Here is a 230,686-nt window from a genome sequence, read left to right on the forward strand (position 1 = left end):
AAGCATTGTTATCGCCTCCTAATAATAGTGTTTCCATTAAAATAATTTTAATTTGACATAAAATAAAAAAGAGCCCCTACCAAGTCAATTACGACCTGATAGGGACTTGATATGCATAACTATATAAATTTTGCACTAATCATTAAAACATAAAGAATAACTTATCTGTCTTCCAAACCTGCTTTACTTCCCAACCGGTAACATTCTTAGGCATACCAGTATCTAAGTGGACCTCCGCTTCTATCGCATTATCCTTGGAGTAATTCCTCTGGAGTCCTATAGGGATATAACCTTTTCCGCAATGTTGGCCATAACCAGTAGACCACTCCCAATTACGATAGTTATTATTTTTAAATACATTAACACCATATTCTTCGTTAATTTTAGGTTTATCAGTACCTTTATTAGCTTCATTCTCTTTTTTAGCCTTATCAATCTCTGCTTGTGTTAATTGGTGAGGTGTCACTATTGTATTATCTGTTTTTTCGAGTGCCTGTGGTGGCAACGTGGGATCTTTTGCATTAATCCGGCTTGCTACTTGATCGGTAGCTACCTGCACAGTTGGGGCCTGGACTGTAAAATGATTAACTGGCTGTATTTGACTTGCCTGAGCTTGTTTAATAAAATCTGCTAACATCTGAGCGTTTTGGTTGCTGATTTGCAATTGATTCTGCAAATTTTTTATATCTGTTGCCTGCTGTTGACCCATGACCGTAGCCTGCTGACGTTTGTTTATCAGTTCGTTACGTTCCTGCACTGCAAAATAGAACAATACACACAACGATATTAAAACAAGCGCGATGATGATTTTATCTCTCGTTGTTAAACTATTTAGCAACATAATCAGTTATCCCCCTTGCGATGGCAGCTGCAAATTTATTCTGCCATTCTGGATCGCTCAGTTTAGCATAATCTTTCTCATTATCAATAAAAGCTAATTCAATCAATATTGCTGTTGCCACTGGATGTTTGGTCATATACAAAGGAGTGTCTTTGATCCCTCTATCTATTAGACCACCAAGACCAATAATTTGATCTTGTACATATTTAGCTAATTGAGCACCTTTAGGGCTCCCTGAGTAATGGAATGTTTCAGTACCTTTTGCTTGAGTATTGAAAGCATTACAATGAATAGATACACAAATATCCGCTAGAAAATCGTCAGAGATATCACATCTAGCTTGCAATTCGTCAACTAGCGATGCATATGGACCGAACACGTCAACATCAGTTTCGCGAGTTAGTTTTACATTATAGCCGACATTCTCTAAGAATGACTTAACTTTACCTGATACAATTAGAGCAATATCACATTCTCTGATTCCTAATGCACTTGCACCAGAATCAGAACCACCATGGCCAGGATCAATACAAATTTTCATAATTTAATTCCCCTTTTTATTTATTTTTTTGTTCTGTCAATTGGACTAATTTTTCTTTCAGTGCACCTGGCACTGGCACACCCATCTTTGCTGCGTTCTCCAATATTGACAGTCCCTCGTTCCCAAGAAAGAACCATGTAACCATAGTCCTAACAAGCATATCCTGTCCAGCGACTAGGTCAATTTGATGTGCCATTACCACTAACACAAAAATAAATATTTTCTTGATAATCCCCTTAAAACCAATCTTACTGCTGAGATTACTGCACTCGTAGGCTGCCATGATTCCTGTCAAATAATCAAGTACCATGAATATAACTAATGCGATTAACAACTGATCAAATCCGCCAATGGCATAAGTAAGAGCCGTACCTACAAAAGATACGGCTGCGCCTGTTAAATATTCCGTTTTAGTTCCCAATCCCCCACCCCCATAAAATAACATAAAAATAACCACCTTATTGGTGGCATGGTTCTCTAGGCATATAATCACCATCTTTTATAGTTTTTCTTGCATCTGGTTAATAAATTTTCTTGCTGTTGCTATCGGGATTTTAAATAACTGCTTATTTTGTATAACATTATCATGCTGACCTACATATTTTATGTCGTGAGTGTCTTTTGAGATTATGAAATAAAATGATTTAACACCACTAAATGTGATATAAAATAAAATTCTCTTTTCGTCAATGTCAGATACTAACATATTTTCCGCACTAGTTATATGATCGTGATACTCATTATTCGCAATAATCATAGCCAACATAGGTGTTAAATCATAATTAATATTATTGATTATATCTATTAAGGTAATATGTATAACCCTCCACCACTCAATATCATCTACCTGAGTTGATACTGAGTACTGTTTATTAATCACTTCAACTTTTGTTCTGATAGATTCTTGCTCTTGAGCGGTACCGTATTCACGACTCGGAGCAGGACAACTGCCGTATAACATGCCTGTTTTATAGTAACGACTACCATTATCAGTATTATTAATATATCTAGGTTCTATTATTTCATAAGGTGACAATGGTGTGAAACTGATATCTGACGAAAGATTTAACGCTACATAAATATCATTTGTATTTATTCCAGTATCGCTTGATGCTGAAAAAGTAGATACACTTACATTAGTAGATAAACTTGTTATTTTTCTGTTAGTAATAGTATTTATTGATCGAACTTGATCCCGATCATCATAATATGATCCATTCACGTCATATATTAACTTTTTTTGATTACATATAGTACCGATATGCGTTTCTCCATTCGCACATTCAACGGTAGCAGTAGGTAGGGTATCTTTACCATTATAATTAAAACTAATATCCGCCGTTAATTTAATTTTTTTATTTCTAATGTCAAAACTTACTAAATTTGTTCCGATTCTTACATGGTTAATATTAAAACTACTGATGTCATATGTAAAACTTGCAGGCGACTCTTTATTATATGTAAACGTGTCAGTTATTGTTAAATCATAACCTTCTAAAATATCAAATGATGTTTCCCATTCTTCTGACTCTTGTTTATTAGTCATATTACTAATAACATAATCAATATTCATTATCTCTGAGATAAAATTCTGTATGTGAGTGTCAATCGCATTTAAATAACTTGACTCAAAATTAGATATAAAACTAGTAAAATCAACACGGTCTATTTCGCCAAAATTTTTATAATAAATCATAATAAACTTAGATATGTATCCATCCTTATTTTCTACAGCATACTGAAAATAAAAATCATCTCCAATATATTCTGCGGTAAACGTATCAAAACTAAACAAATTTGCTCCATCTGGAAATAATATAGTTTTACTCTCATCAGTATCACTTGTAATAATATTCAAACCTGATGTAGTTGCGGAAAATACCGCCCAGTGTTTATCATTGTAGATAAATTTTGTATAAATTGACCATTGTATATCTTTTTTACCTCTAATCACAAAACCCGTATCATCGATGCTGGATAATTTAAATCCATCAGTACACGCCTCTATATACACATCTCCTGACCATGGTATATACGGTATCCGACTACTAAATTGTTGCCCCCCAAGTAAATAATCACCATCACACCACGCTACGCTACCAATACGATGTTGAGCATTACCAACCGGGGTTTTAATCCCATCTGAAGTATTATATTTACTTCCTAGCGTACCTAGTATTTTAACTTGAATCATCCTATAATCACTGCCTTAGTACCAGCTTGATTTAATATTACATACACAATTTGTCCATGTCTTAAATGCACATCATTAGCCATTTCAATCCCATACATCACTCCTCCTAGACTAACCTGCCCATTGCCTTGATAAATTGCAATTCTAATACCTTTGGCTTCAGCGGCATCTTTATACTCTCTTATTTTTTGGACATACAAATTGATTGCTTGCTGGATATACATACTCATATTAATACCACCTGATTGCAGTTATTTGTTGCCGCGTACCTTTGTCATTAACTGTCGCGTTTGTAGACTGGATATAATACAAATTATCTTTATAGGTCAATGCGCCTTGCACCGCATCCACTAAATCTGCACCTGGTAATATAACCACTGATAGATTTATAACTTCCTCGATCTTTTTATCCATCCAATTAATAACGGCAATCAAATCATTGACGATATTAATTTCCGCAACTGGAATGTTAACGGGGTAGCATAGCTCTCCAATAAAATCCTTCGGTTTTTCTACATTATCGGGAGGGGTAATAGTATAGCCTGCATATCGCTCAATTGTATACATGCTTGCTAATCCTCCAGGGCTACCACGACTGATTGAGTTTGCAACGGTAACATGATTTTCTCCGTCGATTTCTACAACTCGCTGACCGAAAAAACCATTTCCCAGGGGAACATGGTATATTTTATGGTTGGATTCTATTGTCCAAACTCCATTCTCTTTATTTTCAACGATTGTATTTTCAGAAGTTAGCGAAACATCTACATCAGAACTTTCATATGCTCCTTTAACTTCAACATCATACTCGTAAGTTGTAGTTGAACGCTTGGTACCGTCGGTGCTTAATGTATTTTTACTTTTTAACACATTTTTACTACTATTAAATGCAGAGGAATTCGCAGGCTCATAATCATAGGTGGTAGTTGAATCTGTTGCAACTTCGCGCCTTAATAACCCATTTGAGTAAGTTAATGATGATTCTCCAAATGTGGTAGTACCTGAAAATGGCGAGCTATTTGGATTAATTGTTATTACTGAATCGCCTTTAGTTGGTGTTGATGGATCATCATCGCTCGATTCACTAGTATCTACAAATTTCCTAATTCTTTGCCGTTGAATGTTGCTATTTTCAACTCTATACTTTGATTTATCGTTAAGATCATAAACTATTGTATATTTACGCACCTCATTGGCAACAACTTTACCATTACGATTCGTATAATAAATTTGACGATCAGCGAAATCGCCAGTCCATCCAAAAAGTTTATCCAGAAATGCTTTCTTTGATTTTTCTTTAATCTTAAAAATCCCTGTATCTTCATCCAAACTACCAATTCCAAGCGGTGTAAAGTTAGTTATGTTTGATGCGTCTACCCCAATCATGGTACATAGTGATTTTGCCGTTGCATTAATAACACGACCACCGTTATAAATGTATGAACCTACATTCATGCGAACGCTACCAAATAGAAAATTACTCATATCAGGTCTGCCAGTCGTTGTATAAGTAGTGCCCATAGACGATATAGATTCCCGTGTTTCCGCTTTTTCAAATTGGAATTGAAAACCTGCAGCGGATCCTGTGAAATTATCCGTACCAGCAAATGATTGATCTACGGATTCAATTGTAAATCGATCTGACAGCGATTGCATGCCAGTCTGAATTGATATTGATTTTATACCGTTTGTTGCAGCCGTGATATATTGAACGATTATACGTTTGGTATTAGCGTTGATTACAACTGGGACAAATATAGGTCTAAGAGTATCTGCATTAATTGCTATAGTATCAGATACTTGACGTACTGTATCAACTCTGGAATTAAACGCAACAGGATCAGTTTGTGCAGGATTATCCAATATCTCTACCTCAGTGATAGCTGTAGTTGATGATACAGTTAAAACTGTTGCTGTACCAGACCATTCAGGTAACCAATTAGTAGATGCCCCTGTTATTATTTCAACTTGTATACCATCAGCAAATAATGTAAAAGTACCACCTGCCGAATAGCTCCAAAGCTTAAATGCGCTGATGTTTTTTTCCGATGGGAATGTGAATGTTATGCTTAAACTTGCTCCTTGAGCATAGATAACGTACCCACTACTCAAATTTCCGTCAGTTAAAATGTCTAATGGATCAGTACCAGGTGGGCCGGCTATTCCAGCATCAGTTAAAGTTACCGTTGATTGTCGTGTAATGTTAATAGCAGCCATAATTACACCGCTACAACATTACCGCTAATCTGCAAGTCTACACTAACATCATTTGCAGGACTCTCGCCACTCACAGCCTTAGCCTTACAATAAAAAACAGTATTTATTACGCCAATAACCGTACTGATCGTCAGTGCTGCGCCATACGCTCCCCAAGTCGTACCGTCAATAGATAATGTCCATTTACTCGCTGATGCGCCCATAGGTGCCACTGTAGTATTTCCTGACGTATTATATCCTGTATCACACCGTAATGCTAATTTAATCGATGCCGATTCCTCATTATTAGTGCCATTTAATGCACTGGTAGTAATGGGATTTAACTCAGTGCCTTCCGATACCTGACTTCCATCTACTCCCCCTTCTGTGGGGTTATTTTTATATACATGCAAATACATATAATCAACTCCTATTTATAAATTTCAATCTCAACCAATCGATACGGCGCGCCATCAACAAAGCTAACTTTATTGATTTTAAATTTGGCATCGACCACAATTTCACCATAATGATTGACTACCGTTACTGGTGTCTTATTCCGCCTATACCCTCGGAGTACTTCATAATCATCTAGTGTGACAGTGATGGAGCATTGCACGACAGCCCCATCATCTGCACAACCTAGATCCTCAACATATACTCCTGTGATACAAGGAGTCCTGACAACTCTATCATCAGGAACTTCTGACCAACCTGCAGGATCTCCAATACTCTCCACTTCACCAATCTTAAAACCCATATTGTGCATTCGCCTCCTCGAAGGCTGATTTTAATTCTTGACCGAATAAATTCCTAGCATTATCAACAGCATCACCTAAATCTTTGAGTGTATTCCCTTGGATATTCACACCGACCTGAAATGTTTGTTGAAAGGTATTGTAGTTGACAGTAGGTTTAGGAAGTTCAACATTTACTTGAGACTGCATACCGTTCACAGTGTCCGTAAATTGTTGTTTAAACTGATTAACCGCTTGAATTGCCTGAGTGGTGTCAACAGATAATCCAATAGCTACTGAAGATAATGCGCTACCTATAGTTTGTTTTAATTGTTCAATATAGCCATTCCATTCGGCAAAGTAATCAACTGCCGCCATTCTACCATAATTAGCTACTTCTGCTTGCAACTGCTCCAGATTCGCCCTTAGATTAACTATGGCGTCTTTACTATTTTCAATTGATTCTAGGCTAGCTCTCATCACATCACTTGGCTTAACCAAATCTGACATCGTAATCTTTCCTCCGCTATCAGCAAGGATCTGCTTCTGTAAAGATACGTAAGTTTTCATATCATCAAGTGTGGGTTTTGGTATACTCAAATAATTTGAAACTCCAGCGTTTGCTAGTTTCTGAAAATCAGCTTGGCTACCATCTACATCTTTTAACAAGCTTGAAGCTTGCGATGCAGTACTCATAATTTTATTTTGTAAAGCCTGAATCTTATTCATTGCATCGGTGATGCCATCAGTAATGCTTTTGGTATATCCAGCAAACACACTCCGTTCTTCTATGATCAACTGTTTACGTTGCTCGGCACCTAACTTCTCATTTTGCAACATAGCCCTAAGAATATTTAATCGCTCAGCAAGCCGATTGACATTATTAATCTTCTCATTGCTATCCTGTTGTTGATTCATCAGTTCAATGGCCTGCAGATTCACTCCAACCGCCTGACAATAACCAACGACTTCTTTTTCCTTTTCAGTCCAAATTGAACCTGTTTCAACGAACTTAGGAGCAGTAATGTTTGACATGGCTATGTTCATCCTAGTAGTACTATCGCTAACAGCCATCTGTGACAATCTAATTTTATCGACCTCTGATAAATATTCAGTTATGGCCGTTTTCACCATATCGTATCGTTTAACAGTTGCATCTCCACCCATTTTTTCGATAGCAGCAACTTCAGCAGATAATTTCATTGAAGAATATGCAAACTTACCTAGCTCGGCTTGCTTGTTGATCACAGCTTGATAATAAGCAGCTTGCTTTTCGGCAACATTAGCTTTCATTTCCTCTACCGTTAAAGATTGTTTCTGCACATCAGCAAGTTGTTGCTCTGCCTTTGTTCGTTCTTCAGTGGTTTTAGCGGCCGCTAAAGCTTTTTGCGCTACTTGAGTTTTTACTTTAATAGAAATTTCTTCTGCTTCAATCGTAGCTTTTAAGCTTTTTTGTGACGCTTCATATTCAATTTTGGCCAGCTCTACACTGTCCATGCCCATTGCTTTGTTAAGGCGAGACTTGATATCGGCTCTTTTTTCATCATTTTGAATTTCAGCCTGTACACGTTTTTCATTGGCAAAAGCATCCGCCATGGCTTTTTGAGCCAACTCTTGATCGGATTTCCCTTTACTTTTGTTCGCTTCAGTAGTGGCTTTATCAAGTCCTTGAATATTGTTATATTGTTTCATATACCACTCACCATTTTTAGCGGTATTCTCAGCCAAGTTTGCATTAGCTTGCTTAAATCCAGATTCAATAACATCAGATGACCATTGCATAAGTGCACCAATCTCTTTTAATCCTAGCGCGATAGTAGCTAGCCCTAAAGCAAAAGCACCGCATAATCGCGATGCAAGATCAAATACATATGTTAGGCGATCTCCACCATCTGCAGTAACACCAAATAAACCGCCTAAAATTGACATACCTCCGCTAAAAGACGCTATAGCATTTACACCTTCACCAATAATTACGAAAAACATATTAAGAGCATCTACGGCATACCCAATAGCGTTTTTGATGCTATCCCATATAGATGAAAGGTTATCCATAGACACGTAACGAGACAAAGCTTCGCCTATTCTGCTCAAAGCAGCCATAAGAGCATCAATAACACTTTGTACCCGTATTGTTAAATCAGTTAACCCACCACCATTCTTAAAAGAAGTATACATGTCAACCATTGAGGACATGGCTGCCTTAGTAAGATCAAAAATCGGGCTAGTGATAGCAATACCTAAATCTTTACTAGCACTCTCGAGAGTTGATAGTAACCCTGTAAAACTCTGACTGAGCGTATCCATCATACCGCCAGCTTTATCTCGAACAATATTATTCAAGGCAGTCATGAGTTGATCAGCAGTACCCAAGAACTCGTTACTCTTACTAAACTGCAAACCCTGCGCCCATAAATCTTGGGTAGATATGCCCAATTCTCTCATTCGCTCGATAGACTCACCAAACTGACCAGCATTAGCCCGAGCCATTGCACCTACAGTCTCTTCTAACTTTGCTCCAACTGCAGCCGCCCAATCTCCTGCAGTATTTAAATAAGTTGTATAATCAAATATCCCTGCAGCCATTAATTGCTTACCAGCTTTAACAACTTCTCCAGTTTCATATGGAGTTTTATCAGCAAATGTTTTGAGTTCTTGAAGAACATCTTCCGCTCGTTGCACATCTTTGACTAGTACACCAATTTGCATACGGTACTGCTCTATTTCACTATTGACATTAGCAAACCACTTAAGGGCAATAACAGTACCCATTATAGCTGCAACTTGAGAGAATATACCTCTTAAATTACTAAGTAAACCTACACCTGGACCACCGCCGCCTCCGCTACCTCCGCCGTTCCCACCAAGATTATTTAATTGTGCTTGTAATGCTGCTATCTGCGCTTGAAGCTGTGTTATAAGAGCCATGCTTGTGCTAGAATTGATATTTACAAGAATAGGACCACCTAAGAGTAAAATTAATTGTTGAGCTTGTTGAATTAGTATATTTAATTTATTCTGTGCCGTAGCAATACCGATATCGATCACAATTTGTGTATTTAGAGCAGTATTTAAATTGCCGATCATGGCCAGGGCATTATTGATAGCACTTTTGAGTGATCCAGTAGATATTTGTGATGTGTCAATGGTCGGATCAATAACAATAGTTGTCTTTTGATTAACGGATGTACTCCCCACGCTTGCAATCTTCGCATCGATCGCCGACTTGATAGCTGCAGTATTGAGTGCATCTGTATTAATAATTCCACTAAGATTGATAGTTGCTGTCAACGGTGCTGTTATACTACTCAATTTTGCATTTAAAGCATTTTCAACATCCGCTTGACTAATATTTGCTGTATTAATTTCTATGGGATCAGGATTGATAATAAGTTTTATTGCAGAAGTTATGCTGGAAAGCTTACTATTGATAGCATTATTGATATCGGCTAGACTAACAGCTGATAGATCAAGTTCCACTGGATTGAATCCTAATGTTAGTTTGGCATTTACATCCACTGGCTGCATACTATTTTGCAGTGCTGTGTTAATCGCATTTTGATCAATATTAATGTCAGGTGTTGCATTGATATTATCTATTTCTCTTAACTTTGCCGCCTCTTGTCTTAGTTGTACAAATTTAGCCAACACATCCATAATGTTTGCAGTAAGAAGTACGTTAATTTCTTGGAGCATCTATTTACCTCCTTTCTGAATCCGCTGTCTGATCTCAGCGAACTTCTTTTTATCCTTCAAGTACTTATGCAAAATCAAAAGAGGTCTCGACAAAATATCTAGAGCCTGTTCCGTTGTTATCGCATGCTCAAGAGCATACTCAATGATGGTTAGACTACTTTCCCAAGACTCAGTTTTGCCATCATTCGTAGCAAAAAATCGAGATACCCTTGCTTATTGATCTGTGTTGTAACGAGTTCAATCAATTGCGCCGTTGAGCAGTTGTCTAAGAGCCAGTCAGTATCACTTTCGAATTCTCCAGAGTTAAAAGTAACTTGTGCAGCAAGAACTGCGATTTTATCCGTAGGCACATTATCAAGTAAGGGGATTAAATTCTGTATGGTTAATTTGCTGGTATCTACACTACCAGTAGCAGACACAGCTATATTTTTTAAATCGCGAATAAAGATAGGTTCTTTACGGGCCGACATAATTTTGATTTTGATAGATTTTTGATTTTCTTCATCACCAATCAGGATAATTGTTTTAGATAGTCCTGGATTTAATGCCTCATTCATTTGATCTTCTGTTACTTTTGCCATGTTAATTCCTCCCCAAATTTAAAGAGGTAGCATTTTAGCTACCTCTTATTTAATAATTAATTAGTTAAATAGATAATCATACTGCCAGCTATATAGCTGATCACCTGCTGGGCGACTGGTATCACTAGTGGCCGTTAATTCAAAGTCATTGACAGTATAGTCATCTTCTTTGAAGGTGATAGCCTGCCCACCTTTGAGCTGACCAAGGTAGATATTTAAAGTAATTTCCTGATCACCATCTGGACTAGCATATACATAGCGGCAAGGAAGTTCAGGCAAAGTAGCTCCGCCACCAGAAGTGATTTTAGCCGACTTACGATATTTATAACTCACAGTTGCGGTAGCACCTAAAGTAATAACTGTACTTGTTTCAATGCGCCGTAACTTACCAGATGCAGCATTTACAATCTCATAATCGGTGTCCAGAACCGCAGTCGTTTCACCAACTTTAACAACTACTGTATTGATATGACGATTCTTTTTTAATGCTACTGTACCAGAACCAAAAACAACGCTTTCTGGTGACGTAGACAACACTTCACCTTCAGTATATGTAATTGTATTAGTACCTAAAGCAAGGGCCATATTCTCAGGATTCAATTCAGCTACACCAGCTTTCAACGTAGCCCCTTCTTTGGTTTTCTGCGATTTTACTGTTTGTTTTGGAATGCCAGCTTCAAAATCCTTAAATTCAGCAGTTGGCGTGAATACTACATCGCCTTTTAGCTGGCCAACATTGATATCGTTGATATACAGAATACCAGTCCCCATTAAAATATCATCTTTATTAAGTACATTTGCTCCTAAACCCATCTTTATTACCTCACTTATTCCATTTAATTTTTAACCTTGTAGTACTTCCTACCGTCGGTCTAAACATTTCACCGTCTGCATCAGTATCGGTATCATCTTCAAGTGATAACTTAACTTTTAATTGGGTAGGTGCTATTTCAAACCAATCAATGAGTGATTTAATCATTTTTTCTTCCAAATTATTAATTAGCTCATACGCTACGCCAGGGTCTTGATCATCACTACCTTCCCAGCAATCAATTAAGACAATAACGGTACCGCGTCCTTTAGTGAGAATATTAGTATTACGCTCCCCACCCCTACAAACACGAATAGCGGGATAATCAGGAATACCACCTTCAATGCCAGCTTTTACTGTTAGTGCAGGAATACTACTCAGATCATAGTCATTTACCATATGATCTGTAATGCTTTTGATAATTTTCCACCACATATTAATTCCTCTTCATGGTCATATTAAAGTAGCTTTTAGGCTGTTGCTTACCACCTGTGAGCAATTCAATAGTCAGCTTTGATTCCCATTCCTGCACATCTTTTGCATATGCCTTACGCTTCAACTCGTACGCATCAACATCGCTTTGAACGGGTTTAGCAGATAGATATAACGCCCTACGCATGCAAGCGTAAGAAATAGCAAGTTGTTTAATTTCATATGGTACAGGAGTTTTAAGAGTGACACCAAAACCTTGAACCACTGCGTCGACATAGGCAGTACCTTCATCGATATCCGACTGCACCATTGATTTTTTCAGTAATGTATCATTAATCTCAACTAATTCACAATAACTCATAATCCCACCTCATTTCTTGCTTTAAATATAGCATCCACATAACGTTGTTGAATTGAACCTTCTTTTCTTTCAAGAGCCTGATATAAAAACTCATCAGGCTTAGTACCTGGATGCATCACTTTCTTGGCAAATTTAAAACCCCCACCAGTCGCCCATCGTAATGATGTTCGGTTAGTCGGGGTTATTAAATGCCTTGGTGTACCGTCATGCACCCATTTTCCATACTTTGCGATGTTTAAATCAAGATAAACACTGCCTGATAAATTATTATCAGCATCCTTAGTTTGTATAGATCGTTCAAGCATCCCTGACCTAGCGGTAAACCTATGGTTTTGCTTAGCCTCGTTCTGCACATCTCCTAGGTTTTGGTTCAAGGCAAGTTTTATATGCTTGGCAAATACATTGGGGGAGCGTTCGAAGGCTTGAATAAGTTCACGAATGCCGTTGGTTGTTGAAGTTATTCGCATTTTACCTCCACATTAACCCGATATTGTCCAACCTTTAGCGGTTGCATTACTACTTATTATTAAAAATTGCTTTGCCATATTAAAAAAAACAATTCTGCTAATGCCAAAAATAAATTAATGAACCTGTCTACCAATAATAAATTCATCAACCAGTTACAGACCACTATTTCATTACGCAGGAAAAGCAACAGATAATGTATATGTAATAGTTACTTTTGATACAGGAGGAACTACAATTGGAGTAGCTAATACATCTCTAGTTGTCATAGTTTGAGCAGTCGAACCACCCCATCCAAGTGTTGCATATATTCCAACTTCATTGATCGTAATAGTAGAAGATCCATTATTATTAAAAACCCTAGAATGAGTTACAGTATATGTTTTTGAAGTAGAATCATAATTTTTAACTATTGGAGAAAATGCTTGATGTGATAATTGTCCAGAAGAAGATCCGTTTGCTATTTTTGACACTAAAGCCGTTTGATCAAAATTAAATGCTGTAGTAGAAGTTCCTACTACTATCCCCATATTGTCATCACCTGCTGTAGCACAATAACCAGATCCAGAAGATTCAACACTAGCTGGCATTATAGCTATAGCATATGGATTTGATGAAATAGTTGATCCTGATACAGTTTTAATATTAATATTACCTGCTCCATATGTGCCATATGTTCCAATAGCACACATTTGGCAAACTAAATGATTATAAGCATTTCTTACCCAAGAATGTCCTCTCTCATCATGCTCATGAATTACATTGTCTGATTTATCATCTTCAATTTTAAAGTTCCAAAACATTTCTGGAGTAGGTATGTGTAATTTTTTACCTAATTCTCTAATTGAATCATAATCTTGTTCAGTAACATTCATTTCATAACCCCTTTTCTATTTTTTTATATAGCAGTAACAGATGATCCAACACTAATTAAAGGTGGATTTATAATAATATTATTCTGGCCACCATTAATTTCTTGACCAGTCTCGACTTTAGAACTCATAACTAATTTTGGAATATTACTTGCTCCACCAACAGATATATTTCCTATCTTAGCAGGATAATCAGAAAAAACCGTTCCATCTGGAACAGCAACTCCTTTAGCAACAATTGCGTCCTTAATGGCTTTCTTGGTATTTGTTATACAAACAAGTTTGTCAGCAATAGTCATAGTATTAACCTCCTATAATAGCGGCAAGGGCTGAATCTATACTACCTACCAAAGTATTTATTGCGGTTAATTGTGATGTTAAAGTTGTAGGCAACATAGACTCATCTATTTTTCCCTTTACATTTAAAACAACTGTTTTGCCAGCATCACTCTCACCAGTAGAGACAGAAATAGACTTATCGCCTAATCCTCCACCTATTCTACTAAACTCCATTATCTCACCTGCCCAGTAACTTGATATCTGGCAGGACCACCACTGATTAAATGTATTTTCTGCACCGCCACATTATCATCACTCATAATAACGCCAGGAGGGAGCTCAATCGTCCCTGGACCATCGATGCTTGCAGTATTTTCTACTGCAAAATATAATGTATCGCTTGCACTAAGATTCATCACAGTGTATTTGCTAACCGGTTCCCTAAAATCAATAAAGGTTTCCACTCCTGCAACCAGATCACCCCTGTGGATGGATTTAAATATCGATTGAATGGCAATACCTACATCGGATTCACTTTCACTAATAAGATGTAAATATCGGCAGTTGTTAGTATTAAAATTTAAACGGTAAGCGGTTTCAGCTGGAACTATATAAGCAGCGTTATCACCGATAATAACCGATGCATTATTTTTTACATAGATTGGTCGCTTGCCATTATTAATGATAGTTATTATAGATGTGTCAATACCTAAGTTAATTACCTGTTCTACACCAGACAATAATGTTATATCCATAATGACCTCCTCTCAAAAAGATAAGAGAGGTAAAAAACCTCTCCTTATGCCACAGTTGCAATAAATGTGCTGTCAATGCTTTCAAAACTAGGCAATACGACTGCAGCCACTAATGTGATAGAGTTTACTGGGTGAATCTCTTTCCATGTCGTCACAGACACACCAGTATTAACAATTTGCGTTTGAGCATTTGTCCCACCACTTAGCAGATCAGCTTCTTCAGGCGTAGTACCAAAATAGGTATTACCCAAATTACCATCACCAATCAAAGTAAATTTATCATCTGGATAAAATAAACTGGATGCACCACCAACGCTAGTAGCATACATTTTAGTGTACACAGCGATAGTCAGTCCTAATTTTTCTAGCAAATATGATTTAAGTAAAGAATCCGTCATAATTAGATTTGCACCATTCACGGGGTTCATATCCATGCGAATGGTTTCATTTTTGAGCAAATATCCCCAAGTTTTACGAGTGCAAATAGCACGTTTAGGACGGATACCTGTAGTTTCTTCAACACTATCCTGCCATCCCATGATCTGTTGGACGACTTTTGCTGTAGGATCTGACCATCGATCAGTGCCTGTTAAAGTAACTTTTCTAGCAGATAACATACGGTAATCATAATCAAATTTCAATCCGTTTGCTGAAATAGCAATTTTACCAGTAGACAATAGTTGCATGCGCATACGCTCGGCAACAACATCAGAACCATCGATCAGCTTCACGCGATCATTATAAATTTTAGTAATAATCGGCTTAATAATATCCGCATTACTACTAGCAGTTACTTTTAAGATTTCCTGTCGATCTTTTTCTCCAATTCGCATTTGCTCACGAAAGAAAGGCATTTCGGTTTCAATCGCAGATACGCCAATTCTATCGCGAGTAGTTGCTTTCGCATCAAAATTAGAAGGTGCAAGCATTACAGGCAAACCATCGGCTCCTTTGAACCATTTAAGATCAAGGCCCATTACCCGTTGACTTGGAAATAGCGTAGCACCTAAATAAGGGACTTTATTGGTTTGCAACTCCGTATAGTACGTGGCAATATTCTTTGCATCTACTAAATCAAAAATATCTGGCATTATACATTACCTCCCATAAAAAATACACTGCCCTTAAGAGCAGTGATAGCATTTGCATGCGGAGCTGTTGGCAGCTTTGATTTATCGATAAAACCATGGACAATGATCGTTCCTGCGGCAGGCCCATAAGTTACATCAACAGAAGATAATAATACGCCCTCTGCATCTACGGCAGCATTATCAACACCAATTGCACCTGCACTGTTCTTCTCCTGGACCATTCTTGTGTTATCAGCAAGTACGCTACCACCAATACCACCCGCGATCGTGCCAGCTGGTACGATCTTTTTTCCATCAGCATTGGCTGCAATATCGGTATCATCTACCGTCACAGCTACGCCAACATAATGATCAGGGAATTTAAGAATCGTTTTTGTACTAAAATAATCAGTTTGAGTGAATTTCATATAATTTTACCTCCAATTTTTATCCGAAATAGATTTCTTGACCTTTGCTTGACGCTTCAACGCCTTTGCTATTTTCAGCAGCTAGGTTTTTAGCAAAATCATTATTTCCACCAGTACTTCCATTACCACCAGCAGAACCACCGCCTGGCGTTTGAGTATTAGAAACAAATTCAGGATTAGCTTTAAGCCACGCTGCCACACCATCATTGATAGCAATCTCACTACCATTTTCATCTGTGAAAGTAAGAGTATCATCATCATTCACTTTGACAGAGTTTTGTAGGAGAGCAATCAGTTTCTCAGGCTTGATAGCTTTGCCAGCAGTAAGGGCTGAAATGATAGCTTGGTTTTTCATAGCATCATGGCGTTTACCACGTTCAGTAGCTAGCAAGGCATCTGCATCGGCCTTATCTTTTTTACGGTCGTTTTCAAGCTTCTGTAAGCGTTTCAATAGTTTTTCATCAGCGCCCTTAGGCTTAGCAGTAGCTAATTCAGTTAAGGCGGTATCCAGATCTTCTATATCATCCTCAATACCTAAATGGTCCTGTAATTTACCAAGACGTTCCGTGGCTGTTTTGAGTTTTGTTTCAGACTCTTTCACTGCAGCCTTAGTGGTTTTCAAGTCATTTTTAGCCTTGGTTAAATCGCCATCCTTAGTGGCGATAATGGCATTAAGAGCATCAACGTATTTTTGACCGTCTTGGAGCTTTCCAAGGGCTTCTAAGAGTTCTTTTAATGGCATTAATTGATTCCTCCTTTATATTTGGACATAAGAAAAACCGCTCACAAATTTGTAGCGGTCTGGTGCGGTTACATCGTACTCACATCCTTTAAGACAATATAAAAACCACCTTAATAATACAAGGTGGTTAATGATTTTTATATTCTATTATAATTTTGTTCGCTAAATCATCCAAGAATAAAATATTAGCATCAGATCTTTCATTTACTTTAATACTATTTCCCTCAAAATCATCATGCCTAAGTTCGAAAGAATGATTTTTAAAATTAAAATTCCAATACCTAGAATAAGGACCATCTAATTTCTTAGATGCAACAGCATGAACCTTGTTTTCTAAGATATTAGCTATTAATTCAAAGTCTTCCCAAGTATTTATATCTTCAAATTCTAGTTCCATTCCTTGGTTATGCTTAATTATTCGCGACATAGTAATCACCGTCCTTATTCTAAACCTAATGATTTATTAACGCTCGATCTCGATTTTTGTGAAGTACTAATTATACTCAACCATATCTCTTCGCCAATAAATCCTTTTTCTAATTGCCTTGCGATTATTTGTTCCCACGTTCGATTCGGATCAGAAACTCTAAGCCCTGCAGTGGCTTCAAGATCAGACATTAAATCTCGGGCTCTATTTCGAATAGCATTTCTTAGTTCAAAAGCTTGCCATGCCTGTTCTTTTATGGATAATGTTGTATCGATAGTATCGGGAATACTTTTTTCTTTCCCAATATACCATTGTCTTGTCTGTAAATTATCAAGTGAATGAATTTGAACATCCTTGTCAATAAATTGCTGAACAGTCTTTTTAAATTTATTCGTATATTTAGGCGCTTCTAAATCCTTTTTACTAATTATACCACTTGCAACGGCTTTATCAAGGTATTCTTTAGTATCATCAGAAAAAAGTTGCAACTCAAAATCCTTCGCAGAAAGTCTTGATTCACACTTACCAAACCCGTTATGATTACGTGCTAACATCGTCCAATTATCACCATCATAAACATTGTTACCGCCTACGCCTAATAATAGTTTTCTCTTATCATCTGGTAAACTATCAATATACTTACTAGCTTTACTTGGATCAAATTTTGCTGCATGAGGTAGATCGCCATTATACACCTTAAGTAAAGAGCACATGCAATGTGGATGAACAGGTATACTCGGCGCCTTATCTTTAGGAAATACACCTTTGCCAAGTCCAAAATCAGCATTAGCGTACACATCGCAAATATCAAACGGTAAATGCTTATGACGGCTTGATAAAACCCACTTATAAGCTACAATATCAGGATTATCATGATTCTGAGCAATAAATCCATCAAACCACGCCCGGGCACTCTCAGTCCTTGCGATTCTCTCGGCATGATACCTGGTGCGTTCTTCAATTGCTACTCTCGCAGCTTTGTCTAATGCTTTATTATTAACATCAGCAATAGCCTGATTTAAATCAGCAACGGAATCAAGCCCCTGTTTTTTCAATTTGCGCTTTAGAGTCTCTATTTTTTTAGGATCCATAGTACTATTGCCCAGTGCCTTAGATGCTTCGACCATAAGCCTATATCCATCTTTCTGTGCTAACGTAGGAGTACCATTTCGGGCCAGCTTATTCAATTGTTGCTCAACCTGTTTCAGAGTTCTTTCAAATTCTTTGTAAGATGAAACATCGCCCTGTGCTACACCCCTAGCTGCCTTTCTAAGATTGTCCAGATACTTCGGTAATTCTGCCTTAGTAATCACCTCATCCGCGCCATACCCATCATATAGCGTTCTGGCCATCTCAACACATGTATCTTGTTTACGCATGGATGCAGATACAGTGTCGACGATGTCTGTGCGCATTTGTTTACTGGTACCGTGGAGACGATCAGATAACTTCATGCCATCGCCCGCCCATGAATCCTTAAGTAATTTTGCTTTGATATTACCAGGATTAGCTACGATCTCAGGAAGAATGCCATATCCAGCACAAGCAGCCATATAAATAGCATCAATCGTGGCCGTATTGTTGGCAACAAAAAAACCAGTACTATTCAAAGCCTTATCGATGGCCTGATTGACTGGCATACCGCTTTGTATGTTTTTTAGGGCTTCATTAGCTAGTTTTTTTGCATCGTTAACAAGCGAGAGTGAATATGATGCCAATACTTCCTCAAGTTTAGCCCGGTACCTGCTTTCATTAATACTGGGCATTAGCTGTCACCGGTACTGATGGTGCTTCTGCATTTTTCTGAGCATCGACCATTTGACCAGCCCTACCCTCATCAAGTCCGAAGAATGCCATTAACATCAGTTTTGCGGTTTCAGGGGCCAGAGTCTTAGCCGCCACTGCAAGAAGGACCTCAACTGCAGACGTGACTTGCGCACCATTGAAGCTATATGTTTCATCTTGGCCACGAGATTCAATATCCTTAACTACAGCATCAAACTGCTCTTCTGGTATATCATTAAGATATACCGACACAGCCCTTTTCTTGACTTCCGTATTAAATTTACTACCTATATTTAAACCTAATGCAGTACTGATATTATCTAACTCTCCTGTCACATCAACAATACCAAAGTCATCCGAGTATTTAACATTATAATTAAGTTTTGATGAAGTCAACAACTCAAAGATTTCTGCTATTTGACGCTCGGCACCTTCGCAATTCAGAGCCATATCTACCAAGCATTGATTAGCTTGCTGAAAGTCCCACGCTTTGGCTACACCAGATGTTTTTTGTTGAACACCTGTAACATGACTCAATTCAGCCATGCGATAGATTTCTTGGATTAGATCTTGTCTTTCATCTCTTAATTGTTGCAGAGGATCGGAAGATGGAGCAATAAATTCAGGTTTATTCGAGAGCTGCCCATCATATGACATTACATTCTCGGTACCAACAGTAATTTCTTTAACTTCAATCTGTGTTTGTCCTTCCCCAGCTGGATATGTGAGGATATTAAAAGCCTGATTGCGAATCAATTCATCAATCTCACTACAAAGATTAAAGAGTCGCTTATTAGTCCTAGCAATATTATAAAACTCAGACTGAGGTTTAATATTTCCATTATCCATGGCCTTGGAAAACAATGGTACAACTGGCAATCTACCTATAAAGTTTTTACCTTCTTTGGTTTCTTTACCCCACATTTTCCAAGTTGTTTCAGTCCATTCCCAAGTAGTAATCGACTTATTTTCATTGATGTTTTCCTCACCAGCTACCTCATATGTGATGCTAATCAACTTGCCCTTGCTATTTGTCGTATAGTTGGTTACTTGCTCAGGTTTTACTATATAGACATAAGGCAGAGTACGCTGAGTTATAGCATCTGCAAGGGTGTTTGGTTGATTGGCTACATTATCAATTATAATAAAAGCTACCGCATACAATTTGGCATTCAATGCAGCACGTTTCATGAACCGACTTAAATTTGTACCCATGGTATCAGAATCTTGTACAAAGATTGAAAATAAATCGTTTGCTGCCCATTCCCTTGACGGCTCTGTACGGAATATAGGATCAACATGAGAATTAACCGTAGCAGCAGTGTAATTAAGATAATAGCTGAGCTCTTTACGCTGATTATACTTTTCTGGAGTTTCCCTAGGATGCGGAACCAAATAATTCCCGTCTTTAAATCCACCTGTACCATAATAAGCATCAGTTAAGAATTTATAATCTTGCTTTTGAAATAGGTCCACAAAAAAAATCACCTCCTATGTTCTTGCGGATACTGCCTGGAATCTGGTGTAATAGGTGAAAAGGAAGTATCTTATCATATCCATCGCATGGTCATTTTGCTTTAAAGGTTCATCTTCGCCAACTTCCTGAGCCTTTACATTCCATACATAGGATACAAATTCTTTTATAGCAGCAACACATAATCGATCAACAAAAAAACGTCCTGTACTCAAACATGTTGAGACAAAACGTATTCCTGTAAGTACATCATTTTTAGCTGTTACCACTTTGTAACCACGTTTCCTGAGTTCAGCAATGAAAGATGCTGCACTCGGATCCACATATATGATAGCTGGTTTAATATCGCCAATCCACTCCTCAAAATCATCAGCATACTCACTGTCTGTTTTCTGCTTACCTTTTTTAGCGCTATCATACCAATATTGTCTAACCATATATGACGTATTACCATCAATACCGAATAAACCAAATGTACAGGGATTCGCTGTACCATAATCGACTGATACCGCATATTTACTGTAAGTTGTATTTGCATAATCACCTACATGTACCTTTTCACTAAACATATCGTAAATGATACCTTCTGCCATGACCCATAGACCACGTATATACCGATCAAAAAATACTCCCGTGTACATACGATGATAACGCTCTTTAATTTTTTTACTCAACGAGAGGTTATCATCCATGGTGAAGTGCAGATGCAAACCAATTTTATCAGCTATCATATCGATATAATTAACTTTAAACCAGTGATAAGGTCCTGCAGGATTGCAGTTGAACCATAGCTTTGATCCTTCTATACTACAACGAGCAGTGGCCTGATTGACAAAACTCTCAGGCATCAATGCTACTTCATCAAAGAACATACCGGCTAGAGTGATACCCTGGATAAGATCCTGCGACCGTTCATCTTTACCGCCAAAAATATAAAAATAATTAACTTTTCTACCTTTACGAACTTCAAACATATTCTCGGCACGATGTTCTTTAACACGATATTTCATGGCCTTTAGCATACGTTTAAGAGGATTCAGCACATTACGTCTAAAAGAACCTATCGTCTTACCAGCCATACCTAGGTTTTCTTGATCAAAAGTATCTGTGGCCCACATGATATATGATAGTGACATGGATATTGTTTTACCAGACCGTACAGCCCCATCAGCAATGATCATATCATAATCACAATATGGTGAGTTTGGCAGCCACCAGGTAAGTACTTTAAGTTGCTTATCGGAAAAGGGCTTAAATTTGAATGATGTAATTTTATTACTCATTGTCCCACACTTCTTGTACTTTGCCAGATAATGCATCTAGGAAATTATTGCTGTTATCTTCCTCTGGATCATCGGCCCCAGTGAGTTTGGCAATTTCAGCTTTTAACTTTTCAATTTCCAAACGTTGCCTTTCCTCGGATCTATTAGTAATTTCAACACTATTTTTAAGTGTCAGTAATCGTGTTTTTTTCTCCTGCACCCGGGTAAGTGCTTCTTCAACTTTTAAAATATCGTCAATTTTACGATACTCAGTCTCAGTAACCTCAGTAATTACAAGCCTGGCTTCAGGTACTACTACAACTTTACTCTTACCAGTCTTCTCATCGTATACTTCGATCGGATTTTTCTCTACATGTAATTCATGTAATACCTTGCGTTCCTTTTCAGTTAAACCATCAATTAACTTTTTTATGCGCTCCATCATCCGACGTTCACGCAAGGTAATTAGTCGAATATCTCCTTCAATTTGAGCTAGAGTATCCGTATTAATTGTATTACAAAGTATCTGCTCTTCTTCGGTAAGACAATCAAACCAGATGCTTTCATACTCACCAGTGGTTACCGCATTCTTATTAGCGAAAGGACCACCATTCCCACCCTTATTGCCAAGAGCATTTCTATTGCCCTTTGGAGCGCCATGACCTTTGGCATTTTGGCTACCTTTGGGAGCGCCACGTTTAGGAGCGCTCCTATTAGAGTTTAGGAGCGCTCCTTTATTTGAATCGGAGCGCTCCTTTATTTTTTCATCCCACTTATCTTCTGTTTTCCACTTTCGGATACGCGAATCTGGAATTCCAATTTCATCAGCAATATCCTTTAACCTTGCTGTACCGTCACTCCCTCTCCAGATTTTAAAAGCCCTGTCCCTATCAGGATTTCTAGGTCTCGCCATGTTACATATCACCCACCTCCACTACAAGTCATCACGCTGAAGTTCTATATCAAGCTCAATCAGCTTTTTAAGATCATCAACGCTATTGATCTGTATTGCACCTTTTTGAAAGTCACTTATCCATCGGGCAATTCCAGCCTGTACAATCTTCCGGTACTTTGCTTTTGACTCTTGAATACCTTCACAAATAGTAGCCTGATGTTGTAATAGTAAACTTTTTTTACCATTTATAGAACATTTGTTTGTTTTATTCATTGCCGACACCCCCATCCATGGTTTAAAATGGATATGAGATAGTAGCCCGTTAAATCTGTGGCCACAGTGTAGCCTACTATCTCCTGCTGGGAGTGCCCAGAGAAGACGGATGTTAGCGCATCCGTCTTTTGTCATTTATTGAACCTTTAAAAGAATATTATTGTAAATGTACCTTGCTACAGCTTCCATAAGTTTTGGTGGCACGCAATTCCCCATTCTTACGATACCGGATGTTCGGTCCACAAATTTGAAATCATCTGGGAACGAAGAAATCCTTTTAGCTTCAGCTAATGATATATACCGTTCACGATCAGGATGGATTAGGCCAGATGTGCTTATTTCGGATTTTACGAGCGTTTTACAAACCCTGTCCCATCCTATCCAATGAGTTGATATAGAGCTAGCTAAATTACCTTTAACATGCTTATAGACATTAATATCAGACTTCCATTTGTCAGGCTGTAGCTTAGCCATTTTTAAAAGCATATTCCCCAACATTCTATCATCAGGATTATTTCCTCGAAGATCGTAACAAGCTTCTCGGAAAGTAATCGGTCTAACTTGAGGCTTTGGATGACTTGGCCGCATATCAAGATCATTTCTGACACCAATAAATATCATCCTTTGCCGCGACTGCGGAACCCCAAAATACATGGAATTCATCAGTCTTGCTGATACTTGATATTCAGATGCTTTGAGTTCTCGCATAATGTCAGCAAAAATTAATTTCATTTTGCCTTTGACCATGCCAGAAACATTCTCCATAACAAATACTTTAGGTTTCAAACCTTGCAAAAGTCTCACATATTCACGGAATAATTGATTCCGTGAATCATACAATTCTCTTTTACCAGCAGAACTGAAACCTTGGCACGGTGGGCTACCATCAAATATATCAAGTTCGCCGACTTTTAAGCTGGTCCTTTGCAATACTTCGGCAACTGAAAGCTTAGCAATATCACCATGATAAATATCCGTACTGTAATGATTCATTCGATATGTTTCAACCGCATTATCATCCCATTCAACAGCCAACAACACTTTGCCACCTGCCAACTTATAGCCCAACGAACTGCCACCACATCCTGCAAAAGTTGATACTACTTTAAACAGGGAATTCTTCACCACAATGCGGACACACCACCTTCTTGACGTCCTTTTCAATAGATTCGTCATATTCCTTAAACTCTTGATCAGGAACTCCAAATTCAATGACAAGTTTTTCTAGGTCGGCATCAGTAAAGCCGGTTAAGTCCATATCTAATTTCGTTTCCCTTAATTCATCAAGTAGTTCTTTTAGCATTGTAGGGTTCATATTCGATAATTCAGATAGACGATTATCTGCAACTAGATCTGCCCATTCATCGGCTTCATTTTCATAATCTTGTTTATCAATAGGAACCTCAGTAACACCTAAACTCAAGGCGGCTAATAAACGTCCATAACCTCTTACTATAAACCCTGACTGATTACTAACGGTTATTGGCAACCGCCAGCCTTGATGTTTTATGATCTTGACTAATAGCTCAATTTGCTTCTCAGGGTGCTGATTAGGATTACGTGGATTCGGTGTTAAAGTTGTAATATCAGCAATTTCACTGTAAGAACAATGCACTGGTACTCCACTTGCATGAATAATATCCAAATTAATTACTTCCTTTCACTAAAACTGCCTTTTGACCAGTAAATTCTTCCCAACGGCGAATGATTACATCACAATATACTGGATCTAATTCCATTGTCCTACATTCACGATTAGTCTGCTCGGTGGCCATTAAGGTACTGCCAGAGCCACCGAAGAAATCTGCAACGATCTCACCAGGCTTGCTACTATTTTGGATTGCCTTAGCACAAAGTCCTATAGGTTTCATCGTTGGATGCTCACCATTACGCAATGGCCTTTCAAATCGCCAGACAGTGGCATCCTCATCCGTGCCTGTATGAAGGATCTCAAAACTCGGGACTTTTAATACAACGGTGCTAATACCTGAAGTAATAGTAATCACAGTACTTTCACCAGCTTGCTGTATTACTATAGGCATATCATCTTCAATTACGGTACTCTGTTTACGGCCACCATACCACTTATGAGCTGCGCCTGGTTTCCATCCGTATAAAATCGGTTCATGGCGCCATTGATAATCTTGGCGGCCAAGCACAAACTGATTCTTCACCCAAATAAGACACTGTTTAAATAGCCAACCTGCATCCTGGAGAGCTCCGCGAAAATTACTCCCCTCTGAATCGGCATGACATACGTATATGGCACCACCCGGCTCTGTCACCGTAATCATTGATGTAAAAGCATTATGAAGGAATTGCTTAAACCTTTCTGCCGGCATATTATCATTTTTGATGGTTAGCTTATCGGCTGTCCCGCCTTCATATGCGACATTGTAAGGCGGATCCGTAAATACCATGGCCGCCAACTTACCATCCATGAGTTTCTCAATATCGGCAATCATCGTAGCATCGCCACACATCAAACGATGCTGACCAAGCTGCCATACATCACCCGGCTTTGTTATAGGTTCCTTTATCTCTGCTACGGCTGCAGCCGCGTCGAAGTTATCTTCTTTGACTTTTGCAATATTAAAGTCAGCAAGAAGATTATCGATTTGTTTATCTGTAAATCCAGTAAGGTCCATATCGATATCGCCTAAGTTTATTTCAAAGAGCAAACTGGCCAGTAGATTATCATCTATTTGGGATAATTCAGCTATGCGGTTGTCAGCGATCAGATCAGCCCACTCTTCAGCTTCACTGGCATAATCCTGTCGATCAACCGGTACCTGAGACACGCCAAGTAATTGAGCTGCCAGTAGTCGCCCATGACCACGTACAACAAAACCAGAGCGGTTGCTCACTGTAATGGGAGCACGCCAGCCCTGGTTTTTGATTATCTTGGCTAGTAATTCGATTTGTTTTTGTGGGTGTGTATTTGGATTCTTTGGATTTGGTATTAGTGTTGTAATGTCTGCTAGGTCGTTGTAGGTACAGTGTATCTTTATATTATCGGTTATTGGCATTTCTTTTCTCCTTCTTGGGTATTATTCTGTCTTTGCACTTGGCTGAAAGTAAATTAAAACTTGAGCGCATGCACTCGTTACTGAGGTTGCAAGCGCAGTCTGTGTGGCATTTCACGTGTATCACGCTCCTATTTTTTTATATTAAAAAACAGCACTTACCGTACTTTTTAGTACAGCAGTGCTGTTGATGGCTGATTTTATTGGGTTTATGGGTGGATTGCATTTGTACTAATTCGTATATGCTTGTCCAGAAATAATACGGATCATAAGAAAATTTATCCCTTTATTATACCTTCCATGCTCTCTTTAAGTTCATTAAGATGAGTTACACGTTCCATATTTGCATTTTGACTCAAATTATACGTTCGATCTTCTTTAAAACGTGATTGTAAATACGTAAGTTCTACAAACCAATCTATTACTGCATTAAATTCGTCAGAAGAAAAATCAATTTCTCCCACATACTGTCTCCATTGTGGATCATAAATTATATGTTCATATTGAAAATATGTTCTATTTTTAATAATTTTATTATGTAAATCTAAAGTAAATTTTAATTGTTTTATTAATAAATTACGACAAATCTTCTCTCGTTGTTCCTCATTTAATTGATTATTAATTTTTGCCCCTTTTATACCACCTAAATAACTACCATAACCACTAGCCAATCCGCCAGCAATTGCACCAAGCAACGAAAATAATAATCCGAAAATAAGACCTTGCACAGCAGGATCATTTTTTACCCAATACCAGTTCCACGCCAAAACAAATAACGCTAAACAAAAAAATATTACTACCGACGCTATTAAATTACTAAACTTTTTATTCATATAACTTTTTCCTTTTTCTTTTTCTTTTTGTTCGGTAAAAAAAAGTTCAATGGATTCAGCCCATTTTATAGGCATCATAAAGATTATCGTACATAACATACAAGCACTAAGAACTGACGATAAGCTCTTCATACTTGATAATATCTGAATAACAGCACCTATAGTTAATATAATCACACTACAAACCTTAATCTTAACTTTATTTATACTAGTATTAAGCGCAACCATCGCGCCTAAATAGAACATAATATTAGCGAAATCAGATACATCGAAACTAGATAAATCCATATTTCCCTCCCTTTTTTAGTCTAATCTTGTATATTGATCGAAAAAAAATTCGCGCGATAATAGAAACCTCCATCACTAAACGCCTCAACCTTTGAAATCTTAGGTAGATAAATCTGTAATTTCCACCTTGGTTACATCTGTTTCAGGTTTTGTTTTTTCTTTATCAATATCTGACTGAATTTCAGCAAGTTTACTTGGAAGTACATAGACATAGTCCAGTATAATTTCAGTAAACTCAATCATTGAAGATACTAACTCTGGTGGAAAATCTTTATCTCCTGCATGAGCAGCATCATTACCTAATGTTCTTAACACTGAGGCCATTTTATCTAATATAGGTGGAAGGACTCCCCTTTTGCCTAGAGCTGTCAATTTTTCGTATAGATTCCCTTTTATTTCTCCTTCTTCTTTACACATCATTTCTAATGTTCGTCTTATTGATAAAGCACAAATTGCCCCATCAAGATGTCTTACTTTCAGAGCGGCTTCAAATGCATTTTTAATCGGCAACGGAACAGCATGCGATTTTGATATTGTAGTTGGGTATATTATTTCATATACTATCTTAGGATAACTACTATAGGTTTCCCATTGAGCTAGCTCAAGAGTGACATTATGGCATACGGGACAAAAATATAAATTCCATATATCATAACTTATACCTAAAAGTTCTTGCTGATTAGAATACTCACAATTTGTCCAGTCTTCTACTTTATTTTCGTAACTAGCGACTTTATTCATCAAAGTTTTATTTCCGCAAGAGATGCATAACAGTACTTTATTAAATTCATCTTTTTCCAACCAATTTATTCTCCTTTTACCATTTCCTACATACTTCGGCAAAAGGTAATAAATTCCTGCAACACAAAAGCCACCCTCTCAGGCGGCTCAAACTTTCTCTATCGTAAAATCATTATAGCACCTATTTGTGCACAGTAAAAGTGCATCATTTGTGCACCGCAAATGTGCATTAACTAACCGCCTGAGCTCCATATAATTTAACTGCAATTTTCCGGATCAGTTTACTTTTATTTCTCCGCACAGTGCTTGCATCACAAGAAATGTCCTCAGCTATCTCTTCATCAGACTTACCTTCAAAATATTTCATTCTGATGACATTATAATATTCATCTTCCTGCACCGCTTCTAAAGCAAAATCAATCTCATCAATCTCAGTCTGATCACGATAGATCTTCTTTTGCAGAATCATAACTCTAGCTTCCTGAATCTCATCAGCACTGAGCCTAGTTCCACCGCCATGGGTACTGTAGAAGACAATATCTTTTGACCGACCACTAACCCCTTCCTTTCCTAAATCATCGATATCTAAATTGTATTTAATAATGTTGCGTATAAGCTCTGGATAAGCGTACAGACGTATTTCAGTTTGCTTGAACAAATTTTTAGCTTCACTCTTTCCTTTTTCCACTCCAAGTAGCATAGTAGCATTTACTGCTTTAGCTACAGCCTGTTCAATTAACTTATTTATATTTACTGATTTCTCTACTTTTACTGCTATTTCTGCCATCTCTCATACCCCCACAAAATCAATTATTATTAAACGCGGAAATAAGGAGGTCTCAGCCTCCCTTTTTATAAATTATTTAACTATTTTATTGGCTGCTATTTTGGCGTTAGATGAAGGTTTAAATCTCCACGCCCTGACTAACCTCTTACTTTTATTTAAAATAGTAGGAAACGAAATTATTAATAATCCAAGTATAAATGTTGTGTTATCATCCATCTACTCGCACACCTCCGCTAGATTTTTTGAAATCAAAGGAATAATTACTTACTACTGCACCGACTATATATATTGCCAGTAACAGCTACGCCCTCTTCTTAGCAGGTACTTCGTCGTAACTATCACATAGCTCTGGCAAGTTAGCCCTCACAAGACTTTCCGCAAAAGGTGGAGGTACTGCATTACCACACCGAGCAACCTGTGCCGACTTAGATTGCTTTTTACCGTCACAATCTCGGTCAATGATGTAATCCTTTGGGAACCCTTGTGCTGCAAAAAGTTCATGTGGCTCTAGCATCCTCATGCCGATATCTACTATTTGATAATCTTGGCCTTTGATAGTTACTAGTCCAAATCGGTCTTTAGTGGTAACAGTATGTATTGGCTCGTTCAATGATTGACCTTCGCCAGTTCCGTAGTATTTTAAAAGAAACGCCCTAACCTCTCCTATATGCTGACCACTACTTGTTATTGTCGGTACAGGAGCAGTCACCTTGCTACCAGTACTAGTGCCGTAAAATGCTGTTAAGAAACTAGCTACTAATGCATATCTTGGTGAAGCGTCTACTACCATCAGAGGTTTTTCAAGAGCCTGTCCTCTAACCTCTTTACCTGATTGTTCGCCATGATACTGGATTAATGTTGGGGCTACTAGAAACTGTTGATTACCTGTCGTAATAGTTTTTATTGGATCATCAACTTTACTTCCTGGGTGTCCTGTCGTATTAACCATCAGTGTAGGTGTAATTAATAAATGTTCTGCCTTGGTAACTACAGTTGTTAAAGGGTCTTGAATGTCATATTGCAGCCTATCCCCACCAAAACCAGTCTGCCCGATTCTCGTAATATATGGAGTAACAATTCCCCATCCATTCTTAGCCGTGATAGTTTGCAAAGGATTATTAATACTCTGTGCTCTAAAAACCTCACCCTGATGATTAACCTTAATAACAAACGGATCAGGACTATCTATAACAAACCTCTGAATGCCCCGGGCAATTCTTCTCATGGTATTTTCGGCTAATGGCTTTTTTCGCTCAAATATACTAGGGCACGGTAAAGACCAATCAATTATTTCAGCAGCTGTTCTCCACGGTTTTAACTTACCTGATTTGACTTCTTCACTTTTAGGATCACCATGTGTAGCTTTAGGCCATACAATCTGCTGACCATCACACCTAGCAATCAAGAATAATCTTTTCCGTATTGTAGGGGCTCCATAATCACAAGCTTTTAACTCTCGCCAATCTACCTGGTATCCTTGGCGTTTGAGAGCATTTACAAAACACTGAAAGGTTCTGCCTTTTTGTTTAGTATCAGGCATCCCATTTTTAAGTAACGGGCCCCATGTTTTAAATTCCTCAACATTTTCTAGCATAATTACTCTTGGCTTTACGACTGCTGCCCATCTAATTGCTACCCATGCCAATCCACGAATTTTCTTTTCAACTGGCTTTCCACCCTTTGCTTTACTAAAATGCTTACAATCCGGCGAGAACCAACATAAGGCTACTGGTCTGCCGCCTGTAACAGTCAGTGGGTTAATATCCCAAACTGACTCTTGGTAATGCTCTGTATCTGGATGATTGATCTTATGCATGGCAATCGCAGAAGGATCATGATTAATTGCTACATCAACGCTACGTCCTATCGCTACACTGATACCTGTACTAGCTCCACCACCGCCAGCAAAGTTATCTATAATTATTTCTCGAAATAACGAAACTTGCTTCATTTCTTCTCACCTCACATTATTTAAGTTCGTTTCCCCTCTATCCGAGGTATATTTACTGTAAATATGGAAATAATAACCTTACTCCTAGTTTTTAGACCATCATTCCTCTCCCATTTTAGCTCTCCTCTTGTGGAGGGCTCTTTTTTATGATCTCGTATTCTACACTTGGCAATAGATCAATCACTCTTATTTACCATAGTTCATATTATGTATAAAAGATGTAAATCAGGAGGTGATATTAAAATATGGATCGCCGCAAGTGGGAGGACCCTGAAATTGAAGATTGGTCAGATGAGCCAGAGTTCAGATCAGAAGAAGATCGACAATTATTTTTAGGCTTTGGTTTTGGTTTTGGTTGTTCTCCTCGTCATTTTTGCTGGCCACGACAAGGTTGTTGGCCTAGGCAAGGTTGTTGGCCTAGGCAGGGTTGCTGGCCTAGACAGGGTTGCTGGCCTAGACAAGGTTGTTGGCCTAGACAGGGTTGTTGGCCACGCTAACTTCTTCCAATCTTTTTCATGTTTATAAAAGGCTTTCGGGCCTTTTTTTTGCATATTTAATAGCAATTGATAATTGGTTAACTAACTCACCAACATTAATCATCAACTTCTGGATAAGCTACTATCAGGAGGTGATTTTCATGAATACAGTAAGTGGCTCGTTTGGTGGCTATAAAATGCCCGCCGAAAAAGATATAGTACATAAGCAAAAAATCGTAGGTAATTCTAAAAATGTCACTTTGGGTGATCCAAAAGATTTTTCAAACCGTAGAAGTGACAGGACTACTAATACGCAAATGAAACCTCAAAGACCTTAATAAAAATGGCTGTTCTTTGGAGCAGCCATTTTCCCACCCCACCTTTACCTCAATTTAGACTTCTTACTTCCCAACAACCGCATAAGTCCGACCACCCAACAACGTAACCATCCCAAGAACTTGCCACTTACGCCCTAAGAAGAATCTAAGCTTTCTGATCGGAATCTGCTCAAACTTTTTCATGATCACACCACCTTCTTGCAAAGTAATTTCACATCATCTACCGACCTCGCCACCAGATAAACGCCACCATGCCGCTCAACATCATCCCTAAATCGCTCCTGATGCTCCGAAAGCACACCCTTAGGAGTCTTAACCTCAATCCACACCTGCCGACCATCCTTAATCGCATAAAGATCAGCGATCCCCTTATAACTACCAAGACTCTGATGAATCTTAACTACAAACCAACCATGCCATTCAAGATGCAGCTTAATACTCTTTTGGATCTCACTTTCTTTTGAGCCAGATGGTCTTTTATTTTTCTGCTTCTGACAGATTAAATTAAATTCAGCTTCACTTATTCGCATCCTACACCCCTGTCTCATACATAACAGTCGAAAAATTAGCCACCGGTACCACGGATGAAAATACAAGCAACTCCCCACGTTGATTTTTAATCACTCGAAATGGCTTACGATATTGCTCTGACATCCGTTCAGCAATACTCATCAGCCTGCGCAACTCTGGACTAATATCTACTTTCTTCTCTTGTTTACGTTGTTGACAGTGAGAACAAATCCCCTCTGCATCAGCTGTTAACCGACCGCAGTATATGCATGGCCCCATGTTACACCCCCTATCCCCTCGCTACTACCATTTGAGCCCGACAATCACACTGGATAGTACCTTCCTTTTCTCCTCCCCATGAAGTTGGCACCAGATCCACATACCACCCACGCCCTTTACACTTGGGGCAATCAGTCGCAATGTATGGCAAATAGTTAACATAGACCTGTTCATTCATGAAATTATAAGGACTTTTCATGAACTGCACCGCTTTACCATCAGCCTTCATACGCATTGAATACTTACTAGCAGCTAAAGCTAAATCAGCTGACTTAACCCCCTGCGCCGTTAATACACTCCAAACTTGAAAGGCTAGTTCCATACCTGATTTTTTAGGATATGCACGCCAAAAAGCCATAAACTCCAAATTCCCGGTAATCTCAGATGATTCTACAACAATGCCCTGATTAACGGGCACAATGCGCGCTGGTGTTTCCTCGCCAGAGTTCCCCGAAGGGTATAAGTCATCTACACTACTCGTATTTAAAAAGTTATCCACAGTTTTTAGATCCTCGTGTACGTGCGCGCTGGATTCAGTTATGGATAGGGATATGGATTCAGTAATAGGTAATAGGGAATCCGCATTTTTTGTAACTTGCTTATCACTTTCTTGCCGTGTAATTAAATTACTAGTAACTTGCAGACTATTACCTTTACCTGAATTGCAATAAATGCACAATGTTTGTAAATTGCTATCTTCATTTGTTCCACCTTTTGAACGCGGAATAATATGGTCAATGCTTAATCGTTCTGTACTATCACACTTTTGACATTTGAAATTGTCACGGGAGAAAATGCGTTGCCTTTGTGTCGGTGGAACATAGTAAGGAATACAACCACTATCAATATGTCCTGGCATAGCTGGTATAGTACTTGCAGCTTCTTTCGGATGTGGATTTTGATGGCGAACAAAGTTTGTAATTTGAATATAGTCAATACTTTCAATAAAATATCTAGTAATAAATCCTTGCTCGTGTAACGAACTAAGAAGTTCATCAACATTGCAATTATCAAATGGCAATATCTCAGCTTTAATCCGTTTTGGTCTATCTTCTAACCGTCCTTCTCTATCTGATATTGTCCATAATCCTGCAAATAACAATCTTGCTAAAGGCTCACACTCTGCCAATTCATCATTTGTAAAAAATCCTGGTTTAATATTTCTAGCCCGTGCCATTCTCCCACCTCGATTTACGCTGTTTTCTTATTAATCGCCATTACGCCTCTATACCGCCAATTTGCACAATTTGAAGGCTCATACATCTCATCAGTAGCTATTTTACTTACCGCATTATCTCTGCACCATTTAGGGTCATAGTCGCAATACTCGCCAACTGCACATCCCCAACATGGGGAGTTATATTTATCTTTCATGTGCTCACCTCTGTATAATTCATAATCACCTAACAGATACTACATACTGGAGAATTTTTTTAACAAAATCAACCTTTAATAGAACCTCATTTAAACTTATAGATTGGACAAACTATCACCAGGAGGTGATCAGTTTGAAAAAAACACTTATTTCAGGTATGTTTTCAAGCGTTTCTGATGCTGAATTGGTTACTGAATTGCTTGATGCTGCTGATTTTAACGATAATCTAGATAATGCAAATGGAGACTCAAATCCTGATGAACCAAAATATAATAGTTAGCTATTGAAATGATAAATTAAAACTCTATTACTTGCCGCTCCACCTACAAGTGGAGCGGTTTTTCACTGTTGACCGATGACACAGGTATTCGAAAAATCATTTCACGCGTCGTATTGTCATGTCATCCTCAAATAGCCTTGGCTGCCTCATCAGATCCCAATTGCCGTCTACCTCTAATAGATTTGGTACAAGCCGATTCTTACTATCCCAATCCGTCCCGACATTATAGGCAATCTCACCAAACTCTTCAATATCATAGGCCTTTAACTCACCATCAGTATCAATCTTCCGTAGCTCTCGGTAGATTACCAAGACAACCTGGGCCCAAGTCATGTTCTCAATATTCTTTTTGAATACCTCGACCAGATAGCAAAAATTCCGACCCGTTGTTTGTTTTAAAATATCTTGCCATTTCTCAGGCAGTTTGCTGATTTGAGCATATTTGAGTTTATTACGGTCCTTACCGCTGCCCTCTAAATTTTCTATGAACAATATCGCAGGTACTGGAATATGCTTAAGATCTTGAGATTTTTGGGCTAGCTTATGAGCTAACGGAGTATATATCTCATTATTGATCATAAACTTGCCTGACCACTCATCAAGAATCACCAGGCGACGCGCTTCTCCCATTTGATCCACCTCACTTACTACTAATAATTCCCAGGAAATATCTTTAGGTAAAAGTGCGACAAAGAGATAAACAATGCCGCACTTTCTTAAATTTAGATAGCTTGATTTCGCATGGATTCTAGGCAGGACTTACAAACTAATTTACTTTTGTGGCTGATGATATCATCACCACTACCACAAAATATACACACGCAAGTAGGCTCATATTTACGAAGAATAATCCGATCATGATCTACATAAATTTCTAAACCGTCTTTTTCCGCGATATTAAGAGTTCTACGAAGTTCGATAGGAATTACTACCCGCCCAAGCTCGTCCATTTTTCTTACAATACCAGTTGATTTCATAATATGTATCCCCCTTTTATTTAATTAGCAACCTTAAATCTATCAGCCCTAATAAACTGATCACACGCTTTACGTCCCTCTGATACTGTCGTGGCAGTCTTCTGCAGTTCATTGTTACCGAGTTCATAACATACTTTAATGCCGACTCCTCTGTAGGCTTCGCAGTTAAAATGAAGGCAATCTCCACACCTTTTGATAGGAATACTATTTTTACAAGCCATACAACCAACCTCCCTATCATTTAATAACAGACTAACTAGTTACCTTGTGCCTCTTTGCTCTTGCCATGTCTAACATGACAGCAACCTTTACCTTATTTACGGTCTCTATTGGCCAAAGCTTTGGACTATATTTTGAAGATGAATATATTTTAACGGGTTCTTTTAGGATTCCACGTTTCACTAGATTGTTTAAACGCCATACAGTGAACTGAATACCTTTTTCTTTCAGGAATCCTAATACTTCTTCTGTCGTCATGATATTTCACCAAGGAACTGACTTGGCAGTGCCTCTATCGGCGATCCATTCCACCCATTCATAATCATTGGATGAGTAATATATAATCGATTCTTCGCCCTGGTAAGAGCCACATAAAAGAGCCTACGTTCTTCCTCGAGGTCACCACGTTTACTTGGAAACACGCCCTGGTTCATGCCAGCAATAAATACGGTATCAAATTCTAGACCTTTACTTGCATGGATCGTCATGACCTTGACCGCATCCCGTTCCTCGATGAGCTTTTCCTGGACATCACGGTACCTGAGGTATTTCAAAAATGCTTGAACAGTGTAGTTTTCGCCTAGATCACTCTTCGATTTTTCCCATACAAAAATTGCATTCTCAGCTTGTGTCATATCATTTAGAGTTTGCAATTCTAATGTTTCTCGAATCGCTGTAAAATGTTCTAAGGGGCTGTATAGTCGATCTTCAACAATAATGCAGAGTAATTTATTAACGATATTTGTTATCTCTCTAAGTTCATAATCAGAGACTATTGCTTCATATAATGACATATCATTGCCTCTAGCCCTAAACTCGAGTTCTGTCACCTTTAAAGCTGTTACTTTACCGCGAATAATCTTTTTAGCAGCAATATCATCACTGAGGTTATAGAGAAAGTACATCCAGTCAATGATCGGCCTTACTGTCGGAGCCTTATATGGATCATCCCTACCAGCTACCCTATGAGCTGGTATCTGCTTTTGCTCTAAATGCCAACAAAGGCTGTCTACCCGATCATTAGTCCTAGCCAATACTGCAATATCTTTATAAGACACATTAAATTCTTGGTGCATATACTCAATTTGTTTTGCAATGGTAATTGCTTCTTGGGTTGCGTTCTCGTAGCAAAAAGTTAAAACATCCGCACCCGACTTATGAGCTATCAGGATTTTTTCAGTTTGGCTGGTATTGTGCTTGATCAATTTATTAGCCGCACTCACTACCTGCTCCGTAGATCGATAATTGTCTTCTAGTTTAATGACTTCGCAATCAGGATACTGATCAGGGAAGTTAAGTATGTACTCAACCTTGGCACGTCTCCAACCATAGATAGCCTGAAAGTCGTCACCGACCACAAAGAAATTTTTAGGCTTTAACAGCTGCAGCATTCTCATTTGGTCATCTGAAGTATCTTGAAACTCATCTACGAATACGTGTGTGTAATTTTGCTGGTATTCAATTAGTGCCTCAGAATGGTTATTCCATAACCGATATACTTCAATGATGAGCCTATCTAGATCGATAGCATTATTTTGCTTGAGCCGGTATAAGTATTCCTTATGCACTCTGGCTTCTTCCACATATTTAGGAAGTGGCCATATATCAAATTCAGCAACTTCAAGAATCCTTTTTACTGTGGTTACACTCCCAAACTCCGTAATGATTCGTTTAAGTATTTCCTCCCGGTCTTCTTGGTCATAAATGGTGAAGTTTTGGTCAAGGCCAATTTTATGGCCCCACCGTTTCAGAACACTTACACAAAAGGCGTGAAAGGTACCGCAAAATAATTGCTTACCATGTTCTTCGCCGATCAGTTTAATGACACGTTCTTTCATTTCCTTGCCAGCGAGCCTAGTAAAGGTGAGTGCTAACATATTGGTCGTTCCTATACGATGTTCGTTGAATAGATGGGAAATTCTGCGAGTCAGGACAGTGGTTTTACCACTGCCTGCTCCTGCTAAACATAGGATAACTGGGGAGGTAGATGTTACCGCCTGTAATTGTTGAGGATTTAAGCCTTTAAGCACTTTGCTTCACCCCCGCCTCGGTAACCACCGTATAACTACCATCACCCAAATCCGACACGGTCCATTCTGGTGCTTCAAACTCAAATGCAATGGCGCCAGCTAGAATAATATTGTCCAGCTTATGTTTAACCTTAGTTAGTCCATCAAGCAACATCCCAAAATTCTGCCTATCTAAGTGATTTAAATCATCCATGACTAAGATTCGAAGTTTAGGTTGCGCTCGATCGATAATCGTCACCATCATGGCTGCTAGGAATATAGTCTGCTGTCCGGTACTCAATGCATCAAAGTTTACATGATGGCCCTTCTCATTAATCCAACCAAACTGGAAAATTTCCTTACCAGTATCAGATTCAGTCTGGAAGAAAGGTTCATGATCAAATCCCATGGGAGCAAGATTACCACGAATATCTTGACGTATCGGTTCAAGGATCTCCTTAACGAGTTCACCTTGTACACCCTTGGCTCCTAATGACTCACTGATCAGCTTTAAGCAGTTAGCATGGTACTCAGCCTTTCGATTCTCTAGCATCGACTGCTGCACTAATAGCAATGTCTGCTTGGCCTGCTCTTTGCCCTCAATTGATTTTTTCAAGCCTTCAATTTGGTGCCGTAATCCAGAAGCCTGCATACTGAGTAATTCAGTTCCCGTCACGGCCTCCACTGGTTCTATCATTAATCGATTTAACTCTTCTTGGTATAATTTCAGCTTATTATTGCGGTCAGTAGTTGCGATAAGACGTTCATTCTTTTTCTGAGTAAGTTCTGTAATGGATTTATTAATACTTGTATTACGGGTATTGGCATCTTGGACTTGCTTCATTAATTTGTTTATTTGGGCAACCAACTCTGCATCTTCTGTTTCCAGTGCCTTAATTTGCTTTTCCACTTCTTCTAGCGAGATCTGTAATTCAGCAACTGCAGTTGCTGCTTCATCTTTTTTCTTAGACACAAAACCATCAAAGCCAGTGAAATCCTTCTCGCACTTAATCATCGTGCCAATAATGCACTTTCCACCAAGTTCAGTCGTTTTTACCAAGGCTTGCTCTAGAGCTGTGACAGTACCTTGAATCATTCCAATCTTATCCCGGATACCTTGACGATTATTTTCAATCTGCTGTTTTTGCTTTTTAATCTCTTCCCTGCGGCTATTTATAGTTTTAGTCTCAGTTTCAGTATTAGGGACTACCGCAAGTTGACTATTATGCTCTGCAATCTGCTGATCGAGATCAGTAGTACTGTTATTAACTACCACTTTCTGTAATTCAGCAATCAGTTTACGAAGTTCACTGAGCCGATCATTGCGTTTAGTGAGAGCTTTTTTCTTTGCCTCATCAGCAGTAATATTCTTTTCGAATTTGATCAACTGCTCCTGGAGCTCATCCAGTTCTTTTTTACTGCCAGCAATATTACGGTCCGTTTCATCAAGTTCATTCTTCATTTCAGAGATTTGACGAACAGCTCCCTGAGCATCCTTTTGTTTCTTATCCCAAATAGATTTTTCAAGGGCTACCCAGTCAAGCATGGCGCGAAGTCCCTCTTGCACTCCAAAACCTCCAGGATATTCGGCAATGACCTTACCGATCAATTCTTGCATGATCAAAAATTGATCATAATTATTAGTCTTTAAACTCAAAGTGAGAAGGTTGTCACAAAGGTACTGTTCAATCCTTTCGCGATCCCAAGTATCTGACTTAATCGGGCTAAGGCTATAGATAAAATCTCTACGCTTAGTATCAGATAGGCTGAGAAATTCAGCAAAATCCATCATCACTGGAAAATTACCAAGTTCAGACTGAATACGATTTTTTTTATCAGAGTCAGTACGCTCTCCCTTTCCTGGTGAAAGAGCAATACTTTCCTTTGTTGATGTGATTGCCTCACCTGTTTTTGTATCACGCTTATTGGTTTTATTTAAAGATCGTACAACCTGGATTGTTTCGGTCCTTAACCCAACACTCATGCTGTCACCAGTAGCCATTTTAAAAATATCGGCTGCCGTCTTTTTCTGTCCTGGCATATAACCTAACATCCCATAGCCCAAGGCCTGGATGCGAGTGGTTTTACCCACCCCATTACGGCCAATGAAGATATCCATACCCGTCAGTTCCTGAGTAGCACTTTGACCCTTCATATTTTTAAAATCAATCGATTTAAGCATTAGTAAGAGTCACCTCCGAAGAAAGTATTTTGATTCTTAGGCGATTCTTCCACTTGAGCCGTCACTATTTTCTCTTCGTCATCTACATCAATGGTCATATCTTCCACAGAAGCTTCACCAGTAACGTTGACAACATCTACCCGTTGTCCATTAATGACAATTTCCTCGCCACGTTCTGCCCTAGCAGCGATATCCATCAAGGTTTTAGGATCATCATCTTTGATGTAACCGATAACCATTTCACGGGCTATAGTCTTTTTTTCTGGTCCTTGAGCATTTACATAGGCAAGATGAGACAAAGCAGGATGTTTACCAAGTGCCAGGCGTTCGGCAATAGTTTGGGCATTCCGTTCAGCAAATTGCTTTTTATTAATGAATGTATCAATGGCTTTCAGTATTTCTTTATGGCTGACATTAGCCCAAACTCCAAGAGAACCGTCAATTTTATAAAAGATACCGGTACGCTTTTCATCTTCCGTCAGCATTTGCTCCATGCATATCCGTCCGGATCCCTGATTGTATTGAACCTTTTTCATAAGATCCTGGAGGAAGTAAGCATTAATGTCATATAGTAGCGTAGCGCTAGTAATCACTAGATTACCCATAGGACTATACCCTATTGCTAACTTTTTTACCCAAACCTTACGCAAAGTACCGCTTTCCTCATCAATTACCGGGAAGGGATTTACTACAACTTGTCCAGTCGGCAACGTAAGTTTTTCAGGTGTCACAATACTAAGTCCGCAAATTTGATTTGCTCGATAGAATCCTTTACCAGTAGTCATTGCCTTGCCTTGAATGACTGCAATTTCACCGTTGGCTTCACTGAGGACCACAGCACCTTTAACCGATTTAATAAAGCCATCTACAGTACGTCTTACGAATACTTGCCCATCACCTAAGGCAGCAATTGATTGCTTTTTCACTAACTCTAATTCTTTGGCGACCTCACCAAGAGTAGCCAACTTACTTTCAGGTATTGCCATTATTCATCATCCTCCAAATTTTCTTTACCAAGACATTCGTCACAAAATTGATCATTACACTCAACCTCATCATCAGTGAGCGGTTTTTCGCATATTTCGCAATATTGTTGCTCAGATCTAACTGCCGACCAAAAGTGCCGATTCGGATAAGCTGCACCCTCAGACGATCGTTCCGACCAATCAGGTATCATTCTTTTGCCCCACTTTCTGGCCTAATTTAAAACACAGAATCATAAAGTACTTAAATTTCAAAGGGAATTTATCAAAGTATCTAGGGTTATTTTTAATCACGTCCAACACCCTTTCTTGACCGTCATACGTTGCACATGGTACAATAATTTTGAAAATTTTTATTTAACTCGTAAATCGTCTGTGCGCCAACACAGGCGATTTTTCTTTTTGAGTCGGTGCAAACAATAAAGATAAAGCCGCACCAATTAAATGATTAATTTCAGTTAATACCCTATTCCACTGTGTGTGCTCATGATCATCAATGCGACCATCACATGTAACTTCAATCATGTCGCCACTAACAGCGTGAATATCAGCCATTTCTTTTTGTAACATTAATACACTAGTGGGAAGGTCCCGAAATTCTATATTGGGTAAGTATTTCTGGCCAACTGGATTTGATGTTTTTAAATGTTGATAAGCCAGCCATGGGGTGCAGTATATTTCAATCATATTTATTACGACATCCGATGGTGGTATAGTAGCTCCACGTTCATATGCTCTAAGCGATTCAACACTGATATGCATCATTTCGGCTACTGGTTCTTGCTTTAAATCAGTATGAAACCTAGCGGCTTGGTATATTGTCAAAGGCATCTTCTGCATTCATTTTCACCCCCTCTCATGAGATAATGACATCAAGAGGATCTTCCTTTGCGTTCTCACCCCCACTCAGCCTGTCCATTGGATGGGCTATTTTTTTAATAAGTTAGCAACCATAAAATCACTAGGCAGCAGCCATACATCAAAAACGCTTTAAGTAGCTTTCTTTTTCGTGGTTCCATTATCGGTAGCGATAGGTTGAACCGAATATTTTGCAATTCTCTCATGTTCTTGCCTTTCACGCTCCTGTCTTACTTTCTCAGCTTCTATGGCTGGATTGATCTTCAGTACAATTTGTGCGGCTTTTTTGCGTCTTTCATCATCATCTTTTTCTGGTATATATACACGTTCATAGGCAACTAACATACGACCAACCTTATAAATTTCCATACCATCACGTATTGCAATTAAATTGCTACTTACTGCCACATTTCCACCCCCTTATTACTTATCCAGCACCACAATCGCTAGCAATATTAAAACCGCGACTGCAATACCAACGCCTTGCGCGATTTGATTAACTTCCATAAATACCTCCATCACTCGTTCTCTCTTGATACGCTCCAGAACGCTGTGCGTATCGCTACGAGTCGCAATTTTATTAAAAAGATTAATTAGTTCTTTGACAATTTTATACAGGTCAAATTCACTTATTGTTGAATTATCACTTCGAAAAGAGGTGATATTAGTGAAAGCCAAAACCTATAAACACAACTTGAAGACCGGACATCTCGATGAAGTAGAAACTGTAATAACTTTTTTTACTTTACATGGTTGGGAGTTTATTGATCTTGAGCCTGCCGAAAACTTTCTACCCACTCACGTACTTTTCGAATGGAAGCATAAGCATCCTCCGGTGTATCCTCCTGGTTACTAGGTAAAGCAATTCCAGCGATGTACATTTGCAACATATCGCCATCTTTTGGCTCATATATTTTCTTACTGTCTTCTACTTCATCAAAAAAGCGATTTAAATCATTTGCATTGTCAAAAATAACAATGCCACGAAGGTATTTTGTTGCAATAAACACATAGTCGTTCAATTTTTCACCACCTTAGCTAGCTTGGGGCTTTTGGCAAATGTTATTGTTTATTTTCTGAACATTTTCAGATAAAAAAATTTCATATGGATGGTCGAATCCTAAAAATCTTGCAATACTATACGCTTCGCTGATATCTACACTGTCTGCATCTCCACTTTCTATTCTTCCATATCTTTGTCTATCAATATTTGCACCTGCTGCAACCGCCTTTTTAGAATAGCCTAATCTTTCACGAACCATAATTAGCCCAATTCTTTTCGCCATTCTCACCACTTCCTTGTCTATTTTATAAACACATTATACTGTTTATTTTCTAAACAGTCAACTATTTTCTAGACATTTTTTCATTTTTTAAACAAAATAGTTTATTATATAAACATAAAGGAGGCGTTATTTTTGATCAATAAAGATAATGTTTTTAAGGAACGTATTGCGGAACTATTCGAAAATGAGAAAGATCGAAATCCTAAGATGACCCAAGAAGAATTTGCCGGGATATGTGGAGCTTCCAGAAGTCAATTTACAGGCTGGCTTTCAGGACAAGGATCACCAAACCCTAATATGTTACGGAAAATTGCAACAGCATGGAATGTTTCTACTGATTGGCTCGTTGGTAAAACGGATATTAGACAACCTATTGAAACCATCGCAGCTCATCGCACTGATAACATTATGGATGGCCTTCCTCCCGAAGCTGAAGAACGCGTCTTAGAATTCATCGAATTAATGAAAATCAAACACGGAAAGAAAAGTACTTAACATATAGAAGGTGATATAATGCCAGACGCTATGTTACAACTCGCAAAAGATGAAGGAATAAAAGTTGAAGTATTTGATTTTGTTCCTCCAGTACGTGGTATTTATTACGCAGGAGAAGATACGCCACCTATCATAGGATTAGACAGTTCTTTAATGAGCGATTCTCCTTTATTGCGCTCCGTCTTAGCAGAAGAGCTAGGGCACCATTTCACAACAGTCGGTTGTTTTATGCCTCGTCAATTTTATAACCACAGTGACCGCTTACATATTAGTAAGATAGAATTTAAAGCCATGCGCTGGGCAGTAAATCATTTGATGCCAGAGGATGATCTAATAGACGTTATCGGCAGCGGTCTATACGAGCCATGGGAGATAGCTGAACACTTCAACGTTGTTGAAGAGTTCGCTAAATTTAGGTTGCGCTTGTTTGGAGCAAAAGAAATAAAAATCACAGCATCATTTCATTGTAGAATGAAAGCGCTGTGATTATTTTGTAGTATTCTAACGAACATAAGTTCTTTTTATCAAACAATATCAATGTGATATATAAGATATATTGAAAGAAGCATTTTTTATGAATTTTAAAGAAGAAATTAAAAAACTTGCAGTACAAATTCAGCAAAGAAAAGAGGTTAAATCATGGATGACTTAAAAAACATACTTCTAATTGTTGTGCTTATCGCATTTCTTTATTATCGTTATAAAATACAAGTTAAAGCTTCTGCCTTTAAGAAAATGTTACTACACAACATAAAAATGACATTAAGAGAGTCTGGTCACTTCTCAAACTATCAAATTCTTTATGGCGACATTAAACATGGTGACATCGCGGCTATTGCAGTAGATAACATTAGTCAAAAAACAGCACTTATTTATTTTGTTAACAAGGAAGATCCTGGAGCATTATCCTCAACTTTTTATTCACCTAACGAAATTGTATCCGTTGAAATATTAGAAGATAAAGCCGCCATTATGACTACTAATCGAATGAGCCAAGCTGGTGGTTTTGTTGTAGGTGGATTATTAAGCCCTGCTGGAGCTGTTATTGGTGCCCTAACTGGTAAAAAAACTACGAATGAAATAGTTAACAACATTGATCTTAAATTAGTTGTTGAAAACCTACGAGAGCCCGTGATAATTTTTCCTTTCTTTAACGGAAAAGTAAAGAAAGGAACTTCAGAATACAAAAAGGTTATTCAAGGTCCTCAGCATTGGCATGCTAAATTTAGCACATTGATACATATTGGGAAAAAATAAGGGCGATCTAGCTATGAAACCATCCAAAAGAATTTATCTGCAATTATTACTGTTCCTCTGCTTTGCAATCAGCATAACAACAATCTTCCCTACCCCAGCCCTATCCCATCAACCAATGATCGCAAATCACATTATACATCTTGACGACTGTGCCGGTGATACTCTTAGACCAGCTATTCCACAATCGGAGGGTGCTTATGTGGGCAATTCTCATACAGGTAAGTTTCATTATGCAGGTTGCCGATATGTAGGCATGATGTCTAATAGTCATAAGGTTTATTTTGATAGTCGTGAAGAGGCTGCTGGGGCTGGGTATGTGGCTTGTAAGGTTTGTAGGCCGTAGATTAGATAATATAGTAAAAGACACAACACTAATCCATTAATGGATAGGCTGTGTCTTTGTTTATTTTATAGAATATATTTGATTTTACTTAGTCCTCTTCTCGAGGACAATATACGCGAAAATCAGTAATACCTGTCAATATCATCTGGATACTTTCCGATAATGCTTCTGTATAATCTGGTACAGTCCAAACATGAGGTGGTTTTGTGTTAGGAGACAATTCAATATCAAGAAGATCACCGATTTTTTCAATTGTTATAGCTGACAGTTCATTAAAATTATTGAGCTCAATATTGTAAGGAAATTGAATCTCTTCTGATAATGTATCTCGTATTTCCCACAATTCAGCACGTTCATCTTGATCTTTTTTTAATGCTTTCAATATCATATCTGATATCTTTTTTGGTATTAAAGGGTTTACTTCCTTAGGCGGTTGTGGTTCTGTATTTATATGAGCAAATGCAATCGCAGGAAGAGGTAAATTAAACACACTTCTACCAGTGAATAATTCATATAAAGTACATCCTAATTGATAAATATCAGTTTTTATTGTATGCGGCTTATTTTCCCATTGTTCTGGTGCAGCATAATTATAAGTCATAGTTTCTTTAACAGTATGAGCTCTTGTTGATGCATTTATAATTCTCGCCAGACCAAAATCACCTACTTTAATAACTCCATAATTAGAAATAAAAGAATTTAGCGGTTTAATATCTCGATGGAGTATTCCTTTTTTATGTGCATAGTCCAGTCCTTTACATATCTCAAGACCAATAAATAAGCTAGTGTTAAAATAAGTTACGGGATCTAAAAAATTTCTATCCATTATCCATTGATGTACTGTTATTCCATCAATATATTCCATGACAATATACTCAATATCTATATCTTGGTCAACGTCTAATACTCCTACAATATTGGGATGCCCTAATAAAGCTGCTCCAGCTTTGGCTTCATCTTTAAAAATAGCTAGTGCATCTGCATTAGCTTTTATATATTGAGGCAAAATCGTTTTTAAAGCAACACTACGATTAAGTCTATTATCAACAGATTTCCATACTTGTCCCATTCCTCCAGGGGCTATTAATTCTTCTATTAAATATCGGTCATTTGCTACGAACCCAGGTTTAAACATTCATTCACACCCAATCTAGATTTTGCATATTCCTCTGTATTTATGTTCTGTAAAATATTATTTTTACCTGCTGTTTTATAAACAAAATAGCATTTTTTAGAACATTATGTAAAAAAATCAATTTAATTAGCATATTTTAGAAGGATTTCCCTGATTCAGTGTGTAAATTAATATGTTATGGCTTAGAGCAGAATTTAAATAATTAAATGTCTTAAGAAGGAGATTTATTATGGTTTGTAAGTTATCAATTAAACAATATCGTAAGATTAAAGATTTAGAGTTCGATTTTACTAGCGGAATTAATGCTATCTCTGGTACTAATGGAACCTGTAAAACCTCACTTTTACATATTATAAGTAATTCATTTCAAGCAGTTAATAAAAATTGTACTTGGATACAAGATAGTACCTGCATAGAAATTATAAAAAAAATTAATACTATTACGAATCCTAAAGTTGAAAGTTTGACTCGTGGCGATAAACAATATAATGATCCTGCAAGGGGGCAAAAAGGCTCTTTATTTACAATAGATTATTTTAACAGAAATCCTTTGTCTTTTAGACGACACAATTCTATAAGTAGTAATAGATATGCAATTAAACCATTTTACCAAAGAGGTTCAAAGGACTCTTTGCCATACTGTCCAGTAGTTTATTTAGGATTATCACGTTTACTTCCTTTCGGAGAATTTCAGAATGATGATGCAATTGAAGGAATTAAAAAGACTTTGCCCCTCGTTTATCAAGAAGAAGTAACGAAAATATACAAAGAATTTACGGGAATAACAATATCATCGTATACAGCTCCTCAAAAAATGGGAGATATAAAAATTAGAGCAGACTTTTCTAGTGATAAAGATGGAATCGATTCTAATACTATTTCTGCTGGAGAAGATAATTTATTTATTCTGATTACTGCTTTAGTATCACTTAAATATTATTACAATTGCATTGAATCTACTAAAACCGTAGAAAGTATTTTACTAATAGATGAGTTTGATGCTACTTTGCATCCTGCATTTCAATTTAAACTTTTGAATTTATTTAAAGATTATTCTCATAACTATAAAATACAAATTATATTTACTACCCATAGCTTATCCCTTTTAGAAAACGCACTTGATCAAAAGCATAATGTTATTTATCTTCTTGATCATATTACTTCCGTTACGCAAATGGTAGATCCAGATATATATAAGATTAAGATGTTTTTAAAATCGATTACTAGATATGATATTTATGTTGACAAAGCAATTCCAATTTTTACAGAAGATGAAGAAGCACGGTTATTTTTAAATATTATATTTGATTATTTTGTAAAAAATTATGGTGATGTCTTTTCAAATGTTAGACAATATTTCCACTTTGTAAAGGCCAATCTTGGTGCAAATAATCTTTTAGATATATTTAGTGATGACAAATTGCTAAGATGTACAATGAGATCTATCTGCATCTTAGATGGAGATCAAAGATCCAAAAGAGATCTTGAAAAATTCATATTAATATTGCCAGGAGCAGATTCCCCCGAAGAATTAATAATGAACTATTCAAAAATTTTATTTGATAAGGATGATCCATTTTGGACAGATGATACAATTCTATATCACAATTTTGGAAAAGTTTATTATAGAGATAACATTCGCCAAGATATTGATGGAATAGCAATAAAGCTTGAAGAACTAAAATCCGGGGGAAAATCATCTAAAGGTGTAAAGAGAGAAGAAAATAAAAAAGTCTTTAACAAGCATAAGCGTTTTTTTGAATTATTATTTAAGCATTGGGTGAATAATGGAGAACATAAGCATCAATTAGAAAAATTTTACAAAGATTTACAAATAATGTTTATTAAAGTTTCAGAATTTCACGAAATCAGTCCCAAAGAATGGAAAATACAATAGCTATACTCCTTATACTTATGAGCAAAAGACACAGCAATGTTCCACTAATGGATATGCTGTGTCTTAATTTATGCCCTATTTTTCTATTGAGCTTCAATAAATAAATAGAATGCTTTATGCTAAATCTTCTTTAAAAATTTCTTGAAAAAATGGTGGTATTTCTAAATTAGAAATTAGTAATTCCTGTTCTTTTCTACTTTTCGAAACAGAATAATCAAAATATACTCCTTGCATACCGATAGCTTTGCTATAAAACTTTTTAATCTCCTTATGGTTATCATAACTAACTAGCCATGGTATATCATACTTTAGTAAGGTCTTTGCTAATTGCTTATGTTCCTCATGTTCATACCAATATCGGTAAAGCGAGGCACCTTTTTCATAGTATGGTGGATCCACATACAAAAAAGTATTATTAGTACATATACTTTTCTTATTTTTTTTCAGATAATCAATAGCATCGTCAAATACTACTGTCACATATGGTTTCAGTTTAGAAATAGTTTCAATCTGCTCAACCAGACGTTCTTTATTAAATCGACAGTCAATTTTATACTTTGATAATTGGCTTCTTCCCCCAATCGGACCAGCTTTTAAAATACCGGAGAAATTAGTTCTATTAAAGAAAATTCCTGCAAGACCTAACTCACCTACTGAAAATTTCTTTGCAGCATCATAATCCTTATAAATTTGGAAGCTATTCCATGTATCAAGATTTATTGGTAAATTATGTATCATTTGGATTAATTCATTGGGTTGTGTAAAAACAGATTGCCAAAAGGAATAAATTAGAGGATCTCGCTCAATAATGGTAGCCTGATTGACTATTCCTTGATTTAATAATTCTAATGAAATAATAGCACTACCGGCATAAGGTTCAATTATAGAGCACCCTTCAAGATAGTTATCTTGAAGTAGATTAGAAACATATTCACACAAAGAAGCTTTACTTCCTGGATAACGTAATGGGCTAGCAAGAGATAGTTTTGTTGGCATATATACATTCACCGCCATATAAAAAATAGTATAGTATTATTATTTATCAAAACTTAATTGTTGGCCAGCGACGTATACAACGATTTATATACACTTTCCCTCTTATAACACCTCTGGACGATCTTATACGAACCTATTCTCTATATCTCATCTTTTCGATTAACTATTTAGAATATAGTATACCAAACTAAATAAGCCGGATGAAGCACGTCCTTCTAAAATAGTCGCATTAGGTCTTACATGAGTAGGTTGATGCATAGTAAGATTAAGAAATTCTTCAGTGTCAGAAGTATAGCTTGCCGCAGTACCAAATAGAGTAATGAAAACACGTTGTATTTGTCGATCTGGAATTAATATTTGATAATTATTATTTTGGCGATAATGTTTTATTAAAACACCTAATGCTGGATCAGTACCATTATTTTGTGTTTTCAACCTCAAGAATTCGTTAGAATTCATTTTTTTAAGATGATATTTGAAAGCTTGTTCAATTATTGAGCGAAGCAAAGTTGTTGCTGCTATTGGGTAAGACTGATATGCTGCTAATCCTCTATTTGGACGTTGCGAAAAGCCTTTGATTTCTTCAGCTACTGATATTAGACCTTGATTTTCTGGCTGATCAGCTACTGTACTCCAAATTAAAGCTTCAAAAAAACTATTGGATGATGGTGACGGTGCTCCTGAGCCAGATGTTCCTGCACCAGATGCTCCTGATCCAGATGTTCCTGAACCTGATGCTCCTGAACCTGATGTTCCTGAGCCAGATGTTCCTGAACCTGATGCTCCTGAGCCAGATGTTCCTGAGCCTGATGTTCCTGCACCAGATGCTCCTGAACCTGATGCTCCTGAACCTGATGCTCCTGAGCCTGATGTTCCTGAGCCTGATGTTCCTGAACCTGATGTTCCTGAGCCGGATGTTCCTGAGCCTGATGTTCCTGAACCAGGAACCACCTCGTCTAGAATTTCCTGCACTCCTGGTACGTTGCTCCAACTTGGAGTTCGAGTATCAATCTTTTCTGCAGCATCTGTCGCTATATATGCACAGTACATAATTTGTTGAAGAATTCTTTCAAATTTTCCACTAGGTAAATCACTTTCTGGTCTTAAAGTAGTGATATTGAATTTTAGCTTAAATGCAGCCTTTGCTCCTCTGGTTGTAAATATTCGAATAAATGGAGTAGTTTCAATTTTAAATAAGTTTAGCTGGTTTTCTTTTTGAGAAGGAGTCCAACATGGTAATGAATAGCCAGCATGAAAAAGATAATATTCTGTTATATCTTTTTTTATTTCTGCTTTAGGAAAGTTATTTGAGGATGCTATTTCATCGACTGTTTGCCCTGCAGCAAATTTTTCTTCAAAAAACTTCATTTTTGCAAGTGGATCCCACCGTTCAACGCCCCCAATGTGCCGTGCCGCAAGGAACTGATCCGCAGCTTCGCGAGACTGGACAACATCCACATCGATTTCATTTATTGAGTTTCGAGTAATGTCATTAATACTAACAAAGCCAAATTGATAGAATTGAGGTATAAGAGATGGGTCTAGTAATAATTGACATGCACAGACACGTCTATTACCCTCTAGTATAATATATTCATTTTCTTCATTTTTAAAAACAACAACTCGTTCTCCTGGATATAACCCACCAGCTGTAACTATCTGTCTTGCCAATTCACGAACCTTAGAATATTGCAAAAGGTAAATACGAGCATTTTCCTGAGTCGGTTGAGTAGCTAAAAAACGCGGATTTCTTGCATCAAGTTTCATGATTAAAGGAGATATTTTAGTAGCAGTAAATTGTGTATTTATATCAGGCATCGTTTGGCCTCCAAATTCCATAATAATTAGTTAGGAAAAAGTTGTTCTACAAATTACATTCTATAAAAAACTGATACTTTCCTGCTATTTTACAAATAAATAGCATTTAAATAGCATTTTTTGCAATAATGTGTAAAAAATAAAAGGAATTTCTTGATTAATAATAGAAATTAGGATGTTAAATACTTTATCGTTTTTTTTAGAGCTATAATTAAATATATCTATGAAGCAAGTAAAATTTAGGAGGAGTAATATATGTTTTTTGATACTGATGATGAAAATAAAACTAATAACTTTAAAGATAGTAGCCAGAAAATTAAAGGACTTTTACGATCATACATCTTAACATATGATGTATTTTACATCGGGGAAAAAAATAGTGATTCTGCTGATAAAATAAGGAATATAATTAAAAAATATGTGCAAAATAGCCAAAAATATGAACAACTTGGACAAACTGTTTTTCTTCTATCTAGGACTGAAGATCAAGAAGAAATTTATAATGATATTAATAATGCAGTAACTAATGCTCGATTTTCTTTAAAATCGAGTGCCAAACATTCTGACTATGCTGTGAATATCACGATTGCCCAAATAGCAGAAAAAGATCATATACCTCTACTAAAAAAAGATATTTGTCATAAATATCATGAATAATTAATTATACTCTAAGTTTTCATATGCGGCTAAGCCGCGTTTCTTTTTACTCAAAAAAGAACATATGTTTTAACAAGGAGATGTTTTTATGTTAAACGTAGCAATTTACTGCCGAGTATCATCCGAAGACCAACAAGAGCGCGGCACCATAGAAAACCAAATCGAATTCGCAACAAAATACTGTGACCTGCACCAGTTAAACATAATTCAGTGGTACAAAGATGATGGAATTTCAGGTGCACTCCCTTTCGAATTACGCCCTGAAGCCTCTCTAATGCTCCAAGACGCACAAGAAAAGAAATTCGACACTCTCCTCTTCTATCGCCTTGATCGATTTGGCAGAAGCGCCCGAACTATCCTCAATGGTGTTCACACATTAGAGCAGTATGGAATAAAAATCAAATCCATGACTGAGCCTTTCGACACGGGCGATCCAGCTGGCCGATTCTTGCTTACGATTCTTGCTGGCGTCGCCGATCTTGAACGCTCCAATATTCTTGAGCGACTTTGGCATGGAGCCAATCGTGCTGCACGTAATGGCAAATGGCTTGGTGGGATTTGTCCATATGGCTATCGAGTTGATGAAGAAGGATTTCTTGCTGTTAGCACGATTCCTCTTCCAGGCTTTGAAATGTCCGAATCTGATGTTGTACAAATGATTTATAGGCTCACTACCGAGCAACACATGAGTACGATTAAAATAGCCGATTACCTTAATGCTCTCGGCCTACCACCTAAATATGCAATCGAAGGTCGTAAAGTCGCACGAGGCAAGCGTAAAGAAAATACATCCGGTCATTGGCTACCAGGACGTGTTAGAAACATGATCGTGCAAACTACTTATAAAGGAATACACGGATATGGTAAACGCTCTAAAAAAGAACGTGAAATCATCGAACGCGAAGTACCTGCAATTGTTCCTATAGATGTTTGGGAAAGTGCCCAATTAGTCTTAAAAGATAATCAATTAGAGGCTACACGCTGCGCTAAACATAAGTATTTACTCCGCTCCCGCGTTAAGTGCTCAATATGCAATTTAAACTACTCTGGTACAGGTTTTAAAGGTGCTAAAGGAGAGCGTACGCCTTACTATGTCTGTAATGGCAAAACCACATACAGAGGAAAGTATATGGGAAAATGTCCATCTAAAAATATGCCTGCTAACTGGTTAGATGAAAAGGTTTGGGATGACTGTGTTGACTTTATTAATAATCCTGGCAAATTGCTAGATGGTGATGGTCTATCACCAGAAGAAGAAAGTAATGTTTCAACTGAACAGGAATTGAAGATGATAGCCTCTTCCCTTTCTCAAAAAGATTCAGAAATACAGCCTATACTCGACCTGTACCGTAAAAGATTGATCACCGATAAGGATGTAGAAGATCAGTTGTCAAAAATCAATAATGAGAAAACTTCGCTTGAAACCAAACAAAAAGAATTAAAAAACGCCCTTGCTACGACCACTGATGAGATGAATCGTAGAAAGGACGTTATCTCTCTATTAGATAATCTAAAAGAAAAGATTGCAGGTGAAATTACATGGGAAACTAAGCGTGATATAATTAAGCAACTGGTACGTGAAGTAATCGTTCATACGAAACACTCTGAAGATAGAGATGAGCCCGAAGTAAAACTGTCTGTGAAGTTTGTTTTCTCACAGGATGTTCCATGCACGGACATGGATTCATAGCGGATATTAGCATGAACTTAGCTGGGTATGAAAAAGATGCATTGACTCGTGAGATCGTCACCTGTCCATCCTCTACAGGTTGACGTAAAGCTTCCAATACCATCCTAGGAAATTCAGCAAGTTCATCTAAAAATAGCACTCCATGATGACTTAAGGTAACTTCTCCAGGTCTTGGAATACGTCCACCTCCTACCATGCCCGCCCCTGAAATTGTGTGATGGGGACTACGAAAAGGTCTGATTGTCACTAAACCTGAATGATTATGTAATAAATCAGCAATGCTATAGATTTTAGTCACTTCCAGGGCCTCTTGTGAGGACATAGTCGGTAAAATAGATGTAATACGCCGTGCTAACATCGTTTTACCAGATCCTGGAGAACCGATCATGAGTAAATTATGTCCCCCCGCAGCAGCAATTTCCAAGGCTCGTTTAGCGACCAGTTGCCCTTGTACATCCGCAAAATCTTCAATATTTCCAGAGGATTGTTTGACACCTAATTGTTTTTCTTCACAAGATAAGCTCTTGTTATTTCCAAGATGGAGTACTAACTGCGCTAAAGTAAGGGGTGCATACGTATTGATCCCCTCTACTAATAGTGCTTCTTGTACATTTTCTTGGGCAACAACCATATGTTTAATTCCTTGTTCACGACAATGAATAGCCATGGGTAATATACCCGATATGCCTCGTAATTTTCCATCCAAAGATAACTCACTGACAAATAAATAATCTTGGTAATGAGCCCAAATAAGTTGTTCACTAGCTACTAAAATACCAATCGCAATGGGTAAATCCAATCCTGAACTATCTTTCTTTAAATCAGCAGGGGCCAAGTTGATCGTAATACGCCGTGAAGGAAATTCAAAACCAGAATTTTTAATGGCCGCTCGTACCCTCTCTCTCGATTCGCGAACGGCCGTATCAGGTAAACCTACAATATCTAAAGCTGGTAAACCATTCGATATATCAACTTCTACAGTAATTAACACACCATTAAGTCCAAGGGTTGTTGAGCCGAATGTTTGAGAAAACATAATTCTTTTATTACCCCCATCTATCCCCCACCTTATCAGTGGTCAGCAAATCATGATTAACATTATTTATCCTTTAAAACATCTCACTATACTATTTCCAATAAATTCTAGTATCATTCTATTATCCTAAAATTGTTTGATAAATAAAAACCGTCCCACTCAATCAAGAGCAAGACGGTAATCACTATTTTTCAATCCGCGCCAATATATCAGTCTTTATTACCCGCGAGTCGCAAGGGTTAAATAATTCGCCCCATGTATTTTTTTGATACAACCTGTCTGTTACTTACTCAGAGTATGCTGAACCTGCAACTTTCCACTACAAATGGGGCAAAAGTCATGGGTTAATTCCGCTTCTGAATGGGTCATTAAATAGTTTTGGAGCGAATGCCAATCCCCCTGATCATCGCGGATACAGTGACATAATGAACATATAGGAATCAGCCCTTGAATTTGCGTAACGAGAGAAACATCTTCTACAAGCACAATAACCATCCGCATGTTTCCGTATACTATGGGTGATGCCGTCACCAACAAGATCCATCTCTTCACTACACCATCAACGACGAGATCAAAATTTCCTTTGTTGCGAGATACCGTGCGACCTTCCAACGCTTCAAGTACACTTTTCCGTAATACACATCTCGAGCAGAAACTCGCCCCTCCGCATCCCCCTGGACCACGAGCATGAATACACTTTAAAACATCTCCACACTTTTGCAAGTGAGCTTCTTCACCGGAAATACATAAAAAATCCTGAGCTGCTTCGTTTATACCTTGTACTCTCACGTCATTGTTTACAATCATTACAGCTAATGGCATAGTTTTTAGAATAAAAGCAGCAAAACTTTCATCTAGCTCTTTCGATGAGTGTAATAACCTTTGCATTATTTTCCACCACCCAAAATTATACTAACAATCTATTTTCTCACACTTGCTTCTGCGTCGATCACATATAACGAAATATAAAATTCTATAAAACTCAAAAAATTGTTAAATTAATAATTCCAAGTAGAATTTCCCCTTCCTAAAAACTGCTCCCTTAATTTTTCATAGTTTTAAATCATCTTTTATAGAATTTATATTTGTTATAAATTACAAAATTCCTGCTAATCAATTTGCTCTTTTCATCAAATCACTCTTAGTAGGATTTGCAGAAAAGAGGATTTTCGCAAGTAATCAGGACGTATATTTGACGTACAACCTGGGCTGAAGAGGAATTTTGTATAAATGTGAATCGATTAATAGAAGAAAATATCTCCTGCAAAGAGAACCCGTTAAAGCTGATTTTCTAGCCTTAACGGGTTCTTACAAATGCCCCTGTAGATAACACCCTCACTCCCCAATCCTAGAATGGAGAGTGCTTTATAAATACTAGAAAATTACTCCCCTTGCCAACGAGGAAATAAGTTGTGTTCAACACCAATTGTATCGCAAATTTTTCCAACCATCATATCAATCACAGCTTGCAAATTCTCAGGACGGTGATAAAAACCAGGACAAGCTGGAACAATCCTAACCCCTAATTGAGCTAGCTTAAGCATATTACCTAAATGTATGGCACTAAAGGGGGTTTCCCTCGGTACAATAATCAACTTTCGCCCTTCCTTAAGCATGACATCTGCGGCACGACCAAGTAAATTATCGGCAATACCATTAGCAATACCACCTAATGTCCGCATAGAGCAAGGAACTACAACCATTGCATCTGTTCGAAATGAGCCACTGGCTATACAAGCCCCAATATTATTGATATCATGTAAAAAATCTACTTTTCCCATAATATCCTCTTTTTTAATACCACATTCATACTCTAAAACTTGCCAACCAGGTTCTGAGACCACAGCGTGAATTTCACACCCGGCATCTTTAAGAACTTGTATTAACCTAAAACCGTAAATAGCACCACTTGCACCTGTAATGCCTACAATGATTCTCACGTTTTACTTACACCTACCTTATGCTCGAAATGCATCTATAATATGATTATATTTTATCATAGTTCGATCTGATAAAAATACTTCGATTACATCAAAACGACAATAAAGCTGAGTCTGATCTGTATAGCTAAGATAATACATCGCCGTATTCATTATTTTTTGTTGTTTCCGGTAAGTAACAGCTTCTGCAGGGAAGCCACAACGAGTGCTCCGTCTGGTTTTCACTTCTACAAATACGACTGTATCTTTAAGCTTTGCAATAATATCAATCTCACCTATTTTAGTTCGATATTTTCGTGTTAAAACTTCATAACCAGACTGATGTAGATAATCAGCAGCAGCCTGTTCGCCAAGATTTCCTACCTCGATGTTATTCATCATAAAACACCTCAGTATACTATTTCCAATAACTACTAATGTCATTCTATTACTTAGAGACGATCACTATTTCTTTTGCCTATTTTTTGATCAACTTGATAGACATAGGCTAAAATTTCAGCAACGGCTTGATATAATGCTGGGGGAATCTCCCTGTCAAGTTCGACCGCCATTAGCATACTGACCAATGTTTTATTTTGATATACAGGAATGGAATTTTGCGTAGCAGTGGCTAATATCTTTTCAGCAATAAACCCTGATCCCTTTGCAATGACTTTCGGTGCCGTACTATTTTGTTGTTGGTAACGTAAGGCTACAGCCTGTTGCTTTGGTTTTTCAGTTTCATTTTTACTCATGATTAGTTGTTTTCCATGATTTAATAGGCTCAAAACTTTTTCGATGGATTGGGCACGGACCATATTGTTGTAATGCTCTCATATGCTCTGCCGTACCGTATCCTTTGTGTTTGGCGAAACCGTATTGTGGATATTCCTCATCAAGTTTTAGCATGAGGCGATCTCGTTCGACTTTAGCAATAATTGATGCAGCCCCGATAGAAGCGCTGATTGCATCACCACCAATCAAAGATACAGAAGGCATTGCTAAATCAGGTAAGGGCACCGCATCGATTAAAACCGCATGAGGCTGAGGTGAAAACTGTCCAATGGTGCGATACATTCCTAGTATCGTGGCTTGATAAATATTCACATGGTCGATAGTCTCAATATCAATAACTGTAGATTGCACATCGATCGCTACCTCTTTGATTACATCATAAAGCTCTTCTCTTTGCTTAGCTGATAATTTCTTAGAGTCATTAATGAGAGGGAGATGAAATCCTAACGGCAAAATAACAGCACCGACAACGACCGGTCCAGCAAGCGGTCCGCGACCTGCTTCATCTACACCAGCAATTAGATCATAGCCACAGTTTTTTAATAAACGTTCTTGTTCATAGAGTCCTTGTATACGTTCTTTCTCCAATAAAAGTTTTTCTTGTCTCTGTTCCCATTTCATAAGCAAACGACTGACAGAAATACGTGAATCTTGTTTAAGATCATTGATTATATCAATTGACACATCATTACTTCCTAATAATTGAGTAATTTGTGTGACTGTCATGCTCTTACTGCCCAAAAATATCCCTCCTAATCGACTATCTTAAAGTACATATAACATATTTATTATGTATAGTTGAAAATTCTATAATCTATCATATATATTCTTGATTCATAAGACAATCCCTGTTTTAAAGAAAAAAATAAAGGATAGCAAGTGCTACCCTTTATTCCTATTTTTCTGTATCCACTAATACGCGGATCTCTCCTGGACGATCTAATGTAAATCGTCCTAATTTCGTATCACGGAATTCTTTAAGAATCAACCGTCTAGCTTTTTCATAATCAATGATGCCTCCGCTGCGTAAGCAACCGCGGCGTTTTCCAATTAATTCTAAAATTTCAGTTGGATCCTCGGGAAGTGGTGCTGTTAAATTGTAACGTTCAATCAGCCTCTCAGGATATTGCTCACTCAGTAAAGTAAGCATGCGCACTGCGACTTTTTCAAGATCGTAAATATCTTCCTTAATGGCTCCTGTAATAGCCAGCCTAAAGCCAACTTCAACGTCTTCAAATTTTGGCCATAAAACACCCGGTGTATCAAGAAGTTCTAAATTTCGACCAATTTTAATCCACTGTTTTCCCCGCGTAACTCCTGGCTTATCAGCAACACGTGCCACATTCACACCATTTAAATTATTAATTAAGGAAGATTTACCAACATTAGGAATACCTAAGATCATAGCTCGAACAGCACGTGCATTAACGCCTTTAGATACGAGTTTAGTTGCTTTCTGATACCCAAGTTGCTCGACTTGACTGACCAACGCTTTTGTCCCTGAACCAGTCATCGCATCCAAGGCCACAACCTGATGCCCTTGAGTACTAAAATGCTTAATCCATTTTTTTGTCCACTCTGGGTCTGCAAGGTCGGCTTTATTAAGGGCGACAACACGCGGTTTACCTTCTAATAGTTCATTCATCACGGGATTGGCACTACTGTAAGGAATACGAGCATCCAGCAGTTCGATGACTACATCCACCAATTTTAAATTGGCGCGCATCATACGCAAAGCTTTTGTCATATGCCCTGGAAACCAATTAATATTTAAATTATCCATTATTATCACTCTCTAAAATGCTATTTTTACCACTACGCTAGTTTATACCATGTTCAGTAGCAAGGAACAAAGGACACAAAGGAGTATCATAGATTCCTTTGTGTCCCACACCATCCTATCTCTATTCTAACCTACGGAAGGGTTTTTATGTTGTCTATTGGCCAAAAAATCATTACGGCTTTGCCTTTGACTAGTTCTAGAGGCACAAATCCAACATCCCGAAAACGACTATCTTCTGAGTTATTGCGATTATCCCCCATTGCGAAAATATGACCTTCGGGCACAGTTGATAGCGGATAAGAACCACGTGTTTTTTCTAGAATATAAGTTTCATTTAACAACTGGTCATTTACAAATACACGGCCATCTTTTATCTCAATGGTATCACCAGCTACAGCAATAACCCGTTTAATAAAGTCCCGACTCGGATCTTTAGGATAACGGAATACGAGTACATCGCCTCTTTCGGGAGCTTTAAAGCGATAAATAAATTTATTCACCACTAAACGCTCACTAGTGACCAGCGTTGGACGCATGGACGGTCCTTCAACCATATATAATTCAACAATAAAGTATCTAATAAAAAAGGCTAACACAACAGCAATGAGGATAGAAACGACCCAATCTTTAATTTCTTCGCCCAAATTAGTGTCACTCATTGTTACATACCTCCTCTGTAAACAAAGAAAACTTGGCTTACGCCAAGCCTCAATTGCCTTTGCTCGAAATCAAAAAAATCTTGTATTTTTTGATTTTGTGAAAAAAAGGGACTGAAAACAGTCCCTAAATAACTTCTAGCGTCTTTCTCTAATACGAGCTGCTTTACCTTTAAGTTTGCGTAAGTAGTAAAGTTTAGCACGACGTACAATACCTTTACGTACAACTTCAATTTTATCCAGACGTGGGGAATGTACTGGGAAAGTACGTTCTACACCAACATTGTAAGAAACGCGTCTAACTGTAAAAGTTTCACGTATCCCACCGTTGCTTCTGCCAATCACTACACCTTCAAATAACTGGATACGCTCGCGAGTACCCTCCACAACTTTAACATGAACCCGTACAGTATCTCCTGATTTAAATGATGGAATATCCTGACGTAATTGTTCTTGTTCTAATGCTTGAATAATATTCACAACTATTTCCTCCTTATCCTAGACGTTCATGTCAATTTCGATTGTACAGTGGACCGTCCGTTACACCTTAAAAATTATATCATAACTTAATTGCAAATTCAATAGATAGGGACTATTTTTTTCTTATACCCACCATTTTTCTCCAAGAAGGCGATCCAAAATAATGGCTACCGCTGCTCGTACAGGTAGATGATTATAATCACCAGGACCATAAATAGGTTCTAAGATATAATCAAATTCTGCCATAACAGAATTCTCAATTCCCCAACCTGTACCAAACAAAATCAAATAAGGTTTACCAGTCTCTTCGATCTGTTCACGCATATTTTTGTAAGATATACTGTTAGGAAATTTGCGGGCATCAGTGGTAATAATGATGGGACGAGTCCCTTCCCTCTGCGTAATATACTCCACCGCACTTTGAATATCTGACTTAATATCAAGCACACTAAAAGCTTCTAAACGGTCAGGGTTATATTGACCGCCATAGCCGTGCTGCCAGTAATCCATGATTTCTTGGGCTAACCGCGTTTGGCTTTCAAGAGGATGGATAATAAAATATTTTTTTAAATCATAGGTACGTGAAGTACGGGCAATATCATGAATGTCAAAATTAGTAATGGCCGTTGTAATGATTTCTTCATTCTTGTTATAGATGGGGTAATGTACTAAGCCGAGGTAAATTGGTAATGCCATACTAACCTCCAGTCTGCTCAGCGATGATTTCTGCTAATAGTTTCTTATCATCTAAACTCAATTCTCTATTTTTTAATAAATCAGGTCGCCGTTCAAGAGTGTTTTTGAGTGATTGCTTATGCCGCCAACGATTAATTTTAGCATGGTCACCAGATAAAACAATCTCTGGTACTTCCATACCTTGAAATTCACGAGGGCGAGTGTATTGTGGATATTCTAATAAGCCATTATAAAATGAGTCCTGGGGAGCTGAACTGCTTGAACCAAGAACACCAGGCAACATTCTAGCAACAGCATCAGTGATGACCATTGCCGGCAATTCTCCACCAGTCAAAACATAATCACCAATTGAAATGCTTTCATCAACTAAATGTAATCGAACTCGTTCATCAATACCTTCATAATGTCCACATAACAAAATAAGCTGATCATACTCTGCTAATTCTTTGACCTTATCTTGGTCAAGAGGAGAACCGCCTGGACACATTAAAATAATGCGCCGATTGGTGATTTGACTCGATTCAACGATACTTTCTACAGCTCTAAAGATAGGCTCTGGTTTCATCACCATACCTGCTCCACCACTGAAAGGAGTATCATCCACTGTATGATGTTTATCAAAGGTAAAATCCCGAGGATTCACCACATTAATATGTAAAATTTCTGCCTCTTGCGCCCGTTTCAGAATGCTATGACCAAAAGGACCAGCAAACATATCAGGAAATAAGGAAACAATATCAATTCGCATGCTTATTCCCATTCTTCCTGCAATTTTACAATCATTTTGCCAGCTGCAATATCAATTTGTAAAACAACGCTTTTAAGCCCTGGAATGAGTAAAGGTTGTTTATTTTGTTGTTCAACAATATAAACATCATTACTGCCAGTTTGCAAGATATCAGAAATTTTTCCTAGGAATTCGTCTTGCTCATTATACACAGAGAGACCAATGATATCAAAAACATGATAATGACCTTCAGGTAATGGCATCAAATCCTTACGTTCAATTTCGATCATTTTATGACGTAACTGCTCAACCATATTTCGATTATCAAGTCCAGAGAACTTCAATAATACAAACTGTCGATGATAACGTACACTTTCAACTTGCAAATTTGTACCATCATCAAGATGTGCGACTTTTAGTGTTTTAAAACGTTCAGGAAAATCCGTCAGCGGCATGACGCGCACTTCACCCCGTACCCCTTGTGGAGCAAGGATTTGTCCAATTTTAATCATCGTATCAGACATAATCTTAGTTTCTAAAGGCGATAATTTTGCCATCTTCTAGCAAAATCTCAGCACTCATAAAATCGTGTAAATTATCTCCAACTTTCAAGGTCACAATTTGTTCCAAGTTTCCTTGAGAAATTTCTGCACCAATTTCCAATTGTTCTGTTTCTTTTAGTTTTGCTACTAATTGATTTTTATAGTCAAAACGTTTTTGGTTTTCAACTTCAATATGTTGGCGTAGTGCTGGAAGCCCTTCAGCGTCAAGTTCAGCTTGCTCATCCATCATACGTTTTGCATGAAATGATAATTGTTGTAATTCCATTTCAACTTTATTTAAGCCATCTTGAAGATCAGCAATTAGTTTTTGTTTCAAATCCTCAGTTACTTTAGATTTAATCATAATGGGGCACTTTAAAGTAATTGTATCCATATTATCTTCCTACCTTTCAATATTGTTGGAAAAGGTTCATCTGCAAGGTTACCCGCTATGAGCAACCTGCATTTGAACCTTTTCTAATAGTATCTATGATTTTGTCGTGTTTCATACACCAGACTAAATAATTTCCACCATTACTTTTTTGTTTTCACGAATGGCTGCCGCTTTGACAACAGTACGCATAGCTTTCGCAATACGCCCTTGTTTGCCAATCACTTTACCCATATCTTCTTGCGAGACGTGAAGACTGTAAATAGTGGTCGCAGCATCACAAACTTCTGTGACCCGCACTTCATCTTGGTTTTTCACTAACGCTTTGGCAATAACTCCAACTAATTCTTTCACAGTTATTACGCCTCTTTCTTAGTACGCTTTAGTTCATCCCATTTTTTCATGATACCAGTTTTGCTGAAAAGAGATTTTACAGTATCGGTTGGTTGTGCACCATTTTGCATCCAACTAATAGCTTTATCTTCATCAATTTTAATAATTGCTGGTTCTACAGTGGAATCATAATGTCCCAAAGTTTCGATAGAACGTCCGTCACGAGGAGCACGAGAATCAGCTACAACGATACGATAGAAAGGATGTTTTTTCGCACCCATACGTGTTAAACGAATTTTTACTGCCACAAGAATCACCTCCTTCATAGAATATCTTATTTAAATTTACATAAATGGCATTTTGAAACCACCAAAAGATTTTTTACCATTTTTTTGCATATCTTGGAATTTTTTCATCATTTTTTTAGCTTCTACAAATTGCTTTAATAATTTATTTACATCTTGCACACGAGTACCACTACCAAGAGCAATCCGTTTACGTCGGCTGCCATTAATAATTGATGCATCGCGACGTTCTTTTTTTGTCATGGAGCGAATAATAGCTTCGGTGCGAGTTAATTCTTTTTCATCGATTTTTACATCTTGTAATTTTTTCAAATTACCCATACCTGGGATCATACCAAGGATTTGATCGAGAGGGCCTAATTTGCGCACTTGTTGCAATTGCTCCAGGAAATCATCCAAGTTAAAATCATCTTTACGGAATTTCTTTTCCATTTCTTTGGCTTGTTCCAAATCAATGGTAGCGCTAGCTTTCTCAATCAAGCTCATGACATCGCCCATTCCTAGAATACGAGATGCCATACGATCAGGATGGAATGGCTCGAGAGCATCAAGTTTTTCGCCCATCCCAGCAAATTTTATTGGACAACCAGTCACTGCTTTAATGGATAAAGCTGCACCACCGCGAGCATCACCATCAAGTTTTGTGAGAATAACACCATCAAGACCAAGATCCTGGTTAAAGGATTCAGCAACACCAACAGCATCTTGTCCAGTCATTGCATCAACGACTAAAAGGATTTCATGTGGTTTTGCAATTTTCTTAATTAATTTTAATTCTTCCATCAACTCTTCATTGATGTGCAGACGACCAGCAGTATCAATAATCACTGTATCTCTCGTATGAGATAGAGCATACTCAATCGCTTTTTGTGCAATGAGTACAGCATCTTTACATTCTTCCATTGCGAAAACAGGAATATCCAGTTGTCCGCCAAGAACTTGCAATTGCTTAATCGCAGCAGGACGATATATGTCAGCAGCCACTAATAATGGACGCTTACTTTGTTTTTTCAATAAATGTGCTAATTTACCTGCCGTCGTTGTTTTACCAGCTCCTTGAAGCCCAACTAACATGATGACTGTTGGTGGTCTTGAAGAAACAGTCAGACGACTTTGTGTTCCACCCATTAGATTTGTCAATTCATCATTGACGATTTTGATAACAAATTGAGCTGGCGTAAGGCTTCCCATAACTTCTTGCCCAACGGCTTGTTCTTTAATTTTGGCGATAAAATCTTTAACAACTTTAAAATTAACATCGGCTTCAAGTAAAGCCATCCGAACTTCCCGCATCGCCTCATTAACATCAGCTTCTGCTAGTTTGCCCTTACCACGCAATTTTTTAAAAGTTTGTTGAAACTTATCGGCTAAACCCTCAAAAACCATATTACACCTCTTTTGAATAGTCTAACAAGCAATTTAGTTCTTTTACCGCTGAATCTAGTTCAGGTATGTACCGTATGCTGTCTGGTAATTTCTCAATCAAATTGTATATATGTTGTAGAGTTTGTTGTTCACGTTGGTAACGTTCAACAAACTTAAGTTTTTCTTCATAATCCATCAGTATTTGCTCTGCACGTTTTAATAAGTCATGAACAGCTTGACGTGATACGCCAAGTTCATCAGCAATTTCAGCCAATGAAAAATCTTTCAAACAATGCATTTCAAGAGCAAATTGTTGTTTCTCAGTTAAAAGTGAGCCATAAAAATCGAACAGTATGACAATACGCAAGACTTTCTCTAACATGGTTACCACCTTTGCACTGGGAAGAGTTCTATGTTTCAAATAGTTTCACTGTAGGGCATAGAACTTCTACGACCCTGTAACAAGCGACACAATTACTTTACTAACATAGTATAACCTTAATACAAAAGGTTGTCAAGTATTTTTACTTGTCACCAAATAATGCTTGTACAAAGTCTTGTGGAACAAAAGGACGTAAGTCACTTGCTGATTCCCCTACACCAATCCATTTGACAGGTAAGTTCAGCTCGGCTTTAATGGCGATGACCACTCCGCCTTTGGCTGTACCATCAAGTTTTGTTAATACAATACCTGATAAATCAGCAGCTTGACCAAAAACCTTGGCTTGATTTACAGCATTTTGCCCAGTTGTGGCATCAAGTACCAAAAAGGTCTCATGAGGTGCATCAGGGATTTCACGGCTGATGACACGACTTATTTTTTTCAATTCTTCCATTAAGTTGGATTTAGTATGCAATCGTCCTGCCGTATCAACAATGAGTAAGTCCACTTTTTTTGCTTTGGCTGACTGCACTGCATCAAAGGCGACGGCTGCTGGGTCAGATCCTTCACTATGTTTAATGACTTCAGTGCCTGTTCGTTCACCCCAAATTTCTAGTTGGTCAATAGCTGCTGCACGAAAGGTATCCGCTGCTGCCAACATCACTTTTAAGCCCTGTTCTTTATAATATTGCGCAAGCTTTCCAATAGTGGTCGTTTTACCTACGCCATTCACTCCAACCACCACAATGACAGTTGGCCCGCTTGTTGCCATTTTAGTTTCAGCGACAGAATCAGCAAGCATATCACTGATTTTAGTTTGTAAAAAAGGTTTTAAATCTTCAGGACTATTTATTTCTTTATTTTTAATGCCCTTTCTAATATCAGCCATTAATTTTGTCGTTGTTTGTATCCCTACATCTGCTGATAATAAAACAGCTTCTAGGTCATCGAGAAATTCATCGTCAATGGTGGCATACCCTATCACCAATTTCTCAATTTTTTCTGTGAAACTTTTCCTTGTTTTTTCTAATCCTGCTTTTAGTTTATCAAAAAATCCCATACTCTATTACCTCCATTTATCTATTTATATTATCCAGTTTTGTCCATTAACTTGACTGAAATTAAACGCGAGACTCCTGATTGTTCCATGGTAACTCCATACATTACCGTCGCAACTTCCATTGTCCCCTTACGATGGGTCACTACAATAAATTGAGTATGCTTGGAATAATCCTCTAAAAATTGACTCAAGCGTTCTACATTAGCTTCATCCAAGGATGCATCAATTTCATCAACTACAATAAAAGGGGTTGGACGATAGGTCAGAAATGCAAATAATAAAGCGATAACAGTTAGTGTTCGCTCCCCACCTGATAATAATACCAGATTTTGCAGTTTTTTGCCTGGTGGCTGTACAATAATTTCAATCCCTGTATTGAGCATATTATCAGGATCAATCAATTTAAGTTCAGCACTGCCTCCGCCAAATAATCGAATGAATATATCACTAAAATATTCATTAATTTTTGTAAACGACTCTATAAATTTTTCCGACATGGTCTTATCAATGTCACTAATAATAGACGCCAAATATTCTTTCGCTGATACTAAATCCTGATATTGTTTTTGTAAAAAATCATAGCGCGTTTGCAAATGGGTAAACTCATCAAGAGCTGCATGATTGACTGGACCTAATGCCAAGATTTCCTTTTCTAAGTCCTTGGCCAATTTGCTAATATTGCCGATGTGGTCAGTAAGACAAATTTTCTTGGCTTCCTCTATGGTCAAAGTGAATTGCTGTTCGAGTTTTTCTCGTGAATTACTGACTTCATAGGTATATTTTGTTGCTAATAACTCACTCTCATGCAAACGAGTTTGCAAATCATGTGATTTACGCCGTAGTTCTTTTATTTCTTTCTCTAACTGTTGTAACGTGGATAAAATCCGTAATTTCGTCTCATATTGAGCTTTATGTTGCTCTTCATCTTTGATTTTTTGTTCAGATAAGGTTGCTTGTTCAATGCCCATCTTAGCTAAATCTTGATCTGCTTGCAATGCTTGTGTCGATAGCTCATTGCTTTCAGCTTCCAACTGATCAAGTTGTCGTTTTAAAGTTTGTTTTGATTGTTCATATTGTTGGCAATTAGCAACAATTGCTGTGATCTTCTGTTGGATCTCTGTTAATTCAATCTTAAGATCCGTTACTTTTTTCTGCAATTCATCCTTCGCATTTTGCAGTTCTTGATGTTTTTGTTGTCCAACAGTTAACTCTTCTTGATGAGCATGATCCCGTTTCTCCAATGTAGCAATTGTCACATGAGTTTGAGTTAACGACTCTTTTAGTTGTTTTTCTTCCTCTAGACAGGTTACTTTTTCAGAATGTATATTTTCAATTCCTATGGTAAGCCGTTTAATATCAAGTTGGATTTTTTCAGCATGTACAGCAATTTCGGCTTGCCGGACTTCTGTTTGTTGACGTTTACGCTGAAGATTAAGGATTTCTTGCTCAATTTCCGAAATTTCTTTTTGAATGGATTCTACCTGTTGTTGCACTGCTACTAAGTTAACTTTCCCTTCATCTAAATTTTGTGTAATGGCCGTGATGGCATTGTTACGACTTATAAAACTACTATCCCGTTTATTCGTACTGCCACCTGTCATCGACCCACCTGGATTTAAGAGTTCGCCTTCTAAAGTCACTATTTTTACAGAGTAGCCTTGTTCTTTTGCAATTTTGAGCCCACTATCAATATGATCGACAATAATTGTGCGCCCTAATAAAGATTCAATGATAGGACGATAACGCGGTTCGCAACTGACGAGGTTCGCAGCAAATCCTAAAGAACCTGGTGCATTGGCTGCCGCTTTTTCCCCATCTCGTGGTTTAAAAGGCTTAATTGTATCAAGAGGGAGAAATGTTGCCCGTCCTAAGTTTTTAGTTTTTAAAAAATACATCGCCTGTTTAGCAATTTCTGCATTTTCCGTAATAATATGTTGCACAGCACCACCTAAAGCAATCTCAATCGCTGTTACATACTGATCTGGTACTGTTAGAATTTGCGCTACAGCACCACAAATACCTGAATGCCAACTTGCATCACTTTTTAAAACACTTTTAATACCACGGGCAAAACCCTCATATTCATTTTGCATATTTGATAGTATTTTAAATCGTGAATTTAATTCATTCACTTGAATCAGCAGTTGTTTTTCTTTTTGGGCTATTTGCTGTAGATGTTGTCCTTTAATTTGTTTGTTTTTTTCAATTGATTCCTGCTCTTTATGTAACTCAACTAAGTTTATTTTTACAGCTTGTTGCTCAGAAAGAATTGTATTCGCTGCAGTTGTCATATGATTTAATTGTTCTTGATGGTCTTGATACTCTTGTTCAAAATCTTGTTGCCGAGTTTGTATTCTAATCAAATCTCGCTCAATCGTAGTCACTTTATTACGCTCAGCAACAATTTCATGTAAATAATTAAAGGTTTTTTCTTTATCTGTTTCTAACTGTTGCTGAACCTGTTGAATTTCTGTTGTTATTTGATTATAAGATGAATTTTGATCATCTAGATCTTGGCTCAACTGTTTAGCAAGAGTTTGCTGACTGGTCAATACATCATGAGCACCACGTATTTTTTCTGTAATTTCATTCGTTTGTTCTTCAATACGCCTTTGTTCATCCGTAATTCGATCTTTGCTACGTTGACTATGAATCATTCGCTCTTTAATGACTGCAATTTTACCACGAACTCGTTCTAACTCATGATCAGCTTGATTCATGGAATTTGCATAAAAGGCAAGCTTCTCATCAGCCTCAATAAGCTTTGTTGTTCCTTGAATTTTTTCAGTTTCTTTTAAATTAATCTCAGTGCTAATAGCCACATCTTGTTCGGTTAGATGATTCTTCTGTAAGGTCGCACTTTCTACCATTTTTTCTGATTTTTCTAGGATATTGACAAGAAGTGTGACTTGACAACTTCTTAATTCAGATTGTATTTTATTATATTTTTTAGTGCGTTCTGCACTCTCTGCTAAGGGAACAAGCTGAATGGCTAGTTCATTTGTTATATCTGACACCCTAATCAGATTTTGAGTTGTGTCGTCTAATTTACGCATTGCATCTTTTTTACGTTGTTTATACTTTGTGATGCCAGCTGTTTCTTCAAATAATAAACGACGATCTTCTGGTTTACTATTTAATATTTCATCTACTTTATTTTGTCCAATAACACTCATTGCATCGCGTCCAAGCCCTGTATCGGCCAATAATTCATAAATATCTTTTAAACGGCATAGCCCTTTATTGATAAAATACTCACTATCTCCAGAACGAAAGACCCGACGGGTAATAATCACTTCACTAAATTCGATCGGCAATGTACCGTCACTATTATCAAAAGTTAAGGATACTTCAGCAATTCCAAGAGGACGACGACCAGAGCTACCTGCAAAGATCACATCTTCCATTCTAGTACCCCGCAAAGTACGAATACTTTGTTCACCCAGCACCCAACGAATGGCATCGGAAATATTACTTTTTCCACTGCCATTGGGTCCGACAACAACAGTGATGCCAGGTCCAAATTCAATTTCTGTTTTATCAGCAAAAGATTTAAAGCCATAAGCTTCAAGTCTGCGCAATAGCAAATTAACTCACCACACATATTATTATAATTTTTATAGTTGCTTAACCTTTAAATTTTACCATGTACCTGCCATTTACACAATAAGCTAATAGGTTATGAGTTCGGTGCAAAAAACCTGTTTGCATCGCAAACAGGTTTCTTTTGTAAAAATTTAAGAAAACTATCTAGGTTCCACAATAAAACGAATCGCAGTGCGCTCTTCACTGTCAATTACAATTTCAGCAAAAGCAGGAATGGCGATCAGATTAATACCATTAGGCGCAACAAATCCTCGAGCTATAGCAATTGCTTTTATTGCTTGATTCACTGCCCCGGCCCCCACTGCTTGTACTTCAGCAGTGCCTCTTTCTCTTAGCACCGCAGCCAAGGCGCCTGCTACAGATTTAGGATTTGATTTTGCAGATACTTTTAGAACATCCATTATGTAACCTCCTTTTGGTATCAGGGCTTACTATACTCTATAGTATTCTGTTCATTTCCTAATAATTCCTCTTTTAGAATTTAAATGCAATAAATCATTTTTTTATTGATGATATAAGATAGATTTTGATACTCAATCAGCACTTCATCTAACTTTAGACCATCAGCCTTCAGCACAAGCTGATCCATATTGTATATGCGCTGTAGTTTCTTTATATTACAATTTGACATGCCTCTTAGTTTAGAAGTATCACGAGTATGATGATGAACCAAGATCTTACTATTTTTTTCTAATATAACGCTTTCAGCAAAATGAGCAACCATCAAATAAAAAAGATAGGAATCAACCATTTCACCAAAAGCGGGATGATAAGGTCCTGCGAGTACAATCTCAGGGTTACCCAGATCTTCCGTCGCTTGCAAACCAGTGCGAATGACTGGTATATGATATTGAGCAAAAAGTATTTTCAAATAAGCAGCGCGACTGACTCCTCCGGAGATAGGCAGAGCATCGTACCTCCCATCATTGTACATTGTAGCCAATTGAGTATTAGCAATCACAAGAGTGGGATAAACACGCACAAAATCAGGCGCAAGCTGAACAATGCCTTGCGCAGTGCTAATAAGGCTTGCCCAATCTTCTCCAGGCAGTCCTGGCATGACCTGGATACCACAAGAGAGCCCCATCTTTTTAATCACAGCAACAGCTTGCACAACAGCACCACTGCTATGCCCTCTCGCACTTGCCTCTAATACTTTGTCATCAAGAGATTGTACACCAAGTTCAATCGTCGATACCCCAAAGTTAATCAAATTTTGTACAATTCCCTCCGTAATACAATCTGGACGTGTTGAAAGACGAATGGCATGAATTTTTCCACACTGTAAAGCCTCATAAGCAGGTGTAAGTAAATCTTGCTGAACTTTAAGATCAAGAGCGGTAAAACTTCCACCATAAAAAGCAACTTCAATATGACGTTTTTCAGTGATTCTTACTAGATGTTCTTCAATGATACCAGTAACTTCTTGAGCTGATACTGGCACTGTCTGACCCGTTATTTTTTGCTGATTGCAAAATACACAAGCATGTGTACATCCATAATGAGGAATGAATACGGGGATAATATAATGTTTCATTATGCCTTCCTCCAAGACAAGGGACAAGGGGACAGGTTGAGTGTCCCAAAACAAAGGGGACACTCAACCTGTCCCCTTGTCCCTTTTATAGTAAGAAAAGACTTGGCCTATGCCAAGTCTTGAGACGCAGGCATAAGCCCTAGTCGTTTATCACTTTCAATTCAATTAACGCTTGCTTTGCAGCGTGCTGCTCAGCTTCTTTTTTACTTTTACCTTGTCCACTACCCAACTGTTTTCCATTAACGTGTACTGCCACCTTAAACACCTTATGATGATCAGGGCCCGTCTCATCGATAATTTCATAAATAATCTTACTATCAGTGTTTTTCTGAACAACTTCTTGAAGCAGTGTTTTATAATCTTTCACATATTCACCGCGAGCAAGGAGTGATAGGTCTGTTTGAAGTTGCTTCAACACAAAAGTAGCCGTATTTTCAAAACCATTATCGAGATAAATAGCACCAATAATGGCTTCAAAAGCATCTGCCAAAATAGATGTCCGCTCACGGCCACCTGACCCAGCTTCACCTTTTCCAAGAAATAAATATTCACCAATGCCAAGTTCTGCTGAGCAACGTGCTAAAGTAGGCTCACAAACGACAACAGCTCTCGCCTTTGTCAATTCTCCCTCAGGAAGATTTGGAAATTGGCGAAATAAATATTCGCTCACAACAACATCCAATACAGCATCACCTAGAAATTCTAAACGTTCATTATGCAGCATCGTTGTATGTTTACATTCATTTGCATAGGAAGTGTGAGTAAGGGCTTGATGCAGAAGATTGACATTCCCAAACTGCACACCCAATTTGGTGGAAAGTTTTTGCAATGCATGTAGTCTATGCTTGTTTAGCATTTCACTCATCACAAACCTAGTTTTGGAACTTCTTCAACAGAATCGTTGCATTATGGCCACCAAAACCAAAAGAATTAGAGAGTGCTACATTGACAACTTGTTTACGAGCTTTATTCGGAACATAATCCAAATCCAATTCTTCATCAGGAGTTTCATAGTTAATTGTTGGATGAATTATATCATTTATTAATGTCAATGTCGTTGCAATGCATTCGATACCACCTGATGCACCTAATAAATGTCCAGTCATGGATTTAGTGGAACTGACGGCTAATTTAGATGCATGTGCACCAAACAATGATTTAATCGCTAATGTCTCATTTTTGTCATTCATAGGAGTAGAAGTACCATGAGCATTGATATAATCAACAGCCTCAGGTTCAATGCCTGCATCACGAAGAGCCATTGCCATACATTTTGCTGCTTGCGCTCCTTCAGGGGCAGGGGCTGTTATGTGATAAGCATCAGCATTAAAGCCATAACCAATCACTTCTGCAAGAATTACGGCACCTCTAGCAGTAGCATGTTCCAAAGATTCAAGAATCACGATACCAGCGCCTTCACCCATTACAAAACCATTACGGTCTTTGTCAAAAGGACGAGATGCTTTTTCTGGTTCATCGTTACGAGTCGACATAGCTTTCATGGAACAAAAACCAGCAACTGCAATGGGAGAAATAGCAGCTTCAGTACCACCGGCTACCATTACATCAGCATCTCCACGTTGAATGACCTTAAATGCATCACCGATGGCATTTGTACCTGTTGCACACGCTGTAACAACACAACTGCATGGTCCTTGCAATCCAAAAGTAATTGAAGTTTGTCCTGCAGCCATATTACCAATCATCATAGGTATAAAAAACGGGCTGACACGATTAGGGCCTTTATCAAACAGATTTTTATATTGATCGTGAAGGGCATCCATGCCGCCAATACCAGTACCAATCATTGTACCAATACGAGTCAAATCTTCTGATGCCAAATCAATACCTGAATCATCAAAAGCCATCTTGCTAGCCGCAACGGCAAACTGAGTGCAACGATCCATTCTTTTTGCTTCTTTTTTATCAATATATTGAGATGGGTCAAAATTCTTAACCTCACCCGCAATTTGTGTAGTATATTCACTTGCATCGAAACGAGTGATCTTACCCACGCCAGACTTCCCAGCTAATAGAGCTTGCCAAAACTCGTCCTTACCAATACCTACAGGTGTCACTGCACCTAAGCCCGTTATTACAACTCGTTTTTTCAAACAAACTCACCTCTTATTAATTTAATTTATAGTTTCAACTTCTGCGAGAAGTCGATTGAAAATTTCCTTAACCGATAGTATTTCATCTATTTTATGAATGTACTCACCAGTAAAGACTAATCCTGTTTCCACATCACCTTGCTGAGCACGAATTAATGCCTTAATTATGCAAAAATTCTTTTTGCAGTGTTTTAGGCAGGCATCACAGGTTTCAGGGGTAGGTGCAGTACTTCCAATAATTTTCTCTGCAAATGGGTTATTTAGCGCACGACCAGGTAGTCCTACAGGACTGTCAATGAGAACAATATCTTCTGGTCTGGCTTTTAAATAAAATTCTTTTAAGGCCGGGGCTGCATTTGATTCGAGACTAGCAGCAAATCGAGTTCCCATTTGAACTCCACTTGCACCAAGTTTCAATGTTTCTACGATATCATGACCGCTCATCACACCACCAGCACCAATAACAGGAATTTTGACTGCATTAACAATCTCAGGAAGTATGGAATGAAGCGCTTGATCAGTACCTAAATGTCCGCCAGCTTCTTTACCTTCAACGATGATCGCGGCAGCTCCTAATTTTTCAGAAATCTTAGCAAGTTTTGCAGATGATACAATTGGCACGATTGGTGTGCCAGATTCTTTTCCTAATGCAAATACATCCCGAGAGAAACCTGCACCAGCAACAACTAAATCAATACCTTCTTCAATGGCTGTTTTTACAATACCTGAAAACTCTCTCGCTGCAACCATTATATTGATTCCGATAATACCTTTGGTTAAAGAACGAGCTAATCGAATTTCATTACGCAATTCGTCAAAACTCATACCAGAAGCAGCAATGAGTCCAATACCACCGGCTTCGCCTACAGCCGCCGCTAATTTTGCTGTAGAAATTCGTATTGCCATCCCACCTTGTATAATGGGTATAGCGGCCACCAGATTACCTATTTTAAGTTCTGGAAGTTTCAAGTTACAATTCCTCCATTCGCTAGCACATTATCTTTTAAGAAAGTCCCGCGAAAAAACATAATTTCACGGGACTTTCTTCTTTTGAACACAAAAAGAATTAAGCTTGCTTTTCTTTTTCTATGTATTCTACAGCATCTTTTACAGCTTTCATTTTTTCAGCCACTTCATCAGGAATTTCAATGCTGAATTCCTCTTCAAATGCCATAATTAATTCAACAATATCAAGAGAATCAGCACCTAAATCATCGATAAAAGTTGAATCCATAGTCACATCAGCTTCCTCAACACCAAGTTGTTCTACTGAAATTTGTTTAACTTTTTCAAAAGTTGTCACGATATCACCTCCTTTCAATAGTGTATTTCTTTACATTACCATACCGCCGTCAACATTTAAAGTCTGGCCAGTAATATAATTTGCTAAATCAGAAACTAAGAATACAACTGCAGCTGCGACATCATCAGGACTCCCTAATCGTCCTACAGGTATTTCAGACACTAAATTTTCTTTAATTTGTTCTGATAAAACAGAAGTCATATCTGTATCAATAAATCCTGGGGCAATGGCATTCACAGTAATACCTCTTGAAGCTAATTCTTTGGCCATGGATTTTGTGAATCCAATGACACCAGCTTTAGCAGCAGAGTAATTCGATTGACCAGCGTTCCCAGTTAAACCAACAACAGACGTCATATTAATAATCTTACCACATTTTTGTTTCATCATGACACGTGATACTGCTTTTGTACACATAAAAATTCCTTTTAGATTGGTATTCATGACAGCATCCCAATCTCCTTCTTTCATGCGCATTAATAAATTATCACGAGTAATGCCTGCATTGTTGACTAAAATGTCAATTCGTCCAAAAGTTTCCGTAGTTTGTTTGACGAGAGCTGCTACAGCCTCTTCATTTGCTACATCAGCTTGTACAATGATCGCTTCTCCACCAGCTGTTTCAATTGTAGTTTTAACTTCTTCAGCCGCAGCTAGGTTACCAGCATAGTTAATCACTACTTTTGCACCAGCTTTTGCTAAAGAAATTGCCACTGAACGTCCAATTCCACGAGAAGCACCTGTTACGATTGCAACTTTTCCATCTAAGAGCATTTTAATTAACCTCCTTGAAATAATCAAGGTTTTTTTCTAAAGAAGCAAGATCTTCCACATTTGTAATATCACATTCTTTAGTAATTTTCTTGGCTAGAGCCGATAAAACTTTACCAGGTCCAACTTCAACAAGTGTCTTTGCACCATGTTTTATAATTTCAGCCATGCAATCTTCCCATTCCACAGGACTGTCAGCTTGCTTAACCAATGATACTTTAATTTCCTGACCATTCGTAATGATTTCACCATTGATATTAGCTACAACTGGAATAAGAGCATCATTCACAGTGATCTTTGCTAATTCAACTTCTAATCTTTCTGCTGCCGGTTTCATAAGAGTGCTATGAAAAGGAGCACTGACAGGCAACATAATAGCGCGTTTCGCACCTGCGGCTTTGAGCATTTCGGCAGCTTTTTCCACTGCTTCTTTTTTACCAGCAATCACAATTTGACCAGGGCAATTAAAATTAACTGCTTGTACTGCACCAAATTCTTCTTCAGCTTTCTGGCAAACTTCAACAACAGTCTGACGATCTAAACCGAGTACTGCAGCCATACTGCCTTCACCAAGCGGAACAGCATCTTGCATGAATTGACCACGTTTACGTACTAATTGCACGGCATCACTAAAAGATAAAGCACCTGCTGCAACTAAAGCTGAATATTCACCTAGGCTGTGTCCAGCTACAATATTAGGCACGATACCATGCTCTTTTAATACTTCATAACAAGCGATACTCACTGTTAAAATTGCTGGTTGAGTATTAAAAGTCTTACGCAGTTCCTCTTCAGGACCATTAAAACATAAATCCGTGATAGAAAAACCTAAGGCTGCGTCGGCTGCATCAAATACAGCTTTTGCCACAGGAAAACGCTCATATAATTCTTTTCCCATGCCGACGGTTTGCGATCCTTGACCTGGAAAAATAAAAGCTATTTCTTTCATATTCTACCTTCCCTTTACCTATATAAGTTAAATTAGAGATTCTCATTAATCCCATTTAATACTGTTGGTATATCTCTCATAATATCTTGAATGATATCATCAACTGATTTAATATTTTTAATCATCCCTGCAATCTGACCAATCATAACGGAACCATTATCGACGTCACCTTCACGAACTGCAATGCGTAGTTTACCTGCACCCATACCTTCAAGTTCTTCAGGAGATGCACCATTTTTTTCCATTGCTTCATAATCACGAGTAAATTTATTGGTGATGACCCTTACTGGATGACCAGTAGCAATACCAGTCACAACAGTTGAACGATCTTTAGCTTTCAAAACGGCTGTTTTATAATTGTCATGAGCAATACATTCCAGTGATGCAACAAAACGTGTTCCAATCTGAACACCTTGTGCACCTAAAGCCAATGCCGCTACAAAACCTCGCGAATCAGCAATTCCGCCTGCCGCAATGACAGGAATACTTACAGCATCAGCAATCTGAGGGATTAAGGACATGGTAGAAATCTCACCAATATGTCCGCCACTTTCCTGACCTTCAGCAATAATGGCATCTACGCCAATTCGTTCTAGCCTTTTCGCTAATGCAACCGATGCAACAACAGGAATAATTTTAGTTCCAATTTCTTTTAATGCTGGTATATATTCACCAGGATTACCAGCGCCTGTCGTAATCACAGCTACTTTTTCATCAATTACGACTTGCATGACCTCTTTAACAAAAGGAGACATAAGCATGATATTAACACCAAAAACTTTATTAGTCAAAGTTTTTGCTTTTTGAATTTCCGTACGTAAAACATCTGGCGGCATATGACCAGCGCCAATAAGCCCTAATCCACCTGCATTCGAAACAGCAGCAGCTAGTTCTGCTGTCGCAACCCAAGCCATACCACCTTGTATAATTGGATATTTGATATTTAATATACTGCAAAGTTTACTTTTAAACAATACTTTTGCCCTCCTTGTACCATTTCATGACACAAGATGCCCAAGTCAGTCCTGCACCAAAGCCTACCAAAACTACGATATCGCCATTTTGGAGTTTATCATTTTTTATTGCTTCATCCATTGCAAGAGGAATGGACGCTGCGGAAGTATTGCCATATTTATCAACATTTACAACGACTTTTTCCATTGGCACCTTGAGCCGTTTGGCAGCCGATTGAATGATACGATTATTCGCTTGATGCGGAATGAGACAATCAATATCTTCATTAGATAATCCTGCATTGTCTAATGCTTTTATTGCAGCTTCCCCCATCACTTTAATGGCAAATTTAAATACATCACTACCACTCATTTGTAGAAAATGCTGACGTGCAGTAACACTTTCGACTGTAGCTGGTTGACGCGAGCCACCTGCAGGAATTTTCAGAAGTTCCCCTCCTGATCCATCAGCACCAAGATCAACACCCAAAATACCATAACCTGCTGGAACTTCTCCCAGAACAACAGCTCCTGCACCATCACCAAATAGTACACAAGTATTACGATCAGTCCAATCCAGAATTTTCGAAAGAGTTTCTGCACCAATCACCAATACTTTTTTATATAAACCAGTTTGTATAAACTGGCTACCAACAACCAAACCATAGGCAAAACCAGAGCAACCTGCTGATAAGTCAAAAGCTGCAGCTTTACTGGCTTTTATTTTATCTTGCACTAGGCAAGCTGTCGAAGGGAAAAGCATATCCGGCGTAGCAGTGGCCACAATAATCAGATCAATGTCATCGGCAGTTACGCCAGCATCACATAACGCTTTTTCAGCAGCATAGGCAGCTAAATCTGAGGTCGTGATATTGGGTTCAACCACTCGACGTTCTTTAATACCTGTACGATCTACAATCCACTCATCAGATGTTTCTACAATTTTTTCCAGATCTTTATTGGTAATGATTTTATCTGGAACATAACTACCAATACCAATAATACCTACGGATTTATTCTTCTCCTGCACTCGTAACAACTCCTTCTTGCGCGATATTTTCGCGTATATGTTCAACAACTCTATTTTGTGTAAATTCATTTGCAACACGGATGGCATTTTTAATCGCCTTGGCTTTTGAACTGCCATGACAAATAATAAAGCATCCATCAACTCCGAGCAATGGCGCTCCACCATATTCGGCATAATCAAGTTTATTTTTTAAGCTTTTTAATGCCGGCAGAACAATCAGAGATGCAAGCTTGGTTAAGATACCACTGCTTTTGACAGCTTCTTTGACCAATTGCATAATCACACTACTCAGTCCTTCACCTAATTTCAATACCACATTGCCAACAAATCCATCACAAACTACAACGTCAACTGTCCCTCTTGGAATATCTCGTCCTTCAACGTTGCCAATAAAATTGATAGTTTGTAATTTTTGCAGTAAGGGATATGTAGCCAAGGACTGTTCATTACCTTTGGTTTCTTCTTCACCTATATTTAATAATCCAACACGAGGATGGTTAATATTCAAAATGTATTCTGCATAAATAGAACCCATGACTGCACTTTGCACTAGATGTCTTGGTTTACTGTCAACATTAGCACCGGAGTCTAATAAAACTGTTGTTCCAGTCAAATTAGGGATCGGAGTTGCAATTGTCGGGCGTTCAACACCTTTAATTCGTCCGAGTCCAAATAATGCAGCTGCGACAGCTGCTCCTGTACTACCTGCCGACACGACAGCATCACAAATACCCTCTTTGACCAATCGTGTTGCGACAACGATTGATGCATCTTTTTTCTTGCGTGCAGCTACACTTGGATGTTCATGCATTTCAATTGTTTCACTGGCATGACAAATGCTAATCTTAAGATCTTGCCAATTTCCAACGTGATCTAAAACTTGCTTTATTTGAATTTCATCGCCAACTAAAACAACTTCGCATCCATACTCTTTAACAGCTTGTATGGCGCCGAGTACAATTTCTTTTGGTGCATAATCACTGCCCATGGCATCAACGGCAACCTTCATTCATTCTCTCCATTCCATGGTTCCAATGAGACCATAATAAATTTCGCTCGAAATACTTCTTGTTTTTCATTGCGAGTTTTCACCCAAATAAAATATTTATTACCACGTGTCCGCATGACCTCAGCTTTAGCTACTAATTTTTCACCAACATGAACAGGGCTTTTATATTTTACGTTCGCTACACCAGTGAGTGCCGTCGGAGCATCAATCACAGCAAGAGCCAATGAGTTGGCCTGTGAAAACACATAATGTCCGCGCGCAATTTTGGTTTTTTCAAAAACCATATCAGGGGTAATCATCATGACAGAAATCCCCTGCACACCTAGCTCCAAATCAATGAGTTCACCAATAATTTCACCGCTAGCGATAGCTTTTAATTTATCCTGAGCACTTTCTGCCATCTGTTTAGTGCGGCCGCGCAATTCAGGTATACCTAACTCTAAGCGATCCAAACGAATCGTTTGCACACTTACATTAAGTAATACGGCCAATTCTCCATCAGTCAGAAAAGGACTCGATTGTAATTTTTCTTGAAGTGTTGTTTGGCGTACTTTTTTCTGAATTCGCAATCTAATATCACCTAATTTTATTTCTTATATTGTTAACACTTAGTACTTAGTATTATAACCAGTTACTATTAAAAATGCAAGAAAAAACAATGAGCAAGAAAAAAGTTAAATTAACTCTTATCTTGCTCATTTTTAAAAATCTTATTCTGCTTTTGCTTTTATAACTACCTTACCGTTATAATTACCACACTCAGGACATACTCGATGAGGCATTTTCAGTTCGTGACATTGTGGACATGCAATCAAACCAGGAACGGTTAATTTCCAATTAGCACGACGTTTATCACGACGAGCTTTAGACGTTTTGCGCTTAGGTACTGCCATATTATTACACACCTCCTTAACAGGATTTCAACCATGATGACCATAATCTACTTTAAAAGTTGACTCAAAACTGCAAGTCTTGGGTCAATTACATCATCACTACAGGAACATTTTGCCGTATTCAAATTAATACCACATTGTGGGCATAATCCACGACAACTTTTACTGCATACAATTTTCAAAGGTTCGGCTAATATTATGCTTTCACGCACTAAATCGGCAATATCAATTTCATCACCATTATAATAAGCTAAATCAGCTTCTTCATCAACTTCTTCACTACTGTTTTCTTGATAATCGTCTCCAAAAGGAATGTCCATCTGAGTCGTAAAATCTTCTAAACAATAGCTACATTGATACTTAGCTGTAGCATGAATAACGCCTTTAATCTTTAATACTCGCCCATTATTTGTTAATTCGCCATCGACCTTTATTTCACTACCCGTCCAAGGACTTTCATCCTCGAGGTCTATTTCCCCAGCAGAAGTGACAAACTCAAATGTTTCCTGACTACCAATTTCTTTCTTAGCTTGTAGGACATTAATTTTCATCATTCTCCACCTCAACCTTCATCTATTATAGCTATCACTCTATATTTTGTCAACAAGAAAAGGTATACTTTCGCCAAATTCTTGAATTAATAAAATTTTCGAGCAGCGATTTGTAGTTGAACAAAAAACGATGTATGATGAGTATTAAAATGACCTTTTATTTGATGCAGATTTTTTTTGTATCGCGAGCAATCACTAATTCTTCATTAGTTGGAATTACAAATACTTTGACTTTTGAGCCATCAACACTGATTTCCCGTTCTTTGCCCCGAACATTATTTTTTTCTTTATCAATTTTAGTGCCTAGGTATTCTACGCCTGATGTAATATCTTCACGCATACCAATTGCATTTTCACCAACGCCAGCAGTAAAGACGATAGCATCTACACCATTCATTGCTGCTGCATAGCTACCAATGTATTTAACAACTTCATAGATAAACATATCAAGAGCTAATTGAGCCCGTTCATTGCCACCTGCAGCCGCTTTTTCAATATCACGGAAGTCACTTGACACACCAGAGATACCTAATACGCCTGATTTTTTGTTGATGTATGTATCAATTTGTTCCATCGTCATGTTTTCTTTTTTCATTAAAAACGGTATGATAGCAGGGTCAATATTACCACAGCGAGTTCCCATTACCAATCCTTCAAGAGGAGTGAAACCCATGCTCGTATCAATGCATTTTCCATTTTCGATAGCAGCAACGCTTGAACCATTACCTAAATGACATGTAATAATTTTGAGATTATTGGCATCGCGACCCATGATTTCAGCGACTCTCTCTGATACATATTTGTGGGATGTACCATGGAAACCATAACGGCGAATACCATATTTTTCATAAGCTTCATAAGGAAGCGCATACATGTAGGCTTTTTTAGGCATAGTTTGATGGAATGCAGTATCAAAGACCGCAACTTGAGGAACACCTGGCATTAACTCTGAGCATGCGTTAATACCTGAAATATTTGGTGGATTATGAAGTGGTGCCATTTCGGAGCACTCTTCAATCGCAGAAATTACACTTGGCGTTACAAGTACGGAGTCAGAGAATTTTTCACCAGCATGTACACCACGATGACCAATGGCATCAATTTCGCTCATACTTGCAATAACACCATGATTAGCGTCAACCAATGCTTCTAATACTAAACCAATACCAATCGTATGATTCTTAATGTCAGCATTAATCACAGTTTTACTTTTACCAGTAGGTTCATGGGTTAACACTGAACCTTCAAGACCGATACGTTCAACTAATCCTTTAGCTAACACCGATTCATCGTTCATCTCAAACAATTGATATTTTATAGAAGAACTGCCACAATTAACAACTAAAACTTTCATACATAATATCCCCCTTTTACTTGTATCTCTTATATCTCTATACAATTAAATTAAAATTCGACATAATCATCTTTTTTCCTTCTCGATTTTCACAAAGTAAATGGAAAAAGCAAATATTCAAATGTTCAAAATTTACTAATAACTGGAGTGACAAATGAATGCTACAAACAGTTGGTATTATTGCAGAATATAACCCCTTCCACAATGGTCATCAATGGCAGTTGGAGGCTGCAAAAAAACAGTCAGGTTGTCCTTTTTCAATTGGTGTGATGAGTGGTCACTTTGTGCAACGAGGCGAACCAGCCTTTTTTGATAAATGGAAAAGAGCCGAAATGGCAGTGCGCGGCGGTGTTGATTTAATGATTGAGCTACCAACAGTTTTCGCTCTGCGGAGTGCTCAGTACTTTGGAACTGGCGGCATTAGGCTTTTAAATTCCTTAGGCATTGTCAGCCACGTTTGTTTTGGCGCAGAGCATGCTGATCTTACGAAGCTAAAGAAAATTGCCACAGCAACCAGAGATTCACAAATTCTAGCAGATATGCACTTACGCTTACAAACAGGCAGTACGTACGCAGCTGCTCTAGGATACGCGGTGGAAAAAAATTATCATATTTCTGCTGACATTCTCAATTCTCCTAATAATATTTTGGCCATCGAATATTTACGCGCAATAGAAAAATTTGCACCTGATCTCCTCCCTATTGCCGTCACTAGGCAGCAATCTCACTATAATGATCTCACCATGACCGCACCTTTTGCCAGTGCAACAGCCATTCGAAACGCCTTGTTAAACAATCGATCTATTACTGATGAAATACGCTCAGCCATGCCTACAATGACTGCAGAGATGATCAAACAACTTTTTGCCGAGCAGCGTGGACCCGTTACTTTTTCTAATTTTTCTTCGATTATACTTGCCCAACTGCGAACTGCCACTCTTGAAAAATTAGAACAATTACCTTCTGTATCAGAAGGTCTGCACTACAAACTTCGCGAATCTGCTTTGGCAGCAACTAACATTGACCAGTTAATCACATTTTTGAAAAGCAAACGTTATCCTTATACTCGTTTACAACGTATTATTACACATTCTTTACTCGGAACGACTCAATCACAACTTGCAGTTTTTGATGAATCAGGTCCTTTATACGCTCGTGTATTGGCTTTCAATCAAAAAGGTCGTTTATTATTAAAACAAATGACTCAATATAGTACTATACCTATTATTACCAAAACAACACATTTTCTCAGCAGCAAAGAGCGAGATCATCATCATCTTACCCCATTACAAAAAATGTTATCCATCGATACTGTCGCTAGCGATATCTACTCTCTAGGAATGCCATCATCGAATTGGAATCGAGGAGCCTGGGATTTTCGTCATCCTCCTCTCTATATTCCATAGTATTTTTCTTTACTAGCTATGATTTAAACAATTATCTATCTCATATGGTTATATTATTCTCCCCTTTGTAATATACATATTACAGATCGCCCGGGTCGAGGAGGAGATTAGCATATGAGAACATTCGTTGGCAGTAAACGCTATCGATCGCGCCTACTCGCATATTTGATGGCCTTTGGTTCAGTATTTATCACAATCGCTATGGTTCAATATCCTAAAGATGCTTTTGATGCAGCTATTATGGGTCTAAATTTATGGTGGAATGTGGTTTTCCCATCCCTACTTCCTTTTTTCATTTTATCAGAAATCCTCATGGGATTGGGCGTAGTGCATTTTATTGGAATTCTACTTGAACCATTAATGCGACCACTTTTCAACGTACCTGGTATCGGAGCCTTCGCCATGTCCATGGGATTGGCCTCTGGTTATCCCATGGATGCTGTCATTACATGCAAATTTCGTAAAAACCAATTGTGCACTGCTGTCGAAGCTGAGCGTTTGCTGTCATTTACCAATACAGCCGATCCCCTCTTTATGTTTGGTGCAGTGGCTGTAGGAATGTTTGGTATACCCGAACTTGGGGCAACGATTGCCATCGCTCATTATCTATCTAGCTTTATTGTCGGTATAATTTTTCGTTATCACGGTCGAGAACGAGATCTGTACACGAAGGACCCTCAAATAACAAGCAGCAATATTATTATTCGCGCCTTACGTGCACTTTACGCAGCTAAACAGGAAGATAAACGTTCAATGGGGCAATTATTAGGTGATTCAGTAAAAAGTTCTATGAATACCATTTTACTCATCGGCGGATTCATTATATTATTCTCTGTATTTTTAGAAATCCTATCAGTTCTTGGTGTAACCGCTGTGTTAGCAACCCTATTTGCCGGATTACTACATTTAATTGGTTTTGATACCAACCTTGCTCCAGCTCTGGTCAGCGGTTTTTTTGAAATTGATCTAGGTGCTTTAGCCGCCAGTCAAGCCGATGCACCACTAATCGAGAAGGTGGTTATTGCGAGTGGAATTATTGCTTGGAGCGGAATCTCAGTCCACGGTCAGGTTGCCAGTATTGTCATTGAATCTGGAATTAGAATGTTACCTTATATGGTTGCTCGTTTATTACATGCTCTATTAGCAGCAGGAATTACGGTCATCTTGATGATTGATCCGGTCCATAGCATCATTAAATTATTAACTATTCCGGTTATGCTTACGCCAAATAATACGAATGCCCTCACTTCATTAATCACACGATTTGAGCAGGTTGGGTATCAAATCTTATTACTACTCAGTATTATGATCGCTTTATCAATTGCTATACACATTATAAAAGAACTCTATAGCCATATAAAAAAACACTCATCTTTCTAACCACAAGCAATGGTTTTAATATATGATCATATAGAGAAATTCTATCCTCACTGATAGAAACTTGAGTCATAGGATCAAAAATACACATTTTAGATCAACAAAAATAGGGGCAGGGATTATGTTTCACATGTGAAACATAATCCCTGCCCCTATTTTTTACGGAATCAGAAAGTATTACACTTTCTTGATTCCAAGTAAGAACGACTAAGGTTTCTGCCTGCGTCTGCGGACTTGGCACAAACCAAGTCTTTTCTTATCTGGACTGATTAAGTTCGTTGTGCCCGTGACGAGCAGCTTCGAGATTCTTTTCATTTCTTCTAGACTGAATGAGTTCATTATGACCTTGACGTACCACTTCTAATGTTTTTTCAATTTGTCCTTCTAGATGTTTAAACACACTATCCGCATATGAAATCGCATCATTACGCAGATCAGCAGCCTCTTTATTAGCCAAAATAACAATTTCATTACTTTGTTCTTGAGCTTGCTTGGCAATGATATTTTCATCGGTTAGCTTAATTGCATACATTTTTGCTTGTTCAACAATTTTCCGTGCCTCTTCTTGAGCTTTTTCTAAAATACGTTGACGTTCTGCAACAATTTGAGCAGCTTCAGCCACTTCATCTGGAAACTTTTCTCTCAATTCATCAAGTAACCGAATGACATCATCTTCTTCTAATATTCTTTTATTGGTAAAAGGCAAACGAGAACCGTCAGTTAATAAACTTTCTAACTCATCTAAAATTCCATCAATCGTCATAAATTCCTCTCCCAACTTGGTATTAATTTACCATATCTTTTTCATAAAAAATACTTTCTTTATATATTAAAATTTCGCCATTTGCTGATGTATTCTATCTTCTACACATGCAGGCACTAACCCTGTAATTGGGCCACCGAACTTAGCCAATTCTTTAATACCGCTTGAACTTAAAAAGGAATATTCACTACTCGTCATAATAAATACAGTTTCGATAACAGGATCAATTTTTTTAATTAATAAAGCACGTTGAAATTCATATTCAAAGTCACTCAATGCACGCAATCCTCGCACAATAATATTCGTATTTTGCTGACGTGCATATTCATTCAGTAAACCTGAAAAACAGTCGATACGAACATTAGGAATATGTTGTGTGGCCAATTTTAAGAGTTCTACTCTTTCTTCCATATCAAACAAAGGCTTTTTGTTCGGATTATGAAATACTGCCACAATTAAAACATCAAAGAGTTTACTGGTTCGTTCAAATACATCTACATGACCATTGGTCACTGGATCAAAACTTCCTGGACAAATTGCAATACGCACTATATAACCCCCTGCTTGGCTTCATATAATAAAAAGCTAATTAATGTTGCTCCATATTTTTCAGTACGTTTAAGTCGTAAATTTTCCCACTCATCAGTGATACCTTCATGCCGTGAATGTTCGATGACGACAATCCCACGGTCAGCCATAATTGACTGATTATCAATTTTTTCAAGTACGGCTTGTACAAAACCTTTTTTATAAGGTGGATCACAAAAAAGCAGATCAAAAGAAGCCTCAGACTGAGCTAAGCGATCTAACGCTCGTAATACATCATTTTTATAAATTTCAGTAAAACCGACTAATTTCGTATGCTGAGCATTTTCTTTGATAATATTAATACTTTCTTGACTATGATCAACAAAAACCGCTGATTTCGCACCACGGCTCAAAGCTTCAAGACCCAAATTGCCTGTACCAGCAAATATATCTAATACACGTGCATCAACAACGATATCACTGAGAATATTAAATACAGATTCTTTCACTCGATCAGCTGTTGGTCTCGTCTCAAGACCAGATGGTGCTTTTAATTTTGTGCCTTTGGCACTTCCAGTTATTATTCTCATATACATTCCCCTATAAGCGCATGCTATATTTAACATATTTTATAGTATACTACATAATTTTCAGTACACAACATTTATATTTTTTAATGAGAAATTACAGGTTTTTTTTAACGCTGGTCGAATGTAGTTAACTTGGATTAGATCGTAAAATGACAATCCATGTTAAAAATTTTCATTTTCCGTTAAAGAGGTGTCTTATGCTCAAATCACACAAAAGTCCATTTCTATTGATGATCTTGCTCATTTTAATTTCTATTGGATCTTACAGCTACAATGTAAAATCACACCATTCAAAGCCTATTTCCATTGATTATAAGGATTTTAATCAGCACTGGCTTACTATTTTATTACTGCCTCTTGACAGTCGGCCGCCCTGTACACAATTCGTTGTCCAACTTGCCGAAATGGCCGGTATCAACTTACTGATGCCCCCACCCGAATTATTAGATCATGATCAAACTCCGGCGAACAAAGTAGCCTTACGAAATTGGTTATATGAAACAAGTAAACAAACCCATGTTGCAATCATTTCAACAGATATGCTGATTCATGGCAGTCTTGTTGCATCTCGACTTTCAACAGGTACAACCCTTGACCGCGAAGATGTGCTAGCGCTACTAGAAACTATACATCAAGAAGTCCCTAACTTGCAAATGTATATTTTTAATATTATTCCCCGATTAATTCTTGCAGATAGTCAGGGAAATGCAGTTTTTCAAAAATATATGTTAAAGTATTCAATATTAATTGATCAAATTTATACTTTTGAGAACATCGAAGACATTAAAAAATTAACAGCATTAGAAAAACAGATACCCGCTGCTGTTATCAATCATTATATAGCTATGTATGAAGAAAATACAAAGTTAAACATGCGTTTAATGGATATGGTTGACGCAGGAATCATAAGCGGTTTGGTCATTGGACAAGATGATGGTCAGCCCTTCGGAATTCCCAATATAAGTAAAGAAAAAATTCAACATCAATTACTGCAAAAGCCACACTTAAAGGATAAAGTTTTTATTACGCGCGGCACAGATGAAGTCGCTTTGACATTGCTCGGTCATATCGTCACACAACGCTCCACCATTCAACCTCGTGTCTTTGTAAAATATTCAACACCTGAAGCATCGCAAATCACAATGCCTTTTATGCCTAATACTGTTGGTAAAACAGTTGAAGAAAAACTCAACCTCGCTGGCTGTTTGCCTGTTGACACTGCTGAACAAGCCGATTTTATTTTATATGTACATATTGGTACAGGGAAAAATAAATCTGCACTTTCAGCCTCAGCACATGAATTGCAAAATCTACTCAATCAGGATTATAAAGTCGCATTAGTCGACTTAACCGAAGATTTTCAGTTTTCCGAAACCCTCCTGCCCGTCTTAATAAAACAACATGCCGATATTACAAAATTTATTGCTTACGCTGGTTGGAATTCAACAAGCAACTCTATCGGTACTGCAATTACCCAAGCGTCCATTTTCAATTACGCTTTGACCAAACAAACATCCTTACCTGAACGCCTTTCATTATACCAACAGAATTTGGAATTTTTGACAGCACGTTTTTTGGATGATTTATATTATCAAAAAGAAATAAACCCTTCTACGAACAAAGAATTGCAACGCTTACATGTTGATCCATATCATTTAGCTTCTCGCTATTATCAAACTAACTATGAGATTCAAAAAAGAATGTTCAGTAAGGCTCGTTTGTTATTGCGGGAAGGATTATCCAATCACCCCATTACTGTCGATAGCACTCAAGGATCGCAAAAAATTATCATCACTGATTTAAGCATTAAGACTTATCTGCCATGGCAGCGAACTTTTGAGATATGGCTAACCCCAACCTTATCTTTAGGAATGATAACAGATTAAAATAAATAAAAAAAGTTTTTTATTTATGTTGACAAGAGTATTTCATTCCTGTATAATTAACAACTGTGAGATCGGGGCGTGGCTCAGCTTGGTAGAGCACCTGGCTTGGGACCAGGGGGTCGCAGGTTCGAATCCTGCCGCTCCGACCATTATTTTAGGGGTATAGCCAAGTTGGTAAGGCACGGGACTTTGACTCCCGTATGCGTTGGTTCGAGTCCAGCTACCCCTGCCATTACATTTAAGCAAAGACAAACAGTCAATCTTGTTAATAAGATTGACTGTTTTTTTTATTTATAACCTTTAATGTTCTTCTATTTTGTCTTTCTTTGCAGAATTAATAATTACTTCTGCAATTCGTTGTGGTACTTCATCATAATGAGAAAAATTTAAATCAAAACAACCACGACCTTGGGTGATCGAACGTAAATCAATCGCATACTTAAACATTTCCGACATAGGTACTTGAGCTTTAATCACACCTTGCCCCTGACCAATCGGTTCCATCCCTTGGATGCGTCCACGTTTACCATTTAAATCTGCAATTACATCTCCCATGAAAGAAGCAGGTACATCGATTTGAACATTACAAATTGGTTCTAATAAAGCTGGTTTAGCTTGTAATGCACCTTTACGCAAGGCCATCGTACTTGCAATTTTAAAAGCCATTTCTGAAGAATCAACATTATGATAAGAACCATCATAAAGAGTTACCCGAACATCTACCATTGGATACCCACCTAAAACACCACCGGTTAAGGCTTCACGCACACCTTTTTCTACGGCAGGAATGTATTGCCGCGGCACCGATCCTCCAAAAATTGAATCAACAAACTCAAATTCTTTACCAACTGGCAAAGGATCAAGTTGCAGCCATACATGACCATACTGACCATGGCCACCACTTTGTTTTTTATGTTTACCTTCAACTTTAACGCTACCACGAATGGTTTCTCGATATGGGACTTTAGGATTTGATAAAGCAACATCAACACCAAATTTACGTTTCATACGTTCAGCCATAATATCAGTGTGTACTTCACCGATTCCACTAATGAGCAGCTGTTTAGTCTCAGTATTTTTTACAACTTTAAAGGTTGGATCTTCATCCACTAACCGATGTAAAGCGTTACCTATTTTATCCTCATCCCCTTTGTTCTTTGCTTCAATGCACATAGTAAACATAGGTTTTGGATAGGTAATTGGTTCAAAAATAATCGGTTTATCCTTATCGCATAAAGAATCACCTGTTAAGGTTTCTTGCAACTTAGCCACAACGGTAATATCACCTGCATACACTTTCGTTAAGGCTTCTTGATGTTTGCCGCGCAAAGTAAAAAGATTGCCTACACGCTCCGCCTTTTCTCGTGATCCATTATAGAGCAGACTATCAGGTTTCATCATACCGGAAAAAACTCGTATGTAACTCAGACGTCCAACAAAAGGATCTGCAGTCGTCTTAAAGACCATGGCTGAAAAAGCATCCGAAGTTTGTCTTTCGATCAAATCTTTGGAAATAGGATGCATCCCAAGGACACTCTTCTCTTCTGGCGACGGTAAATAGGCCAATATGGCATCCAGAATTTGTTGACTACCAATATTTTTATAAGCAGATCCACACAATACTGGGAAAATTGTCGATTGAGAAATCCCTTTTAATAAACCTTTTTTAATTTCATCATCAGATAACTCTTCACCCTCAAGGTATTTACCTAATAATTCATCATCAGCCTCAGCTGCTGATTCAATGAGTTTTTGTCGTAATTCAAAAACAGCTTCCAACATATCTTCAGGAATATCGCTTTCTAAATATTGATTTCCTTGTTTATTCGCAGGCATGATAGCCTTCATTTTTAACAAATCAACAATACCCTTAAAACTGTCCTCTGATCCAATCGGCACTTGGATTGGTAAAACACTTGCACCAAATTTTTCTTGCATATCTTGTATCACACGATAAAAATCAGCATTTTCCCGGTCCATTTTATTAATAAATGCAATTCTAGGTAAATTCAGTTCCCCAGCATATTTCCACACTTTTTCCGTTTCTACTTCAACACCAGACGCCGCACACAGGACAACTAATGTACTATCAACAGCTCGCAATACACCTTTTACCTCGCCAATAAAATCAGCATAACCAGGAGTATCAATAAAATTTATTTTATGTTCTCGCCATTCACATGGCGCCAAAGCCGCACTAATTGTTACTTTACGTTTGATCTCTTCAGGTTCAAAATCAGCAATTGTTGTACCATCATCCACACGACCCATGCGAGTGATTGCTCCGGTATTAAAGAGTAATGACTCTACAAGGCTTGTCTTACCAGCCCCACCATGAGATATAATTCCGACATTTCTCAACTTGTCACTTTTGTACTCTTTCAATTGAAATCCCCCCTCATATTGATCCACCTCTTATTTTTACAATTCTCTGTTAATATTGAATTTTCCTTCTTTTTAATTTATGAATCGGCAAAATTAATAACCGCCTGATTAGGCGGTTATTTTGATGACTTATTTCAACAATTTTTGCAAAAGATTTGCATAATTCTACGTAGTGGTTTTGGTAATGACAAGACATAAACCTTTAACGGTTTCACCACTTTCGCCCCCTTATGACTTAAAACAACTTCTACGTATACCACACTATCTATTTTCAATCTATGCCGATGTGAGCCATTTGGTGCATACCAAGGGAATATTTCTTTATCCTATAAAATCGCCCTTCTCCTTCACCTTATTTTCTACCTTGATTTCTACAAGTTCAGTTCGTGACAGGATAAAACATAAATCAGATAAACGATTAAGGGTGATCAAGACATGTTCACTGACCTCTTCCTGTCTCGATAAACGAAGTACTTGGCGTTCAGCCCGCCTTGTTACAGTTCGCGCCAAATCCAAGGCCGCTGCACCAGCATTCCCACCTGGAATAATAAACGCATTTAAAGGAGGTAATTTAGCATCAAGTTGATCAATGTATTGTTCAAACTGAGCACTATGCTCTTGAGTAATATAATGTGTATCGCCAGCTACACTAGCAACTTCAGCCATGAGCATCATCAATACCTTTTGCGAGTTATAAATAATTTCTTTGACCTCAGTATTTTTTGACCAGACTCTTGCCAAACCCAAAGCAGAACTGATTTCATCAATTGTACCATAAGCTTCTACGCGCAGACTATCTTTCTCAATACGCTCGCCCGTTAACAAACCAGTTAAACCTTTATCACCTGTTTTAGTATATACTTTCATCCTCATCCCTGCCTTCCCTTTTTTCATCTAGTTACCAAACAGTTCATGATCTTCAAAAAAGATTTTAATTTCTCTGGCAGCACTCGTCGGCCCATCGGAGCCGTGAATAATATTTCTTCTCATAGTTGTTGCATAATCCCCACGGATGGTACCTGCCGGCGCATCCAAAGGATTCGTCGCGCCCATCATCATTCTAGTCAGTTTAATTGCATTTTCGCCGCATACGACCATGGCAATTAGGGGACCTGAGGTAATAAACTGAACAAGTTCTTCGAAAAATACTTTGCCTTGATGTTCAGCATAATGAATTTCAGCTTGCTCTTTTGATAACTGTAGCATTTTAATCCCAATGGGCTTTAAACCGCGTTGTTCAAAACGCGCAATGATTTCTCCACAAACGCCTCTCACAACAGCATCAGGTTTTAACAACAGTAATGTCTTTTCCATCCTTGTCCCCCCATTATCTAACGATATTTTTGGGATTCGTCATAATAGTGTATGGCCGATTGTCGAATGGCCTCAATTTCTTCAGCTGTTACAGTACGTACTACCTTGCCTGGTGAACCCATCACTAAGGAATTAGGTGGGATTTTCTTATGCTCAGTAATAAGCGCACCTGCACCAATAATGCAGTTTTCGCCAATTTCAGCATAACTTAAAATGATAGCTCCCATCCCAATCAGACAATTATTTTGAACATGACAAGCATGTAAAGTGACACCATGTCCTACCGTCACATACTCTCCAACAACAGTTGGGTGATCATGCATAACATGAACGGTACAATTATCTTGAATATTAGTATAACGACCAATTGTAATCGGATGCACATCACCACGAATAACAGTGTTAAACCAGATATTTGCACGCGGGCCCACACTAACGTCACCGATTACATAAGCGCCCTTTGCTAAAAATACATCCTCGTCGATTTTAGGGGTTATACCTTGATATGATATCAATTGATTTTCCACTACATTCCCCACCATTTCTTCATCTTAATCTACATCTTTTTGTATATTATATTCAAGTTTTAGCGTGTACGTTTTGACAATTCTGTTAATCGCGCAACACGTTCACCCGTCCCAGGATGAGTACTAAATAAATTTTTTAACCAACTACTACTTCCACTCAGTGGATTAATAATAAACATATGAGAAGTAGCTGGAGTTGCTTCCAGCATCACTTTATTTTGTGCATAATACTCAATTTTTTCTAAGGCACTCGCAAGGGCTAAAGGATTTCCTGAAATACTGCTCCCGACTTCATCAGCTGAGAATTCTCGCAAGCGAGATATACCTAACTGAATCAACGTTGCTGCCAAAGGTGCTAATATGACTAAGCAGATAAATTCAACAAGACTGAAAAGTCCATTCCCTTCCTCATCATCAGTACGCCCAAGACCTAAGAAGGCTGTCCACTGAGCAATATTTGCAATCATCGTGATGACACCAGCGATACTGGCAATCACCGTACTAGTGAGAGTATCCCTATTTTTTATATGAGCTAATTCGTGAGCTATCACGCCCTCTAATTCTTCATATTTCAGAGTGCGCATAAGACCAGTTGTTACGGCTACTGCAGCATGGGTAGGATTACGCCCCGTTGCAAAAGCATTGGGTACATCCGTATTGATAATGTAGACTTTAGGCATTGGCAATTTAGCTTTTTGCACCAAACCAGAAACCATTCGGATTAAGTCAGCAGCATCCTGGGGAGTGACTTCTTTTGCACCATACATACTCAAAACAATGCGATCACTAAACCAATAGCTACCAAAATTCATCAGCAAAGATAAAACAAGCATCATTGTCATACCAATTGTACCGCCAAAAAAAGCCCCTACAGCCAATAATAACCCCGTTAGCCCAGCCAATAAAACTGTCACCCATATCGTACTCAAATTCACATCACCTCACATATCCACATTAAGCACTGATTTCCATCTTTTCCTTAACAGCCCTCAACATATTCATGCTATTGTCACGAACTTTTCTTTTTAAAATAGGATTTAACAGACCTGAAATCATAGGAATACCAAATTCAAAATCTACTGTTAGTTTTATATCAGTTCCCTCAGGAGTTGGTGTCAAGATCCACTCACCAGCCATTTTTTTTAAATCTCCATCAACCTGCTGATAAGAAATATGCATATTTTCATCATCGAAAGTATCAAGTTCTGTCCATTTAATAACCCGCCCATCCACATTTGAAACCCATTTAGTAAGAGTCGTATTCGCTGTCCGTTCTAAGACTTCTACACTCACCAAATCAGCCATAAATTCTGGATATTGTTCCATATTTTTTAAAATTGGATAAATTTTATCCCTCGTACAACCAACTGAAATTGTTACCTCAACATATGGCATAATAAATCCTCCTACAAATCTTCAATCATATCATGAGCGACTTCAACGGCTTCAGCCAATGCCTTCATGACTCTATCAACTAATTCTTGACTCATAATGAGCGGTGGTTCTATACGAATGACTTTAGGGTTATTAAGGGTATAAGCAACTAAAATGCCTTTATTAATCATTTCAGACATCAATACTCCACCAATGCCTTCTTTCGTTAACTCAATACCAATCATCAAACCTTTGCCTCGTACTTCTTGAATCACATCTGGAAATGCTTGTTGTAGTCCATGTAATTTTTCTAGAAAATAAGCACCTGTTTTTGCAGACCGCTCTACAATCTTCTCATCTTGCAAAACACGAATTGCAGCGATGGCAGCTACACATGCTAATGGATTACCACCGAAAGTGGACGTATGTAAAAATGGACTGGTGATATATTTTTCCCATATAGCTGGTGTTGCTGTAAAACCACCAATCGGCATCACACCGCCACCTAGAGCTTTAGCTGTCGTTAAAATATCAGGAACTACATGATAATGATCGACAGCAAACATTTTTCCTGTACGCCCTAGCCCCGTTTGTACTTCATCACAAATCAGCAAGGCACCATAATCGTCACAAAGTTTGCGAACTGCGGGCAAATAATCATCATCAGGGACAATAATGCCCCCTTCTCCTTGAATCGGTTCAATAATAACAGCTGCCGTTTCATCATCCATGGCTGCACGGATTGCTGTGATATCATTAAAAGGAACATGTTCAAAACCATTTAATAAAGGTTTAAAAGGATCACGAAATAAATCACGGCCAGTAGCACTCAAAGCTCCTAGTGTTTTACCATGGAAAGAATTAATAGTAGAAATGACCTTGGTACGTCCAGTATGAATACGAGCCAATTTTAATGCTCCTTCAACAGCTTCAGTACCACTATTACCAATAAAACTATATTGAAGTTCTCCTGGCGTAATCTCAGCTAATAAAGCTGATAAATCAGCCATAGGTTTATTAAAGAGTACTTTACTGGAAAGTGGCATCTTATCCAGTTGTTCTTTCACAGCTTCTACGACCTTGGGATGGCGATGGCCCAAACTAAATACGCCATAACCACCCAAACAATCGATATATTCTTTTCCATTAATGTCACGTATGATACTACCTTCAGCTTCCCACTCTACGGTTGCCAATCCCATAAAGCGAAAAAGTTTTGCCAGGGCAGGATTAATAAAATTTTCATAGTTATCAATAGTTTCACCAATTATCGTTTCTGTCGTCATATACCTACCTCCAAAAAACATTACATTGCTATCCGATAGTATTTCTATTAATAGTAATTAAATTCCTCTTTTATTCATCCATAAGCCTGATCTTTTTAAAAATTTTTACATATTTTCCTATTTTATTTTTCTAAAATTATTTTATTTTTACGTTTAAACCAATTTTTTATTTCTTTAAACCAATTTTTAATTGGATAATCATGAAAAAACATAAAAATAATGGGAATAATAATGAGGGTAAAGACTGTAGAGGTAAGCAGACCTCCAATCAGAACCCAAGCCATACTCACTCTGGTCTCCGATCCTTCTGTCATTGCTAATGCTGTTGGTAACATGCCAACGACCATGGTAATCGTAGTCATAATAATAGGCTTTAATCGAGTTTTCCCTGCTTCAATAATCGCATCATAGGCGTCGATTCCTTGATCCATTAAGGTTAAGGTATAATCGAGCAGCAGTGTACCATTTTTAGCAACTAGCCCATCCATGACCAGTATGCCAATCAACGAATATAAATTAATTGTATTATTGGTTATGACTAAAAACAATAGGGAACCAATAAGCCCTAGGGGAAGAGAGAACATACGAATGAAAGGGGTCAACAGCGATTCGTAAAGAATAGCAAGTAACATATACACTAAAATGAGAGACAAAGCAAGGGCTTGGAGCATCTCACCAAAGGAATCATTCATACTTGTTGCTTGACCAGAAAAACGATAACTTACACCAGGACCTAACTCTTGAGGCGTAATTTTGGTTTTAATTTCATTTAATACTTCCTGTAGCGGCCGATCCGTTATGTTTGCTTGTATGCTAATGGCTCGTTGTTTATCAATCCGCCTTAACATCACCGGTCCTGTTCCTTCATGAATGGTTGCCACATCTCCAAGAAACACTTGACGATTTCCTGCCATAATTGGCAAAGAACGAATATCAGATGCCTTAAAGCCGTCACTTCCTTTAAGTCTGACAATAATATCTGTGTCTTGACCATCATTCGTCGGGTCATTAGCGTAGACACCAGCCGTTTGCCCTGCAATGGCAACACTAAAGTCATTATTGATCTGAGCAATAGATAAATTATAATATTTTAGTCGATCACGATCGACAGTAAGCTGTAATTCAGGCATTCCTTCAGTATAAGAACTGCGAATATCTTTAAGCCCCTTCATGTCAGATAGTAACTTTTGAACTTCATAAGAAGCTTTTACTAAATTATCCATATCAGCACTTAATATTTCAATTTGTACTGGAGCTGAAGGTCCATTACCACCACTACCAGAAACACCTGCAACGGAGCTTTGTGTTTCATTAATTCTTATGATCGCCCCAGGAATGTTTTTGGCAGCATAAGCACGTGCTTCATCCGTCACTTGCCAAACAGTACGTTTTCGATCTTTGCGATCGAGAAGACGAACAGAAATCGTACCATTATTGCTTGTTGGAGTACCTACACTTGATAAACAATTGACAACCTCAGGAACAGAAGCAAAATACTTTTCTAAATTATCAATGATCGTATTAGTTTGATCAATGGTTTTTCCCACTGGTAATTCAACAGAAACCCTAAAACTCCCCTCATCGGTACGAGGCATATATTCTGACCCAATCAATCCAAGAGGAACTAAGGCTACTGAAAGAATGAATAAAACAAGAACGACTGAAACAACTTTCTTAGCATGGAATAAGCTCCAGCGTAAGATTGATTCATATTTTCTTATCACTTTTTGTTCTGCTTTCTCCATCAAATCCCAAATAAATCCTTTTGGCTCAACAATTCCATTTTTAAATAATCGAGAGGCGAGTAAAGGCGTCAATGTAAAGGATACAAACATGGAAAATAAAGTCGCAAAAACAATCGTTAATCCAAATTGCCTAAAAAACTGACCTGTCATACCATTCATAAACGCAATAGGTAAAAATACAACAACATCACAAAGAGTAATGGCAATGGCAGCCATACCAATCTCAGTCCGTCCTTCTTCAGCGGCAATATTGGGCGATTTCCCCATATGCATATGGCGATGGATGTTCTCAAGTACAACAATTGAATCATCCACTAAAATACCAATACACAAAGCCATTCCCATCAATGACATCATATTGAAGGTAAAGCCAGCTACATAAAGAGCAAAAAAGGTTGAGATCAATGATGTAGGAATCGCAACGAGAACAGCGGCCGTCGATCTCCAGCCACGCAGGAAGAGATATAACACAAGCCCTGTCGTAAAAAGACCTTCTACAATATTACCAAATGTATTGTGAAGAGAATTATCAACGAATTGTGACGAATCGGTGATCACTACAAAATTATAATCAGGAAATTCAGCCCTTAAAGAAGCAAGTTGCTCACTTGTCGCTTTACTTGTATCCACAATGTTTGCATCACTATTTTTATAAACAGACAATGAAACAGCATCTGAACCATTTGCACGGCTATAACGACTCACTCGCTTATCTTTTTCACTGATTGTAGCAACATCCTTTAAGGGTACAGCAATTCCATCTCCATTCGTAACTTGTAACTTTGTTATTTCATTTGGAGTTTGATACTGGGCAAGCATCCTCACATCAGTTTGCATTTTATCATTATACAAAGTCCCTGCAGGGAGCAGCAAATTTTCCCCTTTTATCTTACTAACAATCTGACCTAGAGAGAGGTTATAAAAGCGTAGTTTCTGACTATCCACTTCTACAGCAACTTCTTTATCTCGACCACCGTACAGAGTGACCTCAGAAACGCCTTCTGCACGTTGTAAACGTTCTTTGAAAACGTCATTTGCTTTTGTATATAAATCGGATAAAGGTTGCTTTGATGTTACGGCAATTTCAAAAATAGGTGTCGCATTAATATCACGTTTGACAACAACAGGTTCATCCACATTATCTGGAAGTTTACGTCTTACTGCATTCACTTGCTTTGTTGCATCAATCGATGCAATATCAGCATTCGCTGTAAATTCAAACTCAAGAATAATATTCGCATTTTCCGGGCGAGCAATTGAAGTCATATGTTTTAAATGGGCCACAGATGATAGTGAATCTTCTAATGGTTTGATAACTTGTAGTTCCATTTCTTCAGTACCTGCACCAGCATAATGAACTGAAACTGTAACATATGGAGTATTTAAGGCTGGCAGAAGTTCAACACCAATTCGCTGAAAACTATAAAGCCCAAGAACAACAAACAACATAATGATCATTGTTATACCAACAGGTCTTTGTATAGAAAATCGAGTAATATTCATGGAACATCTCCTATGTATAAAAATTCAGTCCCATTCATTATTGAGAAATAGGATTGATCGTCACTGCAATTCCTGATTTAAGACGAGCTAAATTCGTCACTGCTATCTGCTCACCTTCATCGATCCCTGTAAGAATTTCTACACTTGTATCATTCACTAAGCCAAGTTTTACAGTTTTTTCAATGATTTTACTATTGCTATCAATAACAAAAACACGAGAGATTCCATTCATGGAAAGAACAGCTTCTTTGGGTACAAATAAAGTTTTTGATCGCAATAATACTGTTAAATTCGTTCTTGCAAACATCCCTGTTTTAATTTGATCATCAGGATGATCAAGATCCATACGAATGGTAAAAGTTTGTGTCTTAGTATCCATTGCAGGGCTTATATAAGTAATCTTTCCTGCATAGGTTTTTCCCAAGGAATCAACAGAAATAACAGTAGGCATACCTAGAGTAATTTGTCCAATATCTTGTTCTGAAACTGCACAATCAACAAAGATATGACTATTATCAACAATCGATAATAATTTTACCCCAGCTTGCGCCATCGTCCCTACTTCGGCTTGTCGATAGCCAATGATACCCTCGCGCGGTGCACGTAAAATTAGATCATTTTTTTGATTGATCAAAGCATCGACTGTACTCTGAGCTTTATCACTCGCAGCTTGTTTCGACAAAACCGTTGCAGCATTTCCTGCTGCGATTTGCTTAGACCAAGTTTCAAGAGCAGCACGTGCTGTCGTAACTTGTTGCTCCGTATTATCGAGAACTTCTTTTGATATGGCACCTTGTTCATAGAGAGTTTGATAACGTCTTAAACTCGTCATCGCACGCTGATAGTCATCTTGGGCTTTTTGATAACTTGCTTCAAAATTTGCCTGACTTTCAATGGCATCGGCATTAGCTTGTCGTAGGCTCGCTCCATTTTGGGCAATTGATATATCAACATCGCCCATATCCTGAACAATTAAATTCTGACCTTGGGATACATGTTGACCTAACTCCACATTAACCCCAGTGATTCTTCCTGTATATTTAGCAACAATATCCACTTGAAATACAGGTACAGTTTGACCTGTTAGCACAACTTCGCGCGTCATATCTTTACGTGCAACAGTGAGAACATCGACTGCCGGTTTCATCTCTCCTGCTCGCTGTCCTTTCACAGTAGTTTTAGCTTTAAAACCATAAAAAGCGGCGATGAGTAGCAAAATGATACCAATCATAATTAAAATTTTTGTCTTCTGGTTCGTTCCGGGTAAATATTTTTTCAAATGCCTTGCGTCACTCAATGTTTCCACCTCTTAATTATTTTCTGTCAATATTCATACTCTCTTTAAGCTCAATAGCATTTAGTGCCATTCGTTCTATTAATTCATAAGCAATCTTAGCTTCAGTCGGTGAAAATCCAGCAGTAACTGCTTCTGCCCATTTCTTAAGAATTTGGCGAACTTCAGGTTCGATCGCCTTGCCTTTTTCCGTTAAGTAAACTTTATAAGCGCGCCGATCATCAGAATCAATTTGTTTTTCTACATATCCTAAGGATTCTAATTTTCTAATCGAACGAGTTATCGTCCCTTTATCTTTATTGGTAAATTTACTGATCACCTCCTGGGTAATTCCTTCTTGGCGAAATAAACACAAAAGACAGGAATAATGTCCAAGGCCAATTCCGTACTCGACAAAATAGTGATCAAAATATGATTGTCCAATTCGATATAAACACGATATCCATTTTCCTATATATGGCTTCCGGGTCATTAAAATGTCCTCCCTATAAATGTCCATTTGCAATATTTCCATAATACCAGTAAATAGTTGTTTTCACAACTATTTCTCCTCTATTTTTCAATAAAATTCTTATGAAATACATCTTAATGAATCGGATTGCTTGACGGGATGATGTAGATTCTATATGATTAAATTACCATAGTTTCCAACTTTAAAACTGTACAAAAAACAAGGAGGAATTAACATTGTTCTCAAGAATTTTTTTTAAGAAATCAATAATATTTTCGTTAATTACCTGTTTATTGATTATGCCAGCTATTCAATTGAAGAAAGTAGAAGCAGCTACTCTTGCACAAAAACTACTTTATTCTGCGGCGGCGGTCACGCTTGTCACAGCTTATTATAATAATGTTAATGATAAAGGACAAAAAGACAGTCTCGCAACAACACAGAAACAAACTGGTGTTTATCATGATGAAGAAGCAAATCAACGGATACAATCGATTGAAAATCAGCTTAAAAATCCTGGCTTAATAAAAAACAAATACGAAATCTACGCCAATCCTAAAAAAGATTTCAACGCCTTTTGTACTTTAGGCAACGTAATCACCATTAATAAAGGTGCATTGGATACTTTAGACGACGATGAATTAGCACTCGTTATGAGCCATGAAATAGGTCATGGTGAGAAAAAACATGTCGTGACAGGTATTACAAAAGGCGTTAGCCTAGGGTTGGCTGTTGACCTCTTCTTATCCAATAATCAAAATAATACCAGTTATATTTTGTCGGGCATCGGTGCCAATTATATTAATAATGAAATGTTCACTATGGGGCAAGAGTGGGAAGCTGACAACCTAGGTTTTACCTATGCAACAGCTGCTGGTTTTAATCCTGGTGGGGCAGCTGCCTCTATGGTAAAGATGCGTTCAATGTATGGAGAATTACATCACGAAGGATTGGTGGAAGTGATCAATCCTAATAATCATCCTAAAACCAGTGATCGGGTTAATAATTTTTCAGCTAAATTAACTGCCTATAGTAATCAGCATGTACGTGTTAAAAATGACAAGACAGTGATGATCGATAATAAAGAAATCATAACACCGGTTAAAACCAATCGTTACCTAGCAGAAGAACGCGCCTATCTCATTGCTGGAAACTTGGCTAAAGTTTATCATAACAACCTCATAGATACTGCCACCATTGGCGATGATGGAGCCGTCTACATAGGAAATCAAAAGATTTCTACCCTCACTGAAAATGATATAAGCCCTGAGGAACTAGCCAATCGAATCAATGAAGTTAACAATAAATAGTTCTAAACTCTACATACTGAAATAAAAATTTTCAATGAATTTTCTAAAAGAAACCAGCACCTTCTTAACGTTTAGCGTTAAGAAGGTGCTGGTTTTTTAGTTATAATATTTTTCCAATCATCTCAATATGTTTCTTTCTTAACCATTCACCGATTTCTTTCCCTTTTAACTCCTTAGGCATGTCACTTTGCTGAAATGTGCTCATAGCAGCTTTAAAAGTACCCAATACAGGTAAATCTAACCTAGCTCCTCGAGTAACCATATCAAATTCTTCTACACTCAATGCACCACGCCGTAAAGTGCTAATTGCCATTACAATTTTTTCAGCGCTTGGAATTTCTAATAATCCTGTAAACTTATTCATTGTGATTGCCGAATCAAGCCAGTCCCCTGGCAACTTCATCTTATGATCCCAACTTAGTAAAGTCTCCTTATCTAATACTAACCCCAAAGCAGCAAATCTTAGTTTTGGACTTTTGGTCAATTGCGCTACTCCATCTAAAGCGACCATTGCTCTTTCAAAGTTTTCTTTCGGTAAATTTGAGATTTCTTGAAAGGTCACTGGCAATAACTTAGTTTCTGCCAAAACACGAAAAAAAGTACTTGGCTCTTGAGCATCGTTTAAAACCTTTGTCAATTCCATGAGCATACGCTCAGCAGGTTCATCTCTCAGTTCATCTACTACAGCACTTGCTAAAATGAGCGTTTCAGGATGAATTGTAAAACCAAACCGAGCCGATTGACCTGCCAGACGTAAAGAGCGCATTGGATCATCGGGAAAATGCTCACTCGTGGCTCTTAGCAGTTTGCTTTGAATATCTTCAACTCCCTTAAAAGGATCAACAATCTCACCCGTTAAACAATCCATGGCAATGGAGTTGATTGTCGTATCACGTCGATAAAGATCTTCTTCAATTTTTATTTTAGGCTTAGCTGAAACTTTAAAGCCTTTATAGCCACTACTCACTTTTCGTTCCGTTCTCGCAAAGGCTAATTCACATTTTACACCATCAATAAATAAGTGAAATACAGGAAAAGACTTACCGCGTTCCTCAGCATCAGGAAATATGGCTTTAAAGTTTTTCTTCACCATACCAACAATGCAAAAATCGATATCTTTCGGTATGACTCCCATAAATTGATCTCGAACACAACCACCCACCCGAAATACCCGTCCACCACACTCTGCGATTGTTTCAGCAAAAGACTGCTCTGTTAATAAGACTTGGTTCATTATCTATACGCTCCCTCAACTTGACATCATTTTTATATTCATAACTATATCAATAACCCATAAATATGATTTAATTATATACTTAAAATTTGTAAAAACCAAATACCCTCAGAAAAACCCTGGGATTTTGTTTATATAGCAGAATAAATTTTATACTATTTACATCCAGGTAGTATAAAAAAGACTTTTTTATATGAATAAAATGGTTATTTTAGGTAATACTATATGTATCAAATTTTTCTTACGAGGTGACATATGGATAAGTTATTGACTCCGCAAAATCTTTTAAAAGGTTTTAAAATTGCTATCTATGTAAACCTTCTATGCTTAATTTTTTCAATATTTATCGCTGTTGTATGGATCTATATGTTGATTGGATTTTGGGACTGGGAGCACTTATTATATTTATGTATATTTTATAGCGCAAATATCATCCTGACTCTGATCTTAAAAAGGTGGTATCTCATTTATTTACAACGTAAGAAAAAACTTGGCTTATGCTGATTCCTCCGATAAAGTCATAAACTTCAGTGGGAGTAAAATAATTCATTTGACAGGTACTTTTAGCACTTGTCCTGGATAAATGTGAGCATTATTATTCAGACCATTCAACTGTTTAATCGCTTGGGTTAGATCTCTTATATCATCTCTAGCAGTTACATAATGTGTGGCAACTCCCCAGACTGTATCACCAGATTTTACATAAAAAGTTGTATAACAATTTGCTTCAAGATAAGCATTAGAACTAGCTAAAGGTGTAATCGACCATAAAAAGACAATTAAAAAAACAGCCAGCAGGATCCTATTCACATGCAAACACCCCCCTTCTAGAACAAATGTTCTATTTGGGGAAATTATACCACAGTACATATGTTCTTTGCAAGCCGCCTAAAAACTTATCCCCTATAGACAATATCTTCACGTAAAATAAAAACTTTTCGTGAAGATATTGTCTATAAATCCCTTTATACAGAACTAGCTTAGTTATTATGACTTTAAATGGGCATAATAACTAAGCTAGTTCTGTATAAAGGAGAACACTCCATGAGCGATAGTTACACCCCACGGCGCAAAAGATTGGATCTCTCACGATTCGATACGATGCAAATGCATGTTAGACATCCATTGGTAGCTGTTTGGTGGGCCATGTCCTTCGCAGGTTTTGGACAGATGATGGTCGGCAGTTATGTGAAAGGCTACGTGCTAGTACTTCTCGAAATTATTATCAATATGCAGGCAAATTTAAACATGGCAATCGTGTATTCGTTTACAGGACAGTTCGATCTAGCCAAGTCAGTTCTCGATACACGATGGCTTCTAGGTTATGTTCTCGTTTATGTTTATGGTATATGGGATTCCTATAACCTGACCGTGAACACCAATAAACTTGCCGTGCTTGCCGCTAGAGAAAAAGCTCCTATTGATGTATTCAAGATGATCCCCTTTTCCATCAACTATCTGGACAAAAGAGTTCCTTGGATTAGTCTTTTTTGGAGTTTTGTTTTGCCTGGATTAGGGCATATGTACGTTCTTCGGATGGCCACTGGCTATTTTTTAATTGCATTTTGGTTCGTCTGTGCTTATTATTCTCGAATATTCCAAGTTCTACAATTTACCTTGATGGGAGATTTCAGTCAAGCAATCACTGTCGCCGATCCTCAGTGGATGCTCTTCATGCCTTCGATTTATGGTTATGCAGCCTATGAGGCCTACTCCTCGACAGTAGAATTAAACAAAATTTTCGATATCGAACTGGACGAATATCTAGAGAAAAGATACCAGTTATTTCCCCTTGAACTTCCTATTCTAAAAATGAAGGTGGCACTGAAAGTGTTAATAACGGCAACTTTTGACCATTCCCAATTCGTTGAGCTAGCAATCACTGAGCTTGAAAAAAAAGGCATCGCCAAAGAAAAAATTTTGGCGATACCCCTTACACATGAAGAACAAGATTTTGCAATTTTAGATACCATCCATCGGTCCGATGGGGTCAGTATATTCGATACCTCTTCCGTATTTGCCACCGCAGGTATGACACTTGGAGTCATTTATGGCTTTATCTGGCTGTGGGGTCCTATCATTTGGGGACTGATTGGATTAGCAATCGGGGCAATCATAGGATTTGCACTAGATTATCTGTTGACCAAGAGAAAAATATCGACTCAGCGAAAAAGTAAAGCCTCTGAACTAGTGCTTATTGTAAGTTGCGAAAAAACACAAACGGATATGGTAGAAAAAATTCTACGCAATCATACGGCTTTTGGTGTTGGTAAAGTAACAAATATTACATAAATACATCCATTTTATCCCATAAATCTTGGGAAATTCTCTGAGTTTTGGCATAAATCGCGCTGACATCAAAGGGAAACTGTCTATTTTCAAGGATAACCTGACCATTAATAATGACCGTAGTTACATCACGTGAATTCAAACCAAAAGCAATATGCCCACCGATATTTTCAGCCGTTAAAGGCGTCGGAGATTGATAATCAAGAACCGTCAAATCAGCTTTATATCCAGGTGCAACTCGACCGAACTGAGCACTGAAGTAACGAGAAACAAGCTCATTTCCTTTGTATAAAAACTGTAAGTAAGTATCAGGCCATAATGGACCACCCATATCTTTGTGTTTGAAAAAAGCAAATTTCATTTCTTCAAACATATCACTGCCCATACCATCAGTACCTAGCACTAAATTTTTATACATAGATAACTTATTGCTATACCCCACATGATTGTTCATATTCGAACGCGCATTATGTGCTAAAAAAGCGTCATGATCATTGATAATAGCAATATCCTGATCAGATAGGTACACACCGTGGACTAAAAGAGACTTATCATTAATTAAACCAAAATCATTAAGACGCACCATCACATCTTTCCCATATATATGGTGGCTGTGGGACACATCATAACGATCTTCAGCGACATGAATATGCACACCCCGTCTCGTTTCCCATACGGCCTTTGCCATTAATTTAAGAGCAGGATCAGTCATTGTCATTGGAGCATGACCGCCAATCATGGCTTCAACTAAATAGTCATCACCTTTATTTTTTTTATCAGCGTCACAAAGTGTTGCAAAATCAATATTTTCTTGAATGCAAGTCTCAACTTCTTGCATGCCACCATTGCGATCTGTCGTTTCATAGCAAGTAATACCACGGAGTCCTACTTCTTCAAAAGCTTGCTTGAGGACACGAAGGGAACCTTTAATAAAACTTGGCGAAGCATGGTGATCAATCACAGTGGTTGTACCAGCGCGAATGGCTTCAAGAGCGCATATCATTGCGCTATAGTAAAGAACTTCTTCGTCAATGGCTACATCTAGCCGCCACCAAAGGTTTTTAAGCATAGAGATAAAATCAGGGCTGGGGGGAATCTTCGCAGTAATACCGCGAGCCAAACCAGAGTAAAAATGGTTATGACTGCAGACTAGTCCTGGCATTACGAGGGCACCTTTCATATCAAGAATACGATCAGCTTGATAATTTGCCGCCACACTCCTACCAACAGCAATAATTTTGCTACCACTTATCACAATATCTAAACCCGCTTGTACTGTCGCAGGGCTAAAATCAACGACGGTTGCATTTTTCAATATAATCACTAAGTTCTTCCCTCCAATCATCCATCACCCTAACTGTTTCTTACGCAATACCTGCCCCGCCAATATTTTGTGATAGTGACCATTATCGACCACATGATAACCATTAATCAATACATGCTCAATCCCTACTGGATACTGAACTGGATCAACATAGGTTCCTCGATCTCCCACTGTTGCTTCATTAAAGATCACGATATCTGCATAGCAGCCAACTTTAAGGAGTCCTCGTTTTGCCAAACCAAATACCTCAGCCGGTTTACCTGTCATCTTTCTTACTGCGCTTTCTAAAGACAAGGCTTGCTCCTCCCGTACGTATTTACCTAAGACGCGTGGGAATGAGCCAAATACACGAGGATGAGGTTTACCACCGAGCAGTCCATCGGTACAAACATTTTGCTCTGGACAAGTTAAAAAACGAATGACATGCTCTTCTATACCATAAAAATCAACCATCCCAACAGCATTTTCTTCTTGATATAAAAGGTCAAACGTTGCTTGATAAGCATCTTTTCCGCGTATTTGACCGATTTCTAGCAAACTTTTGCCAATGAGGTCTTGGTTTGCAGACGTTTTTACACTCGTAACAAAAATCTGATCGACTCCTGCAAAATCAACGAAATTATCCCAACCTGGCAAGCCTTGCTCCATATCATCAATCATTTTTTGCCGCAATTCATGATCTAGCAGTCGCTCTAAGAGTTTATCTGTCCCTCCATCGTGAGCCCACGGTGGTAGAATCACACCGAGCATGGTACTACCAGCGACATAAGGATATTGATCAAAAGACACTCGAATTCCTTCGGCCTGCGCCTGTGCTAACAACTCTACTACTTGATCAATGACATGCCAATTTTTTTTGCCACAAACTTTAAAATGAGAGAAGTGAATCTTAACTCCTGACTGCCGGCCAATCTCAATGACTTCTGCCATTGATTCTAAAATCGTATCTGCTTCACTACGTTGATGTACAACAAAAACGCCATCGTATTCAGCTACAACTTTGCACATATCAATCATTTCTTGGGTTCGCGAGTAAGCGCACGGCATATAGATCAAACCTGTCGACAGTCCATAAGCGCCCGATTCAATCTCACGCCGGGTAATTGCACACATTTTATGAATTTCAGCCTCAGTTGGTTGGCGATTATCCAGCCCCATAGCCTCCATACGGATATTGCCATGGGGAACCAGATAACTTTCATTAAGGCCTACTCCTTGCTTTTCCATCCGCTCCAAATAACCATCCACCGTTTTATAGGTCCAATCAAGTTCATCACTATCACCATCAAGTCCAGCCAAATTTTTACGCCAAGGACTAATATAAGTAAGAGGCAAAGGCGCCATAGAAATTCCATCTTGCCCTAACACTTCTGTGGTGACGCCTTGGCGAATCTTAGCTTCAATATATGGATTTAGTAGTATTTGCAGGTCTGAATGACTATGAGTGTCAATAAAACCTGGGGCAACAATCAATCCTGTTGCATCAATGACTCTGTCACCTGGTTGCTCTTTGATCTGGCCCACGTTCACAATGCGTCCTTTTTGGATTTCTAGATTACCGCTAAAAGGTTTTCCGCCTGTACCATCAACGATCATGCCGTTTATAATGATGGTTCTCATCATTCTCACCTACTTTACTGTTAGCACTGATTTTAAAATTCCATAAATGCCCTGAGCCCCTTTAACTAATTGATCGATTTCAATATACTCATCAATGGTATGAGCTAGATTTTCTTTGGATGGTCCAAAACCAATGGTTTTAATACCTAATTCTCCAGCATAATGACTACCATTGGTGCAAAAAGAATATTGGGTAATTTCTGGATTGATACCAGCGTCGTTTAACCCTTGAAGTGCCCCTTGAACAAACTCATCTTGCTCATCATACAACCATCCAGGAAAGAAACGTTCACCCTCGATCGTTGCTCCTGTATGACATTTTTCCGTACCCACGGCGTAGGATGCAGTCGCCTTAAAGTCTTGATCTTCTTGCTCGATCGTCTTGATGAGTTCTTGAATCGGCGCTAGAACAGATTCTTTTGTTTCCCCAACAAGCAAACGTCTGTCATACGTTGCACGACAATATTCTGGTACAACAGATGCCCCAGGATAAGGAGCGGATTTAATATCTGTCAGTTCCAAAATTCCTTTGCCAAGTACAGGATGAACAGTCGTCTCAAGCTGGCGAATTTTTTCAATTAAATGGGCCATTTTATATACAGCATTGACGCCTTTTTCTGGATTAGCAGAATGGGCTGGTTTTCCAAAAGTCTCTACCACGATTTCAGCACGACCACGTTGACCACGTTTTAAATTTAGTTCTGATGCTTCACCAATCACAACATAATCAGGTTTTATCCTTTTACTAATCATGCGTGCAGCGATTCCTTCAAAACATTCCTCATGTACAACACCCGATACATAAATATCACCAGAAAATTCACGCTGGGTATCCTCGGCAAAGAAGGCTGCCGCCATCATCATGGCGCTGACAGCGCCTTTCATATCAGAAGCACCACGTCCATAAATCCTGCCATCAGCAATCTCACCGGCAAAAGGATCATGTTGCCATTTTGACGCATCAGCTACAGGTACCGTATCAATATGTCCATCAAGCAGCAGAGCTTTCCCTGGCTTTTTCCCTTTAATATGTCCGATTATATTGCCATACTCATCAATAAAACAATCATCAAAACCAAGTTCTTTAAATTTTTTCTCCATACTGTGTACTACTTGATCTTCTGCTCCAGAATAGCTTTTTTGGCGAATTAATTCTTGGCATAATTCAATTAATTCTTCTTGGCGTTTATCATTCATCATTGATCATCACTCCACCTTTCCTCGGTCTCATTGACAACTCGGATATTCTCCATCCCAAACGATACTACGATATTTTTCAGGATCTGTATCCCCTTCAGTACTAATGAGAAGAATACAAGAATCTTGATTAAGTTGTAGACTTTTTTTAACTTCTGCTAAACAGTCTTTTTCTAAAATAAGAGCCAATAAACCAGCAGTTACAGCCCCAGATTCACCTGAAATGACTCGACAATCTGAGCCCATCGGATTTCCCAGCATACGCATTCCTTTTGCTGCGACTTCATCAGGACAAGAAAAAAACAGATCGCTATAATCTCGCAAAATATTCCAGCCCACATGATTTGGTTCGCCACACGCCAGACCAGCCATGATGGTATTCATCTCACCACCAACAATTCTTGGTTTCTCATCATTAGCAATGGCTGACTGATAGAGACAATCAGCTACATTCGCCTCAACGACAACGGTTTTAGGACGTTCATGACCAAATAATGAGGCAAAACATCCTTGAATGGCACCCGCAAAAGATCCCACACCTGCTTGCACAAAAACATGTGTTGGTTTTTCAACGCCAACCCTCTGCAATTGCTCTAGTGATTCAGTCGCAATAGTCCCGTAACCTTGCATGATCCATTCAGGAATTTCCTCATATCCTTCCCAAGCTGTATCCTGTACCATCACCCAACCATGTTCTTCAGCTTTCCCTGCCGCTAATCGAACGGCTTCATCATAATTAAGTTCCGTGATGGATGCCGTTGCACCTTCAGCTCGGATATTTTCCAAGCGAGTCAAAGAAGATCCTTTAGGCATATAAACGACTGACTTTTGCTGCAATTGACGAGCAGCCCATGCTACACCCCTGCCATGATTACCGTCTGTCGCCGTCACAAAGGTAATCTCACCCAATTGTTCTCGAACCTCAGGAGAAGCCAGCATTGAAAAACTCAATTCTCCAATATCACGTTGTAGACGTTTCGCTAAATATTTGGCAATAGCAAAAGAGGCACCGAGTACCTTAAAGGCATTCAGCCCAAAACGATAAGATTCATCTTTTACATAAATCCCCTTTACTTCTAATCGTTTTGATAAATTTTCTAAACTACGCAATGGCGTTTCAGCATATTCTGGAAAACTCATATGAAAGGCCTTAACCTTTTGCATTTCAGAAGAACTGAGGAAATCCGTAGACACCCCTGTTGTTTTTTGCATTTGATTCATAGTCCAGGACATTTTTTTTGTCATGTTAGTATCTCCTTTTATGAAATTTTTGATAGATATACATTGAATTAGCCATGATGAAGAGCAATCTCCAGTAATGGGGTATAGGGCTAAATAAAAAAATCTAAACAAGAATCGTCGAGGATGGGAGTATAGGGTTGAGCGGCGTTACGTAGGAAGCAAGCGATGCCCTATACTCCCATCCTCGACAGCCGCACAATATGACAATCACATTCTTCAATGTAACTTCTTTATTTCTTCTTACTGTACGGAGTCTCAAGCAGAGGTAGACTGGTACGCATCTTTCCATCTCGTTGATAATAAGCACCTGCCACAGCAGGCGCTGTGGGAACAGTCACGATCTCCCCAACGCCTTTCGCACCATAGGCAACCTCACTATAACTCTTTTCCACTAAAATACATTCTATTTTGGGTACTTGACTAGCACGCAATAATCCTAACGTACCAAATTTAGCAGTTGGTACACCATTTTTCAGTGGAAAATCTTCCGTCAGGGCATAGCCAAGACCCATGACCACTCCACCTTCAATCTGTCCTTCAATATTAATAGGATTAATAGCTTTTCCTATATCATGAGCCGCTATCACCTTTTCCACCTTGCCCGCAGCATCTAAAATCACTACTTGCGTTGCATAGCCATAAGCTACGTGGCTAACAGGATTCTTTTTTGTAGAGTTCATAGGATCTGTAATTCCGCTATACTCTCGATAATATTCCTTACCTTCTAGTTCGGCTAAGGAATGGGTTTCTAAATCGGCTCGTAAGTCTAAGGCAGCTAGTTTTGTTGCCTCCCCATTAAATAAAGTTTGCCGCGAAGCAGTCGAAGTACCACCATTCGGAGTAATCGCCGTATCCGGATCATGTACCTGAATCAATTCACTAGGTAAAGCAGTTGCCTCAACGACAATCTGTACCATAACTGTAGCCAACCCTTGCCCCATACAAGCTGCACTCGTACAAATCATGACCCGACCATCTTGTATCTTAAGCTTTACACGTCCGATATCAGGTACTCCAACACCAATTCCACTATTCTTCATGGCACAAGCAATTCCAGCCTCTGGATAAGCTTCAACAATACTCTTTACAGCTAGCAATGTTTCTTTAAATGCTGTACCCTCGTCAGCTATTTGCCCATTCGGTAAAATCTTCATAGGTTCAATCGCATTACGAAAACGAATTTCCCAAGGTGATAGTTGGAGCCGCTGAGCTAATACATTTAAATTACTTTCCATAGCAAAACAAGATTGAGTCACGCCAAAACCACGGAAAGCTCCATAAGGCGGATTATTTGTATAGACACCAATTCCCTCAATTTGGATATTTTCAATTTCATAGGGACCAGCAGCATGCGTACAAGCCCGCTGTAATACAGGTCCTCCAAGGGAAGCATAAGCTCCCGTATCCGCTACAATATATGCCTTCACTGCCGTGATTTTGCCTTCTGCATCACAAGCTGTGGTAAATTCCATGTTCATTGGATGACGTTTGGGATGTACTAATATACTTTCTTTACGACTTAGGGTCAATTTTACTGGTTTTTGCGTATGCCATGCCAGTAAAGCAGCATGATGTTGTACAGATAAATCTTCTTTACCGCCAAAACCACCACCTACAAGTTTGCTAATAACCCGAATTTTTTCTCCTGCTACACCAAGCATGGCTACTATTCCATGATGCTCATCATAAACACTTTGCCCGCCCGTATATACAGTCAAGGTACCATTTGAGTTTGGCACTGCCAAAGCACTTTCTGGCTCCATAAAAGCATGTTCAGTAGGCGGTGTCTTATAGGTATAGGTTACGACATGAGCTGCCTCAGCAATGGCCTGTGCAACATGACCACGTTCCAATTGAATATTCGCTAATAGATTTCCTTTAGGATGAAGAATCGGTGCACCTTCTGCCAAGGCTTCTTCAGGTGTCAATATGGGTGTGCGTTCTTCATAATCAACTTTAATCAACTCTAAGGCATGACGAACAACTTGTTTTGATATGCCAGCCACTAAAGCCAGAGAATCACCAATATATCTGGTTTCTTCGCCTTCGGCAATCATTACGGGCCAGTCATGAACGAGATGACCTAAAAACCGTTCCCCTGGAACATCCTTGGCCGTTAGCACACTCTCCACCCCAGGATACAAAAGAGCTGCTGAAATATCGATTTTTTTTACCAAGGCCCGAGGATATTGAGTCCGAAGGACAGCCGCGTAAAGCATTCCCTCTACCTGCAGGTCATCCACATATTGACCTGTTCCTAGTACCTTTTCTTTGGCATCCACTCTGACTTTACCTACACCAATACGGCTACCTGGCTCTAGAGACTCTGGCAGTATTTCACCGCGAAAAGCTTTAGCCGCCAGCATGATTGCAGCTTCAATTTTCACATAACCAGTACAGCGACAGAGATTTCCATTAATCGCCATTTTTACATTCTCTATCGTTGGCGTAGGATTTCCATCTAATAATGCTTTCGCGCTAATGATCATTCCCGGTATACAAAAACCACATTGAACAGCTCCTGCTTTGCCAAAAGCCCAAGTATAAATCTCTTTTTCTTGATCTGTTAATCCTTCGACCGTGATGATGTTTTTTCCATGTACTTTACTCGTTGTCAAAAGGCACGCCCTAACTGTTTTTCCATCAACAAGGACCATACAAGCCCCACAGGCCCCTTCGCCACAACCATTTTTTACTGAAGTTAAGCGTATATCTTCTCTAAGAAATTCCAATAGATTCATTTCTTCAGCAACGATAACCTCATGACCATTCACTTTAAATTCAAACACTGCCATCCCTCCCTTCACAGTATGATGTACGCCTCAGATAGGAGCCAGCAGGTCCCTCTTCCTGCAAAATACCTTCCTTAACAAGATGTTGGCCACGTAAAAATACATGACGAGCTTTACCTTGTTGACAAAATCCTTCATATAAATTGTAATCCACTTGCTGCATCTGTTTTTTTGCTGTGATCACTTCTTGCACAGTAGGATCCCACACAACTAAATCCGCATCACTTCCTACGGCGATGGTTCCTTTACGGGGAAATAAACCAAACAATTTAGCAGCATTCGTCGATGTCAGTGCAACAAACTGATTGAGATTAATTTTTCCATTAGCGACGCCATAGGTATATAATAGGCCAAATCGATTTTCCACCCCAGGGCCCCCATTGGGTATTTGGGAAAAGTCCTTTAGCCCCTTTTCTTTTTGACCCTTTAAATTAAAAGAGCAATGATCTGATCCAACAGTAGCCACGCTGCTACTGTCTAAACCTGCCCACAAGGCCTTTTGATTAGAAACAGGCCGCAGGGGTGGTGATAGAACATACTTTGCTCCACTAAAGTCTGAGGTTTCATAGTAGGAATCATCTAACAACAAATACTGAGGACACGTTTCAGCATAGACTGGAAATCCTTTCAGTCTAGCCTGCTCCACCATCTCTAGAGCAGCTCCTGAACTTACATGAACAATATAAAGAGGTGCATCAGCCAGTTCAGCAAGACAAATAGCGCGACCAGTGGCTTCCCGTTCAATGGCAATAGGACGAGTCAAGGGATGATAACGCGGCTCAATTTGCCCTTTGTTTTGCGCTTCATTCACCAATACATCAATGACATCCCCATTCTCGCAATGTACACAAACCAATAGACCTGCTTTTTTTGCAAGTTTTAACACTTTGAGCAGTGCACCATCATCGACTTGTAAAATATTTTTATAAGCCATATATAACTTAACGGATGAAACACCTTCCTTAGAAATCAAGGTAGTCATCTCTTCAAGTACATCCTTTGTCACTTCACTGATAGCCAGATGAAAACCATAGTCTATATAACTTTGTCCACGGGCTTTCTCATGCCAATTGAACAAGGCTGTAGCTAAACTTTCACCTTTGTTCTGTGTAGCAAAATCAATCACTGTTGTTGTACCGCCGACAGCTGCTGCCCGCGTACCACTGACAAAATCATCAGCCGTTTTTATATCACCTACAGGCAGATCAAAATGTGTATGAGGATCAATTCCACCAGGAAATAAAAAACATCCCTCAACATCAATGTGATGATCTCCAGGTTGGAATACATCTTGACCAATGGCTACTACTTTTTCGCCTTCAATCCGCACCTCTGCTTGATAACAATCAGCAGCAGTGACAACTGTTCCCCCTGTCAATATCGTCGCCATTATATAGACTCCTTTCTTCTAAGCTATAGGTAAAAAAATTTTTATGGCATTCTCAAAGCTTGTTTAGGACAACGGCTGATACATAAACCGCAGCCAAAACACTTTTCTCCATCAATCTTCAGCCAATTTTTTTTAGAAATAGCATCATAAGCACAGCTAATTTCACAACGACCACACAAGATGCACTTTTTCATATCAACTACTGGTACCTGCAATTGGCGCTGCATCTTTTGTTCAGCCATTTTGCGAATGGTCAAGCCTTTAATTTCATCCACTGATTCATAACCATGACTATCTAAAAAATCATTTAATTCTTTTACAATTTTTCCGTAAACAGTAGGGCCTTTTAGAATGGCTTCCGTACACACTTGCACCGCTGAGGCACCTGCCATAAACATTTCTGCCACATCACGACCGTTTGTCACTCCTCCAACACCAATGATTGGAATGTTCACTACGCGTGCAGCATCATAAATACAACGTAAAGCTAGGGGTTTAATCGCAGCGCCTGATAACCAGCCATAACCTCCTGAACTCCCCATTAATGGCAAACCAGTCTCAATATCAATACCAAAACAAGGACCAAAAGAATTTATCATGACTAAGCCATCAGCACCTGCCTCTTCCACAGCTTTTGCAATTTCCTGAATGTTAGGATGTGGGCTCATTTTCATAAAGACAGGAATGTCCACAGCTGCTTTTGCAGCCTTTAATGCATTAATAATGGGCGAAATATCATTCCCAACATAATGGGTCGACAATTCTAAGGCGGCAGCATAAGGACGAACTAAGGGTGCTAATTCTGCAATTTGGTCAGCCGTATAACCCAGGCCAACAATTACTGGTAAGTCTGTATCCTTAGCCAATTGATATTCAGTCGCAAGCCATTGCTCTTTGGGCAATTCAGACCAAAGCTCCGTATTTAAAAATCCACCTTTAATTTCTGCCATACAAGGCCGAGGTACATCTGCTGGCTCGACTGAAATCGTCTTAGTTACAATCCCCCCAGCACCACCTTGCGCTGCAGCTTGACACATAGCTCCATCCTTTACTGGCGGCCCAGCAGCAGGCATAACTGGATTTACAAATTCTAGACCACAAATCGTTACATTTAACTTTGCCATAATAATTCCTCCATTATCGATTAGTTTATTCCGTATAACTACTCTCTTTTTCTCAATATTACAAATTTTCAACTAATAACGCAACTAGAATAAACTAACTCATCCATATTAATTATTATATAGAGTTTATCTCACTATATCATGATTGAAACTCTATATAAATTACATGAAATATTATAAACGGCAATCGTCAGGAATGTTCTCTAACTCATTCCTGACAGACCAACCATAGATACAAATTCTTATTGCACTATATCAACTTGCTTATGCCGCATCTACTTTATTCAGCAGAGCATTTAATAGGATTGCGACAACACTACCAACAGTAATTCCACTATTTAAAATAACTTGTAGTTCCATCGGAAATTTTTGATAAATAGTAGGTACCGCTAAGGGAATTAAGCCTACCGCAATACTCACTGCTACCACCATCAGATTATGAGTCCCTTCAAATTTCACTTTGGAAAGGGTTTTAACCCCACTGGCCATAACCATACCAAACATTGCAATACCTGCTCCACCCAATACAGGTGTAGGAATAGAAGCAACAACGGCTGCGACTTTAGGAAATAGACCTAAGACTACAAGAATTCCGCCAGCAGCTGCTACAACATAGCGACTTTTCACACGAGTCAAACCAACGAGACCAACATTCTGAGCATAGGCAGTATATGGGAAAGCATTTAAAATACCACCCAGCATAGTGGAAAAACCATCAGCCCGTAGTCCTCTCGTTAAATCCTCTTGGGTAACAGGCTTATCAACAATTTCACCGATCGCAATAAAATCACCTGTTGTTTCTGTCATAACAACCAACATAACAAGTGTCATGGCGATAATCGAAGGAACATCAAAGGTAGGCATACCGAAAGCAAAAGGTGTAGTAACTCCAACCCATGCCGCTGTTGTTACACCCGAAAAATTTACTAATCCAAATGGAATGGCTAGTAATAGACCTGCAATGAGACCTAATAAAACAGCAATGTTACTCAAAAATCCTTTAAAATAACGATAAAAGAAAACAACGAGTGCTAGAACAACGAATGCAAGACCAATAAACTGCATATCACCAAAATTTTTCGCACTTGGAACGCCACCACCAGCCCATCGTACAGCAACTGGCAGCAAGGACACACCAATAATCGTAATAATCGAACCTGTCACTACAGGGGGGAAAAAACGAATCAGACGACTAAAATAAGGACTCACTAAAAAAGTTATGATACCAGCGATAATAACTGAACCATATACACCTGTTAAACCATGGGTTTTTCCAATCAGAATCATTGGCGTTACCGCCGCAAAAGTAACTCCTTGAATCACAGGAATTTTAATGCCCATTTTCCAAAATCCTAAGGTTTGAATTAATGTTGCAATTCCGCAAGTAAATAGATCTGCATTGATTAAGTAAATAATTTGTTCTTTGCCCAGTCCCAAAGCATTCCCTAAAATGAGGGGCACTGCGACAGCACCAGCATACATAGCTAATACATGTTGCAGACCATATAAGAACAATTGACCGAAAGGTAATTTTTCATCCACGGGATGAGTATTTTTTGATGTACTCATAATTTGATTCCTCCATTATTTTATTTCTATTTTTTTTAAAATATTTATTAATGATAAAAATCTAATCACCTTCTTTCTTAAAGTAAACTCGGATTACGCCAAACTGTAATATAGGCTAAAATCTTAGTTGCTTTTGCCAGAACGGAAAATTGAACTATTTTCTGATTCTGCAAATAAAAAAGCGCTCTAAAAAAGGAATGAAACTTCCTTTTTTAGAGCGCCGCTGCTCATAATTAAAATTTTACTATATAAACTTAGATAAAAATTTTCAATGGATAACTTAAATAGAATTTTTATTTCTTGAACTTATTCTATCTCATTTTGAGACAGTTGTCTACTCTTTTATATATTCTATATAAAAATTTTTATATAATCTCATATTCTCTGATTTTGCGGTACAAAGTTGCACGACTGATACCTAATAATTTGGCAGCTTTATCTTTGCTGCGTACATTACCAGAAACCTCAGCCAAAGCCTTAACAATCGCATCTTTCTCCAAGTTATCCAAATTCAGAGGTGGCTGAACTGGTATTTCATCAATTACCCTTCCCGTCAAATTACCCGCAATGAGTTCTGCCATCTTAACAATAAACTGAAGCATCCATTCCTTATTATCAAGTAAACGTTCAGCTTGTATAGGGTCAAAACTCACCAATCCAATCACACCAACAGGTTTTCCTTCCAGCATAATAGGAGAGGCCATTTCCGCACTTTCAAAGCACTGTCCACGCCGAGGACACGGATGACAAAGATCGTGATATCCTGGATTTTCAATCACCACTGTATTACCTGTGTTTAGTACATGCCGATAAACAAACCCATCTAACATAACATGTCCACACTGCTCTTTATATTGACCAGTGCCAGCCACTCTAACAAGATTGACATCGGCAATTTCTACTTCAATCTTCAAAACATCTGAAATAGCTTCCGCCGTTTTTTGTACTGTACTTTGTATCTCGTGTAATGCACTCATTTCATTCACCTCAATATCATTGCCGGTCTTTCCATACTATTCATTATAGTATCATTCGTCGATTCCCAGTAAATTTCCTGCTATTAAAATGATCCGATGACCAAGTCATTTCAAATTGTCTTTCTTAATTCAAATTTCATCATTTATTGTAAATAAAGGTGGCACCCTGATATCGTATCGTAGTAATATAGTATATGCACAAACTGATTTCCTCTCACATTGATGATGAATCAAAATATGTTGGGAAATACTTTACATATGGAGGTGATTGTATGGGAAAAATTTCTGATAAAGATAGCTATAAGAACATGAAAACCGCAACTAAAAGTTCTCAGTTCTACGCGACCAAACAAGCAGCGAAAAAGGCAAAAGAAAATCGCTTTGCGACTAAATAATTTTATACATAATAATTTAGTCCAAAAGAGCTACTAGCCATGTTAGTAGCTCTTTTTTCCACTCCATTCAAAACAAATCAGACTCTCGCCATTTTCACCGAGATAAGAAAACCTTGGAACTTTCACACCTTCGTATAAGACCTCTTCGAGAAACATTTTTTTGGGTCTTACCCACAAACCATAATTCCCATATAAAGCCCGATATATAATCATGACTTCAAGACTCTCACTGTGCGTCGCCTCATCCAAAACTTCATATAATTTATTTTTATAGTGGCGGTAGAGACCTTTTTTTATCACAGTCGATTGGCAATGTTCTTGTTCTAATTTTTCCATATCATAACCCCTTTTTTATTAAAGCAAAAACTCCTACATCAAAATTCTGATGTAGGAGAAGTTCTCTGTATATATGAATGAACTGGTCGGAGCGACAGGATTTGAACCTGCGACCTTCTGCCCCCCAGACAGGAATTTACGTCTAGTTTACTAAACATTACGGATACGTAAAAGCCATCCAGCCCATTAAAATCAATAACCTTTCACCTATTACATCATCTTGCTTTATAATTATTTTATCAGTTTTGAACATGTTTTTGCACCTTAAAACACACCGTAAGGTGCAGTATTTTTACTGCTAATCACTGATAATAATAAACTAAAACAGCGATTGTGTCTACCCAGCCTCCCGCTGGGTATTTTTTATTACCTTGCGGGAATCCTGTGTAAAAGAAGTGATATTAAATGCTACTAATATTCAAGGGCTAGTATTACACGGTAAAGAGGTGAGTAAAGTTAATTACCAAAAGATAGTTATCAAGCAAGTCCCAAATTAGCGCGCCTACTAGTGACGTTAGTAATCAGAGTGATCGAGAATCAAAGAAAAGTAAGTGTAGATTAATCCCTTGCAGATTAAAAAGTGAAAGATACCTACTAATGTCAAAATAACCACCTGCCTTTGGCATATCATTATTACCAGTTTGGCAGGTGATTAATTTCTTTACATCTATTATATTCTCTTTTATTCTGTAAAACTTTCTTCAAACCGCGTTATTTTAAAAAGTTCTTTGACTATACCTTTTAATCCCGCAACTTTAAGACTACCTCCTAAACAATGAGATTGATTGCGGAGCGCAACCAAGGTCCCAATCCCTGAAGCATCAATATAATTTACGGCACTCATATCAACAATACATTTATTATACTTCTCATCTAGATACCCCAGCAGTTCTTGTCTTAAAATTACAGAGTCCTCAAGATACATTCTACCATTCAATTTTATCAAGATTCGGTTCTCATCAATAGTGATTTGTTTTTCCATGCCACACATCCTTAATATTTTCACTATTTATCTATTATATGTATAAATAGTTGAAAATTTTGTAAAAATGAATTCCTAAAAATATTTTTCTTATTTATAAATAAAAAAAACTACCAAGTCAATTATGACCTGATAGGGGCTTCGCTTTCAGATATCAAAATTAGACAGCTTTACTTATTTACACTGATCACAATATTTTTAATTGCGCTGCTGTACTATTTTTCAATCCGATCCAATATATCATTTTTCAAAAACAACTTATCACGTAATGTTTGCTTGACCGGAATCAACTTTCCCTTTTGCACTAGCTTATCAATATTTCGCCTGGAACAACCTAAAATCTCGGCTGCTTCCATCGTGGTAATAACATTTTCGCTGATAAATGCTTTTAACTTATCTTCTGACTCAAAAATACGTTCCACTTATAAATCACTCCCTAACTGCAAAATATATTAAATACGCAACAACTAAACCACCTGGTACCCAGGATAATATTTACATATCTCTAAAATTAACCGACGCCAACCATAAAATGAAGATAAAAAGCATCATCCTAATTTAATTATTAGGACGATGCTTTCAATTTAATAGTGCAATAACCGACTTACTGACAGTATATAGTACTAAGATTCCAGCAAAAATTACAATTGGATAATCCCGCCATTCTTTTGCAGTATCCATAATTTACCTTTTCATATCTTTTATATATATCTTATCATTAACACATTACAGGATAATTATTGAAATTCAATAAATGTATTATACAACAATAAATATTATTAGTAAATAAATATTATTAATAATCAAATTATGGTTATATTATTCATTTTCATAAATAAAAAAGCCGTCTACCCTATTATGAGTAAGAGGGGTACGGCAACGATTAATGTAAAAAGCAGCCACAAGACAGTATTTACCATTTACAATCAACTATAAATCAAAAATGGTACTACTATTTTGTGACTGTTATGACGTAAAATATGAAATATACGACAGAACTGAATCTAAAATTATGTTACATCAAATCTACAAATTGGAATTTGATGAACTCCGAATTATTCTCTTTTACGTAGTTATTTTTTTTAAAACAGGAATCCAAATTTCGCTGTAGTAGTTTTCATCTTGATTGCCTTGCGGATAATCAGCCAGATTGGTGTACATTTCAATATTGTAACCTGCTGCAATTTCATAATCCTTGCAACTAGGCAGCCATTCCGAGAAGATTTTTCTGTTCACATCTTGCAGAGATTTCGGCATTGCGCCCTTGCAAGCAAAAACAGCCCACGTGTGTTTAGGAATAATCTTTGTAACAAAACCATTAGGTATTTCTATAGATGGATTGTAATTGTCTGCAATCAAATATTCAAACTCATTTGAACCCATACTTTCATCTATGCAAACTCCGTACATTCCGCATACAAATTTCCCCTTTCCTGTTTGATAATGCTCTGTCCAAAACTGTGGAATTTTTGTAGTTGCAATATCATATTTAAACACCTTTGACACGCCCATGACAGTAAACGAATCTTTTTCAACAATTTTGTAATCCATAATATAACCGCCTTCCAATGAAAATTTGATTTTCAGCGGAGCAAACGATTTAATCATTGCTCCATCTTTTCGAACAGCAGTAGGTGTGACACCATGAAATCGAGTAAAAGCTTTTGTGAAACTATCCGGTGAGTCGTAGCCATATTTCAGTGCAATATCAATGATTTTTTCATCAGTGGAAACAAGCTCACTGCCGGCAAGGGTAAGTCTACGTTGTCTGATGTACTCTCCGACCGTAAAACCACAAAGCATTGCAAAGCCTTTTTGGAAATAGAACGGAGACATAAATGTTTTTTTTGCAATATTTTCTATTGCGATTTCTTCAGTGATATTCTCCTCAATATAGTTTATAGCTTCACTGATTCCTTCAATCCATCCCATAATCATCACCCCTGTCTGTACATATATCTTATCTCTTTCCAAGCGGTTGTTCCCGACTTTTTGTGTTATGTTTTGTCTGAAAGATTATTAAATAACCTGTACATCAAATTACTATTTGTTGAGTTGTCTTACATCTTTCATATATCTCATTTTTCTCTTGCGACACAATAAATTACTAATCCGACTTAACTTTTAAGAATATTATAACATTTTATCTATTTTTAGACATAAAAAAAGTCCGTCTCGCCAATTAAGGAAAGACGGACTAAAACTATTTTTTAATTAATAGATAACCAATAGCAATAAAACTAAGATCTCGTTGCAAAGTCAATGATCTAATTTTCGACTTTTCTGCTTGCTCTAGCTTCTCGAAGGATTCGTTGGCTGTCTTTAATGCAATCTGCGCTTGATTTATTGAGTTGTTGGCTATTGTTAATTGTTGATTCAATTTCTCTATTTGTTGATCTAATAACGTTATTTGATCGTTGGATTTCTGTAGTAATTGATTGGCTTGTTGTAATTGTCTGTCCTGCTCGTTGTTGTTGATCTCCAACTGATTCAAGTTGTTCTCTAACTGTGTTAGATGTGATTCTGTCAGTTGATACATTACCTGCGCTGAACACATTGTAGGCAACGATAACGCCAACAAACAACACAACAGCAATGATAATATTTTTCTTGTTTTCATTTACATACTCCTTTACTTTTTCCATTTTGAATACCTTCTTTCTCTTAATTTCTCAATTTCATCATAAAAACCACCTGCCACGCCCTCGATGATTTTTACATCATGAGGACGTTTTGACAGGTGGTTATTTTTATCTTTGTCTACGATGCCCTGCAAGTGATTATTGACGAGGTTAGACGCCATTACATATCAAGCCCTACTACATAATCATAGGTAGTATCTGCTCTATTAGCATATCCTTCAGCATTTTCTTCGCTCACTGATGCTGCAATATAGTACTGATCGCGGAAAATATCTCGTAATACTTCGAGATCGGTAAGATCATATTCGTCAGCGCGATTCTGCAAGAATCGTCTAACTGTGCTGTGACTAGTAGGACACCACATCCCTGCATATATCAAGCACTTTCCTTCAAGGCCTGGCACTTTTTTCAATTCAGGAATGTACATTTCTAAGCAATCCTGTGCAAGGATAATATTTTGCGCTTCTTGCCCTTGTGGGGAATCAAGTAATGAAGATAAGTCACCTTTTTCTCCATTACCTTTAATATCCGAATAGGTACGTCCTGCAAAATAGTCCCCACCATCAATATAACTAAGTAAAGTATCACCTCTACCTCCATTAAGGCCTTCCCACTGGGAAATACCCATAGAAGGATAGTCTCCTGCTGTAGAGCATGTCACGCTACCATATTTCCCCTCTATGCTAGTTACTCCAATCCCTTTTGCAATTTCATAAGCTAATTCTTCTTCAGTCATTATTGATTACCCCCATTATTTTTTAATGTAATTGTTTTGTTGTATCCAAGCAGGCCAGTACCTACTGTGATAAGCCATTCTGCTGCGCCTATATAACTATCGTATTTTACAAAGTCCTTTTCGGCTACAATCATGTACCCTGTAAGCACTAGTAATACCAACATTGGCAACAGGATAAGCAAAAGTGCAGCTAAACCGGTTCGGCTTGCTGCACCATTTTCGTAGAGTAGACCTATTAAAAATCTTTTCATCATATTTATTATGTAGGAGAAGGTGCACCGCCCATTATAGGGTTAGATAGTTCACTAATACATGACTCCCCTTTGCTACGTTGTGTCTTAGCAATCACATAATGATTATCTTTTTACACGTGTTAAATCAGGCCTTGGACACCTACGTATTGATAGAATACTACCTAAGCATATTTTAGAATTTATAGACCAATTAAGTGAACCGACTGCAGCGCAAGGCGATGAACCTTTTAGCCCCAATACTATCAGACAACATTTTACTTTATTAAACGTCCTGCTAAGTGCTACCGTTAAGTGGAAGTTACTCATTAATAACCCATGTAATGATGTTACAAAACCTAAACGAGCAAAAACTCGCAAGAAAATACTAAATGAAATCGAACTATCAACTTTTTTAATAAATTAGATAAATGCGATGTAGCAAAACATCAGCTTTGGATTTTATTAGCGTTCACTTTAGGATTAAGACGCGAAGAGATTTTCGGTTTAAAATGGCAAGATGTAAATTTTGACGAAAATACAATATCCATAGAGCGAGCCATTGTATATGTTCGCAATACAGGACTTCTTGAGAAAGATACTAAAAGTGATAGCAGCTATCGCAAACTGTCTGCGCCAGAAGATGTTATGTATTTATTATTACGTTGGAAGAATGAAGTGGATGCTTCTTTCAAGCGGCGTTGTAAAAGTCAGAAGATAGTTCCCCTTGATGCCAATCCAACATCTGCAGATAAATGGGTATTTACAAAAGCTGATGGCTCTGTAGGTCACCCACATGCTTTTAATTGATTTATTAGACGATTCTGTGAGAATAACGGCATCTCTAAGATGAGCCCACATTTACTCCGTCATATGTCTGGCAGCTATCTCTTGAAAGGTGGTATTGATATTGCTAGCGTATCCGCAAAATTAGGACATGCCGATAAATCATTTACAATGAAAACATATATTCATTCTTTAGAATCAACCGAAAAACAAACAGCTAATGTTATGCAAAATATCCTTAATAATTTAAAAATCCCACAAAGCAAAAAAGGACATACTAACAATTAGTATGCCCTTCTACAATGTACATTTATTAATTTTGTCCACTAATTTTAACCATAAGACGCAAGTTAACATAAAATAGTGATCTAAATCCTTACGAGTACTGGATTTACTGGTCGGAGCGACAGGATTTGAACCTGCGACCTTCTGCCCCCCAGACAGACGCGCTACCGAGCTGCGCCACACCCCGACTGACAAAATCTATTTTACCTTTTTTATGGCATTATGTCAATGTTTTAGAAAAAATTAATCAATTACTCTTGCACCTTCTGTATCAATATCCAGCACCAGATACTTGGCAGAAATTTGATTGTTCGCAAAGGCCTCTACCATCCCAAAGCCAACTTCTTCACAACGATCTTGAGCAAAAGCAATTAGACACGGTCCAGCACCACTTAATGCTACCCCAAGTGCACCTTTCTCTAACGCTGCATCAAATACCTGCCCCATACCGGGAATTAAATGTTCTCGATAAGGCTGATGAATTTTATCTGCTAGGGCATAACGTAAATGTTGAAATTCCCCTTGACATAGAGCACCTATAACGAGGGCTGTTCGACTAATATTGAAAACTGCATCTTTAAATGGAACGGTTTCTGGCAGTACTTGGCGCGCTGCATGAGTTGACAAATTAAAATCTGGTATTGCAACGATCATGTTCAATTTTGCAGGTGGCACAAAACGCAAATAACGCGCTTTTTTCCCCTCTACTACACTCGTAGTAATACCACCAAAAATTGCAGGTGCAACATTATCTGGATGCCCTTCAATAGCTGTCGCCATATCTAGAAGGTCATCTTTGCTTAAAGTATTACCCGTTGCCACATTCGCTGCAAAAAGCCCAGCTACAATCGCAGCCGCACTACTACCGAGACCACGAGATAAAGGAATTTGGTTATTCATTTTAATATGAATACCTTGATACTGTTTTCCCACTTTTTCAAATACCTTTTGTATGACTTGCCATACAATATTTTTATCATCAGTCGGAATAAGACTTGCTCCCTCACCTTCTACTTCAATAACCAAGCTACCTTCTGTCGATAAGGTTAATTCCAAATCATTATAAATCGTACAAGCTATCCCCACTGCATCAAAACCCGGTCCACAATTGGCTGTCGTTCCTGGCACACGAACTTTTACAGATACTGACATATTCCCTCTCCCATCTCATCAGGTATCATTAATCCAAATGATCTGCAACGACCCTAATTACATTACAAACTTTATTAACGACTGGCAGACCAATCAATGTATTAATTGCCGAGCGTAAACTTACATCAACAACTCGATTGGTAATCAACACAAGTTCTGAACAATCTGCGACTTTACTTTTTTGAATAACTGAATGTAAACTCACTTCCTGAGCACCAAAGGCACCAGCGATCGCCGCTAAAACACCAGGCTTATCCTGAACTAACAATCGGATATAGTAAGGAGATTCAGTTTGTTCAACAGGACAAAAACTTTTATTTTCAAAGCACGTGCATAAAATACGGCTATTTGCGTTATGCTTAGTATTACGAGCCACATCAATAATATCAGCAACTGCAGCGCTAGCTGTTGGCATTTCTCCAGCACCACGACCATAAAACATAGTTTCACCTACAGCATCACCTTTGATATAAATGGCATTAAAAACATCATTTACAGAAGCAAGAGGATGAGTTGTGGAAATAAATGCCGGATGTACGCGTACGTCAATACCACGCTCATCATCTTTTGCAATCGCTAATAGCTTGATTACATATCCCAGTTCTTTAGCATAACCAATATCTTCTTTCGAAATATTTGTAATGCCTTCGACATAAACATCATCAATAGAAACTCTGCTACTAAATGCAATGGATGCTAAAATTGCGATTTTACGGGCTGCATCAAATCCTCCAACATCAGCAGTTGGATCAGCTTCCGCATACCCTTTGGCCTGGGCTTCGGCTAACACACTATTAAAATCGAGACCTTCACTAGTCATTTTAGTGAGCATATAATTTGTTGTACCATTAATAATTCCTACAACTTCGCTAATTTTATTCCCAGCTAGACATTGTTTCAGCGGTCTGATAATTGGAATTCCACCAGCTACACTGGCTTCAAATAAAAAATCGACTTTATGTTCGGCAGCCACTTCCAGTATTTCTTGACCAAATTTGGCTACAACATCTTTATTTGCACTAACAACATGTTTACCAGCACGTAACGCACGCAAAATATATTCTCTAGCCGGCTCCATGCCACCCATCAATTCAACAACAATGTCAATTTCTTTATCATTAAGAATATCTTCAATATCTGTAGTAAATTCAGCATTGCTTTCTACAGTTCTAGGTTTATCAAGCTGACGTACCATAATTTTTTTTACATTGACAGACATGCCAACTTTTTGTAAAATATCATGGGCGTTTCGTGTTAATATTTTAACAACACCAGTCCCGACGGTTCCCATACCTAATAAACCAACATTGATTACTTTTTCCATGATAATTCCTCCTTTTAGGCCTGGCCTAAGACTTCCAACCTCTTTACACCCTCTATCATTCTAACTTTATCTAACAAAGCTTCTAAATCAATGGCTAATTCAGCCGTTTCAATTGAAATCGTAGCATTGGCGACACCTTGTAATGGTATGCCTTGATTAATTGTCAATACACTACCACGATCATAAGCAATCGTATTGAGAACTTTTGACAATACTCCTTGCTTATGCTCTAGCAATAGTGCTAGAGTAATAATTTTCTCCTTACTTGCTTCATAAAAAGGAAATACATAATCTTTGTATTTATAATAAGCACTACGGCTTAATTCCATTTTTTCTACAGCTTCGTTAATTGTACGTGCTTCACCACGTTTCAACATATCTTTGACTTTAATTGTTTTCTTAATTGCTTCAGGTAAAATTTCTTCTCGAACTAAAAAAAATACAGCTTTTTGACCAATCACAGCTTAATCCCCTTTCAGTATTACACATATGGATGTTTATCTACTCTCAGAAGACATTATAGCATTAATATATGATAAAAAACAAGTATAAATAATAAAAAATTAGCCAATCTGTAAAGATTGGCTAATTTTTTACTCAAAAAATGATACAAATTAATCCACCGCTACCATCATTAACAATTTTTTGCAGTGTATCACGTAATTTCATTTGCGAGTTTTCTGGCATACTGGCTAGTTTATTTTGAATACCTTCACGTACTAAGGAGTTGAGGGATTTTCCAAATAAATTGGTACGCCAAATCTTTTCTGGTTCACCCTCAAATTCTCTCATTAAGTATTGAATAAGTTCTTCACTTTGTTTTTCACTGCCAATGATTGGTGAAATTTCAGCTTGCACATCTGTTCTAATGAGATGCAGCGAAGGAGCAGAAGCCTTAAGTCTTACCCCAAATCGATTACCATTTCTAATAATCTCAGGCTCTTCTAATACCATTTCATCGAGTTGTGGAGATACGATACCATACCCTGTTTGACGCACTTGTTCAAGAGCGTCGGCTATCTTATCATATTCCCGTTTTGCCACTGATAAATCTTGCATCAGTCGTAATAAATGATGCTCACCCGAAATGGTAAAACCCGTTAGTTCTTCTAATACTTGATAGAACAAATCATTTCTTGCTGTGATCTCAACAACAGCAATACCATTACCAAGATCCATATCATGTAAAATGACATCGGCTATAAAATCATACCCTGATAAATCATCGATGGCTTTGTCAATGTCGCGAAGTCGCCTTACGTATTGTACAACTTCTCGTACTGCTCCATCAAATTTACCTCGCAGCCAATGAGCTGTTTCTAGTTCTTCTACCCATTTAGGTAAGGTAATATTAACTTCTTTTACTGGAAACTCATAAAGTACTTCTTGTAAAATGGCATAGATATCATCAGAATTTAATTGAGCGCAATCAACAGGAATAACAGGTACATCATATGCATTTTCGAGTTTGGCAATCAATTCCCGTGTTTCTTTTGCAGATGGGCGGCAAGTGTTAAGTACGACTAAAAATGGTTTTTGTAATTCTTTCAATTCATTGATGACTCTTTCTTCAGATGGCACATATTTTTCCCGTGATAAATCAGTCACACTACCATCAGTGGTTATGACAAGTCCAATGGTAGAATGCTCAGCAATAACTTTTCGTGTACCTACTTCTGCAGCCTCTTGAAAAGGAATTTCATGATCGAACCAAGGAGTGAGTACCATACGCGGACCATCTTGTTCTTCATAACCCAAGGCACCATCAACAGTATAACCTACACAATCAACCATTCTGACTCTAACATTAATATTATCTTTCACATTAATTTCGACTGCTTCATTTGGAATAAACTTAGGTTCTGTTGTCATAATAGTTTTGCCAGCAGCACTTTGTGGCAATTCATCCTTAGCCCGCTCTTTCTCATAGGGATCGATAATGTTAGGTAACACCATAGTTTCCATAAATCGCTTAATAAAAGTTGATTTACCTGTACGTACCGGCCCTACAACGCCAATATAAATATCACCGCCAGTACGTTCGGCAATATCTCTAAATAGATCAAATTTTTCCATTCACTCTTTCCCTCCCCATAACTGCGCTTCATGTAATATAGTAAGGCACGCTGTTACCCCGCAGTCATCCCTCCCTTAAAGCAGACTCTAAATCGAACAAAATTCGTAGTATTTCAAAAAGTAATTTACAAATAGTAAATTCATCTTTATAAATATATGACATGCTGCTAATAATATTACACAAAGAAAAATACTAGAGTATTCTTTCTATAGGTCCATTTTACTTGCCTAGGCCAGCAAAAGTATTATACTTTCTGATATAACACAAAAAAGACTTGGCCAAGGCCAAGTCTTTTTTGTGTTATATCGTTATTTTTCTTTTTTGTTTTCTGTTACCATTGTACCTAATTTGATTTTTAATTCTTGCCCCTTAAGTAATCGCTCGATGTTAGGCTTATGCCGAACAACAACAAACAAGGCGGCAATGATGCCAAAATATAAAAATTCAATTCGTTCTCCCATCATGAACATAAAAATTGGCACTAATGCAGCCGCAACAATCGATGCTAAGGATACATAACGAGTAGCATACACAATGATTGCCCAAATTAAAAAGATGAGTATCGTTACTTTAGGAACCAATACAGCGATGACTCCAAGTCCAGTTGCAACCCCTCGTCCGCCTGTAAAATTCAAAAAAATTGACCAGTTGTGACCAGCGATACTAGCAATACCACCCAATAATAAAGCAATGGGTGTACCAACTATCATATCTGACAAATATACGGCAATGATGCCTTTCGCTGCATCAGTCAAAAACACCCAAAATGCTGGCCATAATCCGAGAGTACGAAAAGCATTGGTGGCACCAATGTTTTTACTGCCAAACTGTCTTAAATCAACATCATAGAGTCGCTTACCAATAATGAGTCCATTGGGAATCGAGCCAATCAGATAACCAAATATCGTGATTATTATATAATCCATTTTATCACTCTCTTCCCCCTATTATTTTTAATCTTCTTCTTTACGTCCACGAACCACTAATTTCAAAGGCGTACCCTCAAAACCAAAACTTTCTCGCAGCTTATTTTCTAAAAAGCGCAGATAGGAAAAATGCATCGTTTCTTGTTCATTAACAAAAAAGACAAACGTTGGCGGTTTAACTGTCGGTTGGGTTGTAAAAAATATTTTCAAGCGTTTACCATGTTGAGATGGCGGAGGATTAATTGATATTGCATCTTCAATCACTTGATTTAAAACACTTGTAGAAACACGCATATTATGTTGCTCCGACACAAATTTTATTAATTCGGTAATTCGCGATACTCTTTGTTTTGTCAGAGCTGAAACATATAATACAGGTGCATATTGCATAAATGCTAATTCTGTACGAATCTCTTCCGTATATCGAAGAGTTGTTTTACTATCTTTTTCAACAAGATCCCATTTATTAACAACTATAACACAAGCTTTACCTGCATCATGGGCATAACCAGCTATTTTTTTATCTTGTTCAGTAACACCATCGACTGCATCGATGACCATTAAGACAACATCAGAACGATCAACAGCCCGCAATGCACGCATAACACTATAACGTTCAACAGGTAATTCAACCTTAGCCTTACGTCTCATACCAGCAGTATCAATCAATTTAAAAGAAGTATCATCTTTGACAAAATGCGTGTCGATTGCATCACGAGTCGTACCTGCTACATCACTGACAATGACTCGTTCTTCACCAACCAAAAGATTCACTAATGAAGATTTACCGACATTAGGCCGACCGATGATAGCAACTTTAATCTCTTCACTATCTTCTTCGATAACTTCTTCACTCGGTAAACATTTAACAATTTCATCAAGTAAATCACCAATATTCAACGCATTTGCCGCAGAAATTGCAATTGGATCACCAAGTCCTAAATTATAAAACTCATAAATTTCATTGGCTTTTTGCATGTTATCAACTTTATTGACAGCTACAATAACCGGCTTACGGGTATTACGCAAGATAATGGCAACAGCTTCATCTGCCGAAGTCAGTCCAACTTTGCCATCTACAATGAATACAATCGCATCGGCTTCTTCAATCGCTAACTTAGCTTGATAACGCATGGCAGTTAAAATTTTGTCTGTTGATTCGATTTCAATACCGCCAGTATCAATCATTGTAAATTCATGACCAAGCCATTCTGCATCAAGATAAATACGATCACGAGTCACTCCAGGCATATCTTCTACAATCGAGACCCTTTTTTCGCCTATGTAATTAAATAAAGTCGACTTACCCACATTAGGACGTCCAACAATCGCTATAATTGGTTTACTCATATTTTTATCTCCTATACTCTACTAATTCACTTACTCTAAAACTCAATCCCTTGACGAGACTCTATTCCATTTGAAAAATTATGACGAATTTCCTGCATTTCAGTAACTAAATGAGCAATGTCAATAATCTCCTTAGGAGCATACCGTCCTGTCAAGATGATCTCTGGTTTTTTATCTAGAGACTTACAATCTTCCGTAAGAAAACTCACCACTGTATTTACATTGATTAACTTACAAGCGATAGCCACATTAATTTCATCAAGAATCACAACATCATATTCACCAGATAAGATAATAGACTTCGCTAATTCCCATCCTTGGGTTGCTAGTTTTTTATCAATTTCTTCAGGATTTTCAAGATTGACAAAATCATTGCGCCCAACTTGAATCAGTTCAAATCCAGGTAAATACTGACTGGCTTTAAACTCACCATACTCTGTATTATCTTTCATAAATTGAATCATACAAACTTTAAAGCCATGTCCACATGATCGAAATGCCAAACCCATACTAGCAGTAGTTTTCCCTTTACCATTACCAGTATACACTTGAATTAGCCCCAAATCAGCCATAGAATTACCTCCATGCTTGTAATAATTGCCTCAAATCCTCAGCACCATATGCAGCACGTACGGGAATACCAGCATGACGTTCTAATTCCTCAAGAAGCATATTGTCCAAAAATATCCCTTCACCTTTTCGTAAAGCTGTGCCAGGAATAATAACTCCTGTCCGTACTCCATCGGTTTGTGCTAAGGTCGCAAGAATATCTTGGCCTGTAAGCAGACCACTGACAGTGATATCAGTACCAAAAAAATTATTTTCAACAGGCAAAACACGAATTGTCAAATTAGGGATTTTCACCGCATCCAATAAAGGTCCTATGATCTTTTCTGCAGATACACCACACAAGACATCAAGGTGATGAGGAGTTTCATAACCAGTTGTTATCATTGATTCTTCTTCCCACTCATGAAGAAAATTTCGAATCAAACCAATACCATTTTCTAATTGGGGAAAACCATCATAAACATCATATTCAGGAATAGGCTGGCCCGCAGACAGATAAAATTCATCGGATAAATATACAAATGATGTACCACTTTTCTTACGACATTTTTCTTGCCATGTATTGACCATCTTCACAACATGAAGTGCCTGCTCTGGTGTAAATACTTGCAATGAATAGCAATTTTCACGATAGCGGCTAAGTCCTACGGGAACAATTGCCATCGATAGAACACTCGGATGTAAAGCATACAAATCAGCAATCGTTTTTTCTAATTCGCTACCATCATTAATATCTGGACATAATACGATTTGGGTGTGCATCTCAATGCCACTCGTAATCAATGTGTCCAATTGGTCCATTATTTTTCCAGCATTTTTATTATTTAGCATCTTTTCACGTAGTGTACCGTTTGTAGTATGTACTGAAATGTATAAAGGAGATAAGTGAAGTCTGCGAATTCGATCAATATCTTGAGGAGTACTATTTGTTAACGTCACAAAGTTACCATATAAAAAAGATAATCGATAATCATCATCTTTCACATATAGACTTTCTCGCATGCCTGGTGCCATTTGATCAACAAAACAGAATATGCACTGATTCGCACATCGCCTTACACCATCAAAAACGGCACTTTCAAATTCAATTCCTAAATCTTCATCATAATCTTTCTCAATTTCTAGAATTTCCCGTTCGCCATTGTTTTTTTCAATTAAAAGTTCTACATTTTCATCTGCCAATGCAAAACTTAGATCAATAATATCTCTGATATTTTCACCATCTACTGTGATTAGACGATCCCCTGCTTCTAACCCCACTTCAATAGCAATACTATCTGGTAGCACGCGCGCAATAATACCACTATACGCCAAAATTCTCACCTCTCACTATATATTCCTTATTTTTCATCTGTTTCCTGCAAACAAATAAAGAGTGATGAAAAAAGCATCACTCTTTATTTATGATGTATTCATATTAGGTATCTGAAAGAAAATACCTTAACTTTAATAAATACTACAAAACTCAATGAGGCACTACTTATATTATGAGAAAATAATTGTATTACGTCAATACTAATCTTTATCTTTTTCATTATTTGTTTTTTTACGTTCGTTTTTCCTCTTTAAACTAGGGCCAAAAAAATTAGCAAATTCAGTTGTGGTGAACTGCTTAAGTTTTGCTTTTGCTTCTTTCATACTACCAGTACTCAAGAATAAAAACGCTGCAATACCAACAACAAAAATTCCCACCATCCAACCAATTGATTTACTAGCACCCGATGGTCCTGCATCCGCAGTACCAAGCCCTGTTTCTCCAGCTGTAGCATCTGGCGCAGCCGCTGGAGATGCCCCTGTTTTACCTAAAATAGTCGGTATTACATCGGCAAATAAGGCAATACCTTTTTCAGCAGATTGGCGGCTATTTGTATGAGAGCCAACTTCTAATAACATTGATTTAGGAAATAAATCTTGATTATAATCACCGCCCTTGGCAAAAAATATCCCTTTGATCAGACCAGGATGTTGTTTGTCAGAAGCCGCTTTAATTTGTAAAGCATAATCTTCAATTTGTTTACCAGTTGCGCCATATTTACCTACAACCAACTGTAGTTTACTCACATCTTCACCATTAATAGTCGTTTGATACACTTCAGGTGGTGTAGCATCACGATGTATATCAAAAATAGCATCGGGTTGTTGTTTTAAAAGTTCTACGACGGTACGACGCGAGCGTTCATAGGCCATATTATCATGAGGGTCATGTTTGGCATTAGACTGAATCACTTCCATGCCATTGGTTTTAAGAGCACTGGCGAAGGCATCACCTACCTTATAAATGCCACCAGCACCTAGAATACTTTCTTTGCCATCAGTCGGAACGTAAGATTCATCAGAATGTGTATGATAGAAAGCAACCTTACCACGTCCTTGAGCCCTAGCAAGGCGCGGTTGTAACATACCGAGCAAATTTTGATTGCTAGGTTGTTCATATTGACTCATATTGATCTCACCTAAAAGTTTAACATGAGCAACTTCGCCTTCAATACTCACAACTTCAAAACGCTTATTATTTTCTGTGATACACTGGTCGCCGACTCGTACTTCCCAACCAGTGATATAAACAACATGACCATTTTCATCAACAAAGGAAAAGTAGCCATGATTCATGGATTCTTGAGTATAACCAGGCGTAAGCATGCTACAAAACACTAGTAAGACAATCACACTTCTCCATATTTTACTCATTCCTATCACCTCTACCTCTTTCTTCTTTATGATCAGAATGAACTTCATTTTCTTTCATTTCATTTTGTTTTTTTTGATTATTATGAGAAAGTTCTTTACTAAATTCATATAGTCCTTCAGGTCGATGGCCCCCCAAGATAGGTCCGCCTTGCAATTTTTCCCGGGTTTCCCCTACTAATTCAGCTACCATTACACCTACAATACCCGCTATAATGATCACATCAAAAGCACCAGCACCACCAATATCGGTTGTTCCTGGGATACCCAATCTAATAATTGTAATCATGTGAACAATATCGCTTAGAACAATACCTAAGACCCCGCCAATAAAGGCACTGCGCCGAGAACGACCAGCTAAATATGCAATCATACCTGCGGATATCCCATAAATTAGTTTTGGATCTAAAAACATATTTTCTGGTTCATATGGTAAATACCGTGATCCAAGAGATACTGATGCAGCCACTAAAATCGCAGCCATCACAGCACGCACTTTTTCAGTTGATTCATCGGCCTTCATAATTAACCAAATTGATAGTAATGCAGGTAACAATGCTCCCCCAACATTAACACTCAGCTCTATTGGAGTCGCCATAAGAGGAATGTCGATAAAACTACCTACGACAATAGCAGCAATAAAGAGTAATGCTTGCTTATCAGTCAAACGCATTCTGTCAAGTATTCTGTGGGCAATACCAAAGTAAATCAGGACTCCAACCACCAATAGCAGCATCATTCCTATTGGCATATTCATATCTTTCACCTCTGTTATATTTTATAACTTATTTTTCCCCCTTATTTTAAAAAAAATACGAAAAAAGCATGACATCAGTCATGCTTTTCAACAATTCCATATTTAGTTAAATCAATTCCTCGTGCCAATAACCATTCGCGACTATAACCAGTAATCACTACAGGTACTTTTGCTACATTGTTTACATTTTTAGCCCCTGATAACAACATATAGCATTTAATTTCATGTAAAAAATGGTTAAACCAACTCACGGCATCTTCAAGTTCTTTTTCATATAACATTCTAATGATTGGGGTGGCTATTCCTGCCGCATTACCACCTAATGCAAGAGATTTTACGACATCAAGGGGTGTACGCACACCACCTGAAACCATCATATCCAACTCTTTCGGCAGGACGGACATTGTTTCAATAGCACTGATTGCCGTTGGAATCCCCCAGGATAAGAGTTCTTGACTGATCGATAATTGGCTGCGAGCACCTTCAATAGCTAAAAAATTAGTTCCTCCCATACCACCAATATCAATCGCTTTAATCCCTATCTCAGCTAATAAATGAGCTTGTTCTTTTCCAATACCACAACCGACTTCTTTCACAATAACTGGAACAGAAACTTGTTCAGCAATGTGTGCAATATTGGTCAAGTAACCTGAAAAGTCTCGATCACCTTCTGCCATAATCAGTTCTTGGGCTACATTTAAGTGAATTTGAATGGCTTGAGCATCAATCATATCCACCGCCAATTTAGCTTGGTTTGGAGTTGCATAAGCGCCTAAATTAGCAAAAATAACGCCATCAGGATTTTTTTCACGAACAATTTTATATGATTGCTTTACTTCTGGATCTTCAAGGGCTGCATATTGAGAACCAACAGCCATTGCCGTCTTTGTTAAACAAGCAAACTCTGCAATTTGTCCATTCACCCGTGTAACATCCTTAGCACCACCCGTAATCGCATTAATAATTAATGGATTATTAATGGGTATACCAGCAATTGAGCTGGAAATGTCAATATCATCCCACTTTAAATTGGGCAGGCAATTATGTACAAGTGTAATATCAGCAAAACCATTTGCACCAGGACCATCTGCCAGTGATAAAGAATATTTTAAATGATCTAATTTCCTTGATTGGCGCACCCTTTCATCTCCCTAGTCCTGTCGCTTAAATAAATGAGCAAATTTATCACCGAGAGTAAGTCCTGTACTTTCTTGCGTACTCAAATAACCAGAGAATTCAGCTCGTTCAACCTCTTGTTGCGCTTTACTGATACTCAAAGCAATCCGTTTATTTTCCTTGTTAATGTCCATAATTTTCACAGTGACTTGTTGGCCAACGCTTACAACATCTTCTACTTTTTGAATTTTTTGCTCAGACATTTCAGATACATGAATTAAACCCTCAACACCAGGTACAAGTTCTGCAAAAGCTCCGAAGGTAGTGATTTTGCTAATTTTCGCAGTGGTGATCATGTTGATTGAAAATTGTTCGATTACATCAAGCCAAGGATCACGTCCAACTTGTTTTAAACTAAGGGAAATTCGCTTTCCATTTGGATCAATTTTTAGCACAATGACTTTTACTTCGTCACCAATACTAACAACCTCATGAGGAGTCTTAACACGATGCCAAGATAAGTCAGAAATGTGAACTAATCCATCGATACCACCGATATCCACAAAGGCGCCGAAATCAACAATACGTCGTACTTTTCCTGTGAACACTTGCCCAACTGCTAAAGTCGAAAAAAGTTCATCTTCCTGACGGTGACGTTCGGCTTCAAGTAGAATCTTACGTGATAATACAACCCGCTTCGTAATCCGATCCACTTCGATTGGTACAAGCTGCAATGTTTGATTAACAAATGGTGATAAATCTTCTGTAAATTGAAGTTCTACCATTGATGCTGGAATAAATCCTTGGATACCAAAGACAGCAACTCTTAAACCACCTTTTACAGCTTCTAATACTTTACCTTCAACAGCTTTTTTCTGAGATAATGCCAACTCTAATTTATCCCAAGCTAGAATTTGATCGGCTTTAACTTTTGACAGCTTAATTACGCCATCCTGACTCTCAGCATCTACTATATAGACATCAATGATGTCCCCATTACTTACGATATCAGTTGCATTTTCTGGTATTGGATATGCCAGTTCATCGACTGTAATAATTCCTTCAGCTTTATAACCAATATCAATAAAAACTTCCTTCTGACGAATCCCTACAACAGTACCCTTTATAATACTATCTTGCTCCAGTTTTTTTACTCCATTATCAATGAGTCCATTAAATTCTTCCATTTTTTTATAAACCTCCTCAATAATCCAATCTGGCGTCGATGCCCCTGCAGTAATCCCTACAGTCTCGATTCCTTGAAAATCTTCCAGTGCTAATTCTTGAGCTGTTTCAATATGGTATACCCTACGACCAGCATCGCTGCAAAGTTGCATCAATCGTGTCGTATTGGCACTATTTTTCCCTCCAACAACAATCATTAGGTCTACTGTACTTGCCAGCTCTAAAGCAGCTTGTTGGCGAAGATCAGTCGCTGTACAAATAGTGCGACTAACTTTTAGCTCATTACACTTATTTTTTAAAACATCAAGAATTTCTTGGAAAACCTCGCTGACAAAGGTAGTCTGCGCGACTATGCCGCACCGATTTATAAACGCTAATTCCTTTGCTTCATCCACGGTCTCTACCACCAAAGCCGTCTTATCCGACCATTCGATGATACTTTTAACCTCTGGATGATGTTTTTCACCCACAACAACAACAGTATAGCCTTCTTTTAATAATTGCTGAGCAGCTTGCTGGGCTTTTTTTACGTGAGGACAAGTTGCATCCATCACATTTAATTTTTTAACTTCAGCTTCTTTGTACACCTCAGGTCCTACACCATGAGACCGAATAATTACCGTACTGCCATCACTGATCTCAGATAACTCATTGGCCACATCAATTCCTTTATCTGATAAATGTTTCACCATTTGCGGATTATGAATAATGGGTCCAAGTGTATGTATCTCACCAGGTTTACCAATACATTCTTCTGCCATTGCTACTGCACGTTTGACACCGTAACAAAAACCACGATGTTCAGCCGCTATTATCTTCACATACAACACTCCTACAAGAGTCTATCTCATCGAGTAAAACAGATTCTTTATATTACAATGATCTTTATTTTAATAAAAATGAAATTTCTTGCATAATGGTAGCACCAAGTTTTTCCATCATCTCTTTATCAGCCTTTCCTTCAGCTACAATAATTGGCTTGCCATATTTTATAATAAACTTCGGCAATATGTGGCCATCTTTACCGATTTTATTGGTGCCAATAATAGCCGCAGGGATGATAGGCACCCCAGCTTTGAGGGCAATCATCGCAATTCCAGGCTCAGGTTTGCCTAGCAGACCAGTTTTACTACGTGTTCCTTCAGGAAAAAGTCCAAGAATCTCACCTTTTTTAAGTAAATCAATGGCATAACGAATCGCTGTACGGTCAGCAGCGCCACGCCGTACAGGAAAAGCATTGATCTTAGTAATGATCCACTTCAACAGAGGGACCGCAAATAATTCTTCTTTAGCCATAAAATGAATAGGTCGAATCGTACCTGCACCTACAACAGGAGGATCCCACAAGCTAATATGATTTGCTGCAATAATTGCGCCACCACTCACAGGTATATTCTCTGCGCCAATGATTTCATAGCGAAAAAATAGTTTGAAAAAATAATATAGTATTTTTTGTATTAAACTATACAACGTTCTATCGCTCCTTACAAATTGCCAAGATCTCACTGACTGCCTGCTCAATAGAGAGAGCAGTGGTATCCATCAATATTGCATCAGTTGCTTGAATTAAGGGTGATATCTCACGCTCACAATCCTTTTTATCCCGATCGGCAATCTCACTCGTAAGTTCTTCTAAGCTAACACTAAAACCTTTATCTGTCAATTCGCGCCAACGACGCTGTGCCCTTTCCTCAATGGACGCGGTTAGAAAGATTTTCACTTCTGCATTCGGTAACACATGAGTACCAATATCACGACCATCCATTACAACTCCACCCTGCTCGGCCATCTGACGTTGCAGAGCAACCATAGCCTCTCGCACAACAGCAAATTGAGCGACTTCTGGTACCATACGAGAAACCTCAGGATTACGAATGGCATTTGTAACATCACATTTATCAACAAACACTTGAGTTTTTCCATCAATATACATTAGTTTAATGCTAATGTTACGTGCAATATCTACGATGGCCGCTTCATCATCAGCAGTTAAACCATCTTGCAATACTTTCCAAGCAATACATCGATACATAGCTCCAGTATCAATATAAACATACTGAAGACGTTGAGCAACAATTTGAGCAACTGTACTTTTTCCCGCTCCAGCCGGTCCATCAATTGCAATAATTATTTTCTTCATAAACTCCTCCTTCATATAATGTTACGCCCCATTGCAATCGCGATGACTTGAATTTCTGTCATCAGTTGCTGGAAATTTCCAGGCGTTAAGGATTGTTGACCATCTGAGACAGCTTCTTCTGGACATGGATGTACTTCAATGATTAAACCATCGCCACCAGCACCTAGTGAAGCTTTAGACATGGGATTGACCAATCGCCAGTTTCCTGTTCCATGACTTGGATCAACAATAATTGGTAAATGGCTTAGATGCTTTACCATCGGTACAGCATTTAGATCCAGCGTGTTACGTGTATAGGTTTCAAACGTACGAATGCCACGTTCGCATAACACAATATTTTCATTGCCACCAGCCATAATGTACTCAGCCGCCATCAACCATTCTTCCATCGTAGACGACGCTCCACGTTTCAATAAAACTGGTTTTCGGCATTTAGCTACTTCTTTGAGCAGCGCAAAGTTCTGCATATTACGCGTCCCGATTTGTAACATATCCACAACATCACTCATTCCTTCGACATGGCGTGGATCTGTTACTTCTGATATGACAGGTAATCCAACTTCTTTAGATACAGCTTTAAGTATGTTTAATCCTTCTTGCTCAAGTCCTTGAAAGCTATAAGGAGATGTTCGGGGTTTATAGGCTCCGCCTCTTAGCATACATGCACCGGCTTGTTTTATGGCCACTGCAGTTTCATGCAACTGCTCATAACTCTCAATAGCACATGGCCCACCAATCACGGCAATGGATTGACCGCCAAATACAGCACTGCCAGCTGTTACTACCGTATTTTCCTGTTTAAATTCACGACTCACTAATTTAAACGGCGTAACAATCGACATCACTTTCTCTACCCCAGGCATACGCTCATAAAATCCTGGGTCTTGGGTCTGTGAACTGCCAATGGCAGTGATTACTGTTTTTCCATAACTTTGTAGACTACTTGCTTCTAATCCATGCTGATGAAGTTTCTCAAGTACACGATCAATTTGCTCAATCGTGGGGGTTGCCATTACAATAATCATTTATCTATTCCTCCGAAAAATTAACAATCCTTTGTTTATTTATATTCACCATAAAATGTTATTATCCTTTTCATTCACTCTTGAACTTTATTTTACCGATTGTAAAAATTTGATTTTCCCCTTCAAGAATCAATCCATTTGGGGGTGAAAGGAATCCTTGGTCTGGAATATTTATCACAAATTGAAGGGGTTGACTCGAAGAACGTCCATCGATTTCAACATAATCGCCATCATAGACTGTAAGTTTACTATTATTTTTCCGAAAATCATCGACTTTTTTACCATTTACAAGAATAAAAATAGCTGAACCATTAGAACCTTTGATCATTTTGATCACAATGACTTTGCTTTTACGCAATAAGTGCTGATAATCTGTCCCAACGGTTGTTTCTTCAGTGATCTGTAATGGCGTATCTGCATATAAAGGCATATCTAAACTGAGGCTCTCCCCCTCCATTTGATCCACTTTTGATAAATAGAATCGTGTACCTTCTTTTAATAACAAGATTTGAGACAATAATAATACGATCATACAAAGACTTAGTAAATAGATTAATACACCTTCAACATCGATTATCCATTTTTTTTTGGATCTCCTCATTGCTGATGCCCCCACTTTTTTTACCAGTTTCCTTTAGTATGTGTCGTTTCCTAAGGGGGTTATACTGCGACTCATTTTATCTCTCTGCCGCACTTTGACCTGCGATATAACCTGTTGAAAAAGCAGCTTGCAAATTAAAACCACCAGTATATCCATCAATATCAATGACTTCACCGGCAAAAAATAAACCTTCAACGATTTTTGATTCCATTGTCTTAGGATTAATTTCTTTGACATGAATGCCGCCAGCAGTAACGATGGCTTCGCTGACGGGTCTTGTACCGGTGATCGTGAATGTTAGATTTGTAATTTGCTGCTGTAAGCGAGCACGTTCGTCTTTGGTAATTTGGTGTACAAATTTGTCAGGATCAAGATGTGCAAGATCAATGACTACATTAATTAATTTCGCAGGTAAAAGATCACCTAATGAATTTTTAAGTTGTTTGCGGGAAAATTTTTCAAAATCTCGTTGAATTCGTTTATCAAGAACTTCGGCTGTTAAGGCTGGTTTTAAATTTATTTCGATTAAAACTTCTTCCCCAGGCTTATTCTTAAAGATTTCAGCAACTTTTTTACTCAAAGATAAAATGATAGGACCTGATAAACCATAATGAGTAAAAAGCATTTCTCCGAAATCATCTGCCATTTTTTTGCCATCAAAAATGACACTTGCCGTCACATTTTTAAGTGATAATCCTTGCAGTTCACCAATCCAATCTTCGCCAACTTCCAGAGGCACTAAGGATGGTTTTAAGGGCACTATGGTGTGTCCAACCATTTCTCCCATACGATAACCATCTCCACTCGAACCGGTCCCTGGATAGGAAGCACCACCTGTAGCTAAGATAACAGCATCAGCAGGATATTCTATATTATTGCCAGCAAGTACTCCTGTCACGCGACCATTGTGCATAAGAATTCGTTTAACAGATTGACCGGTTATGACTTCTACCTGACCTTCTTTTAAAGCTTTTCGGAAAGCTTCAACTACATCCTTTGCATTATCACTCACGGGAAAAACCCGCCCACCTCTTTCTACTTTTGTCATGACACCATGATGATGCAAAAAATCAATGATGTCTTGGTTGCCAAAATTATGTAAGGCACTATAAATAAAAGAACCATTTCCAGGAATATTTTTAATAATCGTCTGTTTATCTGCAATATTAGTTATATTGCATCGACCTTTACCAGTAATCGATACCTTTCGACCAAGAACAGACATTTTTTCTAGCAATGTTACCTTCGCACCATGTTGACTTGCGCTGACAGCTGCCATCATTCCAGCTGCGCCACCACCAATTATAACAATTTTCTTCATTTAATCACCTTTTCATATAAAACTTTTTCAGATACCATCCCATTTAGTCAAACCAAATGTAAAAATGGGCAGTATCTATTATTATACCACCCATTAGCAATTTTAAAATGCGATTTTTTTATCTTTATTTTTTGCGTTTTTACACTGTTTTTTCTTGTATTTTATTGAATACTACTGTAAAGGTCGTTCCTTCTCCTTCTGTTGATTGCACTGTAATCAGCCCATTATGGTGTCTAACAATACCATTACAAACAGATAAACCTAACCCTGTACCATTTTCTTTTGTTGTCAAAAAAGGAGTGAACATTTTATCCTGCCATTCTTTCGAAATTCCACAACCACAATCTGAAATACGCAAATATACCTTATCCTCTTTCTGACTTGTTTCAATAATTAACGTACCATGTTGCTCCATAGCCTCTATACCATTTCTCGCAAGATTTAATATCAATTGTTTAATTTCTGTTGAGTTTAGCAATAAATCAGGCAATGAATCAGCCAAAATTACATTGAGATTAATCCCCTGATTAATCGCATCAGCAAAAATAAGAGGAGCAATCTCTCTGATAATTTTATTGAGATCCTGCCATTTTGGCACCGGTACTTTAGTTTTAGCCACCGACAGGAAATTAGAAATAATTTGTTCAACTCGATCAAGCTCACTTAATACGATATTGAGTTGTTCTTCCATATTTCCAGAAATTTTTTTACTGAAAATTTGCAGATAACCTTTAATCACGGTCATCGGATTACGAATTTCATGAGCAACTCCTGCCGCCATTTCGCCGATCAGATCGATTTTATTGATGGCTTGCCGTAATTGTTCAATTTGATTCGTCAAAATGATCTCCGATGTTTTATATTCTGTAATATCTTTTATATGGGATAGAACCATTCTATCTTCTCCTATCCCAAAGAATAAAGGACTTAGTGTATATTGAAAATACTTATTTCCCTGTATTTTAGATAATTGAAATGTTTCGCATTCAAATGTCTTACCTGTACTAAGCACTTCGCCAATCTGCTGCTCTAATTTTTCGATAAACTCTACGTCTAATCCGATTTCACTCCAATGCCTGCCTTCGATATCAGAGGATTTTAATCCCAATTTTTTGGCACCACTATGACTAACATAGCGAACTCTGTACTCTTTATCAAAAATATAGATTGGACCAATACCGATTTGAGATTCATTTTTGTTTTGCTCATCAGTACATTTATCCAATTGTTCTTCAGTTAACTTTAAACTCTTAATCAATGTGATGAGTGATTGTTGCATAGACAGCCCCTTCCTCAAATAAGTTAACCGTGGCACTTTCCAAAATCTCGCTTCTCTTAGAGTTTAAAAACATAAAAAACCAGACTTTTAGTCTGGTAATACATTTTAGTCTCGACTAAACTGGCGGCTTGGCAATCATAAACACAGTTGTGTCCTTAGATCCATAGCTTTGCGTCCTTCTCTTTCGAAAAGTTTGCCCACTATTATTTTATATGATAATTCTACCAAAATTCAAATAATTTGTCTATTCAAATATAGGACTACAGTAGTATTTTATACAACTTTAGTCCTGTATTTAAACATAAATTTTTATAAAGGAAAAATACCTATCAGCCATTTGACCCAAAAGCTAATAGGTATTTTAAAAAACATATTTAAATTTATTGGTTAAGCCTATGTAGTTCTTCAACTTCACGTGCAAGCAGATGGCGATATCCACCACGTTTTACACCATCGAGAGTTAAGAAAGCAAACTTGATACGCTTAAGTTGTTTTACATCAGAGCCAATCGCCTCAAACATGCGACGAATCTGACGATTTTTACCCTCATGAATGGTAACTCTCAAGCTAGTAAGATCTTTATCAGAATCATAATCAATTACATCGATCATGGCCGGTGCAGTCATACCATCTTCAAGTTCAATACCAACCCGCAATAAATCGATTTTTTCTTGAGCTGGTCTGCCACCAACCTTCGCAATATAGGTTTTATCAATTTTCTTACTCGGATGAATTAAAGAATGTGTTAATGCTCCATCATTCGTTAGTAATAATAATCCTTCTGTATTATAATCCAATCGACCTACTGGATATATTCGCTCAGGAATATCCTTCACCAAGGATGCGACTGTTTTACGATCTTGAGGATCGGTCAAAGTCGTAAGTACTGCTTTAGGTTTATATAATAGGACATAAACCAGTTTTTCGCCTTGTATACGCTTACCATCGACCATAATTCGATCGTTTCCTGGCATCACTTTTGTACCAAGTTCAGTGACAACCTTACCATTTACCGTAACGCGCCCTTGTTGTATTATTTTTTCAGACTCTCTTCGAGAAGCAACTCCAGCTTGACTCATAATTTTCTGCAGACGTTCTAACATTATAATCTCCTTTAAAACTAAATTAATCTTCAATAATTGTTAAGAAATCAGTTTGTTGTTTGCACATTCTAATACTTATATTATCCCGTGTTTTTTTTAAGCAACTACCGCAAATACCTTCACCACAACACATAGTAGCATTATTGGTAACAGCCATTGGTATATTGACTCCCACATCTTGCATAGCTGCAATAAGCCCATAATGCTGTTCATCAGGTCCAGAACTCACGATCAAATCAGGTTTCAACGCAAACCATTCTCGCAGCATTGGTATACCAAATTCACGTAGGGAAGACACAGTATAAACCGTAGCGCCGCCTTCTTGTAATTGTTTATCAATAAAAACTTTTCCAACTTTGCCAGGTGCTAGTAAAGCCCTCACTTGGTTGTGATTGGTCATCAGTTTCTTGGCAAGAGGAAATGCGGGTGCTTGCCCAATACCACCAGCTACTAATATTATATTACCATCGGTCATATTGTCAATCCAGGGTCCTCCTAAAACACCATTATAATAAGGACCACGTACAAGAAGCTTTGTATTATTTTCCGCTAAAATTCTGGTTGATTTAGGACCAATGGTTTCAATAGCTACCTGCAAAGTATTTCCTTCTACCTGCATTATATTGACTGGGAAATTGAAAAAATAAGGATCACTTGGGCAACGTAAAAATAAAAAAGATCCTATTTTCTTTACCCCATCGGCCAATTCAGTACTGACGTCAAATTCAAGCAGTACTGTATTTTTTCCAATTTCTTCTTTAACTCTAAATTCAACTTGTTCTTCAATTCTAATTTTATTGGGTTCTTCATTGTATTTGTCTATTTTATATTGCCAATGCTGTTCATATAATATACATATCCCTGACCAATTACAATTACAATTTGCTTCCCCTTTAAGATGGCTGCAAAAAATACAATGATTAGTATCAGCTAATAAACACGGACAATATTTTGAATTGATATCAACACATTGGGAGATATTTTTATTCATGATCATACCTCCTTATACCAAACATCGATTATAAATATTATTTAGTCCAGCATTGCATACCCGTTTTTGTATTTCAGCACGATCAGTTGAATAGAGTGACATCTCTTTCATACGTTCAAAATATACAGATCCTGAAAAAGTATATCGCATACGTAGCCCTTCTTCAGACTGCATCTTTTCATGAACAAAAGCAATAAAATCACCGGAGGCTAAAGTCCGAGGCAGCTCTAAATATTCCATATCTAAACAGTGGCGAACAGCGTTATGTCCTGCAAGTAAACCTGTAATGGCCGCTTCGGTGTGACCAACAAGAATCGCTGATTTTTCTCCACAACAAAATAGATTCTCCATACTATCAACTTTTAAGGTATTAGCACAAGGAGCTATCCCTAAATATCTTACAGAATTCCCCACACTACCAGCGTAAGGATCTTCATAACGAGCCTGTTCGAAACCAGGAATCGTGCGTAAATCCTCTATGGGAAAATAAGATGTCATTAATTTTGCATGGCCTGTATCAAGTAATACTAAATTTACTGCATACTCAGCTACAGCATATTGAGTACATGCTTTTTTTCCTAACGAACTAAATTTTTGCAAAGTCTCTGGCACTGGCACGACAACCATACCATTCTTCTCCAATTGATCCCTAATTTCTTTACTTAGTGATTCCTTCTTCAACTTACATGATCCACTCATTGCACCAAATGATCCATCGACTTTGCGTCCCATAATTTCTTTGACTTCAGCTTTCCCTGTAACACTAACCCGCGGACCAAAAGCAGGGCAGCGCATCACACACATCGCACAACCATTACCATAGGTTAGACAGTTACCCATGGAACCAGCTGTGCCAGTTGCATCAACAAAGACATCACCTTTTATTTCTTCTCCACCATCAATAATTAAACTCTGTATTTTTTTTCCATACTTTACTACATCTACAACTCGAGTCTGAGTTTTTATCTCTACTCCATAATTTTGTACTATTTTTTTCACTAATGGCTCCATGGTGATTACATCATAAAGAGAGGCATGGTTATGTCCAGGAAATTGAATTCCTTTATGCCGAGCATTCGCATCCATGGCAACAAAAATATCTCCGCCTCCCATAGCGATCGCTTCTTCTGCCCCAGTATAGCGACCATTATTACGAAATATTCCTCCCACCAAACCAGTACCTAGCAATAAGTCAGTACGTTCTAGTAAAAGTACTTGCGCCCCTGCTGTGGCAGCAGATAATGCCGCAGCGCATCCAGCCCATCCTCCGCCAATCACCACCACTTTTATCATAAACATCCCCCCAGCTCATTCTCTTTATACACTACAGTGTATTCTGCTCTTTAATAAATGTCACTCAAGGACAAATAAAAACGAGGGGTACTTCCCCCTCGTAAAATTCATCATATTTATTAAAATAATTGTCGGCAAATATAAATTGAACCAATAAAGCCAATGAGATCACCAAGTAAACCTACTAAAACTGAATAACGTGGTTTACTGATACCAACAGCACCAAAATAGACTGTTAAAATGTAAAAGGTAGTGTCTGTACTGCCTAAAATGGTTGATGCCATACGTCCTATCATAGAATCTGGTCCATGAGTATTCAATAGTTCAGTTGTTAACCCTAAAGCTCCTGTACCTGATAGTGGACGTATAAGAGCCAAAGGCACTAATTCTGGCGGCACACCTAAGAATTGAAGCACAGGCGCTATGGACTCTACACACATATACATAGCTCCTGATGACCTAAATATATTGATAGCTACCATCATGGCTACTAAAAAAGGCATAATCCGAATCGCTGTATGAAAACCCTCTGCTGCCCCTTCAACAAAAGCTTCATACACTTTGACATGACGAAAGTGCCCAACCACTGGAACAACAACTAAAATGATTGGTATAATCCAAATCGATATTTGTTCACAAACTTCAATAAACATATCGTTTACCTCCGTATGCGAACAGAGTATACCATCCGACAAATGCGATCGGCAATCACGACACTGACAGTCGCCATAAAACTCACCAGCAACGTTGAACCAACAATTTCTGTCGGATTCTCAGAACCAGCTGCTGATCGTATGGCAATCATCGTCGCAGGTATCAATGTGAATCCAGCAGTGCATAATCCTAGCAAAGTACACATTGCGTCAGATGCAGTATCTTTTTTAGGATTCAGTTGTTGTAAAGCTTGCATAGCCTTAATACCGAGAGGAGTTACAGCATTTCCAAGTCCTAATAAATTAGCACTCAGTGTCATAATAATGGCCCCCATAGCCGGATGATTACGAGGCACGCTGGGAAATAAAAAACAAATAACAGGATTAATGACCCTAGAAACAAACTGTATAATACCTGCTAACTCGGCAATTTTCATGATGCCTAGCCACAAACACATAACACCAATAAGTTGCAGAGATAAGGCAACTGCTCCTTCAGCACCGCTGATTGCACTCTGCGTAATCACATCAATCTTTCCTTGCAATGCAGCATGTACAATACTTATTACTAGTAACAACAGCCAAATTATATTGATCATATCATCACCCCTTATGAGGTTATGATCAATATTTCGACCTTAGAACCATATATATTCTCAATCCCACCCATTGAAAAGGAAAATATAACAAAACTTACACAGATTGTTGTTTTACAGTAAAACCTCTAAGGAATCCCATGATTGAATCAGCTAAAATATGAAAAAAAGATTTTCGTTCACTATTTTCATCCGCCTGTAAATCAACGGTCGCAATCTCTTTATTCTGATAGAGAACACGAACCACGCCCAATTTTTGCCCCTTTATCACCGGCGCTTCGACCTTATTAGGAGCATCAATTACAGTACTAAATTCATCTTTATCTTCTTCAAATAAAGGTACAACCAAGTCACTACTTGCGACCAATTTGACCACTTCTGATTTACCATTTGCAACCCGAATCGTTTTTAGGATATCATCTTGCTTTACAATATTTTCCGATTTAACCTGACTAAAGCCAAAATCTAAAAGTGCGATGGAATCATCCCACATCGTATCACTATCTAGCACTACGGCAATCAGTTGAATATTATTGCGTTTCGCACCAGATACCAAACAACGTCCAGCCAAATCTGTGTAACCTGTTTTTACCCCATTACCACCTTCATATAGCCATAACATTCGATCTTCATTATATAGATCACGACCAAATTCTTTACCGGCCCAGGGAATCACCTTATGTTTGGTACTGACAATTTCAGAAAATAAGGGATTTTTATAACCATAAGCTGTGATACGTGCTAGATCATGAGCTGTTGTAACATGATTTGGATCTGGTAACCCACTGGAATTGGTAAAATGCGTATCTTTAGCACCAATTGCTTGGGCTTTTTCTGTCATTAATTGAGCAAATTTTTCAACTGATCCTGAAATATGTTCCGCGACAGCAACAGTTGCATCATTACCTGAAATCAGCATGATTCCATAAAGCAAATCAATTAATTTTAATTGTTCACCTTCGGTTAACCATAATGATGAACCTTCAGTGTTTGCAGCATGACTACTGGCAGTTATAATATCATCAAGATTACCATGTTCAAGAGCGACAATCAAACTCATGATTTTAGTCGTACTTGCAGGATAACGTTTTTCTTCCGCATTTTTACTATATAGTACTTTTCCTGTAATCCCGTCAATAAGAATTGCTGATTTCGCTTTAATCACTGGGGGAGTCGGTGCAGCAAAAACGATCTTTGCGCTCATCAATGATATAAACATAAAAAATATGGCCAACTTCTTTAAATAATTCATAGTATTTTTTCCCTTCTACAGTGTCTAGTCTCAAAACAACTATTCTATTATAGCTATATTTTATTCAATCGTCAAAATAAAGATGCATTCTTACGCATGAAGACGGAAATAATATGGTATATCCCTATTATGTGATACTGTAAGGAGGTGAAACAATGAGTGCACTAGATGTTAAATCTACTTTACGTAATACGCTAACTCACAAGCAAGAGTTAGTTCGCGACTATCAAACTTTTGCTAAACAACTTAATAACCATGATGTCGCTAAAATGTATAGTCATTTTGCGGAAGCCGAAGCATTACATGCTACGCAAATCAAAGAAAAATTAGATCAACTCAGTTAATTTTTTATGAAATAACAATGCAGAAACAGTACAAACGTACTGTTTCTGCATTGTTTATAAGGATATCAGATTTCATTGCTTTGTGTTTCAGCTGTTTTGGCTAATTCATCCAGATCATCTTTTCTTTTACCATCTAATAGATCTTGAATGGTATTTAAAATTTTTGGTACAAGATCCATCACTCTATCATAAACCAAATTCCCTTCTACAGGCATAAAGCGAACACCACTAACGGGCGAGCACACTAAAAATCCTACAGGTTTAACACTAACCCCAGCGCCGCTACCACCACCAAATGAAGTTGCTTGAGATTCTTCATTTGATGGTTCACAATTTGCCCCACCAGCTGCAAAACCAAAAGATACACGAGATATGGGTATAATAACAGTGCCATCTCCAGTCTCCACTGCATCACCAACAATGGTATTCACATCGACCATATCTTTTATACTTTCCATTGCAGTTTTCATTAAACCTTGTATTGGATGTTCAGACATGACTCATTACCTCCTTATCATTTAACGCTGTATAAACTTCTCATTGCAGTTATAACATTGCCAAGTCTGATACTGAATATACACTGAAAATCTACTTCAAAATGATTATGACCAAATATAGGATGTACATGAATCACAGGCTTAGCCCTAAAAACAACCTGCTTTTCTAAGTTAGTGAGTAACAAGGCTTTAATCGTCCATAACATACCACTCATAATACCTGTTAGTGCTGCATCTTCTGATCCATAGCTTGTTTTCCAATATAATCGCTCACAATGTAAGGCTTTTATAATATTCTTCATCATCTGATCATATAAACGTATATAATAGCGTAATTTCTTCACTATGCGCCTCAGTTTTTTAGGATGAGTAAGATAAAATTTAAATTTTTCTTTTATAAATCTTTGTTCACGTTTGGTATGAGTTTTATCTTGCTTTTCACCTGCTCTAATTTCGGACTCAACCCACAATGACTTTTCCTTCCCAATGATCTCTATGATAGGTACCTGCATACGATATATGAGCAGACCTTTCATTATATATACTTCTATCTCAATATAATCATTAGAACCATCACGCTTACATTTTAAACTGAGATAGATTTTGGTATATAACAATAAACTAGTTACTATGATTTCCGATAGAATAATAAGTAACCAACATTCTATATTCATTAACTTTCCAATCCCTTCATTACACTCTCTCTTAGTGTTCACCCAATTGGAAATGTATATACAAAAAAACAGCCCTAAGGGCTGTTTTTTATGGTAACAAATCCACTAACGGAGGTAAATCTTGTAAATCATTTAGACCAAAGGATTTTAAAAATTCATCGGTCGTTCCATAGATAATCGGTCGACCAATTGCTTCTTTACGGCCAATTTCTTTTATCATTTGACGTTCAAGTAACTTAGTCAACACCTTATCAACTTTTACACCTCGAATATGTTCAATTTCTAATTTAGTAATCGGTTGCTTAAAGGCAATAATTGATAAGGTTTCCATTGCAGCCAAAGACAGTTTAGTATCTTGAATTTGTGCTAGTTTTTTTACAACGTCTGACAATTCTGGTTTTGTACATAATTGATAACCAGCAGCTACTTTGACAATCATCAACCCTCTATCATTATTAGCCATTTCAGCAATAAGCTGATGAATTAATAATTCAATATGTTCTTCAGGAACTTCAATTAATTGTGCAATTTTTTTTGTAGTAATAGGGTTGCCACTAGCAAACAGCAAAGCCTCAATATGTTTCTTAAAATGTGAATAAAACATGTAAGCATATCACTCTTTCAATGTAATATAAATTGGACCAAAGCTTTCTTGCTGACTAATTGTCACCCGCTGTAATTTAATTAATTCCAATAGGGCCAAAAAGGTTGCTATAACCTCTGTTCGTGTACCTCTCCTAATTACAGCCTGACTAAATTCGATTTTACCTTTATGCTTATGCAATAAATGAATGATATCATATATTTTATCTTGTACACTAAACTCTTCTCGAGCAACTAATTCATACTCATCAATACTGCTTTCCCACACTGCGGCAAAAGCTGATAACAAATCCTCTAATTTAAGTCCTACAGGTAATGGTAATTCAACATCGAATTCCTGAGGCAAGCGAGTAAAAAATTGTTCTCGTTGCCTCATCATATCTTCCATTACAGTGGACATTTGTTTGAATTTTCGATATTCCAATAATCGATCAACTAATTCTTGTCGTGGATCACCTTCATCATCAACTTCTTCGATAATTTTAGGCAATTTGGGCAACAGCATACGTGATTTTATTTGCAGCAAAGTTGCAGCCATTACTAAAAATTCACTGGCAATATCAATATTAAATTTCTCTAAATTTTGAAGATATTCCAAGTATTGTTCCGTGACAATCGCAATAGGAATATCATAAATATCCAGTTGATTTTTTTCTAACAGATGCATCAATAGGGCCATCGGGCCTTCAAAAAATTCTAACTTTATTTTATAATCTGACATATGTTAAGCAAGATGCATCGCCTGCCGAACTTCTTCCATCGTGCTCGCAGCAACCTTCCTCGCCCGTTCAGCACCATAAACTAAAATTTCTTTAACCCGCCCTGGATTGGCTTCAAGTGCAAGACGACGCACATGCATCTCAGCCAAATCATTCACCATTTTATCAGCCAAACGTTTTTTACAATCTACGCACCCAATCGTTGCTTCCCGACAAGACTGGGCAATTTCAATCGATTGCTCGCCATTGAAAATCTTATGAAAAGTAAAAACTGTACAGACGTCCGGGTTACCTGCATCCGTTCTTTTTATCCGTTGTGGATCTGTGATCATCAGACGCACACGACTTCTTAATTCATCAGGACTGGCGGCAAAAGGGATATCATTCCCATAAGATTTACTCATTTTCCGACCATCAATACCTGGTAATATAGAAGATTTACTCAAATTTGGCTTTGGTTCAGGGAAAATCGGTTGATACAAATTATTGAATCTCCGTACCATTTCTCGTGACAATTCTAAATGAGGCAATTGATCTTCTCCAACTGGAATCGTATCAGCCTTATATAAAATAATGTCAGCAGTCATTAAAACGGGATATCCTAAAAAACCATAGGTATTAATATCTTTACCTTGAACACCTAGCTGTTGCAGTTTATCTTTATAGGTTGGTACCCGCTCTAGCCAGGACAACGGAGTCATCATTGACAATAGTAAATGTAATTCAGCATGTTCTTTAACATGTGATTGTACAAAAATAACATTTTTCTCTGGATCTAAACCAGCACTGAGCCAATCAATTGCCATTTCATGAATGCGTTCTGGTATTTTACTCGTATCCTCATAAGATGACGTGAGAGCATGCCAATCTACAATACTAAAAAAACATTCATACTCATCTTGTAATTTCACCCAATTTTCAAGTGCCCCCAGATAATTTCCCAAATGAAATCTTCCTGATGGCTGCATACCACTTAAAATACGACCTTTAGACATTTTATCTTCCTCCTGTTTAAAGAATGATCCTCACAATTTGATTAATCATAAAACTGAGCGCACTATAAAATGGTGCTATGATCACATTAATTATATTAAGATAAACCAGTCCTAACAAAATAAATGGTGCATAAGGCTCAATTTTTTCAAGCATATACCCTTGACGGGCTGGTAATAAATTTGTTAACACTTTTGAACCATCAAGAGGCGGCAATGGTATCAGATTAAAGATGGCAAAAATGATGTTATAACTATATGTAAAAGTTAATACTGTCCCTATTCCACTCGACAATAGTTCTAACTTGGCCAATATTCCATAAATAATTGCCGCAAGAAATGCCGTAATTACATTTGAAATAGGCCCTGCCAAAGAAACTAAAATTGTACCCTGTCGCCAATTCTTAAAATTACTTGGGTTAATCGGTACAGGTTTAGCCCAGCCAAATTTGAATAGCCATAACATAATGAGCCCGAATGGATCAAGATGGGCAATTGGATTCAAAGTCAATCTCCCCATAATTTTTGGAGTATTATCCCCCATCCATACTGCTACTCGCGCATGAGCATATTCATGAATCGTTAACGCAATGAGCAACGCCGGAATCCTAAATATCATATTTTCATCAAAACCAAACAATATTGTTCCTCCTCAAGTTAATCCTATAGTTGTGTTAAAAGCAAATTTCAACCTAATTATACTAGAAAAACGTATGTAAAGCAAAATAATAAGAAATGTAGACAATTGGGAATAAATAATATAAAAACTACAAAAACTATCTACAAAGGAGGGATATAACCTTGTCATATTTTAAATCAGCCCATATAGGGATAGGGATGATGATTAGTTGTTCATTGCTATTAAATGGCTGTAGTATGCTTATTTCAGCAAATAAACCTGAAATTGGCCCTGCGGGTACACCCGTCGCAACAAAAGCCAATCCACCTTTCATCCAACGTTTTATGTCACCACCAGTAGAATTATACGACTTAGAAGCAACAGCTGGTGTTATCTTTGAAGGTATTATTAAAAATAATTGGTCTCAAGTTGAAAGCGGTCTTAAAAATTTATCTACTTTATGGTCCCAAGCAAAAAATCTCATTGGCGATAAAAAAGGAGTTAAGGCTGCTGATGAAGCTATCGAAAAATTAACAATCACGGTTAGTGAGAAAAAAAATATAGATTCATATGAGAACCTTACTAAGTTTATGGCTGGTATTGGTGAGATTGGTAAATCATATAAACTCTCACCTCTATCTGACATCATCGGAGTCGGCAATTCCATTCGAACTGTTAGTTTTTACGTAGCAAATAATGATTGGCATAGTACAACAGCCAAAATGAAAGAACTTGATAACACCTGGGGACAAGCTAAACCGAGTATGGAAAGCGTTGGTATTTTCGGAAGAATAACGACAACTCATTCGATCGTTAAGCAAATGAAAGATGCAGTTGACGCGGAGAATAAAGGATCTGTCGAAGAACATCTTGCTAATATTAATGAAAGTATGGGATATATTAGAGACTATTATCGCAATAAATAATAGTCTCTGATAAGCAAGAATGAATCCTCGCATGCGCGTGGATTCATTCTTGCTTATCATCTTTTTCTTGCTTAGTATCCTTTTCTGGATTGGTATTATCTAATCGATCAAGATCTTTGGGTTTTAATGCAGCAGGGCGCAATATTTTGCTTGGTAATGGCAACCGCAATAATACATCTTTCATACCATTAAAATTAAAAGGTATAAGAGGCCACAAGTAAGGAACATTAAAAGATTTAGTTGTAGCCATCACGATAAAAATCCCAACAAGTCCAATCAATAGACCAGGTAATTTGAAAAATATGACTAAGAGTAATAATATAGCCCGAAAAAATCGCACAGCCATAGCAAATTCAATACTGGGTGTGGCAAAAGCCCCTACCGCTGCCACAGCTGTAAAAAATACAACTTCATTGCCAAATAAGCCAACTTTTGTGGCAAACTCACCTAACATAAAAGCACCAATAAAACCAAGGGATGTCGCTTGAGCAGTTGGTACGTGTACTGTAGCCATGCGCACTAATTCTACACCTAAGTCAGCAAAAATAAACTGTACTCCAAGAGGAATTATTCCTGGATCTTTCGGACCTAGAAACGCGATCCCTTCAGGTAATAAATGTCGCTGCAGGACTAAAGATAACCATAGAGGAGTCAAGAGTAATGATAAAGCCATTCCAAACAATCGCACAATACGAAGATAGGAACCAATCACAACATGATGATGATATTCTTCAACATGCTGCACATGATGCCAAAGTGTTGTTGGTAAAATCATAATCGTAGGTGAATTATCAATTACTAAGCAGATATGTCCTTCTAATAAATGTACTGCTGCCACATCTGGGCGTTCAGTATAGCGTATTTTAGGCAATGGATTCCACTTACTACCATCAACGATGTATTCTTCAATCGCTTTCTCAGCCATGGGTATACCATCAATATTAATCTTATTTAAACGTTCTTTTACTGTATCAACTAACTTACTATCTGTTATATCTTTAATATAACCCACTGCAATATCACTTTGTGATCTTGTACCAATCTTAACAATTTCAAAACGCAATTTAGGATCACGCAGACGGCGTCTAATGAGGACAGTATTAAAAGGCAATGTTTCAACAAATGCATCTTTTGAGCCACGCGTCACTTTTTCAATAGTCGATTCGCTAGGTGTGCGCGCCGGATAAGCTCGAGCATCAAATACGATTATTTCAGTCTCTCCATCCACTAAAAATAATAATTCACCTGACAGTAGACTAGTAACAGCATCATTCATATTCTCAGTTAGTTTTACTTGGGAATGAGTCGCCCGGGTATAAAATAGTTTTTGCATAGTATTGACTGATAATTCCTCAGGATGCAGCGTCACCATATCCTGAAAAACATTAGTCAGCAATACATCGTTAGTCATCCCATTAATAGAGAAGGATGCCGCCCGTTTGCGCCCGACTTTATATTCCCGAAAAATAATGTCAAAACTTTCGCCTACGCCCAATAAGTCTTTCAAATAATTAATATTTTGATCTATGTCTTTTTCAATTTTTGGTTTTGCTGTCATAGCTAACTCCACTCTGCTTTAGAATTTCCTCGATTGCTTTACGTGTGATGGGTGCACCGCGCCTAACATCATCAGCACTATGCATTTTCCCAACATCACCTACCCCAACAATGAAAGGGACTTCCAAATCATTAAGTACATCTACAGTATCGCCAGTAATAATTGGTTTATCATGATTTTTCCCTTTCATATCACCATTTTTATCAACCGAACGATTAACAATATCTCCTCGACATGTTATACACTCATCTGTCGCAATACCAAGGGTACTTGGAGTATTGGATGCAACAGCGACTACCCCCAATACTTCAATATCAGGATGAGATGCTACATATTCCAGTGCCCGTTCACCATCACCCTTATAACGATCGCCTCGATCATCGAACATAACTAATACAGGATCATGATGAACGGTCTTTAGTAACCCCACAATTTCTTGTCCACTTATAGGAGTGGGGTTACCACCCGATGCCGATATACATCGCAATCCTAAAGATACGGCAATATCTTCAACTACTGCTTGTGCTACATGATCACCATCAGTAATCATTATAACCTTTATCTTTTTACTCACCGATCATCACCCCATTATTTTTTTTTAGATTCTTCACCTAATAAATTGCTAATATTACTAGCCAATTTTTCACTTTCACTAATCACTTGTTTCAATTTTTTTAGGCTATTTTCTAATTCATTTGCCAATTCATATTGCGCTTGGGCCAGTACTTGACTCACAGTTTGTACATTCATTACATTCTGTTGACTCGTCCCCTCATTTGATTGATTGTTATCCTGTTTCTGTGACTTAGAAGATTCTTTTTCGTTGTTTGAATTATTGGCCTTCCCTTGCAAGACTGAATTCAATAAAGTTTGCAAATCACTTGATGGTTTCTCATTTTCTGATTGTTTCTGATTATCTTGCGATCCTTTTTGTGCTACACTTTGTTGCTGAGAATCTTGTGACTTAGAATGTTGAGCTGTTTTTTTTATTTCTTCCAATTGTTCATTAACTTTTTGTAACAATAAAGTAATTTCTAAATTATTAAGATTCCCACTATGATCGGTCATCTTCGCCTGTGCTTGCATAAACCCTTGAGCCATGTCAGCAATTAAGCTATCTGAATCACTTGATTTATTCTCATAACCGCTTGGTGACTGTTGCTTTTGCTGATGATCACCAAATTCCTGTTCATCTTGTTCTCGAACATGATTGGTAAATCTACGGGAATTCTTTCGTGGCATCGCTCACACCTCATGTAAAAATTTTCCATGTCTGTACTAAAAATGATAGAATACATAATCTAAAATTAATCACTGAAAAAGGCTGTTTGAGATTAGCTAAAGGATTTAATAAACATTTCGTTGAGTCAAAGACAATACCACCTGTTATGGAGCTGACAATATAATTAGCTAGTGACCCACTAAACAATAGTAATGTTCCAACCAAACTTGAATCATAATGATTAATAACCATCGTTCCAAAGACACCCGCTGTTACAATAGAATCCAATTGCCCATGTATAGCGATAGTTGCAAAAATTCGACCCAATTCATGAATGCAAGTTGCTAATAAAACATAATGAGGATACCGTAGGCCGATCATAAAAATTGTTATCAATAAACCAATCAGGTCTATTGTTAACATTATCCGCCTTTTCCTTTAGGATCAAATAATATTGATATAAAAAAGCCAAAGACTACAGCGGCCATCATCCCACTCGCTGTTGCTCTGAGACCACCACTAAAGATTCCAATAAATCCAAATAAATTTATATCCTCAATGGTTCCTACAACCAACGAATGACCAAACCCCAAGAGTGGAACTGTCGCACCCGCTCCAGCAATATCGACTAACGGCTGATATAATCCCAGTCCACTTAAGAGACTGCCTAATACCACAAAGAGTACTAACACATGAGCAGGTGTTAGCGGTGTTAAATCCATTAATAATTGTCCCAATACGCAAATTAATCCACCAACCAAAAATACGGTCATATAAAATTGCACCAGAATCCCTCCCCTCTTGTCAGCTTTTCTCACTACATTTCCACTGCAACTGCATGGGCAATACAAGGAATCGATTCTTTTTGCTGGTAAGAAGTTGTACTATGTAAACTACCTGTACCAAGTAAAAGAATTTTTTTCAGTTTACCAGTCATGAGCATGTTATATATATAACCACAAAATACAACAGCAGAACTTGCACATCCACTAGCACCTGCATGAGTATCCTGCTTTTCATGATAAATCATACAACCACAATCTTCATAATTGTTCGAAAGATCGACTCCCTTTTCTTGCATTAACTGTATCACTAATTCCTTCCCAACACTTCCTAAATCACCAGTGTAAATCATGTCATAATAATTTGGTGTGCGTTCTGTATCCTGCAAATGTTGCCACAAAGTATCAGATGCAGCCGGTGCCATGGCAGACCCCATAGCATTAGGATCTTTTATACCATAATCAACGATTTTACCGATCGTTGCTCCTGTGATATGAGGACCTATACCTAATGACGATAAGACTGCAGCTCCTGAACCAGTTACAGTCCATTGAGAGCTAGGTGGTCGCTGAACACCAAGCTCGCTCGGGAATCGATATTGGCGCTCAGCAGCATCATGATGACTCGATGCCGCTGCTCCGACTTTATTAGCAAAACTGCCATCAATTAACATTGCACCTAGCAGTAAACTTTCGACCATCGTAGAGCAAGCTCCATATAAACCTAAAAAAGGTCGATTTAAATTTTTCATAGCAAAATGAGTACTCATTAATTGATTAAGTAAATCACCTGCCAAAATGCAATCAATCTTATCCATGCTACTGTTTTCTTTCTTGATAGCTGCTTTAATAGCCCATTCCATCATATAGGATTCACATCGTTCCCAACTTTCCAAGCCATTTAGATTATCCGCCATGATAAAATCAAAATATTGTCTTAATAATCCTTCACCTTCCATTGGTCCCACAATATTGGCAGTACTCGTTATAATAGGTGGATTGCCAAATATAATACTTTGCTGACCACGTTTTTTTTTCACATTATTGCCTCCTACTGCCTTAGCCAATATATAAATCCGACAATAAATGACGTTACCATGCCATATACCAGTACTGGACCAGCAATCACAAACATTTTTGCACCAATCCCAAATACATACCCTTCCCTTTTAAATTCCATGGCTGGTGCAACAATAGAGTTAGCAAATCCAGTAATCGGAATAACCGAACCAGCTCCTGCTCTTTTTCCTAATTCATCGTAAACACCTATACCTGTAAAAAATGCCCCTAAGAAAACTAACACTACTGTTGCATTAGCAGAAGCACCTTTAGCATCTAAACCAAGAGCAAGAAAATAATCTATAATCCCTTGTCCAATTATGCAAATCAAACCACCGACAATAAAAGCCCAACATATATTTTTAAAGAGTGGTGGTTTGGGGGTGATCTGATCCACTTTATTCTGATACTGCTGCTCTTTTAGCTGCTGAGTATTTTCCTTTATTTTATCTGGCATAATACCATCCTTTTTTGAGCATCATCACATCAATGAATGAAATAAAACAATATCAAATTGATTAAATAAATTGTATCTATATTGTTCATCTTTTATTTATGTGATTTAATTCAGCTTATATATCACTCTTATTATTTTGACCACAGTCATTTTAAATATGCACTAGATAAAAGAAAAAGTGCCTCTGGGAGACACTTTCTCTTTTGTTCAGTACATATCTTAATGTTTTACTTTAAAGGCCACTTTTACATCAGCTTTGTATTCAGCGATATGTCCATTGTCAATGTTAGCAGTAAAATTAGTGACTTCAACACCCATTATTTCATCAATTGTTCTTGACGCTTCCATGACTGCATTATCAACAGCATCTGTCCAATTATGGCTCGAAGTACCCACTAACTCAATAACTTTTACAACCATACCTCATACCTCCTTCATTAAGTGATATTGCCCCACTCCTAGTTTGTACATAATTAAAAGTGTTATACCAAATTTTTATCAAATATACTGATTCTCATTCATATAAAATACTTGTTTGGCCCGAATTGGTAAGTTATGAGAAAAATCTCCATAAAGTAATATCCATGTCAAAACGCTTCCACTAATCGCTAAAAATCCAATCATCATAATATATTTTTTTTTACAAAGCATTTTTTTCACCTCTTGTATTTATTATGTCCTTTTCAACAAAAAAAATAAGACCTCCATTATGAGGTCTGCATAAATTCTCTAATCGCTTTTAGAGCGCTTTTTTCAATTCTAGAGACTTGTACTTGGGATAAACCAATCAGGATTCCGATTTCCGCTTGCGTCTTATCTTCAAAAAAACGCAACTGGATCACAGTTCGTTCTTTTGGAGGTAAGCGAGATAATATTTCTTTTAATGCAAGCTTTTCAAAATAAGCAGAATCTTGTCCATCACAATATTTGATCTGATCAAGTAAAAGTACGGAATCACCATCATGTTGAAAAGCATTTGCATATAATGAAGATGGCGATTGAATGGCTTCAAGAGCCGCCACAACTTCCTGAGGGGCTAAAATTAAATCCGCAGCGACTTCTTTTATTGTTGGTTCTCTTCCTAACAATCCTTGCAACTTTTCTTGAGTACGATGTACCTTGTATGCTAATTCTTTCACAGGTCGACTTACTTTAACTGGATTATCATCTCTCATAAAACGTCGTATTTCACCAATAATCATCGGCACAGCATAAGTAGAAAATTGAACATCAAATTTCATATCAAAACGCTCAATTGATTTAATTAAGCCAATACAACCAATTTGAAACAAATCATCCCATTCATAACCTCGATTTGTAAAGCGATGGACTATACTCCTTACAAGATTAATATTATGCTCTAAAATCTTTTCTTTAGCACCTTGGTCACCGGCCTGTGCCGCACAGATCAATTCTTTTATCTCTTCATTTCCAAGCATAACCATCCCACCTAATGCGCTGTGCTTACTAGAATTTTCTTAGCCATGCGCACTGTTGTCCCTTGGTCAATTGTAGATTTGACATCGAGTTCATCCATAAAAGATTCCATAAAGACGAATCCTAGTCCCATACGTTCTGGATCACTGGAAAAAGAAGGTTGTCTCGCTAATGTAATATCAGCGATTCCTTTACCAGAATCGCTTACAATATATTCTAATTTATCTTCATATAAATTCATCGTTAATTCAATCTTTCCATTTCCATCTGTATAGCCATGTATAACAACATTAGATATAGCTTCAGATATGGCGACTTTTATTTCTTCAATTTCATTTAATGTAAAATCAATTTGTGCTGCAAAAGCAGCAGCCGTCACCCTGGCAATAGCAACATTTTCGCTAAGACTTTTGAAGTAGATTGTAACTTGATTTTTGATTGCCATGATGTCCTCCTTATAAACACTCTAAAGCTTCCGCTTCGGAATGGTGCAATGTAATTATTTTTAACAATCCTGATAATTCAAATATTTTTAAAACTTGGGGCTGAACATTCGTAACAAGTACTTTACCACCTAATATACAAATTTTTTTATAACGCCCCAAAATAACACCAATTCCTGAACTATCAATAAAATGAACCGTGCCAAAATTAAATAAAATATTTTTTACACCACTTGTACTTAGAGCATGATCGACTCGCTGTCGAAATTCATCTGCCACATGCATATCCAGTTCTCCGTCAACTCTTACGATTAAAACACCTCTTTTTAAAAAAGTTGTCATCTCCAATATCTATTTCCTCCCTTTTTTGTATTCTATTAGCAATATTCTATTAAAGGTAATTTTTTCCTGCTATTTTTTAATTTTATATATAAAAAAAGCGGAATTTTTTCCGCTTTAAATTTTATGGAGATTTTTATTTTGATAGAGCAAATAAATTGCTAACCATATTTTGCAAGCTTCTTAATAAACTTGCTTTTTCTATATTCTTTTCTGCAAGTAAATCAACTTTACCAATTTCTTTACCATCACGCAGAATTAATAACTCACCATATTTTTCACCTTGTTGAATGGGTGCATTGATTTGGGGATCTACAACAATCTTTTTTTGTAAATTTTTACTTTGACCTTTACTCAATATTAAATTTAAATCTTGTGCAGCAACTAATTGGACTTCTTTTTCCATTCCTTTATTCACACTCACGCGTTCTACAACTTCACCAGCTAGAACAATTGATTGGGCATTGAAATTAGCAAATCCCCAGTCAAATAATTTTATGCTTTCTCTCAAATGAGATCGGGGTTCAGGAGTAGCAAAAACGACAGAAATTAGTCGTAAACCATCACGTTTGGCTGTACCTGCAAAACAATATTGAGCTTCTTGTGTCCAACCAGTTTTCAAACCATCGGCCCCTTTATACCACCACAATAACTTATTGGTATTTACTAACCAATTTTTACCACCACGCAACCAATATTCTTTAATTCCACACAATTCCATATAGAAAGGATGTTTAACAGCCTCCTTGGCAATGAGAGCTGTATCATATGCACTCATGTAATGTTCAGGAACTGGTAAGCCATTTACATTTGCAAAATGAGTATCTGCAAGCCCTAGACTCTGTGCGCGTTGATTCATCGCTTCGACGGCTGCTTGTTCACTACCATAAATATGTTCCATAACAGCGACTGCAGCATCATTGGCACTCACTACAGCCACTGCAATTAACATATCATGTAAATTCATTTGCTCACCAGGCTCCAACCAAATTTGTGAACCTCCTTGTCGCCAGGAATTTTCACTCACAGATACAGCATCCGTCAACTTAACTCTTCCTTGTTCTACAGCTTCTACTGCTAACAACAACGTCATTGATTTTGTAACACTTGCTGGCGGTAACCTTTTGTGTGAATTTTTTTCATAAAGTACAGTTCCATTTCCATCCATCAATATTGCAGATTGAGCTGTTGTTTCCAATTCGACTGAAACCTGTTTCTTTGCATCAGCTGCTGTAACATCATTGTAAGTGGTTGCCAAAATCAACAGACAAACCCAAAAAATCATTGTCTTCAACTTGCAAAATCGATACATAGCTACAACACTCCTTTCATTATTTTTTTTAGTTTCTCCTATATAAAAAACATTACACTGGAAATTATCAATAAAAAAAAGACTAGTTAAACTAGCCTTAAGAACTTTTTAGTAAGAATTGAATTACATGGCTTTAAAACCACTTTTATCAACAGTACCTAAAATTAATTTAGTTTTTGCGACATTCTCACTGCCAATTGTAATGGCATTCAAAATCAAAGTGGTCACTTGTGCAAGATGAGTTTTATCATTTACATAGATCATTGCTATCGGTTGATTTTTCTCAATAAAATCACCAATACGACATTGTAAGATTAAACCAACTGATAAATCAATTGTTTGAGTTTTGTATTCTCGCCCAGCACCTAATCGCATGGCAGCATAACCAATTTGACCAGCATCAATTTTTTGTACAAAACCTTGGGCTATGCTCATTACTGGGATTTTCAATTTACTTTGTGGCAGCAGATCTCGATGATTGATAATATCCCCAGTTCCACCTTGAGCAGTGATGAATTCTGCAAATTTATGTAATGCTACTTTATTATCAATTAAATTGCTTAACATCTCATAACCCGCAGTTACGTCAGGAGCAACTCCCGCCATATTAAGCATATTAGCTCCTAAAATCAAACATACGTGGCGTAAGGCCGGCTCACCACGACCATCTAATACATCAATTGCTTCCTCAACCTCTAGACTATTACCAACAGCTCTTCCTAAAGGTTCATCCATACTACTGAGTACCGCCCTAGTTTCCCGACCGACTAATTGACCAATATGTACCATGGTTTCTGCTAATTTTATGGCATCCTCCATTTTTTTCATGAAAGCTCCATGACCAACTTTTACATCCAATAAAATTTTATCTGCACCAGCAGCAATTTTTTTACTCATAATTGATGAGGCAATCAAAGGAATGCTTTCAACTGTAGCAGTAACATCACGTAATGCATACATTTTACCATCTGCTGGTGCAATGTCTGCACTCTGGCCAATCACTGAAAGATTATGTTTTTTTAGTATATGAATAAATTCAGGCTGAGATAGAGTGGTTTTAAATCCAGGAATTGATTCCAATTTATCAATGGTACCACCAGTAAAGCCAAGCCCCCGTCCAGACATTTTAGCGACTGGCACACCAGCAGCTGCTACCATTGGTGCTAAAATCAATGTCGTTGTATCAGCAACTCCTCCTGTACTATGCTTGTCCACTTTAATTCCTGGCACAGCACTTAGATCGACCATATTGCCTGATAAGGCCATAGCCATCGTCAATGCTGCCGTTTCTTCAATTGTCATGCTTCGCAAAAAAACAGCCATAAGCCAAGCTGTCATTTGATAATCTGGTATTTCATCATGAGTATAAGCATGAATCAAAAAATTAATTTCTAATTCACTTAAAGCAAAACCATCACGTTTTTTTGTGATAATATCTAATATTCTCATCTATCATCACCTCAAATTTTTCCCATTTTCAGCATCTAGTCATCAAAATCCCAATTTACCAAAATAAAACTTCCAATCACTTCTGGCGGAAAACCATCAGGGTTAAATGCAACTTTCTAACTATTAGATATCCATTTTTTCTTAGTGACTATCCTTGCAGCCTTCCCTTTTGATCATTCCGCCATTGTTAAAATGATCCATTTGATAATTGATTTTTTTATATTATCTTTTTTTTCAATCAACCCTAATCCCCTTTCTCGACTGTTATCCGAAATAGTCCTTTCTGGGAGTGGGCAATATTTACTATGATCTTTCTGTCTAAACGTCTTTGCATTAAAAATTCTGCGTATTGCAATATTATGCACGCGGATGTGCTTTATCATACACTGCTTTCAATCGATTGTTTGTCACTTGTGTGTAAATTTGCGTGGTGGAAATATCAGCATGCCCAAGCATTTCTTGTACAGAGCGCAAATCAGCACCATTTTCTAATAAATGCGTGGCAAATGAATGTCGTAAGGTATGAGGGGTAATCTCTTTATTTATATCTGCCTCGTGTGCATATTTTTTGATGATTTTCCAAAAACCTTGGCGCGTTAGCCTATTGCCATGATGGTTTACAAATAAAGCTGCTTCTTCATAAGTACGTATAAGTTTAGAGCGGCCTTTATTTAGATACTCCTGCACACATTTTACGGCAATTGATCCTAGGGGAACAATACGTTCCTTCGCACCTTTACCATAGCATTTTATGTATCCCATTTCTACATTCACATCAGAAATATTGAGAGAAATTAATTCAGAAACTCGAATGCCCGTTGCATATAAAAGTTCAAGCATTGCTTTGTCTCTTTGTCCAGTAGGCAATAAACCACTCGGTTGTTTTAAAAGTTCTTCAACCTCAGAAATACTCAGTACTTTAGGTAGCTTCTTTTCAAGCTTTGGCGACTCAAGGCTGGCAGCTGGATCACTTTCCAAATAACGTTCACGAACCAAATACTGATAAAAAGATTTAATGGCCGCAAGATTGCGTGAAATCGTCGAAACAGCTCGCCCTTTGAGTTGAAGGCTGCTTAAATAACTCATGATCATCCCTCGATTAGAATCTTTCAAAATCTCCATATTACCATTTTGCAAATAAATCTCAAACTGGTGTAAGTCACGCCCATATGACTCTAGAGTATTTTGCGCCAAACCGCGTTCAACTTCAAGATAGTTAATAAACTGATTAACATAACTTTCCATTTTCATCACCTTTTCCCCCGATTTACCAACCATAAAGTAACGGAAGCTTTTTTCTATTTAATTCCACATAATATTCAAAGTTCCTGTCTGTTATTATCAAAATGTATCTTTTTTTTGTAAACTTCTATTAACCCACATTGAGTAAAACAGAGATCACTCTCAGTGGTTTTTCTAACAAATGGTCTTCGCGCATTTTTTGTTCAGGATAATGTATATACCATAGCAAACTCAACAATTTGGGTAAAATATAAAAAACAATTGTCGCTAAAATAATTATTTTAAACGATAACTTAACTTTTTTAAGTATACCACTCCCTGAGAAAGCGACTACCATTTACCCACCCCACTTTCTAACTGACTTAACCTAATATCATATTATGTCGGTTATTTTTTTTTATGCCTATTACAGACTTTGCTTACTGTTTTGTGTCACTATTGAATGTGAAAAATAAGACTCACTATTTTTAGCAACAAAAAAAGCAGGCACTTACTACCTGCTCGGCCAACATTAAATTCTATTATTCTTGAATTAATAAGGTTGCTACTAATTTCATAAATACTGGAGAAATATAAACTTCAATCAAAGCTGCTACTAGCATAATAATTAGCATAACTAAGCAAAGTAGAGAATAGCATGCAGCTTCATACCATAAATTAATTTTATTATATGTTTTACGACGCACTAACATTAATGAAAATCGAGTTGCCGAGACACCCATTACTAAAACTGCTGGCACTGCAAAAAAATTATGTGGCAGAACCGACGCTAAGGCAAACAATAATCCTCTCATTATATACTCATTTACTAGAAAACCGACTGTAAAGCCAATAATAAACCCTCGTGTAAATAAAATAAATAATACAAAAGGGATACCGACAATTGTAAACCCTAATACCCACATTAAAAGAATGGTTTTAGCATTATTAACTATAGCTAAACTGATCACATTCCCACTATCAGCCACATTTTCTGTCCCTTGTGTCAACCCTGTAAAAAAGATATGTAAATAATGAATGAGTTCGGCTTTCTGTTCATCAGGCAATGCCTTAACTGCTAATGCGCCCACAACAACACCAATCACAAAAACAAGAATCATAAAAAAATATGCAACAATACTTCCCTTTAAGTACTTTCCTATATTTTGACGAAAATAACCCAGCATATAGCCGACCTCCCTGCCAATCCTGTTACAGTGTATGCAAAAACGGTCGGCTTTAAAACTATTTTTATTTAGAAAAAAGCTTCAATATCCTTATATCCCCGCTAACAATAAAGCAAGCATACTTTTTCCATCATTAATGATACCTTTCGCAATCATATCTTTGATTTCTTCTTTTGTATATACTTCCACATCCAAAAATTCATCCTCATCAGGACACTGCTTTGCCAAAGTCAGCTGATCAGCGAGATAAAGATGTATCACTTCATCAGTAAAACCTGGCGTGGTATAAATCGAACTTAATTTTCGAATACGCTGAGCTACATAACCTGTCTCTTCTTCTAACTCACGTAATACACAATCGTCAGGTAGTTCGCCTTTATCAAGTTTTCCTGCTGGAATTTCTAACATAATTTTACCAGTAGGATAGCGGTATTGCCGAACTAAAACAATTTTTCCATCATTTGTAATCGGCACAACAGCAATAGCTCCTGGATGCCGAATAAACTCTCGACTTGCTTCCTTGCCATTTGGTAATTGGATTTTATCACAATATACGGTCAGTAAGTTACCTTCAAAAACTTTTTCTGATGCTAATTTTTTTTCTATTAAATGATTCATTTTATTACCTCCAATTTAAGGACATATTTAAATTACTATATACATATATTTCCTCTAAAAAGGAGGTTATATATGCAATTCATTACGCCAAAAGGTTTTTATTTTTGCGGTACAAAAAAAGAACTGTACCATTTTCTCAAAAATCTTTCCAACCATTATACAACAGTGATTCAAGTATTAAATCCAAAAAAGCTCCATTAAGCTAGATTACTCTAGTTCTAAGGAGCTAATTATGTATCAAATTCAAATAGTTCAGAATACAAAATCACCAGTTTAATGCATTACTCTTTATGCACGCATTTCTAATCTTAATTTATCAGCAACCATTGCCATAAATTCAGAATTTGTCGGTTTTCCTTTTTCGAGTTTAATCGTATAGCCAAATAGTCGATTGATCATATCCAAATTGCCTCTACTCCAAGCAACTTCAATTGCATGTCGAATAGCTCTTTCTACACGGCTAGGTGTTGTAGAATATTTTTCAGCAATGCGGGGATACAAAACTTTAGTGACAGCACCTAGTAATTCCATTTCAGAAATGATCATCATAATTGCATCACGTAAATATTGATAACCTTTTATATGAGCTGGAATACCGATTTCACGTATAATATTAGTCACTTCAACATCAACAGGCTGAGCTTTAATCGCTTGTGCAACTAACGGACGTTGCATTGTAATTGTGGTAGCTAATTGTCGAATGCGGCTTGCCAAAACATCCATATTAAATGGCTTTAATATATAATAGTCAGCACCTAATTCAACTACGCGTTGCGTAATACTTTCCTGACCAAATGCTGTTAGCATAATAATCTTTGGACGTTTACCGCGCAAACTTTGCAAGCTTTCTAAAACACCAATCCCATCAAGATGGGGCATAATAATATCCAAAATAACTACATCTGGAGTTTTTTCTTCAATAATAGTTAATATCTGCTCCCCATTGTAAGCTACACCAACTAACTCAAAATCATTTTGTTGACTAAGATACTCCTGGATAATACCGACAAATTCCCGATTGTCATCCGCAATGGCAACTTTAATTGTTTCTCTAATCACGTAAAATCCTCTCCCTGCAGTTTTATACAAAAGTTATACATAAAGATTATATATATTACTCATTCGACAAACCTATTGAATTACCTCTTTATTTTGGAAATAAAAACCATATTTTGTTTATTTTTTCTTTAAACTTAATTATGCACCTTTTATAAAAGTGAAACGATTGGATAAATTAAACATTTTTTTGACTATTTTATTTTCATTCTTAGGAATAACTCCAATTTCCATAAGCATCCAATCGATAAAACATCCATATCCTCTTGTCGGATCATGAACAAATACATGTGTAACAGCACCGACTAACTTACCATTTTGAATAATTGGACTTCCACTCATTCCTTGTACAATGCCACCCGTTTTTTCTAATAAAATTGGATCAGTGACTTTGATCACAATTCCTTTTCCCTCTGGAGATTCTTGTAAATTAACCTTTTGAATTTCAATGCTAAATCGTTCAATCGTTTGTCCATTGACGACTGTGAGTATTTCAGCAGATCCAGTTTGAATTTGATTCATAGAAGCCACAGGTATGGGCTCAGAATATAAATCATTAGGAATCTCTGTAGTTAACTTCCCATAAATGCCAAATTTAGTATTTTTCTCTATATTTCCCAACAATTGATCACCTTCAATAAACACACCAATTTTTTCACCAGGCTGTCCTCGCATACCATGTTGTATTCCTGATACTTTAGCTCCTACAATTTTTCCTTGTTCACAATCAATTGGCTGATTCGTATCACTATCAGTAATAATATGTCCTAAAGCGCCATAGGCATGTGATTCTGGATCATGAAAGGTTAATGTCCCTACACCAGCAGCACTATCGCGAACAAATAATCCAATCCGATAACGTTTCGTTTCGCTGCACAATACTGGCTTTAGTTTAATATTCATTTCTTCTTCCCCACGTTTGAGAACGATATCCAATATTTCATCATCTCTTCCACTATTATCAATAACTTCCGCTACTTGGCTATCATTTTGTACCTGAACACCATTAATACTTAGAATCACGTCACCAACATGAATCCCTGCATCTTTAGCTGGATTTACCTGCTGTTCATTCTCAATCGTAATCGGTGAATTACCAACAACAATCACACCACGAGAATGGAGTACTACACCAATTGAATTACCGCCAGGAAGTAATTTTATAGCAGGTAATACATCAACTTGCACTGTTCGTATCGGTATAAAGTTTAATAATTTGAATTCCATTGTAGCGTTTCCAAGCTTCACTGTTTCCAAAAATACTGGACGTGATAATCCACTCATTGTGATTGGCGATTGAGTTCGTATGCTCTGCTCAAGATCTGACTTAATGGTTAGAGTTAAGGGAAAATTCACATCAAATGAAGCAATTTCTCCTTCTATAATACGCATATGAGGAGGGAGGCCATAAATCGTACGAAATTGTGGTGAAAAACAGAATGTGATAATTAATGCAGCAATACACACTCCGAGTATGGAACGATACTTCATTTTTACCATGCTGTTACCATCACCCCTTAACATATTATGTCCTTAAAAAAGAAGCCTTCACTATTTAATTCTCTAATTTAAAGATTCCCGATTATTCAAGTGAATATTCTGCGTGTTTAAGGTATATTAATTGGTAATCGCAACTTTAAAAAAATAAGACGCAGGCTTAAGCCTGCGTCTTATTTTTCCATTTTTCTTTTTTTGCATGTGCTGCTTCAAACATCTGCGTTGCATTATCTACTGCAATTTGAGTAATATCATTGCCAGAAATCATTCGCGTCAATTCAATTAATTGTTCTTTTTTTGATAAAACATTCAATACAGTATTTGTACGCGCACTATCAACCTGCTTGCGGATGTAAATATGCCGATCAGCCATACAAGCAATTTGCGGTAAATGAGTAATACATAATACTTGCCGAGTAGAAGCGACTCTAGCCACTTTCTCTGCAACCATATGCCCAGCTTGACCACCAATACCAGCATCAATTTCATCAAACACCATAATACCAACAGCATCCCGAGCAGCACAAACGGTTTTTATGGCTAAGGCAATTCGTGAAAGCTCACCACCTGAAGCTATTTTATGCAATAATTTAGCTTCTTCGCCAGGATTTGCAGAAAATAAAAAAAGAACTTCATTGCGACCATTAGGAGTAAACTGGGCTATTTTTTGTACTTCAATCATAAATATGGCATTAGGCATCCCCAAATCAGCCAGGTGCCCACAAACTTGCTTGGCCAGTTCCTGAGAAGCTTTCCGTCGCAAAAAGTCAAGTTCATTAGCAATTTCGGTTAACTCTTCTTCTAACTTACTTTGCTTTTTACTTAACTTAGCAAAATTTTGATCATAATTATTGATATCGGCTAGTTCAAGGACAGCCTGATCATAGTATTCTAATATATCATCAATTGTCGCACCATATTTCTTCTTCAGCTTATAAATAATATCCATACGCTCTTGCAATATAGCTAGTTGCTTGGGATCAAACTCAATGTCATCACCATATATACGTAAATCCATACAACTTTCTTCCAATTGGTATAAAGCATCATTAACGCCTATTAATTGCTTTTCTAGCCGCTGATCATAACGAGCAGCAATTTCCAGTTCACGCTTTACATCAGCTAACGCTGGTAAAACACCACTGAGCCCACCACTACCTTGATCTAATAAAATATAAGCCTTATTAACGGCATTAGCAATCTTTTCAGAATTAGCCAATACTAATATTTGCTGTTCTAATTCTTCTTCTTCATTACGTCGTAATGCCACCCCAGAAATTTCCTTAGTTTGCCATGTAAGCATATCAATTCGTTGTGCCCGTTCACGGGAACTACGCTCAAGTTCAGATAGTTCTTTTGTTAAATCTATCCAATTGTTATAAATTTTGCGATACTGATCTAAGGTTACTCGCGTTTTACTATCTAACGCATCAAGTATGGTCAAATAAGCTTCAGGACGAAGCAACGCTTGGTTCTCATGCTGACCATGCATGTCAACAAGTTTCTCACCAAATTGCCTTAGAGTACTCACGGTAATATGACAACCATTCATTAAAATGGTGTTTTTACCTTGGCGCGAAAAACGTCGACTAATAATAACCATTGCGTCATGATCAATCATAATTCCTTGATCTTCAATTATTTTTTGAACAGGAAGCAACTGAGAAATATCAAAGACTGCCTCAACACGAAAAAAGTCACAACCAGTACGAATTGAATCAACAGAAGCCCGGTTACCTAAAATAACACTGAGTGCATCAATTAAGATTGACTTACCAGCCCCTGTTTCTCCAGTTAGTATGTTTAGGCCTTCATCAAATTCCACCATAGCCTGTTCAATTAATGCAAAATTAGTAACAGTCAATGACTTTAACACATTCCTACACTCCTAACCTCTAATGTGACAATGCCAATAATTTTACCAAAACTTTAGACACTGCATCAATGGGTTTTACTACAACCAATATATTATCATCACCAGCTACAGTACCGATAATATCTGGCCATTTCGTATTATCAATTGCCGCTGCGACAGCTTGGGCTGTACCTGGTAATGTTTTGATTACAATAATATTACCACTATAATCCATGCCAACAACGGAATCTTGAAAAATCCTTTCCATACGTGGTTGTAAAAAAGCGATATTGTTCTCTACTGGAAAAGCATAGCGATAACGCCCTTCATCAGCTGGCACTTTGATGAGCATTAATTCTTTTATATCCCGAGACACAGTGGCCTGTGTCACTTTAATTTCTCTTTGACTTAATGCTTCCGCTAAATCCTCTTGAGTTTCAATTACATTATTCTCAACAATTTCTCTTATTGTAGCGTGGCGTAATGCCTTCACGCAATTCACTCCTCGCTTTTACTGCATTAAAAATTCGTATCAACTTCGCCTCGCCATAATTTGCTACGCAAGGTTTCATAGTAACTTCTACCATTACATTTAATAAATTGAGCTCGAAATGGTGCACTTTTCACTAAAACAATATCATCAGGTAACAAATGATAAACAGCCTGACCATCAATTGTAAGCACAGCATCATCCTGATTGGATACCATACGTACTTTTATTTCTTCTTTTTCTGATACAACTAAAGATTTAGCATGTAACGTATGAGGACAAATAGGCGTTAACACAAATACTTCCAATTTAGGATTAATAATGGGTCCACCAGCCGATAAGGAATATCCAGTCGAACCCGTAGCGGTAGCAAGAATCAAACCATCAGCGGCATAGTTAGCGGTTAGTTCATCATCAACATAGAGTTTTAACTTAATCATACGGGAAACGCCACTTTTACTAATCACTACGTCATTGAGAGCCGTTGAGACATGAATTGTGGTATCCTTACGCAGAATCATCGCATCAAGCATGACTCGTTCTTCTATCTCATACTCTCCGCAAATCAGTTTATCTAGAGCTGGCGATAAGTCAGGTAACTCCACCTCAGTAAGAAAACCCAATTGCCCCATATTAATGCCACAGATAGGGATACCAGCAGCAGCAATTTCTCTTGCCGTATTGAGTAAAGTCCCATCGCCGCCTAATGTAATACCCATTGTAATTTCCTTAAGCATCATCTCTTTACTACAGGCCAAGTCTGGATAACCCATTTTTTGTGCAGCATTTTCAGTTAACAATACCCTCACACCACGGTCTTTAAAGTATTGCACCATCCATCCTAATACACTGCTTACACTTTCTTTCTTTATATTAGGGAATAAGCCTATTGTTAACACATGCAATCCTCCATTACCTATACTGCATTATGATGTGCATCTTTGACAATTTGCTCAATAATGTCAGTATCAACAACCGAATCAGTCTCGTAATTAGCTAAATAAATCAAGTACTCAATATTACCTTCTGGCCCCTTTACAGGTGAATAAGTAAGACCGATTGGTACAAAACCAAGTTCACAGCTGACATCAACGATATTTTGAATCACTTCAATATGCACCAGTGGATCTTTTACTACACCTTTTTTACCAACTTTCCCTCGCCCAGCTTCAAACTGAGGCTTGATTAAGGCAACAACGGTTCCCATAGGAGCAAGTAAAGTTTTAACAACAGGTAATACCTTGGTCAAAGAAATAAATGCCACATCGATAGAAGCAAAATCCAAAGGCTGACCTAGATCTGCGAGAGTCACATTTCGAATATTAGTGCGTTCCATATTTACAACACGTTCATCGGTCCGGAGTGACCAAGCTAATTGGCCATAACCAACATCAATGGCATAGACACGCACAGCACCATTTTTTAAGGCACAATCGGTAAAACCACCTGTCGAAGCACCAATATCCGCCATAACCTTCCCTGTCATGTCAATTGTAAAATCTTGCAAAGCCTTGGCTAACTTCAAACCGCCACGGCTAACATAACCAATATTGTCACCAGTAACAACAATATTTCCTGTTATAGCAACCATTGTACCTGCTTTATCGACTCTTTGCCCATCAACAAAGACTAAACCTGCCATAATTGAAGATTTAGCACGTTCACGGCTAGAAACTAAACCTTTTTCTACTAATAAAACATCTAATCGTTCTTTTTTCACTTTATTCATCGTGCTCCAAATTTTTTCACAAAGGAACTAACACTTTCAGCAATTCCTTCTGCAGTTAGTCCATATTTTTCTAATAATTGTTCCCGACTTCCATGCTCAATAAATTTATCAGGGAAACCGAGTCTAAGCATTTTGACCCAATGTAACTGTTGGTCATTTATATATTCGAGAACAGCTGATCCAAATCCACCAGCTAAAATATTATCTTCAACAGTCACAATCATCCCTACATCGCGAGATAAGCGCTTTATCATCTGTTCATCTAAGGGTTTGATAAAGCGAGCATTAACGACTCCTGATTGTATTCCTTGGGCTGCGAGTATTTCACTTGCCTTTTGGCAAGACTCAACCATCACTCCAACCGCCAAAAATACAATATCACTGCCATTTTTTAATTGCTCAGCATCACCAATTGCCAATTTTTGCACTGGTTGATCAATGGATACTCCAAGGCCGCTACCACGAGGATAACGAATAGCAACGGGACAATTCAAATTCACTGCAGTATATAACATGTGCCGCAGTTCATTCTCATCTTTAGGTGCCATCATCACTAGATTAGGAATATGCCGCAAATAACTATAATCAAAAACACCATGATGAGTAGGACCGTCTTCACCAACAATTCCTGCTCGATCTAAAGCAAAAACGACTGGTAGTTTTTGCAAACAAACATCGTGCAATATTTGATCATACGCTCGCTGACCAAAAGTTGAATAGAGAGCGACGACTGGCTTCATTCCCTGTATTGCCATACCGGCAGCTACAGTTACCGCATTTTGTTCAGCAATACCAACATCAAAGAAACGTTTTGGGAACTCCGTTGCAAATTTTTTGAGTCCAGTTCCCTCAGGCATCGCAGCTGTAATGGCAACAATACTAGAATCTTGTTTAGCCAATTCAACTAATGTATTACCAAAAATACCCGTATAGGTTGGCTTATCGCCATTTTTAATGACCTCACCAGACTCAATACAATAAGGCCCTACACCATGGAACTTACCTGGGTTACATTCCGCAGGCTGATAGCCTTTCCCTTTACAGGTAAGAACATGAATTAAGATGGGTCCTTGCATATCTTTAGCTTTTTCAAGGACCTCTGTTAAAATTTCTAAATTGTGACCATCAATCGGCCCAATATAATTAAAACCTAACTCTTCAAATAACATACCAGGCACAAATAGATAGCGCAAACTATCTTTCAAGCGTTCGACAGTCCGAGCAACATGATCACCAATCGCAGGAATACGGCGTAAAAGAAAATCAATGTCTTTTTTTACTTTTTTATATTTTGGTTCTGTTCGCATCTTGGACAAGTATTCAGACATTGCACCAACATTTTTGGCAATTGACATTTCATTATCATTCAGGATCACAATCATGTTGGTTCCTGTGTGCCCAGCATGATTTAATGCTTCATAAGCCTGTCCACCCGTAAGTGATCCATCACCAATCACAGCAAGTACATTATGCTTTTCACCAACGATATCTCGTGCTAATGCCATGCCCAGTGCTGCAGAAATAGAAGTACTGGAATGTCCTGTACCAAAGGAGTCATGCTCACTTTCGCATGGTTTAGGAAATCCACTGATACCGCCAAACTGGCGAAGAGTATGAAAATCACGCCGCCGGCCTGTTAGTATTTTATGGACATAGGCTTGATGACCAACATCCCATACAATTTTATCGACTGGACTCTTAAATATCTTATGTATGGCAAGAGTGATTTCGACAACGCCTAAATTTGGTGCCAAGTGACCGCCTGTTTTTGATACCGAACATATTAAAAGCTGGCGAATTTCTTCTGCCAGCAGTTTCATCTGGTCTATTGAAAGTTTTTTTAACTCTTGAGGTTTATTAATGGTCTCAAGTATCTTATTCAAATATAATGACCTTCTTTCGGTGTAACCCATCATTCATAAAACTATTATATCATATCGGAGTCTGTTTAAAAATATCCAACTGCATACCCCCGCACTCATCTGAATATTTTTAAACAGTGTTTATATAATAAAACTTAACTTCTCATAAAAAACTTTTAAATCCATAAGCAATTGCAATTCCCCAAATAGCCCCTGCAAATACTTCAATTGGCGAATGTCCCAATAATTCTTTAAGTGTAATATCATGTACAGTATGCTCGACTCGCAGTTGACGCACTAACTTATTAATTACCTTGGCTTGTTTACCAGCTGCCCGACGTACACCAGCAGCATCATACATGACAATCCCTGCCAATACAATCGTTACGGCAAACAAGGATGAACCAAAACCGTCATGCAACCCTACAGCCCATGCTAAACTAACAACAAGAGCAGTATGAGAGCTAGGCATTCCCCCTGCTCCCACTAATCGTTCAAAATTCAAAGTGCCATGCTTTAGGTAGGACGTGAACGTCTTAAGAATTTGCGCACCTAACCAAGCCGTAAAAGCCGTTGCTAATATACAATTTTGCCCCAGCAAAGCAACTAAATCTGCCATAATAAACACCTCAATTATCTCGGTTTACTAAAGACCTCACCATTTCCCTGAGTACATCAGCTTCTGTACCAAATTTACTTAATGCTTGCAATGCCTTCATGACAGTCTGTTCTGCCATATTCCTAGCTTCATCAAGAGAATATAATGTCACATAGGTTGCTTTATGGTTGCGACTGTCACTTCCCACAGGCTTGCCTATTTTCTCCTGCGAACCAGTCACATCCAAAATATCATCCGTAATCTGAAAAGCTAAACCAAATTGTTGTGCGTATTCCGTCAATGCCGCAACTTGCCACTCTTGGGCGTTTGCTAATTGCGCTCCCGCCCGCAGGGCAGCTTGAAATAAAGCTCCTGTTTTTCCTTGATGCATAAGTTCAACCGTTTTAAGATCAATTGTTTTCCCTTCAGAGGATAAATCAATCACCTGTCCGCCAATCATTCCCTTTGCACCAGCTGCAATACTAATCTCTTTGATGACTTTAAGCAAAATTTCTGCCTCAATATCAGGCTGTGACAACATGGTTGTAAAAGCATCTGTAAGCAGTGCATCACCAGCGAGTACCGCCATTCCATCACCAAAAACCTTATGACTGGTCAGTTTGCCACGACGATAATCATCATTATCCATCGCCGGCAAATCATCATGGATCAAAGAATAGGTGTGAATCATTTCTAGACCACAAGCCACATTCAGATATTGAATACCGTCTCCACCTACAGCATCTGCAGCAGCCATCAGCATGATAGGACGCAATCTTTTTCCCCCTGCAAATAAACTATAACGCATGGCTTCAAAAATAATAGGTGGAAATACATTGTGATCTGGAATAAACCTTGCCAATGCTTCATCGATAATTAAGCATTTCTCCTGGCAATATTGTTTCAGCATGACTCATCCTCCTGTAATTGCAATGGTTTTTCTATTATTTTACCCTTTTCTTCAACTAAAATTTTATCAATTTGCCCTTCAGCAACATTTAATTTTTCTAAACATGCTTTTGATAAACGCACACCCTCAGCAAAATGTTCTAAGGACTCATCTAAGGACAACTCGCCTCTTTCTAGCTGTTTAACAATCATCTCTAATGTATCTAACCCTTGCTCAAAGCAAAATCCATCTACACTATCTTTTTTCTTGGCGCGCGCCATAATATCCCTCCTGTACATTGATAACTTCCACATTAATTATCCCTTGATTAAGGACAATTTCTAATTGTGCGCCCGGTTCCACAGTTGTTCCATCCTTAACTAACTGTCCTTTTCCATCACGTACAATACTATAACCTCGTCTGAGTACTGCCAGCGGATTGAGCATTTCCAATTTTTCTGTTGTAATCTCAAATTGATGTTGTTTTGCCGTTACAATTTGCTGAATCGATTTATGTAAGCGCTCTACGTAGTTGTCGAGTATCTGTTGTCGATTCCCTAATATCTCATGGGGATATTGGAAAATACGCCGATTCGTCGTTTGCTCTACTCGCATTCGACTATTTTTTAATAAACTACGAATATGATTTTCTAGATTATTTTTCAAATTCTCTACATATTTTCTTAGTTCATAAACGTCAGGTACGACCAATTCTGCAGCCTGAGATGGGGTCGCTGCTCTGCGGTCTGCAACAAAATCCGCTAAGGTATAATCTGTTTGGTGTCCAACGGCAGAAACAATTGGAATCTTTGAGGCCGCAATCGCCCTGACAACTCTTTCATCATTAAATGCCCATAAATCCTCTAAAGAGCCACCACCACGTCCCACAATCATGACATCCACATTACTTAATTGATTAAAGACCTCAATCCCATGAACAATTTGCATAGGTGCCTCAGAACCTTGTACTAATACTGGATATAATTTCAGGACCACTCCAGGATGACGTCGTTTGGACACCGTGATAATATCACGCAGCACTGCCCCCGTCCCTGAAGTGACAATTCCAATTGCTTGAGGTAACAACGGCAATTCTTTTTTGTGAACATCAGCAAATAGTCCTTCAGCTTCTAATTTTTCTTTTAACTGAGCAAAAGCGAGACTTAATTCACCAATCCCCTCTGGCATCAATCGCTCAACATATAATTGGTACTGTCCATCGCGTTCAAATACTGCAATTTGTCCACCAGCAATGACCTTCATACCATCTTTGGGTTCAAATTTCAGGCCCTGAGCACGACTTTTAAACATGACAGCCCTCATCGTGGCTTGGCTATCTTTCAACGTAAAATAGCAATGTCCTGAAAAATGTCGTTTAAAATTGGATATTTCACCTTGTACAAACACATTATTCACTTTTGAATCGCGGTCAAACAGTTGCTTAATATATTTTGTGATTTCACTTACGCTAACTATTTTCATAAATCACCTTCACCTGGTAAAATACTCTAATTTTATATTTTTGTAAAAAAAACCAGACAAAAGTCTGGATAGTATCTTTTATATATAAAAGAATTATTTTATATTTTTCTTAACTAATGCACCCAATATTCCATTCACAAAGCGACTTGATTCTTCAGTGCCAAAAATTTTCGCGAGTTCAACGGCCTCATTAATGACTACATTAGGTGATAATTTTTCAGTACCATAATTCATTTCATAAATAGCAATTCTAGCAATGTTTCGATCGATACCTGCCATTCGATCAATCTTCCACTCATCAGAAATTTCCATAATAATAGCATCAATTTCTGCTATTTTTTCTTGAGTCCCCGCTACCAGATACTCCGTATATTCTCGAGTATTTTTACTCAAATTATCATTTTCACTTAATACTGCTTCTAATGCCTCACTTTTATCCGCAGTATTATAATCTAATTGGAATAAAGTTTGCAAGGCCATTTCTCGTGATTTTCTACGACTCATAATTTTCCTCTTTTCTAAAATTACTATATTTTATACATTGAACTTGATTAACGATAATATCCAGGCGGCAATAATTTTCCTAATATATCCATAAGATCTTCTTTTTCATCAATTTTCTTACCAACAATATAACCAGATATCATACAAAACATGACAAACATTGTATGGAAAAAACCAAAGACAAGAATGAATATGCCAATCAGCATTCCGAGAAAGATACCTGTGATTTTTCCGCTATGGTGTTCCCATATCTCTCGCAGCAATTCATAATTCACATGACCACCCCTTTTATTCAACACGTTGTTTGGCTTTAAAGTCATTTGAAATATTCTCTACCAAAACCTCTACATCAACTAACTCAACCCCAACCGTATTTTTAATATACTCATGGATTCGTTTTTGTAGCTCTGCAGAAACACTTGGGACATGAACTTCTGGACTGACAACGGCTTTAAGAGATACTTTTAACCCTTGATTAGCAAGATTGACGCGGACTTTCACGCCTCTGACTCCACGTGTATGCCTAGCCGTTTTTTCAACTAAATTTTTTATGGCATCAAGTGAAATATGTACATCTCCCATTTCATTATGGTGAACTATTGTATCTTTTATCCGGCGCGAGCGCATCCCTGCTAATAATAACCGAATACTAATCAATAAAAACACTGCTCCTACCAAACCAGCTTCCCAATGTCCGCTGATATGTGAAATACCTGTCCAAACTAAATCAAAAGAGATAAGGCGTAGTGAAAGCAAAATTACGCCTAATGATAAAAAGGCCAATAATAATGTGTAAATTGATAAGATGATGCGATCAATAATTCCCATATCTAACTCCTTTCTAGAATACGATTACAAGTTAAACATCATCACTGTTAGCGCACACGAAGATCTTCTTCTTTACTATCTTGATTAAACCCAACGCCTTGCACATGAACATTGACTTCAACAACATCAAGCCCTGTCATAGACTCAATACCCCGTTTTACGTTTTCTTGAACTCGAAGGGCAATATCCGGGATACGTACACCATATTCAACAATGATATATAAGTCAACCGCTGCTTCACGTTCACCAACTTCTACTTTAACACCTTTTGCCAAATTCTTTTTACCAAGCATTTCAGCAATACCGCCGACTAATCCTGCACTCATCCCTGCTACACCTGAAACTTCAGTAGCTGCCATGCCAGCAATAATTCCTACAACTTCATCTGCAATTCGAATTGAGCCTACATCATTATTTTCCATTTTTTCATTACGCTCTCGTTTTTCCACTCACAGGCCTCCCTTCAAAATCATTCTTATAAAAGATATATTTATGCCGTTTCTATTATATTACTACTCATTATAACAAAGCTTTTCCATATTTACAAATAAGAAAAACCCTAATGCTACCTTTGTATAAGAGCGTAAGCACTGGTTCGATCTTATTAAAAGGGTCCGTCAAGTAACACGACAAAGCCTTACTAATTGGAACAAAGGTAAACTACCCCAAATATTAAATAAGGACGCGCAGACAAACTAGGTGTCCTCGCGTCCCGGTCACGGCTCTAGGGTTTAGCACTAATTGAGATATTTTCTAATTTAACCCCTGATACTCGATTTATGAGATCTGCAACTTGTACCACCTCTTCACGCGATAAAGAGGTCGCTTTTATAATCGCACTTACAGAATTCTCACGAATAAAAACTAAAGAATCAGCAAAACCTTTCCCTCTTATTAAACTTTCCATTTCTGCTTCTTTTTGCTTTTCCGTCATCATTTTTAATACAATATCTTGAGCATGAATTCTTGCTTCATCATTTTTAGCATTTTTAATGCTATCTCTCAATAAGTCCGAACGTTCACTACGAATTTTTTCACGTTCCAATCGATACTCTGTAAAAAAATCTGGACTGCTGACAGGTATAACTTGTTCCGCAGCAACACTTTTCGTGACTTGCATGGCCGTCGAATGATCAACGCGTGCTTGCAAGAATGAGCTGTGGCCCCATATCCCTACAAGTAGTGCAATTACAATCATGATTCCAAATAAAATGATCTTATTTTTATTGATCATACGTATCATCAATATTTTCATTATTGTTTCCTCACTTTCGCTGCGTTAATACAGTAATTCGATAAGGCGGAACACCAAGACCAGCTTCAACCGCTTTTGTTAAATTTGCTTTTACAATTGAATCAGATGCACCTTCTGCAAGAACTAATACACCTTTAATCAAAGGTTTTATTTCTTGCACAAGAACTGGACGATCAATTCCATTTTCTTTACTCATCAGAATTTGCTCACTTTCCTTAGTTTCAGTTGTTGTACGAATTCCTCCTGAAGTATCTTTTTCTTGAATCACTTTACTTTCTTTTATCATGTTCTTCGCATGTTCCTGCGTACTGCTATTTTCTAGTGTAATATGAACAGCGACGGTCCCTGCTCCTTTTACCTTTGCCAATATCAATGACAACTTTCCTTCCAATACTTCTTCATACGTATTATTTGATGGCAAAGGGCTCTTCACCATTTCCATCGGAACTTCGACTTTAGATTTTGTTGATAGATTATCTAATATTCCACCAGATAATAATAAGAGAATACCTAAAAGACCCAACCAAATTAGTCTGGTATTAATAACACCGTCTTTTAGCAATTGCTCCGGCCATATTCTTTTTACCCCCGCTACAATTGCCTCTAAACTATTCATGTACCATCTCATCTCCTCTATGAATGTACTATTTTCACTTCTATTTTTTCTTTAGGTAATTGGTATAATTCAATGATCATTTTTTTAATTTTGTGCTCAAGTTCTATCATTACATCTGCTGTTGGCCTCAAAGATTCCCCAATGGATACTTTGGCGATCTGAACACCCCTAGTCTCAATACCTGGTGTTACATACACTTGAATGCCATCAATCATATTACTGAGTTTCTCACGCTGACCACTCTTGATATCAATTATAACCTTTACATCAGCCACACCATCTAACGCCATAATCATGACTTTCATTTGCTGAGCTAGTTCTTTTTTATATGTTTCAATTGACAATTGCTCGCGTTCTACAGCAGTCCCTCTTGCATGATCGAGTATCACCATTGATTGAGCTGAAGTCGTACTGAGAACAGGAACTTGCGTAGGTATTAAATAATTTTGAGCCACTTCAATGACTGGATTTAAAATTGCCAGCATAATAAAGAGTCCCATGATAACCCGAATAAAACGTTGCATACTGCTACTTGGCAACAAGAGTTCAAGAAAGGAAGCAAAGAGAACAACAAAAATAATGGTTTTAATCCAACTCGTAAACGCGGCGATCATAACAGCACCTACCTTAACATCATGGCTGCACTGCCAACAGCAACAATCATGGTAATGGTCAAAAAGAACATCAAAGCAGCAATTAATACAGCTCCAAAGACCAATAATAAATTATTACCCATGGCCTCAAGACATTTAGCCATTTTTTCATCTCCCATAGGCTGTACCAAAGCACCCGATATTTTTATCACTACAATGAGGGATAATAATTTGAGTAAGGGAAATAAACAAAGAAGAAAAATGACAACTACTCCAAAAATTCCTACTGCATTCTTAATTAATAAAGAAGCACCCATCACTAATTCCACAGTATCTGCAAGGACTTTCCCAACTACTGGAATCAATGTAGCTGTGGCAAATTTAGCCGTTCGCAACGTAAGCCCATCGGCTACACTTCCGGCCGCACCTTGAATCGTAATAATCCCAATAAAAAGCACCATTGCCAGTCCAAGAACCATCATACCTGCTTGTTTCAATAAACTAGCTAGATTACTTAAACGATACTTATCCGATAAAAAATTCAAACAGTCAAGGATCGCTGTTAAAAAGAGTAATGGCAAAACCGCATCTTTAATGATTATACTGACACTACTAATTACAAATAACATTAAGGGGGTAAATAAAGTTGCGGATGTCAATGCCCCTACACCTGCCAATAATGAAATTAACAATGGCAGTAAAGCTTCCATAAAACCCACCATATATCCTACAGTCTGAGTTGCCAGTACGACTGCATTGTAAAATGCAGTCAATACAATCACCATCATAAAAATAAAACAAACACTATATGCCAACATAGAAATACTCGATTTTTCAAATGAATTTTGCAGATTTTGCAACATGGCACATAAGACCGCTAAAAATAATAATTTACCCATCAAGTGAGCATTAGCAGCAACTTCCCTAAATAAAGTTCCAACTACGGTTTTCCATATGGTTTGCCAATTTAGAGTTAGTCCCTGCATTCCAATTTCTTTAATACTTGCACTGCTGAGTAATGGAATATCCCCATTTAATTCTTGATTGACTCGAGTAATAAATTGATTGATTGTATCAGTGGATAAAGTTTCTAATAATTGATTTTCCACTTCAGCATGATCAAAAGAATTGCCTGCAACACTCCAAGTATTCATCAATAATAAGAAAAGTACCATCATTACGATTTTCATTTGCAATCCACCTTATGGAATCAATCTTACAATTGTATCAAGGACCAAAGCAATAATCGGAATTGCCATCACCATGACCAATACTTTACCAGCAAATTCGATTTTGCCTGCAACTGCTCCCTCCCCAGCATCTCGGCAAACTTGGGCACCAAATTCTGTCACATAGGCAATCCCAATAATTTTTAGAATTGTATTCAAGTACATTGAACTAATATTGGCCTTGGCTGCCATATCACGAAATAAATTTAAAACAACATTAATTTTCCCCAATACAATGAGGAAAATGATCGTTGCCAATGCCAGACTGAGTTGTACAGCGATCTCAGGCCTTTGCTGTTTTATAATTAAGATAAGTAATGTTACGACAAATCCTAGACCGACAATCTGAATCATTTCCATGCTGTGCACCCCTTAGAATAACTTAAAAACATCCTGTACTGTATTAAACAATCTTCCCAGTAATTGTACAACCCACAACAATACAATGGTAAATCCTGCCAAAGTGCATAAATGTGCCATATCCTCTTTACCGGCCTGTTTCAAGGCTGTATGAAAAACTGAAACTAAGATACCAACACCAGCAATCTTAAACAATATATCTAGCCCCATTTTCCGCCTCCTTATCGATTGCACTAAAGTTTCTTAACGGCAATCTTCAATGATAGGGAATTACACTAATAAAATTACAATTGCCGCTCCTCCGCAAATTCCGAGATAACGATACATTTTAGTATTTAGATCACGTAATCTTGTTGCCTCATTCTCAAGTTTTTCTAACTGTTCAATCACCATTGATAAATAATTCCCCTGTTCCTGCCGACTCATAATTCCTAAGTTAGCACTTAAAACTCCTAATATTTCTAATTCAGACGACTCAAACATTAACTCACCTTTCATCTGCTTGAGCACTGCATGAATTGCTTGTTGAGGTGATAACCTGCTATTTTCTTCTAAACTCATCCCAACATGGTGAAAAAAATCAGCAATAGGACCATGTATACCATGAGCACACTGCATCAAAGCTTCGTGGAGTGGAGCACTGGCATATGTGATATAAGATTTTAAAGAGTTCAAACAACTAATAACCTGCCTAATCTGCTGTGGTCGTCCACTACAACGAGCGGCTAATTTAAAACCGATACACGAACTTACAAAAAACACTAGCATACTACCTGCTATTTTAAGCCACATATTGCACCTCTCTTTTCATAGATTCACTCCTCGCAGAATGTCTACAGATGATGGCATCCATAAAACTTCATTACGCTTACTATCAATAATTTTTTCAATTGTTCCTACCTTAGGTTGATCACTCAAAATAATATAACGTTCAAAATATTTACCTTGGATTAGCTCCCCTACATAGGGACGTTGCATGACCTCATCACTATCTCGTCCATGCACAGTCGCTAAAACACTCACACCAGCATGCAAGGCTTCCCGCACTGCATACAAATCTTCAGCACGTCCCAACTCATCCGTCGCAATCACTGCAGGTGACATTGAACGAATTAACATCAACATACCACTTGCCTTAGGACAAGCATCAAGTATATCGGTACGCGGGCCTAGATCAACGGTCGGTATTCCATTTTTACAAGCCCCGATCTCTGACCGTTCATCAACGACCCCCACTTGAACTCCTGGAAAGCTTGTATTTCCTGTACTAATCTGCCTGATCAAATCACGCAGCAACGTTGTCTTGCCACAACAGGGCGCCGAAATCAATAATGTGCTGACGACTCGTTTTCCTTCACCAATCAGATAAGGTATAACATCACGCCCACAGCCTTTTATTTCGCGAGCCATACGAATATTAAGAGAACTAATATTTTTTAATGATTTAATCTCTCCACCATCAACAATTGCCTGTCCTGCCAAACCAATGCGATGTCCACCATGAATTGTTATAAAACCCATTTTTAATTCTTGTTCAAAAGCATAAAGAGAATTTTTACTAATTAGTTGTAATGTTGTATGAATATCATCTCGGTCACAGCGATACGCCCCATCTTGAGTCCTCAGAAATTTACCTTTAGAAGTTAGCATAATATCTACATTCCCTAATACTAACAACAATGGCTTATTCACACGCAATCTGATTTCAGTCAAATTTGTCAATTGACTGATTGGAACCTCTCGAATCATCGCCGCTAACTGATAGGGGAGTATCGGGAAGATAAAATTTTGTAGTATAGTCTCAATCTCATTTTTTTCAATCGCAAGCATTGATTCCCCATCCTTTCTTTACATAGATATGGTATAAAAAAAAATATATACCAATAACGTAAAAAAAATCCCGATAATCGGGATTTTAGAATTGACTTATTATTATAATTGTCTATAGTCCTGGATGAATACCATATCGAATATCTGAAGCAACGTGACGATTAGCTTGGTCATCTACATCCATAACATCAATTTCTAAGGCACTATCATATACTGTCTCACCACAATGTGGACATGATACTTCAACATCATCATCTTCTTCTAACAAATCTGAAGCAAAGCTGACCGTCTCACGACAAGAAGGACATTGCATCTCCACACTATCTTCAGCTCCAGTATCTTCATAGACTTCTTCTTCTAAATCACTTAAATCTTCATCCAAACTCTCTACGAAAGTTTCTAAATCATCTTGTACCATTTGAATCTTATTAAATTCTTCAGCCATATCATCAAGAACATCAATGATATTAATTAATAATTTACCTTCAGAAGAGTGAGAGCTAAGGTTAAGACCTTGAGTTAAACCTTGCAAATAAGCTACTCGTTCTTTAATATTTCCCATAGATACACAAACCCCCTCGCTAATTTTCTTAATAGACTAGCAATATTGTGCCCAATAAATCAGCAGTTAATTCTTATTATTTTTACGATTTTACAATATAATGATGGATAAAAAAAATGCTGCATTCTTACAATGTAAGAATACAGCATGAAGAACAATCATTATGCTCTGTCTAAATATTCACCAGTACGAGTATCAATTCTTAAAACATCACCGATATTGATGAATAAAGGTACACGAACGACACAGCCTGTTTCCATTTTTGCTGGCTTAGTCCCACCTGTAGCCGTATCACCACGAATACCAGGATCCGTTTCAACAACTTCAAGAGCAACGGCAACTGGTAACTCAACACCAATTACATTGCCTTGGAAAAACATAATACTAATATCCATATTTTCTTTGAGATATTTCACTGCATCACCCAATTGTGCCGCAGTCAATTCACTCTGTTCATAGTTTTCATTATCCATGAAATTGTATTGTCCATCATTTTCATATAAATATTGCATTTGACGATTATCAATTCGTGCTTTGGGGAATTTTTCATTAGGATTGAATGTACGTTCAACAACAGCACCAGAGCGTACATTTTTCATTTTTGTACGAACGAAAGCAGCACCTTTACCTGGCTTAACATGTTGGAAATCTACGATTTGCCAAACATTGTTATCAATTTCAATTGTTGCACCTGTACGAAAATCATTACATGAAATCATTATATAACCTCCATCATTCTCTTTAATACTAGGATATCTCTATTAAATGTTTACTGCTAGCCGTTAGGATTTGACAACCATCCGTACTAACTAAAACCGTATCCTCAATGCGTATTCCGCCCCATTCAGGCAGATAAATACCTGGTTCAACTGTTACCACCATATTTTCCATTAAAACAGTTTGGGTGTTAGAAGGCGAGAGTCTTGGATCTTCATGAATATGAAGACCTAAACTATGACCTAAGCCATGTCCAAAATAATCACCAAAACCTGCATCAGTAATAATTTTTCGAGCTACAGCATCAATTTCTTTACCCGTTTTTCCTGGCCCTACGGCCTTTACACCAGCTAATTGAGCAGCAAGAACAATTTCATACACTTCTCGTTGCTTTTCAGTGGCTGTTCCTATGCAGATGGTACGGGTCATATCGGAATGATATCCCTGATAGACTGCGCCAAAATCCATAGTTACAAAATCGCCAAGTTCAATTAGCTTTTGTGAAGCCCTGCCATGAGGTAATGCTCCTCGCTTACCAGAAGCTACGATGGTATCAAATGCAGGCTTTTCTGCCCCTAACTTCCTCATCTGATACTCAAGTTCCAAGGCTACAGCTTGTTCACTGATACCTGGTTTTATAAATGATAGAATCTGTAAAAAAGCAGAATCTGCTATTTCAACCGCTTTTTTGATTAATGCCACTTCATCCATATCTTTAACCATACGTAACCCATCAATTTCAACAGGTAATAGTTGAAGAGTAGGCATACTCTCCACCAGTTTAGTATACGTACCATAAGTGACAAAATCGCTTTCAAATCCAATGATTTCTAAACCAAGTTTACTGGTCATCTCTGATACAAGTTCATAAGGATTAGCAGTATAGCGTAAAATTTCATATTGTTTCGCTTCGTTAGTAGCTTGTTCAATGTATCGAAAATCAGTTAGCAATTTGCTCTCCGTATCAGAAATAAATAAGGTACCTGTTGAACCGCTAAAACCACTAAAATAGCGCCTATTTTCTGGTTTAGTAATCAACATGCCTTGTATACCCTGCTCACTCATAAATCTGCGAAGCTTTTTCATTCGTCTTTCCATATTAGCTCTCACCACCAATAATACCGGCAATTGCTTCTAATGCTAAAAGGTAACTATCAGCACCAAAACCACTAATCTGCCCATGCACAACTGCTGAAATGACCGAATGATGACGAAACTGCTCGCGTTTATAAATATTAGACAAATGTACTTCAATAGCGGGAACAGAAACGGCAGCTAACGCATCACGAATCGCAATACTATAATGGGTAAAGGCAGCAGCATTAATCACGATGCCAGCAAAACGCCCATCAGCTTGTTGAATTCCATCTACGATAGCACCTTCATAATTAGACTGTAAAAATTCTAATCTAATACCCAGCTTTTCAGCTTTAGCAATCAGCTTATCATTAATTTCATTAAGTGTGAGCTTACCATAAACATTTGGTTCACGTTTTCCCAATAAATTCAAATTAGGTCCATGAATAACCAAAATACACGGTTTTTCTATTTCCACTATATCACAGCCTTAACATAATAATTTATTAGTCGTTATATTTTAACATAATTTTATTTTTTTGCCTAGAATATTTTATAAAGAAGACTTGATTCAAGTCTTTTTTTACGTAATCAAAAAGAAAGTATAATACTTTCTCGATCACAAGTAAGGGCAACTAAGAATTTAGTCTGCGCCGTGGCTTGGGCACAGTCAATTTTTTTATTTTTCCAAAATCCCTTTGAGAATCTCACCAAAAATGGGAGCAGCCACATCACCACCAGACATACCATCTTCAACAAAAACTACAATGGCATATTGAGGATTTTGAAGCGGTCCATATCCTGCAAACCATGCATGACTAATGCCCTGCCCTTCAGCATTCCTCCGACCTGTTTCTGCTGATCCTGTTTTACCCGCCGAACCAAATCCATCGACATATCCAGTCTGACCAGTTCCATATTCTGTCACAGCACTCATCATATCTTGTAATTGCTTCGCCGTTTTTTTTGATAAAACCCGCATACCAGGGGACACAGTATAACTTTTAACAACAACACCATTATCTTTAGTTAATTTACTCACCAAATATGGGTCAACTTTTATACCATCATTGGCAATCGTAGCAACAAGAGAAGCAACCTGTAGAGGAGTCGCTTCAAGTTTCCCTTGTCCAATCGCTAAATTAGCAAGTTCACCTGGATAAATAGCATCAACTTCTGGTAAATTCCCTGCAGCTTCACCAGTAAAATTCAAATGGGTTTTATAACCAAAACCAAATTTCTTGGCATATGAAATTATTTTTTCAGCACCAACCTTTAACCCCACTTCAATAAATATAGGATTACTTGAATAAGCAAGCGCTTCTGTAAATGTTAATCGTCCGCGCCCGCCCTTATCATAATCCCACCCATTAAAGCGTAAATGATTCACTTCAATATATCCAGGATCAAAGAAAACATCGTCAGGACGCGTTATGCCATTTTCTAAGGCAGCAGCAGCTGTTACAAGTTTGAAAACTGATCCTGGCTGATAAGCCGATACTGCCCGATTGACGAGAGGTGCCGTATCCTGCAGTAAATACTCACTCAGATGATTGCCATCAAAACTTGGACGTGAAGCCATTGCTAAAATTTCACCAGTCGCGATGCGTAATACAACAACTGCCCCATTCATTCCATGGCGATCCATAATGCTTTCCACTTTTTGTTGAATACTTCGGTCTAAAGTTAACACTACGTGATTCGGTCCTGAACCGTCTGTCAGCCGTACACGTTTATATCCTAGACCTGGGATTATTTTTTGCCCTGCATCAACAAGGGCAGTCGCATATTCTGCGGGTCCTCCCCGTAGTACATCATCATACATCCCTTCAATGCCGCTAACACCTTGGTTATCTGCACTATTAATATAGCCAGTAACATGCGCAGCCAACGCACTATAACCATAACGAGACCTTTCTGCGACAACAACAACTCCAGGTATTTTTAGCTTGTTGATTCTCTCTCGCATAACAGGATCAATCATGACTTTGAGTTTAAAAGGCTGCTGATGATCATGTACTTGATCCATAAAAAATCCCGCTGATAATCCAGTTAACTCCGCTAATTGAGTCGTTACGATTGATAAATTTTTAATTTGTTGAGGAAAAATAACAATACTAAAATAATAACCCGTATTCGTCAAGGCCAAACCTGTACGGTCAACAATTTCACCTCTAGTTACCTCAATTGGAACTTCCTGCATTCGCATGCTTAAGCTTTGCCGAACTAAACTTGCATTTTCAATAATTTGCAAATAAAATAACCGAATCATAAGGAAACTACCTAGAACAAAGAAAAAAACTACAATCTTATAGATGCGGGAACTTAATAATGCCATACGATCACCTCAATGATAGTATGGCATTACCTTGGAAAATTATTTAAGTTCTACATATTCAATGGATATGGGTAGATTCTCTAAAATCCCCTGCACTTCCTGATATGTATCTGGCGTTGTGCGGATTCGTAGAACACCGACGGCGTCTTTGACTGTCGTAACCACTCCTAAATACTCATAACCTTCCATAATTTGATTAATATAATTAATATTTTTTACGTCAGTCCGAATTAAAATTTCTTCATACATCATCTTTCACCTTGCGACGCAACATAGAAAATTCCCTTACAGGTTGGCTCATAGGCATCATAATCAGTTGCTGAGGATGAGGCGCGACGCTGATTGGCTGTCCATCCATATCAAACATTTCAGTAATGACTTGACCAAAATTATCCTGATACGGTTGCATAATTTCGATTTTTTGGCCTACTTTCATATTATTACGTTGCTCAACAACAGCCATGCCTGTGCTGCTATCATAAGATTTAACCAAACCAATAAAATCATGAGTTTGATCATAAGAAGATGATGCATAAATTTGATCTTGCTCAGTTGCTTTATTGAAATAAAATCCTGTTGTATAAGCACGGTGGGAAATTTTCTGCAATTCTTCTAACCACTCGGTTTTAATGATGAATTTTTCTGGATCAGCCATATAGGCATCAATCGCTTCCCGATACGCTTTAATCACAGTCGCTACATAGTGTACACTTTTCATACGGCCTTCAATCTTAAAGCTATCAAGACCACTATTGATTAATTCAGGAATATTGGGCAGTAAACATAAATCTTTTGAATTAAAGATATAGGTTCCCCGCTCATCTTCCATAACTGGATAGTATTCTCCTGGACGTGTTTCTTCCACCAGATTAAACTTCCAGCGACAAGATTGGGCACATTGGCCTCGATTAGCATCCCGATCAGTAAAATAATTACTCATCAAGCAACGTCCCGAATAAGAGATACACATGGCTCCATGGACAAAAGCTTCGAGTTCAATATTTACTTTCTGGCGAATCACATTCACATCATCTAAGGAAAGTTCTCGTGCGAGCACCACGCGGCTTGCACCAAGTTCCTGCCAACAAAGCACCGAAGACCAATTTGTATTATTAGCTTGTGTGCTAATATGTATAGGTAAATCAGGAGCTACTTCGCGAACAATTCGATAAACACCTAAATCTGAAACAATCACTGCATCAGCGTTAATCTCAGATAAAAATTTAATATAATCAGGCAAGGCGACTAAATCCTCATTATGAGGAAATATATTCACTGTTACATAGGCTTTTTTTTGTAGGCTATGGGCAAATTCAATCCCTTCTTTAAGTTGAGCATCATCAAAATTACCACCAAAAGCTCTAAGCCCAAAGGCTTTACCACCCATAAATACTGCGTCAGCACCATAAAGAAGGGCCATTTTAAGTTTTTCAAGAGTGCCTGCCGGCGCTAAAAGTTCAGGTTTTTTCACTATTTATTCGCTCCTCGATAATAAGAAATAGCCACACCATCACCTTCATGATGAATGGTCGTGGAAAAACGTGAATCATGACTAACAAAATCTAAATATTCTCGCAAACGTTTAACAATTGTCCGATACCGCTTATGAGGTGGTTCATCGCTTAACACCATGCCACGAAACAAGACATTATCAGCAATAATGACGGCGCCATCAGAAAGTTTATCCATAACTTTTTGCAAATAATCGAGGTATTGTCCCTTGGCAGCATCAATAAACACCATATCAAAGGGACCCTCGATTTGCAATAAAATTTCACTTGCATCTCCATCCAAGAGTTGTATTTGTTCAATTCGACCAGCACGCGTAATAAAATCATAAGCCGTATCAATTCGATTGGCATCCTGTTCAATAGTCACAATTTTTCCATCAACAGGCATATGACTAATCATTAACAAAGCCGAATATCCAACGGCTGTACCGATTTCTAAAACCGATCGGGGAGATCTTTCCTGTGCAATATCAATTAATAATTGACTGCTGACTTTATTAATAATGGGTATACTATTTTCTTCTGCATAGTCTTCAATTTCTTTTAATAAATTTACTATATTGTTCATATTATTTACTCACCTGCTCTATTGCTACAAGATGTTCATCGTATGTTTTACTAAAATGGTGTGCCCCTTTTTTATCGGCCACGAAATAGATATAATCGGTTTTTTCCGGATATAAAACGGCTTTGATTGCTGCTATACCTGGATTAGCAATGGGACCAGGCGGCAGACCCATATGTTGATACGTGTTATAAGGAGAAGATATTTCAGTATCTTGAACTGAAAGTTCAGCTTTAGGATACCCTAAAATATACTGAATAGTCGCACAAGATTGTAATGGCATCTCAAGTTTTAAGCGATTCAAAAATACCCCTGCAATAATGGGTCGATCAGCGGGGAGCTGAGCCTCTTTTTCGACCAAAGATGCTAAAATAATAATCTCTTTAATTGATAAATTCATTTCATTAGCCCGTACCCGCATATTTTCAGTGAACTGTTTATCAAATTGAACTGTCATCATACTTAAAATTTCTGTTTCTGAAGTTCCTTTAGAGATCCGATAAGTATTAGGAAACATATAGCCCTCAGCCTTATATACTACATTTGGATTGTTATTGACCATATAGGTATATGGAACAAAATTTTGCGCTGCTTTTTTAAAATTTGCAGCACTGCCTAATTGTTTTTCTTGTAATAATTTCGCAATTTGGTCCACTGTATATCCTTCAGGAATTGTGATCTGCTGATAAGCAGTTTCACCTTTGGCTAATATAGACACAATTTGTTGTATTGTCATATTTTGATTTAATACATATTCTCCTGCTTGTAATGAACTTTCCATGCCTTGCATTTTAGAGATCATTTGAAATAAAAATACGTTTTTTATAGCCCCCTGTTCATATAGTAAATTACCAATAGCATTTGCCCCCATGCCTGGTTTAACTACAATGACAAATTTTTCTCCAGTCGCAGAGGCGGCTTGTTGAGTCAATCCATATATAACGCTCCCTAAACAAAGAAGACTGATCACCAAGATGATATGCAATTTAAATTCCAATAATTTTTGCTTCATCCATCATCACCTCACCACTACATCTATATCATTCAATTGTAATGACTACATTATACACAATACGATAGAAAAAGACTAGGCTTATGCCCAGTCTTCAAAAGCCGGCAAAACCCTTAGTCATTTTTAGCTAGAATCAAGAAATTGTTATCATTTCTGATTCCGTAAAAAAAGACTGGGCATATGCCAAGTCTTTTCATCTACGGAATGCACCGTAAAAAAAATGAAGCCTATTCGGCTTCATCCTCTTCTTCTACCATTAGTTCTTCATAAGCTTTGCGAACTTCTTCGAACTCTTCATCGGTAGGATCAACGTATATTTCCTCGCCATTTTCATCAGTATCAATGCGTGCAATATATACATCAACTTCATCTTCAGAACAACCGCACCCAGCGTCACATCCGCATTCTTCATCGCCACATTGATCTTCATCTGTATCAATAGGGATTAAAATTGCATATTCTTTATCGCCAACTGGAACAATCATTTCCTCACGATAGTAGTATTCATTCCCCTCTTCGTCAGTCATTACTACGACGAGCTCGTCTTCCATTTCTTCGAGGTCTTCTTTTTCTAAATCAGCCATTAATGTCACCTCTTCCTTTTAGTGTACTGTAATTTTATCGTAGAAAACTTATCCTGTCAAGGAAGTTCTTAACAAGACAAACTATCAAGATAACCCTGCAAAATAAATACTGCAGCCATTTTATCAATTACTTTCTTTCGCTTAGCCCGACTGACGTCAGCAGAAATCAGTGCTTTCGTTGCTGCAACTGTTGATAGACGTTCATCCCATAAATGTACTTTTGTCTGGGGAAAATGTTCTTGTAAATTAGCAGCGAATTGTTGCATCATTTCACCCCGCGGACCAATACTTCCGTTCATATTTTTGGGTAACCCAATAACAATTGTTCCAACTTCATATTGGGTTATAAGTTCACCAAGTCTAATAAAATCTTTTTCGAGGGAAGTACGCCGAATGACCTCAACGCCTTGGGCCGTGAATAATAATAAATCACTTGCGGCCACACCAATAGTTTTGTCCCCAACATCAAGAGCTAGTATGCGCATGTATCCTCCAAATATACCTGTAGTTCGTAAATTGCTAGACAATAATCTAAAGAATTTATCTTCCTACATGGTATTATATCATTACTATTTATCTTTGAGATATGCTCTTACCAACTCTTCTAACAGTTCATCACGTTCTAATTTCCGTATCAAACCACGAGCATTATTATAGCTAGTGATATAGGTAGGATCCCCTGATAATAAGTACCCTACAATTTGATTTATAGGATTATAACCTTTAGTTACTAAAGACTGATAAACAGAATTTAGAACCATAGCTGCATTATTCTCTTCGTTGTCCACACGAAACATCATTGTTTCTTCTGATATATTGGCCATTGAGCATCCTCCTCCCTACTATTATTTCCACCTTTATACCACTATATTCTACCCTGCCTAGATTTTTCCTCTAAAAAAATAAAAATAAATATATAAGAAAAGACTTGGTTTCTGCCAAGTCTTCAGACGCAGGAAGAAACCTTAGTCATTCTTACTTTAAATCGAGAAAGTCATTTACTTTCTGATTCCGTAAAAGATACTTAGAGTGTGATAATCACACTCTAAGTATTGATATTCTTATTGAACTTGATTGCTGATTACTTCTACAGCAGCTTGCAAGGCTTCAGCAATTTTTTCTGGTTGCTTACCACCTGCTTGAGCCATGTCAGGACGACCGCCACCGCCGCCGCCAGCAATTTTAGCAACGACTTTTACAATATTACCCGCATGTATTCCTTTCGCCACAGCTTCTTTCGTCGCCATCACGACAAAATTAACCTTATCAGCATTTACAGATCCCAAAGCTACAACACCACATTTCAAGTGATCTCGCACTAAATCTGCCACTGTACGTAGCCCATCCATGTCTGCGCTACTTACTTGACCGACAACAACTTGAACCTGATTGACTTCTTGAGCCTTAGCAAGCAGTTCTTGTACTTCGACATGAGCTTGCTTTGCGGTAAGAGCAGCTAACTCTTGCTCTAATTCCTTGACTTTGCTGATTACACTGTCAACTCTTGTAATAATTTCTTCAGGACGAGCTTTAAGCAGTGTCGCAGCATTTAGAAGTAAATTTTCTCGTGCATTGATATACTCAACTGCACCAGTTCCAGTTACAGCTTCGATCCGTCTGATGCCAGAACCAATACCTGCTTCACTCACAATTTTCACAAGACCGATTTCAGCAGTATTTCTAATATGACTGCCGCCACAAAGTTCGATACTCACATCACCTACTGATACAACTCGAACTGACTCTCCATATTTTTCACCAAATAAGGCTAATGCACCCATTTCTTTTGCTTTATCTTGGGAGGTTTCAATAATATCTACAGAAATATTCTCCAAGGCAGCTCGGTTTACAATTTTTTCCACAGCAGCCAATTCTTCAACTGTCACTTGAGAAAAATGCGAGAAGTCAAAACGCAATCGGTCAGGATTAACAAAAGATCCGGCTTGATTTACATGTGATCCCAACACTTCTTTGAGTGCAGCATGTAACAAATGAGTCGCTGTATGATTACGAGCGATGTCACGACGTCTTCTAAGATCTACCTTTAATGCAACAGCATCACTAACTTTCAAAGATCCTTCAATAACATGGCCCAAATGATAGACAGTACCGTTTAACAATTTTTTTACAGCAGTAATTTCTATTTTTCCTAATGCGCCTTCAATAAAACCATTATCACCAACCTGACCGCCGCCTTCAGCATGAAAAGCAGTCACGTCAAGAATTATACCAATATCTTCACCATCATGTACTTCATTAACAATCACACCATTTTTCCATAACAATACAACATTAGCATCATGACCTTCTTCATTTATACTGAGTTGTGCAGTATCCAAATGAGATAAATCAGGAATGATAACTTGCTCTTCATTAGCTTGACGACCAGCACGCGCCCGTTCCCGCTGTTCTTTCATTGCAATATCAAAAGCTTGTTTATCCAATTCCATACCGTGTTCTTCAACGATCTCTAAGGTTAACTCCCATGGAAAACCAAAGGTATCATATAATTTAAAGACAGTAGCACCATCAAGGATTTTTACGCCAGTCTCTTTTAGGGCTTGGATATGTTTAGTTAACAATTCCATTCCTTGCACTAATGTTGTTTGGAAACGTTCTTCTTCCAGTTGAATAACTTTCTTGATATAAGCTTCTTTTTCACCTAAATCAGGATAAGCTTCAGCAAAAATTTCAACAACAACATCAACCATCTCTACTAAGAACATTCTTTCGATTCCTAGCAAACGAGCATGTCTGACAGCTCTGCGCAAAATACGTCGCAATACATATCCACGACCTTCGTTAGAAGGTAAGACACCATCAGCGATCATGACTGTCATACTCCGAATATGGTCGGCAATGACTTTAAGAGAAACATCAATTTTGTTGGAGTGTCCATATTCTACATTGGCAATCTTTGCTGCATATGCGATTAATGGGAATAATAAATCTGTCTCAAAGTTTGATGGTTTGAGTTGAAGTACAGAAGCAATCCGTTCAAGTCCTGCACCTGTATCAATATTTTTCTTTGCAAGAGGAGTATAATTACCAGCTTCATCACGATCATATTGAGTGAATACCAAATTCCATATTTCTAAATAGCGGTCACAATCACAGCCAACTGCACAATCGGCATTGCCACAACCTCGTTCTTCGCCCAAATCAAAATAAATTTCCGAACAAGGGCCGCATGGGCCAGGTCCAATTTCCCAAAAATTATCTTCCATACGAATAATGCGATCCGCTGGCACTTTGATGTCCTGAGTCCAAATAGCAAAGGCTTCATCATCACCCGTATGAATTGTCACCCACAATTTATCAACTGGCATTTCTAGATGCTCAGTAATAAATTCCCAAGCCCAGGCAATCGCTTCTTTTTTAAAATAGTCACCAAAAGAAAAATTTCCAAGCATTTCAAAAAACGTATGATGACGCGCAGTACGACCCACATTTTCAATGTCTCCAGTACGTACACACTTCTGGCTTGTACTAATCCGAGGATGAGGTGGGTTCATCTTTCCCGTGAAAAAAGGTTTAAAAGGTGCCATACCTGCACCAACCAAAAGTAAAGTTGGATCATTTTCAGGAATCAATGGCGCACTTTGTAATACTAAGTGATTTTTATCAGCAAAAAATTGCAAAAATTTCTTGCGTAATTCATTTCCAGTCATATAAATCAAATTAATCAACCTCCAAATTGTTAGGACTACCCATGCTCGCAATTATACCTAAATTATCGTACAGTGTCAATAAATGGTGATTATAACAAGACCTTTAGAATATGTCGCATTAATACTTGTCCAATTGCTACAACCGGTACTCCAAGCAACATACCAATAATCCCATACATCTCGCCGCCTACGAATACACAAAAAATCACAGTTAAAGGATGTAATCCGATATTTTCACCAATAATTTTAGGCTGAATAATATTTCCTTCGATTTGCTGAATCACAACAAATAATACAATGACTTTTACTGTCAGCCATGGTGATTCGATCATAGCCAACATCACAGCTGGCGCGGCACCTATAATCGCACCAAAATATGGGATGACATCAAAAATTCCTGCTAAGATGCCAATAATAAGAGCGAATTTCACTTTCAAAAAAGATAAACCAATTGTGATGAAAATACCAATCATACACGCCACTGTCAATTGTCCACGAATAATTCCACCTAATACTTTATCAACATCACGTAAAAACGAAATAAATTCAATCCGTAATCTCCCTGGTAACAATAGTAATAGTTCATTTTTGATCTGATACCAATCATATAGCAAATAAAAAGTCAGAATTGGACTAATCACTACACCAATCGAATTCCGAATAATAGCAATGATACTATTGACAATTTGTCCAATAAATTGCTGCACATCATATTCTAGGGCTAATAATGCCTCATCAATGGCTAATCTAAAAGAATAGGGTAACGTTGAATTTTGATATTGGGATTGAAGAAAGGTCAACAGCTCATCAATTCGATCTAAAATCCGCGGTAAATCTTGAGAAAAATATTCTAAATCTTTAATTAATAATGTCAATAATTTACTACCACCAATAATAACAATACCAAATAATATAATATAGATCATAATAATTGCCCATAACCTTTGAAAACCCTTTCTTTCTAGATAACATACCATGGGATTTAACATATATGCTAAGAATAAAGCAATAATAAATGGGTATAAAGCGCTACGCACAAACCAAAAAAAATAAATGATCAGTAGAAAAGCACCAGCTAAACATCCTATTTTAATGAAAGAGTAACGAATAGTCAATTTAAACACCCCAGTAAAAAGTAAATAAAGCGGTGACCACATGGCCCCCGCTTTATTACCTAATATTCTCCATAGGCTCTAAATATAAAGTCAATGTTCCATCGGGTTGAACATTAAATATTGTTGTTTCTTCACCACGTATCATAAATTCCACACAACAATCCCAACAAAAATATTGTTCTGTTCCGACTTTACCAATAGCCCTTTTGTTGTCACATACAGGACAAGTTGTCATACGCTATACACCTCATATCATATTCTTAACTATGATCTAAGTCACCTGACTATTCAAATTCAGTCATTTCCGTTTCTCCGTGAAGAAGTTTAGCCATTGTTTCAGGTACAATCACTTTGCCTTGTCCGACAATTTGGACTTGTGGTAATGGCATGAGCATGCGCCCATAGAGTACATCAGTGATCATACTATCCGATACTTGATACCACTTAATCTCTCCAGTTATACGATCAAAAATAATATCTTTTAAAACTCCTAAACGAAGACCAGTATCCGTCATGATTTCTTTATCACATAAATCTTTCAAATGATATGTATGATTGGTCATGTGAAAATCTTCTAATTCATGAATGACATGATGATTACAAACCATAACAGCATCACGTCCTAAACTGAATAAATCTCTGAAAGCAATGATTTTTTCAGATGCAAACCAATTACCTCCGTTAATGATCAAAGCACATAGAATGGCTCCTTCAACATCTAAAAGAAGTTCTCCAACTTCGCCAACCTGCATACCGGTTTCCGTTTCTAATATAGGCAAACCGATGATAGATCCTAACTTCTCCATAAAAGGGAGACCTCCATCACTGACTGTATGATTATTATTACCATACTTATGACTTTTATTACATTAATTTAAAGAAAACTTGACTTCGGTCAACCCTCAGCGCAGACCAAAGTCTTAGTTGTCCTTACTTGTAACCCTAGAAAGTGTTATGCTTTCTGATTCGCTAAAATATAAAGAAACCTGTAGAGAATGTTCATCACATCCTTTACAGGTTTCTTTATGCTCTATTCTATCAATCCATTAACGAATTGATTTTATAATAATACCGCCACCAATGACCATATCCCCATCATAGAAAACAACGGATTGTCCGGGAGTAATCGCTCTTTGTGGTTCACTAAATTTGACATGTACCTGGCCGCCTCCAAGGGGCGTGACATGAGCTATTCCTTCTTTAGATCCATAACGAATTTTAGCAGAAACATTCATTGGCTCCTCTAGAGTATCGATTGTAATGAAGTTTAAATCACCAGCGATTAGTTCGCTAGCAAATACATCTTGGTTAGATCCTACAACAACTCGATTTGCTTCATAATCTAACTCTACTACATATAAAGGCTCGCCAGTAGCAATTCCGAGACCCTTGCGTTGCCCAATGGTATAGAGAGGTAAACCTTGGTGTTTGCCTAATACATGACCATTTACATTCACAATCTGACCTGGTTTAAGAGCATTAGGTGATCTTTCCGCTAAAAAGCTTTTATAATCATCATTTGGAACAAAACAAATTTCTTGGCTTTCTGGTTTATTCGCTACGGATAATCCAAATTCAGCAGCTAATTCTCGAGTCCTTACCTTAGTATAATCACCAAGGGGCATTAGAAAATGTTTCAAGGTATCCTGATTTAAGTGATACAAGGCATAAGATTGATCTTTTGTATGATCAACCCCTTTACTTAAGGTATGCCTACCAAGCTTATCATCATAAGCAATGCGAGCATAATGGCCTGTCGCCACATAATCAGCTCCCAAGGCCAATGCTTTTTTCAGTAAGCCTTCAAACTTGACAAAACGGTTGCAGGCAATACAAGGATTAGGAGTTTTACCATCACCATACTCACGAATAAAATAACCAACTACTGTTTCTTGAAACATCTCTCGGAAATTAAGTACATAATAAGGAATACCAATTTTTTCGGCTACTCGCCGCGCATCATCAATCGCACTGAGAGAACAGCATCCTCGATTTTCTGCATCATCTTCTGGCACATCTTTATCCCAGATTTGCATCGTTGCACCAATTACATCATAACCTTGCTGGACTAAAAGGGCGGCAGCTAAAGAACTGTCCACCCCTCCGCTCATGGCTACAAGAACTCTTGGCTTTGTACCCATGAAAAAATCACTTTCCTTTTTTCTGTATATAGTCTTTGATAGCTTCATGTAAAGCATCAGCCGCTAAATTTGAACAATGCATTTTAGCTGGTGGAAGTCCATCAAGAGCTTCTGCTACAGCATCATTGGAAATTTTGAGTGCTTCATCAAGAGTTTTTCCCATAACAAGTTCTGTAACCATACTGCTTGTGGCAATCGCTGCCCCACAGCCAAACGTTTTAAATTTAACATCTTTAATGATATCATTTTCCACATCCAAATAAATTCTCATGATATCACCACATTTGGCATTACCAACTTCACCAACACCACTCGCATTTTCTATCTCACCCACATTACGTGGATTTGCAAAATGATCCATTACTTTTTCAGTATACATATAAAATATCTCCCCTCAACTAAATTAATGATGGCAATTACTACAAGGATTACTTGGTGCTAATTTACTCGTTGCATTTAATGGCGACATACTACGTAATGTTTCAACAATTTTCGGCAATACTTCAAGACAATAATCAATATCTGCTTCTGTATTACCACGTCCCAAGGAAAGTCTAAGAGAACCATGGGCTGTTTCATGCGTCATTCCCATTGCAAGTAATACATGGGAAGGATCAAGAGAACCTGACGTACAAGCTGAACCACTTGATGCTGCAATTCCTTTCATATCAAGGTTTAATAGTAAGGACTCACCTTCAATATAAAAGAAGCTAAAATTAACGCTGCCTGGTAAACGTTTTTCAGGGTGACCATTTAGCTTAATGTCTACAATTTTTTCTTGGATGCCTTTTATCAATTTATCTCTAAGAGCTTGCACATGAGCCATACGTTCACTTAGCTCAAGTCTAGCTTTTTCAGCGGCTTTACCTAAACCAACAATACCAGGGACATTTTCAGTACCAGGTCTTAGTTTTCGTTCTTGAGATCCACCTTGTTGCAGAGCTTCAATTTTCACACCTTTACGAATATAAATAGCGCCTATCCCTTTAGGACCATATAATTTATGTCCAGAAAGACTGAGCAAATCAATATTATATTCATTCACATCAATGGGATAATTACCAACAGCCTGAACAGCATCAGTATGGAAATAGATTCCTTTTTCTTTTGCTAATTGTCCAATTTCTTTAATTGGTTGAATGGTTCCCACTTCATTATTTGCAAACATAACACTGATGAGAATGGTTTGGTCTGTAATAGCGTTTTTCACATCTTCAATACGTACCATTGCATTTTCATCAACAGGTAAATATGTTACAGTGAAACCTTGTTTTTCTAAGGATTCACAGGTGTGTAATACTGCATGATGTTCAATGCTTGTTGTAATAATATGATTGCCTTTTTTACGATTAGCATAAGCTATACCTTTTAGCGCTATATTATCAGACTCAGTACCACCACTTGTGAAAAAGACTTCCTTTGCGGTGGCTCCAAGCAATGTTGCTACACTTTCTCTTGCTTCATTGACAGCTTTGTTAGCCTCACGTCCGAAATAATGAATACTACCAGGATTACCAAATTTATCCTTCATGTATTCTACCATTAAATCGACTACTTCATGATCAACTGGGGTCGTTGCTGAATGATCAAAATAAACTCTTCTCATTATCACATACATCTCCTCGTAGTTTTTCTTCCCGACACAAGTCAGCTAGGGAAATTGAGTCCACAACTAAATTTATACTATCACTCACTTTGGCCCAGACATCGCGGGTTACACAAATATCTTCCCGCTCACAACAATCATGATCATTAGAATGATCTAATAAACAATCTACCAAAGCGATAGGCCCTTCCATGACTCTAACAATATCACCTACTGAAATTTGTGCAGGATCTTTACTTAAAGTATATCCGCCTTGTGCGCCACGAATACTTTTAACATATCCAGCTTTGCGCAATGTACTGATGATTTGTTCTAAATAGTTTTCAGAAATTTTTTGACGTTGGGCAATACTTTTTAAAGAAATAGCTCCTTGCCCATAATTCATAGCTAAGTCATACATGGCCGCGACGCCATAACGTCCTTTTGTCGATATCTTCACAATAATCTCCCCTGCTATTACCAAGTATTCCGAGTAATATAGTAGGTTTTATTGATTATTAATATACCAAAAAAAAACCTACTTGTCAAAAGAAAATATACAAAAAATGTACAAAAAAATAATTTATTTCAATTATCTATTTGTCATAGTATGTTTCATCATCTCTTGTTTTATTAATTTCTCCTTGCCATTTTCGGTTGGCTGATAGTAAACTGTGTCAATCAGTAGATCTGGTAAATACTGCTGTTTTACATAACTACCAGCATAATCATGTGGATACAGATAATTAACACCATGCCCTAGACTTTTTGCACCTTGATAATGGGCATCGCGCAAATGAAGTGGTACTGATCCACAATCTTGTTGTTTAACATCATGAATGGCTTGATCAACGGCCAAATAAGAAGCATTACTTTTTGGAGCAGTCGCAATATAAATCACTGCCTGAGATAAGATGATTCTGGCTTCAGGCATACCAACAAACTGTACTGCCTGAGCAGCCGCCATAGCGACCACCAGAGCTTGAGGATCAGCATTACCAACATCTTCAGCAGCACAAATCACAATGCGTCTAGCAATAAATTTGACATCTTCTCCTGCAACAATCATTCTGGCCAAATAATGAATGGCCCCATTGGGATCTGAGCCGCGCATGCTTTTGATAAAGGCCGATATAATATCATAATGACTATCTCCCGACTTATCATAGGTTTGTATGCGCTCTCCCACCACTTCCATTAAGACATCCATTGTAAGTTTAGGATCATCAATCCCTTTGAGCATGGCTGCTGATTGTTCCAAAATATTAAGAGCCACCCGCCCATCGCCACCTGAAATATCTGCAATCTTTAATAAAATTTCTTTCGAATATCCAATGCCTAAATTCCCTAATCCCCTTTCCTTATCTTTCAGCGCAAGTTCCATCATAGTAAGTAAATCCACAGATTCAAGGGATTTTAAACGAATCACTCTCATTCTAGATAATAATGCTGAATTAACTTCAAAATAGGGGTTTTCCGTAGTGGCACCAATTAAAATGACTCGGCCATCTTCAACGTAGGGTAATAAAACATCTTGTTGCCCTTTATTAAAACGATGGATTTCATCAATAAATAAAATCGTTCGCTGACGATAAAAACTAAGGCGCTCTTTCGCTGCTTCAACGAGTTTACGAATATCAGCAATACCAGCAGATACTGCATTTAATTTTTCAAAATGACTGCCAGTACTATTGGCAACAATGTGGGCGAGTGTCGTCTTTCCTGTACCTGGCGGTCCAAATAAGATGATGGAAGGTAAATTATCAGCGTGAATCATTTGCCGTAAAAATTTTCCTTTACCAACAATATCATGTTGACCACTGAATTCATCAAGTGTCCGCGGACGCATCCGTACCGCAAGTGGGGCTGCTTGACTATTTTCCACTTGATTTGCATATGAGAATAAATCCATATCTTCACCTTCTTTATGATAAACTTTCATTACATTATGGAGTCTTATATTCTTTCTACTATAGATTCATTTTTACCTTTTTTAGCAAACAGTAAGGCCATGCAGACTGACAATTCAGTTTAGCATGACCTCACTGTTATTTTGAATTTGATTTATACCAATAAAAATTTTAACTAATTCTGGATCAAATTGAATTCCTGCATATCTCTGTAATTCTTCAATCGCTGCATCATGATTCATGGCCTTACGATAAGGCCGATTACTTGTCATTGCATCATAGCTATCTACAATTGCCAAAATACGACATTCAAAAGGGATATCCGTACCTCGTAATTTAAGAGGATATCCTTTACCATTCCACCATTCATGATGCCGTAATATCCACTCAGCAATTGGCAATAAGTCTGACGTTGCACGAGCAATGCGATAACCAATTTCACAATGTCTTTGTATCTCTTCTATTTCAATTTTCGTCAATAATCCTGGTTTTTTTATAACTTCATTCGAAATTCCAATTTTTCCTATATTATGAAATTTAGCAAGCAAACGTAGATCCATCATGGATGATTCTCCTACCCCAGCTGCTTTTGCCAATGCAACAATCAATTTTTGTAAACGTTCCCCATGACTCCCTGTACTTTTCTCCCGAATTGCTAGCATTTCCTTGACACTTTGAATCATAGAACGATTATTAGTAGTATGATGAAAAGTTTTTTCTCTATACATTTTATTTTCTGCTTCTAAGATAAGTTCTTCTATCGATTGAACAATTTCTTTTGAATATGCATACCCAATGGACATTTGCAAAGTTACCAAAGAAGGGTTACTGACATCATTATCCTTTTGCATATTATTACAGACATTTTGATAGTACATCTCTAACTGTTCTGCTGAAACATCCTCTAATAAAGCGATATACTCGTCTCCTCCAGTTCGGAAGATAGCAGTACTTTCAGGAAAAGAGGAGCGCAGAATTTGAGCTGCACGAATAATCATAAGATCACCTTGGGAATGGCCAATCGTATCATTTATGAACTTCAATCCATCAATATCAATCACATATACTGCAAGACCTAACTTCTTACCCGTCTCTAATCTCACTAACTCCATTTCAAAAAAAGTACGATTATAAAGTCCAGTTAAAGCATCATGATAACTAAGATACTCTAAATGATTCCGTGCCTTTTCACTTTCCTGCAAATATTTTTTTGCTAATTGATGTTCTTCATCATAATGTTTTAATATTACAGTCAATAACAAGGAATTAGTAATAATCGACGTAAGCAATGTAATAGAAACATCAATATATTTTACCGTAACTGTAGGATAACCTGTGACCAAATAGGGATATACATATTCTATAATGATCATTGCTAGAGCCATAAGTGTTAATAAAGCCGTAAGAAGAAATCGTTTATATCCTTTTAGTACAGTCACTCCCATTGGCGAAAAAAGCATAATATAAAAAGGAACACGCCCTGCAGTCCCACCACTTGTAAACCAAATAAAAGGAATCACAGTCGCTACTAAAAAAAGAGATAGAAAAATGCATAAATCATATTTTCTTTTTACGACGGACAGATAATACACTCCTGTTAAGATCATACCACTCCATATACACGCAGTGAGCGAAAGACTATCTAGTCCAAGACAATAACTCGTCATGACACTCCAAAAAGAAATAAAAATACCAAAGATGAGAATCACATTCAAAATACGATGTTGTATAGAAAATTGAGATTTATCACCGATTAATTGATGCAGTTCCAAAAAAACATCCCTCATTTTAACTAATACTATCATGAATTGGCTATATTGGAAAATTTATCTTAATATTGTCATATCTTTCATATTATATCTTTTTCATTCATAATTTGGCAATAATTAATTTACTTCTCCTCTTATCTTAAAATATCGTCCTATATTTCTTTCATTTGAAATACAAAAATAAGGCCACTAGTGAAATTATCTTTCACAGTGACCTTATCTATATGATTTATTTATTAATAATAAAGTTCAATTTTGGCTTGATACGTTTTATCTTTAGCAGCTGTATTGCTTGTTACCGTCGTATTTTTAATCTTAAGGTCTTGATATTCAAGAGAGGCAACAACATTCTTGGCAACAACTTTAGAGTACGCCAAGAATAAAGCATTTACATTGTCACTTCCTTTGGTAAAGAAGTTATATCCTTGACTTCCAACATTGGCAACAGCGACAGTATCAAAGTTTCCTGAACCAGGAGCAAATGCACCAGGATCAATACTACGATACTGAATCATCCAAGCATCAGTCCCTGTCTTTGCCGGATTAACCATGCCCATAACTTGATAAGCAACAGGAAGTTTACTGTTAGTAATTTCGACCATATAAGCTTTTGGATTCGTATTTAAGCCTATGCTACCATCGAGTTTCGACCCTACATAGTCACCAAAAACGAGAAGATCTCCAATTTTTGTATCAAAACCAACAAGATAACCTTGGGAAGAATTAAAGCTTTTTCCTGAAGCAACATTGAGAGTATTATAGTCACCTTTGACATCTCCCCAGTAGTAGCCTGTTTTCAAATTGACTTTATTGACTTTCCAATCTAATTGAGTTGTGGTAAAACCGGAATTTTCGGAAGTAGTTCCCGAACCAGTGCTAGGTCTAATATTACCCGTCCAGGCGCTCACCTTTACATCACCGACTTTTTTCACAGCCAAAATACCATCTTTATTCCCTGGACCCCCAATCATACCATGGCTGAAAAAGTCAAGAGCTGATCGTCCAACCCGAACACTATCCATACCCAGAATATTCTTAGCCGTCACATTCACTTGATCCAATTCAATTGTCGATCCAGCGTTTAGGTTGTAATCACCAAAACGACTGTGACCATTCGTAGCAAGTCGGCCTGTCCAAGACCAATCGTCATTCATGGTACCACGAAACATAATGCGTTGCCGGAAATCAAATTGATCAGAATGAGATAATTTTGTCGATGGCATACTTGGACTATTACCCATAGCGCGCATACGGGTTTCACCACTTATCCAAGTGTTTGTTTTAGCTTCAACTTTAGCAACACGTGCACCTAAACTATTTAGTTCGGAAGCAAACTCCGCAGATAGCTTATCGATTGTTGCTTTTTGTGAAGCATCAGCTTTTTTATATTGATCAATTGTTTTAGAAACAAGAATTGCCATTTCATAACGGCTCATTGCTCTGTCGCCACGGAATGTACCGTCTTCGATTCCCTCGATCAAACCAGCCTTAGCTAATGAAGTAACAGCATCATAAGACCAGTGTTTGGCAGGAACATCACTAAAAGATAGATTTGGCCCTGCATATGTAGTACAAGCGAAAGTAGATGTTAATAGGGCTGTTAAGATCATAGCTTTTATTGTTTTTTTGCTTTTTTTCATTGTTAATCCCCCACTAAAATTTATTATTGCATTAAAAAGTACACATTGTAAGTCGGCCTTATTCCCTCCTTCAACTCATCATCTCGCACTTCGAAGTCTTATAAAGCTATAATTTATAATTTTCTTCATAGTTATGCGGTTCACTACAATGGTGGTACTTTAGCTTATCTTAGCAGTCACGATTTTCTGAAAAAGCAAAAGCGCCCGATTAACTCAGACGCCATTGTTTTAGAAAAACGGAGCCTCCATAATATACTCACTCAAGGCTCCGTTGCCTTATTATGTAGTTTATATAAAATATAACAGTGAAAATATATTGTGTCAACAATAATTTGTCTCAAAATGATACTTTTACGCATTTTTTGACATAAAAATAGAAAATTCGACTTTTAAAAGGTAAAAGACTATTAAATTTGAAAACTATGTATCGCAACTTGTAAATCCTGTGCCATTTGCGATAAGCCTTGACTAGAGGAGGCTATAGTCTCCATAGAGGCCGACTGTTCTTCCGTAGCGGCTGAAACTGTCTGTGTTTGCCCTGCTATGTCTTGACTTATTTGTTCAACTAACCGTATTGAAGAAACAACTTGTTGACTATTGTTTGTCATTTGTTGAATAACAGTCGCAATCCCTTTTACTTGATTCGACATTTCATTCACCAGAAATACAATTTCACTAAAGCCTTTTCCTGCCGCATTGACGACTTCCTCGCCCAAATTAACTTCACGAGTCCCTTCATTCATCGCAATAACAGCCTTATCAGTGTCTTGCTGAATCTCACTAATTAGATTGGCAATTTGTTTTGCTGCTTCTTGTGATTGTTCCGCTAATTTGCGCACTTCTTCAGCTACAACTGCAAAACCTCTGCCTTGTTCTCCCGCACGCGCAGCTTCGATTGCTGCATTTAAAGCCAAAAGATTAGTTTGTCCAGCAATACTTGAGATCGCATCAACAATTTGGCCAATTTCTTTCGAACGTTCACCAAGTTTTGAAACAATATGTGCAGTGCTACTGACCGTCTTATCGATATTCTTCATTTGATTGACAGCTTTTTCAATGGATTTACTACCAATCTGAGCTGCTGCAGCCGTCTTATCAGATGTTTCCACAACGACATGTGAGTTCTCAGCTGCCTGCTGAATGTCCGTCAAAATTTGCTCAATGATTTCTGAAACCTCACTGACAGCACTAACCTCTTTTTCAGTACCGATGGATACTTCTACAATTGAGGATGCGACTTGATTTGTTGCTTGAGCCGATTGATCCGTACTGATATTTAACTCTTCTGAGGATAATGCGAGCTGTGTTGCCGACACTGAAACTTGTTTAATGAAACCTCGAAATTGGGCTAATAGGGTGTTAAGAACATGAGCAAGCTCTCCAAATTCATCTTTGGAATCCATTGAGATTTCCTTAACCATAATATGCCCAAATTCATCTTTCTCGATATTTTTTATGATTGTATGAAGGGCATTCCCAATAACTCTTCGAATCAATAAACTTAATACAATCGTAAATAAACCACTAATGACCATGATCAGCAATGCTATCTTTATTTCTAAATCCATTTTTTCTAAATTAAGTGCCATTTCTTTTTCGCTTTCATCGCGCATTTGATCAGTATATGTTGCTAAACGTTCGGCTTGAACATCAAATTCTGGCATTAATTTATTCCCTGCTGCAGGACCATCCTTTATATAAATTTGAGCCATTTTTTTCCCTAAAAGATAATAAGCATCAAAATTTTCCTCATATTCTTTTATAAACTTAGCTTTTTCAGGTTTGATCAATACAAATTTCTTTAGGGATTCTTTAAAAAGCTTCGCGTTTTCTTCAGCATTTTCAAACCCATCCTCTAGACCATCTTGACCTCGTGTTGCGCTAATATCACTTAGGTACTGTTGCACTTGTGTAGTTGCTAATTCCATTTCATTGGCTAATGCTACCACTGGATAAGTAACAGTACTAACTTGTCGATTCGATAAGATGACCCTAAACATAAGAAAAGAGTTAACGACCACCATAATAACCACTAACATGACCAATAATGATAATTTTCCTCTGCAAGATTGCGGCAACAATTGTATCACCCTTTCATTAGTTTATTTTATGGTTCAAAAGTTAGTTCTGTTTTTTGGAAAAATTGACGATCCATTTTACATTTTCAAAATTTAGGAAAATAGCCACAACACTTGCATCACAAGAGTTATGGCTATTTTTTTATCATATATTATTTGATGACCATTTTCGATAAATCAATGGCGGCATTTGCTACATCATCAGATGCTTTATCAATCTCTTCTGATGTTTCGGCAAGATCTGATACGGCCAAATTAATACTGTCCACCTGAGTATAATTACTGGCTATAAACTGAGTAATTAATGTCATATGTTCAGCGCTATCTTTCACAGAATCTCCCACTTTTTCCATCGTGACAGCTTGTTTGGCCATACTATTGACAACTTCATCCGTTGATTCATTATTTTTTCTAATTAACTCACCAACTTCATTAGCAGCCGATCGACTCTGCTCTGCTAGTTTACGAACTTCATCGGCGACTACAGCAAATCCTCGACCAGCTTCACCAGCACGCGCGGCTTCAATTGCAGCGTTCAAAGCAAGTAGATTGGTTTGATCAGCAATACTTGTAATGGTTTGAATCATATTTGCCATAGACTTAGAAGCAACATTTAATAACTCGACTTTCTTTTGAACTTCCAAATTTAGATCAATCATATCGGATAGCTGTATACGAGTATCTTTGATTACCTTTTCTCCCTCTGTCGCTGTTAACTGGGCTTGATTAGCCTCTTGTTTAACCATTGCAGAGGCATCTCGAATTTTATATACACTTTGCGACATTTGACTTGCAGAAGCATTCGTTTCTTCTGCTGCAGCTGCAAGAGTCTGAGAAGCATCCTGAACACTTGCAAAGATTGCTTGTTGTTGATCTAAAAGCATTTCTTCTGCTTTTATTTTTTCATTAAGGCCCGTCGCATAGGATTCAATAAAAGATTGGTTGACTTCTGCTTGAATTAGCTGACAAAGTTGATCAAAAGCCTGCACCACTTTTCGCATATATGGTGTATCTGACTCATAAGCCTGAATAATAAAAGGAAAAATTGAACGTTTTAAGGCACCAAAGGCCAATATAAACCATTCAGCGGGCAATTTAATTTTATGATGGATAGCACCAATATGCTGTACTCTACTGATATATTGGGGAGTAATATTAGGCTCATAGAAATATTTTAAAAATTCTCTAAAAGTTTTTTTTAATTGTTCAATCGATGATTTTTCTTTAATAAATGTTGCTACTTCTGGTGACTTAGTAATACTTTCATAAAAAATATCAGTAATTTGAGTTAGATTTTCTTCTATAATAGGACGAAGAGCTGCTAAATATCCGACAGATTCATTATCTAATGATAAAAAAGTTTTTGCAACTCGATTAGTACCAGAATAAGATCCTAAAACCGCTACAAATTTTTTCTTTCTTCCGAACATACTCATTGCCTCCTCAAATTTAAATGGATATTTTCTATAAAAAATATTCTTCATTAAGCCATGAAAAATGACGACATCCATTGCAAACATATTTTATTTCGACATAATTACATAAATTTCTATCTTTATCTACTTAATATTTCTATAAAGTTCAAATATTTCCTCTATTTTAAAAAATAAATTTTCAATTTTTGGATATATTCAAAATATAAGTAGAAATCATAGTGATTTAAAATTTAAAAATGATTTATTTCTGGTTATAACAAAAACACCAACCTAAAAGAAGTTAGTGTTTAAAAGAGCATAAAAAAACCCCACTATGCCGTAATGCCACTGTTTTGAACCTGCCAAAGCAGGTGGGTGCTCTCTTGGATATTTTACGTTCCCCTTAAAATAAGGGCATACATGCCATAACCAAAGTACAAGCTCCCTCAGAAGATATGTTGGATCAAAACATATTAGCAATATACGTACACTGTAGGGCTTTCTTGGAATTCATTTGTCATTATTATAGTAGCAAATTTAAAAGAAAATTGCAAGAATAATCAGACGGTACTTTTTTCCAACTCCGTCTGATTATTCTTTACCATTATTAAGCTTTTACTTTAGCGACTACAGCAGTTTTAATGGATAATTCTTTTAATTGTTTGATGTCAACTTCTGAAGGCGCTTGCGTCATGACATCAGTGGCACTTTGAGTTTTAGGGAAAGCAATCACATCACGAATGGAAGAACGTTTTGCCATTAACATGATCAAACGATCGAGACCAAAAGCAATTCCACCATGTGGAGGAGTGCCATATTCAAAAGCTTCTAACATGAAACCAAATTTAGACATTGCTTCTTCTGTTGTAAAACCAATCGCAGAAAAGACTTTTTCTTGCAATTGACGATTATAGATTCGAATGCTACCACCACCAATTTCAGTACCATTGAGAACCATATCATATGCTTTTGCTTTCACACGACCTGGATCACTTTCTAGGTACTGAATATCCTCATCCCTTGGCGAAGTAAACATATGATGCATAGCACTCCAACGTTTTTCTTCTTCATCATATTCAAACATTGGGAAGTCGATCACCCAGACAAAAGAAAGCTTATCAGGATCAATCAAATTCATACGACGACCCATTTCTAAGCGCAATTGACCTAAAGCATTAGCAACAATCCCTGGTTTATCAGCAACAATCAGTAGTAAATCCCCTTCTTCTACACCAGCGGTCTTAGCAATATTCTCCATAATTTCGTCAGAGAAGAATTTAGTAATGGCCGACTTAACACCCTCAGCAGTATAACCAATCCAAGCCATACCTTTAGCACCATAAATGGATACATAGTCAATCAAACCATCAAGTTCGCGACGTGGAGCGTGAGCATAACCTTTTACATTAATAGCTTTTACTTGTCCTCCGCTAGCAAGAACAGTTTCAAAGACTTTGAAATTTGATCCCTTTACTGCATCAGACAAATCAATGAGCTCCATACCAAAACGTACATCTGGCTTATCTGAGCCATAACGATTCATAGCATCGTCATAGCTAATTCGCAAGATTGGCGTGGAAACCTCTGCACCAATTGCTTCTTTAAATAATTTAGCTGTCATATTTTCCATCATTGTCAAAATTTCTTCTTGATCAATAAAAGACATTTCAATATCAAGCTGCGTGAACTCAGGTTGACGATCAGCGCGTAAATCTTCATCCCGGAAACAGCGTACGATCTGGAAATAACGTTCCATACCAGCAACCATTAACAATTGTTTAAAAATTTGTGGTGACTGTGGTAAAGCATAGAATTTACCCGGATTAACACGACTTGGCACTAAGTAATCTCTAGCGCCTTCTGGTGTACTCTTCGTTAACATTGGAGTTTCAATCTCCATAAAACCATTGTTATCAAAGAAGTCACGCATGGTTTTTGTTACGCGATGACGCAGCATCAAGTTTCTTTGCATTTCAGGACGACGCAAATCTAGATAACGGTACTTCAAACGCAGGGTTTCATCAATTTCAATATTATCTTGCATATAAAAAGGTGGTGTTTTCGCCGCATTTAAAATTCTAAGTTCTGTACCAACAACTTCAATTTCACCAGTTGCCATATTTGAATTAATGGTAGCAGCATCCCTTAATTTAACTGTTCCCCGTACTGCAAGTACATATTCAGAACGAACGGACTCGGCTTTCTTAAAAGACTCTGGATCAACATCTTGAGAAAAAACCACTTGCACTAAACCAGAACGATCACGCAAATCAAGAAAAATCAATCCTCCATGATCACGACGACGTGATACCCAACCACATAATACGACTTCTTGTTCAACATGCGCTGTATTCAATACCTCGCACGAGTGTGTCCTTTTTAAACCAATCATTGTATCCATATTAATCCTCCATCTCTACTTGTATCTTATTTTGTACTGCATGAATATCAACTAATTCTTGTACACCTGACTGCATATTTTTTAACATGACTTTTCCTTGGGCAGCTTCATCATCACCAATAATCGCCACAAAGCGAGCTGGATATTTGTTGGCTTGTTTCATCTGACCTTTAATATTGCGATCCATAAAATCCATATCGGCAGTTACACCATTTTTACGCAGATCACATAATAACTTAAAGGCTATGCCTTGTACTTCTTTGCCGATTGGTGCTACAAACACATCAATTTCATTCGATGCGTCTGGCAATAATCCTTGCTTTTCTAAAGCTAGCAAGATTCGTTCAATACCAATGGCAAAACCAATACTTGGTGTCGCTTGTCCGCCACATTCAGCAACCAAACCATCATAGCGACCACCACCACACACAGCACTTTGCGAACCAAGTGGCGCGTACTGAATTTCAAAAGCAGTTTTAGTATAATAGTCAAGACCGCGAACAAGCCGTGGATTCAGTACGTAATGAATACCAGCGGCACTCAATAAGGATTTTAGTTGTTCAAAATGAGTACTGCAATCATCACATAAACAATCCACGATGTGTGGAGCACCCGCTGATTCTTCCGTACATTTTGTTTTTTTGCAGTCAAGAATCCTCATGGGATTACGGTCAAAACGCGACTGACAATCAGTACATAAGTCCGTTGTCTTCTCGCGTAAATAATCCTGTAATTTTTCTCGATACACAGGTCGGCACTCTGGACACCCTACGGAATTAACATATAAATTTAAATCAGTTAAACCTAAGCGTTCGAGGAGTTGTACTGCAAGAATAATGACTTCAGCATCAATAGCTGGTCCCTTGGAACCTAATGCTTCAACCCCAAATTGATGAAATTGACGGTATCGACCCGCTTGTGGCCGATCATACCGAAACATAGGTCCAATATAAAACATTTTTGATAATAAAGATTCAGCATATAATTTGTGTTCAAGAAAAGCACGTACAACAGCAGCCGTATTTTCAGGTCTAAGAGTTAAACTCCGCTCTCCCCGATCCGTAAAAGTATACATTTCTTTTGAAACAATATCAGTTGTTTCACCGATACCACGTAAAAATAATTCAGTATGTTCAAAAATTGGCGTACGAATTTCTTTGTATCCATATAAGCTACAAATATCCCGCACTGTTTTCTCAATATATTGCCAATTCCCACTGACATCAGGCAAGATATCTTTAGTCCCGCGTGGACCTGTTATTAACATAAACTTCCCCCTTATGATCGGTAAAGACTCTAATCTCTCGCAAAATCTTTACTTTTATTGGTATTCAGACAAGAATATCCATATTTATCAATATGATACCATGCTTTTTGTTTTTCTGGAAGACATCCATTATATACTAAACACTATGTATTCGTCCAATATCATCCTTTTTTGCTGTATCCTTACTCTTCACGATTTCCTTTACACTCTTGACAATATCCATAAAATTTAACTTGATGATCAACAATCATAAAATTACTTTTTCGTGAAATTGTTGTTTCTAAGGTTTCTAGCAAATCATCTTCAAATTCTTTTACTTTACCACAAGCTAAACAAATCAAATGATGATGATGATGAGGAGTACTCTTCTCATTCAGTTCATAGCGACTACGACCATCACCAAAATCCATTTTTTGCAAAACTTCAAGTTCACTAAATAATTCAAGTGTCCGATATACAGTCGCAAGACCAATCTCTGATGAACGTTGGCGAACGATCACATGTACATCTTCAGCACTTAAATGTTTGTCACTATGCTCAATAAACGTTTGTAAAACAATCTGACGTTGGGGAGTTAGCTTGTATTGTTTTTCTAGAAATTTTTGTCTAATATCCTCCATATCAATTGCCATGATTTCCACCTATCTTTCTGTTATATTCCATAATTGTTTAATTAATATTCGTAGCAATGCTGCAATCGGAACAGCCATCATCATTCCAATAATACCGAACAACTGGGCACCAATCAGTAAGCTAATAATCACAACCACAGGATGTACTGCAATTGTATGCCCCATTATATTAGGCACTACAATATGATTTTCAAATTGATGAACAATAATATAAAATAGAATGACTTTAAATGCCACAGTGGGTGAAATTAAATATGCCAGCATAATGGCCGGTATCGAGCCAACAATAGGACCAATAATGGGAATGGTTTCTGTACACGCTGCCAGTAGGCCTAGTACTAAAGGATAGTCAATCTTCAATGCATACATGCCACTAAATACAATAACACCAATCACAATACTAATCAATACTTGTCCGCGAATATAACCACTAATCACATTCGCCATTTCTTCAATCACTTGCCGTGCTTTATTACGAGAGTTAACTGCAAACATGAGAATGATTTTTTCCTTTAAAATAAGCCAGTCTTTCAAAAAATAATAAGTTAAGACAGGTACAACAACTAGCTGTACAATACTAGATGCAAAACTCAGAATCGTTTGCAATACACGCCGTACAAAATCCGCAGAAAAAGAGGCCGCACTTGCTATTGTCTGTTCAATCAGCGTATTAATATTAAATGGTATTTCTAGCAAGCTTGCACGATGTCCAATATCTGTGCTAAGTTCTTGAATTCGCACGATCATTGCCGGCAAATGAATAATAAATTTATCAAATTCATGCATAAATGGAAGCAATACAAAGGTTCCTATTATAGCAAGTACAACCATCATACATGCAAATGCTAGTAACACAGCAAAACCTCTACCGATTTCAAAACCTGTAGGCCAATAATGTAAACGTGAAAAATAATTTACCAATGGATTTAAAATGAATGCCACAATAATTGAAACAATAATTGGTAAATAAATTGATGTAACATTCACTAAAACATAAGTAATTAATAATAATATAACCACTTTAAGCCAGGAATCATATGATTTAAGCGACATCATACCCCCTATGTATACGAAACTTATTGAAGAAATGGATTAGCGTGACGTTCATCACCAATTGTCGTTGCCCCACCGTGCCCAGGTAAAACGGTTATATGATCAGCAAGTGGTAATAACTTATTTTTAATACTACTAATCAATTGGTTATGAGAACCACCTGGAAAATCACTTCGGCCAACAGATTGTTCGAATAAAGTATCACCACTAAATAACACATCATTGGCTTTTAAGCAGATTCCACCAAGAGTGTGACCTGGTGTATGTATAACTTCAAATTCAATCTCACCGACTGTAAGTCTCTCCCCATCATGTAACAAACGATCTGCAGGTTCACAGACTAGTTGATTCCCAATATAGCTCGATAGGTTACCTTGAGGGCTAATGAGCATATTTGCATCAGCACTATGAATCAATACTAAAGCACTTGTTGCTCTCTTGACATCATCATTTGCAGTAATATGATCTGCATGTCCGTGGGTATTGAAAATATACACAAGCTCAATTTGTTTCGCCTTAAGCTGATCAACAATTTCTTTTCCATTACCACCTGGATCTATTACTGCACCTTTTAATGTTTTTTCACAATATACAATATAACAATTGGCCCCCAGTTGTCCAACTTCCATTCTTATAATCTTCATACCATCATTCACTCCTAAAAAATACGTTTGCTATCAAGTAATATGGTGACGGGTCCATGATTATCGAGAGCGACCACCATTTCTGCTTGAAATTTCCCGCTGGCAACCTTTGCACCAAACGCTTTGCATCGTTCCATAAAATATTCATACAACTGCTCAGCAACCTGTGGAGGTGCTGCCGCAGCAAAACTAGGACGGCGGCCTTTCCGACAATCACCAAATAGGGTAAATTGAGATACCACTAACAAATCACCATTTATATCCAACAGGGATAAGTTCATTTTGCCCTCAGCATCTGAAAAGATACGTAAATTTACAATTTTTTCTGCTAAATAAGAAGCATCTTCCTCCCTATCATCTTGACCAACTCCAAGTAACACAGTTAATCCTTGATCAATCGCAGCAATCTTTTGGCCATCAACAGTCACACTTGAGTGTGCTGTACGTTGAACAACGGCTCTCATGAAGTTCCTCCCAAACTCGGTGCTGCACGGTGTACACTATATACATTTTTAACCCGTCGCATCTTCATCATAATATGTTCTAGTTGATTCAAGTTTGTAATATCAAGGGTTAACGTAATGGCGGCCATATTATCTTTACCGACTTTAGCATTTAGAAAACTAATTTTGATCTTACTTTCTGATAAGACCATCATGACATCAGTAATCAATTCTGGACGGTCTGCCCCAGTCACTTCAACAGTCACTTGATATAAATTTCCTATTGCTAGATCCCAGTAGACTTCAATCATACGCTCATATTCTCCCTGGCTAACTAATACATTTGTACAATCAGCACGATGAACAGAGACTCCACGGCCTCGCGTAATATAACCGATAATCGCATCACCAGGTACTGGGTTACAACATTTAGCCAACCTGACCATCACGCCAGCTTCACCTTCCACTAAAATACCTTGGTCAGCTTTGCTTTTGGTCGGATTTGGCTTCAGCTTAGCTAATAATTTTGACACATCAGGTGGAGTCGTACTCCGAATTTCTTTTTTATGCGCCTCAATCAATTTTGTCATAATACCATGAAGAGTTACACCGCCAAAACCAAGAGCGGCCATCAAATCATCTTCATTTTGTATGTTAAATTTTTTGCCAACGTCTGTTAACCGATCACCTTTTGTTAGTTCTTTCCAATCGTAACCAAGTTTTTTACTTTCTTTTTCAAGTGATTCTCGGCCCTTGCTAATATTTTCTTCACGTTTTTCTTTTTTAAACCATTGGCGAATTTTATTACGACTCTCTGACGAACCCACAATATTGAGCCAATCTCGACTAGGACCATTCCCTTGCTTCGTAGTAATGACTTCAACAATATCACCATTTGTTAATTTAGATTCCAATGGTACTATTTTACCATTGATTCTAGCACCAACACAACGATTGCCAATATCAGTATGAATCCGATAAGCAAAGTCAATTGGAATGGAACCAGCTGGCAGGTCAATGACATCCCCTTTGGGCGTGAATACAAATACTTCATCATTAAAAATATCCATTTTTACTGATTCCATAAATTCACCAGGATCACGAGAATCTTGTTCTGTTAATTGACGAAGCCATGTCAATTTTTCATCAAAATCCTTATTCGCCCCCTTTGCGCCTTCTTTGTAACGCCAATGAGCCGCAATACCGTATTCAGATGTACGATGCATATCCATCGTGCGGATTTGAATCTCCAAAGGATGCCCTTCAGTCCCAATCACTGTTGTATGAAGAGACTGATACATATTGGATTTAGGCATGGCAATGAAATCTTTAAAACGCAATGGTAAAGGTTTCCACAGTGTATGTACCACTCCTAATGCCCCATAACAATCTTTAACAGTGTCGACTAAAATGCGTATGGCTGATAAGTCATAAATCTCACTCAGGTCTTTATTTCCCTTTAACATCTTTTTATAAATACTATAGAAATGCTTAGGACGACCTTGTATATCAGCTTTAATGGATACTTCCCCTAACCGCTCTGACAAAATCCGTACTGCTTCCGTAATAATTTGTTCCCGTTCACGACGTTTTTGTTTGACTTTTTCAACTAACTCATAATATTTTTCCGGTTCCAAATAGCGAAATGCTAAATCTTCTAATTCCCACTTGATATTGGAAATACCCAATCTATGAGCCAGAGGGGCAAATATTTCTTGTGTCTCTTGTGCAATTCGCCGTTGTTTATGTTCAGGCATGTGTTTAAGAGTTCGCATATTGTGCAAACGATCAGCTAACTTAATTAAAACAACACGAATATCTTTTGCCATTGCTAAAAACATTTTGCGAAAATTTTCTAATTGTTGTTGTTCTTTTGATTTATATTCAATACGACTTAATTTAGTCACACCATCAACTAACATAGCAATTTCTTTGCCAAATAGTTTTTCTAAATCATTGAGAGAGAATGTAGTATCTTCGACCACATCATGTAATAGGGAGGCACTGATTGTCAATGCGTCAATTTGTAAGTTTGCTAGAATTTTTGCCACACCGAGTGGATGACAAATATATTCTTCACCCGAGGCTCGTACTTGGCCTTCATGAGCACTACGGGCAAGTTCATATGCTTGTTGCACTATCGCAATAGGAGCATCATATTGATATGAACGTATTTTATCGATAATCTCTTGGATATTAGTCTGAGTTTCATTACCCATATGTACACCTCACTACACTATCGTCTGCAATAACTATTTTTAATATGATATCGACTGAATGCCAAATGATAAGTAGAACTTATTAAAAATAATGATGTATTCTACTTAATATTTTAGTAATGATATAATCGAATGATTTCCTATTTTTTTGCGTCCTTCAAGATATGATAATTCAATTAAGAAAGCAAGACCAACAACGACTCCCCCCAAAGCTTCGACCATATCAACTGTGGCTTTAATTGTACCACCAGTGGCCAATAAGTCATCAACAATGAGAACTCTTTGTCCAGGAATAATGGCATCCTTATGTATCTGCAAAGAATCTGTTCCATATTCTAGTTTGTATTCATGTGTGAGGGTTTCAGCGGGTAATTTACCTGGTTTCCGCACCGGTACAAAACCTGCTCGTAACGTATAAGCAACAGGTACGCCAACAATAAACCCTCTTGCTTCTGGACCAACAACCAAATCAATTTTTTTATCTCTAAAAGGCTCTGCCAATACATCAACAGCTTGATGAAAAGCATCCCCATCTTTTAGTAATGTAGTAATATCTTTAAAACGAATACCCGGTGTCGGGAAATCAAGCACCACTCTAATTTTCTCTTTAAAATCCATAAAATAAACCTCCTTCATTATTAAAAAACTATAATTAATTGATCTGAGCTACCAATTCATTGGATGATATATCCATTATTTCTTCAACAAATTTTATAAATTCAGCCTTGTTGAGCAAACCTTGCCGAAAAGTTACTGACTGCTCAATATCAAGCTTTTCCTCTGGTTGCGGTAATAAATGTATATTCCTTGTATGCCCTTTTATTGCACATTGTAACAACTTTAGCTCAATTAAGATTTGAATCGCAACCCTCACAGAATATGGGCTTACAACAACTTGATATTTTTCTCGAATTAAAGCAGAAATCTGCTCGTCAGTGATAGAGTCATGATGCTTTTTGAGGACCAGATACACCTGACCTACTACAATGCGTTCTGGTCGAATTTCTGCTAATAATAACTGATTCCGATCACGTTCATGACCATCAAACAATAAATGAACGGAGCTAGGTTTTCCATCACGCCCAGCTAATTGGCACTGTTGAATGAAGCTCTGCATATTGAAAGGCAAACTGTATAATATAATATGTCGAATGTCTTTTATATCACATTTTTCATTAAATAGATTTGTTGAAATGACTACATTCAGACGATCTTCTTTAAACCACTCTTCAATCTTTTTTTGCCATGTAGCGTGTAATCCAGAGTGATAAATACCGATTTGCTCTTTATACATTGGCAAGGAACTTCGTATTTTATTTGCTAATTCATACACTTCTTGCGGTGTATGAAGAATAATCATTGTTTTTTCCTGTTGTGTGATGATTTTTAGTATATATCCTAATTTATCACTTATGCCACGAACATCCTGTAGCTTAACGTTATGATTAGAAGAGCTCCAACCTTTACCATCTGCAAAACAATCTTCATAAGAATTTTGTAGCTGATGATGACCATGATGTAAGACATACAATTGATCTAATTCTGTCATCTCAAATTCTCGTACATCATGAGCACGTAATTGAATCGTAGATCGTCCTTGCCACTCATTAACTTCAGGGAAAAAAGCAATATCAATTTTACTTTTATTCTGCAGACTCTCAGCCAATTCACCTAATCGCCAAGCAACAACATCATGAATACAATTTTCTTGAGCGACTTTTAGTTTTAAGTGCTGCGCTTCTTGGCCCAAAGTGCGTATATCTTTTAAATCTAAATTTTTACAAGCAAAAATAGGACTTGGATTACCCATACCATAAGGCTTAAGACACTCTAACTGTTTTAAAAAATCTGTATTCATTTCCGGCAAAGATACAACAGAATCGACTGTCAATATAGGTATATAATCTTCTGCAGTAAGGGAATTCGTCGCAATGGTTGTCAACCTTGTACGTAGTTCATCAATATGTTCAGGCAAAATACTCAAGCCAGCCGCTTGACGATGTCCACCAAATTGTACCAATAGATCTGAACATTGGTGCAGGGCATCATAGATATCGAAGGCAGGAATACTACGACAGGAAGCTTTACCCACACCATCTTTTATGCTAATCATAATCACAGGACGATAATACTTATCGACCAACCTAGAAGCCACAATCCCAATAACTCCTGAATGCCAATTCTCGCCAACTAATACTAAAACCTTCGCATCCCTAACATCGATTTCGGAAACCAATTGTTCCGCAGCCTCTTGAATCTTTTTTTCCACAGCCTGCCGCTGGGTATTTTCATCATTTAAGTAGACTGCCAATTCTTGAGCCCTTTCTCGATCTTGGGTAATCAATAATTCAACCCCATGATTTGCACTACTCATACGGCCAACGGCATTAAGACGTGGTGCAATACCAAAACCAATCTTACCTGTATCAATTTGTTTTTTATCAATAGCACAAACTTCCATTAATGCCTGCAAACCAATATTACTCGTATTGGCAATTGCATCTAGACCTAATTTCACCAAAATACGATTTTCCCCAGTCAGTGAAACAATATCTGCAACTGTCCCTATGGCAACAATATCCATATAATTTAAAAATACATGATCGCGTCCATGATACTTTTGCCATAATGCCTGGCATAACTTGAAAGCAACACCAACTCCTGCTAAATTTTTATCAGGATAGTGACACTCTTTTTGTTTAGGATTGATAATTCCATAGGCATCTGGCAGTTGTTCTGGAGGTTGATGATGATCTGTAATAATGATATCAAGTTGGTTTTTTATATTTTCAATTTCTAAAACAGCACTAATACCACAATCTACAGTAATCAAAAGTTCAGTGCCTGTATCAGCAAGAAATTTTAGTGCATCACCGTTAAGCCCGTAACCTTCAGTTTGCCGATCTGGAATATAATAATCAGCAATTCCACCTAAATCAGTCAACACCTTAACTAATAAAGCACTTGATGTCATACCATCAACATCATAATCTCCATATACGATAATCTGTTCTTTCTGATCAATCGCCTTAGATATGCGAGCAACAGCTTTCTCCATATCCTTTAATAAGTAAGGATCTCCCAATTTTTCAGATCCACCAAATAAGAAATCATTAGCAATGTCTTTATCAGTAATACCACGATTAATGAGCACCTGGCTAATAATCTTAGAAATTCCTAAACCATCGCTCATTTCTTTTTTTAATGTATCATTCGATGGTATCACTCGCCACACCTTGCGTATTTTTGGCATATTGCCTCCATTTTTTTAAAATAATATGTATAACAGTAAAAATTATTCAAAATAATGTGTGTACAGATTATTTTACATTATTTTTTGGCTTAATTGTATACTATTCTCGAATAGATGGTATAAATCCTCTTAAAAATCGACAAAAATAAAGGGTTGTGTTAATTTAGCGATTTTTTCGCATTTTTTTAACACATACCCTCTTTTTCAAGATCTTCAACTACATAGATCGTACCACCAGCAACTCTTGCTAACTGTTTTAAATAGTCCAAATGAGGCTTAAGTCCAATACAAGTAAAACTATAATTCTTAAATTTGATGGATCTTGCAACCTGTAAAGCGTCATAGATTGGGTCAATTGTTAACATTCCCAGCGTAGGTACACCATCAGTAATTAATATAATTAATGGATTATATACTCTATTTTTTTGAAAATAGTGTATACATGCTGTTAGTCCTAAAGCTAAAGGTGTCTCACCCGACGCTTTAATATTTTCAAGCCCTTGTTCTAATTGCCTAATATCTCGCGTAAAAGGAACTTGTACCCAGGATTTATTTCCTTGAAAGGCAATGATACTCATACGATCAGCCGTTGAAAAAAATAAAAATTTAGCTAATAATTTAGCAGCACGAATACGCTGTCCTTTCATGCTAGAGCTTGCATCAACCAGCACACAAAATTCAATTCTTACTTGTTTTTTATTGATTGTGTATCGTAAATCCTTATAATCGATTTTAAATAATGTAGTTTCTTCTTCAATCATCCTACGAGCAACAGCCTGTATAGTCTGTGAAATTTCTATTTCTTTAGACTCATTACTATCTTTCATCTGATTTGCAATACTTTGATGATTAGGACAATGGTTTCTATTTTGCACTATTTTACTTTGTCCTGATTTTAAAAACTTTTTTTTCACCCTGCGCATTACCCTACGCAAATGAATTTCAATGTCAGGTAAATAGTCTTCCCATTCACTTTTAATTTGCTTACTTAATTGTCTTATATTTCTATTTTCTTCCTGTAAATTAATGATTCCATCCTTACTTACAGAAAGAGCAGGATGCAGGCTATTAATGCCACTCCTCCCTTCATGAAGATCTTCCGAATCATCCTTCCTTCGTAAAAATTCTTTTACCTCTTGACTTGTCTCTAAGGTGTCCATAAAATTGTTTGTTTCTTGATTTTTTTGATAAGGATCGAATTCACTTGTACTATTGTTTTCTTGCAACAAAGAATCTGATTTCTCAGCATAGGCTGATAAGTCGATCTTTCCCTTATCACTACTTTTGATATTTTCGATTTTTTCATTACATCTTAGCTCTAAAGCGCAAGATAAAATAGCGTTTTCAATTGCCATAATTACATACACAAGACAAGCCAAATGTTGTTTTAATAATGCTGTAGTGAGATGAACATGATTTGTATGAATCTTACGTAGCGACAATTTTTGTCCATAAGTTAAATTTCCAGTAACACGTCCACCACCTGTACCTGTTTGAATATCAAAAAAGTTAATATCAACCAGACCATTTGTAGAATCCATATGATGTAGAGCAGCATAGTGGATATTATAGTCATCTACAGCTTTACATACTTGACGCGCAACGATATGATGCTCAACTAAACCACATTCATGAAATACATCTAGATGATAAATCCTTCCTGGTTCCTTTCGATGATAGAAAATTTGTCCTGCATCCATATCTTGCATAACATTGACTTCTTGGGGTTTGCTTGGATGAGAAATATGCATTTTTTGGCTACATACCGTACTTTGTCCAATACGAACTCCCATATTTTGATCAATAAGCTTTGATAATTCTCTAGTCACAGTCGTCAGCTTATTTAAAAAATCATCTTCATAGAATGAACCTTGATTCTCATCCATTTGATTACTGTTCTCCATGTTTGATAAACTCTTCAACAGGTAATTCTCTCATCGCTAAAGCCTTGTGCGGTGGTGCTATAAAATCAGTTTTAGCAGGATCCATCATTTTCAAATTTCCTGCCGGCATTCCATCATTTTTTGAGCCAACCATCTGCGATTTGATTGGACTTTTATATTTATTCAAAAAATTCATCTTCTGATACAAGTTATTCAAGATATTTTTCCACCAAATTATTTTTTCAATTTTATTTGAGGATAGCAACTCTTGTACAGGTAGATTTATGTGGGATTTGACTTTTCCACATTCTAAATAATTTAAAATTTGTTCAATGCTTTCCTTATCGACACGATGATTCAACGCAAAGGGAACAATATTAATAAGATCCGTGATTTCCACTCTTTGTCGACCTGCCATCAAACAAGATAGACTAGCTGATAATTCCATTGTCTCAATGGAGCGTAAACTTTCCAAATTGAAATCTACATAGATTTTAGCGATCATATTTCGAATATGATCTTCAATCATAATCGCACCTAAGTCGCCCACTCTATTTTTCTCTCTATAATCCAAGTCTATCTCTATTTGTTGAGTACGTTGTGCTAAAATATTAAATACTGCAGTATACTCTTTTGGGCGTTCCATACAAATACTAAAATCAAACCGATCTGCTAGTTGCTTTCGAATCAAATTGAGTGGACCTGGCTCTTCATCAGGGTTCGACGCAGCCCATATAGCTACTGAAACTGGCAATTCTACTGTTGGTAAACCAGTTTCCTCAATTTGAACATGACCAGGTTTAGTCCCCATCACATCAAGAAGCACATCTGCTACTTCAGGAGAAACATCTGCTAATCGATTAATCTCATCAATAAAAATGACGCCGCGATGAGCTTGGGGAATAGTACCAGGTAAAATCGCTGCCATCCCTCGGTCATGAGACGTTAACTTACCTAAATCAATGCTACCAATCACCGTTCCAATCTTTGCAGCATGGGAAATTTCCAAAAATGGACATGGTACAACTTCAGTACCAATACTTCCTATTTTTTCGGAAGATAAATGACGATGTTCTGGGCAATGAGGCTTTTCAGGATGACAATTATAAATACAATTTTTAATTCTAAGAATTGGCGGGAGCATTTCTTTAACAGATCTCATAATTGTTGTTTTACCAGTACCACGGACCCCTTCAGCATGAATATGTAAGGGTATATCATTCGACAAAGCCGTTATGGACATTTCGATTGCCCTAAATAAATCACTATTTCCCTTATACTTTACCAATTGATCATAATTTTTCATAGAAATTAAAGCCACCTCTGTTTTTCTTTATTGTATCCATGTCATTTATTTACATACAAATACTTTAATAAAGATGGACGTTTTTTAAAGTGTATACATCATATATTTCACAATGATTATAATCATAAGTAAACCACAAATTAAACGTACCCCAGCAGTTAGTATTAATCGTATTAAAATTTTCCCAATCATATCTAAACGTGCTAACAATGTTTTCCCTACTACTATTTCCCATATTGTTGCGCCAACGAATGATCCTAATAAGGCACTTGCAATAATGATACCTGCTAAATTACACACAGAAGTATCAATACTATATCGCCTCGAAACTCGATAAGGTCTCGTTGTGAGAATTCTAAGTCCCCGTGCTCCGACTTCAGATAAAAGTGTCAATAGAAGTAAAACAAATCCTATCCATGACTGGAATATATTTAGATTAATGAAGATTCCATAGCCAGCAGCGACGACTAAAATAATCACAGTCCCGTACAGTCTCGGTGCAAGTGTACAGGCCAATCCAATAAACATGATGAACAACGCACTAAATTTTAATATCAACATATCACGTTCTCACTTAGTTCTGATTAATCAATGAATCCTTTCTAGCTTAGTATTACTGATTTATTCCATATTTATGTAGGAAATAAGCAGTATAAATAATAAATAAGATCATCAAAAATCCTGTGTAGCTCATTAAGGATAAAATCAAAGAAAAGGGTATAAAACTAATTATATAAATGAGAGTTATCACAACAAATAGTGCCGGCCAAAAGGTTAACCCAGTCAAACTACTCATTTGTCGCGCATTTAAAAGCATGGCAGGAGCCATCGTATTCACAAGGGTACAAAATAATACAATATTAAAGAGCACAGCAACTCCACTAATCTTGCTCACTACAACTGTTAATGCCAAAGGCCCCTGAGCGTTAGCTGATAGCACTAAGTAGGCTACACCCAATGTAATGATACTTTCTACAATTTTTGCCAATACAACGATCACAATCGCGCGGCTACCTTTCTGTGATAAATAAGCTGTAGTTTCCATCAGTAATGCGACCCACATACCCCCAACATTATAGCCCGTCAATGCAAGAACAAGTGACCAATTGATATGATTCCAATTCAGAGAAACTTTATACCAGTGTACATCATATAGAAAAAAAATAAGGATAATAAGTGGTAATAATAATAATCCAATATAATTGGATAGTGTTAATAGTTCACGGCTATGAGCAATAGCCAGCAATGAAAATAGAATTAAACAAGCCAAAGCGGCAAGCCAGTATGGCAAGCCGAACAAAAATTGCAGCATTCCACCAGCATAATAACAACCAGTTAAAGAACTTGCGGGAATGCTAACAGATAACAAAGTGAGAGCGACTATTTTCCGCCCTAAAACCCCACATTGTTTTTTCGTAGCAACAACCAAATCTTGCCCAGTCATAACACCAATCCAAGCAATTACTGCTGCAATAATAACTCCAAACACCATCGACCCAAAGATACTCACAATCGATTGATCATCTTCAAAAGATCCAACAATATCAGGTATAACGGCTACATTATTTCCCGAAATATGAATGATCGCCAGACAAAATATTGGTACTATCATCCACATACATTCACCACCTTTATTGCTACTATCCTATTAAGCAATCATCTGTTAAGTGACTAAGGAGAAGAATAAAAGGATCACTACAATAGTCTTTCCAAACTATTGTAGTGATCCTTTTTGTAATAAGAATTATTGTAAGGATTTACTTTGTACCACCGGTTTTTAAAGCAAGTCGTTTGCGTTCTTCATACTCTTTCCATGTCACCCAAATAGGGCTAGCGTTGAAAATCGAAGAATAAGCTCCACTAGTAAATCCAATCAAAAGGGCTAAGGAGAAATTTTTCGTGGTTTCTCCACCAAATATATAAAGGGCAGCCGTTGCAAATATAACTGTTAATACCGTATAGATAGAACGAGTCATTGTTTGCCAAATACTGCGATTAACGAGTTGGTTAAAAGGTTCTGCTTTACTGTGTGTTTTTAAGTTCTCTCGAATACGGTCAAAAATAACGATGGTATCATTAATGGAATAACCAACAATCGTAAGAATCGCTGCAATGAAAGAAGCATCGATTTCCTTCTGTAGTAATGAGAACATACCAACCACGATTAATATATCATGAGCGATAGCAATAATACCAGAAACTGCAAACTTAAACTCAAAACGATAGGTAATATAAGCAATCATAAAAAACCATGATACGATTACTGCAATAATGGCATTTTTAGTTAACTCGGAACCAATGACTGCCCCTACCTTTTCCACACGTAGAGTATCAAAGCTGCCTAAGGATTTTTCCATGCCTGCTAGTACACTACGTCGTTCATCATCAGAAAGTACATGGGTACGAATAAACACATTTTCTGAAGATTCACTTTGTCCACTTGCTGCTAATTGGATCGTGCTATTCTCTAACTTATATTCTTGTAATGCACCACGTACTTCCGTAACGGTAACAGGACGAGCAAATTTTAAATCCATTAATGTGCCGCCTGTAAAATCAATACCTAAATTAAATCCTTGCAAAACCATAGAAATTAAGCCAGGAACAATTACAAGAATCGAGAATAGAAAAAACCACTTCTTTTTACCAATAATATCAAACTTCATTATTCATCCACCCCCTATGCCCCAAAAATTTTGCCATTTTTAAATACATTAGTGTGCATGAGCATTTTTAGCATATACTTTGTAACAGTAATTGCTGTAAACATACTCAATACAATACCTAATCCTAGTGTAATAGCAAAACCTTTTATTGGGCCGGTTCCCAAGAAGAATAAAACTGCAACTGCAAGTAAAGTCGTTAAATTCGAATCAAAGATTGTCGCAAATGCACGGTTAAAACCAGCATCCATAGCTGCCCGTAAGGTTTTACCTGCACGATATTCTTCCTTAAATCGTTCAAAAATTAACACATTGGCATCGACTGCCATCCCCATGGACAGAATAATGCCTGCAATTCCAGGTAAAGTCAACGTAGCATTAAGCATCTTCAATGCAAAAAGTAACATTAGTACATAGAGTATTAAAGTTACATTAGCCACAAAACCTGACAAGCGGTAAAAAGCTAACATAAA

At 37.5% G+C, this 230,686-nt stretch carries 246 protein-coding genes, 3 tRNA genes, 1 other RNA gene, 1 pseudogene and 1 riboswitch (1 of these 252 cut by a window edge); of the genes and pseudogenes, 22 read left to right on the top strand and 229 right to left on the bottom strand.

Annotated elements, in window-relative coordinates; all coding sequences use genetic code 11:
• Positions 1-142: 142 nt before the first annotated feature.
• From ACAN52_RS13225 to ACAN52_RS13390, 34 genes are all read right to left on the bottom strand, one after another.
• Positions 143-841: a hypothetical protein gene (locus ACAN52_RS13225; protein ID WP_378955367.1), complete on the bottom strand. Its 699-nt coding sequence runs from the start codon at positions 839-841 to the stop codon at positions 143-145.
• Positions 828-1,382, bottom strand: a complete 555-nt coding sequence (locus ACAN52_RS13230; RefSeq protein WP_378955368.1) for an N-acetylmuramoyl-L-alanine amidase — start codon at positions 1,380-1,382, stop codon at positions 828-830. The genes ACAN52_RS13225 and ACAN52_RS13230 overlap by 14 nt, the downstream gene beginning before the upstream one ends.
• 16 nt (positions 1,383-1,398) lie before the next feature.
• Positions 1,399-1,827, bottom strand: a complete 429-nt coding sequence (locus tag ACAN52_RS13235; RefSeq protein WP_378955369.1) for a holin family protein — start codon at positions 1,825-1,827, stop codon at positions 1,399-1,401.
• Between the two features lie 54 nt (positions 1,828-1,881).
• Positions 1,882-3,576, bottom strand: coding sequence for a hypothetical protein (locus ACAN52_RS13240; protein WP_378955370.1), 1,695 nt, complete (start codon positions 3,574-3,576; stop codon positions 1,882-1,884).
• On the bottom strand, positions 3,573-3,806 hold the full coding sequence (locus tag ACAN52_RS13245) for a hypothetical protein (RefSeq protein WP_378955371.1): 234 nt from the start codon (positions 3,804-3,806) through the stop codon (positions 3,573-3,575). The genes ACAN52_RS13240 and ACAN52_RS13245 overlap by 4 nt, the downstream gene beginning before the upstream one ends.
• 1 nt (position 3,807) lies before the next feature.
• A complete protein-coding gene (locus tag ACAN52_RS13250; RefSeq protein ID WP_378955372.1) occupies positions 3,808-5,793 on the bottom strand; it encodes a hypothetical protein in 1,986 nt (661 codons plus the stop codon).
• Positions 5,794-5,795: 2 nt separating this feature from the next.
• Positions 5,796-6,191: a hypothetical protein gene (locus ACAN52_RS13255; RefSeq protein ID WP_378955373.1), complete on the bottom strand. Its 396-nt coding sequence runs from the start codon at positions 6,189-6,191 to the stop codon at positions 5,796-5,798.
• 11 nt (positions 6,192-6,202) lie between these two features.
• Positions 6,203-6,532 (bottom strand): hypothetical protein, encoded by a 330-nt coding sequence (locus ACAN52_RS13260; RefSeq protein ID WP_378955374.1) that lies wholly within the window; start codon positions 6,530-6,532, stop codon positions 6,203-6,205.
• Entirely contained in the window at positions 6,522-10,205 is a 3,684-nt protein-coding gene (locus ACAN52_RS13265) for a hypothetical protein (RefSeq protein WP_378955375.1), read from the bottom strand. The genes ACAN52_RS13260 and ACAN52_RS13265 overlap by 11 nt, the downstream gene beginning before the upstream one ends.
• A gap of 149 nt (positions 10,206-10,354) precedes the next feature.
• On the bottom strand, positions 10,355-10,786 hold the full coding sequence (locus ACAN52_RS13270) for a hypothetical protein (RefSeq protein WP_378955376.1): 432 nt from the start codon (positions 10,784-10,786) through the stop codon (positions 10,355-10,357).
• 60 nt (positions 10,787-10,846) lie between these two features.
• Positions 10,847-11,599 (bottom strand): hypothetical protein, encoded by a 753-nt coding sequence (locus ACAN52_RS13275; protein WP_378955377.1) that lies wholly within the window; start codon positions 11,597-11,599, stop codon positions 10,847-10,849.
• A gap of 10 nt (positions 11,600-11,609) precedes the next feature.
• Positions 11,610-12,032 carry a hypothetical protein gene (locus tag ACAN52_RS13280; protein WP_378955378.1) on the bottom strand — a complete coding sequence of 141 codons (423 nt, stop codon included), beginning with the start codon at positions 12,030-12,032 and terminating at the stop codon, positions 11,610-11,612.
• Between the two features lies 1 nt (position 12,033).
• On the bottom strand, positions 12,034-12,390 hold the full coding sequence (locus ACAN52_RS13285) for a hypothetical protein (protein ID WP_378955380.1): 357 nt from the start codon (positions 12,388-12,390) through the stop codon (positions 12,034-12,036).
• Positions 12,387-12,857 carry a hypothetical protein gene (locus tag ACAN52_RS13290; protein ID WP_378955381.1) on the bottom strand — a complete coding sequence of 157 codons (471 nt, stop codon included), beginning with the start codon at positions 12,855-12,857 and terminating at the stop codon, positions 12,387-12,389. Before ACAN52_RS13290 ends, ACAN52_RS13285 begins: the two co-directional genes overlap by 4 nt.
• Positions 12,858-13,028: 171 nt before the next feature.
• Positions 13,029-13,730 (bottom strand): hypothetical protein, encoded by a 702-nt coding sequence (locus tag ACAN52_RS13295; protein ID WP_378955382.1) that lies wholly within the window; start codon positions 13,728-13,730, stop codon positions 13,029-13,031.
• A gap of 23 nt (positions 13,731-13,753) precedes the next feature.
• Entirely contained in the window at positions 13,754-14,026 is a 273-nt protein-coding gene (locus ACAN52_RS13300) for a hypothetical protein (RefSeq protein WP_378955383.1), read from the bottom strand.
• A gap of 4 nt (positions 14,027-14,030) precedes the next feature.
• Positions 14,031-14,240 (bottom strand): hypothetical protein, encoded by a 210-nt coding sequence (locus ACAN52_RS13305; RefSeq protein WP_378955384.1) that lies wholly within the window; start codon positions 14,238-14,240, stop codon positions 14,031-14,033.
• A complete protein-coding gene (locus ACAN52_RS13310; protein WP_378955385.1) occupies positions 14,240-14,761 on the bottom strand; it encodes a hypothetical protein in 522 nt (173 codons plus the stop codon). Before ACAN52_RS13310 ends, ACAN52_RS13305 begins: the two co-directional genes overlap by 1 nt.
• A 44-nt stretch (positions 14,762-14,805) precedes the next feature.
• A complete protein-coding gene (locus ACAN52_RS13315) occupies positions 14,806-15,852 on the bottom strand; it encodes a major capsid protein (RefSeq protein ID WP_378955386.1) in 1,047 nt (348 codons plus the stop codon).
• Positions 15,852-16,259 carry a hypothetical protein gene (locus ACAN52_RS13320; protein WP_378955388.1) on the bottom strand — a complete coding sequence of 136 codons (408 nt, stop codon included), beginning with the start codon at positions 16,257-16,259 and terminating at the stop codon, positions 15,852-15,854. Before ACAN52_RS13320 ends, ACAN52_RS13315 begins: the two co-directional genes overlap by 1 nt.
• 19 nt (positions 16,260-16,278) lie before the next feature.
• A complete protein-coding gene (locus ACAN52_RS13325; protein ID WP_378955389.1) occupies positions 16,279-17,001 on the bottom strand; it encodes a hypothetical protein in 723 nt (240 codons plus the stop codon).
• Positions 17,002-17,128: 127 nt separating this feature from the next.
• Positions 17,129-17,428 carry a hypothetical protein gene (locus ACAN52_RS13330; RefSeq protein WP_378955390.1) on the bottom strand — a complete coding sequence of 100 codons (300 nt, stop codon included), beginning with the start codon at positions 17,426-17,428 and terminating at the stop codon, positions 17,129-17,131.
• A 14-nt stretch (positions 17,429-17,442) separates the two neighbouring features.
• Complete coding sequence (locus tag ACAN52_RS13335; RefSeq protein WP_378955391.1) at positions 17,443-19,194, bottom strand: hypothetical protein; 1,752 nt, start codon at positions 19,192-19,194, stop codon at positions 17,443-17,445.
• Positions 19,181-20,689: a hypothetical protein gene (locus ACAN52_RS13340; RefSeq protein ID WP_378955392.1), complete on the bottom strand. Its 1,509-nt coding sequence runs from the start codon at positions 20,687-20,689 to the stop codon at positions 19,181-19,183. Before ACAN52_RS13340 ends, ACAN52_RS13335 begins: the two co-directional genes overlap by 14 nt.
• Positions 20,690-20,704: 15 nt before the next feature.
• Positions 20,705-21,970 carry a PBSX family phage terminase large subunit gene (locus ACAN52_RS13345; RefSeq protein WP_378955393.1) on the bottom strand — a complete coding sequence of 422 codons (1,266 nt, stop codon included), beginning with the start codon at positions 21,968-21,970 and terminating at the stop codon, positions 20,705-20,707.
• On the bottom strand, positions 21,963-22,862 hold the full coding sequence (gene terS / locus ACAN52_RS13350; RefSeq protein WP_378955394.1) for a phage terminase small subunit: 900 nt from the start codon (positions 22,860-22,862) through the stop codon (positions 21,963-21,965). The genes ACAN52_RS13345 and terS overlap by 8 nt, the downstream gene beginning before the upstream one ends.
• 21 nt (positions 22,863-22,883) lie before the next feature.
• Positions 22,884-23,117: a hypothetical protein gene (locus ACAN52_RS13355; protein ID WP_378955395.1), complete on the bottom strand. Its 234-nt coding sequence runs from the start codon at positions 23,115-23,117 to the stop codon at positions 22,884-22,886.
• Between the two features lie 135 nt (positions 23,118-23,252).
• Positions 23,253-24,245 (bottom strand): DNA cytosine methyltransferase, encoded by a 993-nt coding sequence (locus ACAN52_RS13360; protein WP_378955396.1) that lies wholly within the window; start codon positions 24,243-24,245, stop codon positions 23,253-23,255.
• A complete protein-coding gene (locus tag ACAN52_RS13365; RefSeq protein WP_378955397.1) occupies positions 24,223-24,762 on the bottom strand; it encodes a ParB/Srx family N-terminal domain-containing protein in 540 nt (179 codons plus the stop codon). Before ACAN52_RS13365 ends, ACAN52_RS13360 begins: the two co-directional genes overlap by 23 nt.
• A gap of 1 nt (position 24,763) precedes the next feature.
• Entirely contained in the window at positions 24,764-26,146 is a 1,383-nt protein-coding gene (locus tag ACAN52_RS13370) for a site-specific DNA-methyltransferase (protein ID WP_378955398.1), read from the bottom strand.
• Positions 26,147-26,421: 275 nt separating this feature from the next.
• Positions 26,422-27,264 (bottom strand): hypothetical protein, encoded by an 843-nt coding sequence (locus ACAN52_RS13375; protein ID WP_378955399.1) that lies wholly within the window; start codon positions 27,262-27,264, stop codon positions 26,422-26,424.
• 99 nt (positions 27,265-27,363) lie between these two features.
• Complete coding sequence (locus tag ACAN52_RS13380) at positions 27,364-28,065, bottom strand: DUF4145 domain-containing protein (RefSeq protein WP_378955400.1); 702 nt, start codon at positions 28,063-28,065, stop codon at positions 27,364-27,366.
• A gap of 169 nt (positions 28,066-28,234) precedes the next feature.
• Positions 28,235-28,792: a hypothetical protein gene (locus ACAN52_RS13385; RefSeq protein ID WP_378955401.1), complete on the bottom strand. Its 558-nt coding sequence runs from the start codon at positions 28,790-28,792 to the stop codon at positions 28,235-28,237.
• A 301-nt stretch (positions 28,793-29,093) separates the two neighbouring features.
• Positions 29,094-30,743, bottom strand: a complete 1,650-nt coding sequence (locus ACAN52_RS13390; RefSeq protein ID WP_378955402.1) for a DNA cytosine methyltransferase — start codon at positions 30,741-30,743, stop codon at positions 29,094-29,096.
• Positions 30,744-30,988: 245 nt separating this feature from the next.
• Here ACAN52_RS13390 and ACAN52_RS13395 point away from each other — a divergent pair, with 245 nt between their 5' ends.
• Together ACAN52_RS13395 and ACAN52_RS13400 are read left to right on the top strand one after the other, a co-directional pair.
• Positions 30,989-31,240, top strand: coding sequence for a hypothetical protein (locus ACAN52_RS13395; protein ID WP_378955403.1), 252 nt, complete (start codon positions 30,989-30,991; stop codon positions 31,238-31,240).
• A gap of 140 nt (positions 31,241-31,380) precedes the next feature.
• Positions 31,381-31,557, top strand: a complete 177-nt coding sequence (locus ACAN52_RS13400) for a hypothetical protein (protein WP_378955404.1) — start codon at positions 31,381-31,383, stop codon at positions 31,555-31,557.
• Positions 31,558-31,620: 63 nt separating this feature from the next.
• Here the strand turns inward: ACAN52_RS13400 and ACAN52_RS13405 are convergent, their stop codons facing one another.
• From ACAN52_RS13405 to ACAN52_RS13420, 4 genes are read right to left on the bottom strand one after another with little or no spacing between them, the layout of a single operon-like run.
• Entirely contained in the window at positions 31,621-31,761 is a 141-nt protein-coding gene (locus ACAN52_RS13405) for a hypothetical protein (RefSeq protein WP_378955405.1), read from the bottom strand.
• The gene (locus ACAN52_RS13410; protein ID WP_378955406.1) at positions 31,743-32,087 is read right to left on the bottom strand and encodes a VRR-NUC domain-containing protein; all 345 of its coding nucleotides are present in this window, start codon (positions 32,085-32,087) and stop codon (positions 31,743-31,745) included. Before ACAN52_RS13410 ends, ACAN52_RS13405 begins: the two co-directional genes overlap by 19 nt.
• A 1-nt stretch (position 32,088) precedes the next feature.
• A complete protein-coding gene (locus ACAN52_RS13415; protein WP_378955408.1) occupies positions 32,089-32,346 on the bottom strand; it encodes a hypothetical protein in 258 nt (85 codons plus the stop codon).
• 10 nt (positions 32,347-32,356) lie between these two features.
• Positions 32,357-33,523 carry an HNH endonuclease gene (locus tag ACAN52_RS13420; protein ID WP_378955409.1) on the bottom strand — a complete coding sequence of 389 codons (1,167 nt, stop codon included), beginning with the start codon at positions 33,521-33,523 and terminating at the stop codon, positions 32,357-32,359.
• Between the two features lie 331 nt (positions 33,524-33,854).
• Here ACAN52_RS13420 and ACAN52_RS13425 point away from each other — a divergent pair, with 331 nt between their 5' ends.
• On the top strand, positions 33,855-34,001 hold the full coding sequence (locus tag ACAN52_RS13425) for a hypothetical protein (protein ID WP_378955410.1): 147 nt from the start codon (positions 33,855-33,857) through the stop codon (positions 33,999-34,001).
• A gap of 96 nt (positions 34,002-34,097) precedes the next feature.
• Here the strand turns inward: ACAN52_RS13425 and ACAN52_RS13430 are convergent, their stop codons facing one another.
• The 12 genes from ACAN52_RS13430 to ACAN52_RS13485 all read right to left on the bottom strand — a co-directional run bounded on the left by ACAN52_RS13430 (position 34,098) and on the right by ACAN52_RS13485 (position 42,515).
• A complete protein-coding gene (locus ACAN52_RS13430) occupies positions 34,098-34,631 on the bottom strand; it encodes a putative metallopeptidase (RefSeq protein WP_378955411.1) in 534 nt (177 codons plus the stop codon).
• A 92-nt stretch (positions 34,632-34,723) separates the two neighbouring features.
• Entirely contained in the window at positions 34,724-34,978 is a 255-nt protein-coding gene (locus ACAN52_RS13435; RefSeq protein ID WP_378955412.1) for an AbrB/MazE/SpoVT family DNA-binding domain-containing protein, read from the bottom strand.
• Positions 34,979-34,998: 20 nt separating this feature from the next.
• Positions 34,999-35,199 carry a hypothetical protein gene (locus ACAN52_RS13440; protein ID WP_378955413.1) on the bottom strand — a complete coding sequence of 67 codons (201 nt, stop codon included), beginning with the start codon at positions 35,197-35,199 and terminating at the stop codon, positions 34,999-35,001.
• A gap of 31 nt (positions 35,200-35,230) precedes the next feature.
• Positions 35,231-35,455 (bottom strand): hypothetical protein, encoded by a 225-nt coding sequence (locus tag ACAN52_RS13445; RefSeq protein ID WP_378955414.1) that lies wholly within the window; start codon positions 35,453-35,455, stop codon positions 35,231-35,233.
• Complete coding sequence (locus tag ACAN52_RS13450; protein ID WP_378955415.1) at positions 35,452-37,227, bottom strand: ATP-dependent helicase; 1,776 nt, start codon at positions 37,225-37,227, stop codon at positions 35,452-35,454. Before ACAN52_RS13450 ends, ACAN52_RS13445 begins: the two co-directional genes overlap by 4 nt.
• A complete protein-coding gene (locus ACAN52_RS13455; protein WP_378955416.1) occupies positions 37,220-39,388 on the bottom strand; it encodes a hypothetical protein in 2,169 nt (722 codons plus the stop codon). Before ACAN52_RS13455 ends, ACAN52_RS13450 begins: the two co-directional genes overlap by 8 nt.
• Positions 39,388-40,374, bottom strand: coding sequence for a hypothetical protein (locus tag ACAN52_RS13460; RefSeq protein ID WP_378955417.1), 987 nt, complete (start codon positions 40,372-40,374; stop codon positions 39,388-39,390). Before ACAN52_RS13460 ends, ACAN52_RS13455 begins: the two co-directional genes overlap by 1 nt.
• Complete coding sequence (locus ACAN52_RS13465; RefSeq protein WP_378955419.1) at positions 40,374-40,565, bottom strand: hypothetical protein; 192 nt, start codon at positions 40,563-40,565, stop codon at positions 40,374-40,376. The genes ACAN52_RS13460 and ACAN52_RS13465 overlap by 1 nt, the downstream gene beginning before the upstream one ends.
• A gap of 163 nt (positions 40,566-40,728) precedes the next feature.
• Positions 40,729-41,211, bottom strand: a complete 483-nt coding sequence (locus ACAN52_RS13470) for a helix-turn-helix domain-containing protein (protein ID WP_378955420.1) — start codon at positions 41,209-41,211, stop codon at positions 40,729-40,731.
• Positions 41,212-41,361: 150 nt separating this feature from the next.
• Entirely contained in the window at positions 41,362-41,637 is a 276-nt protein-coding gene (locus ACAN52_RS13475) for a hypothetical protein (protein WP_378955421.1), read from the bottom strand.
• A gap of 353 nt (positions 41,638-41,990) precedes the next feature.
• Positions 41,991-42,251 carry a hypothetical protein gene (locus ACAN52_RS13480; protein WP_378955422.1) on the bottom strand — a complete coding sequence of 87 codons (261 nt, stop codon included), beginning with the start codon at positions 42,249-42,251 and terminating at the stop codon, positions 41,991-41,993.
• A gap of 12 nt (positions 42,252-42,263) precedes the next feature.
• Positions 42,264-42,515, bottom strand: coding sequence for a helix-turn-helix transcriptional regulator (locus ACAN52_RS13485; RefSeq protein ID WP_378955423.1), 252 nt, complete (start codon positions 42,513-42,515; stop codon positions 42,264-42,266).
• Positions 42,516-42,647: 132 nt separating this feature from the next.
• On the opposite strand from ACAN52_RS13485, the gene ACAN52_RS13490 reads away from it, so the two are divergent.
• The 4 genes from ACAN52_RS13490 to ACAN52_RS13505 all read left to right on the top strand — a co-directional run bounded on the left by ACAN52_RS13490 (position 42,648) and on the right by ACAN52_RS13505 (position 44,610).
• Entirely contained in the window at positions 42,648-43,010 is a 363-nt protein-coding gene (locus tag ACAN52_RS13490) for a helix-turn-helix domain-containing protein (RefSeq protein WP_378955424.1), read from the top strand.
• An 18-nt stretch (positions 43,011-43,028) separates the two neighbouring features.
• Positions 43,029-43,496 (top strand): ImmA/IrrE family metallo-endopeptidase, encoded by a 468-nt coding sequence (locus ACAN52_RS13495; RefSeq protein WP_378955425.1) that lies wholly within the window; start codon positions 43,029-43,031, stop codon positions 43,494-43,496.
• Between the two features lie 153 nt (positions 43,497-43,649).
• Positions 43,650-44,267 (top strand): hypothetical protein, encoded by a 618-nt coding sequence (locus ACAN52_RS13500; protein WP_378955426.1) that lies wholly within the window; start codon positions 43,650-43,652, stop codon positions 44,265-44,267.
• A 13-nt stretch (positions 44,268-44,280) separates the two neighbouring features.
• Positions 44,281-44,610: an Ada metal-binding domain-containing protein gene (locus tag ACAN52_RS13505; protein ID WP_378955427.1), complete on the top strand. Its 330-nt coding sequence runs from the start codon at positions 44,281-44,283 to the stop codon at positions 44,608-44,610.
• An 88-nt stretch (positions 44,611-44,698) separates the two neighbouring features.
• Here the strand turns inward: ACAN52_RS13505 and ACAN52_RS13510 are convergent, their stop codons facing one another.
• Entirely contained in the window at positions 44,699-45,745 is a 1,047-nt protein-coding gene (locus ACAN52_RS13510) for a serine/threonine protein kinase (protein ID WP_378955428.1), read from the bottom strand.
• A gap of 229 nt (positions 45,746-45,974) precedes the next feature.
• Between ACAN52_RS13510 and ACAN52_RS13515 the strand changes: the two genes are divergently transcribed.
• Complete coding sequence (locus tag ACAN52_RS13515; RefSeq protein ID WP_378955429.1) at positions 45,975-47,642, top strand: AAA family ATPase; 1,668 nt, start codon at positions 45,975-45,977, stop codon at positions 47,640-47,642.
• A gap of 114 nt (positions 47,643-47,756) precedes the next feature.
• Here ACAN52_RS13515 and ACAN52_RS13520 read toward each other — a convergent pair whose 3' ends face one another.
• Together ACAN52_RS13520 and ACAN52_RS13525 are read right to left on the bottom strand one after the other, a co-directional pair.
• A complete protein-coding gene (locus tag ACAN52_RS13520; protein WP_378955430.1) occupies positions 47,757-48,638 on the bottom strand; it encodes a DNA adenine methylase in 882 nt (293 codons plus the stop codon).
• A gap of 655 nt (positions 48,639-49,293) precedes the next feature.
• Positions 49,294-49,629, bottom strand: coding sequence for a pentapeptide repeat-containing protein (locus ACAN52_RS13525; protein WP_378955639.1), 336 nt, complete (start codon positions 49,627-49,629; stop codon positions 49,294-49,296).
• Positions 49,630-50,711: 1,082 nt separating this feature from the next.
• Between ACAN52_RS13525 and ACAN52_RS13530 the strand changes: the two genes are divergently transcribed.
• Together ACAN52_RS13530 and ACAN52_RS13535 are read left to right on the top strand one after the other, a co-directional pair.
• Positions 50,712-51,113 carry a hypothetical protein gene (locus ACAN52_RS13530; protein ID WP_378955431.1) on the top strand — a complete coding sequence of 134 codons (402 nt, stop codon included), beginning with the start codon at positions 50,712-50,714 and terminating at the stop codon, positions 51,111-51,113.
• 88 nt (positions 51,114-51,201) lie between these two features.
• Positions 51,202-52,296 (top strand): annotated as a pseudogene (locus ACAN52_RS13535) (recombinase family protein); the annotation flags it as partial.
• 379 nt (positions 52,297-52,675) lie between these two features.
• Here ACAN52_RS13535 and ACAN52_RS13540 read toward each other — a convergent pair.
• From ACAN52_RS13540 to ACAN52_RS13705, 34 genes are all read right to left on the bottom strand, one after another.
• The gene (locus ACAN52_RS13540) at positions 52,676-53,839 is read right to left on the bottom strand and encodes a YifB family Mg chelatase-like AAA ATPase (RefSeq protein WP_378955433.1); all 1,164 of its coding nucleotides are present in this window, start codon (positions 53,837-53,839) and stop codon (positions 52,676-52,678) included.
• Between the two features lie 282 nt (positions 53,840-54,121).
• Entirely contained in the window at positions 54,122-54,727 is a 606-nt protein-coding gene (locus ACAN52_RS13545; protein ID WP_378955434.1) for a histidine kinase, read from the bottom strand.
• 494 nt (positions 54,728-55,221) lie between these two features.
• Positions 55,222-55,779 (bottom strand): UbiX family flavin prenyltransferase, encoded by a 558-nt coding sequence (locus ACAN52_RS13550; protein ID WP_378955435.1) that lies wholly within the window; start codon positions 55,777-55,779, stop codon positions 55,222-55,224.
• Between the two features lie 18 nt (positions 55,780-55,797).
• Positions 55,798-56,157 (bottom strand): YraN family protein, encoded by a 360-nt coding sequence (locus ACAN52_RS13555; protein ID WP_378955640.1) that lies wholly within the window; start codon positions 56,155-56,157, stop codon positions 55,798-55,800.
• A 53-nt stretch (positions 56,158-56,210) separates the two neighbouring features.
• Positions 56,211-56,513: an EscU/YscU/HrcU family type III secretion system export apparatus switch protein gene (locus ACAN52_RS13560; protein ID WP_378955436.1), complete on the bottom strand. Its 303-nt coding sequence runs from the start codon at positions 56,511-56,513 to the stop codon at positions 56,211-56,213.
• Entirely contained in the window at positions 56,506-57,279 is a 774-nt protein-coding gene (locus ACAN52_RS13565; RefSeq protein ID WP_378955641.1) for a ribonuclease HII, read from the bottom strand. The genes ACAN52_RS13560 and ACAN52_RS13565 overlap by 8 nt, the downstream gene beginning before the upstream one ends.
• Positions 57,280-57,448: 169 nt before the next feature.
• On the bottom strand, positions 57,449-58,336 hold the full coding sequence (gene ylqF / locus ACAN52_RS13570) for a ribosome biogenesis GTPase YlqF (protein ID WP_378955437.1): 888 nt from the start codon (positions 58,334-58,336) through the stop codon (positions 57,449-57,451).
• 131 nt (positions 58,337-58,467) lie between these two features.
• Positions 58,468-58,995 (bottom strand): signal peptidase I, encoded by a 528-nt coding sequence (gene lepB / locus ACAN52_RS13575; RefSeq protein ID WP_378955438.1) that lies wholly within the window; start codon positions 58,993-58,995, stop codon positions 58,468-58,470.
• Positions 58,996-59,130: 135 nt separating this feature from the next.
• Positions 59,131-59,472, bottom strand: coding sequence for a 50S ribosomal protein L19 (gene rplS / locus ACAN52_RS13580; protein WP_378955439.1), 342 nt, complete (start codon positions 59,470-59,472; stop codon positions 59,131-59,133).
• A 123-nt stretch (positions 59,473-59,595) separates the two neighbouring features.
• Positions 59,596-60,168, bottom strand: a complete 573-nt coding sequence (locus ACAN52_RS13585; RefSeq protein ID WP_378955440.1) for an RNA methyltransferase — start codon at positions 60,166-60,168, stop codon at positions 59,596-59,598.
• Between the two features lies 1 nt (position 60,169).
• Positions 60,170-60,916 carry a tRNA (guanosine(37)-N1)-methyltransferase TrmD gene (gene trmD, locus ACAN52_RS13590; RefSeq protein WP_378955441.1) on the bottom strand — a complete coding sequence of 249 codons (747 nt, stop codon included), beginning with the start codon at positions 60,914-60,916 and terminating at the stop codon, positions 60,170-60,172.
• A 2-nt stretch (positions 60,917-60,918) separates the two neighbouring features.
• Positions 60,919-61,452: a ribosome maturation factor RimM gene (gene rimM, locus ACAN52_RS13595; protein WP_378955442.1), complete on the bottom strand. Its 534-nt coding sequence runs from the start codon at positions 61,450-61,452 to the stop codon at positions 60,919-60,921.
• Positions 61,424-61,831, bottom strand: a complete 408-nt coding sequence (locus tag ACAN52_RS13600) for a YlqD family protein (protein WP_378955443.1) — start codon at positions 61,829-61,831, stop codon at positions 61,424-61,426. The genes rimM and ACAN52_RS13600 overlap by 29 nt, the downstream gene beginning before the upstream one ends.
• A 123-nt stretch (positions 61,832-61,954) precedes the next feature.
• Positions 61,955-62,182 carry a KH domain-containing protein gene (locus ACAN52_RS13605; RefSeq protein ID WP_378955444.1) on the bottom strand — a complete coding sequence of 76 codons (228 nt, stop codon included), beginning with the start codon at positions 62,180-62,182 and terminating at the stop codon, positions 61,955-61,957.
• Positions 62,183-62,187: 5 nt separating this feature from the next.
• Positions 62,188-62,469: a 30S ribosomal protein S16 gene (gene rpsP, locus ACAN52_RS13610; RefSeq protein ID WP_378955445.1), complete on the bottom strand. Its 282-nt coding sequence runs from the start codon at positions 62,467-62,469 to the stop codon at positions 62,188-62,190.
• A gap of 36 nt (positions 62,470-62,505) precedes the next feature.
• Positions 62,506-63,852, bottom strand: coding sequence for a signal recognition particle protein (gene ffh, locus ACAN52_RS13615; RefSeq protein WP_378955447.1), 1,347 nt, complete (start codon positions 63,850-63,852; stop codon positions 62,506-62,508).
• Position 63,853: 1 nt separating this feature from the next.
• Positions 63,854-64,213, bottom strand: a complete 360-nt coding sequence (ylxM, locus tag ACAN52_RS13620; RefSeq protein WP_378955448.1) for a YlxM family DNA-binding protein — start codon at positions 64,211-64,213, stop codon at positions 63,854-63,856.
• 142 nt (positions 64,214-64,355) lie between these two features.
• The gene (gene ftsY / locus ACAN52_RS13625) at positions 64,356-65,273 is read right to left on the bottom strand and encodes a signal recognition particle-docking protein FtsY (protein ID WP_378955449.1); all 918 of its coding nucleotides are present in this window, start codon (positions 65,271-65,273) and stop codon (positions 64,356-64,358) included.
• A gap of 29 nt (positions 65,274-65,302) precedes the next feature.
• Entirely contained in the window at positions 65,303-68,854 is a 3,552-nt protein-coding gene (gene smc, locus ACAN52_RS13630; RefSeq protein WP_378955450.1) for a chromosome segregation protein SMC, read from the bottom strand.
• A gap of 165 nt (positions 68,855-69,019) precedes the next feature.
• The gene (locus ACAN52_RS13635; protein WP_378955451.1) at positions 69,020-69,280 is read right to left on the bottom strand and encodes a stage V sporulation protein S; all 261 of its coding nucleotides are present in this window, start codon (positions 69,278-69,280) and stop codon (positions 69,020-69,022) included.
• Positions 69,281-69,360: 80 nt separating this feature from the next.
• A complete protein-coding gene (locus tag ACAN52_RS13640) occupies positions 69,361-70,416 on the bottom strand; it encodes an elongator complex protein 3 (protein ID WP_378955452.1) in 1,056 nt (351 codons plus the stop codon).
• A gap of 139 nt (positions 70,417-70,555) precedes the next feature.
• Positions 70,556-71,281: a ribonuclease III gene (gene rnc, locus ACAN52_RS13645; RefSeq protein WP_378955453.1), complete on the bottom strand. Its 726-nt coding sequence runs from the start codon at positions 71,279-71,281 to the stop codon at positions 70,556-70,558.
• 7 nt (positions 71,282-71,288) lie between these two features.
• Complete coding sequence (fabF, locus tag ACAN52_RS13650; protein ID WP_378955454.1) at positions 71,289-72,530, bottom strand: beta-ketoacyl-ACP synthase II; 1,242 nt, start codon at positions 72,528-72,530, stop codon at positions 71,289-71,291.
• A 21-nt stretch (positions 72,531-72,551) separates the two neighbouring features.
• On the bottom strand, positions 72,552-73,499 hold the full coding sequence (locus ACAN52_RS13655; RefSeq protein WP_378955455.1) for an NAD(P)H-dependent flavin oxidoreductase: 948 nt from the start codon (positions 73,497-73,499) through the stop codon (positions 72,552-72,554).
• Between the two features lie 97 nt (positions 73,500-73,596).
• Complete coding sequence (locus tag ACAN52_RS13660; protein WP_378955456.1) at positions 73,597-73,833, bottom strand: acyl carrier protein; 237 nt, start codon at positions 73,831-73,833, stop codon at positions 73,597-73,599.
• A gap of 30 nt (positions 73,834-73,863) precedes the next feature.
• The gene (gene fabG, locus ACAN52_RS13665; protein WP_378955458.1) at positions 73,864-74,607 is read right to left on the bottom strand and encodes a 3-oxoacyl-[acyl-carrier-protein] reductase; all 744 of its coding nucleotides are present in this window, start codon (positions 74,605-74,607) and stop codon (positions 73,864-73,866) included.
• A gap of 1 nt (position 74,608) precedes the next feature.
• Entirely contained in the window at positions 74,609-75,553 is a 945-nt protein-coding gene (gene fabD, locus ACAN52_RS13670) for an ACP S-malonyltransferase (protein WP_378955459.1), read from the bottom strand.
• A gap of 32 nt (positions 75,554-75,585) precedes the next feature.
• On the bottom strand, positions 75,586-76,527 hold the full coding sequence (gene fabK / locus ACAN52_RS13675) for an enoyl-[acyl-carrier-protein] reductase FabK (RefSeq protein WP_378955460.1): 942 nt from the start codon (positions 76,525-76,527) through the stop codon (positions 75,586-75,588).
• Positions 76,520-77,536 carry a beta-ketoacyl-ACP synthase III gene (locus ACAN52_RS13680; protein WP_378955461.1) on the bottom strand — a complete coding sequence of 339 codons (1,017 nt, stop codon included), beginning with the start codon at positions 77,534-77,536 and terminating at the stop codon, positions 76,520-76,522. The genes fabK and ACAN52_RS13680 overlap by 8 nt, the downstream gene beginning before the upstream one ends.
• A complete protein-coding gene (gene plsX, locus ACAN52_RS13685; protein ID WP_378955462.1) occupies positions 77,520-78,545 on the bottom strand; it encodes a phosphate acyltransferase PlsX in 1,026 nt (341 codons plus the stop codon). Before plsX ends, ACAN52_RS13680 begins: the two co-directional genes overlap by 17 nt.
• A complete protein-coding gene (gene fapR / locus ACAN52_RS13690) occupies positions 78,542-79,120 on the bottom strand; it encodes a transcription factor FapR (protein ID WP_378955642.1) in 579 nt (192 codons plus the stop codon). The genes plsX and fapR overlap by 4 nt, the downstream gene beginning before the upstream one ends.
• A 135-nt stretch (positions 79,121-79,255) precedes the next feature.
• On the bottom strand, positions 79,256-79,438 hold the full coding sequence (gene rpmF, locus ACAN52_RS13695) for a 50S ribosomal protein L32 (RefSeq protein WP_378955463.1): 183 nt from the start codon (positions 79,436-79,438) through the stop codon (positions 79,256-79,258).
• 47 nt (positions 79,439-79,485) lie between these two features.
• A complete protein-coding gene (locus ACAN52_RS13700) occupies positions 79,486-79,992 on the bottom strand; it encodes a YceD family protein (RefSeq protein WP_378955465.1) in 507 nt (168 codons plus the stop codon).
• Positions 79,993-80,146: 154 nt separating this feature from the next.
• On the bottom strand, positions 80,147-81,343 hold the full coding sequence (locus tag ACAN52_RS13705; RefSeq protein WP_378955466.1) for an acetate/propionate family kinase: 1,197 nt from the start codon (positions 81,341-81,343) through the stop codon (positions 80,147-80,149).
• Between the two features lie 158 nt (positions 81,344-81,501).
• On the opposite strand from ACAN52_RS13705, the gene ACAN52_RS13710 reads away from it, so the two are divergent.
• On the top strand, positions 81,502-82,749 hold the full coding sequence (locus ACAN52_RS13710; protein ID WP_378955467.1) for a nucleotidyltransferase: 1,248 nt from the start codon (positions 81,502-81,504) through the stop codon (positions 82,747-82,749).
• Positions 82,750-82,863: 114 nt separating this feature from the next.
• Positions 82,864-84,129 (top strand): sporulation integral membrane protein YlbJ, encoded by a 1,266-nt coding sequence (ylbJ, locus tag ACAN52_RS13715; RefSeq protein WP_378955468.1) that lies wholly within the window; start codon positions 82,864-82,866, stop codon positions 84,127-84,129.
• A 253-nt stretch (positions 84,130-84,382) separates the two neighbouring features.
• On the opposite strand, the gene ACAN52_RS13720 is transcribed toward ylbJ, so the two are convergent.
• The 3 genes from ACAN52_RS13720 to rsmD form a co-directional block, all read right to left on the bottom strand.
• Positions 84,383-84,889: an ATPase gene (locus tag ACAN52_RS13720; RefSeq protein ID WP_378955469.1), complete on the bottom strand. Its 507-nt coding sequence runs from the start codon at positions 84,887-84,889 to the stop codon at positions 84,383-84,385.
• Positions 84,890-84,955: 66 nt separating this feature from the next.
• On the bottom strand, positions 84,956-85,438 hold the full coding sequence (gene coaD / locus ACAN52_RS13725) for a pantetheine-phosphate adenylyltransferase (RefSeq protein ID WP_378955470.1): 483 nt from the start codon (positions 85,436-85,438) through the stop codon (positions 84,956-84,958).
• Positions 85,438-86,007, bottom strand: coding sequence for a 16S rRNA (guanine(966)-N(2))-methyltransferase RsmD (gene rsmD, locus ACAN52_RS13730; protein WP_378955471.1), 570 nt, complete (start codon positions 86,005-86,007; stop codon positions 85,438-85,440). The genes coaD and rsmD overlap by 1 nt, the downstream gene beginning before the upstream one ends.
• Before the next feature lie 197 nt (positions 86,008-86,204).
• Between rsmD and ACAN52_RS13735 the strand changes: the two genes are divergently transcribed.
• The 3 genes from ACAN52_RS13735 (at position 86,205) to ACAN52_RS13745 (ending at position 88,125) form a co-directional block, all read left to right on the top strand.
• Positions 86,205-87,893: a DUF4127 family protein gene (locus ACAN52_RS13735; protein WP_378955472.1), complete on the top strand. Its 1,689-nt coding sequence runs from the start codon at positions 86,205-86,207 to the stop codon at positions 87,891-87,893.
• Positions 87,894-87,965: 72 nt separating this feature from the next.
• Positions 87,966-88,042 (top strand) — tRNA-Pro (locus ACAN52_RS13740).
• A gap of 7 nt (positions 88,043-88,049) precedes the next feature.
• A tRNA-Gln gene (locus ACAN52_RS13745) sits at positions 88,050-88,125 on the top strand.
• A gap of 68 nt (positions 88,126-88,193) precedes the next feature.
• On the opposite strand, the gene fusA is transcribed toward ACAN52_RS13745, so the two are convergent.
• The 10 genes from fusA to ACAN52_RS13795 all read right to left on the bottom strand — a co-directional run bounded on the left by fusA (position 88,194) and on the right by ACAN52_RS13795 (position 99,793).
• Complete coding sequence (gene fusA / locus ACAN52_RS13750; protein WP_378955473.1) at positions 88,194-90,278, bottom strand: elongation factor G; 2,085 nt, start codon at positions 90,276-90,278, stop codon at positions 88,194-88,196.
• A gap of 321 nt (positions 90,279-90,599) precedes the next feature.
• Positions 90,600-91,145 (bottom strand): cob(I)yrinic acid a,c-diamide adenosyltransferase, encoded by a 546-nt coding sequence (locus tag ACAN52_RS13755; RefSeq protein ID WP_378955474.1) that lies wholly within the window; start codon positions 91,143-91,145, stop codon positions 90,600-90,602.
• A 27-nt stretch (positions 91,146-91,172) separates the two neighbouring features.
• Positions 91,173-91,592 (bottom strand): nucleoside-diphosphate kinase, encoded by a 420-nt coding sequence (ndk, locus tag ACAN52_RS13760; RefSeq protein WP_378955475.1) that lies wholly within the window; start codon positions 91,590-91,592, stop codon positions 91,173-91,175.
• A gap of 17 nt (positions 91,593-91,609) precedes the next feature.
• Positions 91,610-92,119 carry a gamma carbonic anhydrase family protein gene (locus ACAN52_RS13765; protein WP_378955476.1) on the bottom strand — a complete coding sequence of 170 codons (510 nt, stop codon included), beginning with the start codon at positions 92,117-92,119 and terminating at the stop codon, positions 91,610-91,612.
• Positions 92,120-92,178: 59 nt separating this feature from the next.
• A complete protein-coding gene (locus tag ACAN52_RS13770; protein WP_378955478.1) occupies positions 92,179-93,048 on the bottom strand; it encodes a zinc metalloprotease HtpX in 870 nt (289 codons plus the stop codon).
• Between the two features lie 25 nt (positions 93,049-93,073).
• Entirely contained in the window at positions 93,074-93,514 is a 441-nt protein-coding gene (locus tag ACAN52_RS13775) for a type II toxin-antitoxin system RatA family toxin (protein WP_378955479.1), read from the bottom strand.
• Between the two features lie 11 nt (positions 93,515-93,525).
• Positions 93,526-94,779 carry an acetylornithine/succinylornithine family transaminase gene (locus ACAN52_RS13780; RefSeq protein WP_378955480.1) on the bottom strand — a complete coding sequence of 418 codons (1,254 nt, stop codon included), beginning with the start codon at positions 94,777-94,779 and terminating at the stop codon, positions 93,526-93,528.
• Between the two features lie 122 nt (positions 94,780-94,901).
• The gene (locus tag ACAN52_RS13785; RefSeq protein WP_378955481.1) at positions 94,902-98,027 is read right to left on the bottom strand and encodes an efflux RND transporter permease subunit; all 3,126 of its coding nucleotides are present in this window, start codon (positions 98,025-98,027) and stop codon (positions 94,902-94,904) included.
• 37 nt (positions 98,028-98,064) lie between these two features.
• Positions 98,065-99,324, bottom strand: a complete 1,260-nt coding sequence (locus ACAN52_RS13790; protein ID WP_378955482.1) for an efflux RND transporter periplasmic adaptor subunit — start codon at positions 99,322-99,324, stop codon at positions 98,065-98,067.
• 16 nt (positions 99,325-99,340) lie between these two features.
• The gene (locus ACAN52_RS13795; protein WP_378955483.1) at positions 99,341-99,793 is read right to left on the bottom strand and encodes a MarR family winged helix-turn-helix transcriptional regulator; all 453 of its coding nucleotides are present in this window, start codon (positions 99,791-99,793) and stop codon (positions 99,341-99,343) included.
• A gap of 215 nt (positions 99,794-100,008) precedes the next feature.
• Here ACAN52_RS13795 and ACAN52_RS13800 point away from each other — a divergent pair, with 215 nt between their 5' ends.
• Positions 100,009-101,082 (top strand): M48 family metallopeptidase, encoded by a 1,074-nt coding sequence (locus ACAN52_RS13800; RefSeq protein WP_378955484.1) that lies wholly within the window; start codon positions 100,009-100,011, stop codon positions 101,080-101,082.
• 100 nt (positions 101,083-101,182) lie between these two features.
• Here ACAN52_RS13800 and ACAN52_RS13805 read toward each other — a convergent pair whose 3' ends face one another.
• On the bottom strand, positions 101,183-102,316 hold the full coding sequence (locus tag ACAN52_RS13805) for a polynucleotide adenylyltransferase (protein WP_378955485.1): 1,134 nt from the start codon (positions 102,314-102,316) through the stop codon (positions 101,183-101,185).
• Positions 102,317-102,862: 546 nt separating this feature from the next.
• Positions 102,863-103,126, bottom strand: a complete 264-nt coding sequence (locus ACAN52_RS13810; protein ID WP_378955486.1) for a LysM peptidoglycan-binding domain-containing protein — start codon at positions 103,124-103,126, stop codon at positions 102,863-102,865.
• 234 nt (positions 103,127-103,360) lie between these two features.
• On the opposite strand from ACAN52_RS13810, the gene ACAN52_RS13815 reads away from it, so the two are divergent.
• On the top strand, positions 103,361-104,608 hold the full coding sequence (locus ACAN52_RS13815; RefSeq protein WP_378955488.1) for a hypothetical protein: 1,248 nt from the start codon (positions 103,361-103,363) through the stop codon (positions 104,606-104,608).
• Here the strand turns inward: ACAN52_RS13815 and ssnA are convergent.
• The 9 genes from ssnA to ACAN52_RS13860 all read right to left on the bottom strand — a co-directional run bounded on the left by ssnA (position 104,601) and on the right by ACAN52_RS13860 (position 117,840).
• Positions 104,601-105,929: a putative aminohydrolase SsnA gene (gene ssnA, locus ACAN52_RS13820; RefSeq protein ID WP_378955489.1), complete on the bottom strand. Its 1,329-nt coding sequence runs from the start codon at positions 105,927-105,929 to the stop codon at positions 104,601-104,603. The genes ACAN52_RS13815 and ssnA overlap by 8 nt on opposite strands.
• Positions 105,930-105,953: 24 nt before the next feature.
• A complete protein-coding gene (locus ACAN52_RS13825; RefSeq protein WP_378955490.1) occupies positions 105,954-107,552 on the bottom strand; it encodes an amidohydrolase family protein in 1,599 nt (532 codons plus the stop codon).
• Positions 107,553-107,558: 6 nt separating this feature from the next.
• Complete coding sequence (locus tag ACAN52_RS13830; RefSeq protein ID WP_378955491.1) at positions 107,559-108,749, bottom strand: YgeY family selenium metabolism-linked hydrolase; 1,191 nt, start codon at positions 108,747-108,749, stop codon at positions 107,559-107,561.
• 27 nt (positions 108,750-108,776) lie between these two features.
• Positions 108,777-109,991 carry a diaminopropionate ammonia-lyase gene (gene dpaL, locus ACAN52_RS13835; protein ID WP_378955492.1) on the bottom strand — a complete coding sequence of 405 codons (1,215 nt, stop codon included), beginning with the start codon at positions 109,989-109,991 and terminating at the stop codon, positions 108,777-108,779.
• A gap of 227 nt (positions 109,992-110,218) precedes the next feature.
• The gene (xdh, locus tag ACAN52_RS13840; protein WP_378955493.1) at positions 110,219-112,777 is read right to left on the bottom strand and encodes a selenium-dependent xanthine dehydrogenase; all 2,559 of its coding nucleotides are present in this window, start codon (positions 112,775-112,777) and stop codon (positions 110,219-110,221) included.
• Positions 112,770-114,170, bottom strand: coding sequence for a dihydropyrimidinase (gene hydA, locus ACAN52_RS13845; protein WP_378955494.1), 1,401 nt, complete (start codon positions 114,168-114,170; stop codon positions 112,770-112,772). The genes xdh and hydA overlap by 8 nt, the downstream gene beginning before the upstream one ends.
• 41 nt (positions 114,171-114,211) lie before the next feature.
• A complete protein-coding gene (locus ACAN52_RS13850; protein WP_378955495.1) occupies positions 114,212-115,294 on the bottom strand; it encodes a 4Fe-4S binding protein in 1,083 nt (360 codons plus the stop codon).
• Positions 115,295-115,558: 264 nt separating this feature from the next.
• Positions 115,559-116,863: a nucleobase:cation symporter-2 family protein gene (locus tag ACAN52_RS13855; RefSeq protein WP_378955496.1), complete on the bottom strand. Its 1,305-nt coding sequence runs from the start codon at positions 116,861-116,863 to the stop codon at positions 115,559-115,561.
• 365 nt (positions 116,864-117,228) lie between these two features.
• The gene (locus tag ACAN52_RS13860) at positions 117,229-117,840 is read right to left on the bottom strand and encodes a helix-turn-helix domain-containing protein (protein ID WP_378955497.1); all 612 of its coding nucleotides are present in this window, start codon (positions 117,838-117,840) and stop codon (positions 117,229-117,231) included.
• Positions 117,841-118,112: 272 nt separating this feature from the next.
• Here ACAN52_RS13860 and ACAN52_RS13865 point away from each other — a divergent pair, with 272 nt between their 5' ends.
• Positions 118,113-118,235: a hypothetical protein gene (locus ACAN52_RS13865; RefSeq protein WP_378955498.1), complete on the top strand. Its 123-nt coding sequence runs from the start codon at positions 118,113-118,115 to the stop codon at positions 118,233-118,235.
• Positions 118,236-118,277: 42 nt separating this feature from the next.
• Here ACAN52_RS13865 and ACAN52_RS13870 read toward each other — a convergent pair whose 3' ends face one another.
• From ACAN52_RS13870 to ACAN52_RS13900, 7 genes are all read right to left on the bottom strand, one after another.
• Positions 118,278-118,571, bottom strand: a complete 294-nt coding sequence (locus ACAN52_RS13870; RefSeq protein WP_378955499.1) for a DUF1653 domain-containing protein — start codon at positions 118,569-118,571, stop codon at positions 118,278-118,280.
• Positions 118,572-119,253: 682 nt separating this feature from the next.
• Positions 119,254-119,553, bottom strand: a complete 300-nt coding sequence (locus ACAN52_RS13875) for an STAS domain-containing protein (RefSeq protein ID WP_378955500.1) — start codon at positions 119,551-119,553, stop codon at positions 119,254-119,256.
• A 215-nt stretch (positions 119,554-119,768) separates the two neighbouring features.
• Positions 119,769-119,975 (bottom strand): helix-turn-helix domain-containing protein, encoded by a 207-nt coding sequence (locus ACAN52_RS13880; protein WP_378955501.1) that lies wholly within the window; start codon positions 119,973-119,975, stop codon positions 119,769-119,771.
• A 643-nt stretch (positions 119,976-120,618) separates the two neighbouring features.
• Positions 120,619-121,485 carry an effector binding domain-containing protein gene (locus ACAN52_RS13885; protein WP_378955502.1) on the bottom strand — a complete coding sequence of 289 codons (867 nt, stop codon included), beginning with the start codon at positions 121,483-121,485 and terminating at the stop codon, positions 120,619-120,621.
• Positions 121,486-121,820: 335 nt separating this feature from the next.
• Positions 121,821-122,198 (bottom strand): hypothetical protein, encoded by a 378-nt coding sequence (locus tag ACAN52_RS13890; RefSeq protein WP_378955503.1) that lies wholly within the window; start codon positions 122,196-122,198, stop codon positions 121,821-121,823.
• 157 nt (positions 122,199-122,355) lie between these two features.
• Entirely contained in the window at positions 122,356-122,931 is a 576-nt protein-coding gene (locus tag ACAN52_RS13895; RefSeq protein WP_378955504.1) for a hypothetical protein, read from the bottom strand.
• On the bottom strand, positions 122,931-123,185 hold the full coding sequence (locus ACAN52_RS13900; protein ID WP_378955505.1) for a hypothetical protein: 255 nt from the start codon (positions 123,183-123,185) through the stop codon (positions 122,931-122,933). Before ACAN52_RS13900 ends, ACAN52_RS13895 begins: the two co-directional genes overlap by 1 nt.
• Before the next feature lie 381 nt (positions 123,186-123,566).
• On the opposite strand from ACAN52_RS13900, the gene ACAN52_RS13905 reads away from it, so the two are divergent.
• Both ACAN52_RS13905 and ACAN52_RS13910 read left to right on the top strand, forming a co-directional pair.
• Positions 123,567-123,971 carry a site-specific integrase gene (locus ACAN52_RS13905; protein ID WP_378955643.1) on the top strand — a complete coding sequence of 135 codons (405 nt, stop codon included), beginning with the start codon at positions 123,567-123,569 and terminating at the stop codon, positions 123,969-123,971.
• Between the two features lie 3 nt (positions 123,972-123,974).
• Positions 123,975-124,235 carry a tyrosine-type recombinase/integrase gene (locus ACAN52_RS13910; RefSeq protein WP_378955644.1) on the top strand — a complete coding sequence of 87 codons (261 nt, stop codon included), beginning with the start codon at positions 123,975-123,977 and terminating at the stop codon, positions 124,233-124,235.
• Between the two features lie 107 nt (positions 124,236-124,342).
• Here the strand turns inward: ACAN52_RS13910 and ACAN52_RS13915 are convergent.
• From ACAN52_RS13915 to ACAN52_RS14035, 25 genes are all read right to left on the bottom strand, one after another.
• A tRNA-Pro gene (locus ACAN52_RS13915) sits at positions 124,343-124,419 on the bottom strand.
• A gap of 56 nt (positions 124,420-124,475) precedes the next feature.
• Positions 124,476-125,384, bottom strand: coding sequence for a homoserine kinase (gene thrB / locus ACAN52_RS13920; RefSeq protein ID WP_378955506.1), 909 nt, complete (start codon positions 125,382-125,384; stop codon positions 124,476-124,478).
• A 28-nt stretch (positions 125,385-125,412) separates the two neighbouring features.
• Entirely contained in the window at positions 125,413-126,708 is a 1,296-nt protein-coding gene (locus ACAN52_RS13925; RefSeq protein ID WP_378955507.1) for a homoserine dehydrogenase, read from the bottom strand.
• Between the two features lie 14 nt (positions 126,709-126,722).
• Positions 126,723-127,169, bottom strand: coding sequence for an ACT domain-containing protein (locus tag ACAN52_RS13930; protein WP_378955508.1), 447 nt, complete (start codon positions 127,167-127,169; stop codon positions 126,723-126,725).
• Between the two features lie 136 nt (positions 127,170-127,305).
• Positions 127,306-128,784 carry a stage IV sporulation protein A gene (gene spoIVA, locus ACAN52_RS13935; protein WP_378955509.1) on the bottom strand — a complete coding sequence of 493 codons (1,479 nt, stop codon included), beginning with the start codon at positions 128,782-128,784 and terminating at the stop codon, positions 127,306-127,308.
• Between the two features lie 309 nt (positions 128,785-129,093).
• A complete protein-coding gene (gene plsY, locus ACAN52_RS13940) occupies positions 129,094-129,711 on the bottom strand; it encodes a glycerol-3-phosphate 1-O-acyltransferase PlsY (protein ID WP_378955510.1) in 618 nt (205 codons plus the stop codon).
• Positions 129,712-129,738: 27 nt separating this feature from the next.
• Positions 129,739-131,061, bottom strand: coding sequence for a ribosome biogenesis GTPase Der (gene der, locus ACAN52_RS13945; protein ID WP_378955511.1), 1,323 nt, complete (start codon positions 131,059-131,061; stop codon positions 129,739-129,741).
• 35 nt (positions 131,062-131,096) lie between these two features.
• Complete coding sequence (locus tag ACAN52_RS13950) at positions 131,097-131,633, bottom strand: cob(I)yrinic acid a,c-diamide adenosyltransferase (protein ID WP_378955512.1); 537 nt, start codon at positions 131,631-131,633, stop codon at positions 131,097-131,099.
• A gap of 4 nt (positions 131,634-131,637) precedes the next feature.
• Positions 131,638-132,954: a DUF512 domain-containing protein gene (locus ACAN52_RS13955; RefSeq protein WP_378955513.1), complete on the bottom strand. Its 1,317-nt coding sequence runs from the start codon at positions 132,952-132,954 to the stop codon at positions 131,638-131,640.
• 192 nt (positions 132,955-133,146) lie between these two features.
• On the bottom strand, positions 133,147-134,319 hold the full coding sequence (gene spoIIP / locus ACAN52_RS13960) for a stage II sporulation protein P (RefSeq protein ID WP_378955514.1): 1,173 nt from the start codon (positions 134,317-134,319) through the stop codon (positions 133,147-133,149).
• Positions 134,312-135,073, bottom strand: a complete 762-nt coding sequence (locus ACAN52_RS13965) for a DUF1614 domain-containing protein (RefSeq protein WP_378955516.1) — start codon at positions 135,071-135,073, stop codon at positions 134,312-134,314. Before ACAN52_RS13965 ends, spoIIP begins: the two co-directional genes overlap by 8 nt.
• Positions 135,074-135,147: 74 nt before the next feature.
• Positions 135,148-136,212 carry a type 2 isopentenyl-diphosphate Delta-isomerase gene (gene fni, locus ACAN52_RS13970; protein ID WP_378955517.1) on the bottom strand — a complete coding sequence of 355 codons (1,065 nt, stop codon included), beginning with the start codon at positions 136,210-136,212 and terminating at the stop codon, positions 135,148-135,150.
• Positions 136,213-136,224: 12 nt separating this feature from the next.
• A complete protein-coding gene (locus tag ACAN52_RS13975; protein ID WP_378955518.1) occupies positions 136,225-138,195 on the bottom strand; it encodes a bifunctional 4-hydroxy-3-methylbut-2-enyl diphosphate reductase/30S ribosomal protein S1 in 1,971 nt (656 codons plus the stop codon).
• Between the two features lie 64 nt (positions 138,196-138,259).
• Positions 138,260-138,844, bottom strand: a complete 585-nt coding sequence (locus ACAN52_RS13980; RefSeq protein WP_378955519.1) for a lysophospholipid acyltransferase family protein — start codon at positions 138,842-138,844, stop codon at positions 138,260-138,262.
• A gap of 4 nt (positions 138,845-138,848) precedes the next feature.
• Entirely contained in the window at positions 138,849-139,514 is a 666-nt protein-coding gene (gene cmk, locus ACAN52_RS13985; protein ID WP_378955520.1) for a (d)CMP kinase, read from the bottom strand.
• Positions 139,515-139,525: 11 nt separating this feature from the next.
• Complete coding sequence (aroF, locus tag ACAN52_RS13990) at positions 139,526-140,539, bottom strand: 3-deoxy-7-phosphoheptulonate synthase (RefSeq protein WP_378955521.1); 1,014 nt, start codon at positions 140,537-140,539, stop codon at positions 139,526-139,528.
• A gap of 70 nt (positions 140,540-140,609) precedes the next feature.
• Positions 140,610-141,140 carry a hypothetical protein gene (locus ACAN52_RS13995; RefSeq protein WP_378955522.1) on the bottom strand — a complete coding sequence of 177 codons (531 nt, stop codon included), beginning with the start codon at positions 141,138-141,140 and terminating at the stop codon, positions 140,610-140,612.
• Positions 141,141-141,216: 76 nt separating this feature from the next.
• Positions 141,217-142,461, bottom strand: coding sequence for an NAD(P)/FAD-dependent oxidoreductase (locus ACAN52_RS14000; RefSeq protein WP_378955523.1), 1,245 nt, complete (start codon positions 142,459-142,461; stop codon positions 141,217-141,219).
• A gap of 139 nt (positions 142,462-142,600) precedes the next feature.
• Positions 142,601-143,740, bottom strand: coding sequence for a nitrogen regulation protein NR(II) (locus tag ACAN52_RS14005; RefSeq protein ID WP_378955524.1), 1,140 nt, complete (start codon positions 143,738-143,740; stop codon positions 142,601-142,603).
• A gap of 119 nt (positions 143,741-143,859) precedes the next feature.
• A riboswitch (cyclic di-GMP riboswitch) is annotated at positions 143,860-143,948 on the bottom strand.
• 172 nt (positions 143,949-144,120) lie between these two features.
• Entirely contained in the window at positions 144,121-144,843 is a 723-nt protein-coding gene (locus tag ACAN52_RS14010; protein WP_378955525.1) for a pseudouridine synthase, read from the bottom strand.
• Positions 144,844-144,865: 22 nt separating this feature from the next.
• On the bottom strand, positions 144,866-145,834 hold the full coding sequence (locus ACAN52_RS14015) for a hypothetical protein (protein ID WP_378955526.1): 969 nt from the start codon (positions 145,832-145,834) through the stop codon (positions 144,866-144,868).
• Between the two features lie 12 nt (positions 145,835-145,846).
• Positions 145,847-147,127 (bottom strand): FAD-dependent oxidoreductase, encoded by a 1,281-nt coding sequence (locus tag ACAN52_RS14020; protein WP_378955527.1) that lies wholly within the window; start codon positions 147,125-147,127, stop codon positions 145,847-145,849.
• Positions 147,128-147,246: 119 nt separating this feature from the next.
• On the bottom strand, positions 147,247-147,780 hold the full coding sequence (locus ACAN52_RS14025) for a spore maturation protein (RefSeq protein ID WP_378955528.1): 534 nt from the start codon (positions 147,778-147,780) through the stop codon (positions 147,247-147,249).
• Positions 147,781-147,785: 5 nt separating this feature from the next.
• Positions 147,786-148,379 (bottom strand): nucleoside recognition domain-containing protein, encoded by a 594-nt coding sequence (locus ACAN52_RS14030; protein WP_378955529.1) that lies wholly within the window; start codon positions 148,377-148,379, stop codon positions 147,786-147,788.
• A 94-nt stretch (positions 148,380-148,473) separates the two neighbouring features.
• A complete protein-coding gene (locus ACAN52_RS14035; protein WP_378955530.1) occupies positions 148,474-149,628 on the bottom strand; it encodes a D-alanyl-D-alanine carboxypeptidase family protein in 1,155 nt (384 codons plus the stop codon).
• 155 nt (positions 149,629-149,783) lie between these two features.
• Between ACAN52_RS14035 and ACAN52_RS14040 the strand changes: the two genes are divergently transcribed.
• Complete coding sequence (locus ACAN52_RS14040) at positions 149,784-149,972, top strand: rubrerythrin family protein (protein WP_378955531.1); 189 nt, start codon at positions 149,784-149,786, stop codon at positions 149,970-149,972.
• A 65-nt stretch (positions 149,973-150,037) separates the two neighbouring features.
• On the opposite strand, the gene ytfJ is transcribed toward ACAN52_RS14040, so the two are convergent.
• The 6 genes from ytfJ to ACAN52_RS14070 all read right to left on the bottom strand — a co-directional run bounded on the left by ytfJ (position 150,038) and on the right by ACAN52_RS14070 (position 154,097).
• Positions 150,038-150,469 carry a GerW family sporulation protein gene (ytfJ, locus tag ACAN52_RS14045; protein ID WP_378955532.1) on the bottom strand — a complete coding sequence of 144 codons (432 nt, stop codon included), beginning with the start codon at positions 150,467-150,469 and terminating at the stop codon, positions 150,038-150,040.
• 17 nt (positions 150,470-150,486) lie between these two features.
• Positions 150,487-151,143 carry a DUF2953 domain-containing protein gene (locus ACAN52_RS14050; protein WP_378955533.1) on the bottom strand — a complete coding sequence of 219 codons (657 nt, stop codon included), beginning with the start codon at positions 151,141-151,143 and terminating at the stop codon, positions 150,487-150,489.
• A gap of 88 nt (positions 151,144-151,231) precedes the next feature.
• A complete protein-coding gene (gene scpB / locus ACAN52_RS14055) occupies positions 151,232-151,747 on the bottom strand; it encodes an SMC-Scp complex subunit ScpB (protein ID WP_378955534.1) in 516 nt (171 codons plus the stop codon).
• 9 nt (positions 151,748-151,756) lie between these two features.
• On the bottom strand, positions 151,757-152,467 hold the full coding sequence (locus ACAN52_RS14060) for a segregation and condensation protein A (protein ID WP_378955535.1): 711 nt from the start codon (positions 152,465-152,467) through the stop codon (positions 151,757-151,759).
• A 3-nt stretch (positions 152,468-152,470) separates the two neighbouring features.
• On the bottom strand, positions 152,471-153,460 hold the full coding sequence (gene trpS, locus ACAN52_RS14065; protein WP_378955536.1) for a tryptophan--tRNA ligase: 990 nt from the start codon (positions 153,458-153,460) through the stop codon (positions 152,471-152,473).
• A gap of 16 nt (positions 153,461-153,476) precedes the next feature.
• Positions 153,477-154,097, bottom strand: coding sequence for a site-2 protease family protein (locus ACAN52_RS14070; RefSeq protein ID WP_378955537.1), 621 nt, complete (start codon positions 154,095-154,097; stop codon positions 153,477-153,479).
• 161 nt (positions 154,098-154,258) lie between these two features.
• Between ACAN52_RS14070 and ACAN52_RS14075 the strand changes: the two genes are divergently transcribed.
• Entirely contained in the window at positions 154,259-155,002 is a 744-nt protein-coding gene (locus ACAN52_RS14075; protein WP_378955538.1) for a hypothetical protein, read from the top strand.
• A gap of 43 nt (positions 155,003-155,045) precedes the next feature.
• On the opposite strand, the gene ACAN52_RS14080 is transcribed toward ACAN52_RS14075, so the two are convergent.
• The 80 genes from ACAN52_RS14080 to secD all read right to left on the bottom strand — a co-directional run.
• Positions 155,046-156,560: a spore germination protein gene (locus ACAN52_RS14080; RefSeq protein ID WP_378955540.1), complete on the bottom strand. Its 1,515-nt coding sequence runs from the start codon at positions 156,558-156,560 to the stop codon at positions 155,046-155,048.
• Positions 156,538-157,134, bottom strand: coding sequence for a stage V sporulation protein AE (locus tag ACAN52_RS14085; protein WP_378955541.1), 597 nt, complete (start codon positions 157,132-157,134; stop codon positions 156,538-156,540). Before ACAN52_RS14085 ends, ACAN52_RS14080 begins: the two co-directional genes overlap by 23 nt.
• A gap of 14 nt (positions 157,135-157,148) precedes the next feature.
• Positions 157,149-157,802, bottom strand: a complete 654-nt coding sequence (locus ACAN52_RS14090; RefSeq protein WP_378955542.1) for a hypothetical protein — start codon at positions 157,800-157,802, stop codon at positions 157,149-157,151.
• 10 nt (positions 157,803-157,812) lie between these two features.
• Positions 157,813-158,205, bottom strand: a complete 393-nt coding sequence (locus tag ACAN52_RS14095) for a hypothetical protein (RefSeq protein WP_378955543.1) — start codon at positions 158,203-158,205, stop codon at positions 157,813-157,815.
• The gene (spoVAE, locus tag ACAN52_RS14100; protein ID WP_378955544.1) at positions 158,205-158,567 is read right to left on the bottom strand and encodes a stage V sporulation protein AE; all 363 of its coding nucleotides are present in this window, start codon (positions 158,565-158,567) and stop codon (positions 158,205-158,207) included. Before spoVAE ends, ACAN52_RS14095 begins: the two co-directional genes overlap by 1 nt.
• Positions 158,568-158,599: 32 nt before the next feature.
• Entirely contained in the window at positions 158,600-159,604 is a 1,005-nt protein-coding gene (gene spoVAD, locus ACAN52_RS14105; RefSeq protein WP_378955545.1) for a stage V sporulation protein AD, read from the bottom strand.
• 11 nt (positions 159,605-159,615) lie between these two features.
• On the bottom strand, positions 159,616-160,080 hold the full coding sequence (gene spoVAC / locus ACAN52_RS14110; protein WP_378955546.1) for a stage V sporulation protein AC: 465 nt from the start codon (positions 160,078-160,080) through the stop codon (positions 159,616-159,618).
• A gap of 219 nt (positions 160,081-160,299) precedes the next feature.
• Positions 160,300-160,500: a dodecin family protein gene (locus ACAN52_RS14115; protein ID WP_378955547.1), complete on the bottom strand. Its 201-nt coding sequence runs from the start codon at positions 160,498-160,500 to the stop codon at positions 160,300-160,302.
• Between the two features lie 287 nt (positions 160,501-160,787).
• Positions 160,788-161,519, bottom strand: a complete 732-nt coding sequence (locus ACAN52_RS14120) for a SigF/SigG family RNA polymerase sporulation sigma factor (RefSeq protein ID WP_378955548.1) — start codon at positions 161,517-161,519, stop codon at positions 160,788-160,790.
• 11 nt (positions 161,520-161,530) lie between these two features.
• Complete coding sequence (gene spoIIAB / locus ACAN52_RS14125; protein WP_378955549.1) at positions 161,531-161,962, bottom strand: anti-sigma F factor; 432 nt, start codon at positions 161,960-161,962, stop codon at positions 161,531-161,533.
• Between the two features lie 10 nt (positions 161,963-161,972).
• A complete protein-coding gene (gene spoIIAA, locus ACAN52_RS14130; protein ID WP_378955645.1) occupies positions 161,973-162,302 on the bottom strand; it encodes an anti-sigma F factor antagonist in 330 nt (109 codons plus the stop codon).
• A 133-nt stretch (positions 162,303-162,435) separates the two neighbouring features.
• A complete protein-coding gene (locus tag ACAN52_RS14135) occupies positions 162,436-163,611 on the bottom strand; it encodes a D-alanyl-D-alanine carboxypeptidase family protein (protein ID WP_378955550.1) in 1,176 nt (391 codons plus the stop codon).
• 123 nt (positions 163,612-163,734) lie between these two features.
• On the bottom strand, positions 163,735-165,060 hold the full coding sequence (locus ACAN52_RS14140; RefSeq protein WP_378955551.1) for a pyrimidine-nucleoside phosphorylase: 1,326 nt from the start codon (positions 165,058-165,060) through the stop codon (positions 163,735-163,737).
• Positions 165,061-165,417: 357 nt separating this feature from the next.
• Positions 165,418-166,305: a site-specific tyrosine recombinase XerD gene (xerD, locus tag ACAN52_RS14145; protein WP_378955646.1), complete on the bottom strand. Its 888-nt coding sequence runs from the start codon at positions 166,303-166,305 to the stop codon at positions 165,418-165,420.
• A gap of 518 nt (positions 166,306-166,823) precedes the next feature.
• Positions 166,824-167,468 carry a stage II sporulation protein M gene (gene spoIIM / locus ACAN52_RS14150; RefSeq protein WP_378955552.1) on the bottom strand — a complete coding sequence of 215 codons (645 nt, stop codon included), beginning with the start codon at positions 167,466-167,468 and terminating at the stop codon, positions 166,824-166,826.
• Between the two features lie 90 nt (positions 167,469-167,558).
• Complete coding sequence (locus tag ACAN52_RS14155) at positions 167,559-168,086, bottom strand: NUDIX hydrolase (protein WP_378955553.1); 528 nt, start codon at positions 168,084-168,086, stop codon at positions 167,559-167,561.
• Positions 168,087-168,374: 288 nt separating this feature from the next.
• The gene (gene spo0A / locus ACAN52_RS14160; RefSeq protein ID WP_378955554.1) at positions 168,375-169,145 is read right to left on the bottom strand and encodes a sporulation transcription factor Spo0A; all 771 of its coding nucleotides are present in this window, start codon (positions 169,143-169,145) and stop codon (positions 168,375-168,377) included.
• Positions 169,146-169,283: 138 nt separating this feature from the next.
• Entirely contained in the window at positions 169,284-170,642 is a 1,359-nt protein-coding gene (spoIVB, locus tag ACAN52_RS14165; protein WP_378955556.1) for a SpoIVB peptidase, read from the bottom strand.
• Positions 170,643-170,799: 157 nt separating this feature from the next.
• Positions 170,800-172,515: a DNA repair protein RecN gene (recN, locus tag ACAN52_RS14170; RefSeq protein ID WP_378955557.1), complete on the bottom strand. Its 1,716-nt coding sequence runs from the start codon at positions 172,513-172,515 to the stop codon at positions 170,800-170,802.
• 19 nt (positions 172,516-172,534) lie between these two features.
• Positions 172,535-172,987 carry an arginine repressor gene (gene argR / locus ACAN52_RS14175; protein ID WP_378955558.1) on the bottom strand — a complete coding sequence of 151 codons (453 nt, stop codon included), beginning with the start codon at positions 172,985-172,987 and terminating at the stop codon, positions 172,535-172,537.
• 26 nt (positions 172,988-173,013) lie between these two features.
• Positions 173,014-173,883, bottom strand: a complete 870-nt coding sequence (locus ACAN52_RS14180) for an NAD(+)/NADH kinase (RefSeq protein WP_378955559.1) — start codon at positions 173,881-173,883, stop codon at positions 173,014-173,016.
• Between the two features lie 17 nt (positions 173,884-173,900).
• Positions 173,901-174,713, bottom strand: coding sequence for a TlyA family RNA methyltransferase (locus tag ACAN52_RS14185; RefSeq protein WP_378955560.1), 813 nt, complete (start codon positions 174,711-174,713; stop codon positions 173,901-173,903).
• The gene (dxs, locus tag ACAN52_RS14190) at positions 174,710-176,596 is read right to left on the bottom strand and encodes a 1-deoxy-D-xylulose-5-phosphate synthase (protein ID WP_378955561.1); all 1,887 of its coding nucleotides are present in this window, start codon (positions 176,594-176,596) and stop codon (positions 174,710-174,712) included. Before dxs ends, ACAN52_RS14185 begins: the two co-directional genes overlap by 4 nt.
• 142 nt (positions 176,597-176,738) lie before the next feature.
• Complete coding sequence (locus ACAN52_RS14195) at positions 176,739-177,194, bottom strand: divergent PAP2 family protein (protein ID WP_378955562.1); 456 nt, start codon at positions 177,192-177,194, stop codon at positions 176,739-176,741.
• Positions 177,195-177,204: 10 nt separating this feature from the next.
• Entirely contained in the window at positions 177,205-178,083 is an 879-nt protein-coding gene (locus ACAN52_RS14200; protein WP_378955563.1) for a polyprenyl synthetase family protein, read from the bottom strand.
• Positions 178,077-178,343, bottom strand: a complete 267-nt coding sequence (gene xseB / locus ACAN52_RS14205) for an exodeoxyribonuclease VII small subunit (protein WP_378955564.1) — start codon at positions 178,341-178,343, stop codon at positions 178,077-178,079. Before xseB ends, ACAN52_RS14200 begins: the two co-directional genes overlap by 7 nt.
• Positions 178,318-179,544, bottom strand: a complete 1,227-nt coding sequence (xseA, locus tag ACAN52_RS14210; protein WP_378955565.1) for an exodeoxyribonuclease VII large subunit — start codon at positions 179,542-179,544, stop codon at positions 178,318-178,320. Before xseA ends, xseB begins: the two co-directional genes overlap by 26 nt.
• A 93-nt stretch (positions 179,545-179,637) precedes the next feature.
• On the bottom strand, positions 179,638-180,048 hold the full coding sequence (gene nusB, locus ACAN52_RS14215) for a transcription antitermination factor NusB (protein ID WP_378955566.1): 411 nt from the start codon (positions 180,046-180,048) through the stop codon (positions 179,638-179,640).
• Positions 180,049-180,095: 47 nt separating this feature from the next.
• On the bottom strand, positions 180,096-180,323 hold the full coding sequence (locus tag ACAN52_RS14220) for a DUF2273 domain-containing protein (protein WP_378955567.1): 228 nt from the start codon (positions 180,321-180,323) through the stop codon (positions 180,096-180,098).
• Between the two features lie 13 nt (positions 180,324-180,336).
• The gene (gene amaP, locus ACAN52_RS14225) at positions 180,337-180,876 is read right to left on the bottom strand and encodes an alkaline shock response membrane anchor protein AmaP (RefSeq protein ID WP_378955568.1); all 540 of its coding nucleotides are present in this window, start codon (positions 180,874-180,876) and stop codon (positions 180,337-180,339) included.
• Between the two features lie 47 nt (positions 180,877-180,923).
• Positions 180,924-181,325, bottom strand: coding sequence for an Asp23/Gls24 family envelope stress response protein (locus ACAN52_RS14230; RefSeq protein ID WP_378955570.1), 402 nt, complete (start codon positions 181,323-181,325; stop codon positions 180,924-180,926).
• A gap of 275 nt (positions 181,326-181,600) precedes the next feature.
• Positions 181,601-182,131: a SpoIIIAH-like family protein gene (locus ACAN52_RS14235; RefSeq protein WP_378955571.1), complete on the bottom strand. Its 531-nt coding sequence runs from the start codon at positions 182,129-182,131 to the stop codon at positions 181,601-181,603.
• Positions 182,132-182,141: 10 nt separating this feature from the next.
• Positions 182,142-182,747 carry a hypothetical protein gene (locus tag ACAN52_RS14240; RefSeq protein WP_378955572.1) on the bottom strand — a complete coding sequence of 202 codons (606 nt, stop codon included), beginning with the start codon at positions 182,745-182,747 and terminating at the stop codon, positions 182,142-182,144.
• Positions 182,748-182,764: 17 nt separating this feature from the next.
• Positions 182,765-183,361, bottom strand: coding sequence for a stage III sporulation protein AF (gene spoIIIAF / locus ACAN52_RS14245; protein WP_378955573.1), 597 nt, complete (start codon positions 183,359-183,361; stop codon positions 182,765-182,767).
• 8 nt (positions 183,362-183,369) lie between these two features.
• On the bottom strand, positions 183,370-184,530 hold the full coding sequence (spoIIIAE, locus tag ACAN52_RS14250) for a stage III sporulation protein AE (protein WP_378955574.1): 1,161 nt from the start codon (positions 184,528-184,530) through the stop codon (positions 183,370-183,372).
• Positions 184,531-184,542: 12 nt separating this feature from the next.
• Complete coding sequence (spoIIIAD, locus tag ACAN52_RS14255; protein WP_378955575.1) at positions 184,543-184,929, bottom strand: stage III sporulation protein AD; 387 nt, start codon at positions 184,927-184,929, stop codon at positions 184,543-184,545.
• Between the two features lie 12 nt (positions 184,930-184,941).
• Positions 184,942-185,139 carry a stage III sporulation protein AC gene (gene spoIIIAC, locus ACAN52_RS14260; protein WP_378955576.1) on the bottom strand — a complete coding sequence of 66 codons (198 nt, stop codon included), beginning with the start codon at positions 185,137-185,139 and terminating at the stop codon, positions 184,942-184,944.
• 60 nt (positions 185,140-185,199) lie between these two features.
• Positions 185,200-185,721: a stage III sporulation protein AB gene (locus ACAN52_RS14265; RefSeq protein ID WP_378955577.1), complete on the bottom strand. Its 522-nt coding sequence runs from the start codon at positions 185,719-185,721 to the stop codon at positions 185,200-185,202.
• Between the two features lie 15 nt (positions 185,722-185,736).
• Positions 185,737-186,759 carry a stage III sporulation protein AA gene (gene spoIIIAA / locus ACAN52_RS14270; protein WP_378955578.1) on the bottom strand — a complete coding sequence of 341 codons (1,023 nt, stop codon included), beginning with the start codon at positions 186,757-186,759 and terminating at the stop codon, positions 185,737-185,739.
• A gap of 112 nt (positions 186,760-186,871) precedes the next feature.
• Positions 186,872-187,321 carry a CD1247 N-terminal domain-containing protein gene (locus ACAN52_RS14275; protein ID WP_378955579.1) on the bottom strand — a complete coding sequence of 150 codons (450 nt, stop codon included), beginning with the start codon at positions 187,319-187,321 and terminating at the stop codon, positions 186,872-186,874.
• 161 nt (positions 187,322-187,482) lie between these two features.
• Positions 187,483-188,040, bottom strand: coding sequence for an elongation factor P (gene efp, locus ACAN52_RS14280; protein ID WP_378955581.1), 558 nt, complete (start codon positions 188,038-188,040; stop codon positions 187,483-187,485).
• Between the two features lie 28 nt (positions 188,041-188,068).
• A complete protein-coding gene (locus ACAN52_RS14285; RefSeq protein ID WP_378955582.1) occupies positions 188,069-189,136 on the bottom strand; it encodes a M24 family metallopeptidase in 1,068 nt (355 codons plus the stop codon).
• Position 189,137: 1 nt separating this feature from the next.
• Positions 189,138-189,593, bottom strand: coding sequence for a type II 3-dehydroquinate dehydratase (gene aroQ, locus ACAN52_RS14290; RefSeq protein ID WP_378955583.1), 456 nt, complete (start codon positions 189,591-189,593; stop codon positions 189,138-189,140).
• A gap of 201 nt (positions 189,594-189,794) precedes the next feature.
• On the bottom strand, positions 189,795-191,453 hold the full coding sequence (locus ACAN52_RS14295; protein WP_378955584.1) for a peptidoglycan D,D-transpeptidase FtsI family protein: 1,659 nt from the start codon (positions 191,451-191,453) through the stop codon (positions 189,795-189,797).
• 39 nt (positions 191,454-191,492) lie between these two features.
• Entirely contained in the window at positions 191,493-191,705 is a 213-nt protein-coding gene (locus ACAN52_RS14300; protein ID WP_378955585.1) for a DUF4911 domain-containing protein, read from the bottom strand.
• Positions 191,695-192,924, bottom strand: coding sequence for a U32 family peptidase (locus ACAN52_RS14305; RefSeq protein ID WP_378955586.1), 1,230 nt, complete (start codon positions 192,922-192,924; stop codon positions 191,695-191,697). Before ACAN52_RS14305 ends, ACAN52_RS14300 begins: the two co-directional genes overlap by 11 nt.
• The gene (locus ACAN52_RS14310; protein ID WP_378955587.1) at positions 192,924-193,532 is read right to left on the bottom strand and encodes an O-methyltransferase; all 609 of its coding nucleotides are present in this window, start codon (positions 193,530-193,532) and stop codon (positions 192,924-192,926) included. The genes ACAN52_RS14305 and ACAN52_RS14310 overlap by 1 nt, the downstream gene beginning before the upstream one ends.
• A 1-nt stretch (position 193,533) precedes the next feature.
• Positions 193,534-194,541, bottom strand: a complete 1,008-nt coding sequence (gene mltG / locus ACAN52_RS14315; protein WP_378955588.1) for an endolytic transglycosylase MltG — start codon at positions 194,539-194,541, stop codon at positions 193,534-193,536.
• A gap of 227 nt (positions 194,542-194,768) precedes the next feature.
• On the bottom strand, positions 194,769-195,125 hold the full coding sequence (locus tag ACAN52_RS14320) for a DUF1292 domain-containing protein (protein ID WP_378955589.1): 357 nt from the start codon (positions 195,123-195,125) through the stop codon (positions 194,769-194,771).
• Between the two features lie 68 nt (positions 195,126-195,193).
• Positions 195,194-195,610, bottom strand: coding sequence for a Holliday junction resolvase RuvX (gene ruvX / locus ACAN52_RS14325; RefSeq protein ID WP_378955590.1), 417 nt, complete (start codon positions 195,608-195,610; stop codon positions 195,194-195,196).
• An 84-nt stretch (positions 195,611-195,694) separates the two neighbouring features.
• Positions 195,695-195,949, bottom strand: a complete 255-nt coding sequence (locus ACAN52_RS14330; RefSeq protein ID WP_378955591.1) for an IreB family regulatory phosphoprotein — start codon at positions 195,947-195,949, stop codon at positions 195,695-195,697.
• 237 nt (positions 195,950-196,186) lie between these two features.
• Positions 196,187-198,805, bottom strand: coding sequence for an alanine--tRNA ligase (gene alaS, locus ACAN52_RS14335; protein ID WP_378955593.1), 2,619 nt, complete (start codon positions 198,803-198,805; stop codon positions 196,187-196,189).
• A gap of 80 nt (positions 198,806-198,885) precedes the next feature.
• Complete coding sequence (locus tag ACAN52_RS14340) at positions 198,886-199,911, bottom strand: AI-2E family transporter (RefSeq protein ID WP_378955594.1); 1,026 nt, start codon at positions 199,909-199,911, stop codon at positions 198,886-198,888.
• A gap of 55 nt (positions 199,912-199,966) precedes the next feature.
• Complete coding sequence (locus ACAN52_RS14345; RefSeq protein WP_378955595.1) at positions 199,967-200,146, bottom strand: hypothetical protein; 180 nt, start codon at positions 200,144-200,146, stop codon at positions 199,967-199,969.
• 49 nt (positions 200,147-200,195) lie between these two features.
• Complete coding sequence (locus ACAN52_RS14350; protein ID WP_378955596.1) at positions 200,196-200,717, bottom strand: PRC-barrel domain-containing protein; 522 nt, start codon at positions 200,715-200,717, stop codon at positions 200,196-200,198.
• 240 nt (positions 200,718-200,957) lie between these two features.
• Complete coding sequence (mnmA, locus tag ACAN52_RS14355; RefSeq protein ID WP_378955597.1) at positions 200,958-202,052, bottom strand: tRNA 2-thiouridine(34) synthase MnmA; 1,095 nt, start codon at positions 202,050-202,052, stop codon at positions 200,958-200,960.
• 7 nt (positions 202,053-202,059) lie between these two features.
• Entirely contained in the window at positions 202,060-202,431 is a 372-nt protein-coding gene (gene nifU / locus ACAN52_RS14360; protein ID WP_378955598.1) for a Fe-S cluster assembly scaffold protein NifU, read from the bottom strand.
• A 24-nt stretch (positions 202,432-202,455) separates the two neighbouring features.
• The gene (gene nifS, locus ACAN52_RS14365; RefSeq protein ID WP_378955599.1) at positions 202,456-203,658 is read right to left on the bottom strand and encodes a cysteine desulfurase NifS; all 1,203 of its coding nucleotides are present in this window, start codon (positions 203,656-203,658) and stop codon (positions 202,456-202,458) included.
• Positions 203,639-204,097 (bottom strand): RrF2 family transcriptional regulator, encoded by a 459-nt coding sequence (locus tag ACAN52_RS14370; RefSeq protein ID WP_378955601.1) that lies wholly within the window; start codon positions 204,095-204,097, stop codon positions 203,639-203,641. Before ACAN52_RS14370 ends, nifS begins: the two co-directional genes overlap by 20 nt.
• A gap of 132 nt (positions 204,098-204,229) precedes the next feature.
• The gene (locus tag ACAN52_RS14375) at positions 204,230-205,549 is read right to left on the bottom strand and encodes a replication-associated recombination protein A (RefSeq protein WP_378955602.1); all 1,320 of its coding nucleotides are present in this window, start codon (positions 205,547-205,549) and stop codon (positions 204,230-204,232) included.
• 114 nt (positions 205,550-205,663) lie between these two features.
• Positions 205,664-207,319, bottom strand: a complete 1,656-nt coding sequence (locus ACAN52_RS14380; RefSeq protein WP_378955603.1) for an HD domain-containing phosphohydrolase — start codon at positions 207,317-207,319, stop codon at positions 205,664-205,666.
• Between the two features lie 233 nt (positions 207,320-207,552).
• Positions 207,553-208,956: an S-layer homology domain-containing protein gene (locus tag ACAN52_RS14385; protein WP_378955604.1), complete on the bottom strand. Its 1,404-nt coding sequence runs from the start codon at positions 208,954-208,956 to the stop codon at positions 207,553-207,555.
• 407 nt (positions 208,957-209,363) lie between these two features.
• Positions 209,364-211,034 (bottom strand): methyl-accepting chemotaxis protein, encoded by a 1,671-nt coding sequence (locus tag ACAN52_RS14390; protein ID WP_378955605.1) that lies wholly within the window; start codon positions 211,032-211,034, stop codon positions 209,364-209,366.
• Between the two features lie 152 nt (positions 211,035-211,186).
• Entirely contained in the window at positions 211,187-212,464 is a 1,278-nt protein-coding gene (locus ACAN52_RS14395; protein ID WP_378955606.1) for a methyl-accepting chemotaxis protein, read from the bottom strand.
• Between the two features lie 307 nt (positions 212,465-212,771).
• A non-coding RNA gene (gene ssrS / locus ACAN52_RS14400) (6S RNA) lies at positions 212,772-212,951 on the bottom strand.
• A gap of 105 nt (positions 212,952-213,056) precedes the next feature.
• Positions 213,057-214,850, bottom strand: a complete 1,794-nt coding sequence (gene aspS / locus ACAN52_RS14405) for an aspartate--tRNA ligase (RefSeq protein ID WP_378955607.1) — start codon at positions 214,848-214,850, stop codon at positions 213,057-213,059.
• Between the two features lies 1 nt (position 214,851).
• Complete coding sequence (gene hisS, locus ACAN52_RS14410) at positions 214,852-216,117, bottom strand: histidine--tRNA ligase (protein WP_378955608.1); 1,266 nt, start codon at positions 216,115-216,117, stop codon at positions 214,852-214,854.
• A 182-nt stretch (positions 216,118-216,299) separates the two neighbouring features.
• Complete coding sequence (locus tag ACAN52_RS14415) at positions 216,300-216,749, bottom strand: Fur family transcriptional regulator (protein WP_378955609.1); 450 nt, start codon at positions 216,747-216,749, stop codon at positions 216,300-216,302.
• A 9-nt stretch (positions 216,750-216,758) separates the two neighbouring features.
• Positions 216,759-217,805, bottom strand: coding sequence for an AI-2E family transporter (locus ACAN52_RS14420; protein WP_378955611.1), 1,047 nt, complete (start codon positions 217,803-217,805; stop codon positions 216,759-216,761).
• A 20-nt stretch (positions 217,806-217,825) separates the two neighbouring features.
• On the bottom strand, positions 217,826-218,446 hold the full coding sequence (locus ACAN52_RS14425) for an MBL fold metallo-hydrolase (RefSeq protein ID WP_378955612.1): 621 nt from the start codon (positions 218,444-218,446) through the stop codon (positions 217,826-217,828).
• Positions 218,447-218,460: 14 nt separating this feature from the next.
• On the bottom strand, positions 218,461-218,910 hold the full coding sequence (gene dtd, locus ACAN52_RS14430) for a D-aminoacyl-tRNA deacylase (RefSeq protein WP_378955613.1): 450 nt from the start codon (positions 218,908-218,910) through the stop codon (positions 218,461-218,463).
• A complete protein-coding gene (locus ACAN52_RS14435) occupies positions 218,907-221,108 on the bottom strand; it encodes a RelA/SpoT family protein (RefSeq protein WP_378955614.1) in 2,202 nt (733 codons plus the stop codon). The genes dtd and ACAN52_RS14435 overlap by 4 nt, the downstream gene beginning before the upstream one ends.
• A gap of 105 nt (positions 221,109-221,213) precedes the next feature.
• On the bottom strand, positions 221,214-221,726 hold the full coding sequence (locus ACAN52_RS14440) for an adenine phosphoribosyltransferase (protein WP_378955615.1): 513 nt from the start codon (positions 221,724-221,726) through the stop codon (positions 221,214-221,216).
• 34 nt (positions 221,727-221,760) lie between these two features.
• Positions 221,761-224,361 (bottom strand): single-stranded-DNA-specific exonuclease RecJ, encoded by a 2,601-nt coding sequence (gene recJ, locus ACAN52_RS14445; RefSeq protein WP_378955616.1) that lies wholly within the window; start codon positions 224,359-224,361, stop codon positions 221,761-221,763.
• A 185-nt stretch (positions 224,362-224,546) separates the two neighbouring features.
• Entirely contained in the window at positions 224,547-226,265 is a 1,719-nt protein-coding gene (locus tag ACAN52_RS14450; protein ID WP_378955617.1) for a VWA domain-containing protein, read from the bottom strand.
• On the bottom strand, positions 226,252-227,550 hold the full coding sequence (locus ACAN52_RS14455) for an ATP-binding protein (protein WP_378955618.1): 1,299 nt from the start codon (positions 227,548-227,550) through the stop codon (positions 226,252-226,254). The genes ACAN52_RS14450 and ACAN52_RS14455 overlap by 14 nt, the downstream gene beginning before the upstream one ends.
• An 84-nt stretch (positions 227,551-227,634) precedes the next feature.
• Positions 227,635-228,111 (bottom strand): DUF456 family protein, encoded by a 477-nt coding sequence (locus ACAN52_RS14460; RefSeq protein ID WP_378955619.1) that lies wholly within the window; start codon positions 228,109-228,111, stop codon positions 227,635-227,637.
• A 52-nt stretch (positions 228,112-228,163) separates the two neighbouring features.
• Positions 228,164-229,168 (bottom strand): hypothetical protein, encoded by a 1,005-nt coding sequence (locus ACAN52_RS14465; RefSeq protein ID WP_378955620.1) that lies wholly within the window; start codon positions 229,166-229,168, stop codon positions 228,164-228,166.
• A 139-nt stretch (positions 229,169-229,307) separates the two neighbouring features.
• Positions 229,308-230,216, bottom strand: coding sequence for a protein translocase subunit SecF (gene secF / locus ACAN52_RS14470; RefSeq protein ID WP_378955621.1), 909 nt, complete (start codon positions 230,214-230,216; stop codon positions 229,308-229,310).
• 14 nt (positions 230,217-230,230) lie between these two features.
• A protein-coding gene (secD, locus tag ACAN52_RS14475; protein ID WP_378955622.1) for a protein translocase subunit SecD crosses the window boundary here: on the bottom strand, positions 230,231-230,686 show its final stretch. It continues 750 nt past the right edge of the window; only the last 456 of its 1,206 coding nucleotides appear in the window; the start codon falls outside the window, past its right edge; its stop codon occupies positions 230,231-230,233.

It is taken from the genome of Pelosinus sp. sgz500959 (assembly GCF_042610375.1).
In the GTDB taxonomy this organism is placed as follows: Bacteria; Bacillota; Negativicutes; order DSM-13327; family DSM-13327; genus CTSoil-075.

What these genes read in the sequence shown, in the direction of transcription:
- ACAN52_RS13225 (WP_378955367.1), bottom strand. Translation starts at nt 841, where the DNA reads ATGTTGCTAAATAGTTTAACAACGAGAGATAAAATCATCATCGCGCTT.
- ACAN52_RS13230 (WP_378955368.1), bottom strand. Translation starts at nt 1,382, where the DNA reads ATGAAAATTTGTATTGATCCTGGCCATGGTGGTTCTGATTCTGGTGCA.
- ACAN52_RS13235 (WP_378955369.1), bottom strand. Translation starts at nt 1,827, where the DNA reads ATGTTATTTTATGGGGGTGGGGGATTGGGAACTAAAACGGAATATTTA.
- ACAN52_RS13240 (WP_378955370.1), bottom strand. Translation starts at nt 3,576, where the DNA reads ATGATTCAAGTTAAAATACTAGGTACGCTAGGAAGTAAATATAATACT.
- ACAN52_RS13245 (WP_378955371.1), bottom strand. Translation starts at nt 3,806, where the DNA reads ATGAGTATGTATATCCAGCAAGCAATCAATTTGTATGTCCAAAAAATA.
- ACAN52_RS13250 (WP_378955372.1), bottom strand. Translation starts at nt 5,793, where the DNA reads ATGGCTGCTATTAACATTACACGACAATCAACGGTAACTTTAACTGAT.
- ACAN52_RS13255 (WP_378955373.1), bottom strand. Translation starts at nt 6,191, where the DNA reads ATGTATTTGCATGTATATAAAAATAACCCCACAGAAGGGGGAGTAGAT.
- ACAN52_RS13260 (WP_378955374.1), bottom strand. Translation starts at nt 6,532, where the DNA reads ATGGGTTTTAAGATTGGTGAAGTGGAGAGTATTGGAGATCCTGCAGGT.
- ACAN52_RS13265 (WP_378955375.1), bottom strand. Translation starts at nt 10,205, where the DNA reads ATGCTCCAAGAAATTAACGTACTTCTTACTGCAAACATTATGGATGTG.
- ACAN52_RS13270 (WP_378955376.1), bottom strand. Translation starts at nt 10,786, where the DNA reads ATGGCAAAAGTAACAGAAGATCAAATGAATGAGGCATTAAATCCAGGA.
- ACAN52_RS13275 (WP_378955377.1), bottom strand. Translation starts at nt 11,599, where the DNA reads ATGGGTTTAGGAGCAAATGTACTTAATAAAGATGATATTTTAATGGGG.
- ACAN52_RS13280 (WP_378955378.1), bottom strand. Translation starts at nt 12,032, where the DNA reads ATGTGGTGGAAAATTATCAAAAGCATTACAGATCATATGGTAAATGAC.
- ACAN52_RS13285 (WP_378955380.1), bottom strand. Translation starts at nt 12,390, where the DNA reads ATGAGTTATTGTGAATTAGTTGAGATTAATGATACATTACTGAAAAAA.
- ACAN52_RS13290 (WP_378955381.1), bottom strand. Translation starts at nt 12,857, where the DNA reads ATGCGAATAACTTCAACAACCAACGGCATTCGTGAACTTATTCAAGCC.
- ACAN52_RS13295 (WP_378955382.1), bottom strand. Translation starts at nt 13,730, where the DNA reads ATGAATGTTACTGAACAAGATTATGATTCAATTAGAGAATTAGGTAAA.
- ACAN52_RS13300 (WP_378955383.1), bottom strand. Translation starts at nt 14,026, where the DNA reads ATGACTATTGCTGACAAACTTGTTTGTATAACAAATACCAAGAAAGCC.
- ACAN52_RS13305 (WP_378955384.1), bottom strand. Translation starts at nt 14,240, where the DNA reads ATGGAGTTTAGTAGAATAGGTGGAGGATTAGGCGATAAGTCTATTTCT.
- ACAN52_RS13310 (WP_378955385.1), bottom strand. Translation starts at nt 14,761, where the DNA reads ATGGATATAACATTATTGTCTGGTGTAGAACAGGTAATTAACTTAGGT.
- ACAN52_RS13315 (WP_378955386.1), bottom strand. Translation starts at nt 15,852, where the DNA reads ATGCCAGATATTTTTGATTTAGTAGATGCAAAGAATATTGCCACGTAC.
- ACAN52_RS13320 (WP_378955388.1), bottom strand. Translation starts at nt 16,259, where the DNA reads ATGAAATTCACTCAAACTGATTATTTTAGTACAAAAACGATTCTTAAA.
- ACAN52_RS13325 (WP_378955389.1), bottom strand. Translation starts at nt 17,001, where the DNA reads ATGCCATTAAAAGAACTCTTAGAAGCCCTTGGAAAGCTCCAAGACGGT.
- ACAN52_RS13330 (WP_378955390.1), bottom strand. Translation starts at nt 17,428, where the DNA reads ATGTCGCGAATAATTAAGCATAACCAAGGAATGGAACTAGAATTTGAA.
- ACAN52_RS13335 (WP_378955391.1), bottom strand. Translation starts at nt 19,194, where the DNA reads ATGCCCAGTATTAATGAAAGCAGGTACCGGGCTAAACTTGAGGAAGTA.
- ACAN52_RS13345 (WP_378955393.1), bottom strand. Translation starts at nt 21,970, where the DNA reads ATGAGTAATAAAATTACATCATTCAAATTTAAGCCCTTTTCCGATAAG.
- terS (WP_378955394.1), bottom strand. Translation starts at nt 22,862, where the DNA reads ATGGCGAGACCTAGAAATCCTGATAGGGACAGGGCTTTTAAAATCTGG.
- ACAN52_RS13355 (WP_378955395.1), bottom strand. Translation starts at nt 23,117, where the DNA reads ATGAATAAAACAAACAAATGTTCTATAAATGGTAAAAAAAGTTTACTA.
- ACAN52_RS13370 (WP_378955398.1), bottom strand. Translation starts at nt 26,146, where the DNA reads ATGCCAATAACCGATAATATAAAGATACACTGTACCTACAACGACCTA.
- ACAN52_RS13375 (WP_378955399.1), bottom strand. Translation starts at nt 27,264, where the DNA reads ATGGATTTATCTAGTTTCGATGTATCTGATTTCGCTAATATTATGTTC.
- ACAN52_RS13385 (WP_378955401.1), bottom strand. Translation starts at nt 28,792, where the DNA reads ATGGCAGAAATAGCAGTAAAAGTAGAGAAATCAGTAAATATAAATAAG.
- ACAN52_RS13390 (WP_378955402.1), bottom strand. Translation starts at nt 30,743, where the DNA reads ATGAAGCAAGTTTCGTTATTTCGAGAAATAATTATAGATAACTTTGCT.
- ACAN52_RS13395 (WP_378955403.1), top strand. Translation starts at nt 30,989, where the DNA reads ATGGATCGCCGCAAGTGGGAGGACCCTGAAATTGAAGATTGGTCAGAT.
- ACAN52_RS13400 (WP_378955404.1), top strand. Translation starts at nt 31,381, where the DNA reads ATGAATACAGTAAGTGGCTCGTTTGGTGGCTATAAAATGCCCGCCGAA.
- ACAN52_RS13410 (WP_378955406.1), bottom strand. Translation starts at nt 32,087, where the DNA reads ATGCGAATAAGTGAAGCTGAATTTAATTTAATCTGTCAGAAGCAGAAA.
- ACAN52_RS13415 (WP_378955408.1), bottom strand. Translation starts at nt 32,346, where the DNA reads ATGGGGCCATGCATATACTGCGGTCGGTTAACAGCTGATGCAGAGGGG.
- ACAN52_RS13420 (WP_378955409.1), bottom strand. Translation starts at nt 33,523, where the DNA reads ATGGCACGGGCTAGAAATATTAAACCAGGATTTTTTACAAATGATGAA.
- ACAN52_RS13430 (WP_378955411.1), bottom strand. Translation starts at nt 34,631, where the DNA reads ATGGGAGAAGCGCGTCGCCTGGTGATTCTTGATGAGTGGTCAGGCAAG.
- ACAN52_RS13435 (WP_378955412.1), bottom strand. Translation starts at nt 34,978, where the DNA reads ATGAAATCAACTGGTATTGTAAGAAAAATGGACGAGCTTGGGCGGGTA.
- ACAN52_RS13440 (WP_378955413.1), bottom strand. Translation starts at nt 35,199, where the DNA reads ATGGCTTGTAAAAATAGTATTCCTATCAAAAGGTGTGGAGATTGCCTT.
- ACAN52_RS13445 (WP_378955414.1), bottom strand. Translation starts at nt 35,455, where the DNA reads ATGACGACAGAAGAAGTATTAGGATTCCTGAAAGAAAAAGGTATTCAG.
- ACAN52_RS13455 (WP_378955416.1), bottom strand. Translation starts at nt 39,388, where the DNA reads ATGCTTAAATCGATTGATTTTAAAAATATGAAGGGTCAAAGTGCTACT.
- ACAN52_RS13460 (WP_378955417.1), bottom strand. Translation starts at nt 40,374, where the DNA reads ATGGCAATACCTGAAAGTAAGTTGGCTACTCTTGGTGAGGTCGCCAAA.
- ACAN52_RS13465 (WP_378955419.1), bottom strand. Translation starts at nt 40,565, where the DNA reads ATGATACCTGATTGGTCGGAACGATCGTCTGAGGGTGCAGCTTATCCG.
- ACAN52_RS13470 (WP_378955420.1), bottom strand. Translation starts at nt 41,211, where the DNA reads ATGCAGAAGATGCCTTTGACAATATACCAAGCCGCTAGGTTTCATACT.
- ACAN52_RS13485 (WP_378955423.1), bottom strand. Translation starts at nt 42,515, where the DNA reads ATGGCGAAAAGAATTGGGCTAATTATGGTTCGTGAAAGATTAGGCTAT.
- ACAN52_RS13495 (WP_378955425.1), top strand. Translation starts at nt 43,029, where the DNA reads ATGCCAGACGCTATGTTACAACTCGCAAAAGATGAAGGAATAAAAGTT.
- ACAN52_RS13500 (WP_378955426.1), top strand. Translation starts at nt 43,650, where the DNA reads ATGGATGACTTAAAAAACATACTTCTAATTGTTGTGCTTATCGCATTT.
- ACAN52_RS13505 (WP_378955427.1), top strand. Translation starts at nt 44,281, where the DNA reads ATGAAACCATCCAAAAGAATTTATCTGCAATTATTACTGTTCCTCTGC.
- ACAN52_RS13510 (WP_378955428.1), bottom strand. Translation starts at nt 45,745, where the DNA reads ATGTTTAAACCTGGGTTCGTAGCAAATGACCGATATTTAATAGAAGAA.
- ACAN52_RS13515 (WP_378955429.1), top strand. Translation starts at nt 45,975, where the DNA reads ATGGTTTGTAAGTTATCAATTAAACAATATCGTAAGATTAAAGATTTA.
- ACAN52_RS13520 (WP_378955430.1), bottom strand. Translation starts at nt 48,638, where the DNA reads ATGCCAACAAAACTATCTCTTGCTAGCCCATTACGTTATCCAGGAAGT.
- ACAN52_RS13530 (WP_378955431.1), top strand. Translation starts at nt 50,712, where the DNA reads ATGTTTTTTGATACTGATGATGAAAATAAAACTAATAACTTTAAAGAT.
- ACAN52_RS13540 (WP_378955433.1), bottom strand. Translation starts at nt 53,839, where the DNA reads ATGTTTTCTCAAACATTCGGCTCAACAACCCTTGGACTTAATGGTGTG.
- ACAN52_RS13545 (WP_378955434.1), bottom strand. Translation starts at nt 54,727, where the DNA reads ATGCAAAGGTTATTACACTCATCGAAAGAGCTAGATGAAAGTTTTGCT.
- ACAN52_RS13555 (WP_378955640.1), bottom strand. Translation starts at nt 56,157, where the DNA reads ATGAATAACATCGAGGTAGGAAATCTTGGCGAACAGGCTGCTGCTGAT.
- ACAN52_RS13560 (WP_378955436.1), bottom strand. Translation starts at nt 56,513, where the DNA reads ATGAGTAAAAATGAAACTGAAAAACCAAAGCAACAGGCTGTAGCCTTA.
- ACAN52_RS13565 (WP_378955641.1), bottom strand. Translation starts at nt 57,279, where the DNA reads ATGACAGTCACACAAATTACTCAATTATTAGGAAGTAATGATGTGTCA.
- ylqF (WP_378955437.1), bottom strand. Translation starts at nt 58,336, where the DNA reads ATGGATAATTTAAATATTAATTGGTTTCCAGGGCATATGACAAAAGCT.
- lepB (WP_378955438.1), bottom strand. Translation starts at nt 58,995, where the DNA reads ATGAGTGACACTAATTTGGGCGAAGAAATTAAAGATTGGGTCGTTTCT.
- ACAN52_RS13585 (WP_378955440.1), bottom strand. Translation starts at nt 60,168, where the DNA reads ATGGCATTACCAATTTACCTCGGCTTAGTACATTACCCCATCTATAAC.
- trmD (WP_378955441.1), bottom strand. Translation starts at nt 60,916, where the DNA reads ATGCGAATTGATATTGTTTCCTTATTTCCTGATATGTTTGCTGGTCCT.
- rimM (WP_378955442.1), bottom strand. Translation starts at nt 61,452, where the DNA reads ATGGCAAAATTATCGCCTTTAGAAACTAAGATTATGTCTGATACGATG.
- ACAN52_RS13600 (WP_378955443.1), bottom strand. Translation starts at nt 61,831, where the DNA reads ATGGATACAATTACTTTAAAGTGCCCCATTATGATTAAATCTAAAGTA.
- ffh (WP_378955447.1), bottom strand. Translation starts at nt 63,852, where the DNA reads ATGGTTTTTGAGGGTTTAGCCGATAAGTTTCAACAAACTTTTAAAAAA.
- ylxM (WP_378955448.1), bottom strand. Translation starts at nt 64,213, where the DNA reads ATGTTAGAGAAAGTCTTGCGTATTGTCATACTGTTCGATTTTTATGGC.
- ftsY (WP_378955449.1), bottom strand. Translation starts at nt 65,273, where the DNA reads ATGGGATTTTTTGATAAACTAAAAGCAGGATTAGAAAAAACAAGGAAA.
- ACAN52_RS13635 (WP_378955451.1), bottom strand. Translation starts at nt 69,280, where the DNA reads ATGGATGTTCTAAAAGTATCTGCAAAATCAAATCCTAAATCTGTAGCA.
- ACAN52_RS13640 (WP_378955452.1), bottom strand. Translation starts at nt 70,416, where the DNA reads ATGAAACATTATATTATCCCCGTATTCATTCCTCATTATGGATGTACA.
- rnc (WP_378955453.1), bottom strand. Translation starts at nt 71,281, where the DNA reads ATGAGTGAAATGCTAAACAAGCATAGACTACATGCATTGCAAAAACTT.
- fabG (WP_378955458.1), bottom strand. Translation starts at nt 74,607, where the DNA reads ATGCTCTTAGATGGAAAAGTTGCAATCGTAACAGGTGCTTCTCGTGGA.
- fabD (WP_378955459.1), bottom strand. Translation starts at nt 75,553, where the DNA reads ATGAAAGAAATAGCTTTTATTTTTCCAGGTCAAGGATCGCAAACCGTC.
- plsX (WP_378955462.1), bottom strand. Translation starts at nt 78,545, where the DNA reads ATGAAGGTTGCCGTTGATGCCATGGGCAGTGATTATGCACCAAAAGAA.
- rpmF (WP_378955463.1), bottom strand. Translation starts at nt 79,438, where the DNA reads ATGGCAGTACCTAAGCGCAAAACGTCTAAAGCTCGTCGTGATAAACGT.
- ACAN52_RS13700 (WP_378955465.1), bottom strand. Translation starts at nt 79,992, where the DNA reads ATGATGAAAATTAATGTCCTACAAGCTAAGAAAGAAATTGGTAGTCAG.
- ACAN52_RS13705 (WP_378955466.1), bottom strand. Translation starts at nt 81,343, where the DNA reads ATGAAAGTTTTAGTTGTTAATTGTGGCAGTTCTTCTATAAAATATCAA.
- ACAN52_RS13710 (WP_378955467.1), top strand. Translation starts at nt 81,502, where the DNA reads ATGCTACAAACAGTTGGTATTATTGCAGAATATAACCCCTTCCACAAT.
- ylbJ (WP_378955468.1), top strand. Translation starts at nt 82,864, where the DNA reads ATGAGAACATTCGTTGGCAGTAAACGCTATCGATCGCGCCTACTCGCA.
- ACAN52_RS13720 (WP_378955469.1), bottom strand. Translation starts at nt 84,889, where the DNA reads ATGACGATTGATGGAATTTTAGATGAGTTAGAAAGTTTATTAACTGAC.
- rsmD (WP_378955471.1), bottom strand. Translation starts at nt 86,007, where the DNA reads ATGAGAATAATAACTGGAAGTGCCAAAGGCACAAAATTAAAAGCACCA.
- ACAN52_RS13735 (WP_378955472.1), top strand. Translation starts at nt 86,205, where the DNA reads ATGCTCAAATCACACAAAAGTCCATTTCTATTGATGATCTTGCTCATT.
- ACAN52_RS13755 (WP_378955474.1), bottom strand. Translation starts at nt 91,145, where the DNA reads ATGAAAGTATATACTAAAACAGGTGATAAAGGTTTAACTGGTTTGTTA.
- ndk (WP_378955475.1), bottom strand. Translation starts at nt 91,592, where the DNA reads ATGGAAAAGACATTACTGTTGTTAAAACCTGATGCTGTTGTGAGAGGC.
- ACAN52_RS13775 (WP_378955479.1), bottom strand. Translation starts at nt 93,514, where the DNA reads ATGCCATATGTTGAGGTAACAATTTCAGTTGGTTGTACGAGGGATAAA.
- ACAN52_RS13780 (WP_378955480.1), bottom strand. Translation starts at nt 94,779, where the DNA reads ATGACGACAGAAACGATAATTGGTGAAACTATTGATAACTATGAAAAT.
- ACAN52_RS13785 (WP_378955481.1), bottom strand. Translation starts at nt 98,027, where the DNA reads ATGAATATTACTCGATTTTCTATACAAAGACCTGTTGGTATAACAATG.
- ACAN52_RS13795 (WP_378955483.1), bottom strand. Translation starts at nt 99,793, where the DNA reads ATGACCCGGAAGCCATATATAGGAAAATGGATATCGTGTTTATATCGA.
- ACAN52_RS13805 (WP_378955485.1), bottom strand. Translation starts at nt 102,316, where the DNA reads ATGAACCAAGTCTTATTAACAGAGCAGTCTTTTGCTGAAACAATCGCA.
- ACAN52_RS13815 (WP_378955488.1), top strand. Translation starts at nt 103,361, where the DNA reads ATGAGCGATAGTTACACCCCACGGCGCAAAAGATTGGATCTCTCACGA.
- ACAN52_RS13825 (WP_378955490.1), bottom strand. Translation starts at nt 107,552, where the DNA reads ATGATGAGAACCATCATTATAAACGGCATGATCGTTGATGGTACAGGC.
- ACAN52_RS13830 (WP_378955491.1), bottom strand. Translation starts at nt 108,749, where the DNA reads ATGATGAATGATAAACGCCAAGAAGAATTAATTGAATTATGCCAAGAA.
- dpaL (WP_378955492.1), bottom strand. Translation starts at nt 109,991, where the DNA reads ATGACAAAAAAAATGTCCTGGACTATGAATCAAATGCAAAAAACAACA.
- hydA (WP_378955494.1), bottom strand. Translation starts at nt 114,170, where the DNA reads ATGGCGACGATATTGACAGGGGGAACAGTTGTCACTGCTGCTGATTGT.
- ACAN52_RS13850 (WP_378955495.1), bottom strand. Translation starts at nt 115,294, where the DNA reads ATGGCAAAGTTAAATGTAACGATTTGTGGTCTAGAATTTGTAAATCCA.
- ACAN52_RS13855 (WP_378955496.1), bottom strand. Translation starts at nt 116,863, where the DNA reads ATGAGTACATCAAAAAATACTCATCCCGTGGATGAAAAATTACCTTTC.
- ACAN52_RS13860 (WP_378955497.1), bottom strand. Translation starts at nt 117,840, where the DNA reads ATGAGTGCATTACACGAGATACAAAGTACAGTACAAAAAACGGCGGAA.
- ACAN52_RS13865 (WP_378955498.1), top strand. Translation starts at nt 118,113, where the DNA reads ATGGGAAAAATTTCTGATAAAGATAGCTATAAGAACATGAAAACCGCA.
- ACAN52_RS13870 (WP_378955499.1), bottom strand. Translation starts at nt 118,571, where the DNA reads ATGGAAAAATTAGAACAAGAACATTGCCAATCGACTGTGATAAAAAAA.
- ACAN52_RS13875 (WP_378955500.1), bottom strand. Translation starts at nt 119,553, where the DNA reads ATGGAAAAACAAATCACTATTGATGAGAACCGAATCTTGATAAAATTG.
- ACAN52_RS13885 (WP_378955502.1), bottom strand. Translation starts at nt 121,485, where the DNA reads ATGGGATGGATTGAAGGAATCAGTGAAGCTATAAACTATATTGAGGAG.
- ACAN52_RS13890 (WP_378955503.1), bottom strand. Translation starts at nt 122,198, where the DNA reads ATGGAAAAAGTAAAGGAGTATGTAAATGAAAACAAGAAAAATATTATC.
- ACAN52_RS13895 (WP_378955504.1), bottom strand. Translation starts at nt 122,931, where the DNA reads ATGACTGAAGAAGAATTAGCTTATGAAATTGCAAAAGGGATTGGAGTA.
- ACAN52_RS13900 (WP_378955505.1), bottom strand. Translation starts at nt 123,185, where the DNA reads ATGATGAAAAGATTTTTAATAGGTCTACTCTACGAAAATGGTGCAGCA.
- thrB (WP_378955506.1), bottom strand. Translation starts at nt 125,384, where the DNA reads ATGTCAGTATCTGTAAAAGTTCGTGTGCCAGGAACGACAGCCAATTGT.
- ACAN52_RS13925 (WP_378955507.1), bottom strand. Translation starts at nt 126,708, where the DNA reads ATGGAAAAAGTAATCAATGTTGGTTTATTAGGTATGGGAACCGTCGGG.
- spoIVA (WP_378955509.1), bottom strand. Translation starts at nt 128,784, where the DNA reads ATGGAAAAATTTGATCTATTTAGAGATATTGCCGAACGTACTGGCGGT.
- plsY (WP_378955510.1), bottom strand. Translation starts at nt 129,711, where the DNA reads ATGGATTATATAATAATCACGATATTTGGTTATCTGATTGGCTCGATT.
- der (WP_378955511.1), bottom strand. Translation starts at nt 131,061, where the DNA reads ATGAGTAAACCAATTATAGCGATTGTTGGACGTCCTAATGTGGGTAAG.
- ACAN52_RS13950 (WP_378955512.1), bottom strand. Translation starts at nt 131,633, where the DNA reads ATGGCTGATTTGGGGCTAATTCAAGTGTATACTGGTAATGGTAAAGGG.
- spoIIP (WP_378955514.1), bottom strand. Translation starts at nt 134,319, where the DNA reads ATGAGTAAAATATGGAGAAGTGTGATTGTCTTACTAGTGTTTTGTAGC.
- ACAN52_RS13965 (WP_378955516.1), bottom strand. Translation starts at nt 135,073, where the DNA reads ATGAATATGCCAATAGGAATGATGCTGCTATTGGTGGTTGGAGTCCTG.
- cmk (WP_378955520.1), bottom strand. Translation starts at nt 139,514, where the DNA reads ATGAAGAAAATAATTATTGCAATTGATGGACCGGCTGGAGCGGGAAAA.
- aroF (WP_378955521.1), bottom strand. Translation starts at nt 140,539, where the DNA reads ATGATTATTGTAATGGCAACCCCCACGATTGAGCAAATTGATCGTGTA.
- ACAN52_RS13995 (WP_378955522.1), bottom strand. Translation starts at nt 141,140, where the DNA reads ATGAGGAGATCCAAAAAAAAATGGATAATCGATGTTGAAGGTGTATTA.
- ACAN52_RS14000 (WP_378955523.1), bottom strand. Translation starts at nt 142,461, where the DNA reads ATGAAGAAAATTGTTATAATTGGTGGTGGCGCAGCTGGAATGATGGCA.
- ACAN52_RS14005 (WP_378955524.1), bottom strand. Translation starts at nt 143,740, where the DNA reads ATGCAACAATCACTCATCACATTGATTAAGAGTTTAAAGTTAACTGAA.
- ACAN52_RS14010 (WP_378955525.1), bottom strand. Translation starts at nt 144,843, where the DNA reads ATGTTAGAACGTCTGCAGAAAATTATGAGTCAAGCTGGAGTTGCTTCT.
- ACAN52_RS14015 (WP_378955526.1), bottom strand. Translation starts at nt 145,834, where the DNA reads ATGAATAAAAATATCTCCCAATGTGTTGATATCAATTCAAAATATTGT.
- ACAN52_RS14020 (WP_378955527.1), bottom strand. Translation starts at nt 147,127, where the DNA reads ATGATAAAAGTGGTGGTGATTGGCGGAGGATGGGCTGGATGCGCTGCG.
- ACAN52_RS14025 (WP_378955528.1), bottom strand. Translation starts at nt 147,780, where the DNA reads ATGTTTATTGAAGTTTGTGAACAAATATCGATTTGGATTATACCAATC.
- ACAN52_RS14030 (WP_378955529.1), bottom strand. Translation starts at nt 148,379, where the DNA reads ATGATCAATATAATTTGGCTGTTGTTACTAGTAATAAGTATTGTACAT.
- ACAN52_RS14035 (WP_378955530.1), bottom strand. Translation starts at nt 149,628, where the DNA reads ATGAATTATTTAAAGAAGTTGGCCATATTTTTTATGTTTATATCATTG.
- ACAN52_RS14040 (WP_378955531.1), top strand. Translation starts at nt 149,784, where the DNA reads ATGAGTGCACTAGATGTTAAATCTACTTTACGTAATACGCTAACTCAC.
- ytfJ (WP_378955532.1), bottom strand. Translation starts at nt 150,469, where the DNA reads ATGTCTGAACATCCAATACAAGGTTTAATGAAAACTGCAATGGAAAGT.
- ACAN52_RS14050 (WP_378955533.1), bottom strand. Translation starts at nt 151,143, where the DNA reads ATGAATATAGAATGTTGGTTACTTATTATTCTATCGGAAATCATAGTA.
- scpB (WP_378955534.1), bottom strand. Translation starts at nt 151,747, where the DNA reads ATGTTTTATTCACATTTTAAGAAACATATTGAGGCTTTGCTGTTTGCT.
- ACAN52_RS14060 (WP_378955535.1), bottom strand. Translation starts at nt 152,467, where the DNA reads ATGTCAGATTATAAAATAAAGTTAGAATTTTTTGAAGGCCCGATGGCC.
- trpS (WP_378955536.1), bottom strand. Translation starts at nt 153,460, where the DNA reads ATGTCTAAAGGTCGTATTTTAAGTGGTATGCAGCCATCAGGAAGATTT.
- ACAN52_RS14080 (WP_378955540.1), bottom strand. Translation starts at nt 156,560, where the DNA reads ATGACAGCAAAACCAAAAATTGAAAAAGACATAGATCAAAATATTAAT.
- ACAN52_RS14090 (WP_378955542.1), bottom strand. Translation starts at nt 157,802, where the DNA reads ATGCCACGAAAGAATTCCCGTAGATTTACCAATCATGTTCGAGAACAA.
- ACAN52_RS14095 (WP_378955543.1), bottom strand. Translation starts at nt 158,205, where the DNA reads ATGTTAACAATAGACCTGATTGGTTTATTGATAACAATTTTTATGATC.
- spoVAC (WP_378955546.1), bottom strand. Translation starts at nt 160,080, where the DNA reads ATGCCAGATAAAATAAAGGAAAATACTCAGCAGCTAAAAGAGCAGCAG.
- ACAN52_RS14115 (WP_378955547.1), bottom strand. Translation starts at nt 160,500, where the DNA reads ATGGTTGTAAAAGTTATTGAGTTAGTGGGTACTTCGAGCCATAATTGG.
- ACAN52_RS14120 (WP_378955548.1), bottom strand. Translation starts at nt 161,519, where the DNA reads ATGCTTGGAAATGAAGAGATAAAAGAATTGATCTGTGCGGCACAGGCC.
- spoIIAB (WP_378955549.1), bottom strand. Translation starts at nt 161,962, where the DNA reads ATGGCAATCAAAAATCAAGTTACAATCTACTTCAAAAGTCTTAGCGAA.
- spoIIAA (WP_378955645.1), bottom strand. Translation starts at nt 162,302, where the DNA reads ATGACAACTTTTTTAAAAAGAGGTGTTTTAATCGTAAGAGTTGACGGA.
- ACAN52_RS14135 (WP_378955550.1), bottom strand. Translation starts at nt 163,611, where the DNA reads ATGTATCGATTTTGCAAGTTGAAGACAATGATTTTTTGGGTTTGTCTG.
- ACAN52_RS14140 (WP_378955551.1), bottom strand. Translation starts at nt 165,060, where the DNA reads ATGAGAATATTAGATATTATCACAAAAAAACGTGATGGTTTTGCTTTA.
- xerD (WP_378955646.1), bottom strand. Translation starts at nt 166,305, where the DNA reads ATGGAAAGTTATGTTAATCAGTTTATTAACTATCTTGAAGTTGAACGC.
- spoIIM (WP_378955552.1), bottom strand. Translation starts at nt 167,468, where the DNA reads ATGCTGGGTTATTTTCGTCAAAATATAGGAAAGTACTTAAAGGGAAGT.
- ACAN52_RS14155 (WP_378955553.1), bottom strand. Translation starts at nt 168,086, where the DNA reads ATGAATCATTTAATAGAAAAAAAATTAGCATCAGAAAAAGTTTTTGAA.
- spoIVB (WP_378955556.1), bottom strand. Translation starts at nt 170,642, where the DNA reads ATGGTAAAAATGAAGTATCGTTCCATACTCGGAGTGTGTATTGCTGCA.
- ACAN52_RS14185 (WP_378955560.1), bottom strand. Translation starts at nt 174,713, where the DNA reads ATGAATAAAGTGAAAAAAGAACGATTAGATGTTTTATTAGTAGAAAAA.
- ACAN52_RS14195 (WP_378955562.1), bottom strand. Translation starts at nt 177,194, where the DNA reads ATGGCAGATTTAGTTGCTTTGCTGGGGCAAAATTGTATATTAGCAACG.
- ACAN52_RS14200 (WP_378955563.1), bottom strand. Translation starts at nt 178,083, where the DNA reads ATGCTGAAACAATATTGCCAGGAGAAATGCTTAATTATCGATGAAGCA.
- xseB (WP_378955564.1), bottom strand. Translation starts at nt 178,343, where the DNA reads ATGGCGCGCGCCAAGAAAAAAGATAGTGTAGATGGATTTTGCTTTGAG.
- xseA (WP_378955565.1), bottom strand. Translation starts at nt 179,544, where the DNA reads ATGAAAATAGTTAGCGTAAGTGAAATCACAAAATATATTAAGCAACTG.
- nusB (WP_378955566.1), bottom strand. Translation starts at nt 180,048, where the DNA reads ATGAGTCGTAGAAAATCACGAGAAATGGCCTTGCAAACTTTATTCCAA.
- amaP (WP_378955568.1), bottom strand. Translation starts at nt 180,876, where the DNA reads ATGGGAATTATTGATCGCATCATCTTATCAATTTACACATTATTATTG.
- ACAN52_RS14235 (WP_378955571.1), bottom strand. Translation starts at nt 182,131, where the DNA reads ATGAAAATATTGATGATACGTATGATCAATAAAAATAAGATCATTTTA.
- ACAN52_RS14240 (WP_378955572.1), bottom strand. Translation starts at nt 182,747, where the DNA reads ATGAATAGTTTAGAGGCAATTGTAGCGGGGGTAAAAAGAATATGGCCG.
- spoIIIAF (WP_378955573.1), bottom strand. Translation starts at nt 183,361, where the DNA reads ATGATCGCCGCGTTTACGAGTTGGATTAAAACCATTATTTTTGTTGTT.
- spoIIIAE (WP_378955574.1), bottom strand. Translation starts at nt 184,530, where the DNA reads ATGAAAATCGTAATGATGGTACTTTTCTTATTATTGATGAATACTTGG.
- spoIIIAD (WP_378955575.1), bottom strand. Translation starts at nt 184,929, where the DNA reads ATGGAAATGATTCAGATTGTCGGTCTAGGATTTGTCGTAACATTACTT.
- spoIIIAC (WP_378955576.1), bottom strand. Translation starts at nt 185,139, where the DNA reads ATGGGGCTAGATATATTGTTTAAGATTGCTGGTGTTGGTATCTTAGTT.
- ACAN52_RS14265 (WP_378955577.1), bottom strand. Translation starts at nt 185,721, where the DNA reads ATGTGGCTTAAAATAGCAGGTAGTATGCTAGTGTTTTTTGTAAGTTCG.
- spoIIIAA (WP_378955578.1), bottom strand. Translation starts at nt 186,759, where the DNA reads ATGCTTGCGATTGAAAAAAATGAGATTGAGACTATACTACAAAATTTT.
- ACAN52_RS14275 (WP_378955579.1), bottom strand. Translation starts at nt 187,321, where the DNA reads ATGGGAAATATTAAAGAACGAGTAGCTTATTTGCAAGGTTTAACTCAA.
- efp (WP_378955581.1), bottom strand. Translation starts at nt 188,040, where the DNA reads ATGATTTCATGTAATGATTTTCGTACAGGTGCAACAATTGAAATTGAT.
- ACAN52_RS14285 (WP_378955582.1), bottom strand. Translation starts at nt 189,136, where the DNA reads ATGGAAAGACGAATGAAAAAGCTTCGCAGATTTATGAGTGAGCAGGGT.
- ACAN52_RS14295 (WP_378955584.1), bottom strand. Translation starts at nt 191,453, where the DNA reads ATGGCATTATTAAGTTCCCGCATCTATAAGATTGTAGTTTTTTTCTTT.
- ACAN52_RS14300 (WP_378955585.1), bottom strand. Translation starts at nt 191,705, where the DNA reads ATGATGTATGAAGAAATTTTAATTCGGACTGACGTAAAAAATATTAAT.
- ACAN52_RS14310 (WP_378955587.1), bottom strand. Translation starts at nt 193,532, where the DNA reads ATGAACAATATAGTAAATTTATTAAAAGAAATTGAAGACTATGCAGAA.
- mltG (WP_378955588.1), bottom strand. Translation starts at nt 194,541, where the DNA reads ATGAAGCAAAAATTATTGGAATTTAAATTGCATATCATCTTGGTGATC.
- ACAN52_RS14320 (WP_378955589.1), bottom strand. Translation starts at nt 195,125, where the DNA reads ATGGCTGATTTAGAAAAAGAAGACCTCGAAGAAATGGAAGACGAGCTC.
- ruvX (WP_378955590.1), bottom strand. Translation starts at nt 195,610, where the DNA reads ATGCGCATACTAGCTCTTGATGTTGGGGACAAAACTATTGGTGTGGCC.
- ACAN52_RS14330 (WP_378955591.1), bottom strand. Translation starts at nt 195,949, where the DNA reads ATGGCCAATATATCAGAAGAAACAATGATGTTTCGTGTGGACAACGAA.
- ACAN52_RS14345 (WP_378955595.1), bottom strand. Translation starts at nt 200,146, where the DNA reads ATGACAACTTGTCCTGTATGTGACAACAAAAGGGCTATTGGTAAAGTC.
- ACAN52_RS14350 (WP_378955596.1), bottom strand. Translation starts at nt 200,717, where the DNA reads ATGGAGAAGTTAGGATCTATCATCGGTTTGCCTATATTAGAAACGGAA.
- mnmA (WP_378955597.1), bottom strand. Translation starts at nt 202,052, where the DNA reads ATGGGTACAAAGCCAAGAGTTCTTGTAGCCATGAGCGGAGGGGTGGAC.
- nifU (WP_378955598.1), bottom strand. Translation starts at nt 202,431, where the DNA reads ATGTATACTGAAAAAGTAATGGATCATTTTGCAAATCCACGTAATGTG.
- nifS (WP_378955599.1), bottom strand. Translation starts at nt 203,658, where the DNA reads ATGAGAAGAGTTTATTTTGATCATTCAGCAACGACCCCAGTTGATCAT.
- ACAN52_RS14375 (WP_378955602.1), bottom strand. Translation starts at nt 205,549, where the DNA reads ATGGATTTATTCTCATATGCAAATCAAGTGGAAAATAGTCAAGCAGCC.
- ACAN52_RS14385 (WP_378955604.1), bottom strand. Translation starts at nt 208,956, where the DNA reads ATGAAAAAAAGCAAAAAAACAATAAAAGCTATGATCTTAACAGCCCTA.
- ACAN52_RS14395 (WP_378955606.1), bottom strand. Translation starts at nt 212,464, where the DNA reads ATGTTCGGAAGAAAGAAAAAATTTGTAGCGGTTTTAGGATCTTATTCT.
- aspS (WP_378955607.1), bottom strand. Translation starts at nt 214,850, where the DNA reads ATGGATACAATGATTGGTTTAAAAAGGACACACTCGTGCGAGGTATTG.
- hisS (WP_378955608.1), bottom strand. Translation starts at nt 216,117, where the DNA reads ATGTTAATAACAGGTCCACGCGGGACTAAAGATATCTTGCCTGATGTC.
- ACAN52_RS14415 (WP_378955609.1), bottom strand. Translation starts at nt 216,749, where the DNA reads ATGGCAATTGATATGGAGGATATTAGACAAAAATTTCTAGAAAAACAA.
- ACAN52_RS14420 (WP_378955611.1), bottom strand. Translation starts at nt 217,805, where the DNA reads ATGATGTCGCTTAAATCATATGATTCCTGGCTTAAAGTGGTTATATTA.
- ACAN52_RS14425 (WP_378955612.1), bottom strand. Translation starts at nt 218,446, where the DNA reads ATGAAGATTATAAGAATGGAAGTTGGACAACTGGGGGCCAATTGTTAT.
- dtd (WP_378955613.1), bottom strand. Translation starts at nt 218,910, where the DNA reads ATGAGAGCCGTTGTTCAACGTACAGCACACTCAAGTGTGACTGTTGAT.
- ACAN52_RS14435 (WP_378955614.1), bottom strand. Translation starts at nt 221,108, where the DNA reads ATGGGTAATGAAACTCAGACTAATATCCAAGAGATTATCGATAAAATA.
- ACAN52_RS14440 (WP_378955615.1), bottom strand. Translation starts at nt 221,726, where the DNA reads ATGGATTTTAAAGAGAAAATTAGAGTGGTGCTTGATTTCCCGACACCG.
- recJ (WP_378955616.1), bottom strand. Translation starts at nt 224,361, where the DNA reads ATGCCAAAAATACGCAAGGTGTGGCGAGTGATACCATCGAATGATACA.
- ACAN52_RS14450 (WP_378955617.1), bottom strand. Translation starts at nt 226,265, where the DNA reads ATGGAGAACAGTAATCAAATGGATGAGAATCAAGGTTCATTCTATGAA.
- ACAN52_RS14455 (WP_378955618.1), bottom strand. Translation starts at nt 227,550, where the DNA reads ATGAAAAATTATGATCAATTGGTAAAGTATAAGGGAAATAGTGATTTA.
- ACAN52_RS14460 (WP_378955619.1), bottom strand. Translation starts at nt 228,111, where the DNA reads ATGTTGATATTAAAATTTAGTGCGTTGTTCATCATGTTTATTGGATTG.
- ACAN52_RS14465 (WP_378955620.1), bottom strand. Translation starts at nt 229,168, where the DNA reads ATGTGGATGATAGTACCAATATTTTGTCTGGCGATCATTCATATTTCG.
- secF (WP_378955621.1), bottom strand. Translation starts at nt 230,216, where the DNA reads ATGAAGTTTGATATTATTGGTAAAAAGAAGTGGTTTTTTCTATTCTCG.